We start from the raw sequence: 230,686 nt of genomic DNA, 5'->3' as shown, positions 1-230,686 counted from the left end.
GTCTGGAAGCCGGTGCCTGGGTCGTCACCGGCGTTGCGTTGGTGGTAGGCTTATTAACCCTCTATTCGATGATTAAAATTTGGGCTGAGGCCTTCTGGAAGGCGGTACCCGAAGGCGTACAACCGCAACCCCCGCAGGGTGTCGGCGGTGAGGCTGGATTAGCTCTGATGTATCTCCCCATCATTTTACTGGCAGGTTGCACGCTGTTTATCGGTCTGAATGGACAGCCGATCTATCTGATGGCAGAAACAGCCGCGAGCCAATTGATGAATCCTCAGGGTTACATTCAAGCGGTATTAGGAGGTGTCGGGCCATGATTGCGTTCATGTGGAATTTACTCCTGGCACTCATTTGGGTCGTACTCACGGGTGATTTAAGTGGCATCAACCTGTTTGCCGGCCTGGTTCTCGGCTATCTCGTACTGGGACTGATGCAACGCCAGGTGCCCATCCTACGCGGTTACACCAGCCGCTTACCTAGGTTAATTCGCTTCTTTTTCTTTTTTATCAAAGAACTGGTGATGGCCAACCTGAAGGTCGCATTTGATATCGTGACACCGATCTGGCATATGCAGCCTGGGGTGATCGCGCTCCCTCTAGAAGCTCGAACCGAAATGGAGATCACAATGGTCGCCAATTTGATCTCCTTAACCCCCGGAACCCTGAGTCTCGACGTATCCGATGATCGCCGTGTGCTCTTTATCCATGCCATGTTTTTGGATGATGAAGAAGCGCTACGTGCCAGTCTGAAAGAGATGGAAAGGCGCGTTCTGGAAATTCTTCGCTAACATCTGCAGGAGGTTCTGTGCAGTTAGTTATCTATCTGACCTTTGCAATTTTGAGTCTTGCCATGATTCTGGTGTTTGTCCGCCTGATGATCGGCCCCACCCTACCCGATCGTGTTGTTGCACTTGAGCTGCTGGCCTCGATTATGGTGGGCATGATTGGCGCTTATGCGATCTATACCAACCGCACCGGCTTTTTAGATGTTGCCATTGTGATGGCGCTCACGGCTTTTTTAGCCGCCGTCGGGTTTGCACGCTTTCTGGAAAGAGGAGGTCCGCGCCATGATTGACTGGTTGATTAAAATTCTGATGCTGGCCAGCGCGGCCTTCATGCTCTTGGCCGCAGTCGGTATCGTGCGACTGCCGGATCTCTTAACCCGCATGCATGCCACCACTAAAGCCGGTGCACTGGGTGTGGCACTGATGATGCTGGCGGTCGCGTTACACTTTGCGGATTCTGTTGTGTCGGCCAAAACCTTAGCGGTGATTTTATTTATCTTTATCACCGCACCGATTGCCGCGCATGTGATTGGGCGAGCAGGTTATTTCACCGGCCTTCCGCTGTGTGAACAAACCATCAAGGATGAACTGGTCGACTGTTATGACGAGAAAAGCCATCGTCTACTCAGCGGCCTGGAAACCGAAGAGGAGCTGGAGGCTTACCGGCAAAATCTGGACATGAAGCCGCGTATTCGAACCAAAGCCCAGCGTTTGGAGTAACAGCCCAGCCTTGAGCACCGCGCAGGAGGCGGAATCCTCCTGCCTCTCTACACGAGATATGCTTTGCAGACGCGGTTTCAGGTTTTGCCTCGCGCCGCGTCTTCTCTCATCGGCGTCAGATCACAACCGTGTGCGCTGATTAAACGCCTTTAAAATTTCGTAGAGTGCAAAGGCATCTTCACTGCCCGCCATCTCGCGTATGGAGTGCATGGCAAATTGAGGCACCCCCACATCCACCGTACGGATACCGGTTTCCGTGGCTGTGATCGGTCCAATGGTACTGCCACACCCCATATCACTCCGCACCACAAAGGCCTGAACCGGCTGCTCCGCCTCACGCGCTAAGTCACGAAAAATCGAGCTGGTTTCACTATTGGTCGCGTAACGCTGGTTAGCATTAAGCTTGATCACGGGGCCGGCATTTAGCAGTGGACCATGATTTTCATCATGTTTGTCCGCGAAGTTGGGATGCACGCCATGTGCGTTATCGGCCGATACAAACACCGAACGAGCCAGAACGGCATAACGCTGCTCACTTGCTGGCAAAACTCGCTCTAACCAATGCTGCAACATCGGTCCCTGTGCCCCGCAAGCACTGGCACTGCCCACCTCTTCATGATCATTACAAATTAACACCTGCCCAGGTCCAGGCTTAGAGTGAACTAACGCCTGTAGGCCGGTGTAACAGCTCAGCAAATTATCCAAACGTGCAGAGAGGATAAACTCCTGAGCAAAACCGACATAGGCCGCCTTTTGATAGGGGTAAAAAGACAGCTCATAATCCAACACCTGCTCGATATCGGTTTCTCCCTGCTCCAATAAAGCCTGTTTCAACACAGCACGAAAATCGATCTTTTCATCGCTCTGCCCCAGTACCGGCGGCAAAAACGTTTGGGCATTAATCGAACGATTGCTATTCGCTTCGCGATCCAGATGAATTGCTAAACTCGGAATCACCGCAATAGGGCGTGCAAAATCCAATAAAAGGTGCGCTAACTCGCCCTGCGATCGACGCACACTGACACGCCCAGCCAGAGACAACTCACGATCAAACCAAGGGTTCTGCAACACACCACCGTACACCTCAACGCCTAACTGCCAGTATCCCTTACGCTGCAGTTCAGGTGTGGGTTTGACCTTTAAACAGGGAGAGTCCGTATGCGCACCCGTCAGACGCAAGCCACCCACAAAGCCCTCTTCAGCCGTCGGTTGACGCCAAGCGATCAACGCAGAACCATTGCGTAGTGTGTAATAACCCTGCCCAGGCTGCAAAGCCCACACCTGATCTTCGCGGCAGAGCTCAAAGCCCGCCGCCTGTAAGCGTGTCTGCATCTGGGCCACCGCATGAAAAGGGGTCGGTGAGGCATCTAAAAAGTTAAAAAGATCGGCATTAAAATCAGCGATATGCATGAGGGCTCCCAGAAGAGTCGGCAACGAGATAGAGAAGAATTTTACATTAGTTGGGCGGCTGACTACACTGGCAGGTCTGCTAATATGGAACTTGCGTATCCTCTGTAGTGTCACACCGAGACATGAGTGTTATATGCATGCGACGGAATAATCAGGAACCTCCTATGGTCAGATTCTCGTTTAAACATCTTGCGATCAGTTGGGTATTGGCCCTCTCTCTGGCGGTCAGCCCAGCTTTTGCGCGTTTCTCTCCCGAGCCCGTTCACGAACAGGCATTACTAGATGTCTTTACAGCCCTTCAACAAAATCACTACAGCGGCAAGCAGATGGATCTAGCCTTGTCTTCAGATGTCTATGATCGCTACCTAAAGGACTTAGATCCGGCACGCCTGTATTTTTATGCTGCGGATATCCAAGAATTTGAGCCTTTGCGTCCGGTACTGGGCCTGCAATTAATGCAAGGCGATAGCCAAAGTGGTTTCGATATCTACAACCGCTTTCAAAAACGCAATCTGGAACGCTTGGAATATCTCTTAACCCTGCTGCGTGATGAGGCTTTCCAGTTCGACTTTGAAGCCGATGAGTTTATGGAGTCCGATCGCTCGGAAGCACCCTGGGTGCAAACTGCCGAAGAGATGGATCGGTTATGGCATCAGCGTCTCAAAAGCGCGATGATCAGCCTTAAACTGGCCGATAAAAGTGAAGAGGAAGCGCGCGAAATTCTGATTAAACGTTACGAAAATCAGAAAAGCCGTTTGGAACAAACCAATAATGAAGATGTGTTTGAGCGTTACACCAACGCTCTGGCACATGAATTTGATCCGCACAGCCAATACCTTTCTCCGCGCAATCAAGAAAACTTCCAGATCAATATGAGCCTGTCACTGGAAGGGATTGGTGCGGTGCTGCAAGTAGAAGATGAATACACCAAAATTGTCCGTCTTGTCCCCGCAGGTCCAGCGGATAAAAGCGGACAGCTGCGCCCTTCTGATCTCATCGTTGGGGTCGGCCAAGGGGAAGAGGGTGCGCTTGAGGATGTGGTCGGCTGGCGTTTAGATGAAGTTGTCAATCTGATTCGTGGCCCACAGTCCAGTGTGGTGCGTTTACAGATTATTCCTGCCGATTCGATCGATCGTTCAGCCCGACGCATCGTAACCATCGTACGTGACAAGGTGCGGCTGGAAGAGCAGGCCGCGCAAAAACGTATCATCGATACCGAACGTAACGGCCAACCCTATCGTTTGGGCGTGATTGAAATCCCCGCTTTTTACATCGATTTTGCCGGCTTGCAAGCTGGAGATCCCGAGTATAAAAGTACCACTCGTGATGTCGAGCGCCTGATCAGCCAACTGAAAGAGCAAAACATCGACGGCTTGATTGTCGATCTGCGCAATAACGGCGGTGGCTCTCTGCGTGAAGCGAATGAGCTGACAGGCCTGTTCATTTCACGCGGTCCAACTGTACAGATCCGCGATGCCAGCGGCCGTGTTGATATTCTCGGTGACTTTGACCCTAAGATCGCCTGGAACGGCCCTCTGTTAGTGATGGTCAACCGCTTGAGCGCCTCAGCTTCTGAGATCTTTGCCGGCGCGATCCAAGACTACAACCGTGGGATTGTGGTAGGTGGACGAACCTTTGGAAAGGGGACCGTACAAACGCTCTTGCCTTTGGATCATGGCCAGCTCAAGCTGACTCATGCCAAGTTTTATCGTATCTCCGGGGAAAGCACCCAGCATAAAGGTGTGGTGCCGCATATCGTTTTCCCAACACTGATGGACGAACAGGAGATCGGGGAGAGTGCTTTAGAAGGTGCCCTGCCCTGGGATCAAGTGCATCCGGTTCGGCATGGTCGTTTCCCTAGTCTAACTCCGTTTATCGATGAGTTAATGACGCAGCATCAAGCTCGTATCCAGAGCAACCCTGACTTCCGCTTTATGCAGCAACAAGTAGAACGCAGTCGTGAACAGCGTGATCAAACGCTTCTGCCCTTAAGCATTCAGCGCGTTAAAGAGCAGCGTGATGAACTGGAAAGCTGGCAAATTCAGGCTGAAAACGAGCGTCGTATGGCGAAGGGGGAACCTCCGATTCGGGCCTTAAGCGAACTCGAGGAGTTGTTACCTAAAGATAATCAAGGACGGACGATCAATCCTGAAGCCGAATCGATCTTGATGGAAAGTGCTGAGATTCTGGTGGATTTCATCAACCTGAATCTGGCACACACCGCCTTAACGCCAGCCGCTAACCAATAAGCTTTGCATCTGATGAATAAACGCCTACTCCTGAGCCTGCTGATCTCCATCCTCCTGGTGGTGCTCGCAGGCATAGGCTATGGCGTGTTTATCTTTGTCGAAAAAGAGTATGAGAAAAGTAGCGTTGATCTGGAAAAGTTTGGTTTTGGGATCACTGGTGCCCCTCGCATCGATGAAAGCTCAGTGGGCATACTCGGCCAAGCCCAGCTCCCCGCAACGTTTGTAGATCAAAAACTGACTCCAGCTGAACGTGTTATTCAATCTTTGGTCAGAGATCGTGATAACCTGATGCTGGCCAATCAGTCATTACAGCAACAGATCTCCGCTTTGGAAAAACAAATTGCCGATCTCGAACATCAGCAGAAACTCAACGAACATTTTGTGCCCGAAACCTTTGAGCAAGAATTGGATCGTGTTGAGAATATGCTGCACCTCTACCTCCAGCAATCGACCGATGCGCAACGTTTTAGTCGTGTCCGTATCGAACTCATGGCTGCAGCGGGGCGTATGGAATACAAGCGTTTTGTCGAAGCCAATCGCCTGATGCTAGATTCGGCACAGCGCACGCGTATCGTTCTCGAACATCTCCCTGCGTTTATGTTTTGTGTCGGTGATGCTGTGCAACTCGCCGCCAACAGTGTGCGCGAGGAACGTTCAATCCAAGAATACTTTTACTATCCCGATCAAGTGCGTCTCGCGAACGCCTTGCAACAGGATCTCAACTCTGTTTTGCCCGCCTGCCAACGCCCCCTGCGCGAAAACCTCCAGTCCAGCCTCTCACGTTAAGCGCTTACACCCTGCCCTTCTGAATGAACATTTTTTGCACAGGTTCTGTTCTATAGGCCTCAGACTCTGTATAATTTGACCTCTTTTTTATTACCTAATCACATCCGCCAGCTTAGTGATTAAGTAATAATCATCGACAACCGACCCTGTACAACTGGCGGTACAGGCTGGACGCTGCTTCGGCAGCAAATATAGGACAATTTCATGAGCGAAAGCTTTGCTGATCTGTTTGAAGAATCCCTGCAATCTCTGGACATGACTCCTGGCACCCTGGTAACGGGTGAAGTTGTTGATATCGACAGCGACTGGGTCACCGTCAACGCTGGTTTGAAATCTGAAGCGGTTATCCCTCGTTCACAGTTCCTGAACGACAACAATGAGCTGGAAATCAAAATCGGTGACACGGTTAAAGTTGCACTGGAAGCCGTTGAAGATGGTTTCGGTGAAACTCGCCTGTCACGTGAAAAAGCCAAGCGTTCAGAAGCATGGGAAGTTCTGCAGAGCAAATTTGACGCCGAAGAAACCGTTAAAGGTTACATCTCTGGCAAAGTCAAAGGCGGCTTTACTGTCAGCATCAACAACATTCAGGGCTTCCTGCCAGGTTCACTGGTTGACGTGCGTCCAGTACGCGACGTAGACCACCTGGAAGGCAAAGAGCTGGAATTCAAACTGATCAAGCTGGATCCTAAGCGCAACAACATCGTGGTTTCTCGCCGCGCTGTGATGCAGGAAGCCAACTCTGCTCAGCGTGATGAACTCCTGGCTGCCCTGGAAGAAGGTCAGATCGTTAAAGGTTTTGTTAAAAACCTGACTAACTACGGTGCCTTCATCGATCTGGGCGGCGTAGATGGCCTGCTGCACATCACCGACATGGCGTGGAAACGTATTTCTCACCCAAGCGAAATGCTGAACCCAGGTGATGAAATCTCTGTTCGCATCATCAAGTTCGACAAAGATTCTGGCCGTATCTCTCTCGGTCTGAAGCAGTTGTCTGAAGATCCATGGGAAGCGATCAAAAACCGTTACCCAGCAGGCAGCAAAACTCAGGCTCGCGTCACCAACCTGACTGATTACGGCTGCTTCGCGTCTATCGAAGATGGCGTAGAAGGTCTGGTACACGTTTCTGAAATGTCTTGGACCAACAAAAACATTCACCCATCTAAGATCGTACAGATCGGCGATGAAGTGGAAGTGATGATCCTGGACGTAGATGAAGAGCGTCGTCGTATTTCTCTGGGCATCAAACAGTGCACTGTTAACCCATGGGTTGCCTTCTCTGAGCAGTACGCTGCTAACGATAAGGTCAGCGGCACCATCAAGACTATCACTGACTTCGGTATCTTCGTCGGCCTGGATAACGATCTGGACGGCCTGGTACACATGTCTGATATCTCTTGGGAAGCTGATGCCGAAGCCGCTCTGCGTCAGTTCAAGAAAGGTGACCAGGTTGAAGCGGTTATCCTGTCTATCGACGCTGAGAAAGAGCGCATCTCTCTGGGTATCAAGCAGCTGGAAAGCGATCCTTTCGCTGAATTCGTTGCCGCCAATGAAAAAGGCAGCATCGTAAACGGTACTGTGAAGTCTGTTGATGCAAAAGGCGCAGTCGTTGAACTGGCTGAAGGCATTGAAGCGCAGCTGAAAGTTTCTGAACTGTCTGCAGATCGTGTTGAAGACGCAACCAGCGTTCTGAAAGAAGGCGATTCTGTTGAAGCTAAGATCGTTAACGTTGATCGTCGCAACCGCGTCATCAACCTGTCGATCAAAGCTAAAGATCAGGCAGACGAGAAAGCCGCTATCAGCGCTGTGCGTAACCAGGAAGTTGAAGTGGCCGGTCCGACCACTATCGGTGACCTGATCAAGCAGCAGCTGGCGAATCAGAACAACTGATTCTAATCTGGCATAAAAAAAGGATGAGCCGTGCTCATCCTTTTTTTTAATCTTCTTTCGCACCTGGCTATCTTTTGCGCATAACTTATCTTGTACACCTAGCTTATTTTTTTTGCGCTCAGTTTTTAGAGCGAAAGAAAACAGCTTCTTCGATCACATAATCGATCAGCTCATCTTCCTCAATTTCATTATCCTTGACGGCATAGACACTCAAGACTGAAGCCTGTGCACGAATCACCGAATCACTACGACCACTCAACAGCGGATGCCACTCCGGTAAAGGTTTTTTCTCATAGACTAAACGGTAAGCACAGGTTGGTGGCAGCCAATGGAAAGATTCCACATCTTCAGGCCGCAGCTGTACGCAACTCGGTACTAAGTGCGTGCGTTCAGCATAACGTGTGCAACGACAGGTCTCATCATCCAGAAGATGACATACCACCTGGGTATAAAACACCTCTTCCGTGTCTTCATCTTCAACCTTATGCAAGCAACACAGCGCACAGCCATCACACAAAGATTCCCATTCCGCAGGTGACATCTCTTGCAGAGATTTGCGTTGCCAGAAGACTTCCTGGGCCAACTCAGCGCACTCCAGTTTCAGGACGATCGCGGTAAAGATCTAACATATAGTCATCTTTTGGCGGTGGCATCTGCAGGAAGAAGCCTTGATCACGAATGGCTTGTAACACCTTTTCGGTGTCCACTCGCGCCAATTTACGCTCAGCGGTCATCGGCATATCCATCACATGCAGAGCCTTACCAAAGCGCTCCATTAAGGCTTCAGGAACAGAATCTAAGCCATTACGTTTATCCACATAAAGATACATCTCATCTTTACGACTGCTACGATAGATCGAACAAATTAACATTCACTTTCTCTCTTAGGGTCTAACGCTTGTAAAGCGCTGAGCAAATCATCGCCAATCAGTGACTTACGCCAACCGGATAAACTTAAAGGCAGATGAAACTGCCCCTGCTCATCACGCGAATTAATCAACTTTTCAATATCCTTACGCCGAATCAGGATCTCTGGGAAAATATCCAACTCACGTGCGCGCTCACGCCCCAGCGCTAAAAGTTTTTTCACCGGCTTATGCCAATAGACATGCAAGGGCAGATGGATCGGCAAAGGCGGATGCCGACGTGCCGATTCTTCCGCCTGCGCTAAACAGGCCAGAATGCTAGGTCCATCTTCTTTTAACGTGCGTCGCCACACACCTAAACGCGCCAGCGTCTCCAAATTCTGTGGCCAGCGTTTCACTATCTCTAGAATGAGCTCATTTTTCAGCACGCGTGGCCGACAAAGGTTACGTTCACGACACGCCTGTTCACGCCATGCCGTCAGATCTCGCAAACCGGCTAACTGGGCATCAGAGCGAATACTCATCTGAGTAAAACGGCGATAGTACTGATAGCCTTCTGGATCAGGGTCTTCTTGCTGGGCAATATACGCACATTCATCGACCACCCAATCCAAGCGCTGTAACTGCTTAAGTTCAGCAATCAAACACAGAGCAATCGCGGGAAGATACGCCACATCCAATGCCGCATAGTGAATCTGCTCAGCCGTCAGCGGGCGTTGCAACCAATCCGAAGTCGTTTGCGCCTTGCCGAGATCGATCTCCAACGCGTGTTTCACCAAGCGTTGTAATCCCATGCTAAATCCCCAATTCGCAAACGCCGCGGCAACTTGGGTATCAAAGAGCGGTTTAGGGACCACCTGATAGCTGTGTCGAAATAATTCGAGATCCTCGCTGGCGGAATGCAACACCTTGATGATCGTTTCATCTTCAAGCACAGCTCGAAAAGGGCTGAAATCATCCACCTGCAAAGGATCAATTAAATAACACGCCTCATCATCCGCAACCTGCAACAAACCCGGCACAGGATAAAAAGTTTCAACTCGGCTAAATTCCGTATCCAACGCGATTAAAGGCAAGTTCTGCCAACGTGCGCAGGCGCTTGCCAGCTGGGCATTGTCTGTAATCCAGATGGGGTTTTCCGCTTGCGCCTGCAAAGGCTGCCAATCGTAGCTAGGCTGCTTCGGCATTCAGGATATTTCCTTTCTAAGAGAGCGTCGGCCGGCCAGGGCATGCGCTAAAGTACCACCGTCTACAAACTCCAACTCCCCTCCTACCGGCACACCATGCGCAATGCGCGAAACCTTGAGATGGGGATCCTCGATCTGTTCTAAGATGTAATGCGCCGTGGCTTCACCTTCCACCGTTGGATTGGTTGCAAGAATCAGTTCGCGTATTTCACCCTGTTGCAAACGCTGAAGCAGTTGTCGTATTCCCAAATCTTCAGGGCCGATACCATCAATGGGAGAAAGGTGCCCACCTAAAACAAAGTAAACGCCCTGATAGCCTCCCGTTTGCTCAACCGCAAGCATATCCACGGGTGACTCCAAGACGCAGAGCAAGCTATGATCACGCTGTTCATCGGCACAGAGTGCACAGATAGGCTCTTCAGATAAAGTACGACAGCTTTGACACTGTCCCACTCGCTCACAAGCTTCCTGCAGACTCTGCGCAAGACTTAGCGCGGCTTGTCGATCCCGCTCTAACAGATGCAAAGCCATACGCTGAGCCGATTTGGGCCCGACCCCGGGTAAACAACGCAGCGCCTGTATCAGTTGCTGCAGCAGAGGACTAAAAGACATAGATTAGAAAGGCATCTTGAATCCAGGTGGCATACCCATACCACTGGTGATTTTTGCCATACGCTCCTGTGAACTCTGCTCGACTTTACGCACAGCGTCATTAATCGCCGCCGCAATCAGATCTTCCAGAATCTCTTTATCTTCCTGCATCAAGCTGTCATCAATGCTGACACTTTTCACATCATGACGACCGTTCATCTGGATGCTAACCAGCCCTGCACCCGACTCCCCCCGCACTTCCGCGTTGGCAATCTCTTCTTGAGCGCGCTGCATCTCTTCCTGCATCTTCTGGGCCTGTTTCATCAGATTGCCCATTCCGCCCATACCTTTCATCATTTTTCCTTCCCCATTCAATGTTTAGTGACTTAAGCCTAAGGCTTAAGCTTCAGATTTTGGTTCGAGAGCGACCACACTGGCCGGATCTAAACGCGCCGAAAATTGCGCCATTATACTCTGGACTATAGGATCGGCCTCAAGTGCTGCCTGCGCCTGCGCCTTGCGCAAGGCTTGTTGACGCTGTTGATAGGCCGCCGGCGTTTCTTGGGTCTGTGCTTTTTGCTCAAACACCACTTCCACCTGCTCGCCTAGCTGGTCACGAATCGCTTGAGCAATACGGGTTTGCTGTGTGGTGTTTAATAAAGCCGCTTGTTCGGGCTGAAAATGGAAACGGAGCAAGTCTTCACGCTGCTCTTCCAGGGATAAATTACGGGCAATATTTGCCGTCATTCCACTCAAACCCAAGCGCTGCAACAGCGTCACCCAAAAAGGCGCATCGATTGCTTCCACCGCCAAGGATGCGGACTCTGGTGCTTGTAACACGGCGGGCTGAGTTTGTTGCTCACGCTCGGATTGCTGCTGCTCACGCTCGGATGGGTGCGCTTGCTCTGCTAATTGCGCCTGCGCTAATGCGGACTCGGGTTCTGGCTCAGCTGGACTGAACCCTTCCGACTTTTTTGCGCTCCCCTCTTCCCGCTTCACCTCCGGTCGCGCTGCAGCCAGACTCGATTCCTCTGGGAAAGGCTCCCAAGGTGGAGTCTCCTGCAGGAAAGCCGGTACTTCATCAACGTCTTGAGCTGCGAGGGTCACAGGCGTAGTGGCCGGCTCCGCTCTGGATACAGATGTCGCGGGCTGAGTGATCGCCGGTGCAGGTGTCGATACTGAGACAGATGCCGCGTCTTCTTCAACCACCCTTTGCTGAGCAATCTGCTCAGGTGGCGATGCAGGCGCCTCCATAGAGGGTGCACGTAATGGTGTGGAAGGCGCCGGAATAGCCGACGGCTGCACTGGGCGAAATGCCAGCATGCGTAACAGCACCATCTCCAGACCTTCACGCAAATCGGCAGCAAAAGGCAGATCCTTTCGCCCCAGCAAGGCGATCTGATAAAACAGCTGCACATCTTCCGCACTTAAGCTGGCCGCCAGCTCTAAAACCGATTGCTGATCACCCAAACTGTTATCAATCGCACTCGGCATCACCTGTGCCATGGCCACACGATGCAACAGACTTAATAGATCAGCCAGGACGGCAGCATAATCCGGCGTAAACTGTGACAACTCCGCAACCTTATCCAACAGCGTTTTGGCATCGCCTTGCGCTAAGGCCAATAACAGATGATGCACCAAGCGCTGATCGATACTGCCCAGCATACTGCGTACATCCGCTTCCAGCACCGATCCCGAGCCAAACGCAATCGCCTGATCGGTTAAGCTCAGCGCATCACGCATCGAACCATCTGCGCTACGAGCCAATAACCATAAGGCAGGATCATCAAAACTGATCTCTTCCGCCGTCAGCACCTGTTCAAGATGCTCAACGATACGCTGTGGACTCAAGTTCTTTAGATTAAACTGCAAACAACGCGACAGCACCGTGACCGGTAGTTTTTGTGGATCCGTGGTGGCCAGCAGAAATTTGACATGCGGAGGCGGCTCTTCCAAGGTCTTAAGCAACGCATTGAATGAGCTATTGGAAAGCATGTGCACCTCGTCGATGAGATACACTTTATAACGGCCATGACTCGGAGCGTATTGGACGTTTTCCAGAAGCTCACGGGTGTCTTCAACCTTGGTGCGGGAAGCCGCATCCACTTCAATCAAATCGACGAAGCGCCCTTCTGCAATTTCTCGACAGGCCGTGCACTGACCACAAGGCTCTGAGGAGACACCCTCTTCACAATTCAGTGCTTTAGCAAACAGGCGTGCGATGGAGGTTTTACCGACACCTCGGGTGCCGGTAAACAGATAGGCATGATGCAGACGATCGCTGTCCAGAGCATTCACCAGTGCTTTCAGCACATGCTCTTGTCCAACCATTTCTCGAAAGCGGCGCGGCCGCCATTTACGTGCCAGTACCTGATAACTCATTGCGCGGATTCACTTTCCCGGAGACCACTAGACAGGGGCTTATCCTACCATGCTCACCCGCGCAAGTCTTACTCAGGCGCCTTAGTAAACGCTAAACAACGCCTCATTCAACCAGAGATGAAGGATCACACTCGCGATATACCCCAACATAATCACCGGCGCCCAACGCAGATGGCCCATGAAAGTATAGATCCCCCGTGCTTGCCCCATCAAAGCGACCCCTGCGGCCGAGCCAATTGAGAGTAAGCTCCCGCCGACACCGGCTGTCAGCGTGATCAACAGCCAATGCCCGTGTGACATCTCTGGCTGCATGGTGATCACGGCAAACATCACCGGGATGTTATCAATCACCGCTGAAATCACCCCTAGTGCGATGTTGGCATAGGTCGCATCCCACTGGGTGTAAAGCAGATCTGACATCATCGCCAGATACCCCATATAACCCAAGCCACCGACACACATAATGACCCCGTAGAAGAACAGCAGAGTGTCCCACTCGGCACGCGCGACACGACTAAAGACATCAAAAGGCACCACACTCCCCAAACGCTTCAGACGCTCAGTATCACCGGCCTGCTCCGCCAACAAGCGTTTTTTCGCCAGTGAACCTGGGAGGGTTTTGCGCAGGAAATAACCAAAAAACTGCAGATAGCCCAAACCCGCCATCATGCCCAGCACCGGTGGCAGGTGCAGCAAGGTGTGGCAGAGAACAGCCGTAGTAATGGTCAAAAGGAACAAAAAGACGATACGACGCGCCCCACGCTTTAACTCCACCAACTCATCCACCGCCGTTGGTTTCTGATTACCAATATAGAGGTTGATGATAAAGGCCGGAATCAAGAAGTTGACCAGTGCGGGGAGGAGAAGGACAAAGAACTCACTGAACTTCACCAGGCCGGCCTGCCAAACCATTAGGGTCGTGATATCACCAAACGGACTGAAGGCCCCACCCGCATTTGCAGCTACCACAATATTGATACAGCAGAGGTTGATAAAACGGTTATCGCCCTCACCCACCTTCATCACCACCGCACACATCAAGAGTGCTGTGGTCAGGTTATCGGCGATGGGGGAGATAAAGAATGACAGAAAGCCGGTCATCCAGAACAGAGTACGGTAGCTAAAGCCACGGCGTACCATCCAGGATCTGAGCGCATCAAAAATCCGGCGCTCCTCCATAGCGTTGATGTAGGTCATCGCCACCAAGAGGAAAAGCATTAACTCAGCAAATTCTAACAGGGTGTGACGAAAAGACTCTTCCGGCAGCCCCGTTTGTCCGGCCTGCACATACATCCAGCCAATCACTGCCCAGATAATACCCGCCGCCACTAGAACAGGCTTGGATTTACGCAGATGCAACTTCTCTTCACCCATAACCAAGAGGTACGCCAGGGTAAAGATCACTAGAGCAAAGATACCTGCTCCACTGCTGGTCAGGTCAATCGGACCCACCGCAGACAGTGCAGTTGTACTAAATAGCAAACAGACTAACCCGGTTAGGAGAGCCAGTAAGGAGAGCGGACGTAAGTTTGACATTTTGACCACATATTGTCGGGAGGATGACAGGAATCGGTCGGACTTAAGCAGATCCGGCCGGATCTGGCTGCACATTATAAACCTCCCAAAGGAGACGCCATCTAAACTTTAGGAGCAAAAAACGCCATTCTTTAGACGAATTTTTTATAGGCTCCTTCTTTTTTGTTGCGGCGCAAAATAAAGGCCAATGAAGAAGTATCCGGACATACAGTGACACAACTAATGCTATCTAGGAGAAGTCTTGGAGAGGCTTATTTGGAAAATGTTTGAGAAAGCAGTCTGCCGCTCATCGTCACGAACTTAGAGGCAAGAAATGATCAAAACAGAGAGAAGAGAGCGATAGATGGAGGCAGCTCCACCAGCCACATCCCGGCACCCGAATCAAATGCTATGGCTGCTTCCTTCCGGACCTGACCAGGTTCACATTCTATCGTTGCGAGAGGACCGGCAGAGCCACCATAACGCATTTGGTAACTGGCATCACCAAAGTGCGCGCAGTATAAGCAGCCTGAAGCCTGAATGCAAACTTCACGCAACAGACAAGCCTAGGGTATGATGCGCCTCCACAGCATCAGCATTTTTTGTCTCAGCGTCAACAGCAGGATCAAGCATGGCCGGATCACTGAAAGATCAGCTTTTAAAAGCCGGGGTTGCGAGTAAACAGCAAGCCAAAAAGGCACAACTCGATAAACGCAAGCAAGCCAAACAGAAACAAATTGATCCGCAACAACAAGCGGCAGCGGCTGCCGTCGAAGCGGCTCGACTGGCCAAGGCGGAAAAAGATCGCGCTTTAAATGAGGCTCGCCAAGCGGAACAGTTGGAACGCGCCAAGATGGCAGAAATTCGCCAACTGGCTGAACAGCATCAGGTCACATTGCCGAAACAGGGTGAGGTGAAATATAACTTTGTTTATGAAAACAACGTAAAGTCCCTGTGGATCGATAAATCTCTGCAGCAGCAACTTAGCCGCCAACAGCTCAAGATTGTGGCACTCGAAGGGCGTTTTTATCTGGTCCCGAGCGACATTGCCGATCGTATTCTCGCGCGCAACCCTAAAGCCTTAGTGCAAGATGAAGCCGAGCACAAGGCACGCATCGCCGCAGAAGAAGCCGAATATGCCGGTTATGAGATTCCGGATGATTTGGACTGGTAATACATTTAAACAATCTAGAGGCTTGAGCGGTTTAAGGCACGCTATACACACGCTTCACGCGTCGCGTTAAACCACTCAACAGCGTATAGGGAATCGTTCCACTTAGGCGCGCGACCTCTTCGACCGCCACCTGCGCGCCCCAAAGTTCAACCTCATCCCCAATCTGGGCTTGGGGTAGATCCGTTAGATCAACAGTAATCATATCCATAGATACGCGACCGGCCAGGCTGGCTCGATGCCCCAAAAGAGCCACCGGGGTACCGTTGGGGGCATGACGTGGATACCCATCGGCATACCCCACCGCAAGCGTTGCAATCCGACTGCGACGTGTCGCGGTAAAGTTCGCACCATAACCCACCGTCTCCCCCGCTTCGACTTCACGCAGCGCAATGATCGGCGTGGTCAGGGTCATGGCGGGTTTCAGGGCGGCTGCTAGTGGCTGAGGCTGGGCGAAGGGGGAGGCACCATAGAGCATCAAACCCGGACGTAACCATTGATGATGTGCTTGAGGCCAAGCCATCACCGCCGCCGAGTTACTTAAACTGATGGGCAGCGCTTGGCTTTTGGGCAAACACTGCATCAACTTCTGCATCTGCTGCAGCTGGACCAAGGTTTTATCTGGGCTAGGTTCATCCGCACAGGCAAAATGGCTCATCAACACCACTTGTGCAATTTTAGGGTGACGTTGCAAGGTGTTGAGCACTTCAGGCACCTGCTCCGGCATAAATCCCAAACGGTGCATCCCTGAATCGACCTTGAGCCAGATATGCCAACCGGCTTGAGCGTCACTGCGTTCTAAAAATGACATCAACACTTGTAGTTGTGCCGGATGATGCAGCGCACTCCAGAGACGGTGCGATTGAATCAGCGCCAGCTCGTCTGCTTCAAAGAAGCCCTCCAACAATAGAATCGGCTGAGTGATACCCGCTTCTCTTAGCTCAAGAGCTTCTTCTATCGCTGCCACGGCAAAGGCATCCGCTTGACTGAGAGCCTGCGCGACCGCCACCGCACCGTGCCCATACGCATCCGCTTTTACCACCGCCAAGGCCGCTGCGGCCGGGGCTTGAGCTTTCGCTAAGGCATAGTTACTGGCAATCGCCTGCAAATTGATCTGCGCTCTCAGTTGTCGCGCCATAGGTATCCCCTCACATCCTCACGTATGGCTGCGGAGCCCCCGCAGCCGCTTGCTTCTGATTTACTCGCCTAACACCATGATGCCTTCAACTTCAATGTCAGCATCCTTAGGCAGCGCCTTCACAGCATAGGCCGCACGTGCTGGATAAGGCGCTTGAAAATAACGTGCCATCACTTCATTCACCTGCGCAAAGTTCGCCAGATCCGTGAGCAAAATGGTCAGCTTGACACAGTCCTGCAAACTCCCACCTGCAGCCTCAGCCACCGCCTTGAGGTTCTCAAACACACGCACAGCTTGCGCTTCAAAGGATTCAGTGACTAAAGTCATGCTGGCCGGATCTAATGGTATCTGACCTGACAGATAGACTGTTTGGCCGACACGAACCGCCTGAGAATAGGTGCCAATCGCTGCTGGGGCCTGGGGAGTATTGATAATCTGCTTCACGAGGTGACTCCTTGTTTTTCATCAAAAATTAAAAGTTTGCGCATTAAAACATTATTTGGCGTAACGCTGAATGCTTAAACCTTCAGGATCGATCTCAGGTGTCTGGCCACTGATCAGATCCGCCAGCAAACGTCCTGAACCTAAGGACATCGTCCAACCCAAAGTGCCATGCCCCGTATTCAAATAAAGATTGGGGATGGACGTGGCACCGATCACCGGCGTCCCATCCGGGGTCATAGGACGCAGTCCTGTCCAGAACTTCGCCTCCTCCAATCTCACGGCACCCGGGAAAAGATCTGACACGACAAAATCGAGATTTTTACGCCGCGACTCAGGCAAAGACAGATCATAACCACAGAGCTCTGCGGTGCCACCGACCCTGACTCTATCCCCCAAGCGGGTCACCGCCACCTTATTGGTTTCATCCATCACCGTAGAGCGGGGCGCAGCCTGCGCCTTCTCAACCGGCAGGGTCAGAGAGTAGCCTTTGACTGGATACACCGGCAGGCGCAAACCTAAAGGCTTGAGGAGCTGAGGCGTGTAGCTGCCCAGCGCCAACACATAGAGGTCGGCTTGTATCAATTCATCCGCCAACTGAACCCCTTGAATTCGCCCATTTTGCAGGTGCAAAGCCTCTATGGGGAGGGAATACCGAAACTCCACACCGGCAGCAACCGCTTCACGCGCCAGGGCTTGCGTAAACAAAAAACAGTCTCCGGTTTCATCGCCCGGCAACCTTAAGCCGCCCTGCAACTTATCCGCCACCTGCGCTAAAGCCGGCTCATACTGAAAAATGCCGTCTAAATCCAAGGCTTCATAAGGCACCTGGCAGGCATCCAGAATACGTTTATCCTGCTCACTCGCGCTCACCTGGGCTGAAGTGCGAAACAGCTGAATCAAACCACCACTGCCGCCGTCATAAGCAAGCGGTAAATCCGCGCGCAGCCGCCGAAAACAATCACGACTGTATTCAGCTACCCGCAACATACGCGATTTATTTTGTTGATAGGCGGATGTATTACAGTTGCAAAGCATCTGCCACATCCAACGCCACAACTCAGGTTCCAAGCTGGGCTTGACTCTCAGCGGCGGCATCTCTTGAAACATCCATTTCAGTGCTTTTAAAGGGACACCTGGGCCCGCCCAAGGTGCCGAATAACCCGGCGAAATCTGGCCTGCATTAGCAAAGCTGGTCTCCAAAGCCGCTTCAGGCTGGCGATCAATCACCGTCACCTCATGTCCAGCTTGGCGCAAATACCAGGCGCTGGTTACGCCGATCACACCACTGCCCAGAATCAAGACGCGCATACACCACCTCATTTACACAGGAAAGATTCACACTGATATTTGCTAAGTTTAGGCGAGATCTTGCCAATTATTTTTTTCTTTTTTGCGTTTTTACGCTATTTTTTGCTGTATAAAATAAATTAACAGGAAGATTTAAGGTGGGAGATAAAAGTAAGAACTTGGGTCGCGCCCTGGATCGGATTGATCGACATATTTTGTCATGCTTGCAAAAAACAGGCCGTATTTCCTATACCGATTTAGCAGAGAGAGTGGGCTTATCGACCAGTCCTTGCATGGAACGCGTTAAACGCTTGGAAAGAGACGGATTCATCACCGGTTACCACGCACACCTCAACCCCGACCTGCTCGGGTATGACATGCTGGTTTTTGTGGAAATCTCGCTCTCTTATCAATCAGAAGACGCCTTTGAGCGCTTTAGTCGTGCGGTTAAAGAGCTTCCCTATGTCCTCGAATGCCATCTCGTTTCAGGAGATGCCGATTACCTGTTGAAGGCACGCTTACAAGATATGTCGCACTATCGCGAACTCTTGGGCGACATGCTGTTGAAACTGCCCGGTGTCAAAAACTCAAAAAGCTATGTTGTGATGGAGAGTGTTAAAGAAAGTATGCAGCTGCCTTTGTAAGTCGGCTAAGCAAGACTCGAACCCTATTGGAGATACAAAATATGGAAATGATCGAATCCTTCGTGAATACGATTAATGGTATTGTCTGGGGCCCAATGATGCTGGTGCTGATTTTGGGTGTTGGACTGTTTTTATCCATAGGTTTAAAACTCATGCCGATTTTAAACATCGGCACCGGCTTCAAACTGCTTTTTAAAGGCACAAAACCCCAAAGCGGTGAAGAAAAATCAGGAGAAATCCCCCCCTTCCAAGCCTTGATGACCGCCCTCTCCGCAACAGTCGGCACTGGGAATATCGCTGGAGTCGCCACCGCCATTTTTTTAGGCGGCCCTGGCGCCCTGTTCTGGATGTGGATGACGGCTCTGGTCGGCATGGCCACTAAATTCTCTGAAGCTGTTTTAGCAGTGAAATATCGTGAAGTCGATGCCAAAGGCAACCATGTCGGCGGCCCTATGTATTACATCAAAAATGGGCTGGGGCAGAAATGGGCCTGGCTGGGCACTCTCTTCGCCATTTTTGGAGCCATGGCGGCTTTTGGTATTGGTAATACTGTGCAAGCCAACTCGGTTGCCGCCGTCCTTGAGGCCAACTTTGATCTGCCCGTAGCCGTGACGGGGATCATCATTATGGTCTTGGTCGGGCTGGTGTTGATCGGTGGGATACGACGTATCGGTAAGGTCGCTGCGGCACTGGTGCCTTTTATGGCGCTCTCCTATCTGCTGGCCGGCCTTGTGGTTTTAGCCATCAATGCGTCCGAAATACCTTCTGCGCTGGCGACCATCATTGAGTACGCCTTTACGCCGGTTGCCGCACAGGGTGGCTTTGCAGGAGCCGCTGTCTGGGCCGCCATACGTTTTGGTGTAGCACGTGGCATCTTCTCAAACGAAGCGGGCCTGGGCTCTGCTCCGATTGCCCATGCCGCAGCGCAGACGAAAAATCCGGTGCGCCAAGGTTTGATCGCGATGCTCGGTACTTTTATCGATACGATTATTATCTGCTCAGTGACCGGTCTGGTCATCGTCTCCACGGGGATGTGGACCGATGGCATTTCCGGTGCCGCGCTGACCAGCGCCGCATTTGGTCAGGCATTACCTTCGGTTGGCAATTATATTGTGGCCATCGCACTCGCCATTTTTGCCTTCACGACTATTATCGGTTGGTCATTTTATGGAGAGCGCTGTGCCGAATATCTGTTTGGCGTCAAGGTGATTACCCCCTACCGCCTCCTCTGGATTCTCGCCATTCCCGTTGGGGCGATGGTCAATCTAGAGTTCATCTGGTTGCTCGCCGATACGCTGAATGCTTTGATGGCGCTGCCGAACCTGATTGCACTCGCACTTTTAAGCCCGGTAGTATTCAAATTAACACGCGAATACTTTTCTGAAACTAAATAAACCACCGTCTATACCCCTATAAAAGAGCAGGATAAAACCAGGACAGTAATGTTCTGGTTTTATTTTTTTATTCTGTCGATAAATTATTTTTTTGAAATATCGGTACAAAGAGCTGATAATATGCCGTTTGATCTGACGCACCTGCATCTACGTAAGTGCTTTCTTCGCAAGATCCCTGCAGAGTTATGAGGCCGATGATGAACGCCAAACTGGAGATGCCTGACATCGCCGCCACCGCCCGCCCGATCACCCGCGAAACGCTGGACTGGGTTGGTATGAGCCAGATCTCACTCCCCCTGCGTGTACAACAGGCACCGGGGCAAACCCAAGCGGTTGTTGCGCATCTGGATATCCATGTTGATGTCGCTAATCCGGAAGTGAAAGGCATCCACATGTCACGCCTCTATCTTCTGCTCAATCGTTTTGCCGAAGAAGAAACCCTGACCGGACACTCCTTAAATGCGCTGCTGGATGCCATCTGTGCCAGCCATGAAGGGATCAGTGAATCCGCGATTGTGCAACTGCGCTTTGACTACCCTCTCAATCGTCCGGCGTTGAAAAGTGAGTTCAGTGGCTGGAAACCCTATCCTACGATTATTCAAGCCTCACGCCTGCAACAGGATAAATGCTTAGAAATCAGCGTCACTGTGCCCTACTCCTCAACCTGTCCTTGTTCGGCCGCGCTGTCACGTCAGCTGTTACAGCAGGCATTTCGTGATGACTTTGCCAGCAGCGACCAGATCAGTCGTGAACAAGTCGAGGCCTGGTTACGTTCAGAGCGTGGCAGTGTCGCCACCCCACACAGTCAACGCAGTTACGCCCGCACTTGGGTCAAATTGGATGTTCAAACCTCCCTACTCCCGATCGTCGGATTGATTGATGCCATCGAAGCGGCACTGAAAACACCGGTACAGACAGCCGTGAAGCGTGAAGATGAGCAAGAGTTTGCGCGTTTAAACGGTGAAAATATGATGTTTTGTGAGGATGCGGCCAGACGTTTGAAATCGGCCCTAAATCAAGACAGCACCTACCAGGATTTCTGGGTACGGGTCGAACATCATGAAAGTCTGCACGACCATGATGCGGTGGCCGTAGTCAGCAAAGGTATTGCGGGCGGTTATACCCCTCTATTGCAGCGCTGAGTCTAGCGTCCAAATCCGCCAAGGGCGCAGCGGAACCTCCGCTACGTCCTTGAAAGTTTTAGCAAAGCTGAACTAATCCAGTAGATCCCAAATCAGCTTGACCAAAATCAGCGCAATTACTGCAAGACTTAAACGCTGAATCCACACACTCCCCGAAGGACTTAAAGTCACACGTGCCGCCCCATACGCACCCAGCATACTGCCAAGCGCCAGCGTCAAACCGTAAGACCAAGCCACATGACCTGCGTAGATAAATACCAGCAGTGCGGGCACCATATAGACCAGTACGATCAACACCTTCAGAACATTGACTTGAATCAAGTCAACTTTGAGTACACGATAGAGAATGACAATAAACAGAAGACCCACCGCGACCTGAATAAAGCCCCCGTAGATCCCTATCAACAGCATAGCCAGATACACCGGCCAACTTAGATGCTCTTTATCCAGAGGGTGTGTTACCTGCTCCTTCGGCTGGGGCAGTAGCATCATCACACTACTGACCAACATCACCAGTATCAGAATCCACTGAAAAACCGCCTCTGAGGTGAGGGTGGCTAACCAGGCTCCGAAAAGCGCCCCGACAACTGCCGGTATGGCTAATGTCAGTGCGAGCGTCCAATCACAGTAGCCAGATCGATGAAAACGCCACACCGCAGTGGTGTTTTGCATCACGATGCCCACACGATTACTGCCATTGGCCGTCGCACTATCCAGCCCCATAAACATGAGCAACGGCAAGGTAATCATCGACCCCCCTGCCGAAAGCACATTCATGAAGCCAGTCAGCACACCAACCAGCAGAAGCAGTATCCCTTGCTCTACGCTCATGCTAAGCCAGGTTTAAGCACTAAGCTGGGTGGGTTCAAGCGGTAGCTGTGGACCAACAAAGCCAAGAACACCAGCAAGCCTAACGCATCCAACCAAAGCAGGCCATGAGGCCAGAGCATGGCCAAACCCAACAGCAGCATCACCGCACGCATCGGCCAGTTTAAGGCATGTTCCAAATACCCCTCCATCGCCGCGATGAGCGCATAGATGCCAAAGACCGAGAAGAAGAAGATGCTCCACATCTGCCACTGAGTTCCACCAATCAACTGCGTATAGGCAAACAGTAAGGGGATAATGTACAAGCCCTTAGAGATTTTCCAAGCCATAAAACCGGTGGCCATCGGCGGTGTTTTAGCAATGGCAGCTGCGGCAAAGGCGGTCAAGCAGACAGGCGGTGTCACATTAGAATCCTGTGACAACCAGAAAATAATCATGTGGGCTGAAAGCAAAGCCATCGCCAGCACTTGCGCGGACAAGGCCTGATCCAACAGCGTTCCTCGAAAATCAGCCGGCACAGCGGCCAAAAGCATCTGCGCAGTTTCACGATCCATCGGAGCGCTTAATAGGCTTAAGGACTCAGGTGCCGCCAGCATAAAAATTGCCTGGGCTTGCTGCGGAAGATCACCGGCCATGAGCAAGGCCAGTAACTGACTTTCTGCAATCAGAATATACAGTGCCGGAGCGGATAAGGTCGCCAGCACAATATATGCCGCTGTCACCGGCAACCCCATCCCGAGAATCAAAGATGCTAAAGCAATCAAGACCAGGGTGATCAAAAGAGAACCACCGGCCCAGTCCGTCACCAACAAGGAAAAGGTATTACCGATCCCTGTTGTGGACACGACATTCACAATCAGCCCCACGGTCAACAGCAAGATCGCAGTACTGATCATATTACGCGTCCCGAGAACCAAAGCCTGGAGCACATCCTTAGGCTTCATCGGCTGGCTAGACAACCAGGATGCTGCAATCACAGAAAGAATCGCCACACCCGCGGCATAGGTGGGTGTGAACCCAGCAATCAATACCGCCACCAGCACCAGAATTGGTAACAGACAGTGCCAACCGCGCTTAAATACGTCTAAAGCCTTAGGCGGATTGGCATCAACCTGCTGCACGCCTGAACGACGCGCCTCGACCCGCACAAAAAATCCGACTGATAAGAAGTACAAGAGTGCAGGTAAGGCGGCATAAGCAATGATGGTGAGGTAAGGCAGCTGTGTGTAGGACGCCATAATAAAAGCACCGGCTCCCATAATGGGTGGCATCAATTGCCCACCGGTCGAGGCTGCCGCTTCAACACCTGCGGCAAACTTAGGGGGAAAACCAGCCTTACGCATCAAGGGGATCGTAATGACTCCAGTCGATACTGTATTGGCTACAGATGAGCCAGACACCGAGCCCATCAAACCTGAACTAAACACCGCGACCAATCCTGGGCCACCGATAAAACGCCCGGCCACTGCACGCGCCAACTCGATAATAAATTCACCCGCTCCGGAGCGCAGTAAAAACGCACCAAACAGGATAAACATAAACACATAGGACCAGGAGATATTCGCGATCGACCCCAACATACCCTCACCGGCGATAAAACTACGGTAAAGCGTGGTTTCCCAAGATAAGCCGGGGAAATGAAAAATACCGCCCACCCAACTGCCCCAAAGCGGCACATATGTCAGTGCGACTAAGGCCAGCACTGGAATAAACCAACCTGTCGCACGCCGTGCAAACTCTAGGACTAAACCTATCGCTAGAATGGAGAATACCCAGTCCCAAGTATTAAAGACCACCCCGCGTGCATAGAGATCATCTTCAAATAAAATGAGATACAGCGCACAGGCGACGGCTGCCACACCCAACAGCAGATCCAACCCCAGTATCCAGCGTTGCGTGCTGGCACGCGAGCTGCGCCAAGCCGGCAGAGTCAACGCCGCCAGCAAACCAAAACAAGCAAAGTGAATCACACTGTTCCAGAGTTCGGAAACCGTTCCCAAGGTATTGGTGTAAAGATGCCACAGCGCCACCAGCGCTGATAAGCCAAAAATAACAGGACCAAGAAGCGGATGTTGATCGCGCTCCGGCGCAGCTTGCGCCTCTTCATCGCGTACGGAAGAAGTATCCACTTGAGTATTCATGATCAGTCACCCTAATTGAGGCGTTTCAGGTAAAACAGAAACCGCCGACAGGAAGCTGCCGACGGCTCTCTCCGAACTTAATCCGCTAGGAGGCGCTCAGGAATCTCAATCCCCTGCTCCGCGAAATAGCGCGCCGCACCTGGATGCAAAGGCAAAGGCAAACCCGCGATGGCTTTTTCTAATGCCATATCGCGAGTGGCAGGATGGATGTTATTCAGGAAAGGAAGGTTCTCATACATCGCCTTGGTGATTTGATAGACATGCTCCTCTGGCACATCCGCGTTCACGGTCAGGATATTGGGCTGAGAAATAGTGTTGATCGCTTGAGTCTGCCCCGGATAGGTGCCCGCTGGAATCACAAAACGGTTCCAAAGCTCAAAGTCCGCATTCACCTGAGCGATCTGCGCATCGGTAAAATCCAGTACCCGAATATCACGCGCCATATTCGCATAGGCATGCGTGACGGCGGCAGCGGGCGCACCGGCGGGGATATTCATGCCACGAATATTACCGTTCTGCATCGCCTCAGCACTGGGACCATATCCCATATAAGCAAGATTCAGCTGATCTGGATCGATCCCCACCGCACTCAAAATATGACGACCGGAACCCTCGGTACCGGAGTTACGTGCACCGATGGAGAAACCGCTGTTACCCATCTCACCAATATCGGTGATGGTTCCTGTCGTGACATGGCGGTTGTGCAGCACAAAGTGCTCAACATTCTCCCACAGCATACTAACGGAACGGATGTTCTCATATTGTTTAGGCACATCACCGGTGCCCGTCCAAGCCCAGCCTGCATACAATCCTTGAAGAATGGAAAACTGCACCTGTTTTTCATCCATCAACTTTAGATTTTCTCCAGAGCCAGCAGAGCTGATCGCCGACAGACTGATCCCCGCCGTGGGTTCAAGTTTTACTTTCACCAAGGTGGCGAGAGCCACACCCACGGGATAGAAGGTTCCCCCGGTAGTGGCCGTTGCCATAATGTAGGAGGCATTTTGTTGTGCGCTAACGCTAGCCGACAAGCCGAGGCTCGAAGCCAGAGCCAGCGTGATAGCGGATTTAATCAGTGTGCGCTTTGACATCTTCATTTGCTATTTCCTCACCGGTTAACCGGATTTTATTGTTTTGAGAATGAGGTCATTCCCAACGCAGGCTGCCATCACCTAGCGTTGTGATGCGTAATAGCAAAGGCTTTGCCAAGCTGAAGAAAAGCTAGGGTTTATGCAGCCTAGAGAGAAACCAAGCGGTATGTCTAGCAGGATTTAGAGGAAAAATCGGGAAGGATGAGCAAAAAAAAGCCGATACCTAAAGGGGGCATCGGCTGGTTTACGCTCACAAATCACTCTTCTGAAAGATCACTATACTTTAGTATAAGATCACGACGCAAGCCATGGCGCAGCATTTTTTGATTTAGAGTGCGACGCGGCAGACCCAACTCCTCCATCACAGCCTGGATATGACCCTGATGACGCTGCAGCGACTGAGCGATCAGCGCCTTCTCCACCTCGGCCAACTGCTCGGCTAAGTGTTTCGATGCCCTGTCGACTTCGGTTGCAATCGGCTCCAGTCCTAAAACATAACGTGTGGCAGCATTACGCAGCTCACGCACATTACCACGCCAAGGATGCTGCAATAATGCAGCCGCCAGCCCTGCAGGCAGCGCTTCTAAAGGCATCTCATGTACTTCAGCCGCTTGCAAAGCAAAGTGCTGAAACAACAACAGAATATCTTGTTGCCGCTCACGCAGGGGCGGTAGTGACAGTTCCGCGACCGCTAAACGATAATACAGATCTTCACGAAACTGCCCTTGCTCAGCCAGCTTGAGTAAATCCACCTTTGTGGCCGCGATCACACGCAAATCCACTTTGATCGGCTGATTACTGCCGAGTCGTTCTATCTCTTGCTCTTGTAGAGCACGCAAGAGTTTCACTTGTGCGTCCAACGGCATGGATTCAATCTCATCCAAAAACAGCGTCCCGCCACTGGCATGTTCCAGCTTACCGGCGCGCGAGGTCGCGGCTCCGGTAAACGCACCCTTCTGATGCCCAAAGAGTTCTGACTCGATCAATTCACGCGCCAAAGCACCGCAGTTAATTGCGACAAAGGGTTGTTGGGCTCGAGCACTCGCCTCATGCAGTGCTCGCGCCACCACTTCTTTACCGGCACCGGTTTCACCCAGAATCAGCACCGGCGTAGCCGTTCGCGCTAGACGCTGGATCTGCTGACGCAGATGCAAAATCGCCGAACTTTGTCCAAGCAAACGCTTGCTCACAGGATCTACCATCTGGGCTTTTAAGGCTGCGTTTTCCCATTGCAAACTGCGCAGCTGCAGTGCCCGCTGTACCGACTCCTCCAAACGCTCAGGATCATAAGGCTTTTCCAAAAAATCCCACGCCCCTTGGCGCATCGCCGTTACAGCCAGAGGGATATCTGCATGGCCAGTCATCAGCAGTACCGGGAGCCCTGGACTTTTGGCCTGTAACGCCTGCATCAAGGCCAACCCGTCCATGTTAGGCATACGAATATCACTCACCACCACACCTGGAAACTCGGCAGGTAGCTCCTGTAACGCCTGTTGCGGGTCAGACCAGGTACTGACCACAAAACCCGAAAGCTGCAACCACTGACCCGTCGCTTCCAATACAGCAGGATCATCATCGATCAAAGCCACGGCATTCAAAGGCAAAGCCTGCTCAACGCTCATTTTCAACTCCCTCAAACGATTCCTCGGCAGCGGGTAACCAGAGTTCAAAGGCCGCGCCTTGCGCCAGGGCTTCGGCACGAATCTGCCCACCGAGATCCTGTACCAATCCATAACAGATAAATAACCCTAGCCCCATCCCCTCGCCAACCCCCTTAGTCGAGTAAAAAGGATCAAACAAACGGTCTAACTGCTCAGGCTGCAAGCCCACACCATTATCTTCAATGCGTAAGCACCAACCCTTTTTTTCCGGTCGCAGAAGAAGATTTAGTTGTGGCTGGGCCGTTGCTTTTAGTGCATCCAAGGCATTGTTGAGCAGATTCACCAGAATTTGCTCTAACCGAGTGGCATCACCCCAGATCCATGCCCGATCAGGTGGCTGCCAATTGACACACACCCTGCCCTGGCTCAAACCGGGTTGTAGTTGCTCCAACACCAGCCCAATACGTTGTACCCAATCCACGGCGGTTAATGTCACCTGTTGATTGGGCACAAAAACGCGCATTTGTTGGGTGATCTGCCCCATACGCTGGGTTAATTGTGTGATCTTTTCCAACACCTCGGGAAGCGCCTCGGTTTGCTGTCTCTGTAACAGCTTAGCGGCCGTTGCACTGTAAGTGCGAATCGCGCTGATCGGCTGGTTTAACTCATGCGCAACCCCGGCGGCGAGCGTGCCTAAAGACGCCAACTTTGCCGCCTGTACCAAATCTCGCTGCGTCATTTCCAATACATGTGTACGCTCTTGTAGCTGCGCCGTTCGCTCCATCACTTGATGTTCAAGTTGATCATTGGCATCTCGTAACGCCTGTTCGGCCAAGAGCGCCTCCTGCATACGTTTTTGTCGTTCACGCCAAGCCACAAAACCCGTCAGTAACAAGACATAGATCACCAGCGCCAAGCTGGTCACCAAAAGGGTTTGCCGATAGAGGGGAGGTTGTGGAATGGCATAAACCAACTGCCATCCTAAACGACTGAGGGGAATACTCTGTAAACGGTAAAGCCCATCACTACTGGCCTCCCCTGTCGCAACCTGATACAGCACATCTTGCGCTTCCCCCAAGGGTTGAATATCGACGCGTGAAAATTGACGTCCCTGATCGATACGCAAACGCTGATCCAGGCTTAAAGGCATTAACGAGCGATACTTCCAGGCGGGATGGCTGGATAACACCACGACTTGATTGGCATCCAACACCAACACATCCTCAGCGGCCAAGCGCCAATCCGACTGCAAAGTTTCCAGATCCACTTTCACGACCACCACCCCGAGTAACTGCCCGGAATCATCTTGCACACGTCGTGATAAAAAATACCCAGGGCGGCCGGTCGTGGCTCCAATTGCAAAAAACTCCCCACGGCCGAGACTGACGGCATCCTGGTAATATGGACGATAGGCATAACGACTGCCGACAAAACTCCCTGCATCGAGATAATTACTCGATGCCAGCGTCAAGCCTTCAGCATTCATGACATAGAGGGTATCGGCACCGGAAACCTGGCGAGTTTCCAATAAAAATGCCTGAACCTCTGCCAGAGCTTGTGCATCTTGACTCTGTAATGCGGCCTGCAGCGGTGGATATTGGGCCAGCATCCAAGGCAGATACTCAAAACGCTCCAATGCACTCTCCACACTACTGGCATAGAGGGTTAACCGCTCCAGCGCACGGGCCTGAGCCTCCTCTTTCGCCAGATTCAAACTAAACCAGGCGGTAAACGTCAGCAAAAGTGGCAAAAATAACAACATCAATAGCCAAAAACGGCGAAAATCAAGGAACGAGCGTGAAGGAAGAGTCATAAGCTAAAAAGTTGCCTGGGCGCCAAGAACAAAGCTCCTTATAATACGGAGTCCTTTGCTTGGATACATCTTTTCCTCTACAGGCTCGTTTATGTCGCTTAAGCTTTGCTTCACCCTCACCTCTGAAGAGGCCGCAAGTCGTGCCGCCGACCTGCTCAGTCAAAAAAGCCAACTGCCGAAAGCGCGCATCAAAGATGCCATGAACAAAGGAGCAGTCTGGCTCAAACGCAAGCAGCGCAAGCGCTTACGCCGTGCTCAGGAAGTCCTACTCGCCGGTGATCAGCTGGAACTTTTTTATGATGCGGAGCTACTCAGCCGCAGCCTGCCTGAAGGCATCTACGCCCTAGAGCAGAACGCTGAGCTGAGCGTTTGGTATAAACCCGCCGGTGTGATGGCGCAGGGAAATGAGTATGGTGATCACCTCTCCTTGTTACGCTGGGTCGAGCAGCAGAGCTCGCGCCCTTGTTTTTTGGTGCATCGCTTAGATCGTGAAACCCGAGGTTTGATGCTAATCGCTCACACAGGTGCGATGGCAGCCGAACTGTCACGGATGTTTCAGCAAAAACAGATTGAAAAGCGTTATCTGGCACGTGTTCGCGGCGAAACACCTCTCAGCGGCGAAATCTCGCAACCCTTAGATGGCAAAGCCGCTCTGACACGTTATACGCGCCTAGCATTTGACCCTGAGGCGCAGATCAGCGAACTGGAAATAGAACTGGAAACAGGGCGCACCCACCAGATTCGACGCCATCTGGAGGCGATTGGGCATCCGATTATGGGCGATCCACGTTATGGCAAGGACAATAAAAACCGCAGCGGCTTACAACTCATGGCCGTTTCTTTGGCATTTAAACATCCAAAAAGGTCACATAAATTTGTTTTTGATTGCCGATCCGAATGGACCCATCTGGCCAAGGAAAAAGCCGTCGTCTCCTAAAAGACGACGGTTAAAGAGCATAACAGCCGTTCGCAAACGGCCTTATGCTGGAGGGAGGTATATCAGAATTAATCTGCCTGACGACGTAAGAAGGCCGGAATATCGAGGAAATCCATATCATCGGTTCCGGTGCGCTTCATCGGCTCCTGTAGGACTGGCTGTTCAGGCTGCGTACGCGCACTGCTACGCTCTTCACGACGGTGACGCACAACAGCCGGAAGATCCAGTTGGCTGTAATCACTGCCGCGTGCACTCACGCCGACGGCCGAGCGCATCCGCGTATCACTGTTCACCACCTGCTTCTGTTCTTGCGCTTTAGCCAGGCCAGTCGCCACCACGGTGACTTTAATTTCATCGGTCATTTCTGGATCGATCACCGTTCCGACAACAATCGTCGCCGAATCGGACGCATATTCTTCTACGATACTACCCACTTCAGAAAACTCACCCAGGCTCAGATCCAAACCGGCAGTGATATTCACGAGGACACCACTGGCACCCTTCAGATCGATATCTTCCAACAGCGGGCTATTGATGGCCGCTTCGGTCGCCAGCGTTGCACGCGAATCTCCTCGTGCTACACCTGTCCCCATCATCGCCATGCCCATCTCTGACATCACAGTGCGCACATCGGCAAAGTCTACGTTGATCATGCCCGGGCGTACGATCAGATCGGCGATCCCTTGCACTGCTCCCTTGAGTACATCATTGGCTGTGCGGAAAGCATCGATCAAACTACAGTTACGCCCTAAAACCGGCAGCAGCTTCTCATTTGGAATGATAATCAGCGAGTCGACCTGCTCCTGCAGTTCACGAATCCCTTCTTCCGCAATTTTCATGCGTTTGCGGCCTTCAAAGGGAAAGGGCTTAGTGACGACAGCAACAGTTAAAATGCCCAGCTCACGTGCCACTTCAGCCACAACCGGTGCCGCACCCGTGCCGGTACCACCACCCATGCCTGCGGTGATAAACACCATATCGGAGCCCTTAAGCATCTCGGCAATACGTTCACGATCCTCTTGAGCCGCCAAACGACCCACATCAGGATTGGCACCGGCACCTAAGCCTTTGGTCAAATTGCCGCCTATGTGCAGAGCCGTACGGGTTGCCGCCTTGGCCAGGGCCTGAGCATCCGTATTGGCGAAAATAAAATCCACACCCTCTACGTCTGTTGCCACCATGTGCTCAACCGCATTACCGCCACCGCCACCGACGCCGATGACCTTGATAACCGCACTTTGAGGTACATTATCAACCAACTCAAACATCGTGATCCCCTCCAGGAATATTGACTCGCTCAGGCAAGTTTTTTTGATCTTGTTTTAAAAATTTCCGTGTAACCAAGCTTTCATGCGCCCAAATAACGCGGGCATACGTGTCGGCTCTTTCGGATTACGTGCGGCCTCTGGCACGGTTAAACCCGAGTCACTGACATAATTCTGCGACTGGCGCGCATAGTGCAGCAGCCCGATACTGGTGGCGTAGATGGGGTTGTGTAGCAAGTTCTCCATACCGCGCAAACCATCGGGTATCGCCAAACGCACCGGCATGTGGAAAATCTCTTCGGCCAACTCCACGGCCCCCTCCATACGGGAGGTGCCTCCGGTCAAGACGATGCCTGCGGCAATCAACTCCTCAAACCCCGAGCGACGCAGTTCGGCTTGCACCAGGCTAAATAACTCTTCAAAACGCGGCTCCACCACCTCAGCCAGAGATTGGCGCGCCAACTCACGTGCGGGGCGATCCCCTACACTCGGCACCTTGATGGTTTCATCCGCCTGAGCCAATTGCGCCAAGGCACAGGCGTATTTGATTTTGATGCGCTCGGCATGCTGTGTCGGTGTGCGCAATGCCATCGCAATATCATTGGTAATCTGATCGCCACCAACGGGTATCACGGCGGTATGACGTATGGCTCCTGCCGTGTAGACCGCGATATCGGTTGTCCCTGCACCGATATCAACAATACACACCCCTAAATCACGCTCGTCTTCGGCCAGCACGGCATAGCCTGAAGCCAGCTGCTCTAAAACGATGGCATCGACTTCTAAACCACAACGCTTAATACATTTTTCGACATTTTGAATGGCATTCGCTGAACCTGTGACCAGGTGAACCTTGGCCTCTAAACGGACACCCGACATCCCTAAAGGCTCTTTAATACCCTCTTGGTTATCGATCATGTATTCCTGAGGCAGGATATGCAGAAGTTTTTGATCGGCAGGAATGGCCACCGCACGCGCCGCATCTATGACACGCTCCAGATCCTGATTGGAGACTTCACGATCACGCACGGCCACTATGCCATGGGAATTCAGACTACTAATATGGCTGCCGGCAATCCCTGCGGTCACCGAATGAATTTTACACCCCGCCATCAGCTCAGCTTCTTCTACCGCGCGCTGAATCGCACTCACCGTAGATTCAATATTCACCACCACACCACGTTTTAAACCGGATGAAGGGTGGGCACCAACACCGACAGTTTCAATACTGCCATCTGGACGTAACTCCCCGACTAGGCACACGACCTTAGACGTTCCAATATCCAGGGCAACAATCATGTTGTTCTCGGTCAGCATAGTGTGTGAGCTTCTTAAATTCCGCTTTAGGGCAGTGATAACAATTATTACGCAATTAACAGGCCAACTTCTTTAGCCACCGCTAAATGAGCGCTTCTCGCAATTATCACCGAGGCTGGCTGAGCGATTCAACCGTTTATTTCTTTTATAAAACGGCAACTTTTTGCCGCTAAAAACGCAAAAGCATGCAAATTCAATAGGATGATCTCAAGCAAGGTGAAAAGCTTTGCCGCTTAAAAAATCCTCCATCGCAAACTTTTCATCTTGAAAAAAAGAGTTTAAATCAAAATTAAATTTTGAATAAAAGCCGATTTATCAAAATTTAATTTTGATTAAATGGCGAAAAATCAAGATCAGTTCTTGATTTAAAAGGTTGTCTTTTGCTTTTTTTCAGATGCCTAGAGCAGGCATCTGAACGCTTTTGCTTTTACCAAGCCCACCACAAAACTGGGATGGCCAACAGCGTGAGGGCACCACTGAGTAAAAGATTACGTGCATCACCCAACAAACGTTGCAGAAACACATAATGGACTAGAGGAAAGGTGATAAAGACACTGCCCAACGGTAACCACCACTCCAGACGCGAAAAACCAAAGGCTAACACGCCGATTAATGTCAACGCAGACACATTGCCTAAGAGCATCACCGCCGTTAAACGGCTAGGGTCCTGCATACATTTGGGGCGTTGCTCTTCCGGCAACTTGATCAGTGCACTCGCACTGAGCGCCGTCGACATAGCAAAGACACCGCACACTAAAAAAATATAGACAGGTTCAAGCATAGGGCCTCCGGTGAGCAAAATAAGCGCCGATTATACGCACAGGCCACTGTCTGCCGCAAAAAATGCTACACTTCGCGACCTCGATTCCGTCCATTTTTACGCCCTATCGCTCAAATAACAGGTAGATCCATGCCCGCAGAATTGGTTAATGAAGCCGTTGAAGACTATGCCTTTATCAACACCTCCGCCGAACCGCCCTTATTACAGGAACTGATCGACGCCACCAATGAAAATATGGGCTGGCCACAGAAGCTCTCCGGCCGACTGGTAGGGCGTACATTAAAACTCTTAGCGGCACTCACCCAGCCTAAGCAGGCTTTAGAGATTGGCATGTTCACCGGTTACTCCGCCCTCTCGATTGCGGAAGGGATGCCGGCAGAGGGCCGCTTAATCTGCTGTGAAACCAATCCGCGCGCGATTGAAATGGCGCAGCGTTTTTTTGACCGCTCCGAACATGGTCATAAAATTGAGGTACGCTTTGGCCGTGCATTGGATACGCTGGAAACGCTGGGGGATCTGGAGCTGGACTTTACCTTCATCGATGCCGATAAGCGCAGTTATCTGCAATACTATGAAGAAGTCAAAAAACGCACACGTCCGGGAGGATTGATCATCCTCGACAACGTGCTCTGGTCAGGCAAGGTGCTACAACCTGAATCTGAACTGGACGATATTCTGGTGGAAACTAACCAACGTATCGCACGGGATCCAGATGTGGAAAATATTTTCTTAACCCTGCGTGACGGTTTAAATGTCGTACGCAAATTGAAATAGTGATGCCATGCGCAAAGCCCTGCTTTCTCTATGCCTAGTCGCCGCGCTGCTCCCTGTAGCCACCTACTTAAGCCTACCCTGGCTGGCGACCTGGGCGGTAGAGCGCTGGCTAGCTGAGCAGGGCTACGCCGATGCACGCTTTGAGATGCGCCATCCAGGTTGGCAGGATCTGGAGATCCTCGCGTTCAGCGTTACCCACCAGGGCGAAGGCCGTGAGTACCTGCTGGCGGCAGATCGTATTCAGTTACATACTCGCCCTTGGGATCTGATGCGTTTACGCTTGGCGGAGCGTATCGAAATCGGCTATTTACAATTCCTCGTGCGCTCCGAAGGCGATTTCAGCGCACGTGCAGAACAGATCTCCGAAGAGTTGACCGATTTAGCGCCCGAGTATCTGGCGCAACTCTTTTCCCACCTCCCCAGTGAAGAGCTCGAAATTCAACATTTGCAAATAGGTTGGCAACTAGACGATGCCCCCTACTGGTCAGGCTTAGGGTTTTTACAAGCCTCCGCGCAAAAAATTGAAGGGCAACTGCAGATTTACCAAGCCGATCAGGCACGTGCCGAGCTTAACCTAAGGCTGAATCCGACTCAGAGTTTAGCCTTATCTTTAAGTCAGGATGGGCAGACTTTTTGGCAACTAGACGGGCAGCTCCACTACCAGCCTCAGCCAAACAAATGGCTGCTGGATACCCAGCAACGCTTCTCCTTAGCCCACCTCCCCAGCGCCTGGCGTGAGGAATGGGCCCTGCTATCCCACTTCTCAGAGATCGAACTGGAACTGAACAGCCAGATACATTTTCCACGTCAAGTGAATTTACAATCCGATGAACTTTGGCAAGCACTCGATGCACAGGGGACACTCGATGTACAGCTAGCGCTTGCCTCCCCAGCCAGTGCCAGCTTACAGCCTCTGAGTTCGCGTGGCTTTGAGCACTTTCAACTCTCTGGGCCTTGGTCTTGGCGTGACACCCAACTCAAGACTCAGCTGCAGCTCGCCAGCCCTAGCCTGGCGACACCGGTGCAGTTAGATCTAAGTGGGCAGCCTCAAAAAAACCTGCGTCTAAAGGCTCAGATGGCACCGATTCAAGCCGGCAGCCTCGCGCACCAGCGCTTACAAGCACTCATCCCCGAATGGCCTGAGCTCTTGATTTGGGAAGCCGGGCGTTTGCAGTTGAGCCTAGAGGCGCAAGGCAATCTAGCGCGTTGGCAGGTACAGATACAGAGCCAGTTAAGCGCGGGCACCTTGCAATATGCCGGCACTTTACTGGAAGAGGTGAACTGGCAACAAACCCTAACGCTGATTCCAGAGTTAAACTGGTCCGCGACAGGCCAGATACAACTGGGTTTACTTGATCTAGGCCTGGCTATCCAGCCCTCACGCCTTGATTATCGCCTGACACCGCGATCGGATGGCTTACAACTCACCCTCCAGCCGTTTCAGTTAGACCTGCTGGGTGGACAGGCGCTCTTTCCAGGCTTGAATTTAAACCTTCTCAAACCGGAAAGTATTTTTTTAGTGAGTTTACGGCAACTGTCCCTGGATGAAATTCTGAGTCTCTACAACCGCCCAGGCCTGTCCGGAGAAGGCATATTGGAGGGACAACTGCCGATTCAAATCCATGCTGAAGGCATCGAAATCCACAGCGGCTTAGTCGGTAGTATTGAGCCGGGGTGGATACGCTTTCAACCGGATGAGGCACTTCAAGCCTCCGCGCGTGGCAATCTGGGCTTAGAGTTGGCGCTGGGAGCACTGAGTGATCTGCGCTTTAGCCTCTTAGACTTTCAACTCAGTTATGCCGTGAATGGGGATCTGCAGTTGCAGGGACGTTTTCAAGGCCATAATCCAGACTGGCAACAAGGGCGACCGATCGATCTCAGTCTGAATATTCAGGATAACTTGAAAGATCTTTTGCGTGCTTTACAAATGAGCCGACGCATTACCGACCGTCTGGATCAGCGTTTGCAGCGTTAAACCCTTCAACTTGCTTAGCTGTTTTATCCAACCCGCGCGCACTGAACCTAACAGCAAAATATTTCTCTAACTGGATGAGGCGTCCGCACTTCGCTTTGTCATGCAGCACCCGCGAAGTCACGTGCAGTAGAGAGCCTTGTTGTTTTTTTCTGAACCTATTGTCTTGTGGTTAGGGATAGGTTCAGATTACGCCTGTCACACTAAACACCTTAGTGTGTAGATATGGGGAGTTTTTCATGCGTTTACCTTTTTTAGCCGGAATCGGACTGCTGCTAGTACTGGCCGCCGGATGTACACCGACGGTGCAGGTGGCTGCGCCGACCGATCCGATCACCATCAACCTGAATGTCAACATTAAGCATGAAATTCTGGTCAAGATGGACAAAGAGATCGACCAGTTATTACAAGACAACAGTGACCTTTTCTAGGAGCCCGGCATGAAATCGATTTCCCGCTTTTCCTCTATTGTCTTCTTATTTTTGGCCCTTGCCTTCAGTGGCAGCGCGGCGGCGATGTCGCTGGAGCAAGCCAAAACACAAGGCCTGGTCGGTGAACAGCTGAATGGTTATGTAGGCATCGTCAGCCGTTCGGTGACGCCTGAATTACGCAATCTGATCAATGATGTGAACAGCCAGCGTCGCGCCCTCTATCAGCGTAGCGCGCAAGAAGCGGCCGTGGGCCTGGATGTGTTTGAGGCACGCGCGGGGCAGCGTCTACAACAACGCGCAAAACCTGGGGAATTTATCCAGGACACGAACGGTCAATGGAAGCGTAAATAACCGATCTTCTCAGGAGCAGGCAGTGGCCTGCTCTCTTTTCTTTGGAAAATATAAAGACTATGTCACTGAGTGAACGTCAAATCTTTTTATCTGGCTTTTGTGTCTGCCTGTTGGCGATGGCCTTTGCGGTAGGATTTCTGCAGGGTTATTTAGATCTTGAACCCTGCCCGCTCTGCACCCTGACGCGGATAATCGTCATCACTTTAGCCAGTGTGTTTTTAATCGCGGGGGTCCATGCGCCGAGGGGGAAAGGGTTTTATCTCTATAGCCTCTTGCTCCTAGCCATTGCGTTGCTCGGACTGGCCGTGCAGATGCGCCATATCTGGTTACAAAGTCTGCCACCGGGGGCGGCACCTGCCTGCGGCCCAGGCATTGAGTACATTTTTGATACCCTGCCCTTTTTCTCAGCCCTGTTTCACATTCTCAGTGGCTCGGGAGAGTGTGCCGAGATCGACTGGCAGTTTTTAGGCTTAACCATCCCGATGCAAACCGCGCTGCTCTTCATTGCCCTGATTGCCTGGATTCTCTATCCGCTGATCCGTCGTTTCACGGCCTCTAGGGCATAAATCCTAACTCAGTTCAGCGGTAGGTGTATGACTTGGCACGCTTTGCTGGCGCAGTTAAAGCATCCTGTGGTGCGAGATCTTGCTTGGGCAATCAACAGCGAAGAGCCTTCGATCTTCCGCTGCGGCGCTCTACTACCCCAGCTGAGCGCCTGGTCGGATCGATCGCCTGCCTGGCAAGACACACTCTTGCAACTGGATCAAGCACCACACGCCTTGCTCGAGCATCTGGCACAAAAACCAAATCGCCGTTTAGGCCTGTATTTTGAGCAGCTCTGGCACTTCTATTTACAGCAAAGTCCAAGATTTCAACTCCTGGGTCATAATCTGCAAATTTACGATTCTAAGGGCATCACCCTAGGGGAGTTGGATCTGATTCTGCTGGATCAAGATCTGCAACTGCAGTGGCATCAGGAGTTGGCGGTGAAATTTTATCTCCACCTCGGTGGTGAGGAGTCCATCCTCGCCAATTGGGTCGGACCCGATCTACGGGATCGTCTGGATATAAAATATGCCCATATCTGCCAGCATCAACTGCCGCTCAGAGCGCATCCCCAGACACAAGCTTATTTGCGTTGCCAACACCTGCAGCCCGCCTTTTCACGTGCCGTGTTTAAAGGACGTTATTTTCGTCCAGGGCTGCAGGATCAAGGCTGGATTCCTCAGGCACAGCTATCATCCCTACCCCAATCAGGCATCTATCAACTGCTCGAGCGCTCGGAATGGTTCGCACCGCGCGCCCAAGCCGAGCGTCCACACGACTACGCGGCGCTGCAAGCGGCTTGTGCGCATCCTCTTCAAGCACCCCAGCAGCTGGCGTGTTTCCCAGATGCCAACCGCCCTGAGCAACAACGTCTTTTTATCGTCCCGGATGATTGGCGAGAAACCGCCCTCAATCTCTCAACTCAAACAGTCCGGTAAATCCTACGAAAGCTCCTAATTTACCGTACATTAGAACTAAGACCGATTAACCCAACAATCTCCCTCCCTTGATCCCTAGCCCAAATCCTCTTGAACACACAAACTTTTGGCATAACTCTAAGACACTTTAAAAGGTAATCTTTTATGCCTGCTAACAAACGTAAAGTCTTTCCCCTGCATCCTCTAAGCTTCGCTTTAGCACTGGCCATCACGGCGCCTTGGGCGCAGGCCAACACTCTAGAAATTACTTTACCCGAGCTGGATGTGCGCAGTCTGGTTCCTGAGAGCTCGGAAGATGTGCCGGGTGCCTTCAGCCTGCTCACCCAGGAAGATTTAGAAGTTTATCGTCCACTGAGCTTGCATGATGCGTTTGATTTTGTGCCCGGTGTGCGCACCATCGATGACGATGTTTTAGGTTTACGCTCAGGGATTGGTGTACGTGGAGCGCCCCCACGGCGTTCGCGCAAGGTTCTACTCTTGGAGGATGGTACACCGATCAATAACAGTGCTTATTTGGATTCAGGGGCTCACTACACGCCGCCCATGCAGCGCTTGGAACGCATTGAGGTGTTAAAGGGTGCGGGGCAAATTGTGCATGGCCCGCTGAACAATCATGGCATCATCAACTTCCGTAATTTGCGCCCGAGTCTAACCCCAGAAACCAAAGTCGAGCTGGGTGCAGGGAATCAAGGTAATCAGTTACAACATCTGATGCATCGCCGTACTGAGGGAGATCTCGGCCTGGTCTTTGCCTACACAGGGCAAAAAGCCGACGGCACCTTTGATGTGGAGCGCCATAAATTTAATGATTTTTATGCGGGTGTTGAATGGCAAGTCAATGACCAGCATGAACTGGCCGCCTCCGTCACGCATTTCCGTGAACGCAGCCAGGGTTATGATGAAAGCAACCTATCTCTAGATCAGTTCCGAACAGATCCACGCAGCAAACGCCAATTAAATCAAGCGCGTGAGTTTAACAATATCTCTGTGGATTATACGAAGCTGGATCTGACACATAATTTTCAGATCAATGATCAAACTCGTCTGTCCACTCAGGCATTCATCACCGATTTAGATCGCCCACGTTTTCAAACACGCGGAACTTCACCCGAAAATAACGGCGTGATGGAAGGGCGTGATCGCCGTTACGAAACCCGCGGCATCGACAGCCGTATCGAGTTCACGCCACAGAGCTCAGGTTCTGTAGATCATCAGATTCAGGCCGGTGTGCGTTATGAAGATCACAAATTTGATGATCGACGTCCGGTTGGGCGCCCAGGCGAAGCACTGAATCACTCGAATCGTGGCAATGTATTTGCACGCAGTGGTGTCGAGGGTTATACGCGTGATGGTCGCTTCGTAGAATATCGCGGTGAAGCCTTCTCGGCCTTTGCTCAAAATGCAATGACCTGGGGCGATTGGACACTGACACCGGGGCTACGCTATGAAATGTTCAAGCAAGCCATGTTCACCAAATACCGTCCGGGCAGCAGTTCGGAAGGGCGCGGCGAAAAAGAACGCAACGAACTTTTCCTACCCGGCTTGAGTCTGCTCTATTCGGGATGGGATCATACCGAGGTGTATGCGGGCATTCATCGCGGCTACGCTCCCGCCTCGGCACGCAGCGAAGATTTTCCTCTGATTCCTGAAACCGGGATCAACTCGCAGCTGGGTATTCGCAGCCAAGCCATCACCGGACTCAGTTTGGATGCGGCGCTCTATCATAACCGCATTAAAAACACCTTAATTCGTAATAGTGTGGATAGCTTTGGGGATGCCCTCTTTATTAATGCGGCCGATTCACGCATCAGTGGCTTAGATCTGGGTTTACGCCTTGACTCCAATGCTTTTGTGGACTCCCCCTATAATCTCTTTGCGGAAACGGCGTTGAACTATACACGTGCACGCTTCAGCCAAGGGGCCTTAAAAGGTAATCATGTTCCTGAAGTTCCGGAATGGGCGGGTAGCTTAACCCTGGGGGTTGAACATGCTCAAGGCTGGCAGCTCAGTGCAACCTGGAGCCACTTTGGTGCTTTCTTCACCGACATTGAAAACACCCGTGAGTTAGACGTGACAGGAAGCGAAGACGATGCCGGTCGCGTCCAGAGTCGCACCCTGCTCTCTGCGCGCGCCAGCTACACCTTGCCCACTCAGCTAGATACCACCCTGTGGATTCAAGGACGCAACCTGACCAATAAACTCTACATTGCCGACATTCAGGAGGGGATTCGCCCAGGCGCGGCTCGCAGTGTCATGGCCGGTGTCACGCTGCGCTTCTAAACGCAGAAGGCTAGGCCTTAAGCTCGACCCTTCAACTTCATCCCTTGTGCACCGCTTCTGCTCAGCAGAGGCGGTGTTTTTTTGCCTAGCGCTCCTACCTCTCGACTCCTTACCGCAAGTGAGTTCGTTACCGGTGCGACATCATGTCACATTTTATATAAGTCGCATTTTATCTAGTCTTTCCGACCATCAACATGACTAGTCGTACACCCAAGGAAAGATGTTATGAAATCGTCCAGGCTATTAACCCCTTTAGCGCTTGCTGTCAGCGCAGTAGTCGCTTCGTTTGCTAACGCTCAAACGACAATTCAATCACCTTACACTATTGAAGTTACGGCACCTATTCCTTTAGGTGGTGGTGTTTTTTCTCAACCGGCTCAATCCATTCAAGCGTCCCCTACCAGTGATGGGGGAGACCTATTACGCGCCATTAACGGTGTTTCGGGTTCTCGAATGGGCGGCAGAGGGATAGATCCGGTAATCCGTGGTCAAAGCCAAAATCAGCTCAATGTCATCTTAGATGGCGCTTTCTTATATGGAGCTTGTCCTAATCGCATGGACCCTCCGACTACTTACGCATCTCCAGCAACCTTTGATCGTGTTACCTTGATTAAAGGTAATCGTGACGTGATTTATGGACCTGGAGGAAGTGGGGGTACCGTGTTATTTGAACGAGTACGCCCCGTTTTCTCGGCTGACAAACAAACACGTGGTGAAATCTCAGCTGCCTATACGGGTAATAGCGATACAACTCAATTAGCAGCTGATTTAGCGGCAGGGACAGAAGACGGTTATGTCCGTTTTGTTGCTGGACATACCGATGCTGGAAATTATAAAGATGGCAGTGGCAGAAGCATACGATCTTCCTTTGAATCTGAATCCTATGCGTTGCTAACAGGTCTCAAGGTTGCCGATTCAACATGGCTGGAAGCGAGTGTAGAGCAAGCCAATGAAAAAGATGTTCTCTTCCCGGGTGCTGGGATGGATTCGCCCTACAGTGATTCAACGACCTATCGATTAAAGCTGGATCATGTCACTCAGGGTGGTGTAGTCGATCGAGTGAGAGCGGAGATCTATCGTGCCGAAGTCGATCATTTAATGGATAACTTCTCACTGAGAAATCAAACTGGAATGCGGATGAGGGCTCCAACGAACTCCGATACCACGGGCGGAAGGTTGTTGTTGGATAGTCGTTTGAGCAACACCGATATTCAATGGGGAGTGGATTATCAGAATAATAATCGTAACGCCTCAGCGATTAATGCCATGAATGCCATCACAGGTATTCAATGGCCTGATGTCGATTTAGCGCAAACAGGTGTGTTTGTCCAGCTTACACATCTGGTGACAGAGCGTGATTTGCTGCACGCGGGTGCTCGATATGATCATGTTCGCGCAAAAGCGGGTAGAACGAATGAGACTTTCACGGGTGGTATGCTGAATGGGCAAACACCCAATGATCTCTATGGAGTGAACGCCAACAACAGGAGTTCTGAGAATAATCTAAGTGGTTTCTTGGGATGGACACACAGTCTAGATGAGCAGTATCGGGTTGAAACAACCTTATCGCGCAGTGTTAGAACGGCAGATGCAACAGAGCGTTACATGGCGACGGGTAATTGGCGTGGTAACCCTTCCTTAGATCCAGAGAAGCATCATCAGTTAGAACTCGCCTTAGCCTCAGAAACAGCGGATCTAAGCTGGTCACTCGCCGGTTATTACAATCGGATTGACGATTATATTCTCAGAAAAAATAACCGTTACTCTAATATCACGGCTGAACTCTACGGTGCAGAAGCCGATCTAATTTGGCAGATAACACCTAATTGGCAACTGAGTCAGGGAATTGCGTGGGTCAGAGGCAAAAATCGTGATGATAAATCCAATCTGTCTCAGATTCCCCCCTTAAGTGTCACGCTCGGTTTAACTTATCAGCAAGATGCTTTAACCGCAGGCGTGGATTGGTTAATTGCAGCGAAACAGGATCAGGTGTGTCTAGCAGGCTCGAGCTGTGGTGGTCAGGATCCGAGAAAAACATCTGGCTACGATGTCATTAATGCTCACCTGGCCTATGAGTTAAACTCAGCTCTGATTCTCAGTGCCGGTGTGAATAACCTATTTGATAAAACCTACGCAAACCACCTCAATCGAGAGGATGTGTTTGGAAACAACACGCAAGTGAATGAGCCAGGTCGATCTGGATGGATCAAGTTCACGGCGAGGTTCTAAAAACGGGTGTGTGAGGTCTGCCATGAAATGGCGACCTCAGTAACAGCCTGAAGATTCAAGGTTTATGCTTGCCTAGCACTGTGCTCTTCTTTTAAGGTAGATCCGCCCCTAAGCCATTCAACAAGAATAAAAAAGGACGGAGCTGATTGATGAAGGCCTACCCTATCAACCTATTAAAAGGCGATCTGTTTGGCGGACTCACTGCCGGCATCGTTGCCCTTCCCCTTGCTCTAGCCTTTGGCGTGGCCTCAGGTGCCGGGGCCGCCGCCGGCCTATACGGTGCGATTGCCCTGGGACTAATGGCAGCTATTTTTGGCGGCACACGTGTGCAGATCTCCGGGCCAACGGGGCCTATGACCGTTGTTTTTGCCTCGGCGCTGGCCACTTTTGGCGGCAATTTTCAGATGGCTCTTGCCGTGGTGCTGGTCGGTGGTGTAGTACAAATTATTTTGGGCTTAATGAAAACGGGGGGGTTAGTTCGTTTTATCCCCTATCCCGTGATTTCCGGTTTTATGTCTGGAATCGGCGCTATCATCATTCTCTTGCAGCTCGCGCCCTTGATTGGTGCCAGCACGCCCTCCTCACCCTTATATGCCATCAGTCAGATGGGGCAAACGCTGGCGGCGTTTAATATGCAGGCGTTTTTCTTAGGTGCACTGACCCTGACGCTGGTGTTTTTAACCCCAATACGGATCAGCCGTTTTATTCCATCGCCCCTGTTAGCCTTAATCCTCTGTACACTCATCTCTGTATTAATGGGCTTTGATGTACCCGTGATCGGTCATATCCCAACCGGCCTACCGGAGTTTCATTTACCCCATTTCACGCTAGAGCAGTGGAGCCTCATCATCACCCTAGGCGTGACACTGGCTCTACTCGGCAGTATTGACAGTCTTCTCACCTCCCTAGTGGCCGATTCAATTACCCAAACACGCCATCAGCCGAATCGTGAACTGATTGGTCAGGGGCTGGGCAATATGCTCTGTGCCTTTATTGGCGGCCTGCCTGGAGCGGGCGCCACCATGCGTACGGTGGTGAATGTGAATGCGGGAGGTCAAACTCGTGTCAGCGGTGTGGTGCATGGCCTCTTTCTTTTAACCCTCCTTCTCGGTCTAGCACCTTTAGCCGCACAAATTCCTCTCGCTGTCTTGGCTGGTATTCTTATTAAGGTGGGCATCGATATTCTGGATTACCGCTTATTGCGTCTGTTGAAAACCGCGCCCCGCCCAGAAACCTTGATTATGGGTACCGTGTTTATCTTAACCGTACTGGTTGATCTAGTGATGGCCGTCGGTGTTGGGGTGGTGCTGGCGATGGGCTTACTCACCTGGCGCGTCGCCAAAGAAGCTGATATCAGTTTTAGTGATGGCAGTGGCCACCATTCTCACCAGATCGAGAAGGTCGGCCCTGGGGTGCGTGTAGTGAATGTGAAAGGCCCGCTGTTTTTTGGCTCCACCAGCCATATGCTGGATCGTATCGAGACAGTTGACCAGGTGATGGGCACCCACGATATCGTCTTTGATTGCCGCAAGGTCGATTTTATGGACCTCACCGCCATCTTCACGCTGGATGATATGATTGCCCGTCTGCATCAAAAACGTATTCGCCCTCGTGTTGTTGCCACCCCGGAAATCCGTGAGCAGTTATTGCAGATGAACACCCCTAACCTACGTGATGAAATTATCTTTACCAGTATGAAAGCCGCATTACGCTAACGCGACTTAGTTCAAACTCAGCCCAGTGCTTCTGTGTAAATTTCACCCACAGAGGTACTAAAAACGGTTAAAATGCGCGACAGTTTTTGTGATTAAGGCGGCTTAGACTAGGCCGCCTTCCAACCCTTGCAGGACTTCTCACGCATGAGCCACACCTTGCCTTCGCTGCAGCAACTTGAGCAGCATGATGCTTTTTTAGAACGCCACATCGGTCCCTCTCTGGAAGAACAGCACGCTATGCTGGCCAAGCTGGGACTGGATTCTTTGGATGCTCTGACAGAAAAAACGCTACCTGCGAGTATTCGTATTGACCAGCCTCTAACGCTGGCAAGCTCGGCCTCTGAAACGGAAGTCCTGGAGCGTCTAAAAGGCATGATGCAAAAAAACCAGCTGAAGCGCTCGATGATCGGCATGGGTTTTTATGACGTGATTGTGCCCAATGTCATCCTGCGTAATGTTTTGGAAAATCCAGGCTGGTATACCGCTTACACCCCCTATCAGCCCGAAATCTCGCAAGGGCGTTTAGAGGGCCTGCTGACATTCCAACAGATGATTCTGGATCTGACCGGATTAGATCTGGCAAACGCCTCTCTGCTGGATGAAGCGACGGCGGCCGCGGAAGCCATGACACTGTGTAAACGCATGTCCAAAGCCAAAAAAGCTCAGGTGTTTTTGGTGGATGAACAGTTGCACCCACAGAACATCAGCGTGATTCAAACCCGCGCGGAACCCTTAGGGATCGAAGTGGTGGTGGGTAAGGTCGCAGAGTTGATCGATCAGGTAGAGTGCTTTGGTGTGCTGGTGCAGTATCCCAATACCCAAGGCGAGATCGAAAACTATGCGGAGTTAATCCACAAAGCTCATGCTAAAAAAGCCCTTTTCTGTGCCGCCGCCGATCTGATGGCGCTGGTGCTGTTAAAATCTCCAGGCGACTTGGGTGCGGATGTCGTCTTCGGCTCCTCACAACGTTTTGGTGTCCCCATGGGCTATGGTGGTCCAGCCGCGGCTTTCTTTGCCACACGCGATGAATTTAAACGTTCGGTTCCAGGTCGCATTATCGGTGTGTCCGTGGATGCCCGAGGAAAAACCGCGCTGCGTATGGCGATGCAAACCCGCGAGCAACATATTCGTCGTGAAAAAGCCACCTCTAATATCTGTACCGCTCAGGCACTACTGGCCAATATGGCGGCTTTTTATGCGGTCTATCATGGCCCGCAGGGGCTGCACACCATCGCCTCGCGCATCCATCGTCTGACCTCTTTGTTAGCCGCGGGATTACGCCAGGGCGGTATCGAAGTCAACAACACCTACTGGTTTGATACCCTGACGCTGAATCTAGGGGCACAACGCGATCAACTGCTCGCCCGTGCCGCGCAAGCTGGCATCAATCTGCGTGCTCTCGGCACTGAGCAGCTGGGGATCAGCTGTGATGAACGCACAACACGTGCTGAAATCGAAACCCTCTGGTCAATCCTACTACCCGGCTCGGCTCAACCCGATCTCGACGCCCTCGATCAAGCCTTATGCCAAGCCGGAACCTCAGCACTGCCGGCTGAACTCTTACGTGAGCAAGCGATCCTGACGCATCCGGTGTTTAACACCCACCACAGTGAAACTGAGATGCTGCGTTATTTAAAACGCTTGGAAAATAAGGACATCTCTCTGGCGCACAGCATGATTCCGCTCGGCTCTTGCACCATGAAGCTGAATGCCACCGCCGAGATGATTCCAGTGACCTGGCCGGAGCTGGCCAATATGCATCCTTTTGCCCCCCTAGAACAGGCTGCGGGTTATCAGCAGATGCTTCAGGAGCTGGAAGAGATGCTGAAAGCCGTCACGGGCTTTGATGCCATCTGTATGCAGCCCAACTCAGGCGCTCAGGGTGAATATGCGGGCCTCTTGGCGATTCGTAATTATCTTAAAGCTCAGGGTCAAGGCCATCGTAATGTCTGCCTGATTCCAACTTCAGCCCATGGCACCAACCCAGCAACGGCCTCCATGGTCGATATGCAAGTGGTGCTGGTGGATTGTGATGCCGAAGGCAACGTAGATGTTGCGGATCTACGTGCCAAGGCCGATGCGCATGCTGAAGACCTCGCCTGCTTGATGATTACCTACCCTTCCACCCACGGTGTTTTTGAAGAAGAGATCGTTGAGATCTGTGAGATCATTCATCAACATGGTGGCCAGGTGTATATGGACGGTGCCAACCTCAACGCTCAGGTCGGCCTCAGCCTGCCAGCCGCGATCGGCGCCGATGTCTCCCATATGAACCTGCATAAAACCTTCTGTATTCCACATGGCGGCGGTGGCCCAGGCATGGGGCCCATCGGGATTAAAGCGCACCTGATTCCTCATGTTGCGAACCATCCGGTGATTGCCGTTAATAATGACAACCCAGAAAACGGCGCTGTTTCAGCGGCGCCTTGGGGCAGTGCAAGCATTCTCGCCATCAGCTGGGTGTATATCGCCTTGATGGGTGCAGCCGGACTGCGACAAGCGACTCAGGTGGCAATTCTCAACGCCAACTATGTTGCCCAGAGCTTGAGCGAACACTACCCTATACTCTATACAGGTCGTAATGGCCGTGTCGCCCATGAGTGCATTATTGATCTGCGTCCGCTGAAAGAGCGCACCGGGATTAGCGAAGAAGATGTGGCCAAGCGTTTGATGGATTTTGGTTTTCACGCACCCACCATGTCCTTCCCTGTGCCCGGCACCCTGATGATTGAACCCACCGAATCGGAGCCGAAAGCTGAATTGGATCGTTTTATTCAAGCGATGATTCAGATACGTGCTGAAATCGCCGCTGTCGAAAACGGTGAGATCGATGCTGAAAATAATCCGTTAAAACATGCGCCGCACACCCAAGCGGACCTGATGGACCCGAACTGGACGCGTCCTTATACCCGCGAACAGGCGGCCTTCCCGGCGGATTGGTTAAAAGAGGCTAAGGTTTGGCCGAGCGTGAACCGTATCGATAACGTCTACGGTGATCGTAACCTCTTCTGTGCCTGTGTGCCGGTCAGTGATTATGCTTGATGGGATGATCGGCTAGGCTGAGTGAAAAAAGAGGAGTGCAAGGCTCCTCTTTTTTCTGCTCTCGTTTTTTCTGCACTCGCTCGAATTGAAGAAGATAATTGGCATTCAGTAAACTCTATGTCTTAACCGCCGCTCAACCCCAACACCTCAACCTCCATGCCATGGGCGGCGCTGACGCTGCTGATACAACTGCTTTAATCTGTACTGCCGCAGAGCTCGCTGAGCATAGAAGCGTCGTGGGCAATGATGCTTCGATACTTTGCGATGAGGCTTGTCATGCGCATACAAGGATTCATCCACGGGGGTGGCCTCATCCTGAGCGGCATGATAAAGCTCCTCAAGTGGAAACTGCACTGCCGGTTGTGGCACAAACTCCATCTTCTCGCGTTGCAAACCGGCAACACGCGATTGATACAGGGCATACAGCATCATGGCCAAAAGATTCAGGGCGATATACACAAACAACCCAGAAGGGCCGATTTTCGCCATCAAACTGGAGCTCAGCAAGGGGCCAAACACAGCACCACTGCCATAACCTACGAGCAAACCCGACGAGGTTTGCATCAACTGTTCAGGATCACTCCAATCATTTACGTGCGCTGCGGCCAAGGGGTAAATCACAAACGCCAAGGCTCCGTAGGCAAACACATTCAGCAGCAAACTGCTAAAGGGCCAAGCCAGCTCGGTTTGCACGATCAGCAACAGGCTAAAGATCAAGCCACCGGCACATACACCGGCTAAGACTTTACGTCGCTCTATCCGATCAGACAGGCGGCCCAAGGGTATTTGCAACACCAGACCGGAGAAAATCCCCACCATCATAAAGAAAGAGATCTGCTCAAGTGCCAAGCCTTGCCCCTGCGCAAAAATCGGCGCCATGGCAAAAAAAGCCGCATTCACCGAACCCGCACAGACAGCACCCCAAAAACCTGCCGGGGCCACCTGCAACAGAGGCCGGATACTAAACTGCGTCATCGGATTAGGGATGGGCGCTTCGGTTCGAGTCAGCATCAAAGGCAGCAGGGATAGGGAGAAGCACACGGAAGCAATGGCAAAGATCTCAAACTCGCTCGGCGCTGAAAAGAGTAAAAGCAGCTGCCCTAAACCCGATGCCAGATAGTTCACAACCATATACAGCGCGAGAATACTGCCACGCGTTTGATTATTAGAGCGTGCATTCAGCCAGCTTTCGGTAATGATAAACAGACCCGCCAGACCAAAGCCATCCATCAGGCGCAAGCCTCCCCACACCCAGGGATCGATCCATAAAACATGGATCAAAGGTGATAAGGACATAAACGAAGCAAATGCCGCAAAAGCACGGATATGACCGGCACGTGCGATCACGCGGGCGCTGTAACGCGCACCTAAAAACATTCCCAGGAAGTAGCTAGCCATCATCAGACCCACGGTCTGCACACTGAAACCTTCCAGATCGGCACGCAGGCTGGTTAGGGTGGTGAAGAGGGCGTTGGCAAGCACCAACAACCCATAACTTGAATAGAGAGCGAGTAAACTACGTGCCGCGAAAAACATGAATCTCCATGACTAAGGTTGCCTGTGATTCTCCCTGTTTCTAGGAGGCTTCCACAGATTTTGAAGATGCCGGCGCATCATTACCCAGCAGAATGGCAATCCAACGTGTGCTGTCATTCTGCTCTAAGGCAATCTTGACGATCATGGTTAGGGGTATCGACAAGAACATACCGACCGGACCGAATAACCAGCCCCAAAGAATTAAGGATAAAAATACCACCAAAGGCGACAGACCCAAGCCACGCCCCATAAAACGCGGCTCAACCAGATTTCCCATCACCACGTTGATGACGACATACCCCAAGGTGACCAACAACGCATCGCCCACCCCCAACTGCACCAAGGAAAGAAGGACGGCCGGAATAGCTGCTATGAGTGACCCAACGTTGGGGATAAAGTTCATCAACATCGCCACCAGCCCCCAAAGGACCGGGAAATCCACCCCTAAATAAGCCAACCAGAGTGTGACCAGCACCCCAGTAATCAAACTGATGGTGGTTTTAATCATCAGATATTGGTTGACCTGTTTCATAAACCCGCTGGCATCCCGTAAAGACTTATCGGCATTGGGCAGCGCGGCTTTTAATTTACCGGAAAAAGTCGCTTCCTCTAAAAGCAAAAAGATCACGATAAAGACCACCAAAAACAGATTGGTCAACAAGGAGCCGATGCTGGATAGGGTGGAACCAATTAAGCTCATCATCTGCGAGGGGTTGAGTTGATTCATCACCATATCGCGGCTAACCGGAATCTCCCAACGCTCCAAGTAAGGCAGCAGATCCGTGATCACACTTTGTAAGCGCATCTGGTAATGCGGCAGACGCAGCATAAACGCATCAATCGACTGACTGACCACCATCACCAATCCACCACCAAAGACAATCAGCACCGCCAGTACGATGACCACCGCGCCCACAGGGGGCACCCCTCTGGACGTGATCATGCGGATAAAAGGCGTGCTAATGATGGCAATAAATAGGGCCAGCAAAATCGGAATCACGATAGTTTCTGCGGCTTTTAAACCCGCCAAAATTACAATCATGGCCGCCAGTCCCAGCAGCCATTTCAATCCCTGAGCTTCCGACATAATCTTTTCTCAATAACAGGAATTAGGCGTTGAGTCAGGACGTATTTCGCCCATTACCTCATCCGGATCGATCTCCAATTGCAGAAGCGCCTCACGCACCTGCTGAATATCACTCTGAATACGCTCAAACTCATCACCGTATTCATAACGGGTCACATCCATCGGGTGAGGCATATAGGTAAAGGCGATTTTTAATGCCTGCAGAATATCTGGGGGAAGTGAAGAACTCATGTGATGACTCCGACTGTTAAAAGGCAGTGGTTAAGGAGACCTTGATTGGGGGTGGAAATGTGCACCCAGTGCTCTATTGAGCATTCATTTCAACAAACATTCAATATTCTAACAGACTCCCTCCCCAAACTCAGTTGAATGGAGTAAAGTAAAGCCAAATTTAAACCATTCAGTCTGAAAACCCTTCCTGCTCTAGGTTTTATCTATGAATCCCAGCACTGCTATTCCAGGCCTCATCTGGATGCTCGCGGCTTTAACCGCCTTAGCACCTCTGGCCATCGATGCCTATCTACCCGCCATTCCGAGTATGGCGCGTAGCTTAAATGTCTCGATCAGTGAGGTCGAATTGACTCTGAGCCTGTTTCTGGCGGGCTTCGGCTTAGGTCAGCTTTTTGGTGGCCCTCTGTCCGATCATTTTGGTCGACGCTTTGCGATCTTGAGTGGTCTAGCACTGTTCACGCTGGGCACCCTAGCGGTGCTCTTAAGCCCCAGCATCGAATTCATCTGGGCCGCACGATTTTTACAGGCGTTTGGCGGTGGGATCAGTGTTGTGAACTCTGCCGCCATCGTGCGGGATCTCTATCAAGGCCGGGAAAGTGCTCAAGCCCTCTCGCGTATTGCCGCGATTATGATGGCGGCGCCTCTGCTCGCGCCGGTGTTAGGCAGTGCCCTGCTCTGGATCAGTGGCTGGCAAGGGATTTTTATCACCCTATTTATTTATGCGCTGTTACTCGCTCTGACCCTTTGGCGCTTTCTGCCGGAAACACGTCGCGCCAGTCAGCAAAGCCGCCAATCGCCCTTACAACGCTATTTCTCCATTCTTAAGCATCGCCGCGCTATGGGCTTTGTTTGCAGTGTGGCCTTCAGCTACGCCGGTATGTTTGCCTTTATTACCGGCTCTGCGGGTGTTTATATGGAACACTTTGGTATCAGCCCTCAGCTTTTCCCTGTGTTATTTGGGGCCAATGTCGTCACCTTACTCCTCTGTAATCAGATCAACATCCGCCTCCTGCACCGTTATGCCCCCCGTCTGTTATTAGCCCGAGCCCAGTGGCTACAAGCAGCCCTAGCGAGCGTTTTGACGCTGGGACTTCTCGCGCTCGATCTTCCTCTACTGGGCGTATTACCTCTGATTATGCTGTTCATCGGTCTGCAGGGTTTTATCATGTCTAATGGAATGGCCGGCACAACCGAATTCTTCCCACACAGCGCCGCCAGCGCAACCGCTTTTGTCGGCGCCTTAGGTTTTAGCCTGGGCGCGCTCTCTGGCACACTGGTCGGCTTGCTCGGCGAAAGCAGCCCTCTGGCCATGGCCTGGGTGATGTTAGGCTGTGTTGGCTGTGGTTTGACCTTACGTCTTATTTTGCATGCTCGACAAGCAATCTAAGGATCACCGCGTTAGACTATAAAACCCGTTCTGGCCCGAAAAGGAATCAATAATGGAAGCCTGGCACGTCTGGCTCATTGCAGCCGTGATTTTAATGATTATGGAGTTGTTAAGCCTTGGATTTGTCGCCTTTGCCTTAGGCCTAGCGGCTCTCTTGACAGCTGCGGCCTCTTTTTGGGGATTAGCGGATTCCGCGCAATGGTCCGTCTTTGCCCTCAGTGCCGTAATTCTTGCGCCTCTACTGAAATACCTCTTCAGTCGTTATGCACCCTCACAAAGACGCAGTGCGCTGGCAGGCGAGCCACATAGCCTGGAAGGGGTCATTATTGAACAGACACCGGGCAAGCTGCGTATCCAGATCGAAGGTGATCTCTACCCTTTCCGCTCCCTGTCTGAGCAAACACTCGCCGTGGGCACTCGGGTAAAAGTACGTGAATTTGATGGCATCACCGCCATTCTCGATTAAGCTTAAACCTTGTTAACCCACTCACAGCAAGGAATCTATCTGATGGACGTCTGGTTAGTAATCGCGCTTATTCTCACCCTAATGGTGATCATTCTTCTAATTAAAGGCTTGATGATCGTGCAGCAATCCGAGGCCGTAGTGATCGAGCGCCTGGGCAGCTACCACCTCACACTCCAGCCGGGGATCAATTGGATTATCCCTTTTGTGGATCAACCTCGCTCTATCAAGATGCGCCGTTATCAGGTGATCAATAATGAACAGGTGGCCGTCGTAGTCGAAGAAACGCGTATTGACCGCCGCGAAACCGTTCTCGATTTTCCAGGCCAAGCCGTGATTACCGGAGATAACGTCAGTGTGACCGTCAATGGTGCACTCTACTTCCAAGTGATCGATCCTGAACGCGCCGTGTATCAGGCCGAAAATCTGGTACAAGCCATCGAGATACTGGCTAAAACTTCACTGCGTTCTGAAGTCGGTAAAATGGAACTCGACAAGCTGTTTGAATCTCGCCAAGAGATCAACGACAAACTGCAGATTGTCATGGATGAAGCGGGTAACAAATGGGGGGTGAAGGTCACACGTGTTGAGATCCAAGACATTACCATTCCGCGTGAAGTAGAAGATGCGATGCGTAAACAGATGGCCGCGGAGCGTGAGCGTCGTGCTCTCGTATTACAGGCCAGTGGTGAGCGTGAAGCCGCTATTGCGCGCGCTCAGGGTGAAAAAGAATCGAATATTCTGGTCGCAGAAGGTGAAAAAACAGCGGCGATCCTGCGTGCTGAAGGGGAGCGTGAAGCGATAAATCAAATCCTGGCCGCCGGTCAAAATCAGATCGATGCGCAACTGGTCATAGGTTATCTATTGGGTTTGGAGTACCTGAAAACACTTCCAGAGATTGCAAAAGAGGGAGATCGTGTATTTTTGCCCTTTGAATCCTCAAGCATTCTGGGTGCCGTCGGCAGTTTGCAGCAACTCATGAATCCTGCGAACAAAGCTTAGGCTTGATTCATCCGACATTCATTGAAGCTGGCCCAGAATGCAAAGATCGGGCGCTAGGCTAGCTTTTCATCCGCTTCTGGGGAACTCCTGTTTTTTTCGCCCGTCATAGAAAAGGTTTTGATCCGGATCATTGTCTCTTCTGTAAAAGAAGGTTCTAATGTACTGGATTTATTCATAGCCCTAAACTGATCGCAGAATCGGCACCGGGTTCACTTGTCAATGAGAGAAAGGATCGAGATATGGCTAACACTAGTCGTCGTAGTTTCCTGAAAAAAGGTATGTTTGGTTTGGCTGCTCTGCCTCTGGGCATGGGTGTTCTGACCACCAAGGCTTTCGCGGAAGGCCTGCCACCACTGAGCGAAGATGCGCCCAATGCTAAAGCGCTGAACTATGTCAAAGTGGCGGCCGATGCATCGAGCCACCCTGCATTCAAAGCAGATAGCTATTGCGATAACTGCATGTTCTTCCAGCCTGATACCAACGGCTGCACCCTGTTCCAGGGCTTCTCTGTAGAGCCAAAAGGCTGGTGTCAATCTTGGTTTAAACGTCCAGGTTAATTCCTGTTTGACTCAAGCATTCACGACGACCCCCGCCTTGCGGGGGTCGTTTTTTCGGATGAGAAAACCCTTACCCCTCTTTTCGCTGCAACGCAAAAGTCTATAATGCAAAGAAGCCCTATTTAATTTCGCGGAGCGCTCTCGCCGGTGGCTACCTTGTTGAAGTTGGCACGTTTTCGACATCTCAAGTTTTTACTGCCACCCCTTCTGGCAGTAGTGGTTGCCGCTGTGTTTTTTCTGGTCGCCAATCTCTATCAAAACAAAGTCGAAGAACAAGCACGCAGTATTGATATTGAGCGTTTGGCCGAAGTACGCGCCAAAATTGAAGGCAGCTTTAACGGTGCAGTGAATCTTACCGCCGGCCTCATCGCTCAGGTTAAGGTCACAGGGCGTATCGAGCAGGAGATTTTTGATGCGCTTGCCCGTTATCTGCTGCTGGAAAACAGCTTGATCCGAAATATCACCCTCGCTCCAGACAATGTCGTAGGTTTTGTTTACCCCCTAACCGGCAATGAAGCCGTCTTGGGCATGGATCTTCTCCATCATCCGCAACAGGGTGAAGCTACACGCGAAGTCATGGCCACACAACGCCCGGTACTCGCCGGCCCCTACAACTTGGTGCAGGGCGGCGTCGGTGTCATTCACCGTGTCCCAATTTATATTGAGGATAAAGCAACCGGGCAGCAGCACTACTGGGGGCTGATGAGTACTCCTATCGACTTCACCCGCCTACTCGAAGAAGCCGGTTTATTCAGCCCTGAGTTTGATTTAGAGATTGCTTTACGCCGTACAGCCGGCAGTTTGGATGATGCAGAAAGAGTGTTTTACGGTGAACCGACACTGTTTGAACACCCGGAACGCTTAAGCACTCAAATTGCAGTACTGGATAACACCTGGGAGATGGTAGCTGTGCCGCAGCAGATCATCAGCCAGGATTTGCGCCGAGTGATTTTACTACTACAGACCACAGGCTTATGCTTTGCTCTGCTGACCTTTTTTCTCACCTGGAAACTCATACGCTTAGGCGAATCTCTGCACGCCTCACAAGAGCGTTATAAAATGCTAGCCCGCCATGACAGCCTGACGGGACTGCCCAATCGCACCCTCTTTTATGATCGTTTTGCCCATGCCCTGGCGCGCGCGGAACGCCGCAACGAATCCATGGCTTTGCTGTACATGGATCTAGACGGCTTTAAACCGATTAATGATCAATATGGGCATCCGGTGGGTGATCAGGTTTTGCAAGAAGTCGCTCGACGCTTCAGCACGGCGATTCGCGGTGCCGATTCCGTGATTCGTATTGGTGGGGATGAATTTGTGGTCTTGATCGAAGAACCGCCGAATGAAGAAAGTATACAACGTGTTGCGGAAAAGCTGATCCAAGCCATGCAGGCCCCTTTCCAAACCGATGGCACCTATTCTGACTTGGGTGTCAGTATTGGCATCGCCATCTATCCTGAGAATGGCCTGACTCTGGATGAATTAATGAACGCCAGTGATTCTGCGATGTATGCGGCGAAAGCTCAGGGTAGTAACCAAATCCATTGGGCTTCTTAAAATTAAAGCCGCTAAATCCTTTAAAACAGAGCCGCTGTAAGCAAAGCCGCCCATATGGCGTAGACAAAGCTGTTAAGCTGAAAACTTCACCTGATTACGTCCCGACTCTTTTGCGGCATAGAGTGCCTGATCCGCACGCTCCATCAGAGTTAAAGCCGTATCCTGCATACGAAACTCACTGACACCGATGCTCACCGTTACACGCAGATCGGGCAAGGAGGAGGATACCGCCGTTTCCTCTAGGGTTTCACGCAAACGCTCGGCCACCAAACAGGCATCCTGTAATTCAGTGTTCGGCAGCAGCAAAACAAACTCCTCTCCTCCGTAGCGAAAAGCTAGATCCTGAATCCGCAAACTCTCTAGAATAATCCGTGCAAAGCCCACTAAAACCTCATCACCGATCAGATGCCCATAGGTATCATTCACCGATTTAAACTTATCCAGATCGAGTAAACACAAGCTGAAAACCTCTCCACTGCGTTGGGCACGGGCCAATTCCACTTGCAGCTGCTGTTGCAAGAAGCGTGGATTATTCACCCCCGTCAGCGGATCACGAATACTCAGCTCATGGTAATGGCGTGCAGATGCTTGAGCTTGCTGCAGATCGGTCACATCCAAAGCGATGGCCACTACTTCAACCGGCACCCCCAAAGGATCACGCACCAGACGTGCCTCATCTAACAGATGATGCCACTCGCCCTCAGCATCACGCAGGCGCAATTGGCTGGACGCTTGACCATTTTGAAAGAGTTGCTGATTACGTTGCGCGTAAAGATCACGATCTTCCGGGTGGAGAAGTGCTAACAAACCTTGCTGACAAAAGGCCTCTTCTGACCAACCCAAAAGGTGATCACTGCCTGCATTACAATAACTAAGACTTAAAGCCCCTTGCTCATAAGACTGTACATAAATCAATGCAGGCGTCGTTTCCAGCAGGGATGACATTCGCTTACCCACCTGCTCGGCTTCTTGGTGTACTTGAATTTCTTGCTGAATGTTTCTTAGACAACCGATACCTCGAATCCCTTGTGGAGATTGGAGCCAATTTAAAGTGAACGCATACTCGACTTGTTGCCCTCCGATCATCAGGCTCAAAGTAGTTTTCAGTGGTGCCTGCATCAATAGAGATTCTTGCCAGTGCAAGGCCAAACCCTCTCTTTGAGAAGGCACAATCCATTGCCACCAAGCATCCAACGATATACTTTTTGGATTTTCAATTTGAGATAAAGGATCATCAGAACAAGCTGTCACAGAAAACAGATGACGCTCGGGATAAAACTCACACCAGTTCAGCTCCAGTTGATCGCGCATCAATCGAGCAGCCCGCTCGCTTTCTTGCAAAGCCCGCTCATGGAGGCGCTGCTGCAGAGCAGCTAACCATAAATTCATTAAAGCTGTGCCACGCTCTTGCAGTGTTTGTTGCCACTCTTGTGTCGAAGGCCAAGACATCACCATATATAAGCTGGGCAAGGTAGGATGCTTCTGCTCAACCCAAAAACAGACATCACTCTGTCGCACACCTGCTTTTTGTCCACTAATCCGGAGAAATTCTTTTGGATCAAACCACTCTGGAGTCGGCAGTTCTCTTGCCACGCAGTGCAAAGTTTGTAACTTTTGGGTCAAATGATCTTGCATGAAAATAGCCGCTGCGGGTAATTGAAAACAACGGCAAATTTCCGCTAATAAACGCTCTGACTCTAGCTCCAATTGGTCCAGTTGAACGTAAAGTAAGCGTTCGAGCACTTCGTGACTCTGTGTTAACCAACGCAGCCTGGTTTCCTGCGCAGCCAGTTGTTTTCTTAGATCTGTTTGATCTAAAAGATTCAAACGTATATCCAAACCATTGAACTCTAACCAGCCACGGCAAGCTAAACGCCCGGCATCACGATGGCGTAAGTTGAGATCTATCAGTTGATGCGTCTGTTGAGACAAGGCATCAAGCAGTGTATGGCTCGGCAGTGCAAGAAATTGCGAGATAGGACAGGGAAGTTGCTTAGGCAGCCACAGCGGCAGATCCGGATCCACCTGATAATCGATAACACGTGCGCTCTGGTCTAAGTAAAGCACTATATTGCCAGGCTTATGTCGCGACTGCTCGCTCACGTACGAATTATCTTCATTGAAGAAGGTCGCCATATGCTGCATCACGTTTCCTTAAATATCCAGAAGTCAGGCCAATATTCCAACTCATTAAGGCGTATGTGGGCCATGTAATCAATCGTCACTTGTATATAGCTGTATCTGACTTGATCTTGAAAATCACTAGACAGTGACTTCAACTCTCAACTACCATAACAATATTCCGACTTTTCTTATTTTTCTATTTTTTCGATATAGGAAAGTCCGATGCAAGACATGGGAGGTGTCCATGCACAGTCATCTGGAGACAGAGCTGCTGTACGAAATTGCATTGGAAATAGGCAGTCATCCGAATCTTGAGCAGATGTTGCACAACACTCTGGCGAAGATGATTCGACTTCTGAATTGCAGCGGCGGTATGATCATGCAAGCGCGCTACCCTTTAAATGATGAGGCGGCACCAGCGGCACAGCTTCCTTTAGTCTGGCTGGATCCAATTAGCCTGCCACGCCATTTCAGCCAACGCTGTATCCGCGAAGGCCATTTGGATCTGAAGCGCTTGCCAAACAATCTAGAGCAGATGGCTTTTCTCAAGGAATGGCTACCCTTACAGCTTAACCTGCATGACGATACCTTTTATTTGTATCACCTGCCTAATTTTGGTTTGCTCTATTTACGCAAATCCAATGGCGTGTTTTCCGATCGCATCCAGCACTCTCTAACACAACTCTGTGAAAAACTGGCACTGGCGGCCCGTGCAAGCCTAGCCAATCGCGATCTACGCCTAGCCGCCGAGGTGTTTAACCAAACCGGTGAAGCCATCCTGATTACCGATGCCAACAAAATTATTCAGCGCAGTAATCATGCTTGTTATGAGATGACCGGCTACAGCTGTGGTGAACTCAGCGGCCAACCTCTGGAGCAGTTTTTTAGCCATTTATTCAGTGAGCACAAAGATATCTGGTCACACGTGGAGCAGAAGAGTGTTTGGCAAGGCGAGCTGATTCATCATCGTAAGAATGGTGAAGTCTTTCCGATCTGGGCCACCCTCAATCGTTCGCCTAAGCAGGGAGATCAGATACACCGTTATATTTTGATTTTTTCCGACATCAGTGACCTGAAGAAAACCCAGAAGAAAATTGAATACCTCGCAACCCACGATAGTTTGACCGGTTTAATCAATCGCAATCTGTTCAACGATCGTCTTCTTTTAGCACTGGCCAACGCCAAACGTGATGAACAGGCACTGGCCTTGATGTTTATCGATCTGGATAAATTCAAAGAGGTCAATGATCAGCTCGGCCACGATGCCGGGGATGCACTGCTGATCGAAGTGGCGCAGCGCTTACTCCGTTGTGTGCGTGAAGTGGACAGTGTCTCCCGCATGGGCGGGGATGAGTTCAATATTCTGCTCTATCCCTGTGATCTTCCCGCCGCGATTCAAATTGCTCAACGTATTCGCCTACAACTTGAACAACCTTTTCAACTTCAACAACGTGAAATTCGCATCAGTGGCAGCATCGGCCTGGCTTTTTATCCTGAGCATGCTGAGGACGCAAAAACTCTGATGAAGGTCGCAGATATGGCGATGTACCAAGCCAAGCGCCAAGGGCGCAACCAGATCTGCCACGCCTCCTCTTTGTTTGCTTCCCCACCCTCTTCCGATGATGAATGGACGCACTAAGGTCAAACAGGACACATATGGATATTCATAAAGAATTGTTAAGCAAAGCCTTTTTAGAACTCTGCCTGGAAAGTCTCGATCGCATCCAGCAGGGATTGGAAAGTATTCAGGGCAATGAATTTGTCCAGCTCAATTTTGCTGCCACCCTAAAAGAAGTGGAAACCATCAAGTATTGGTCTGATAGCTTTGGCCTGCATGAAGTGTGTCTGCTAATGCAACCCCTGGAAAAATCACTACAGCGGATTCGCCAACGTAATGCGATGGATAGATTAAATTACCACTTTCTACTGCAGTGTTTTCATAAGTTGAAAAACCTACTGCAGTGTTATCTAAGCGGACAGGTTCCACAGGAGCCTTTTAAGGCCGAAGTGAAAGCGGCTCTCTATCAGCTTTTTGAACTCAATCTGGAGCGCTGCTTGGTCAGCCGCTTTTCTGCCTTACCGACCCCGATACAAGCGGCTCAGGAGGCCACGCCGATCAACTATTACGCGATCTATATCACCTCCTGTGCTGATTTTTTTCAGAATCCCGATCCCTTTGAGCTTTTGGAAAATTCACTCTTAAGCCTGGCGCTGGAGATACAGCATCAGCGTTTATCGGGCATCTCCGCCTGTTGGCGTTTGAGCACCCATGCCGATGCCTTACAACTCAATCAACTCATTGGGTTTTGCTGCAATCTGCAAGATGTTGAGATACACACACTCGACGCTTGGTATTCAGAAGGAATAAAAAATGGCCCTTGAAATCAGTCTATTGCTGGGCGGCTGGTTGAGCTTGACCTACTGGATGCATCGTCGGCATCGGCACTCAATCCGCCAGATCGAATCCCGTCATGCACACACACGCCAGGTCCTGGAAGAGGCTCACAATGAGCTCAAGCGCCTGCATAATTTTGATGCGATTACTCAGCTGGCCAATCGTAATCTATTCAATCGCACTCTCAATCGCCAGATGCTGAAAGCAGTTAAACAGCACAAGCAATTAGCCGTTATCTTTATTGATCTGGATGGTTTTAAACGTGTGAATTCCCGTTTTGGGCATGAAACCGGTGACCAGCTTCTGAGATTTCTCGCCCAACCTCTGGCCGAAGTGTTACCCGAACCGGCATTACTGGCGCGCATAGGCGGGGATGAATTCGCAGCGGTGATTCCAGATTTAGAGGATAAAGACGAGATTCAACCGCTGTTGCATGCGTTGTTACGTGCCGCACGCACTCCCTTTGAATATCACGGCCATCGCTTGCACCTAAGCGCCAGCATTGGCCTGACGTTTTATCCCCAGGATGACGAGGTGGATGCCGATCAACTGCTACGCCAAGCCGATCAAGCGATGTATGCCGCCAAAATCGCAGGTAAAAACCGTTGTATGGTGTTTAACTCCTCTGAAGATAAACATCTTCGCGGGCATAATGAGCTGCTGGAGCAGCTGCGCAGAGCCATCGACCTCAGTGAGCTGGTGCTGTTTTATCAACCGAAAGTGAATATGCGTAGCGGCCAAGTCATCGGTATGGAAGCGCTGATTCGCTGGCAACATCCCGAGAAGGGTTTATTGGCGCCAGCCTATTTCCTGCCAGTGATCGAAAATCATCCTTTGAGTATTGCCCTCGGTGAATGGGTGATTTCGCAAGCGCTGCACCAGCATCAACTCTGGCTCAAGACCGGTTTTTATCTCCCCATCAGTGTGAATATTTCCGGTTACCATCTGCAGCAAGCCGATTTTACCGAGCGTCTGAAGCACCTACTTGGGCTTTTTCCCAAGGTCAAAGCCGGTGCCTTGGAGATCGAGATACTGGAAACCGTGGCCCTTGAAGACATCAAGCGTGTCACTGAAACCCTGAATGCCTGCCGTAAAATGGGGGTGAACTTTGCTTTAGATGATTTTGGCACCGGATATTCCTCACTCACCTACCTGCGCCATCTGCCCACTCAAGTCTTAAAGATCGATCAATCCTTTGTTCGGGGTATGTTGCAAGATGCTGAGGATTTTTCGATTCTGGAAGGCATTTTTGGCTTAAGCCTGGCATTTGATCGTGAATTGATTGCCGAGGGGGTCGCCAGTGAAGCCCATGGCTGCAAGCTGCTGGAAATGGGCTGCGAGCTAGGCCAGGGTTATGCCATCGCCAAACCTATGCCAGCAGAAGCGATACAGGCTTGGGTAGAAGAGTGGAAACCTCCCACCTCCTGGACGCAAACACAAAAGCTGACGCGTTGTTATTAATCAACCACTCTTCTCAGCTCAACACCTTGCCAGAAAGGTGTTTGTTCCTGCAGATGTTTCTGACAAAGGTCAAAGATCATACAAATATGTACTTTCGCGGCTAGACAGGCTCTTCAGACTCGGTAAGATGACGTTCATCACTTCTTAACAATTATAAAGAGCTAGTTTTAAATGAGTATATTGCAACGTCTGTATCTCGGCTTTGGCCTGCTCCTCGGTTTGTTAGTCATCGTTACCCTTATCGGTGTTGTCAAAGTCGGCCTGATTGATGCCACCATGACGCAAGTGAGTGACGTCGACAGTCGTAAACAACGCTTTGCCATCAACTTTCGCGGCAGTGTGCATGATCGTGCCATCTCTCTGCGTGATGCTGTGTTGACTCAAAATCCACAAGAGCGCCGTGCCCATCTCGCTGAAATTCAGCGCTTAGATGAGTTTTATCAGGACTCCGCACAACAAATGGATGCGCTGTTTGCCCAACGCCATCTGGTCAGCGCACAAGAGATCGAGTTGCTAAACGCCATCAAAACGATTGAGAACACCACTCTAGCGGCCACCGAGCGCACACTGAATCTGCTCGCCGCCGAACGTATCAACGAAGCGAAAGAGCATCTCCTCTATCAATCCTCTAAGGGCTATACCGACTGGTTAGCCGCGATCAATGCCTTTATTGACTACCAGGAAGCCTCGATCCAAACCGGCGTGAAGTTTGTACGCAGTGAAAGTAGCGGCTTTAAAAGCCTGATGCTTGGCGTCACCGGTTTTGCACTGGTCTTAGGGGTGTTTATTGCCTACCGCTTAATTCGACGCATGCGCCTAACCCTAGGCGGAGAGCCGGAAGTCGCGGCGCGCCTGATCCGCCAATTTGCCGCCGGAGATCTCTCGGTGCGCGTGGATCAGGCACCGAAAGACAGCATGATGGGGGCCGTTGCCACCCTGACCCAACAGCTCTCTAACATGATGCGCCATATCGGCCAAACCTCTGGGCGTTTAGCGCTGTCTGCTGCCGACATGGCCTCCACCGCGCAACGAAACCAGCAGTTGGTTGAGCGCCAGAAAGAGGAAACCTTCCACGGTGCCTCAGCCGTGAATCAGATGTCTTCGACCGTGCATGAAGTGGCCAGCCATACCCTGCAAGCGGCTCAACTGGCGAAAACAGCGGATGATGAAACCCAGTCGGGCAATCAGGAGGTGGCGCGCACCCTGAGTACCATCAGTGAATTGGCGCAAAGTGTTGAAGAAGCGACCGTCGTGATCCAGCAACTCTCAGCCGACAGCCGTGAAATCGGCAGTGTGGTTGAAGTGATCGCGAATATCGCGGAGCAAACCAACTTGTTGGCACTGAATGCTGCTATTGAAGCAGCACGTGCCGGTGAACAGGGGCGTGGATTTGCAGTCGTAGCCGATGAGGTGCGTGCCCTGGCCAGTCGCACGAAAGAATCCACAGGCAACATTCAAAGCCTGATTGAGAAGACACAATCCCAAACCGGCACAGCGGTCAACGTGATGGAAAAAGGTCGTCAGAAAGCGATGATCTGTGTCGAGCAAGCGGAACGTGCCGGCCACTCGTTACAGGTGATTAGCCAATCGGTTTCTGCGATCAATGATATGAACACTCGTATTGCCAGTGCCGCTGAAGAACAATCGGCTGTCGCCAGTGAGATCAATCAGAACTTTGAGCGCATTACTCATGCGTCCGAGCAAGCCCTGCAGGGATCCGATCAAATCGCACACCTCAGCCAGGATCTCAGTCGTTTGGCACAGGATCTGGAAAATTCAATCAAACAGTTCCGTTTTTGAATCCAGATCAAGAGTTTTACTCAATAGATTAGCGCTTTGGTCGCCACTATCTACACTAAGCTACACTAAGTAAAACGAGAAACTGAAATGGATAGTGGCTGATGGTACGCCGCAGACTCTGCAACTTACTGCTAAGGCTTGTCTGTCTTGCTTGTTTACCGCTGACCAGCTGGGCAGCGGTGACTCCCGTGCATATTGCCGTTCTAGCGTTTCGACCGGCTGAACAGGTCGAAGCGCAATGGCGTCCACTGGCGGAAGCCTTGACCGCTACCTATCCCGAATATGAATTTCATCTCCACTCGTACAACTACCCCGAACTGAATCAAGCCGTAGCCCGACGTAGCGTGGATTTTGTGCTGACCAATCCCGCGCACTATGTGTTCTTAGCCCAACGTTTTCAATTACCCGACCCACTGGCCACTTTGATTAACCTTGAGGGCGGTCAACCGGTCACACAATTTGGTGGGGTGATTGTGCGCTTAGCTGAGCGCACGGATATTCAGCGCCTGGATCAGCTTGAAGGCTTGACCATCGCCGCCGTCTCGGTTGAATCACTCGGAGGCTATCTGACCCAAGCCTACGAACTGCTCAAACAAGGCATCAATCCCAGCCACCAAGTGAATACCCGAGCCACGGGGATGCCACATGACCGTGTGATCGAAGCCCTTCTGGCGGGAGAAGCTGATGTCGGCTTTATTCGTACCGGCCTAATCGAGCGCATGATCGCGGAGGGGCGCTTAGATGCTCATGCCCTGACCCTACTGAATCCACAAGAACCCGATCGTTTTCCCAGTCGCTACTCAACCGCCCTCTATCCCGAATGGCCGATCACTGCGCTGGCACATGTTGAGGGGGATATTCAACGCAAGGTTCTGCGCTTTTTACTCGCCACCACCGAAAATCCTGAACTCCAAGCACAGATTCAATTTGGTGGATTTGATATTGCCGCAGATTACTCGGCGATCTACAAATTATTACGCGATCTGAAGTTCCCCCCCTTTGATGAAGTTGAACCGATCAGCCTGCATCAGATCTGGGAAAACTATGCCCAGACGCTGGTGATCATACTTGGCAGTACACTCCTGCTGTTTGCGCTTTTGATCGTCTATCTCCTTGGACTCACTCGGCGTTTGCGCTGGGAACAACGCTTGGTGACAGAGCAGTCCGGTGTTTTAAAAGAGAATGCCGATCAACTGCGCCTCGCCAGCCAGGTGTTTACCCATGCCAACGAAGGGATTGTCATCGCTAACCCTGCCGGAGAGCTGGTCGAAGTCAATCAAGCCTTCTGCCAATTGACCGGTTATCCGGAAGCGGAGTGGTTAGATAAACCCCCAGAACCCCATAGCTTTGCACCCGCTCAAGTCGAATTTATTCAACCCATCTGGGAGCATTTTGGCCAGCGGGGTCACTGGCAGGGCGAGGTCAGTGGTCAATGTAAGGACGGTGCTCGGCGTTGTTTCCGCCTAAGCATCAATGGCGTGGAAAACCCAGACAAGGATCAACGCCATGTGATTGCCATTTTCAGTGACATCACCGCACAAAAGCACTATCAACAGCAACTGGAGCAGATGGCACATTTTGACGCTCTGACGCTGTTGCCTAATCGTGTTCTGCTCGCAGACCGTCTGAATCAAGCGATGGTTTTCTGCCAAAGGCATCAACGGGTGCTGGCCGTGATTTATATCGACCTCGATGGTTTTAAAGAGGTCAACGATACCTATGGCCACAGCCTCGGTGATCAACTGCTGCAAGCTTTAGCCACCCGCATGAAACAGACCCTACGCCGTGAAGATACCCTCTCCAGAATCGGGGGGGATGAGTTTGTTGCAGTGCTGACGGAATTCAGCAACGTGCATGAGTGCACGCAGATTCTCAATCGTTTGTTAGAAATCTGCTCTTCGCCGATCATGTGTGAACATCATCGCATGCAAGTCTCGGCCAGCCTCGGCGTGACCTTTTATCCGCAGGATGAAGAGGTGGAAGCCGATCAGCTGTTACGCCAAGCCGACCAAGCCATGTATAACGCCAAGCTGAACGGTAAGAATCGATACCATATTTATGACGCCGAACACGATCGTAACGTGCGGGGTTATCATCAATCGCTGGTGGAAATCAGCCAGGCACTCGAAGATGGCCAGTTTGTACTCTACTACCAGCCTAAGGTGAATTTACGCAGTGGCGAGTTGCTGGGGGTGGAGGCTTTGATCCGTTGGCAACACCCTGAACGCGGTCTCTTATCCCCCTTCCATTTCCTGCCGGTGATTGAAAACCATGCTTTATCGATAGAGGTCGGTGAATGGGTCTTACGTGAAGCGATGCAGCAGTACGGTGATTGGCTGCAGCAAGGGCAGGATATCGCCATCAGCGTGAATATCAGTGCTTATCAGCTGCAGCAATACAACTTCACGGAACGTTTATTCAGTATCTTCAACGAGTTTCCGCAGGTCCCGCGCTCACGTATTGAGATCGAGATTCTGGAAACCAGTGCTTTCCATGATCTGCAAAAAACCTCTGAAATTATTCGCCATTGCAACAGCAAGGGCGTCGAATTTGCCCTGGATGATTTTGGCACCGGCTACTCCTCTTTGGCCTATTTACGCCACCTGCCGGTGAAAACCTTAAAAATCGACCAAACCTTTGTTATGGACATGCTCGATGATCCAGAGGATTTTGCGATTATGGAGGGGATTTATGGCCTAGGGATCGCTTTCCAGCGCGAAATCCTGGCTGAAGGGGTGGAAACGGAAGCGCATGGCAAGATGCTGTTACAACTCGGCTGTGAAATGGCTCAGGGTTATGCCATTGCCCGCCCGATGCCGGCCAAGGGTTTGTTACCCTGGTTCGCGCAGTGGCAGCCCTTTGCCTCTTGGCAAAACACCCCTACGCTGGAGCGCGATGATCTTTCCCTGCTCTATGCCGGTGTTGAGCATCGACACTGGATCAAACAACTCGAGGCCTATCTGGCCGGGCATCACCAACATCCTCCGGAAATGCACGCCGGCGCCTGTCGTTTTGGCCATTGGTTAAAACAGAAGCTGAAACAGGCCCCTGCAGTAGCCATCTACACAAGACTGCAGCAACATCATCTGCGTTTACATGAGTCTGCACAGAAACTCTGCCAACTGGCCAGCACACAAGCGCCTGAGCTTGGCCCTTGGCAAGAAACGTTCAATCAAGAAGCACGCGCCCTCACCGATCTTTTGGAACAATTATTAGCCGAGACCGATCCACGGGTTTAAACCTCATCCCCCTGAGGGCTTGATGAAGATCACAAATTGTATCGGAAATGTATCCTGCACTTTGGGGCTTGCGAGGGCTGCTGTTATGATGAAGGCTCATTAAGGTGTTGTGAGCTTAGTTTATGCGGCCTGATTCTGTTGCTCAGTTATCCACCCCACTCTCTATTGAGTCGCTTGCCAGCCATTTACCGGGCGTTATCTACCAATACCAACTCTTTCCTGATGGCCACTCCTGCTTTCCTTATGCCAGTGCGGGGCTGAAGCGTATTTATGGAATCGCGCCTGAAGAGGTCGTGGAGGACGCTCAAGCGATCTTCACACGCATCCATCCAGATGATCGAAGCAAAGTCAGTGAAAGCATTCAGGCTTCGGCCACTCATCTCAGTGAATGGCACTGCCGTTATCGTGCCTACTCGGGGGATCAACGCTTCATTTGGGTGGAAGGACGCGCAACCCCGCAACGTTTAGAGGATGGCTCGATTCTCTGGCACGGTTTTATCTCAGATATCAGCCATCAACAAGAGATTGAAGACACTCTCGCCCAAGAACGTGATGCCTTGCTGCAATTAAAAAACCTGCTGGAGAATGAACGTCAAAGCTTACTCAATATTCTCTGGGGAACAGGCGTCGGTACCTGGGAATGGAATGTACAAACGGGTGAAACACGCTTTAACCAACGCTGGGCGCAGATGATTGGTTATCGCTTAGAGGAGATCAGCCCGACCACAATCGAAACCTGGATGCAGTTTGCACACCCAGAAGATTTAGCGCGATCAGAAGCAGCTCTTCTGCAGCATTTCAGTGGCGAGCGTGACCGCTATGAATGTGAAGCACGCATGCGCCATAAAGATGGACATTGGATCTGGGTGCTTGACCGTGGCCGAGTCATCTCTCGTACCCCTGAGGGCGCACCGGAATGGATGGCGGGCACTCACATGGAGATCACCGAATTTAAACAGGTCGAAGCCGAGCGCTTAGAAAAACAACACGCCCTGGAAGCCTCCAACGCCGAGTTAGAGCAGTTTGCCTATGCGGCCTCTCATGATCTACGTCAGCCGCTGCGTATGATCAGTTCCTACCTCCAGCTCATCGAACGGCGTTTGGCGGGCCAACTGGATGCCGAACTTGAGCAAATGATGCGCTTTACCACAGAAGGCGCTCAACGCCTGGATCAGATGCTGGTAGGCTTACTCGAATACTCACGTATTGGCCGTCGCGGTGAGCCCATGCAGGTGCTTTCCAGCCGCACCCTCCTCGAAGATGCTTTACACTTCTTACAACCGGAAATTGAACTCAGTCAGGCCAAGATCCACCCTAGCAGCAACCACTGGCCGATGATTTATGCCAGCCCCGATGAGATGACCCGTCTGTTTCAAAATCTGATCGGTAACGCCTTAAAATATACCGCCGCAGAGCAACCCCCTGTGATTCATATCGACTGCATTGCAGAGGCTCACTTCTGGCATTGGAAGATTTGTGATCAGGGTATCGGCCTGGAGCCTGAACAAATTCCACGTTTATTCCGTGTCTTTCAGCGTTTGCATCCGCGTGGCCAATATGAAGGACATGGCCTAGGGCTGGCTATCTGCAAAAAAATCATCGAGCGCCACGGTGGACGGATTGAGATTCACTCAAAAGGGGTGGGGCAGGGCTGTTGTGTGCACCTGTTTTTTCCCAAACACAAGCTCACCGAGCTCAACAGCAAGCATGCCTCTAAGGAACATTCTCTATGATCCTGCGGCGCCTTTTGATCACCCTGCTCTGCTGCCTAAGCGGTCACACCCTTTACGCAGCGGAAACATCGCGCCTGGCCGATAACTCTTTGCTCAGTTTTTTTGAGCAACATGACTCCATCATGCTAATGATTGATCCGCAGGACTCACGCATTCTCAAGGCCAATAAGGCTGCTGCCCGGTTTTATGGCTATAGCCAAAGCGCGTTAGAAAAGATGAGCATTAAGGAGATCAACACCCTAACCCCGGTGCAAATTGAAGAGGAGATGCAATTAGCCTTAAGTGAAGCGCGCAACTACTTTATCTTTCGCCATCGCTTAGCCGATGGTGAGATACGTACCGTGGAATCCCGCACCCGTCTCTATGCGATAGAGGGTAAGGAGCTGTTAGTTTCAGTGATTCATGACATCACCCCTGGGCGGGATCTGGATCAAGCCCTCTGGCACTATCAGGATCGCCTTGAAGCCAGAGTGCAAGAGCAAGTCGAACTTCTGGATAAAGAGCGCCAAACGCATCAACAACGCATCTATTTTGCTTTGGTGCTGCAAGGCGCATTGATTCTATTACTGGCCTTGATTTCCATCCGGCTCTTTTTCCTGAAAAGAGACAAACAGCGCCTGCTTAAGCAACAAACTCAAACCAATCGTGAACTGCAGCGCTTGAATGAAATTATGGCGCATCATTTCCAAGAGCCCTCACGACGCCTGGTCACCTATGCCCAGTTGCTGCAGCGTAAAGGCAGCTTTGATTATGACCCGGAAACTCGAACCGCCCTGGAATTCATGCAACAACAATCCTCGCGCTTAAACCTTCTGGTACATGATATTCAGCGCTTTCTGGCATTAAATGCTCCTCCCCCTAAAGCGGACTGGGTCTCCAGCCAAGAGATTCTGGATCTGTGTCTGGCGCGTTTTGAACCTCAACTTAAAAAGTGCTCGGCGCAGATTATCTGTGGCTCCCCACTCCCCGATGTATTTTTTCCCAGACGTTTTTTATCCCTGATCTTTGAAGTGCTGATCGAGAATGCCTGTCGTTACAGTCGCCCTCAAGTGGCCCTAAAACTGGAGATTCAATCTCGAACCGAAGGCGGCTGGGTACATTTTTATCTGCGCGATAATGGCCAAGGCATCGAAGCGGATTTTCGTGAAAAGGTGTTTGAGCTCTTTTACAGTCTGTCGGCCAAGACTGAATCGGATTCCAGTGGCATTGGCCTCACGCTGGCACGTAAAATACTGGCCCTCTATGGCGGTTGGATCCGGATCAACGATGCTAAACTGCCTAATGAAGAATCTGGTGTCTGCGTAGAGTTTGCGATTAAGGAGCCCATGCTATGAGAGTGCAATCACCCTTACACTTACTCCTAGTGGAGGATGACCCTGCCGATGCCTATCTGGTGCAACTGGCTCTAAAAGAATCCGGGCATCATCTCTCCTTACATCATGCGCAGGATGCACAGGAGGCTCTCCAGCTTTTACAGTCGCCTCATCTCGCCAGCGAGCGCTTTGCCCATCCAGATTTAATCCTGCTGGATCTCAACATGCCGCGTATGAATGGCTTGGAATTTCTGAAGAAAATCAAACAAAACTCGGCTTTAAAGGCCATCCCGGTCGTGATGCTCACCACCTCGGATGCCGAGAGTGATATTCAAGCCGCTTATCAACAAGGGGCTGCGGGTTATCTGGTCAAACCTGCAGACATGGATCTGTTTATTCGTCAAATCAAACAACTACTCGACTACTGGGCGCTCTTGGTTCATCTGCCCTCCGCTCCTGTACAAGGAGAGGCCTCATGACCGTTTCTGTTTATCCAGAGCTCAAGCTGACTCAGATTCATGTCTTACTCATCGAAGATGATCCAGGCGATGCTTTCCTGATTCAGCAGCAACTCCAGGAAAAGTCGGATACCCATTTTGTGCTTCATCCCGCCAGCTGCCTTAGTCAAGCCGGTGAGCTGCTTGCGCAACAGGACCGGCGCCCAGATGTCATTCTCTTAGATCTCAACCTACCCGATAGCTGGGGCATCACCTCGGTCGTGAAAGCCCGGGAACTGCTGGTCGACATCCCGATTGTGGTGTTAACCGGGGATAATGATTTCGATCTGATCACGGCCGCGATTGAAGCCGGTGCCGAAGATTATCTGCATAAAGGTGCGGAGGGCGGCTTAATTCGTAAAGCCCTGCGTTATGCCATCTTGCGCCACGAGCGTGACCGGAACGAACGCATCGCCATGACGGTGTTTAATCATGCCCGCGAGGGCATTATGGTCACCGATGCCCAAGAACGTATTTTGCATGTTAACCAAGCCTTTACCGATATTACCGGCTACTCAGCTGCAGAGGTTCTAGGCAAAACGCCACGCCTGCTGAACTCTGGCCACCATCCAGCCGAGTTTTTCCAAGCCCTGCACGCCACACTAGAGAGCCAAGGCCACTGGCAGGGCGAATTATGGAATCGGCATAAGGATGGCAGCCTATTTGTCGAACATATGACGGTCAGCGCGGTGCGGGATGCCTTCGGCCAAACCCTGCATTATGTCGGGTTGATTACCGATATTACCCAGAAAAAAGAGGATGAAGCACGCATCACTCGCTTAGCCTACTACGATGCGCTGACGGAGCTGCCAAACCGCTCTCTGTTTATGGATCGCTTACAACAGGCGCTGACCAGCGCCCGCCGTCATGCGCTCAATCTCGCCATCGTGTTTATTGATCTCGACGGCTTTAAAGCGATCAATGATCAATTCAGCCATGCCGCCGGTGATTATCTGCTGCAGCGTTTGGCACAACGCATGAAAGGCTGCCTGCGGGACGAGGACACCTTGGCCCGTTTGGCCGGAGATGAGTTTATTGCAATGTTATTTAATCCCAGCTCGCCAGAAGAAACCGAAGTGATCCTGGAGCGCTTACGCCAACAAATCTGCCGCAGTGTGCATTGGCAGGGACAGTCCCTCGAAGTCAGCGCCAGCCTAGGGGTGAAGTTCTTGGCGATGCATGAGTTTGCTGAGGCCGATCGCCTGGTGCATCTGGCGGATCAAGCGATGTATCAGGCCAAAAAATCGGGCAAGAACTGCGTGGTCTTTGCTTAAACCCTGAGTTACTGCGCAGGTTTTATCGCAACATTTCGGAAAACACCGATTCGATATCAAAATCCTCCTGATCCTCATCCTCAATTTTCAGCGATTTTTCGACATGATCCAGATGCTCAAGCATCAGATGACGGACCTGCGCAACATCCGCTGTACGGATCGCCTCCACGATCTCACTGTGCTCGTCGTCTTTGCAGGCTGAAGCATTGGGTGAGTCATAGAGGGAAATAATCAAACTGGACAGGGCCGTTAAACGGCGCATGATATCGGTAAACAGGCTATTCCCTGTCAGCTCCGCCAGCAAAAGATGAAACTCGCCGGTAAGCTGAGTCAAGCGCTCATGCTGGCCTTCTGCTCGCGCCTGAGCTTCATCCTGTAGATGCTGCTGCAAACGTGTGAGTACCGCTTCATCTGCCTTAAGCGCCAAGACTTCAACCACACTGACCTCCAAGGCACGCCGAGCTGCAAACACCTCCAAGGCATCTTTAGCACTCGGGCGTGTCACATAGGCACCATGATTGGGTTTCAGGGTGATAATACGATCCTGCGCCAAACGGAAAAATACTTCCCGCAAGCGGGTACGGCTCACACCAAAGACCCGGCACAAACGCTCTTCTGAGAGCTTTAACCCCGGCGGCAATTTTCGATGCGCAATCGCTGCGAACATCATGTCGTAGATGCTTTGGTTATCAGTCACTTTATTGGAGTTCGCTTTCACTCAAATTTTCCTCAATGCGTACACCCACCCTGCTGAGATTAACAGACTTCTAAGCCGATGTGTGTGCGATACAACGTGACCAACGCGCCGCTTGATGATCCACCGCGGGCAAAGGCAAGGAGCAGGCTTCTTGCGCATGTGGACAACGTGGCGCAAAGGCGCAGTCTTCCATGCGTCTGAGCAGTTGTGGCGGTGAACCTGGAATCGCCGGTAAGGGCTGATGACGATCCATTCCCGGATGCACCGTCGCGGCCAGCAAACCCTGTGTATAAGGATGCTGAGGATGTGACAAGACCTCTTGTACCGGGCCCTGCTCTATAATGCGACCGGCATACATCACCGCTGTACGATCCGCGACCTCGATCGCCACACCCACATCATGGGTGACAAAGATCATGCTCATACCCAATTCCCGCTGCAGCTCCTTGAGCAATAACAGCACCTGAATTTGTACGGTTGCATCTAGGGCGGTGGTGGGCTCATCGGCCAAGAGGATTTGCGGACGACAAGCCAAAGCCAAGGCAATCATCGCACGCTGGCGCATCCCGCCCGACATTTCATGAGGATAGGCTTTTAAGCGTTTGGCAGCAGAGGGAATACGCACCCGTTCCAGCATCTCCAAAGCCCGCTGACGCGCATCGGCCTGGCTACAGCCCTCATGCCGTCTGACCGCTTCGATGATTTGATCGCCAATGGTGAAGACCGGATCAAACGCCAACATGGGCTCTTGAAACACCATGGAGATGGTCTTGCCACGCAGCTTAGACAGCGCGCTCGATTTCATCGACAGCAGATCCTGTCCGGCCACCTGAATCTGTCCTGAAATCTGTGTTTTATGCTCAGGATGCAGGCGCATCAGGGATTTCATCGTGACACTTTTGCCACAGCCCGACTCGCCCAGAAGCGCCAAGGTTTCGCCAGGTGCCAGATCAAAACTGACATCCTGCACCGCATAGATAGGCCCCTCCTCGCCTTGAAAGGTGACATTGAGTTTTTTGACTTCAATGAGTGGTGTCATCCTGCACCTCCTGCAAAGCAATATAATGTTGATGACCAGCGCTCTGCGGCAGACGGAAACAAGCCGCTCGATGCTCCCCCTCTACACGAACTGTATCCGGTGTTTTTTCGGAGCAGATCGCACGTGCAAATTCGCAGCGTGGATGAAAACGACAACCCGATGGCGGGGCGATCGGATTGGGCGGATCGCCTTCTAAAACGATATAGTCTTTGCGTGTCCCCGGGGTTTGTGCCGGCACAGAGTTCAGCAAGGCACGCGTGTAGGGATGCGCCGACTGGCGATAAAGCTGCTCGACGGGCCCAGATTCCACCACCTGGCCTAAATACATCACCATGACGTCATCACTGATGTACTGCACCACATTTAAATCATGAGAGATAAACAGATAGGTCAGCCCGAGCTCTTTTTTCAGATCCGCCAAGAGATTTAACACCTGTGCCTGTACTGACTTATCCAGGGCAGAAACGGCTTCATCTAAAATAACGATCTCTGGTTGAATTGCCAAAGCACGTGCAATATTCACCCGCTGACGCTGACCACCCGAAAGCTCATGAGGATAACGGCGGATAAAAACACCCGGATTCAAGCCAACTCTCTCCAGAAGATCACGCGCCATCTGTCGTGCTTGTACCTCTTTCACACCGTGAATCCGGGGACCAAAGGCAATACTGTCCTCAATGGTCAAACGTGGATTGAGTGAGGCGTAGGAATCCTGAAACACCATCTGCATCTGTTTGCGCAGTTCTGACAGCGGATGGCGCCCGCCGATCTGACCATACTCTTTACCATGAATCAGGATACGTCCTTCATCCGGTTCAATCAGATGCATCAATAAGCGCGCGGTGGTGGATTTGCCACAGCCTGATTCACCGACGATGCCCAGTGTACGGCCCTTTTTAACGTCAAAACTGACCGATTCAACCGCATGTACCACCTGTGTAGGCCGTCCGAACAGATCCTTGCCCAGCGGAAAATATTTTTTTAAATCCTGAACCCGCAACACACTCGTCATGATGCTTACCTCTTAATATCCATGGCGCCACGTAACCCATCGGAAAGCAGGTTAAAGCAGAGTGACGTGATAAAAATCATCAAACCTGGCAGTACAGAGATCCAAGGTTGGATGTAGATCGATTGACGTAGGGTATTCAGCATCAGCCCCCACTCCGCGACTGGGGGCTTCACGCCCAGGCCAAGAAAACTTAAACCCGCCGCCAGAATCATGCAGACCGAAACCAAGCTAGTGGAATAGATAAACACCGGCCCCAACACATTGCCGAGAATATGCACGCGGATAATGGTCAAAGACCGAGCGCCAGAGGCACGCGCGGCATCCACAAAATCCAGGTTACGCACCGACGTGGTGACACTTTCCGCTACACGTGCGATCGGTGGAATAAACACCAGAGTCAGGGACAAGATGGCATTGATAAAACCCGCACCCAAGGCTCCGGAAATAGCGATCGCCAACAGCACTGCGGGAAACGCAAAAAAGACATCGGTGGTGCGCATGATCAAGGTATTGACCCAGCCGCCAAAGAAGCCGGCGAGCAAGCCCAGTGCGGTGCCGATCACAAAGGCGATAAAGACCGGCAGCAAGCCCATCAACAGGCTCATCTGCCCGCCGTACATCAATCGCGACAACATATCGCGACCCAATTCATCGGTCCCCAACCAGTGCCCCGGTGTGCCAATAGCGGACAAACGTTTCATCATAGTGCCCTGGCTCGGATCATAGGGCGCAATCCAGGGGGCGAACAGTGCAATCATCACCAGCACCAATAGAATACTGGCGCAAAACACCGAAACCTTATCCCGTTTCAGCCGCATCCAAACCGTGCTCCAGTAACCTCGGGAGATCGCGGCGGTTTCGGCCGCCAAAGCAAAGCTTTTCGCTTGAGTGCTCATCATCAGCTCCTTTTAATCCGCGGATCCATTAAGGTTTGCAGCACATCCACCAGCAGATTCAAGGCCACAAAGAACATCGCCAAAACCAGAATAATGCCCTGCAGCAGGGGAATATCACGCTGAAAAATCGCAGTATTCAGCAAAAATCCGGTGCCGGGCCAGGAAAACACTGTTTCCACCAAAATCGAGCCGCCCAAGAGATAACCAAACTGCAACCCCATCACTGACAGGACAGTGGGCGCTGCGTTTTTAGCGATATGCAGTGTGATCCTAGGTCGGCGCAGACCACGCGCCTGCAAGGCCGTCACAAATTCAGAATTCAGAATCTCTGCCACGGTTGCACGCACCGTACGCGTGACGATACCCATCGGGATAAAGCACATGGTGACGGCCGGCAGAATCAGGTGACGCAGGTGCGCCCAATCCCAGGCCCAGTTTGCAGAGCCCCCTGGCCCCGCCCCCATGGAAGGCAACCAGTCGAGCTGCACTGAAAAAATGATGACCAGAATCAAACCCAACCAATAATGGGGCACCGAAACACCGGTAATCGCTACCGCGGTGGCTGCTTTATCGATCCAGGTGCCACGGTACACGGCCGCCAGAGCCCCAAGTAAAATACCGCCACTAAATCCCAGAAAAGCCGAGGCAAAAGCCAGCGTGAGGGTGTTACTCAGTGCCAGTTGAATATCCCCCATCACCGGGCGGCCCGTAGCAACAGAGACGCCCAAGTCGCCCTGCACTGCCCTTTGCACCCAGGATACAAACTGAATCCAAAGCGGGCGATCCATGCCATAGGCTTCTTTAATCGCGATGACGACTTCGGCCGGTGCATCGGCGGGAATAACTGCCGTCAGTGGATCCCCCGGTGCCAAATGCACCAAGGAGAAACACACCGCAGCAACCGCCAAAGCAATCGGAAGAGCGAAGAGAAAGCGCCGAAAGATAAACACAAACATCCTTACCTCCTGAGCTTGGCCAGGGCTTACACACCCTGGCAAAACACCTGATTTAGTCCTTCATATGCACGGGGGTGAGATCTTGGAACCAGCTTTTGGCTTGCACAAAACCGCTCACCTTGTCGCTCATCGCTCTCGGGCCAGTGTCATGCGCTACAAACAGGAAAGGAGCATCCGTGACCAGGGTTTCATGCAGTTTACGGTAGAGGCGCAGATTTTCGTCTGGATCAAAGGTGGTTTGCAGATCGGCAATCATGCCATCCACCTCCACATTGTGATAATGCCCCCAGTTCAAGGACACCGGCGCCACATTTTTTGAATCCATAAAGCGGATCAGCGCAGCAAAGGGATCATGGGTCGCAAAGGTGATATTGGTGGCATGCGCTCCCAGCGATGCCGGATCTTTAGCGCCTTGACGCCAGTTATTGAACAGGGTTTCCCAGACTAAGACTTCAAAGCTGATTTCGATTCCAACCTCTTTAAGTTGCTGCTGGATCAACTCGTTCATCTGTAAAGGTTGCATCTGCCCTGAGCCGGATGCCGAGATAAGCACCTTGGCCTTGACCGGATTGCCTGGCCCAAAACCGGCTTCCGCTAACAGGGCTTTCGCCGCCTCGGGATCATACTGAATCGCAAAATCTGGCTCCCCAAAGGCAGGATCATCCGGCAACAACAAACCCCGTGCCGGTACCATGTACCCACCCAGCAACTGTTTGATTGATTCACGATCCACCGCCAGGTTAGCCGCTTGGCGCACCCGTTGATCTAACCAAGGTGAGCCTTCCACAAAACTGAATTGCCAAGGCCAAATATGTGGATAACCATTACTGGTGATCTGATATCCACGGCTTTGCAGCATCGGTAAGGTATCGGCGGGTGGATTTTCGATCCAATCCACTTGGCGTGATAAGAGTGCGTTGGCACGCGTATTAGCTTCTGGGATCGGGATCAAGACAATCCGATCTGCCTGAGCACGTCGCTCTGAATTCCAATAATCAGGATTGGGAATCAGCTCAGCCCGTTCACGGGGAACCAGTTTATCCAGCTTAAACGGCCCAGTTCCTGATGGATTCTGCTCAAAGGCTTTCCAATCGCGCCCCAGCGCTTCCCAATGTGCTGGACTGGAGAAGAACATAAACGGCAATTGATTAATAAACATGGCATTTGGTGTTTTGGTGGTGATCTCCACCTGGTATTCGTCCAGTTTACGAATACTTTCATAGGCCGGCAGACGCGCAACCACCTGAGCGGCTTGCTGGGCATCATACTGCGGTGCTTGATCATTAAAGATCTTATCGAAGTTAAAAATGACCGCATCGGCGTTAAATTCTGAGCCATCATGGAACTTCACCCCCTCTCTGAGGGTAAAGATCCATTTTCTTGGATCTTCTGCATCCACCTGCCACGCACTTGCCAACTGGGGCACCAAGGAGGCCACAACATCGGTTTGTGTCAGATCCCAACTGACCAGCGCGTCATACAGGGTCATCCCCGTAAAACGCACGCCTTCAAATCCAGAATTGGGCGCACCGGAGGTGAGCGGGATATCCGAGGCCGTCATGCCGATACGAACGGTTCCCTGGGCTTGAGCGGTTAAGGGCAACAGCAACCCTAGCGTTGCCAGCGCCAGTGCTTTCATAGAGAAAGAGGGATGCATTAAAGAGGACGGATTGGATGAAGTGTTCAAAGCTTGCATAAAAAGTCTCCTAGTAAAGTTAAGCAAGCTTTTGCAGATCTTATGCCAACAATCAAAACAAACTTTGTATTTTTTGTTGTATTCAATAAAAACAAAGATATTTCCATATCTCCGCTTGAAAACCTCCTCAAAGAGTCCTGTAAAGGCGGCCATCTCTTGCACCACAGACTCACAACTCTGGCTTAAACGCACCAGAATTGAACACCCAATCCAGTGCTCTATACTGCAGATAGGCATGGAATCACCTGGAAAAACTTTCTGGAGATTGGAATGATTTTTGTATAAATTAATTTATAACTTTGTATACGAGAACTCATCATGCTGATCAATTTAATCAACCCGAATACCAGCCCAGGTATGACCGAGTGTATTCATCAGGCGGCTCTCGCCGTGTGTTCGCACGGGGTACAGCTACGCTCTGTCCATCCCACTCAAGGCACGCCTTCGATTGAAAGCTATCTGGAAGAAGCCATTGCCACGACCGGTGTCATTGAGCAGGTGATCGCTGGAGAGAAGCTCGGCTGCCAAGCACATATCCTGGCGTGCTTTGGTGATCCCGGCTTAGATGCCGCACGCGAATTGGCACAAGCGCCCGTCATCGGCATTGCCGAAGCAGCCATGCACAGCGCTAGTCTGTTAGGGCATAAATTCAGTATTGTGACCACCTTGAGCCGCACCCTGGCGATGAGTGAGCACCTAGTGCATAAGTATGGATTTGCCCAGCGTTGCGCCGGAATCAGCGCCGTGGATATTGCCGTCTTAGATCTGCACAACCCCGCCTCTCAAGCCTACGAACGGATTCTCAAGGCGTGTCAGCAAGCGGTCGAGGAGCAAGGAGCCGATACACTGATTTTGGGCTGTGCCGGCATGGCCGATCTGAATCAGCGCCTGAGCCAGGCATTGGGGGTGCCTGTTGTGGACGGTGTCAGCAGTGCGGTGGGGTTAGCGGAAATGTTGATTCGTTGTGGCTTGTCTACTTCCAAGCGCCATGCCTATGCCCTGCCCCCGCAAAAATGCTATACCGGCTGGGCTGCTGAGACTATCAATCCCATCTGAGCTCTGTGATACACTCAGCCAATCAATTTTTTAGACTGGATTGAATCATGACACAACGCCTGACTTTGACGCGCCCGGATGATTGGCACATTCATTTACGTGATGGTGAAGTACTGCAACACGTGGTTCCACCGACCGCGATGCAGATGGGGCGTGCGATCGTAATGCCGAACCTCAAGCCGCCGGTGACGGATGCGAAGCTGGCGTTGGCATATTATGATCGCATTCTGGCGCAGCGCCCTGCATCGAGCCAATTTGAACCGCTGATGACCCTCTATCTAACGGACAACACCACACCGGAAGTGATTGCCGAAGCGGCAGCAACCGGTAAGGTCGTGGCGGTCAAACTCTATCCTGCCGGGGCTACGACAAACTCTGATTCCGGCCTGACCGATCTAAGCAAACTCGATGAGATCTGTGCGGCACTGACGGAAGCCGGTATGCCGCTGCTGGTCCATGGCGAAGTCACGCACCATCATGTTGATATCTTTGATCGTGAAAAAGAGTTTTTAGATGAAATTCTCAGCCCCTTGGCTGCCCGCCATCCTAAGCTGAAGCTGGTGGTGGAACATATCACCACCAAGGATGCCGTCGAATTTGTACAATCACAGGGAGCCAACGTAGGCGCGACCATCACCGTGCAACATCTGGCTTACAACCGTAATCACATGTTGGTCGGCGGCATACGCCCACACCTCTTCTGCTTACCGGTTTTGAAACGCAACCTGCATCAACAGGCACTGCAAGAGGCAGTGATCAGTGGCAGCCCCAAATTTTTCCTCGGCACCGATTCGGCGCCTCATGCCAAGGGCGCAAAAGAGAGCGCCTGCGGATGTGCAGGGTGCTATAGCGCTTATGCCGCCATTGAACTCTATGCTGAAATTTTTGAAGACTTAGGGGTTCTAGAAAAACTTGAAGCCTTTGCCAGCTTCCACGGCGCGGATTTTTATGGCAAGCCACGTAATCGCGATCAAATCACCTTGGTGAAAGAGTCTTGGCAGGTGCCAGATGAGATGCCTTTTGGCCAGGATATTATTGTCCCACTGCGAGCAGGTGAAACCCTGCGTTGGAAGCTTGAGCGCTAAGCAGCGCTCAAGTTGAGAAGATCGGAGCTTGTGTTACTGCAGCAACACAAGCTCTTTGTTCATTTGATTGGCTTCTTCCCAAAGTTGGGAATAACGCTCAATGTCTCCATCGCGCTGTGCCAGCATAGCTTCCACTACCTTGGCTTCCAAAGCCTTTTGCAAAGAGTGAGCTTTAATGCAATCAATGCTTTGACTAGGGTTGTTCATGGCGACCTCTCTACTTTAGTTATAATTATAATTGATACGTAAAATGATTAGCTTGGATCTTAAATGCTAAAAATTTATTTCAGCTTCACTTAACATTGATGATGTGAGCCGGATGCTTAAATTTTTGCAGACCTAGCCATGCGACAAATGAGCCCTATGGCAAATTAGCTTGTGGCCAATGTTAGTTGAATGGACTGGATTGCAAAAGCTCAAAAACACCAAAGAATTATAACTTTTTATATAATCCTTATAACTCTTTATAGATGATCAAACATCATAACGCAATCGGCCACTCACCCCCTGCCAATCCTCCATTTCTAATTCAGGCTGCTCGGAACGAAAGCGTACATAGAGGTCTATACCTTTTGGGTCCTCTAGAACATCCACTTGAATGCCTTGAGTACGTAATAAGGCCTCATTCCCCGAGGCGTTAGTCACATCCCCCACCACCACCCGAGCGAAACCACGTCGATACAGCAGGGTTGCACAAACATCACACGGGCTCAGAGAGGTAAACAGGGTTGTCTGACTGAAATCGATGCGCCCCGCATCCCGAATCGCAGAAGTCTCACCATGGTTGTAAGGGTGATCCTCCTGAACCAAGGTGTTATGCCCCTTTCCGAGAATACGCCGAGTCAGGTTATCAACAATCACAGCCCCGATGGGGCAGCCACCTTCCTGGTAACTTTTTTCCGCGAGAAGAACCGCCAAACGCATAAACGTGGCATCACTCCATGCCTGCATACACGCATCGTCCACTAGGACCGGTAAGCTTGAGGTGGGCATATGGGCAATCGTTCTTAATACCGATTCCGTGATCTCTGTTTTAGCGTTAAAAAGTGGCATGAGAGTCTGCATCGGTCTTCCCCTGTGATTTTGGTGCAAAGAGATGGATTAGGTTACTGTTTAAAGCGATTCACCAATTCATGTAACTGATTCGACACCTGCTGTGATTTCCGGATACTTTCCGCACTCTCCTCTGTACGCATTAAGCTACGTTCAGCCAGCTCAGAAATATCCTTCACCTGTCGATTCACCTCTTCTGAAACTAACGCCTGCTCTTCAACAGCCGCTGCCATCTGCTCAGACATGGAGGAAATCTGATTCACCGCTTCCGCGATACTTTGCAACATACTTTCAGATTCAATCACACGCTCTAATCCTACTTCTGCATCGGTCGTACCTTCATTGGCCACTACGACAGAAGAGTTGGCTTGCGTTGTTAAACTTTCGACAATTTGCCGAATATTCTGCGCAGATTCACGGGTATTGCCTGCCAAAAGACGCACTTCATCAGCGACCACAGAAAAACCTCGGCCATGCTCGCCTGCACGTGCTGCCTCAATCGCAGCATTTAAAGCCAAAAGATTGGTTTGCTCTGAAATATCCTCAATCGATTTAGCCGCTTGCGTAATCGCACCCGTTTGTTCCGCCAGCTGCTGCACCGCCTGCCCAATGGCAGAGACAGTATTGCGTAACTCTTCAATTGAGCTACAGGTAATACGCGCTATCTCGCCACCCTGTCCAGCTAGGTTGCGTGATACATCGGCCTGGTTTGCAGTCTTTTGAACATTATGTGAGATCTCATGTATCGCTAGAGACATTTCATGCATCGCCGTCGCCACCAACTCCGTCTGCCGACTTTGTGTCATCATCTCTATTCGAGCCGCTTCCGAAAGCTCTAAACCGATTCTGGATTGATCAGCCACTTGGCGCGAAGCATCTTCTATCCGGGTTAAAACAGCATCCAGATGAGCACGCAGACTCATCACCCCCACCATGATATTACCCGTGATACCGTTTTGATTCGTATAGGTATTTGCCGCCAAGGGATGCATAAATACACCCTGCAGCTCCTGCTTGATCAGATCTAAATCTTTACGATGTTGTAGATATTGCAGCCCTCCAAAAAGGAAGACTGCAAGGGCCAGCCATAGGGTGCTGGCTAGTGAAGAGATCCAATACCCGAGCAGAGCAGCAGGCAAAATGCAGATGAGTGCTAATAAAAACTGCTTGAGATAGCTCGGGAGAGAGAACTGACGACGCTTACGATTAAGGCGAGCATACAGTTGTTCGGCCCGCTCCACATCCACACGAGATGGCCAGGAACGAACCGACTCATACCCGACCACCTGTCCCTGCTCTGTGATCGGCGTAACATAGGCACTCACCCAGTAATGGTCACCATTTTTGCAACGATTTTTAACCAACCCCATCCAAGGACGCCCAGCTTTAAGATGGTTCCACATCACCTCAAAAGCTTCCGCTGGCATATCGGGGTGGCGCACTAGATTATGATTCTGGCCAATCAGCTCTGAACGTGAATAACCACTTATACGTTGAAAAGCATCATTACAATGCGTAATCACGCCTTGGAGATTGGTCGATGAAATCAGCTTTTCATCAGCGTCAAAATGCTGTTCACGTTGTGTGACAGGTCCATTGTTTTTCATCATTCTCTCCCTAAATAGATCATAGATTCCCGCTTTATCTGAGCCAGCCTTCATATGAGAAGCCAACCCACCACACTCAGGTGTTAAGTACTGGAATTCATCAGATACAACTTCAAAGTTTCCACCAGCTGATCACGGTACGCATACAGGCTCGCCTCTTCAGCGGCATATCGCTGCGGCTGTGCTTTCAGCTCGGCAGCAAATTGGTGAATATTGAGATGCTGATACTGCAAGGTTTTCAGCAGCTCAACCTCTTCAGGGGTCGTGCCTGACTGCTTTGCCAACCACTGACCAAAACGACAGCGTGTCGGATCCATTGGCGGCCAGTCGGCTTGCTGCTTTAACGCCACCTGTAAACGGCGAATCCAAGCTCGGTGTTCAACGATGGCAAAGAGTACCGCGAGCTTATCGCGTCTTACGGGTTGCAAACGACGCCAGCTGGCATCCGGTAACCACTGCTCCCACCAGGGCAGAACCTGATCAGCCGGCATCGGCTTGGCAATGGCATAACCCTGCGCCCATTCACAACCCAGCTGGATCAGCATCTCGCCTTGCTCCAGAGTTTCCACCCCCTCTGCGAGCACGTTACGTCTAAAGGCATTCGCCAGCCCGACCACCCCTTCCAGAATGGCTAAGTCATCTGGGTCGTCCAACATATCCTGCACAAAAGCGCGATCAATTTTCAGGGTTTGTGCGGGCAAGCGTTTTAAGTAAGAGAGTGAGGAATACCCTGTGCCAAAGTCATCCAAAGATAAACTCACACCTAAGGCTAAGCAGGCATGCATGGTTGCGGAGGCCAGCTGCCAATCCTCCAAAGCACTGCTTTCCAGAATTTCCAACTCTAGAGCCTCAGCGGCTACGCCAGGACAAGCGGCCAAGAGGCTTTGTAAGCGCTCGGGAAAATCACGGCTCTGGAACTGTAAGGAACCGATATTAACACTGACTTTAATTGCCACCCCTTGGGTTTGCCAAGACGCGATCTCGTTTAAGGCCTGCGCAATCACCCATTCACCTAAGGCCAGTGAAATCGAATCATTTTCAATATCAGGTAAAAATGCACCCGGTGGTAACAAACCTTTCTCTGGATGCTGCCAACGAATCAGCGCTTCCAGTGACAAGAGTTCACCGGTACGCATATTGACCTTGGGCTGGTAATAAAGCACAAACTGATTCTCAGCAATCGCCACCTCAATTTCTGCACGGCGCTGGTGCCAGGAGCGCCGACTGGCCTCATGCTCAGAATCAAAAAACGCATAGGTGTTTTTGCCCTGAACCTTGGCCAGATACATTGCTTGATCGGCCTGGCGAATCAGCGTATCCGCGCTCACTTCTAGGGTTTGTGGATAAAAACTGATGCCAGCACTGACTTGACTGAGATGCGGCTGCCCTTGCAGCTCATAGGGCTCACGCAAATGATCGAGTAGCTGCTCTAGCCTCTGAATAAAGTGCTCATCTTCCTGAGCACGCTCTAAGATCAGTACAAACTCATCTCCGCCCGGACGTGCTAAACCTTCCTGATCTTGCACAAAACAACGCAGACGCAAAGCAACTTCACGCAGCAACTCATCCCCACACAGATCACCTAAACGATTATTCACTTCGGAGAAATTATCCAGATCGAGATAAACCACCGCCAAAGGTGTCTGGGGAGCGGCTTGTAAACGCTGATCCAGATAACGTGAAATTCCGACACGGTTATACAAGGCCGTGAGTGAATCATGAAACGCCAAGTATTCGAGCTTCTGCTGATAGAGCACACTGCTGGTAATATCTTGGATGGTGCCGGTGGTAAAAAGCACGGCACCTGCGGCATTAGCTTGATGCTCAAAACGCTCTTTGACATAACGCACCGCACCCGTAGCACTTTGCACTCGATGCTCACACTCGCCGATCAAATCTGACTGTGTCAGAGAATCGGCAAACACCTGAGTAAACGCATTCTGATCCTCAGGGTGAATAGCATTCACAAAGGCCTGAAAATTGCCGGCAAACGTCTCGACACTGGATTCCAATAACCGAAAGACTTCATCGGAAGCCTGTAGCTGATCTTTTTGCCAGTCGTAGTGCCAATGCCCCACACCGGCAATCCGTTCAGCTTCCTGTAGCCTTTGCAGAGCAGCATCTTTTTCGGCCGCCTGCTCGCGTCTTTGCGTGATATCGCGCATCAGTGCCACCATCGCCGAAGCTTCCCCTTCACGGTAACGCCCGCCAGCGTGAATCTCCACTTCGATACAACGGCCACTGCTGTGTAAGAGTTGCGTTTCAAAAACGCGGATCTCGCCAGGATGCTTTAAGAGTTCAGAAAAATGACGCTCGTTCTCGGCTTTAGCACTATCTGGATGCAGATCAGTAAAGTGCAGCTGCTGTATCTCTTGCAGCTTAAGGCCAATGATCGCTTCGGCCTGAGTATTGGCACCAATCAGTTGCCCGGTCAGGATATCGGCGACAAAAACAGCATCGGGGATCGAGTTAAACAACACTTCATAACGATGCTGACTACGCTCCAGCACCTGAGATTCCAGATCCCTGAGCGCATCTTCGGCTTGGCCACGTGCTTTTTTCTCACGCATCAAATCCAGAGTGCGCTCAGAGAGATTTCGATACATGGATAACACTGCATCGATCAGTGCCGAGAGGGTGCCGCTCATCTCCTCTGCCGCCAACTGCTTGGCTCTGGGCAGACTCTCGCCTGACTCCACCGCCTTGAGTGTCAGTGCCATACGCTTGTCACTGTCAAGGATATGAAATGCCAACCAATGTGTCAGAAAACCGAAGATATCATCCAAGGCACAATGCAAACTGGCTTGCTCAGCCTGTAACGCCAATACTTTACGCGAAAACTCCTGATGGATATGGCAGTGATCAGCAAAACTGGATTCTTGCGCAAAGGCCTGCGCCCAAATCGCTTCTTCGGTTGAGAAGTGGTATTGCGCATAGTCAGCCAGTTCATCAATGAGGGCTTTTAACTCCGCCTCACTCGCCCCTTCGATGACATATTCTGCCATTTGATTGAGCAAAAACACCAACTGACGATGTTGAGCATCGATCACTTCTATTCCTGTATTGAAGTGATGACTCCAAGGGAAAATTTCAAAACGAGGTGTCTGGCCAGTTGAAGCAGGGTAGGTCATGCAACTTACATCCTTGCATACGCAATCTGAAAAAAAGTGAGGCGATCAATTCACGCGCTCAGCTTTGTATTTTCAAGCATTGTATCTAGGAGTCAATGTTTACTTAGGATGACAAAGGAGGAAAACATACAGAGATGTCAAATTTTTAACGGAAGCTAGATGGGGTAGAGAGATAAAAGTTTACAGTCCATAAAAGACAAAAGGGAGACTGATCCATCAGTCTCCCTTTAGGTTGGCTTCCTTTTCCGTGCACGCCAGGCAATTAAGCCTTGCACTCCTCGCTCCTTGGCATGCTGATCGCCTTCCCATCAAATCGGTCCGTGAACAGGAGATCCATGGCGCTTATTATGACTCGACCCACGCAGAGATCTATAGGAGTTTTTCCTAAAATGCAGCGGACAACCGAAAAACAGCTTTCAACATTGTACCTTCTGTTTCTTGACCCAAGTGATGTGGGCTGCCAAGTCAGGATCTGAAATTAATTGATCTAGACTATTGAATTGCAATGCCAATGTCATCTCGTCATGGCGTTTATGAATCGCACGATGACAGGGATAACAAACCCAAATCCCCTGCTGGAGCTGTTCCGGCGTGTAATGCTTTTGGAAGCGTGCACGTCGATGCACTTTACGTGGAATTAAGTGATGAAAAGTCAAAAGTGCACGACGCTGACACAGCTCACACGCCTGCTTCTCGGGTTTCTTGCGCACCACTCTCCCCCTGATCTCTCCACCTGTCGCCAACTCTATTTTGGTCATTTTATAGAGTACGAAGGATACCGAAGACCCGTTTCTGCACGGAAGAAAATTTCCTCAAAAAAACCTATTCACCCAACATTCCGGATGCAAAAAATCAACAAATTCAATCTAATTGATCACTGAGTTCGATTATCCGATTACCCCCGCGACCTTTGGAATCAACAGCAAAGATGTTCTTTTCAACCCCCAGGGCGATCGTTTGGTTGCATCGGGTGAGCAGGTGACGGCCAGCTCCCAGGGGATCAATCTACGTATCACCGCTGGCCAAGAACTTCCTTGTGATTTTGAGTGTGCCGCTCATCACTCGACTTTAGAACTCAGCGACAGTTCCGGTCAGATCAATCGCTACGCGGTTGTTTTCCAGTGTGATATCTAAAAAGTTGAACCTGAATCAGGAGCTGCTATCGCTCCTGATTTTTCATGGCCATTTAAACCCACTCTCCATCCCTGATTAATACGCCTTTTAAAGTGGTTTCACACAGGCAAACAGTGTGTAATCTTGATCATCTTGCCTATAAATCTTTTCATGCACTTTAAATCCTACTTTCTGCAATACATCTCGCCAGGCATTTAAAGAGAAGATCCCCATAGACCAATGATCCGTCTCAATACGTAGTACTCCCTGCTCTCGAATCAAATATAGGATCGTTGTTTCATATTGATCATCTAAAGGGTCAGGGTCATATATATTCTCAATAAATACAACATCCAAATCATCACGCTTAACGGTATAAGTTGTGATCTTATTCTGCTCAAAGCTCTCAGGTGTCAGATCTGGCGTCACCACCAGCACACCACCGGGATTTAGATGCGCATAACCACGCTCTAAAGCAGCCTCAAAATCAGCTCGATTATTCATATGTGCGATCGCATCATCCATGAGTACAGCATCAAAACAAGCATCCAGACGAAAAGTCCGCATATCCCCCAGAATAAAGGTTGATTCTGGATTCAATTCTTGGGCCTGCGCGAGCATTGTTGGACTTAGATCCAGCCCCGTAACCTGGAAGGTTCTCTTGAGGTTGAAGACATTTTTTCCACCCCCACAACCTATCACCAATAAAGTCGCTACCTCACCTTGTGCGTAAGCGTGAATCAAGGTTGTGACCTGCTCGCTGTAATCGGCATATTCGCTGCTCGTTTCTCCCCACAAAGGCCAAAGCCAAGCAAGATCTGAATATAGGCGGCATGTTTCTTTCATTTTTTCTCCTAATCAAGAGCGATGCCCGATCAATAGATTCGGCAGATAGATGAATGATCAGGCCAGCTCAAGACAATCTCTCGACATCAACGCAAAGACACCCGGTAACCCCCCATTTTTAACGGACCTCTAGTAGATCACAAGTTGGATTACAGACCGATTAGCACCAAGGGCTGGAAATAGATTCAGAAAGGAGAAGATAAGAGCCGACGGATAGGATAGATATAGAAGGTTTTTTTGAAGAGAAGAGAGGTTTATTGGCAGGTCCGACCCCCTCCAAGTGGCACACCAGAGAGCAATCATGTAATCTTCGATAAATTTTGACGTAACTTATTGATTAATAAGTTAATGGCGGTCAGGGAGGGATTCGAACCCTCGATACGTTGCCGTATACACACTTTCCAGGCGTGCTCCTTCGACCACTCGGACACCTGACCGTTTTGACACAAGACACAGTCGCAAGGCGGTCGCTGTGTATTGAGGTTGCGCATTCTAACAGACTTTTCTTGAAGCACAAGAGGAAAAGCCCCAGGGATTCAGTTTATAATCAGCATCCCGTGACAAGTGAGCGACAACGATGGACAGAGTGGTCTTTTTCAAATGCCTAGCAGATGCCACACGGTTGCGCATCCTGAATCTTTTGCTCTGTAAAGGTGAGCTCTGTGTATGTGATCTGATGACAGCGACACAAGAGTCTCAACCCAAAATCTCTCGCCACCTAGCCCTGCTGCGCACGCATCAAATTCTATTGGATGAGCGGCGTGGACAGTGGGTATATTATCGACTCAATCCCGACTTACCGCCTTGGGCTGAGCTGATCCTGGCTCAACTCAAACCCAGCCAGGATGCGCTCTCTACAGACGATCTAGCGCGCTTGGATAACACCTGTTCCGTAAACTGCTAATTTTTCCCAACCCTGAGTGGAGTCATTCAACATCATGTTGCTCTCTGTGATTGCAATCGTCGTCGGTCTTGCGGTACTGGTCTGGAGTGCCGATCGTTTTGTTGATGGGGCGGCGGCTACAGCGCGCTATGCCGGCATGCCGCCACTGCTGATTGGGATGGTGATTATCGGCTTTGGCACTTCGGCTCCAGAACTTTTTATCTCAGCCATTTCGGCACTGGAAGGCAATCCAGGGTTGGCTCTGGGCAATGGTTATGGCTCCAACATTGCCAATATCGGTTTAATTCTCGGCCTCACGGCACTGATTAGCCCGATTGCGGTGAAATCAGATGTGCTGCGCCGTGAAATTCCTTTACTGGCGCTGGTCACCCTGATCTCAGGCGCTCTTTTACTGAATGGTAAAATATCACGATTGGATGCGACCTTGATGCTGCTCGCTTTTGCACTGGTCATGGGCTGGAGTGTTTATCAGGGCATGAAGGAGCATAAAGACACCCTGGGCCAGGATATGCAGGAAGCACTTGAGAGTGAAACCCCTCTAAGTCGAGGCATGGCGCTTTTTTGGTTACTCCTCGGGCTTGTCTTACTCATCATCAGCTCACGCGCGCTGGTCTGGGGCGCCATTAACATCGCCTCTACCCTTGGCGTGAGTGATCTGGTCATCGGCCTGACGGTGGTCGCCGTAGGAACATCTTTGCCTGAGCTGGCCGCTGCCTTAGCCGCGATACGTAAAGGCGAGAATGATCTAGCACTGGGCAATGTCATCGGCTCTAACCTCTTTAATACGCTCGCCGTGGTTGGCTTAGCGGGTCTCATCACCCCTCTATCGGTGCCCAGCGAAGTGATTTGGCGCGATTGGCCGATTATGGCAGCACTCACCTTCTCTCTCTTTATTATGGGTTATGGCTTTCGTGGGCCGGGCACTGGGCGTATTAATCGTTTTGAGGGTGGCGCTCTGTTTCTCACGTTTGTCGCATATACCTGTTATCTTGTTCTATCGATTGTGAATTAAACCAAGCGAGGCGGCATGATTCGAAGCTATCAACTGCATAACGGCCTGCTGCGTGAGCAGCCACTGGATATGGAAGAGCTGACGCAAGAGCTGCGTCAGTTACGTGAGTCAAGTTGGATTGACTTGCAGGAAGCCTCAGAAGATGAGATCCACATGGTTGAACAACTGCATCCGGAAAGCTTACCGGAAGTGGAGGATGTGGAAGAAATTGAGTCCAGTGCACGCTATTTTATTGAAGGCCAGGATCTACACGTCCACTCCTTGTTCCTCTACCAAAGCGAAGGTCGCCATCGTACCGCCACCGTTGCCTTTACGCTGAAACCTGATGTCTTGTTGAGCATTCGTGATGTTGATTTGGCGGATTTTCGTCTGTTGCGCCTGCGCTCACGCCGAGGCTGGGTCGAAGCTGGCTCTCCCCTGCAGATCCTCACCTCTATTTTCCAGTTAAAAGTGGATAACCTGGCCGATCAGTTGGAAGATCTACTGGGTGATCTGGATGATATTAGCAGTGAGATTCTAGCGAATCGGGATGAAGAACTGGGTGAGCCTATGGATAAGCTGGCCAAGCTGGAAGACAGTAACGGTAAAATCCGTCTGTGTTTGATGGATACACAGCGTTCCGTGTCTTTTTTGTTACGCAACATCCGCCAACACCCTGAAGTGCAAGAAGGTTGTCGTGAGATACTGCGCGACTTAGATACCCTCATGGCGCATGCGGCCTTCATCTTTGAGAAGATCGACTTTTTGATGAATACCTCTCAGGGTTTTATCAACATCCAGCAGGCAAAAATCATCAAGATTTTCTCAATCGCGGCGGTGGTTTTTCTGCCCCCGACCATGATTGCCAGTATCTATGGAATGAACTTTGAATTTATGCCGGAGTTACATTGGGTGGCAGGCTATCCTTTTGCCTTAGGCATGATGCTGATGGCGGGGGTCACGCCCTACCTCTTCTTCCGCTACAAGGGTTGGCTCTAACACAGACTGGAGCAGTACAGATTGGAACGCGCAAAGCCGATTAAGCGATGCGCGACAACTCCAATTCATGGCGCGGTACCGGTCTACCCAGCATAAAACCTTGCACACTGTCACAGCCCTGTGCCCGCAAGAAATCATACTGTGCTTGTGTCTCGACCCCTTCTGCCAAAACCTCGATATTCAAACTTTTCCCCAGCGCGATCACCGTGGTGATAATCGCTTCATCACGCGGGTTTTTGCCGATATCACGCGTGAAGCTGTAATCGATTTTAAGTCGATCCAAGGGCAGATGTTTAAGGCGATTCAAGGAGGAGTAGCCGGTTCCAAAATCATCCAGGGCTAAACGATAACCGGCTTCGCGCAGCGCATGCAGCTGCGCAATGGCATAGTCCGGGTCTTGCATAATTAAGCTTTCGGTAATTTCCAGCTCAAACTGGGAACGCGTGATGCCGTAACGCGCCAGAATTTCATTAATATGCTCAAGGAAATCCGCTTCCAGTAGCTGCTGCGGGGAGATATTGATCGCCACCGGCGGCACCATCAACTGCATCTCCTGCCACATCAGAATCTGTTCACAGGCCATCTCAATAATCTGCCAACCCATCGGCACTATCAGATTAGTTTCCTCCGCCAGATCAATAAACTGCCCGGGAGGTAATAGTCCCTTAACCGGGTGTTGCCAACGTACCAGCACCTCCAAGCCACACAGGTGCGTATCCTTGAGGTTGAACTGAGGTTGGAAGTGCAGCACTAACTGACGCTCTTTCAGAGCCACACGCAGATCCTGCTCCAGATGGAAACTGTGTACCGCCGCGGTTGTCAGCCCCTGGTCATAAATCTCGTAACAGTTCTTACCGCGCGCTTTGGCGCGATACATGGCTGTATCGGCATGCTTAATCAGGGTATCCAGGCTGTCGCCCTGCTCGGGATAATGGCTGATGCCGATACTGGCGGTTAATTGCAGATGATGCTCATCCACTTCGACCGGACGGGAACAAAGATGCAGGAAACGCTCGGCTTCCTGAATGGCATGGGGAATATCACCATTCACGATTAAAATAAACTCATCACCTCCGGTGCGGTAAAGCTCACTGCCCTCGATTAAACGCCGACTCAAGCCCTCTGTCATCAACCGCAGCAGCTTATCTCCAGTTTGATGCCCTAAGCTGTCATTGATCATTTTAAAGCGATCAAGATCGATAAAAAGCACACTAAAGGGCAGCTCGGGCATAAAGGTTAAGCGCTGTTGAATGGCCTCCATCAAACGGAAACGATTCGGTAAACCGGTTAAATCATCGTGTCGGGCCTGATGTGCCAACTCTTGGGTACGCCGATGGACCTGAGCCATGAGGGTACGTTCGCGGTCATGCATACCCAGAATCAACAAGGCACCCATACACCCCACCACAACCAAGAGGGTTTGCATCAACTGTGCATTACTGGCCGGATGCATCGCCATGTAATCCAAACCGGCGTAGGCTTCAATTGCCCAACGCTGTTGCGCAACATCAAGTAAAAAGCGCGAATAGAGTGGCGACTGCTGGGGTAACTCTGCGGTGGTAAAGAATGGCTGGTCTACATTCTGCTCGCTCAGTGCAAACTCAATATTCTGCAAGCCTATCTGCTGCAAGGCGGCGCGGAACATACGTTCAACCGTAAACACACCCACCATAAAACCCACTAAACGCTTATCGCCGAGAAGCGGATTCGTCTCTTGGGATTGGTAGACAGGATGCAGAATCAACATCCCAGGCTCTTTAGGCGCTTGCGTAAGATTGATGATCTGTGTCGCCAAGGGGCGACCACTGCGCTGTGCTTGCAACACCCAACGTCGGCGATCATCCAGGGATAACAAATTAAATCCCAGAGCCGGTGCATTTAACTCGAGAGGTTCAACAAACTGGACGGGAACAAAAGGATCTTCAGGATGCAGTGAGGCGCCGTACACCGCAAAATCAGGGCGGTTTAACAAACGTCTGGTTTCGGCTTCAAAGGTTTCCAACTCATGCTGCGGCACCAGAGGATCCCAGGAATAGGCAAGCACCGAAGGATTACGGGCTTGGATCTCCAGTACACGGGTGCGGAATGCCTCGGGATCAGGGCGTCCTTCCGGCAAAACCAGAGATTCTAAACTGGTCAGATCAGACAGATTCTGCTGCACCACCGCTTTGATTTGTGCATCCAGCATACGGATATCTTGCTGAAAACTTCGATTCAGCTGAGTTTGCAGATGGCTTAAGAAAATATGGTTCAGTGCCAGGATGGCAAGAATCACCATCGACAGCTGTGAGACTAAACGCAACCAGCGTTTCAGTCGCATCTCATGGCGGGGGGTTAACAGCGCCAGCACCAGTGGGGTGACGAGAATGGCGCCAAACGAATCCCCCATCCACCAGCTGATCCAGTCATTCAAAAAACCCGCGCTACCCGGAGATTCTACGATCCAATAAACCGATAGCGTGCCAAGAGTCGCATTCAGGGTACAGGTGACTAAACCTGCAAACAGGATGAATCGATACAATCCGTGGTGGTGGCTAGGTTGCAGAGGATTGGCACCAAAACGATCGATCAGGTATTTAGCCAATCCCGTTTGCAGGGTGGCACCTGAAGCGATCATCAAGCTACTCAGAAGGTTGGCGGCCAGTAAACTGTCCACCCAACTTGAGGTCAGATAAAAATTAAACGCGAGGTTCCCGAGAAAAACACCGGGTAACACTCCCATACCAAAGCGCAAGACGGCCGCTAAAGCGATGCCTGCGGGCACCCAGAGCGGAACGATCTGGGCATGTAAGCCCGTACCCATTACCAAAGCGGCACTTGCACTATAGGCAACTGCCAGTATCAAACTGGCGAACACATACCCTAAGCTGCCCAATCTCTATCCTCAAATACTTTGCGCTGGATCGGTCACTGGCTAGATATTGGCTTGTGACGCTTTCGATCGACGGATGATCATCTCGACTACGCAGCTACTTTTTTCTCGATCCTAACCGAGTCAATTCAAGAATAACAGTGTCCTAGCGTCCGATAGGACTTAGACATTCTTATTAGGTAGTTCTACCAAGGGATCTCTTGACCTTCGACATGAAAAAAACGCCCCGATTGACGTAAGGACAGACGGTCTAAAAGCTGACGTAAACCACTGACACTTTCTTCAGGGGTCAGCAGTGCGGACTCCCCGCCCATATCCGTCTTCACCCAGCCTGGATGCAAAGCCACTACACAAATACCCCGCTCACGCAAATCCTCAGCCAGGGTTTTCGCAGCTTGATTTAAGGCCGCCTTGGAGCTGCGATAATAGAGGCTGCCGCCTCCGGCATTTTCCGCCAGGCTCCCCATAATACTGCTGATAAACGCGATACTGCCTCCTGGGCTTGAAGCCACACGCCACAAGAGAGTTTGCGTTAACAACAAGGGGGATAAGGTATTCACTTCAAAGACCTGACGCCAGCTCTCACGCTCCCACTCACCTAAACTCACACCGCGTGGGCCGTAACAACCCGCATTATGAATCAGCAAGTCAATGCGCTCATCCCCCAAGGCACGGTCTAAGGCTTTAATCTGACTATCTGAGGTCACATCCAGCCCATGCAGGCTGATCTGTTCCGGGTAGTTGGCGACTAGCGCAAGCAGCGCTTCACTGCGCCCGGGTTCGCGAGCGCAGGCGTGAACACGGTGGCCATCGCGGGCATACTGATAGGCCAACTCCAAGCCTAAGCCACGACTGCAACCGGTAATTAAGACAGTTTTTGACATAATGTTGATTTCCTGTGACATGCGAAACAAGTCAATGACTGCTGTTAAGTGAAGCAGCTAAACAGGAAACTGACAAATCCGATCCAGGCCGAGGAGATTAATCCTCAATACTCATGATCTCCTGAGCCCAAGCAACGCTGCCTAGATACTCTCGATTTAAGGTTTCAACGAGTTTCAAGGAACGACGGTCCAAGCGTGCACGCTCAAAGGAGTCGATCACCTTGAGAATTTTGCCGAGATCTCCAGCCTGATACAGCAGGGCTTCGGCCAACTCTCCATCAAAGCCTAAATCCTCGGTCAACTTATCCATCGCAATCCCTTCGATCTGATCCATCAGTGAGAAGAGACCCAAAGTAAAGGCGGTATCCGGGCTCATCTCCTGCACTCGATGCGCCAAACGACGTGCCAGCTCTGCACGCACCAAAGCTCGAAACACCAAGGGGCGTTTAACTGGCTGATTATCCGCAAGCAGAAGAGTAGCCGTCAGGGCACGCACACGATCGTATCCCAACATCATGATCGCTTGCTGTAACTGTGTGACCTGTGCCACACGTTTGGCTGAAGCCGAGTTCACACGTTTGAACAAGAGGGTACAGAGGTGTGGATCCTGCGCCAGCAAACTTTCAATCAGCGGCAAGGCCGGTTCCGGTCGGCAGAGTTCTCGAAGCAAACGCAGATCGGCAGAGCGGTTAGTACTGCGACCACTCGAGGGTGGCAAGATCTGTTCGGGAAAGGCATAGACATAACCTTGATAGAGATCAAATCCAGCCACACGACAGCGCTCTAACAGCTCAGGAGTTTCAATAAATTCGGCCAGCAACGTCAGCTGCTGTTGGCGATAGTGGTCTAAACATTTAAAGGCATCGGCGCGACGCACATCGACCTTGACCATCTGTACACGCTGCTTTAACAATTCAGGTTCAGCTTCCAGCAACACATCGTCTGCCGCCAGGGTATAACCGGCTTGGCGCAGCGCGTCGAGACACGCCAGCACGACTTCATCAACCTGCAAGCGTGTCGGCAATTCAATCACCACCTGTTGCGGCGGCAAGGGCATCAGGTCTGGATTTTCCAGCCAATCTCGCGAGACATTCAGAAATAAACGCCGTTCCCCAACCAAAGATTGCAGGCCAATTTCATAAAAAGCGGCACTGCAGGCACGGGCCGTCGCCGTTAAGGGATCAGTGATATCTGCTTTTTCCGCACCGCCATGCGCGCGGTAAAGCAGCTCATCCGCAACGTGAGAAAATTCGCCATCAAAAATAGGTTGCAGTGCGATACAGTAACGATTGTCTTCGCCAGACATGGAGTCGATCATTTTGTGGCTCAAAAAGTTAACCCTGAAGTTTAAGTTGTAACTGTGGCAGCAGAAGCGCCATGATCTCTTCCAATTTTCTCACCGGCACACTGACATCGGCACCGGCCTTTGCCGCTTTTTCCAACTCTAAAGCTGCAGCACTCGGCTCATCGGCACAAAAGGTCGAGAGCAAACCTTTCAAGGTATGTGCCGCACGCCCTAAGGCCTCAAGATCCCCTTTAGCCGCCGCCTGCTCGATCGAGGTGAGATAACCCGGTACCTCTTCCAAAAACATTTCCAACACCGAAAGCAGCAAATCATCTTCACCGCCGATCATTTCTACGGCGAGGGCCCAGTTGTATAGAGGAGGAGTGGTCATTACTGAAGCGGCCTTTTCAAACAAGATAGAGGGTTTAAGCATAGCATTTTCAGGGGCATTCGGCAGTGCAGCCTCCCCTTGCTGTTGCATCAAAAGTAAGAGTTCATCAATGCTTTGCGCAGGGGAATCCTGGGAGGCTTCCAGCGGTTCTACCGGCACCAGCACGCGACGAATCTCAGCAAATAATTCTTTGGGGTTTACAGGCTTTGAAACATATCCCTGCATACCGGCATCTAAACAGCGCTCTTTATCGCCCTGCATCGCATTCGCGGTCATGGCGACCACGGGCGTCATCCGTGAGGCGGTCATCTGCTCCAATCGGCGCAGTTCACGGGTGGCCTGTAAACCATCTTTGACCGGCATCATCACGTCCATTAACACCAGATCAAAATTGCGCTCGGCCAGAAGATCCAAAGCCTCTGCTCCATTTTCAGCTACCGTGGCCTGAATCCCTTCTTTCTCCAGCAAGCGTAAGGCTAAACGCTGGTTAATGTGGTTATCTTCTGCCAACAATACTTGCATCCCTTGCAAAGAACGTTCGTTGGGCAGCAGCTCCGGTCGCCCCTGTGCTCGATCCACCCGACCGAGCTGCTCCTGAAGCGCACTGCGCAGTTCCGCGAGGGTGATAGGTTTGCTCATATAACCTGAGATGCCCAGTTCACGACAACGCTTGGCATCGCCGGATACGGCGGAAGAGGTCAGAATCAGGATACGTGTCAGACTTTGCGAATGCTCAGACAGCAACTTCTCTGCGGCTTTATAACCATCCATCCCCGGCATCCAAGCATCCATCAACACCAGTCCATAGGGATGGCCCGCCGCAACCGCTTGACGTGCTTTAAAGATCGCCTCTGGCCCGGAAACGGCTTGATCGTGCTGCACGCCCAACATGGTCAGCATGGCGGAAATCACACGCCGATTCATCGGTTCATCATCTACCAGAAGCACCCGATGCATGCCTAAATCGATACGCCGTGCTAAGACCTCGGGGCCTTGCTGATGGATGGGTAGCGGAATACGTACACGGAAAGTAGAGCCCTGCCCTGGCTCACTCTCCACCTGTATCTCTCCCTGCATTAACTCAACCAACTGGCGTGTGATCGAGAGCCCCAAGCCGGTGCCTTCATACTTGCGATTGGTCGCCGCATCCACCTGTTCAAAGGGAGCAAAGATACTTTGCAAACGCTCAGGAGGAATGCCGATGCCTGTATCTTGGATTTGCAAACAGAAGATACCCGCTGTTTCACTCAAACGCTCACAACTGACCGCCAGATCCACGCGGCCTTGGTCAGTGAACTTCACCGCATTGCCCAATAGATTGATTATCACCTGACGCAGACGTGCCGAATCGGCTTCCACAAAACGTGGCAGATCCAAGGCGAGGTCGTAATGTATCTGGATGTTTTTGGCCCAAGCACGCGGGGCTTGCGCCTTGACCGACTGACCAATCAGCTCGACTAGATCGGTTAACTCCGGTTGCAGATCCAGCTTGCCCGCCTCAATTTTGGACAGATCCAGAATATCGTTGATGATCTCTAAAAGATGACTGGCAGAAATTCGCGCCAAACCCAGATGCTCGCGCTGCTCACGCTGCAGGTCGGTTTCCAAGACCAGATCCAGCATCCCGATAATCCCGTTCATCGGGGTGCGGATCTCGTGGCTCATATTGGCTAGGAATTGGCTCTTGGCCAAACTCGCGGCTTCGGCCGCCTGAATTTGGCGAACCAATTCCGCTTCATATAAGCAGGCACGTGCGGCCGAAGCCAATTTCGCCATCAGCTTTTGCAGAGATAACACCAAGCTCTCGGCAAGAGGCCCGCCTTTTCTTTGCAGCAGCAGCAGACCAAAATCCGGCAAACCCAAGAGGGTAAAATACACTTCACCCTCCTGCTTTTGTTGCGGCAAACGTGCCATCAAACTGGGTAACTCATAAGTCAACTCAGGCAAGGCCAGCGCCTGGATCTGCTGTTGCACGAGGGCTTGCGCGGCAAAACGCCGTGGAATGGCTAAACACTCTTGCCAGGTCAGTTCCAATGAGCAGCCATCCTTAAGCAGCGCCTCATCGCAGGCCGCAGGTACCGCCTGCATCACCAGCGCTCCACTGCAATTCAACATACGCTGCACCGTCGCCAGCGCTTCGCGCAGCATCGTCGACAGATCCAGACTGGTTCCGATCGACAGGGAGATCTCATAGAGTACTTCAGTTTCTTCAGCTTGCCTCACGGCGCAACCTCATCAGCAGGCGGTTCAGCCAGTAGGCCGACCACGGCTGTTTTATTGTAAAACTCTAAGTAATCTTGACCGCTGTTGGCAATTTCACCGAGCGTAAACGCACCAAACAGAGGTAACTCGGTGGTCACACTGGCAAACTCTTTTTCAATTCCATCTTCCAGAAAAAGAACGCGCGAAATACAGTCGATAAACAAGGCCACTTCAGGAGCACGCCGATCCGTGTGTGGAAAGACCTTTTCAGCACGTGCGCGTGCATCAGCCGCCGCGGAAACCAAACTTTCCGGGCTGCCATTCAAAATGCGCACAAAACAGCCTTCAGGCACCTCACCCACACAGACCATATCACCCTGCTCATTCAGCATCAGCGGGTCGCGCACGATCATTTCGGTATCCAGTTTATTAATCCCTAGAGGATAGGATTTGGCGATATCAAAGAAATTGTTCTCTGTAAACTGCACACCACTATGGTTTTCCACCACCTGGCGATAAGCTTCAAACGCCGGTTTCCAATCCAGGCATTTCACCTGATTTTTTAAGGAAGATGTGACCTTTAAGGGTTCCGTAATCGGCTGCCAGCCATGGTTGACGCCAACACCACTGTACACCGGCAAACGCACCACTAAGGCTGCATCGGCCACCAAACCCTGGGGAGTCAGCAGACAAGGGCGCTGTTGAAAACTTAACGAGCCCGCTCCACCGCCAATAAAGTTATTATCCAGACCAAAGCTGAAAAACAATGATTCTGTCAGACTGGCGATACGCCCAGCCAACCCATCCACCAAAACGAGCAGTGTAGCCGGGCCGCTGAGGGCATCCCAAGCATCGGCCAGAGCGGTAAGAGGCTGATCATAATTCGCCCCCTCATCACTGAGCTGCCCCACTAACCCCCACGCCGGTTCACCCTGCAACCCCACGCAGACCGCACCTTGTGTGAAGTTCTGCAGGCCATGAATGATTTGAGGGAAAATGCCACCAAACACAGGCTTGGCTGATCCTTGTAACAAGGGATCTAGATCGGCGGGTAGCCAACCATTCTCATCGCAAGCAAAGACTAGAATACTGCCCACCTCAGCATCAGCATTCAGCTCAGATAGGGTTGACGCAAATTGCACTAGGTCAGCCTCGGGCTGGAAGTAGATTTTCATCCACGTATCTCCTGTCTATGACCGCTTCACTCTTGAGCAGCCTTTGGACTAAATGAATTTTGTAGGAAGACTAATAAATCCTTTTCAGCCAAAGGCGGAGACAGCAGATAGCCTTGGATTTCAGTCGCGCCCAAGGCATCCAAATAATCGCGCTGTCTTTGGGTTTCCACACCCTCTGCAATCGTGGTCAGGCCCAGTCCCTGGCACAAGGAGGTCAGTGCCCGCACGATGGCACGATCACTGCGGCCACGCGTGATGTCCTTCACAAAAGCACGGTCGATCTTCAGTGTATCCAGTGGAAAGCGCAGCAGATACTCCAGCGACGAAAAGCCGATACCAAAGTCATCGATGGCGATTTTAAAGCCGTCTTCACGTAGATTTTGCAAAAGCTTGATGGTGGTTTCTGGACTATGCATTGCCAGACTTTCGGTAATCTCCAACTCAATCATGCGAGTATCGGCACCTGCAAGACGTGCGGCTTGGCGAATCACCAGCGGCAGATCACTTTGTTCAAACTGTGCCGGAGACAGATTGATCCCCATACGGATGGCTGGGAAATGCTGGCTCCAAGCCACCTGCCGTGCACAGGCTTCATGCAATATCCATTCACCGAGCTGGTGGATCATACCGATCTCTTCCAGGACCGGAATAAAGACAGCAGGTGAAATCGTGCCCTGGCCCGGCTTTTGCCAACGCACCAGAGCCTCAACCCCGACAATACGTTCAGTTGCCAGGTCTAGCTGCGGTTGGTACACCAGATGAAACTCTTGTTGCTCAACCGCACGGCGCAGTTCAGCTTCCAGACTCAAACGATTGTGCAGGGCATCTTCCAACTCGCGTCGATACACCGCCAGACTGATATTGCCGGAGGGCCTCACATCACGCTGAGCACGTTTCGCCATACTCAGGAGTAACTGTGCCTGCAGACTCTGTTGCGGGGCATGACTCACACCGGCAGAGAAATTGAGATAGACCTCCTTGGTGTCGATCATCCAGGGACGATCCAAAGGCTGGAGCATCTGGGTTAAAGCCTCCTGTAAGAAGCTCTCCGACACGGCGTGAGGGTAATGTAAACGTATCGCAAAAAAGCCGCCTTCCAGGCGTGCAAGCAAAGCATCTTTAGGTAAGAGGGCCTGCAGCTGATTCGTAATCAGACTTAAAAGTTGATCGGTGGCCTCAGAGCCATAGGCATCTTGCAGATGATGCAAACGCAGCACTTCGATCGCCATCACTGCCGTAGCATTAAAGCCATTAACCTGGGCTAAAGACTCTTCTAGATCACGTAAGAATAAACGGCGATTCGGCAGTCCGGTTAAGGGATCGTGATAGTTAAGATAACTGACTTGGCGCTCAACCTTACGCTGCGCGGTGACATCCTGGAAAGCCCCTACGATACGGGCGGTATCCCCTTCACGCTGGCCCACCATACGCAGCAGATACTCCTCCTGCTCCACGCGTGCACGCAGCTCAATCTCAACCTTAGTGCCCGAATGCAGCGCATCACTTAACAACAAGGTTAAACGCTTCTGATCGTCTGGATGGATAGTCTGCAGCAGCTCACTAAACGCGCTGGGCACAGACTCCATCCAATAGAGTATAGAGTCGGTATCGGTTGACCAGGTCAGCTCATCCGTTTCCGTATTCCACTCCCAAAACGCCAGACCTGCGAGCGTACGTGCATTATCCTGAATACTTTTCACTCGACGCAGGGCACGTTCACGCTCCGCGTCACGCAGCGCATAACGTATACGCTGTTGCAAAAGCGGCAGGTTGATCGGCTTGGTAATAAAGTCGGTCGCGCCGGCGTCAAACGCAGTTTGAATCGAGTTCAGATCATCCGATCCCGTCAGCATCAGAATCGGAGTGGTCATTTCCATTTCCGATTGTCGAATTAAACGGCAGGCCTCAAAACCATCCATCACCGGCATGGTGACATCCATCAGAACCAGATCAGGCTGGTGCTCGCGAAACACAGCCAGACCTTCTGCTCCGTCTGCGGCTTGCAGAATACGATAGCCTTCACGCCCCAGGCCGGAGCTAAGGAGAAGACGAATGGAGGGGGCATCCTCTACAACCAACAGAGTCGCCTTAAAATCTTGCATAATCAGTGATCCATCTGAATCAGCCGCTCAATGCTGACTTCTAGGTTATGTTTGACCTGTTCCAGCACGGCGTTTAGCTCATTTATTTTTAGCGGTTTACTCAGATGTCCGTTCATTCCCGCCGCTTGGCACGCTTCCTTATCCTCGGGAAGCACATTCGCCGTCATGGCATAAATCGGTAGCGCAGAGGTTAGCAAGCGTATCTGGCGTGTCGCTTCTAACCCACCCATCACGGGCATCTGCATGTCCATCAAAATCAGATCGAAGGCCTCTGCTTTAATCATCTCAGCCTTGTCATTTAACGACTTTCTTAGCGCTTCCACTGCGGCTAAGCCATTATCCACGAGGGTGACGTGATGTCCGGCTTTTTCCAACAGGGTGCGAATCAAGCGCTGATTCACAGGATTATCCTCAGCCAACAAAATATGCAACCCCTGATCGGCCAGCGCAGCTGTCTTGGGTTCAGTGGCAGGCGTCTCAGAGCCTCTATGTGAGCCTCTATGTGAGTCACTATGCAATGCCGGGGACGTTGAGATCTCCTGCACAAGATCGCGAATCTCTGAGGGTTTAACCGGATAGGTGAGCCAATGCAAGAACCCGAGAGCCTGCAAATGACGCAACTGCTCACGTGGCAGATAATCAGCAATCAACAGCGTACGCTGAGTATCCAACCCCAACTCAATTAACCCCTGTAACTGAGCATTATCCATGATGGGATCAAGATGTATATTGATCAAAAGCAAGTCTTGTGGATGATCGACTGCCCGCGCAGAAGGAGACGGACGCTGTAACCAACTTTTCAGCTCAGCATAGCCGCTTAAGCCAGTCACCTCAGCCCCTAAGCGCTGAATTTCATATTTGAGGGTTTGAGCACTGCAGGGATCGGCTTCAACCAGCACACAGTGAAGCGGGGCGGGTTGTACAGGCCTCACCTGGGGAAGAATCTGCGCCTGACTCAGCGGCAGCTGAAACCAAAAACAACTGCCCTGATTCTCGACACTTTCCACTCCGATCTGCCCATGCATAAGACTCACCAAACGCGCACAGATGGATAAGCCCAAGCCGGTGCCGCCGTAACGACGTGTCGTCGAGTTATCGGCCTGAGTGAAGGATTCGAAGATGTGCTCCAGCTTGTCGGCAGGAATACCAATCCCCTGATCTTGAATACGCACATACAAACGCCCTGAACCGGCCTCTTCTGCGCACAACCAGCTCACGCTCACGCGCACCCTGCCTGCCGCCGTAAACTTCACGGCATTGTCACACAGGTTGACCAGCACCTGACGAATACGCACCGCATCGCCCGTACAGAGATCCGGCAGCTCGGCGTCGAGCTCAACCGAGAGCTGCAAACCTTTACGCCGGGCCAGCACGGCAATACTTTTTAAGCTGTCGCAGAGCAGATCTTTTAAGGCAAACTCGGATTGCTCAATATTGAGCTTACCGGCATCGATTTTAGAAAAGTCGAGAATATCATTCAAAATCGTCAACAAAGACTGTGCGGAGGAACGCACCACCTGCAGATAACCACGCTGTGTCTGCGTCAGCTGAGTATCCAAGGCCAAATCAGTCATCCCCATAATTCCGGTCATCGGGGTGCGTATTTCATGGCTCATGTTGGCCAAAAAAGCACTTTTTGATGCACTGGCCTTTTCCGCCACCGAGCGCGCTTGCTCCAGCTCTTGATTCTTTTCGGTCAAAAGTGCAAAGGCCCGACGAATATTGAGCTGCAACAAGAGCAAAGCGCTCACCGCGAGCACAAACGCCAAACCCACAAACGCCGCTAAGAAGAGAAAACGATCACTGCCCCAGAGATCCGCTGAAGTCTTGGGAATCTGCACCACCTGAATCCCTCGCAGATCACCTAACTGCCAATCGCGTTTCGGTGAATCCGGGTGATTGTTGTGGCAGGCGACACAGCCCTGCTCCATTCTGACGGGTGAAGCATAAAGCAAAAATTCACCCGAACCTTCAGTGGCAACTCGGCGCTGAAATTCAAAAAACTCGGTTTTCTGCTGCTGGGACAGTTGGCGCAGCGCTTTCTGCTCAAACTCACTTAATTCACGGCTTGCACGTTGTGGAAAAGGATGGTCACTAATCAAACGTGCCTGGATGCTGTCATCCTGAGCACTCATGTAATCGACCAGGTCTAAAGTCATGGTAGCGGGAATCGGGATCGCCCCCGGCTGGTCACGATAATGCTCCGTCACCTCAACCCAAGGGTGCCCACGTACCGCATCAACAATCACATCATTATAAAAAGAACGAAAGGATTCGATCGCTTTTGAGTAGGCCCGTGCCGAGCGTAACAAGGCCTCTTCTTCACTGCCCTTAGCGACCCAAATACTCAAAAACATGAAGATCAAAGCAAAGAGGAAGGCACAAGCAAGTAACAGGATGCGAAAGCGCTGACGGCTTTGAATCATAGAACCAATAGAAGGGTCATGCGCAGACTTCAAGGTTTAACTTCCTTCTGCGTCACATGGCTGAGTTGTTTCGGGGATTGGCACCATTCTTACCTTATGCCTCAATCATCACGTTCATCTGCAGCCTAGCAGACCGCCCAAAGGAATTATATCCTTTTAAAGGCGCAGAACTTTTTTCTCGACGCGGCCTTGAGCCTTCCTGCATCAGACTGCTTAAATTCGCTGCCACGAGGTAATTTACCTCTTCAACTGAGCAATCCATCCCCGAATCCTCACGTATCAGGTACACTTTCATTTTCCCTTGAGCCTAGCAGGAGTCCGCCATGCCTTTATTGGACAGTTTCCGAGTTGATCATACCCGTATGCATGCCCCCGCCGTGCGTGTTGCCAAGAATATGAAAACCCCTTCTGGCGATGACATCACGGTGTTTGACCTGCGCTTCTGTGTCCCCAACCAAGAGATTCTGTCTGAGAAAGGCATTCACACTCTGGAACATCTATTTGCCGGATTCATGCGCAACCATTTGAACAGTGATCAGGTTGAGATCATCGACATTTCTCCGATGGGCTGTCGCACCGGCTTTTATATGAGCCTGATCGGCACCCCCAGCGAAGCGCAAGTCGCCAGCGCTTGGCAAGCTGCCATGCAGGATGTTCTCAACGTGAAGGAGATGCGTGACATTCCCGAACTCAACGAATATCAATGCGGCACCTACACCATGCACTCACTCAGCGAAGCACAAGAGATTGCTGCGGATATCCTCGAGCGCGGCGTGAGCGTCAACAGCAATCAAGAACTCTACCTCAGTGAAGAGTTTTTGAAAGAGCAGCTGTAACACCTATACAAGCCGTCGCTAAGCGTCTAACAAAGAAAAGGCGCCGAGACTTCCTGTCTGGGCGCCCGAATGTCAGAAGGGGACACTTAACCCTCTGACGCTCTCCTGTTCCTAACTCTCATAGACTGGGAGTGAGTGTTTGATTCTAGAAAAAAATCGGAATTTTTGAAACCCTATTTCTAAATTTTCTTTTCCCAAAACTCAGCCTGCCCCGTTGCTTCATCTAATTGATAAGGCTGATACCCCAAGGATCGATAAACCTGCTTGGCTTTTTCATTGCCTTGCAAGACCTCAAGCGTCAATTTACAGCAACCTAGGGCTTTGGCTTTTTCCTCCGCACATTGAAACAGATGACGCGCAATCCCCTGACCACGCAGGGTTGGCAGCACAATCACATCATGGATATTCAACAAGGGCTGGGCGGCAAAAGTCGAGAAGCCCTCGACACAATTGATCAAGCCCACAGCCTGCCCTTGCACATAAGCGATAAAACTATGTAGATGCGGTCGCTCCGCCATCGCCTGCAGCAAACGCGCTTGCACCTCGGGCCGGAGAGCCTCCCCTCCTCCCATCGGATCTTGAGCATAGGTATTCATCAAGTGTAAAAGCTCAGCCCCTTGCTGAGCATCCTGATAATCGACGACTAAACAGGTCACGCTGAGCTTAGTGTCCGTGGTAGGAAAAAGCGGGGTATCCATAGAGGTATGCATTCCTTAGGCAAGACGATTAGACTTCTGATCTTTGCAGGATGATTAAGCGATCGGATTCATGCACCCTATTACACTGCGCCCCTACCAGCAAGAGGCTGTCGAAGCCACCCTCGCACATTTTCGCCAGCAACGTGATGCCGCGGTGCTGGTGCTACCCACGGGTGCAGGGAAAAGCCTAGTCATTGCCGAACTGGCTCGCCGCGCACGCGGGCCTGTTTTAGTGCTGGCACATGTCACGGAGCTGGTTGAGCAGAATCATCAAAAACTCCGCGCACTGCAGGTTCGTGCCGGTATTTATGCTGCGGGATTAAAGCAGCGTGATCGTGACCCCTCTGTCATCTGCGCCAGCATTCAATCGCTGGCCCCCAATCTAGAGGCTTTTCAGCGTCCTGTCTCTTTGCTAATCATTGATGAGTGCCACCGAGTCAGCCTGGATGAAAAGAGCCAGTATCAACAAGTGCTGCGACATTTTCGTGCACTTAATCCAGAATTATGTTGTCTGGGACTCACCGCCACCCCCTATCGGTTAGGTGAAGGCTGGATCTATCAGGATCATTACCGGGGTTTTCGCCGCAGCGAAACACCGCGACCTTTTCAACGCTGTATCTATGAACTGCCAATCAGTCAATTGATTCGCCAGGGCTACCTCACCGCACCACAACTGATTGATCGCGCCCTCAGGGGTTACGATTTCTCCAGCCTCATACCTCAGAGCAACGGCGAGTTCAGCGAACAACAATTGGACGGCTGGCTGGGGCGTCACCCACGGGTGACACGCGGTATTTGTGAGGAATTGATTGAGCAGGCGCAGACTCGCCGTGGTGCGATGATTTTTGCCGCCACCGTCAAACATGCTCAAGAGATACACAGCTATCTTCCCACGCAACAGAGTGCGTTGATTACTGCGCAGACCTCAAGCACAGAGCGTGAAGAGGCCATTTCACGTTTTCGCGCACAAGAATTGAAATTTCTGGTGAATGTTGCGGTGCTGACCACCGGCTTTGATGTGCCGCATGTCGATCTGATTGCCATTCTGCGCCCGACACAATCTGTCAGCCTTTTTCAACAAATGGCAGGACGCGGCCTACGTCTGGCGCCCGGCAAAACCGAATGTTTAATTCTCGACTATGCCGGTAATGGCTTCAGCCTGAATCATCCAGAAGTGGGGAGCCCCAAACCGGCCAGCGATACCGAACCGGTTCAAGTCTTTTGTCCGGCCTGTGGTTTTGCCAACCTTTTTTGGGGGCGCAAGGATGCCAGTGGACAAGTCATCGAACACTTTGGACGCCGCTGCCAAGGCTTGCTTGATATCGATCAATCACCGGCTCAAGCTTGTGACTATCGCTTCCGCTTTCGCGAATGTCCGGTCTGTGCTGCCGAAAATGACATTACGTCACGCCAATGCCACCAGTGCGCAGCCACCCTCATCGATCCGGATGATCAATTGAAAAAAGCCCTGCAACTCAAGGATGCCCGCATATTGCGTTGTGCCGGTGTCACGGCCACGGCAGAGAAAGGCCGTCTGCGCCTGACCTACCACGGTGAGGAGGGAGAGACTTTAAGCGAGTGGTTTGATCTACAGCATCCGGGGCAATGCCAGGCGTTTAACCAGATCTTTGGTCGCCGCTATCAGGGTGCGGATAAGCCCACACGCTTTTCCGAAGTAGAACAAGTGATTAACCTTAAACACCCGCTACCGGCTCCGGATTTTGTCATCGCGCGCAGGCGCCAAAAACAGCTGCGGATTGATGCACGTTTGTTTGATTATGTGGGCCGCTACCGCAAAGCCAACTGTCTCTAAACTCAGGTAAAATTTCTCTCAGGTGACAGCCAACGCGACTCTGATATACTCCCAAGCTTATTCATATCCGCATACAAAAATAACAATCGGATGTTGTCAGGAGTTTAAAACCGAGTGAAAGTCTCTCTTAACAAATCCCTACTGGTTTTAATGGGATTGATCCTACTGATTCTGATTGCTGTTTTTGTACAGAATCGGTCGGTGCATTACCACGAGCATAATGATCGCCTGAATCTATTGCGTGACTTACGCAATCTAAACAGCGAATTAGATCAGCAGCTGATCTCCTTGACACAAGCCGCAGATCTGGACGCTTACACCTACGCTAGCACCCTCAACGCCCTAGAAAACATGCGCGAGCAGATGCTGGATCACGCCGGTCGCTTTTATCGTGATCTGCCAGAATCCTCACAAGCCCTGTTAACCCAGTATTGGCAAACGCATCAAACCAAGCTGGAACAGGCTCAAGCGATTCAACGACTGCTCAACCAGGCCGATGCTGACACCTTTACGGCTCAGGCCGCCGCGGCGCGCCAGGGTTATTTTGCCCTCAACAGCCGCAGTGAATTAAACACCCTCGAGATCGACTATCAAGCGCATGTGAATTCAGGCTTGCGTAATGCCGACCTTTTCAGCATGACGCTCCTCCTTCTGACCACCCTGCTCATGTTGTTAATGGGCGATCTGCTGCGGCGTTTACAAGATACAGGGCATCGCGCAGAAAAAAACCGCCAGCGCCTACAGGATGCGGTCAACAGCCTAGATGCCGGTTTTGCGCTGTTTGATCAAAAGGGGCAACGGATTCTCAGCAACCAGCGCTGGGATGAATTCTACCCCTGGTTAAAGGCCACACCGGATTATCGCTGGTCGGATCTAGCGCAACTTCATCGTGAACACCTGACCTGCCAAACTCAAGATCAGACCCCAGGCTCCGAGCATCGAGTGGTTGAGTACACCCATCTTGGCCGCTGGTTACAAGTCAGTGACACTCCCACAGCAGAAGGGGGCATCGTTTCGATCCGAACCGATATCAGTGAAGCCCAAAGCACACAGCTGGAGTTACGCAAAATGGGTCGGGCTCTGCAACAAAGTCCGACCGCTGTCGTGATCACCGACACACGGGGCATCATCGAAACGCTCAATCCGAAAATGAGTGAAATGACTGGCTATTCGCCCGAGGAACTTATTGGCCAGGATGTAGCGCTGCTGCGCTCAGGTGATATGGATCCTGAAATTTATCAAGACCTTTGGCAAACACTCAAACAAGGCAAAGAGTGGCGCGGTGAGATGCTGAATCGCCGTAAGAATGGCGAACTCTTCTGGGATGCCTCAATTATTTCCCCGTTGCGTAACGAACAGGGCGAAGTCACCCACTATATTGCGGTGAAAGAAGACATTACCCTGCGCAAACATGCTGAAGAGCAGTTACGCATGATTGCAGCCGTCTTTGATACCAGCAATGAAGCGATCATGATTGCCGGACGCGATGGCACCATCAAAGCCGTTAACCCGGCTTTCACACGAATCACCGGTTATACCCAGGAAGAGGCACTGGGTCGAAATCCTAATATGCTCAGCTCCGGGCGCCATGATCACCTGTTTTATGAACAAATGTGGCACAGCCTCACCGAAAAAGGGGAATGGTCTGGTGAGATCTGGAACCGTCGCAAAAATGGCAACGTCTATCCTGAATGGTTATCCATCTCCACTCTACGTGATGAAGAGGGGCAGATTTGTGACTTTGTTTCGGTATTCTCCGACATCACCCAGCGCAAAAAAGATGAAGCCCATATTCGCCACCAAGCCTACTATGACGCTCTCACCCAGCTGCCGAACCGCAACCTACTGCTCGATCGTTTAGAGGTGGCACTGGTCACAGCCGATCGAGATCAGCATGTAATTGCCCTTTTATTTGTTGATCTGGATCGCTTTAAAAACGTGAATGATACCCTCGGCCATGAGCAGGGCGATGAGCTTTTACAACAGGTTGCCACCCGTTTGAGCCAATCGGTGCGTGAGAGTGATACGGTGGCGCGTTTCGGGGGTGATGAGTTTGTGGTGTTACTGCACAATATTCATTCGGATCGAGATGCCGCACTGATCGCAGAAAAAATCATTCGCCAACTGTCTTCACCATTTAACCTGGCGGGGCGCGAAATTTTTATCGGTGCCAGTATTGGTATTACGCTCTATCCAGGCGATGCTGAAACGCCCGAAGCGCTGGTACGTAATGCCGATTTAGCCATGTACCAAGCCAAACAAACGGGTCGTAACTGTTTCCGCTTCTTCACCAGCAGCTTGCAAGAACATGCCAACACGCTGATGGAGATGGAACAGGATCTGCGCTTGGCACTGGATCAAAATCAGTTGGAAGTATTTTACCAACCCTTGGTGCGCACCCTTTCGGGCAAAATTACCGGCGTTGAGGCTCTCCTGCGCTGGCGTCACCCGACACGCGGCATGATCCCACCCGACCAGTTTATTCCTCTCGCTGAAGATACCGGACTTATCGGTCCCATCGGCTTGTGGATTCTGGAAACCACCTGCCGTCAGGTCAAAGCCTGGCGTGATCAAGGCCATCAACTCTACTTATCGGTGAATATTTCCGGTCGTCAACGTGATCTAGGGCTGGATGCCGAAAGCTTACAGCAGATCTTACACAACACTGAACTGCCAGCCGATCAACTGGTATTGGAGATTACCGAAGGGATGCTGCTGGATGATAGTGACGAAACCATCGTCTGGTTACGCGCCTTTAAAGATCTCGGCGTGCACCTGGCCATAGATGACTTTGGTACCGGTTACTCATCCTTGAGCTATCTGAAACGTTTCCCGATTGATACCCTGAAAATTGATCGGGAATTTATTCGTGATCTGACGCTAGATAACGAAGATGCTCTGCTGGTCGAGGCCATCATCTCGATGGCGCACAGCTTAAAGCTGCGTTTGATTGCCGAAGGGGTCGAAACCGCCGAGCAACGCTGCATCCTCTATCAGCTGGGTTGTGGTTATCTGCAGGGTTTCCACTTTGCACGCCCGATGCCGGCGATTGAACTGCAAGACTGGTTAGTGAGTTATTCACCCCAGCGCTTGCAGCTCGGTTAAACCTTATAGCGTCTGAACCCGCTGCAAGGCCTCTTCTAGGGTCGGGGTAAACTGACAATGCTCCGTCGGTTTCACCCCGGCACGCGCCATCGCTCGCAGAGGTTGGAACTGTAAATCAGCGGTAATCAACTTCACGCCTTGGGCTTCACACTCTTGAGCGAAACGCTCAAAACCATGCAAGCCACCTGCATCCAAGAGCGGCACTGCATCCATATACAGCACCACACCGCTTTTACCTTCCAGCGTCTCCGCCAACTCATCAAAGACACGCTCTGCCGCCGCAAAAAACAGTGGACCTGAGAGTTTTAGCACGGCCCAGCCCGGCGGAAGTACCTGCGGCACATGCTTACGTTGTGTGGAGATATCGGTAAAACGCGTCATCCCGGCCAGATCACGCATAAACAATAAGGAGGCCATCACGATACCGGCCGAGATCGCCAACACCATATCAAAGAGCACAGTCAGGAAAAGGCACGTCAGCAAGACTAGCACGTCCCCTAAAGGCGCACGCTTTAAGAGTGCAACCACCTTCGGTGCCTCACTCATATTCCAAGCGACCATAACCAACAGAGCGGCCATACTCGCCATCGGCAGCCAGGAGAGAATCGGTGCCAAGACCAATAAACCGGCTAAAACAACCAGAGCATGGATCATCGCTGAAATCGGCGAACGTGCACCGGCTTTATAGTTGGTCGCCGAACGCGCAATCGCGGCGGTCGAGGTAAACCCTCCAAAAAACGGTGCGGCCAGATTCCCTATCCCCTGCCCCAGCAACTCGCCATTGGCATGATGGCGGCGACCACTCATGCCATCTAACACCACAGCACAAAGCAAAGACTCGATCGCACCGAGCATGGCAATCGAAAACGCTGCGGGCAGCAGGGCTTGAATCAGGCTCCAGGACCATTCCAAAGGCACTCCGTCTGGGCCGGGCTGATTCCAAGGCCAACTCAAACTGGGTAAGAAAGGGGGAATGCCCGAACCCTGAGTTCCATCAGGCAGGGTATAACTGAAGCGTGTGCCGATGGTATCGATCACCATCCCCTGCTGCATCAACAACCAAGCCAGACCACTGCCAATCAGTAACGCCGGCAAGTGTCCAGGGATCGGTAAACGCAAACGTGGCCAGAAGATCAAGGTCAGCAAGGTGATTAAGGCTACGCTAGCGGTCGCCCAATCGAGTCCGGGTAAGGCCTGGATCAGATCACCAAAACGCTGCACAAAAGAATCAGGGATACGCGTGAGCTCCAAACCAAAAAAGTCTTTGATTTGCAGCACCGCAATCACGATCGCAATCCCTGAGGTAAACCCCAAGGTGACCGATTCTGGAATATATTCGATCAAGCGGCCAAGACGCGCAAACGCCAGAGCCACCAAGATGAAACCGGCCATCAGTGTCGCCACCAACAAACCGGCCAAACCAAAGTTTTGTGTCACTGGGAACAGGATCACTACAAAGGCAGCGGTCGGGCCAGAGATGCTGTAGCGGGAGCCGCCGGTCAGGGCGATCAGGAAACCAGCGATAATCGCCGTATAAAGGCCATACTCTGGGCGTACCCCACTGGCGATTGCCAGTGCCATAGCCAAAGGAATCGCAATAATCCCCACCGTGACACCGGCCATTAAATCCTTGAACAGATCCTGGCGGTGATAACCCTCACGAAAGGTTTCACGCAAAGCGCTGGCGAGGCCGAGGCTACGCAAGCGCGAACGGTTTGAATTGGACATCCAGCGGTCCTTAATAAAGTCAGGCTATCTTATAACCCTTAGTTAGAAATTATACTTATAATTAATATCTAAATATTATAACGCCTGGCCAGAGCTGCCGACAACGCCTCACCACCCGCCATTAGTTGCAGATCTGTAATCGCCATGAACCCCTGACGCGATGCCGTGGAAAAGCGTAGAATACGCCTTTTTCTAACCCGATCAGGAGTCGATATGCGCTTAGCTGAGGTAGAAGCGATTATGCTGAACGTGGGCCTGCTAGTGTTTGCAGGTTTCATCTTCTTTATCATTTACGATTTGGCGAAAAAATCGAAAGCCGGCAAGTTCGGCACCTTTATCCTGTTTTTTGCTTTAGGCTTAGGCTTAGCCGTGTTTCTGATCAAAAACCTGATTGTATATTTAATGGATATAGGCGTCTGAAACCTCAGGCTCAAACGGCAGGCGAGACTCGACCTGGCATTCAATAGAGGATGTGAAGATGGACCCAATCTGGATTGTTCTACTGATTTTGCTCGCGATTGCGCTCTTGTATGGTGTCTTTGTCTATAACCAGCTGGTACAACTCAAACATAATCTTAAACAGTCTTGGTCCAATATTGATGTGTTGCTCAAGCAGCGCCATGATGAGTTACCGAAGTTGGTCGATACCTGTAAAGAGCACATGGCTTTTGAACAGAGCACCCTGGAAAAAGTGATGCAAGCCCGTGCCCAGGTCGCCAGCGCTCGTGAAGCTGGGAATATTCCAGCCTTAGGACAAGCGGAAACTCAACTGCGCTTGGGGCTGGGGAATTTATTTGCGGTGGCGGAAGCCTATCCCGAATTGCGTGCCAGCGACTCTTTCCAACACCTGCAAACCCGAATCACCGCTTTAGAATCTTCAATTGCCGATCGTCGTGAGTACTACAATGCCTCGGTGAATCTCTACAACATTCGGGTTGAACAGTTTCCCGATATGCTGATTGCTCGCCAATTTGGTTTCCGCCCCGAAGCCCTACTGATGTTAAGCGAAGCCGAGTTACAGGATCACTCCGTACGCCAGCTGTTTAGCTGAGTGCAAGCATGTTCCTATCCCTGACACTGGATGCGCAGGAAAGGTTTTACGCACTGATCGGTTGTGCGCTGCTGATTCTGGGCGCCACCTTTTTTATGTTCCGACACCTGCGCCGTTACCGCCTGATCAGCGACACCCCCACGGCGCTGATACGTTCCGCGCCTCAAGGCTATGTTGAGCTGATCGGCCATGTGTGCGGACCTGGCGAACAAGGCATGTTACGCGCCCCACTGAGCGGACGTGAATGTGTATGGTTTCGCTATCGTATCGAGCGTCGACAAAAGTCGGGCAAATCGAGCCATTGGCGCCAGGTACGCTCCGGTCGCTCCGATCAATGGTTCCAGATGGCCGATGACACCGGCATCTGCTTAATCGATCCTGTAGGCGCAGAGGTCAATGTCGTGCAAAGGCGTATCTGGTATGGGGATCAAGAACTGCCCGGCCACTTTTCGCTGAGCGGGAGTTTTTCGCCAGGACGACGTTATCGTTATTTAGAAGAGTTGATGCTCGAACATGAACCGCTTTATGCCCTCGGACAATTTCGCAGCCTAGGCGGTGGCCGAGACTTTCCCAGCCTGGCACAACGTCAGGGTGAGATACTGCGCGAATGGAAGTTGAATTACCCCGCTCTACTCCAGCGTTTTGCTGAGGGCTCAGAGACCTTCACCCCAGAACAATGGCAAGCGGTGACTGAGGCGGCTGCGGTGCAAGCTCAAGAAGAGTGGCAAGCCCAGCAAAACAGCCCAACGCTGCATCTTTTATCTGATCCACAACAAAGAGGACGCCCTCTGCTTTTATCCACACAGGATGAAGAGAAGCTCATGCGTTATTTTCGCTGGCGGGCGGCCTTCTGCCTTGGCTTGATCGCTTTTGCACTCGGGTTTGGGCTTGAGCTCTGGCTCACCCCGACCTAAGATCCTACTGCGGCGTGTCATTAGATCTTCTATACTCATTTTTTACACGGAAACAACAGGTTGCGACCATGTCAAATAAGACACTCGAAATAGGCTCCATCCAGATTGCCAACCATCTCCCGATGGTGCTCCTAGGCGGGATGAATGTTCTGGAATCACGCGATTTAGCCCTGCGTATTGCAGAAGAATATGTCCGTGTTACGGAAAAGCTCGACATTCCTTATGTATTTAAAGCCTCCTTTGACAAGGCCAACCGCTCCTCTTTGCACTCCTTCCGTGGCCCCGGGTTGGAAGGAGGTCTAAAAATCCTGCAAGAGATTAAACAGACCTTCCAAGTCCCCGTCATCACCGATGTGCATGAACCGCATCAGGCCGCTCCTGCAGCAGAAGTGTGCGATATCATTCAGCTGCCCGCCTTCCTCTCACGACAAACCGATCTGGTTCAGGCCATGGCCGCAACGGGTGCAATTATCAATATCAAAAAAGCACAGTTCCTCGCTCCTCAGGAGATGAAACATATCCTGCACAAGTGTGAAGAAGCCGGTAATGAGCGGCTGATGTTATGTGAACGCGGCAGCTGCTTTGGTTATAACAACCTAGTGGTGGATATGCTCGGTTTCAGCATCATGAAAGAGTTTGGTTATCCGGTTATCTTTGATGCGACCCACGCACTTCAAATGCCAGGAGGCCGCTCAGATTCTGCCGATGGCCGCCGCGCCCTGGTCGCACAACTCTCTCGTGCGGGCTTATCTCAAGGAATTGCCGGCCTCTTCTTGGAAGCGCACCCGGTCCCGGCTGAGGCTAAGTGTGATGGCCCCTGCGCCCTACCGCTTGCCAAACTCGAAGCCTATCTGGTGCAGATGAAAGCCGTGGATGAACTGGTGAAGTCCTTACCCCCACTGGATACATCTGAATAACCTACAAGATCACCCACGAGGAGGCCGAGGATGTCACTGGACTCTGCTTTAGATCATCTCGAAGCGGGACTCATCCTTGGCCCTGAGCACCATCGTTTTCGCCTCACCGAACTGATGGGGCCACATCCCCTCGGGCTACTTTGGCGTGCAGAGGATCAATCCACACCCACACGCGCCAGTGTCAGCTTGCTGTTTTTACCTCAAGCCCTCAGCCAACAACCTGAATTTATTGAGCGCTTACGCCGCCTTATCAGTCTGACACGGAAAATTCAGCATCCGCATCTGTTACCCTGTGCGGGGGTTTTCCCCTGGCGCGGACATTACTTTTTAGCGTTTGCGGCTGTGGAAGGGCGCAGTCTCGCGCAGGTGTTTGAAAAACAGCAGATCGCTCAACTCAGCCCAGAACAAAAGCAAGGCTTATGCCTACAGTTGGGTAAAGCGCTGCACGCCTTTCATAAACAGCTCAACACCGCTTACACCAGTTTGAGTCCAGCACTGGTTTTTCTGAATCCCGGTCAAGGGGTTTTGTTGATGCCCCTACCCTGGCGCGCACTGCTGGATGATTACTACGACCTATGCAAACCGCCGCTGGGGTATCGTGCTTATCAAGCGCCCGAAGCCTTTCAAGGACAGACCACCCGTGCCGGGGATGTGTATGCCTTAGCCGCTCTGATCTACCACCTTTATCAAGGCAAACCCGCCTTTCGGGAAGGTGAAGGCGAACCCACACGTTACCAACGTGAACTCAAAGCGCCTTCTGGGCTGAATGCCGAGCAATGGCAAGTGTTACAACACGCACTCTCTCCCGAGCCGGACGCACGACCGGCTTCGATGCCGATTTTTCTCCAGCAACTCTTTGCCGGACCGGATAAAAGTCTCGATGAACTGATTGCGGCGAAGGATACCCCCGCAACGGAATCCAAGGCGACTGATGTGGAAGAGGCGCTGTCACCTCGTGCTGACGCGCCTGCCCCCGAAACTGCGCACTCTGAAATCTCAACCGAGATGCACGCTAACGCCTCGACAACCACGTACGTAGCAAACGAAAAACGGGCGCGCTTACAGAGGTGGTTAAAATCTGGGGGGATTCCGAGCCTGACCTTTATATTAGGGCTGATTCTCGGTTGGTCCGCCAGTCAGCTTTTCAAACCCTCTTCCCCGGATACCAATCCATCGGCTCATCTAGCGGTGCTGGAAGCGGAACAGATCGAGGGGCAAGCCGAGTCACTGGAACATCCAGCGACCGATTCAGAAAGCGCAATAGAGCTGGCCGAAAACAGCGCAGCCAGTCTAGAATCCTTGACCAACTTGCCTGAACCCTCAACCCACAGTAACGCGCCTCTGACACTTTTCCAAGATCCCTTTCAGGAGGCTTCTTCCAGCAGAGAGATCAGTCTTTTTGCACCGGAAATGGTGATTTTACCCCCTGGCAGCTTTCGTATGGGGGATCTTGATGGACGCGGTGATGATAATGAACAGCCGGTCAGAGAGGTCAATATTGCGCGTCCTTTTGCCCTCTCACGTTATGAAATCACCTTTGCCGAGTATGACCGTTTTGCGCAGGAAACAGGCCGACGCTTACCCGCTGATGAAGGCTGGGGTCGCGGTAGCCGCCCGGTCATTCATGTTAGTTGGAACGATGCACGCGCATATACACGCTGGCTGGCAATGAAAACCGGACAACCCTATCGCCTTCCCACCGAAGCCGAGTGGGAGTATGCCGCACGCGCAGGCAGTGAAACGGCATTTTGGTGGGGAAATGAACTCAGATCAGCGCATGCGGTCTGTGATGGTTGTGGGACAGAGTGGGATGGACGCATGACGGCTCCCGTCGGCCAGACACCCGCCAACCCCTGGGGACTCTATGATATGCATGGCAATGTAGATGAGTGGGTTGAAGACTGCTATAGCGAAGACTACCGTGGTCTGGCAACTGACGGCCAAGCTCAGCTCAACCGAGGCTGTGAATATCGTGTCATGCGTGGCGGTTCCTGGTTTGATATCGATCGGGTGATTCGTTCCGCCAGCCGCTATCGCCACCCCCCCAATGCAACACGCAACACTTGGGGATTCAGAATTGCGCTCGATCTGCCTGCACCTTCAGATTAATCATCAGACTAGGAGTCTGTTATGTATTCTCTTACCCTTGCTCCAGGATTTCGTGGTTTTCTGTCTAAAGCCTTACCACTCAGCCTCATCTGTTTGGCCGCTCAAGCTCAGGCCCTGACACTGAGCAGCCAAGGTCAGTCCCTGACACTCACACTTTATAATCAGGATCTCGCGCTGATCCAGGATCAGCGCCCTCTGCCAAAGTTGCCTGCGAACACTCAGGTCTGGCTAGAAGGAGTGAGTCCCCAGTTACAAGCGGAAACTCTGCGTATCCAGGGTGCGGGCCAACTGCTCGAACAGAGCCTAGTGTTTAATCCGCTTAACTACTCAAATTTGTTAGAGGCCCATCTCGGTAAAACACTGGAGCTGGCACGACTCAATCCGGTCAGTGGCCAGGAAACTCAACGCCAGGTCGAACTACTGAGCCTAGAAGGGCAGCAGGCGCTGGTGCGTGAAAACAACCAGATCGAATCCATCCCGCTCAATACTGGCGCTTGGCGTTTTATCTTCAAAGACATTCCACAACATCTCAGCCCACAACCTCAGCTGAGCTTTACTTCAGCAGGCACCTCAGAAGCAGGACAAGCCAGTTTCAGCTACCTCACCTCTGGCTTGGGCTGGAGCATGGATTATGTACTGAGCCTCAGCGCCAAGGGGGATAGCCTGGCGGTAGAAGGCTTGGCCAGTCTCTACAATCAAACGGGTTTGGATATTGAAAAAGCGCAGGTACGCTTAATGGCGGGAGATATCCAGCGTCCCCAGCCGGGCCCCGAGATGATGCTACGTGCTGCGGCCATGTCAGCCGATGCACTGGGCAGCGCGGCCGTTGAGCCCAGCTCAATACAGGATTATTACCTATATCGCTTACCGCAAACGCTCAGTCTTCGACACCAGGAGCGCAAGCAACTGCCCTTGATCCAACACAGCGCCTTGCCCGCGCAAGTGCTCTATCAGCATGAATTCCATCTTGGCCCCTATCAGGATGCTCAGCGGCACAGAGCACAACCCGATATTTTGCTCAGCTTCAAAGCACCAAAACTGCCACAGAGTAACAGCCCTATGCCGGCAGGTCAGGCACGCGTGTTTCGCACCGATACTCAGGGTGAACTGCAGTTTATTGGCGGAGGACACCTTCCGAATCTCGCCTCAGGTGAAGAAGCACGTTTACAACTCGGCAAGGCGATGGATCTGAATTTAACGCGGCGACAAACGCTGTTCAGTGATGGTTTTGATGCCGTCATCACCGAACATGAGATCACGCTGAACAACTCAGGTACAGAAGGACGACGTGTGGATCTCAGCGCCCTCTTTGGTCAGGAGTGGAGCCTGCAAAAGAGTAGTCATCCGATGCAGATGGATGAATCGGGACGTCTACGCGCATCGATGACGGTACCAGCCGGTGGCAGTGAGATTTTGAAGTTCAGTGTCTCGATGAAAAAACGGATTAATCGCTAGAGAAGCGGTTCAGGCGGCTTTGCGCCAAAGGATGGCCCGAAGCCGCTGCCAACTGCCAGTAATGACGTGCCTGCTGAGGATCAACAGGAAAATAAGGCGCGTAACCCTGAGCAAAAATACAGCCCACCTGGTACTGCGCCTTCATATCGCCAAGATCTGCCGCACGTTGGAGATAGATACCGCCCTGAATGCGGCTATCCTGGCCCTCACCGCGAAAGAGCAGGAGATGCCCATACACCGACAAAGCACGTTTATGCCCTCTCTCGGCTGCAAAACGGAACAGGCGCATGACGCCTTGATGCCCCAAACGCCACCTTGCCGCGACAGGAGAGCGAAAGAGCGCGTAGGCGATCCAGAAAACCGGGATCGCGAACAGCTTACTCAGCCAAAGCATTCAAATATCCCAGAGTCATCAACTGCTCGCGCAGTATCTCCAACTCATTTTCAGCCTTCTGCCGCGCCTTTTTCTTCAGGGCTGCCACTTCCTCTTCTTTCGCCCTAAGCAAGTCTAAAGCCGCTAGACTAGGCTCATCTGCCGTCTGTACTTGATCTATCAGAGGTTGTACCTGCAGAAGGATGGCACGTCGACGACCCTCTTCCGCACGCGCGAGGGCTTCAGCAGATTTCTCTTTTTTACTGGATTCTGTATCCTGAGCTTGAGCGACAAAGGTCAGTGGACGAATACCCACTGCTTGACGTATCTGCTTGAGATTGTCCGCCGCCGTCGCACGCGCTTTTTCCGCGCCTTTCAATAGCAAGGATTCGACATAACCTAAATCAGCCATCAGCGCTTGATAACGCTGGCGTGGGCCACTTAGATGCGCATCAATATATTCAAACAGCTCTTTTTTAGCTTCTCCCCAAGCAATGCCTTCCAGGTAACGCTGACGCATCCCCTCCACTTCTTGTGGCTGAGCAAAACAACGGAAGAGCTGAAAGAGTGTGCTGTCTTCAGGATCTTTCGGCTCACCAGGAAGCTTAGAATCGGTTTTAATCTGTTTAATCAGGCTATACAACTCATCCGATGAAGCAAAAAGCGGGATGGTATTGTCATAGCTTTTAGACATCTTACGACCATCCAAACCCGGGATGAGCTGAGTTTCTTCATCCACCTGAGCCTCTGGCAAATCCAGCAGAGGCGCAAACTGGTGATTAAAACGCCCTGCGATATCGCGCGCCATCTCAATATGCTGCACCTGATCTTTACCCACAGGGATGATATCGGCGTTAAACATCAGAATATCCGCCGCCATCAAAATGGGATAACTGAACAGGCCCATGGTCACACCATCGTCCAGATCCTCATTCCCCGCTTCACGGTTCGCATCGACGGCCGCTTTATAGGCATGAGCACGGTTCATCAGCCCCTTGGAAGTCAAGCAGGTCAGGATCCAGGTCAACTCTGGGATTTCTGGAATATCGCTTTGACGATAAAAGGTCGCTTTATCGGTATCCAAGCCCAGCGCGAGCCAAGTCGCCGCGATCGCACGTGTGGACTCAGCGACACGCTCAGGATCGTGGCACTTGATCAGCGCGTGGTAATCCGCCAGGAAGAAGAAACTATTAAAATTGGGATTTTCACTGGCGGCGATCGCAGGTTTGATCGCTCCCAGGTAGTTACCAATATGCGGGATGCCGGTCGTGGTAATGCCGGTCAGAACCGTTTTCTTGCTCATCCGTTTCTCGTATCGATAAAAAGACAGGCGAACTAGGATACACAAATTCACCGCTGTCGGTAAGCGCTAAAGGTGTGCGCTCAAGTCAGCGTAGGGATCTCCTGCTCGAGGATACACACGCGGTTACGGCCGCCCTCTTTTGCACGGTATAAGGCTTCATCTGCTTTATGCAAAGCGGCCTCAAAATCTGTTCCGGGTTGAACTAAACAGGCCCCGATACTGACACTTAATCCCGGCCCTGAGCCTAAATCCGTTTTCGGATGCGCAACAGCCACCGCATGGCGAATACGCTCAGATATTTGCGCTAGGCTCGGGCGATCACAGGGTGTGAGCAGAATCAAAAACTCATCGCCTCCCCAACGCGCCACTTCATCATAAGGACGGACATTATTTTTCAGGATCTGTGCCACCTGTTGCAGCGCTTCATCGCCTGAGGCATGGCCTAATTGATCATTAATCTCTTTAAAAAAATCCAGATCCAGCCAAATCAATGCATAGGTGTGCCGATCTCGCTGGTGACGCTCCACTTCCTGCTGTAGACGCTCCGTCATACCGCGACGATTGGTTAACTCGGTAACGGGATCTATACGCGCCAAACGGTGTAAGGCCTGAGTACGTTCTTCAACCTTTTGCTCCAGCTGTGCACGATCTTGTGTGATCGCCTGTGCCATCGCGACAAAGTGCTCAATTAAACGTGCCATTTCCCCCTGCGCTTTAGGCAAGTCAACCGGTTCGGCCACCCCTTCCTGAATACGCAACATCGCACGCTCCAATTGCGCAATAGGACGAAACAGATGCCGATGCAGTGAGAAATGGAAAAATAGCAAACCCACTAATAAAAAACAGACAAACAACATGGCTGCAAACACTAAGCCACCCTTAGGCAGCACCTGATCCAGATCCAAAAGCGTCAGCTCGTACCAACCCAAACTCGGCAAAAACGCGATCCCGGCTAGGTAACGCCGCCCTTCAAGCGTGAGTGCTGCAATTTCAACTTGAGACACATCCTCATGGGCGCGGGCTTTACGCATCAAATCCGCCAGACGCAAACGGTCTGCAGGCTTATCCACTAACAGATCCAGCGTTTTTTTCTGCCCTTCGGGTTTGACGATACTGGCGTAGTCAATGTAGTCAACATCCTGATAGAGCTGAATTGCACCGTGTAGATCGATAAAAAGAGTGCGAATTCCGGGCTGACCCAGATCGATGGTTTCCTGTAAAAAGCGCTCCAATTCCAAGCCGGTTCCGACCATACCGATGATCTGATCGGCATCATCCCGTACCAAAACATCAATCCAGAGTTTGACCACGCCCAACTCAGTATCTGGATTCACATTGATATGAAAATCACGACCCTCTTCGATTAAACGATAGAACCAGGCATCGTCCGGCTTTTCAGGATTCAGGTGATACCGCAAGGGCGCCGCCGCAAATTCGTTGTGGCGATTATTGTGGTAATAAGCACCGGACTCACGCATGGCAAGAAAGTAGCTTTGATCAAGAAAATTACTGCGAAAACTTTCCAGCTCACGCAGCGCTTCCGCTTCCCATTCGCGCTGATCGGGCTGCTGGATCCAACGCTTGAGCGTTGGGGAATGCGCCATCTGCTGCGCCAAAGCCAGCTCACGCTCCAGCGGTTTTAAAAGGCGTGAGGTATCGTACCGCACCTGCACTTCGACTACATGGCGCCCCCAGTTCTCAATAATACGACTGGCGGTGGCCTGGAAAATAAACCAACCCAACAGACCAGCCAGAGTGACTAGAAGCCCCATCAGCAGCAGAAAGCGGATTTTTAAACTTAAAAACAGCGGCATTCCCTAGCATCTCCCTGTTTGCGGTGACCTCGCCCGCAGCCTGCAACGACTCTATCAAGAAAAAAACGAAAAATCGCCCTCCTACCGTTTCTTTTTTAGCGAATTGGAGCGCAATCACAACAGGACAAAAACCGATAAAAGACCAAGCAAAATAGTCGGGATTTTTGACAAATGCCGCGACCTGTCCAACACTTAGAGAGCTTTTCTAACCAACCTGTTTTTAGGAGGTGAATATGGACACTTCAGCCCATACAATGAACCTATTGTTTGAACAGCTTGGCCTGCCTGCCGAAGATGAGCAGATCGATCTGTTTATTCGTAACCATAAACTTTTTGGTTCAGGTATTCGTCTCGAAGACGCCAGTTTCTGGACACCCTCACAATCTAGCTTCCTGCAAGAAGCGATCAACTGTGATTCGGACTGGTCCGAAGTGGTGGATGAATTGAATACACGTCTTCGTGCCTGACGCGATCCTGGCCGCAAGCCTACAGGGAGCCACTTAGTATTTTATGTTAATGCTGATTTCGCCTGCGAAAACACTGGACTATGAATCCCCCTTGCCCACGACTCGGTATAGCCAACCCGCCTATACCGAGCAGGCTGAAGCTCTCATCACACGACTGCGCCGAGAATCGGTGCAGTCGATCGCTGAATTGATGCACCTTAGCGATAAGCTGGCGAGCTTAAATGTAGCGCGCTATGCCAGCTGGAGCCGCGAACACCAGACTGAAAATGCACGCCCAGCGGTGCTGGCCTTTAAAGGCGATGTCTACACAGGCTTAGCCGCTGAGAACTGGACTGAGGCACAGTTTGAATATGCCCAAGGGCATCTACGAATTCTTTCTGGGCTCTATGGATTGCTGCGGCCACTGGATCTTCTTCAGCCTTATCGACTGGAAATGGGCACAAAATTGGATACCGATAAGGGACAAACACTTTATGACTTCTGGGGAAGCTTGATTACAGAAGCCTTAAACCAAGAGTGTGATGCCGGCCCACATGATTGCCTGATTAATCTTGCCTCCAACGAGTATTTCAAAGCCGTCAAACCCAAACAGCTCAAAGCACGCTTGATCAGCCCCGTGTTCAAGGACCAGAAAAATGGTCAGTACAAGATCATCAGTTTCTATGCCAAAAAAGCGCGCGGCCTGATGTCACGCTTCCTGATAGAACAAGAGATCGATCAAGCCCAAGGGCTGTTGGACTTTAATCTTGAAGGCTATTATTACGCGCCAGAGTTTTCGACAGCCGAAGCTCCAGTGTTTCTACGCGATCACGCCGAGTGATTTGAAATCGCCTCCACAACAGCTTCAACATCAGCCACAAAAAAGCCCAAGTGCGTAAACACCTGGGCTTTGTCGTTTCAGGCTGAGTCAATCAACCTGTCCATGCCATCAGTGTGGCTGTTCAATGCCGACGATGATCCAATCGCCTGGCACCTCACCCATCTGACGATTCAGATGCCAGATTTCACTAAACTCAGTGGTGTCACCATCTTGCTCTTCACGTAACCAACCGTAGAAGTGAACACTCGCGACTACCTTGTCACCTTCATCGATAAAGTTCACCAACTCGGCCATGACCGACACCACTTCTGTATGCTGATCTGCAGTAGACTTGCTGCGCTCAGCCTGTAACCAACTTAAGAGTTCAGCCGAAGTGTAGGTACTGATTTCTGACCAATCAGAACGATCCCAAGCGGCTTGTAGATGTGTGAAATGACCACGCGCACCCTCCAGAAATGCTTCAGTATTAAACCACTCTGGAAGCGGCAAAGGCTCGGCATTAAAACTATTGGAAAAGCCTCCGGTCACCGGCGGTTCAGGCAGTACTTCGCGACGCGACGTCGGCTCAGAAGCGACAGGCGTAGGTTGCCCTCCTGCATAAGCAGGTTGTGGAGAGGCAGGGGCACGCAAAGCACGAATCACTTTAAACGCGATAAAGCCTAACAGTGCCATCAGCAGAATATCCATCAATTGAATACCCTCAAAGGCACCGCCCATAAACAGAGCCGCCAATAGACCACCTGCCATCAGCCCACCCATCAAGCCCATCATGCCTGGACGCGCAGCAGGCGTCGCACTGTTTTCACGATTGGCTTGCTGATTTTGCTGCTGACGTTGTTGAGGTGCCGCAGCCGGAGCTTGACGCTGAGGGGTCGCATAACTTTGCCCTCCTGACATACCGCCACCAAAACGACGCGCTTCGGCGTCCGGCACCAGCATAAAAAATCCCAAAATCAGGGTTAAGAATGGAAGTGACCAGCGAACCATAGGCTCTCCTCTTTTTGTTTACTCAAATAGGTACGTTTGCATGCACTCTCACGCACTTGCTTATATTTTTGCCTTTTCTCAGAGTTGAATATAGGCGCTATTACGACCAATTGATAGACTTGACACTGGCCACAGATAGCGCATATTCAACCGCCGTTCAGCTAACCGGAACTTTGACCCAGCCACTCGGTCGATAACCAGAGCGTCCGCGAACTTCATTGACCCTAGGTATTGCAACCTCATGCTTAACCCAAAACCGCTTCACTTCGTATTTTTTCTGCTCCTATTTTGGCTGACCACCAGTGTTTCCGCCGAAACGGTCAATCTGATCAAATCACCACAAGATCCACGTGACTACGCAAGTTTGACACTGCCTAACCAGTTACGAGTTTTACTCATCTCAGATCCCGAAGCGGAAAAAGCTTCCGCATCTTTAGATGTCCGTGTCGGTTCCGGCGCCAATCCCGTAGATCGCCCAGGCCTGGCGCACTTTCTTGAGCATATGCTCTTTCTAGGGACTGAGACCTTCCCCGAAGCCGATAGTTACCAAGCCTTTATCAGCGCCAATGCCGGTAGCCACAACGCTTTTACGGCCTATGAAAACACCAACTATTTTTTTGAAGTCCAACCCCAAGCATTACCGGAAGCCTTGCAGCGTTTTTCTCGCTTTTTTATCGATCCCCTTTTCAGCCCCGAATATGTGAATCGCGAGCGCCATGCCGTTGAATCAGAATTTCAAGCACGTCGTCGCGATGATCGCCGTCGCATTCATGAAGTGACTAAACAAGTGATGAATCCAGAACACGGCTGGAGCCGATTTGCCGTTGGGGATCTGGCATCCTTGTCTGATCGCCCAGAGAGTTCGATCCGCGATGAGCTGATCGCTTTTTATGAAACCTACTATTCTGCCAACTTAATGAGCCTGGTGATCATGGGCCCCCAGCCGCTTGACCGCTTACAAGCTCTGGCACAAGAGTATTTTAGCCCGATCGAAAATCGCCAAGCCGAAGCCTATGTGGATCAGGCGCCTCTATTTGTTGAAGGACAGCTCCCTAAGCGTTTGGATATGCGAACGCTACGCCAGATGCGTGAGCTTTCCCTGTTTTTCCCACTCCCTGCCGCACGCCCCTACTGGCAAGAAAAGCCTCTGAACTTTCTCGCGAGTTTGATTGGCCATGAAGGTGAGCGCAGCTTACTCTCGCATCTCAAACAGCAAGGCTGGGCGACCGCTTTGCGCACCTCACCCGCTGTGGATCTGGAGAATAGCTCCGGCTTACAGATCGACATCAGCTTAACAGAATCAGGTTTACAGGCCTGGGATCGAGTCACTGAGCAGGTCTTTGCCTTTATCCAACAGCTTCGAGAGCAACTGCCTGAGCTGGAAGCACTCTACATCGAAGATCAGCGCTTAGCCGATTTGGAGTTCCGTTTCCGTGACAACCCACGTTCTGTCCACGAAGTGGTGATGCTGGCACAGATGCAGCATTGGATTCCCGTTGAGCAACTCCTCTATGCCAACTATTTTTATTCTGGCTTTAATCCGCAAAGCTTGGAAGGCTTCCTGGCAGGCATGACCCCGGACAATCTCCTCCTCACCCTGCAAGCACAGGATCTCAGTACAGATCAGACCGAACCCCGCTACAATGCCGCTTACAGCCTTCTCGATCTGACTTCCGAAGAGCTTGCGCGTTGGCATCATCCACAGACCGCAGCAGACCTCGCCATCCGCTCACCCAATCCGTTTATTCCGGAAGACCTTGCTCTGGTCACACCCACCGAAAATCCCAGTGAGCTGCCGGTCAGGTTGATTGCAGAGGAAGGCTTTTCGCTCTGGCACCAGCAAGATCAAACCTTTTTACGCCCTCGTGCCGATCTTTTTGTCGCCCTGATGACCCATCAAGCGCTAGCCAGTGCTGAAAATACCGTGATGCTCGATCTCTACACCCGTATTCTGAATGACCAGCTGAACGAGACCCTCTATGAAGCTTCTTTAGCCGGTTTGAATGCTTCGATCTATCCACATCTACGCGGTGTATCTCTGCAGATTTCTGGCTATCACGATAAACAAGCAGAACTTCTGCAGCATCTGATTCGTGCTATGCAACAACCCGATATCAATGAGGAGCGCTTTCAGCGCGTGAAGGTACAGCTGCAGGAACGTCTGATCAATCTGCGTCAAGAAGCACCTTATCAACAAGGTTTGCAGGCGCTTTACACGGCTTTAATGACACGCTGGAGTTCAGAAGACAAACTGCAAGCGCTGGAGACCCTTACCCCAGATCAGCTCCAGCAGTTTTTACCTGAGCTTTATACCGAGCTGGAAGTACGTATGCTGGCACATGGTAATCTCAGTGCCGAAGCAGCCCTCAGCCTTGGCCAAAGCCTAAAAGCAGAACTACTCGCCCAAACGCGCCCTATCCAGGATGTACGGGTGCCGGTGTTACGCTTACCTGAACGCACGCAAGAAAAGCAGGCACTGAGTTTGCTCGTGGAGTCAGAACATCAAGATGCAGCACTCACCCTCTATCTGCAGGGGGCAGACAAAGCCCTGCGTACCCGTGCTGCGGTCGCTTTAATTAATGAGATGATTTCAGCTCCCTTCTACTCTGAACTGAGAACAGAAAAACAGTTTGGTTATATCGTCTTTTCCAACCTAGTCCCTATGGTGGATGTGCCCGGTCTGGCCTTGATTGTCCAGTCCTCTGTCATTGATCCAAGCAAGCTTCTGGCAGAATATGAGGATTTTCTGAGCCGTACTCTAAGTCGCTTACGCAGCTTGGCGCCAGAAGAACTGCAAGCCTATCAGCGCAGCCTCAGTTCACGTTTATTACAACCCGATGCGACCCTTCATGCCCGCTCGCAGCGCTACTGGCGTGAGTTGGATCGGGATGGTGCTTTCACGACTCACTTGGAGATCGCCGCCGAGGTCAACACCCTCACAAATGAGGATCTAGTACTGACGCTAGAGCAGCTTTTAGAACACCGTTTACTGATTCAAAGCTTCGGCGATCTTTTAGGCGATAAGGAAACACGTGCTGCGGACAGTGCCGCGCAGAAAAGTGGCAAGCGTTTGCAGGCACTACGTAGCCAAGGGGCTTTTTTTTAGAAATGAGTTTCTAAATCAAAAAGTGTTCTTAGCGCTTATCCAATAGAGTGGAATGCCTAATCGGATGTCGCGTCAGGGAAAACCACCTCTAAAGAGGTCTCAAACGAGCGCTCCAACAATTGGAAGCGCTCTTCATCTGAAATCTCTTCTTCAAGTGCTTGCAGCTTTTGATAAAAACGCCCGGTCAAATCACTCGGACTCGAGGGGTCTTCAATCAATACCTCTAAATCATCCGCGGTGATGGGCGCACAGCGTCCATCATCACTACCAAAGAAGCAGCGCTGCAGCTGCAGATCCTCTTCAATTTCTTGGAAGACTTTATCCTCTCCCAACAGAGGACGCTCTCTTGCCGGCATGACCCCAACCTCGACCTCCACAACGGGTACCGGTGCGGAATACATGATCACCACCGGCTCAGGCGGAGCATCCTGGATCGCAGAAGGGTAAACTTCAGGCATTTTTTCTGGATCAAAATCGCCCCAATCCAGCCCATCATAGACACGCGCCCCATGATAGGTATGGCGCTGAAAGGTATCGGGCGACGTCACTTGATAGGGAATCGGCTCTTGCGCCCAGCTTAAGGAAGCGACGAAGCTTGTGAGTAGGAGCAGACTCACACTGAGTCTTCGGCTCGGAACTTTGTCATCCACTTCCTTCATGCCCCCCTAACTGGCAGCGTAAGATCTCAGAACTCCATCGGGTAGATAGATTCAGCATAGTCAGCTAAAGCCTCCAGAATCTGCTGATCACGTGCCGATAAGGGCTGTTGCTCTGTTGCGATACGATTCATTTCCGCATAAAAAGCGTCAAATGTCAGACAGCCTTGTGCATCCTGCCCCAACAACTTACGTGCACGATATTCCTCCCAATGCATCAACTCCTGTTCGTTGAGAGTCTCAGGATAGTTCCGCGCTTTATAGCGCAGAAACATCTCTTCTAAACGCGGATCTTGAAACGGCAGATGCAAATCGGCCAGATCAGCAGGTGCGGCTTGCCGTATCTGCTCCATCAAACGCTTGTCGAGATCACTAAAAAAACCACCCGAATAGAGCATCTGATCCGGATCCGATACGGAGGGAAAAGTTTCCTCAGCGTAAATTTCAGCCACTCGATGCAGAACTTCTGGGTGTTGTCGAATCCAATTTAGATGCTGACGCGAGACCTCGCCCGAGATCTGCAAGCGCTGTGCTTCTTGCGCATTTAACATGCCCGCCGGAGCCAATATAGGGCAACGGTTCAGATGCAATAATTTGAGCGCAGGACGCTGATAACCTTCTGGCAGATGCTCTCTAGTGCTGTAAAGCGCTTGACGCAAGGTGCTGACCGGCTCATCCAATAACCGTTGGGGGGATTGCCTTAAGTCCCAAACAATCACCGCATTAGGGTTCTGAGGATGACGCGCCAAAGGGGCAATGAGCGCCGCATGACCATACTCCTGGCCATATCGAGACGATATATGTAATAAAGGCTTATGGCGTGTGAAATCCAAGAGCTGAGTCACCGCCTGCTTACTGCGATGCTGAAAAACATAATCATAGAGTTTAGGCTGCAGCCGACGAATCAGACGCGCCAGATCGAGGGTGGCATAAACATCAGATAGGGCATCATGTGCCTGACCATGGTCCAGCCCATTCGCCTGGGCGAGGTCTTCAAGACGCAAGCTTGGCCGACCATCGGCATAGCTCGGCCAGACAATCCCCTCCGGACGCAGGCTGCGGGTCAAACGCACCATGTCGATAATGTCCCAACGCGAGCATCCCTGTTGCCATTCACGCGCATAGGGGTCATAGAAATTACGATAAAGTGTAAAGCGCGTCACCTCATCATCAAAACGCAGGGTGTTATAGCCCACCGAACAGGTGCCAGGACGTGCCAGTTCAGCTTCCACCCGCGCAATAAATTCCGCTTCAACCAAACCTTCTTCTAAACATTTTTGCGGTGTCAGCCCGGTAATCAAACACGCCATCGGATGCGGCAAAAAATCCTCTGCCGGACGCGCATAAAACATCACCGGCTCTTCGATCGGATTCAATTCCAAATCCGTGCGCACACCGGCAAACTGTAAGGGACGATCACGCTTGGGGTCGGCCCCGGAGGTTTCATAGTCATACCAGAAGAGAGTTTGTTGATCTGACGCAAGCATTCCGATGGACTCAAAGAAAAGGCAGGAAATTCAGTTCATCCGGTTAGAACCAGATGCTATGCTGCCAAGAGTAACAGTTAATGCGATGAGGATCATCTCATGCTCCAGGATCAGAAAAGCAGTGAGCAGCCCTGCCCATGCCAATCCGGTAAACCGTTCAATTTCTGTTGTGCTCCAGCTATTAACGGCAGCCGCCCCGCCGCCACTGCCGAGGCCTTGATGCGCTCACGCTATAGCGCCTTTTCCATCGGTGCGGTGGATTATCTAATCGACACGACGGCCCCGGAAAAACGCTTGGAAGGAGACCACGAGCTGCTCAGCGAGCAAACACAGTTTACACTCTGGACCGGCTTAGAAATCCAAAAGGTCGAAGCGGGCCAAGCAGAGGATACAACCGGCAGCGTCACCTTCCGTGCCCATTTTGAAACACCAGAAGAGCGTGGCACCCTGGAAGAAACTTCACATTTTCGCCGCGATGAGCAGGGGCGATGGCTTTATGTAGAAGGCGATGTCAACTTCTCCAGCCAGAGCAAAAACTGATTAAACTTTAACCTATCCTGGCCGATAAGCTCCTAAAGAGATTTTAGGAGTATCGTGCCATGCGCATTGAATCTTCCCACCTCCAACTCACTAGCCAAAGCCAGCAGCTCAGCCGTTATAGCCGTGAAGAACAGTTGGAAGTCCAACGGGTCGATGCCCAGGGTCGGACTCAGCGTGATCTATTCATTCACAGTGAAACGATTGAACGCCAGTCCTTAGCGACCTACAACCAACTCAGCCGCCAGACTCAGGCTTTTCAGCTGGAGGGCCAAGCCGAACGCTTAGGCCAGGAGGCCCTGCGCCTGAATCAACAAGCCGCTTCTGCCGAGGCCAGCGCAGAACTCGGCCTGCAAACCGAAACCGATACAGATTCGCTCTTTGAATTGACTCCGCAGGAACGCATGCGTGCCGCCTTGATTCAGCGCTTGCTACAAAGCATCACCGGCAAGGAGATCGAGTTTCACTTTATCGATCAACGCACACCTCAAGACACCCCTGAAACCTTTGATGTCTCAGCTCTAAATACCCCGCTGAATGCCTCAACCCCGGCTCCAAGTGGCCCCAGCATGAGTGTCGAATACCGGCAACAAGAGAGTTTTTATCAGCTAGAAGCCACACAGTTTCAAGCACAAGGTAAGGTGCTAACTCAGGATGGCCGCGAGATCGCAATTGATCTCAGCCTGTCGATGAGTCGCGAATTAATGCAGAATCAAGCCTTTAGTCTGCGTATCGGCGCGGCCCTGCACGACCCTTTAGTGATCAATTTCGATGGCCTGGCAGCAGAGCTCAGTGAAACACGTTTCCAATTTGATCTGACCGCCGATGGCCAACTGAACACCATTCCGATGCTGGCCAGCCGCAGTGCCTTCTTAGCTTTGGATCGCAATGGCGATGGGCAGATCAATGATGGCAGCGAACTTTTTGGTGCGCGCACCGGGGATGGCTTTGCTGAATTGGCGGCTTATGATCAGGATGGCAATCAGTGGATCGATGAAAATGATCCCATCTTCAACCGCCTGCTACTGTGGTTACAGCCCGGATCCGGAGAAAGCCAACAGTTGGTGAGCCTGAAACAGGCGGGTATAGGCGCTATTTATCTAGGCCGTGCCGACACCCTTTTTCATCTGCAACCCGGAGCCCCGGAAACTCTTTTGGGAGTGATCCGTTCCAGCAGTATTTTCTTATCAGAGTCAGGACAAGCGGGCAGTATTCAGCAAGTAGATCTGACCATTTGAACAGGTTCAAGCGTCTTAAATCAGGACGATAACAAACTAAATCGCCACGCATTGTCCTTCAGGGCTTTTAATGCTTAAGGGACGACCGTTAGAATAAGCCCCCTCATTCTGGTTATTTTTATGGCTACTAGGCTTAACCCCCTGGTTACGGTGATTGATGTTTGCATTTTTGTTCAGACCCAAGTGGCGCCATCCTAATCCAGAGGTACGTCTGCAAGCAGTGGAGCAACTGAATCCCACTGAAAACGATGATCTGCAAAGACTGCGGCACATTGCCCTGCATGACTCAGATCAGCGCGTACGCTGTCGGGCCATTGAGCAATTAGAATCCTTGTCACTTCTATTAGAGCTCTTGGAACAGCAGCTTAAATCAGCCTCAGCCGAACCCCCAGCCCCCCTATTGAACAGCCTAGCCAGTCGCTTACAAGCGCGCCAGGCCCAGGCGGCTGCAGAGTGGACGCATTGGTTGAATCTCGCTCAAGAAGAAGAGCTTCTGACACTTCTCCTCCATTCTAATGCGGCAGAACTGCATCCACAGTTATTGGCACAAATTCAAAATCCGCAAGCCCTGGCACAGATCGCTGTACAAGCCCCACTCACTCTGACGCGCCAAGCCGCGGCTTCACGCCTGAGTGATCCTGAACTTTTGGAATGGATCAATCGCCAGACTCGCGATAAACAGGTTTACCGTATCACTCGTGAGCGCTTGACTCGACTTCAAGAAGAAGCCGCTAAAACGGTGCAGCGCTACCAACAGTGTCAACAACTGCACGAACGACTCGCGCAACTGTTACAAGGCCGAGATCAAACACATTTCTGCGCGCGCCTACAGCCCTTACTGGATGTTTGGCAAACACTGAAAGCGGACTGCCCTGCTCCCTTGGCTGAACAAATTGAAGCCCTCTGCCAACACGCACAAGGCCAAGCCCAGGCCTTAGAGGCCGCTCGTCAGCAGGAAGAAGCACAAGTCCTTGAGCAACAACGCCTACAGGCACAAGGCCAAAAAGCCTTATCCCAACTCAGCCGAGAAGCGGAACAACTGGCACACAAGCTGGCTGAAGCACCCTGGCAGCCTGAGTTGAGCGAGTCTTATCAGACTTGGAGAGAGGCCGCTGAACATTTAATCCAATCACCCGTAGGCCAACACCTTGATCTATCCCCTCTGCAACATTTTGCGCCTCTACTCCAACAACTGCTCAAGAGCCGCCAGCAACTGCTTAACTTGATTCAAGACTTCCCACAGTTGTCGGAAACCCTCAGTCATCCGTCACTCCATCCGGGTCTTTCCAGCGCGGAACAGCTCAATCGCCAAACCCAGCGATTACAGCAAGCTTTAGAGCACCTACCCTGGCCTCAAGCTTTTCCGCCACCGCCTGAGCTCAACCTGCTACAGCAGCGTCTCCAAGACTGGCAGGAGCTGATCGATCTGCAACAGGCGCAAACACAACAACGCCTTCAGGAATTCGATCAGGCCCTACGCGCCGTCGAGCAGCCGTTGCAAACGGGCCAGCTCAATCCCGCTTTAACGGCCTGGGAAGTTTTAAATGCACAGCTTAATGCAGAATCTATCGCCCTTGAGCGTCTGCCCAAAACCTATCTGCAGCGTTATCAAACACTGGAAGGCCAATTACAGGAGCTACAAGCCTGGCAGAACTTCGCTTTAATGCGCGCCAAAGAGGCGCTATGTGAAGCGATGGAAACCCTGGCTGAACATACTGAGCTGGCTCCACCTGCGCTTGCTGACGAGATCAAACGCCTGCAAAGCCAGTGGAAAGCGCTGGATCAGCAAGATCATCAACATTCACGCGCTCTCTGGCAACGCTTCCAAAAAGCGGGGCAAAATGCTTATCAGCAATGTGAAGCCTATTTCCGTCAACAAGCCGAACAACGGCATTGGAACCTAGCACAACGCCAGGAAATTTGTGGTCAGCTGCAACGCTACCTAGAGGCGTTTAATCCACAGACACCAGGATGCTGGCAAGCCTTAGATGAGATTTTGCGCTGTGCCAAACAAGAGTGGCGCACCTATTCTCCTGTAGATCGAGCACCTGGCAAAGCCTTGCAGCACGAGTTCAATCGCTTATTGAGCGAAGCCGAAGCCGGCCTAGATCAGCATCGTCACGCTTGTGCCCTGGCAAAACGTGCCTTGGTCGCGCGCGCTCAAGCCCTTTGTGACTGGGAGAACCGACAAGAAGCCATGACCGAGATGAAAGCGATTCAACGTGAATGGAAAACCCTGGGTACGACCTTTCGTGAAGAAGAATCTAAATTATGGAAACGTCTACGCCAGTGTAGCGATCAGATTTTCCAGACCTCTAAACCCGCCACATCCGATGCCGAGAATCCTAACGTCTAGGAATCGATTTTCTATAGAAAAGCAAAAAGGCGCTCGATAATGCAGCGCCTTTTTTGAGTCGGATCCACTCTACAACCCTCTTTAGGTCGCAGACTCTGGATCTGAGGATTAGGACATGTGCAGACCACCGTTGATTGACAGATCCGAGCCGGTGATGTAACCGGAGTTTTCATCTGCCAAGAAAGCGATTGTACGACCGATCTCTTCAGGTGTACCAAAGCGACCGACTGGAATGGTCGCACAGATTTTCTGCTGAATCTCTTCAGCGATCTTAGCCACCATTGGGGTCATGATATAACCCGGAGATACGGTATTGACGGTCACGCCTTTCGAGGCAACTTCTTGCGCCAGCGCTTTGGTGAAGCCATGAATACCGGCTTTAGCCGCGGAATAGTTACACTGGCCAAATTGACCTTTCTGAGCATTCACTGAGGAGATGTTGATCACACGGCCAAAGCCTTTTTCCAACATCGGATTGATCACTAGGCGCGTCATGTGGAACATGCTGTCAAGGTTAGCACTCAAGACCTCATCCCATTGCTCCCAGCTCATTTTCTTGAACATACCATCACGAGTGATACCGGCATTGTTGACCAGCACATCCACCGTTCCACCGGTCAGCTCTTCGACGGTTTTAATACACTGAGCACACGACTCGGCGTTAGTGACGTCGCCATACGCGACTTCGATCTCATAACCATCTTTGCGCTGCTGCTCCTGCCAAGCTTTAGCTTTTTCATGATTACCACCACTGTTGTAGCCCGCAACCACACGAAAGCCGCTGTCATGCAATGCACGGCAGATCGCTTCACCCAAACCACCTGTACCACCTGTTACTAAAGCAACACGTTTTGTCATAGCTCACATCCCATAGCATTGGTCGGTTTTATAGTTTTTGTCAGACGCACTGAAAGGCTTCTCACTTCTCAGTCATCCGCCTTGGCCTCTGACCTTTCGAACCCTTAGTTCCTTGTTATATAGCATCATAGTAACTCATTCCTGACGACACTAGCATGACTTTAGTGGAATCTATTGGCTTTTTTAACCTTATACAAAGGTCTAACTTGATCAGGAATGATTTGACTCTGAATTGATCAGCTTTTAATCTACTCAACGCTTATTGTAAATTGGTCTTACCAATTTACCCAAAATAAAAGACATGCCCACAAGGCACTAAACAGGATCTCACTATGAGCCAAACACTTTTGTCTTTGCTCGCCTTTGCCCCCTTGGTATTGGCCGCAATTCTTTTGGTCGGTCTACACTGGCCGGCGAAACGTGCGATGCCCGTTGTTTTTCTAGTCACGGCTTTAATTGCGCTCACCGCCTGGGAGATGAGCTTTAACCGTGTGCTCGCCTCAACTCTGCAGGGATTGATTCTGACCGGCGCCATCCTATGGATTATTTTCGGCGCTATTCTCCTTCTCAACACGCTGAAACACTCAGGTGCAATCACCGCGATTCGTGGAGGTTTCTCCAGCATCAGCCCTGATCGTAGAGTGCAGGCGATCATCGTAGCCTGGTTATTTGGCTGCTTCATTGAAGGTGCTTCTGGATTTGGAACGCCTGCGGCAGTCGCTGCCCCGCTTCTGGTCGCCCTAGGTTTCCCAGCACTTGCCGCCGTTATGATTGGTATGATGATTCAGTCTACACCGGTTTCTTTTGGGGCTGTCGGTACACCGATTGTCGTCGGAGTCTCAGGCGGTTTAGACAAAGCGGGAATCAGTGAAGCCCTGATTGCCCAGGGTTCAGACTGGGAGTTCTTCTATCGACTCATCACGTCTGAAGTCGCCATTATTCATGCCATCGTCGGCATCTTAATGCCTTTATTCATGTGCGTAATGCTGACACGCTTCTTTGGCAAAAATCGCTCCTGGAAAGAAGGCCTCAATATGGCGCCCTTCGCCATTTTTGCAGGCCTCGCCTTTGTCTTACCTTACGCGGCTGCCGGGGTGTTCTTGGGACCTGAGTTCCCATCGATGATCGGTGCGTTAGTCGGTTTGATGATTGTGGTACCAGCTGCCAAAAAAGGCTTCTTACTGCCCCGTGATAACTGGGAGTTTGCGGAGGCTAAAGATTGGCCGGCAGAGTGGATGGGCAACATTGAAATTAAACTCGACAGCCTGACCGCAAAAAGCCCCATGTCAATTGGTCTGGCCTGGTTACCTTATATTCTGCTGGCAATTTTGCTGGTGGTTTCGCGTGTGAATGCTGAGGTGAAAGCCTTCTTTACCCAGAACCTTGTCTTAAGCTGGAGCAATCTTCTGGGCGAAGCCGGTGTATCGGGAAGCATTCAATTTCTCTACCTACCAGGTGGCATTATGGTTTTGGTGGTCTTAGCCACCTTCCTCTTACACCGCATGAAATTCTCTGAATTAAAAGCAGCGGTCGGTGAATCATCACGTACGCTATTAGGTGCGGGTTTTGTCTTGATCTTTACCATCCCAATGGTGCGTATCTTGATTAACTCAGGGGTGAATCTGGCGGAGCTACCTTCGATGCCCAGAGCTATGGCGGAATTAGTCGCCGGCAGTGTAGGCGACATCTATCCCTTCTTTGCGGCATCGGTCGGTGCGTTAGGGGCCTTTATTGCTGGCTCCAACACAGTCTCCAACCTGATGATGTCGCAGTTCCAGTTTGACACAGCGGGTTTAATCGGCGTTTCCGGTGCACTCTTGGTTGCTGCGCAAGCGGTCGGTGCTGCGGCCGGCAACATGGTCGCCATTCACAATATTGTTGCTGCCTCAGCAACCGTAGGTTTATTGGGACGTGAAGGGAAGACCATTCGTATGACCATCATTCCTACACTCTACTATCTAGTGATGGCTGGTCTGCTGACGATGCTGGCAATACACGTTTTCGGCGTGAGTGATCCGCTGGTGTGATGCAACATCGATAAAATCTCGTCGTTTTATGCGCTTGGGGTACTTAGGTACCCCTTTTTTATCTGAAGAGACACAAGCTGCTGGCGATCCTAAACTTATGAAGAAGATTCGGCTTGGCGGGTGTTTTACATCAAGGCTGCATCAAGACTTTCAGCTGATGTCTTGTCCAACACCAAGCCAAAATAGCCGTCAACATATTGGCCAGCACCAAGGCTGAAAACAGGCCGGTTAAACCCCAAAAAGCGTTCCCTAACCACCCCAAGGGCAGATACATCAGAAACAAGCGGATTAGGCTGAGTTTTAAGGCATTAAAGGGTTGATGCAACGCATTAAAGCTGGAAGCACTCAGAAAGGTTGTGGCTTGAAAACCAAACCCCAGTGGCACAATCAGAATCCAAATCTGAATCCAGCGCACCACTTCTGGATCGGTTGAAAAAAGGCGCGCCAAGGGGCCGGAACTTAATGCCAAAAGTGCATAAATCAGCAGCTGCCAGACCAAAGCAAAACGTATCACCGCTGCATAGGCTTTTTTGATACGCTCATACTGACCGGCACCCATATTTTGACTGATAAAGGGCGGCAGTGTCATCGACAGCGCTAGGCAGACTAAAAGTGCCAAGGACTCAATACGATTACCCACGCCATAGGCTGCCACCGCTTCTGCACCATGCTTTGCCACCAGTGCGGTTAAAACACCATTGGCCAAGGGCGTAGTGATATTCGATAAGGCGGCGGGTGCACTGATGTGCAAAAGCTCACACCAATGCTGCCAAGAACGCCGACGATTACAGGAAGGCAGAGTCAACATCGCACGACGGTGATAGAGTAGATGCAAAGCGATCAAAGTGGTTGAACACCACGCCAGCACACTGGCAATGGCCGCTCCCTGTATCCCTAACCCGGGCAGTGGCCCCCAACCAAAAATGAATAAAGGATCCAATAGCGCATTTAAACCTGCCGACACCAGCATCACCAAAGCCGAATAGCGTGTATCTCCCGCAGCACGAAAAATACTGTTGCATACCATGTTCATCACCATAAAGATGGAACCGGCAAACCAAATTTGCATGTAGGCGTGGATTAATGGCAGCAACTGCTCATCCGCCCCCAATAACCGAAAAATCGGATGGATCAGCCACTGCCCAGCGAGCCCAACCACCAACATAATCAAGGCCGTCACCACCAGCGCATCTGTCGCAAAACGCGCGGCGGTATCCTGCTCACCGCGACCGATACGTCGGGCCAAGGTTGCAGAAGTACCAACCCCTAAACCTATCGCCAAACTCACGACAGCAAAACTGACCGGAAAGGTAAACGCTAAGGCCGCCATAGGTGCCGTACCCAGTTGCCCGACAAACCAGATATCCGCAAGATTAAACAGCATTAAGCTGACAATCCCGAACATCATTGGGATCGTCATCTGGCGTAGTACAGGCCGAAACGGAGCATTCAACAGATCAGGCGTGGTTTTCATGCCAAAGTGGGTATCCATCAAGGATGTAAAAGGCGATATTCTAGCACCTTTGCTTCTTCCCCGCAGACTCTACTGAGCGATGACCTTAAGCGCATAGAGATGATAAGATGCCCAACAAAGACGCAGAGAGTGATGGCATGCATACCTTTGGATTAACCGGTGGGATAGGGAGTGGTAAGTCTGCAGCGGCCCACTATTTCGCTGAACTGGGCGTTCCGATTCTGGATGCCGATGAGATTGCGCGTGTTGTTGTGGAGCCTGGTTCCGCAGCCTTAGCAAGTATTGCTCAAACCTTTGGCGCGGAATTCATTCTTGCCAACGGTACACTCGATCGTAGACGTTTGCGTGAACGTATTTTCTCAGACAGCGTGGCGCGAGAATGGCTGGAAACCCTCTTACACCCTCTGATTCGTGAAGTGGTTAAGGAGGCACTCAAGACACCTTGCACAGCACCTTACCGTCTTCTGATGGCCCCTCTTTTATTGGAAACCGGCATGGATCAACTGGTTGAAGGGGTTATCGTAGTAGATCTTCCAGAGGCCTTACAGCTGCAACGTGCACTAGCACGTGATCAATGCTCAGAAGCCACCCTGCGCCAAATTATGCAAGCACAAATGTCCAGAGCCGCACGCTTAGCCCGAGCGAACTTCTGCTTAGATAACAGCCAATCCCCTACCGAGCTACAGGATGCCGTGAAGCATTTGCACACTCAACTCCTAGCCTTAGTTGAAAAGAATCGAACATGAAACAGCGCCAAATTCCCTGCCCAACCTGTGGTGAGCCTGCTCTCTATGCGCCCAGTAATCCAGATCGTCCTTTCTGCAGTAAGCGCTGCCGTTTGATTGATCTGGGTGAATGGGCCAGCGAAGGTTATGCCATTGAAGCTAAGGAAAGACCGGATTGGGAAGAAAATATCTTAAACCCTGAATCTTCCGAGCTTTTGAAACATTAAATAGGAACAAGTTAAGGATTACACTGATGCTAAGTAAAGCAATTATTCCCGTTGCAGGGCTCGGCACACGCGTTCTGCCTGCCAGTAAAGCCATCCCTAAAGAGATGCTTCCGGTTGTGGATAAACCCGTGATTCAACATGTCGTGGAAGAAGCGGTGGCGGCAGGCTTTACCGAAATCATCTTAGTGACACGATCAGGAAAACAAGCGATCGAAGATCATTTTGATAGTCACTATGAGTTAGAAACGGAACTACAACGTAAAGGTAAAATCGATCTGCTCACAAGCGTACAAACCACTCTACCGACGGGTGCTAAAATTATCAGCGTACGCCAACCTCAAGCTCTGGGTTTAGGCCACGCCGTTCTCTGTGCAGCTGAAGTGATCGGTGATCAAGACTTTGCGGTTCTGTTACCCGACATGCTGATCCGCAACGCCGGCATGCGTGATCTACAAGCCATGGTAAAGGCTTATGAAGAGAGCCAGGCAGGTCAGATTATGGTTCAAGCGGTACCTGAGGATCAGGTCGAGCGTTATGGGATTGTTGATTGCGCAGGCGCGACTGTCGATGCCGGCGCGCACAGCCCTATTCAAGCCATGGTCGAAAAACCCAAGGTCGCTGAAGCTCCCTCCAACTTAGCCATCGTCGGCCGTTATATTTTACCCGCTCGCATACTTGAACTCCTCAAAACCACTCAACCCGGTGCCGGTGGCGAAATTCAGCTGACCGATGCGCTGGAACAACTGCTGCAAGAAGAACCGCTCCATGCTTTCAACATGCGAGGTGAACTTTACGACTGCGGGAATAAATCCGGTTGGTTGCAAGCAAATCTAGTCTATGGTCTATCTCACCCTGAAACTTCAACAGACCTTCAACATATCATTAGGCAGATGGTCTGTTAAACCATGCCTCAAACCCTCGTGAATCTCTGGCCAGTTCTGCTGGCCTTGATTTCCTTTTTGGTGGCGCTGGCAACCTCGGTGCACATCCTGTTACGTAAACGCGACTCACGTGCCAGCATTGCCTGGATCGGCCTGGTTTGGCTGGCACCCCTGCTCGGCGCTTTTACCTATTTACTCCTGGGCATCAACCGTATTCATTCTCGCGCTAAAGAGCGTATTCCGCAGCGCAACAGGCCGCCGACACCCCCTCTGCTGGCTTATTCTCCCGATGCTTTAGCACAGTTTGTTCCTGAAGCCTTAAAAGGCTTATCACGCTTATCCAGCCAAGTGAGCCAACAACCGCTGTTAGGAGGCAATCGAATCAACCCTTTATGGGGCGGTGATGAAGCCTTTCCGCGCATGCTCAAGCGTATTCAAGAGGCTGAACAGAGTATTACCCTGAGTACCTTTATTTTGCGTAACGATACAATGGGCCGCGCTTTTGTGGATGCGCTGGCTCAAGCTCAGGCACGTGGTGTGGCAGTTCGTCTACTCGTAGATTTTATGGGGCTGCGTTACTCTCTGCCAACCGTGAAGTGGCGCTTAAAACGTCAAAAGCTTATCTACGCGGAATTTATGCCACCACGCTGGCCCAATAGCCTGCCCTTCTTAAATTTGCGTAACCATCGCAAGCTACTTATTTGTGACGGCCTTTATGGATTTACCGGCGGCATGAATATCTCAGCACAAAACTGCCACAAACGCGGTGAAGCGCTGTTGGAAGATATTCATTTTGAACTGGAAGGCCCCGTCGTGACCGAATTACAGAGCATTTTTGCCGAAGATTGGTTTGCCAGTTGTGGTGAGACATTAACCGGACAACCCTGGTTTCAAGCGCCTGTCACTCCTGGCAGTACACTCGCTCGTGCGATTGCCGATGGCCCGGATGATCGTTTTAACACCCTACGCCAAGTGATGCTCGGCGCCATCCACTCTGCGCATCATCACCTGCGGATCATGACTCCCTATTTTGTACCCGACACCAGCCTTAGCGAAGCACTGATAACCGCCGCTTTACGGGGAGTCAGGGTACAAATTTTACTACCCAGTAATAATAATCTTCGGATTGTTGACTGGGCGTGTCGTGCTCATCTCGATGAATTCATTCAACAGGGTGTAGAAGTGGCGTTTAGCTCGGGCTGCTTTAACCACTCTAAACTGTTTATGGTGGACGAGGGCTGGTGCCTACCCGGTTCGGCCAACTGGGATAATCGCAGCTTAGCCTTAAATTTTGAATGCAATTTAGAATGTTATGATGAATGGCTGACGCGACGATTGAATCAGCACTTTGATCAACGTTTCCAAGACGCCGAACGTTTATCTCTTGAGCAGATCCAACAATGGTCTTTGGGGGTTCGCCTGCGTAATGCCACAGCCGCCTTACTCTCACCCTATCTTTAACTTTGCCGAACACAAAATAAAAAACCCGAGCCTTAAAGACTCGGGTTTTTTACATTAAAAAGCATCGACTCACACTTTGCTGAGTTTAAGCAGAGCGTGCGATGATCTCTTTCCATTTTGCCGGGCCAGTCGTGTGAACCGACTCACCGTTCACATCCACCGCGACAGTCACTGGCATATCCTTCACTTCAAACTCATAAATAGCTTCCATTCCCAACTCAGGGAACGCCAAGACCTTAGCACCAGTAATCGCCTTGGATACAAGGTATGCAGCGCCACCCACCGCCATCAGATACACCGCTTTGTTATCACGGATCGCATCGATGGCAATCGGACCACGCTCAGACTTACCAATCATACCGAGCAAGCCGGTAGTTTCCAGAATCTGGCGGGTGAACTTATCCATACGCGTAGAAGTTGTCGGGCCCGCTGGACCCACCACTTCATCACGCACAGGATCCACTGGACCGACGTAGTAGATAAAGCGGCCTTTAAGATCCACAGGCAGCTCTTCACCGTTGTTCAGCATTTCCACCATTTTCTTGTGCGCGGCATCACGTCCGGTCAACATCTTGCCGTTGAGCAACACTGTTTCCCCGACTTTCCAAGTTGCGACCTCTTCTGGAGTGACTTCATCCAGATTCACACGACGCGTATTGGAACCCACCTCAAAGGTCACTTCTGGCCAATCTTCGAGGCTTGGAGGTGTCAGCTCTGCAGGGCCAGAGCCATCCAGAGTAAAGTGCGCATGACGTGTCGCAGCACAGTTAGGGATCATACACACCGGCAGAGATGCCGCATGAGTTGGGTAGTCTTTAATCTTGATATCCAGAACCGTCGTCAAACCACCCAGGCCTTGAGCCCCAATACCCAGGGCATTGACCTTATCCATGATCTCCAGACGCAACTCTTCTACACGATTCTGCGGGCCGCGTTCACGAATTTCATGAATATCAATAGGATCCATCAAGGATTCTTTGGCCATCACAGCCGCTTTTTCAGCCGTGCCGCCTATGCCGATACCCAGCATGCCAGGTGGACACCAACCCGCTCCCATGGTGGGCACTGTTTTAACAATCCAATCGACGATGCTGTCAGATGGATTCAACATGGCCATTTTCGATTTGTTTTCAGAACCGCCGCCTTTCGCCGCAACGTGAACTTCAACCTCATCACCTTCGACAATCTCATAATGGATGACGGCAGGTGTATTGTCTTTGGTATTCTGACGCTTACCCGCAGGGTCTGCCAAAATCGATGCACGCAAAACATTGTCTGGATTCAGGTAAGCACGGCGCACACCTTCGTTGACCATGTCGGTGACAGACATCTGCGCATCCCACTGCACATTCATCCCCACTTTCAGAAACACCGTGACAATACCGGTATCCTGACAGATCGGGCGCTTACCTTCAGCGCACATACGCGAGTTAATCAGAATCTGAGCCATGGCGTCTTTCGCCGCGGGATTCTCCTCTTTCAGATAGGCTTCATGTACCGCCTTAACGAAATCGATCGGGTGATAGTAGGAGATAAACTGCAGCGCATCAGCAATGCTACTGATGAAATCGTCTTGGCGAATTACGCTCATCGGGACTCTCTCCGGTCAGACTTTTTAATGAGTATGAGTAATTGACAGTCAGTAACTTTGCGCTTAAGTGTGCCTAAGCGCAAAGCTGCTTAAGTTCCCAAGTATATCGCAAAAATGCCAAGCTTCGTGTCAGGTTTTAGTCGAATACCTAGGCGCAGCTAAGACTCAAAGACGGAAATGTTGCACCTGGCTTTGCAGGGTCGCCGACAAACGTGCCAACTCCTGACTCGCGGCAGTCACTTGGGCGGCGGCCGCTGCCGTTTCATCAATCGCTCGGGTAATATTCGAGATGTTTTGATTAATCTCTTCAGCAACAGAAGATTGCTCCTCCGCGGCTGTAGCAATTTGCGCATTCATATCATTAATGGCCATGACCGATGCATTAATCGCCTGCAAGGCTTGATTGGCATCATTGGCCTGCTCGACCGTTTGCAACCCTTTTTGCTTACCCTGCTCCATCTGCTCTGCCGCCGCACTCGAACCCTCCTGCACACGATGAATACGCGCTTGAATATCACCGGTTGAATCCTGGGTACGACTTGCCAGTGAGCGCACCTCATCGGCAACTACCGCAAAACCACGCCCCTGATCCCCCGCACGCGCAGCTTCAATCGCCGCGTTCAACGCCAGAAGATTGGTTTGTTCCGCAATCCCCTGGATCACACCTAAAACACTGCCAATTTCTTCACTATCACTAACCAACTGCATCATGCTCGCTGCTGAAGTTTCGATCTCAACAGCTAATTGGTGAATCACCTCTACCACCTGATGCACCACCTGCATACCATTCGCCGTTTCGCTGTTTGCCACTTGCGCGGCATTGGCAGCATGAGCGGCATTACGTGCCACATCCATCACAGTAGCCGCCATTTCGTTCATTGCGGTCGCCACCAAGGTGACTTCAGCCTGCTGCAACTGAACCTGCGCATTGGTTTGGCTACTCGATGCAGACAACTCTTCCGCAGAAGCAGCGACCTGCAAGGAGGCATCGGAGATCTGCTTCATCAACCCATGCAGCTTTTCCACCATCTCTTTAAAAGACACCAGCAAACTATCGGCAGGAGCCGCAGCCGTATTGATCTGCACCGCAAGATCACCGGCCGCCACACGCCGCACGACTTCACGCACATAAGCAGGCTCACCACCTAACTGCCCCATGACACGACGAGTAATGAACCAACCTGAGGCCAAGGCGATCAACAAACCCAGCCCTAGAGCCACCAAAGTCAGCATAGAATCGCGCCCTGCACGTGCGATAGCGCTCTCCACCGTATCTTGGGAAAGGTCGAGATTCCGTGTAATCAGCTCTTCAAGCAGCTGATTCATCTGAGCTGAGATCGGCACCAGGGCATCAAATTGACGTTGAAACAAAGCGTAGAACACCTGATATTCTTCATTCGAGCGGGCCTGACTCATTTTTTTCACTTCAGCATCCATGCGATCTGCCGCTTCGCGCCACTGACGCATACCTTGACGTAAGCGCTGATACAGCTCCTCGCCCTGCACCGTGCGAGGGATCAGGTCATAACGCGCCAACACCCGATCCAAGCGCTGCCAAGAACCTTCTCGCTGCGTTAAAAGTTCAGCTAACTGCACACCACTGCGGTTTGTCCATTCAGTCTGCTGCAACATAGCGAGTGTTTGTGTGCGTGTGATTAAACGCTCCTCATTGATGCGCCCCAGGAGTTCCACTGCGGGTAAACGCACTTCGCCCAGATGGGTGATGTCGGCTTGCATGCGATTGCCCGCAAAGATGCTCAAAGAGCCCACCAGAAACAGTACCAGAGCCACTAGAGTGAAACCTCCGGTTAAAAGCACTTTAAGACCTAAATTGCGCATCCACTTGCTCTCCGAATAAGGGTTAATCCTTATTGTATCAATCCGGCTATATTAGTACGAAATGATAATAACCCTATAGATCATTAGGCTAATAAAGGAAAGTTTATGGCAGCAATAGAAAGCAAAAGAGGCTGCCAAAGAGCAGCAAGAAGCGCGCAGTCGCCGGCGTCAGAGCACGTCGCGCCGCACTATCCGCCCGCAGCAGACGATAAAGCTGAGGCAAGAGGAAAAGCAAAAACAGCAAAGGCCAAGCCGGTGTCAACAAACCCCAAATGTAGAGCAGAGCGGAAAATACAGCGGTAGCGAACAAGAGTGCTCCGTAAAGCTGCACACCCTTGGTATAACCTAAACGCACCGTGAGCGTATTCAGCCCATCCTGCCGATCCTGCTCATAGTCGCGCAATTCATTGCTGAGCAAGAGCAAAGAGACTAAACAGCTAATCGGCAAAGAGAGCCAGAGAATCTCTGTTTGAAAAGGCGCACCCACGGCTAGATAACTGCCGGTGATCATCAAAACACCCATCAACCAGAAGACCAAGAGCACACCCAGCCCCCGATTCTTGTACTGGATAGGCTCTAGGGTGTAGCCCAAAGCGCCCAGTAGACCGATAACGGCAACCAGTAGCAAAGGCCAGCCGGCTTGTAAAATTAAATAAAAGCCCAGCAGGGCCGCCACAACAAAACACCCCAACCCCAACTGAAAATTACGCCGAATTTGCTGGCGTGCCGCGATGAAAGCCCTATCCTGGCTCGGCAACAAGTTGAGATCGGCATAGTCGTTGATCAGGTTAACACCGGCCTGCAGCAAAACACCCGCAATCAGAACCAAGACTGCAGGCAAGGGCTGCCAGTAACCCTGAGCATACGCCGCGACCAACCCCACTAAACATGCGATCAGGGCGACCGGAAAGGAGAAAGGTCGTAAGGCTCGCTGAAAACGGTACTTGCTCAGATCAGGCATAGCACAGATCAGCTCCGTGCGGGAGCGTTGGGCAGATCACGCATTAATAACGCAAATTCAAGATCGGCTGACAGGTCCATCGGAATCGAAACACGATGTCCAGAGCCTGGTGCCGCTTCAATGCGGGCACCCTTTTGATTTAACAACTCCTGCAAACGAAAACGATGATTACCTGCCGGGGTCATCAACTCTAGGGTATCACCCAACTCAAAACGGTTTTTTACATCAATCGTCATCATGCCCGCAGCGGTCGGCTCGATCACCTCACCGACAAACTGCTGATGCACACCGACCGAATTGCCCGTTTCATAATTCTGGTACTCATCGTGCACATGGCGACGATAAAAGCCTTCGGTATAACCACGGTTGGCAAGATTCTCCAACACATCCATCAGTTCCATATCAAAAGGTCGACCTGCGACAGCATCATCTATGGCCTTACGATAGGCTTGTGCGGTACGCGCAACATAATAGTGTGATTTGGTTCGGCCTTCGATCTTCAAAGAATCCACACCCATCGCCGCTAGACGATGCACATGCTGAATCGCACGCAGATCTTTGGAGTTCATAATGTAAGTGCCATGCTCATCCTCAAATGCAGGCATGTACTCACCCGGACGTGACTCTTCTTGCAGTAGAACGATCTGATCACTGGGTTTACCCAGGCCTAAATCGGGTTCATAGGTCTGCACCGGAACAATATCGCCTGATTCATCCTGCTTGGCTTCATGAGCGTCATACTTCCAGCGGCAGGCATTGGTACAGGTACCCTGATTGGGGTCACGATGATTGATGTAACCCGAAAGTAAACAACGCCCAGAATAAGCAATACATAAGGAGCCATGCACAAAGACTTCCAGTTCCATTTCTGGACAACGCTGACGTATCTCGGCCACCTCTTCCAAAGATAATTCGCGCGACAAGATCACACGCTCAATCCCCGCACGGTGCCAAAATTTGACACTGGCCCAGTTCATGGTATTCGCCTGTACTGACAGATGAATCGGGATATCGGGAAAGCGATCCTTCACCATCATAATTAAACCCGGATCAGACATGATCAGCGCATCCGGCTGCATCTCGATCACGGGGGTGATGTCATCCATATAGGTGGTAAGTTTAGAGTTATGCGGCAAAATGTTACTGGCAACAAAGAATTTTTTGCCGAGTCGATGTGCCGTTGCGATCCCTTCCGCCAGATGAGCATGATTAAAATCGTTGTTACGCACCCTTAAGCTATAGCGTGGTTGGCCGGCATACACGGCATCCGCACCATAGGCAAAAGCATACTTCATGTTTTTCAGGGTTCCCGCTGGGGATAAAAGCTCTGGCTGTCGCATAGTGTCTCTAACTCTTAAATCGAACGCGGCATTTTGCCCTGTCAACTGCACAAAGGCAATTTATCGCGGTGTTTGCAAACGCAGGCTGTTCAACTGCTCACGTAGACTCAGCAGCTCCCGATTCGTCTGTTGACGGAAGCTATCAATGGCCTGAATTGCCTGCTCATTACTGCGAATACGGGCTTCCAAGCTCTGCTGAGCCGTTTGTTGACTGCCCACCGCCGCGGTTTGGTTACTCAAACCCTGTAACGCAGCACGCAACTCACGCTCCAAAGCTTGCCGCGCCTCTGTCTCCGAACTGATCAACAACGCATTCTGGCTCAGTTGTGCCGTGATACTCTGCTGCTCGCGCGTTTGAGTTTGCACACGGCTTTGCAACTGAGTTTGCGCTTGTTGCACTTGGGTCACGAGATCCGTGAGCTCCTTTTTCATACTTTGCTGCTCAGCCTGCGTTTCTGCTAAAAGGGGGCCTAGATCCTCTGCCGGCTGCAGACTTTGTTGCAAAGCCGTTAAGCGCTCTTCTAATAGCGTCAAAGTGACCATACGTTGTTCTTGTTGCAGCAGTGTCGCAGCCAAAGATGACATTTCCTGGGGCAGACCTTTTAAAGTGTCTAACGCCAACTGCACAGGCTCGATCTGAGCTGTTTTTATCTGTGCAAGATCCGCCCAAAGACGGTTAAGTTCTGCTGCAACGAAGGCCTGTTGCTCCTGTGCACGCAACTCTAAGGCCTCCAATCTCTGCACTAGAGTTTTGCCCTCACCCGCCTCAGAACCATTAGTGTGTAAAGACAGTAAGACTTCTGCAGAGACTAGACGTGCTTCACTCGTCATCATCTGCTGACGTTGCTGCTCAAAGGCTTGCTTCAGATCCAAGAGCAGCCAAGCCAAACCCGCACTGACTACCACTAACGTCAGTAGAATCAGCGTCAGTAGAATAGAGCCAGACTGACGCGGCTCTGAAATTTGTTGCTCAGAACTCAATAGCGGAATAGAGGAGGCTTCTTTTCCCAATTTATCGAGATTAATCTGAGGTTCGCGTCTGGTTTGCATAAGGTCGTTCCTATTCTGTCCCCTCTAACCCTAGCATGAAGCCCAGTAAAAACAGACTGCTTTAGACAGAAAAAAGCCCTGCAAAGTAGCGACCTTGCAGGGCTGATTGATCCGTATTTAAGGATCCTTAGGCGGAAGTGATCACATCATGCCGCCCATACCACCCATGCCACCCATATCTGGCATCGCTGGCTTGTCTTCTGGATGCTCCGCCACCATCGCTTCGGTGGTGATCATCAGACCGGCGATTGAAGCCGCAGCCTGCAGCGCAGAACGAGTCACCTTGGCGGGATCGATGATACCGAACTCAACCATGTCACCATACTCATCAGTCGCAGCATTGAAACCGTAAGAGCCTTTGCCTTCACGGATTTTGGACACCACAACAGAACCTTCTCCACCAGCATTGGCCACGATCTGACGCAAAGGTGCTTCCAGAGCACGGAAGGCTAATTCAATACCGATCGTCTGATCATGGTTTTCACCTTCCAGCTTGCCGACATTATCCAGTGCGCGGATCAGCGCTACACCACCGCCAGGTACGACACCTTCTTCTACGGCCGCACGGGTCGCATGCAGAGCATCATCAACACGTGCTTTTTTCTCTTTCATCTCGACTTCAGTGCCCGCACCGACCTTAATTACGGCGACACCACCTGCCAGTTTAGCCACACGCTCCTGCAGTTTTTCACGATCATAGTCTGATGTAGTTTCTTCAATCTGGACACGGATCTGCTGAACACGTGCTTCGATATCTGCCTGAGAGCCGGCACCATCAACAATGGTGGTGTTTTCTTTGGTGATGCTGACGCGTTTAGCGTGACCCAAGTGCTCCAGAGTCGCGGTTTCCAAAGACAGGCCAATCTCTTCAGAGATCACCTGGCCACCGGTCAGAATCGCAATATCCTGCAACATAGCCTTACGACGATCACCAAAGCCGGGCGCTTTCACTGCGCAAACCTTAACGATACCGCGCATAGTGTTGACGACCAGAGTCGCGAGAGCTTCGCCTTCAACATCTTCAGCAATAATCAACAGAGGACGTGAAGATTTAGCAACCTGCTCCAGTACCGGCAGCAACTCGCGAATATTGGAGATTTTTTTGTCGACCAACAGCAGGAAAGGATCGTCCAGCTCAGCTGACATCGTTTCCTGATTATTGATGAAGTAAGGTGACAGGTAGCCACGATCAAACTGCATACCTTCAACCACATCCAGCTCATTCTCAAAGCCAGAACCTTCCTCAACAGTGATAACGCCTTCTTTACCCACACGCTCCATCGCTTCCGCGATGATACGGCCGATTTCAGCATCAGAGTTAGCAGAGATGGTTCCTACCTGAGCGATAGACTTGCTATCCGCACAAGGCACCGCCATCTTGCGCAGCTCTTCCACGACAGCAGCAGTGGCTTTATCGATACCGCGCTTCAGATCCATTGGGTTCATACCCGCTGCAACAGACTTCAAGCCTTCATTAACAATCGCTTGAGCCAGAACTGTTGCCGTTGTTGTACCGTCACCGGCCACATCGTTGGCTTTGGACGCAACTTCCTTCACCATCTGTGCGCCCATGTTTTCGAACTTGTCTTTCAGCTCAATCTCTTTGGCGACAGAAACACCATCTTTAGTGACTAAAGGGGCACCAAAAGATTTTTCCAGCACGACGTTACGACCCTTAGGGCCCAGCGTGGTTTTCACCGCATCCGCCAAAATGTTTACGCCTGCGAGCATGCGCTGACGAGCATCATTACCAAAACGTACGTCTTTAGCAGCCATTTCTATTAATCCTGTTTTCAATTCAGTTCAGTGTGACAAATCTTTACGCTACTTGTGTGGTGAAGCCTTTCAAAACCGGCTTCGAGCACTTAGCCTTCGAGGACAGCAAAAATCTCAGATTCCTGCATAATCATCAGCTCTTCGCCATCGATCTTGATCACGTTGCTGCCGGCATACTGACCGAACAGAACTTTATCACCGACTTTGACGGAAGGAGCCTGGATCTCGCCATTATTCAGCGTACGGCCTGGGCCGACAGCCACAACTTCACCACGATTTGGTTTTTCAGCCGCAGAACCGGGCAGGACAATACCGCCTGCTGTGGTTTTTTCCTCTTCGCTGCGACGCACAACGACACGATCGTGAAGTGGACGAATATTCATCTGGTTGTTCTCCTGGTATCTAGGATTCAAAGCGATGTTGTTTAGGTTTAAGTCAGAAGCACCTGACATCCGTCTTTAGGATGTCAGCATTGATAAGGGCAGCAAGTAGCCATTTCAACGGTCAACTGCAGATTTTTTTGCATCGACTGAAACTTCTGAAAGCTGCCCTGTATGTGGGGAGAGTTGCTGCGGATTTCAAGCGCGATGTCGAAAAAAATTTAATCTTTTCGAGTGAACTCGCCTTCCAGAACCTCTGGGCGCCGGCGGGAGGACTCTTCATCCTGAGGAGCCGCTCTAAAGTGGGCGTGATGCACTTCAGTTTCTTGATAGGTCGATGTTTGCGCCATGACAAACATCCGCCCACGTAAGAAGTGAACAATTCGCAAGCGTGTCCAGGGAATCAAGCAGCAGAATCCCATAACATCGGTGACAAATCCCGGCGTAATCAGCAAAGCCCCACCGACCGCTAACACTAAGCCTTCAGCCATCTCCTGACCGGGTAGTTCACCCTGTCGCATTTTTTGCTGCGCACGTGTGAGAGTCGATACCCCTTGATAGCGCAACATATTCACACCGACAAAAGCGGATAGGAGCACCAGTGCCACCGTGTAGCCTACTCCGATCCACTGACCGACGTTGATCAGCAGGGTAATCTCAATGATTGGAATCAGCACAAACGCCAAAAAAACAAAACGCATAGAACTACCTCTTTTTTATCAGAGGTCATGGGATCACATTCATACCGCCCAAGCAAGTCGACCTCCATCTTAGGAATCGGTAGAGATCAACCTTCTCTATATAGCTCAGAGTAGGTAAAACCACATTTTATATAGCGCTAAAATTGTTGCAGCGCAGCAAGGTGCGTCGCACAATAGGTTGTGCATTAACCAAACAAGGTACGAATAATATGGATTTGCAAGATAAGGTAATTGTGATCACAGGTGGTGGCCGCGGCCTGGGACGCTCAATGGCGCTGGAACTGGCTGAGAAGGGTGCAAAACTGGCCCTAGCGGATCTGAATCAACAGGATCTGGATGAAACCATTGCGCTGTGTGAAGCCAAAGGTACACAGGCACGCGGTTACATCACGAACGTCGCCGTCGAAGCCGATGTAGAAAAGCTGTTCAATGATGTGGTCAGCGACTTTGGCAGCTTACACGGCCTGGTGAACAACGCGGGTATCACGCGTGACGGTTTGTTCATCAAAGCTAAAGACGGTGAAATCCTGGGTAAAATGAGCCTGGATCACTGGAATCTGGTGATGGATGTAAACCTGACCGGCACCTTCCTGTGCGCCCGCGAAGCCGCTTGCAAAATGATTGAGCTCAAAGTACCTGGCTGCATCGTGAACATCTCCTCCATCTCACGCTCAGGCAACATGGGCCAGACCAACTACACCGCAACCAAAGCGGGTGTTGAAGCGATGGCAGTGACTTGGGCGAAAGAACTGTCGCGCTACGGTATCCGTGCCGCTTCCATTGCACCGGGCTACATTGGCACCGAAATGGTCATGAGCATGAAACCTGAAGCCTTGGAAAAAATCGCAGCAGGTATCCCAGCTAAACGCCTGGGCAAACCTGAAGAGATTGCCAAGACTGTCACGTTCATTCTGGAGAATGATTACGTTAGCGGTCGCTGCTTTGAAGTCGATGGTGGTTTGCGTATTTAACACTTAAGACACCTCAAGACAAAACCGCACCTATAGTGCGGTTTTGTCATCCCAAATAGCTAATGCTTTATATACCCTCGCCAAAAACACTCGCAGATAAAATCCTAACCAAAGCGCCAGGTTTTGATCAAAATCAAAAAATTGATCATAAAAATCTATTACATCCCTAGATCAAACTCGGTTAGAATCTAAAATAGTCGTAGCACTATGCCCATAAAACCCCTATGAACCTTAGATGATAAAGGATGTCTCTATATGTTGAAAAAGTACTTTGAATTTCGTTTTAAGTTAGAAGATAAACTGCGCGAACTCGCTAAAGATGACTCAGGCGCATCTGCCATCGAATATGCTATTATTGCAGGATTGATTGCTGTAGTGATTATTACGGCCACTACAGAAGTGGGTGATGCGATTGTCGATACTTTCGAATCAATTCGTGACGCACTCACAGGCGCCGGTGATTAAACACCAACGTGTTTAGTGCCTACATTTAAAGCCACACCTCATTCCAAGGTGTGGCTTTCTCACTTAATCAAAGACTGTAGTTCAAAATCAACCCCAACCTCGGCTCCTTATTACCCGTATCCACCGCCTCATCACCCAGCGGCTTAGCCACTTCTAATGCCAAGTTATAATGACGACGATCACCGAAACGCACCCCAAGAGCAGCAGAACTGAGCTTAGCCTCCTCTCCTGTTGAGCCATTCAGATAAGTACGCGCCCAATCCATCGCTACATAGGGCTGAACTAACTTGAGATGAGCATAATCCGTATCAAAACGATAACTCAGTTCATACCCTAAACCTATGCCACTATCCCCATAAGCCTGCTCAGACGGATAGCCGCGCGCAAAGTTACGTCCACCAAAGAGCACCTGCTCTGTTTGTGGCAGCACATCATCTGACCAGTAAGCCGCACCAGACAAGGCTAACTGCCAGTTATCCGCCAGGTTCAAATTCTGCACGGCACTCAAACGCAGCCGCGTGAAATCAAGATCATGCTGAGCACCGATATTCTGCCCGAGGAATCTCGCTTCACTTTTAGCACCCAAGCCATCAATCCCCTGATACAGACCCGCACTCAGGATACGCAGCTGGCCTTTTGCATCCAGCGTTCGCCAATCTGACTCAAAGCCGAGGACGCGAATTTTACTGTCAATAGTCAGCCCATCTACAAAAACTTGTGCTGGGTTGCGACGAATCAGCGTGAAATTACGCTCATCATTCACACCATACAAACGCACACCGGCCGTCAAGGATTCTCGCGAACTCAAAATCAAAGGATAGGTGAGACCTAAAGACAGTCGCGTGTTTTCACGTGTTGATACCGTACCCTGACTCGAAATCTGACCTTCTGAGTTGCGGTACCCCGAAGCAAAGCCACTCAAACGCAGACCATCCGCTCCAATAAACTGATTATAATCCAACCTCACATACTCTTCGTTATCATCCGAGTCACTCAACAAGGTAGATACAGTCACCTGCTCAGCAACAGGCGTATGCGAGTTCGCTGTCGCACTCAAAAGCAACTTGTTATTTTCTTCTTCGTCAAACTGAATGCTTGAACCAAAATCGAAGGCCTTACGGGTTGCCTCAGTCACTAGAACCGTTGCCCCATCGGTCGTGGCCGGCGGCTGAACTTGAGCCTTTACTTTAACACCCGGAATCTGGGCCATCAGCGTGGTATAACGCTCAAACGTCTCGCGTTTCAAAGGACGCTCATTTAAGAGCTGCTCACCCAAGCGACGTACATGCTCTTCGACCAACCCCACCTCGCCTTTCATCTCATGGGATTGAACATAACCCTCAACAATCACCACTCTCACGACACCATCAATTAAATTCTGCTCAGGCACATAGGCATAAGACAGCACATAACCATCGCGCTGATAGTCTTGAGTGATGGATTCAGTCACCAAAAGCAAGTCCCGCAGAGTAATCCGACGGTTTACCAAGGGCGCAAAACGTTGTGAAATTTGCTCGAAAGGATAAACACTGCCACCCTCAATTTCCAAACCTCGCAAGTCAAACTGAGTTGAAAGGGGTAAACGGACATTACGCACCTGAGGAAGCTGAGTCTCTGCGACAGAAGGGCGCATCTCCCCAACAGGCAGTTCTGCGGTAGGCAGCAAATTTTCAACATCACTACTTTGCAAGTAAGATGGCGTATTCGCCTGCAAGTTGGATGTCGCAACAATAACCGCACAATAAATCAGCTTTCTGACAGGATACATAATCTCTCCTTGAATTAAATTTTGCCGAAAAGCAATACAATGCTCGCCAATCGAAGCAGGCGTCAGGGTTCAGCGAAGAATGTAAGCACTACACATGATAAAAAATTATCAACTTCCACTTACGCAATCAAAACCATCTATACATTTTACACGCATAGATAAGATCCAAAAACCAACTCTAAACGACTATTTACAAGTATATATCTCAACCCCTACACCTGATCTAAAATAAGAATCAAATTTTTACGCAATAAAATAATCTTGCTTTTAATGGAATATATGGCATCATCTGTAGGAGTTGGATAGTTCTGATATATAGATCGCAATATCATCCACTGAACTAAAGACCCATATGAGTGCGTGCTGAGCATGAAACGCTCTTATGTTGTTTTATGTTGTTTCGCGACATCAGGAAGCCAAATCTGGCATTAACAAGGAGCTATAGATGAACAGTCGACTAACCATGAGTCTTGCAGGCCTACTAATGGTTGGTGCCGTCTTTGCTGGCTATAAAGGTTTAACTGTAGGTCGTGACACTCCACCCGCCCCGCTCAATGAGCCCCTAGCACCTATGCCTAGAGTAGATGAGCAGCAGGCCAACTTATCCTTAGAAGCTGCAAAGGATAGGCTAGAGTCAGTTCGGAAAGATCTAGAAGATGAGCAACGCACGGCCGTAGTGGTTCTGAAACGTGATTTACCTGCATTGACTCAAATCAGTGCTGAAGACTTAGACATTGAACTGCTTAAGCTAGCCCCCCCAGAGACCTTTTCTGACACCAATCTATTGATTGGGATGCGCACTTGGAAAGATCTTCCAGCGGGTTTGATCTTAACTGAGCAACATCTGCAAAACGGTGGTCCTATCGCACAAATGATTCGACCTGAAGAGCGCGCACTCGCGATTAGCATTGATGAGGTCACGAGTGCGGGCGGACATCTCCGCCCTGGCGACTTTGTTGATCTATTACTTTATCTGCGTCGCGATGACATCAATACAGACCAAACCGCTCAGCTTGTTTTACCGGCCATTCGTGTCCTGAGTGTAGGTGATCAATTAGGTGCCACGCTTTCAGGAGATCCGGCGCTGTACACTTTAGAAGACGACACAGACACGCGACGACGCAATCTTCCTGCTAAAACAGCTGTCATTGCTGTACATGAAAAGTTGATGACTCGACTCTGGTTAGCCACTCAAATACAAGGCAGCAGTATTCGCTTGGCTGTACGCAGTCTAGATGAAGAGCTCCTAGCTAAATACTACGCTGGCGAAACTATCCCCGAACGCTTAGAAGAAGCAGAAAGGCAACTTTTTCAATTTGAGCAACTTGCTTTACGCCAAGCCACACCTACCAGTCGAGCGGTCAGCTCACGTCCGGTAAGTCCACAGGCCAACCCGTCAAAGCCTAAAGTTGAAATCTATCGTGGCGCTCAAGCTTCGAGCCATGCCCCTTAAATAGAATATAGAACCGAGTAATCAGCATGCACTACGGAAAGTTTTATAAAGGGATTGCTTACAGTCTGTTATTCACAGCCAGCATCTTGAATTACACTTTTGCAAATCCATGCGAGCAATTGCAGCAAGAGCAAATGCTTGAAGTCAGCCAAAACACTCAGAAAGAGTTCCGCTTACCCGTTGCTATACAGAGGGTAGCGATCGGAAATCCTAGTATTGCAGACGTCTCTGTTACAAGTCGACAGAGCATTTTGCTCACGGCACAGAGTTCAGGTGTAACCAACATGAGCGTTTGGACGGCCTGCTCCCCCAATCCAGTCGAAACCATGATTTTTGTCTCTGCACCCTCAATTGCGGACTTGAATCCAGTTTTCACTCAGCAGCTCAATCCCAGCCTCCTCCCCAGCCAAGTTCAGACGGATATACGCTTTGTTGAAGTGAGCCGTAACCGACTCAAAGAAGTTGGCGTGTCGCTGTTAGATGGAAGAAATAATTTCCTTCTAGGTGTTCCAGGTGCAAGCGCCTCTGGCGGTAACTTTTCAGGCAACCTTCCAGCCACTGGAGATGGATTTAATATTCTATTCCGCCAGAACGGCAAAAAGTTCCTAGGCATGCTGAATGCTCTTGAACAAAGCGGCTTTGCCTATACCCTCGCCCAACCAAGTCTCGTAGCGCTAAGCGGACAAACCGCAAGCTTCTTAGCGGGGGGCGAGTTTCCCGTCCCAGTGCCAAGCACCTCAGGTGACTCCATCAGTATCGAATACAAAGAATTTGGCGTTCGGCTCAATTTAACCCCCACCGTAGTCGATCGTAATCGGATCTTATTGAAGGTCGCACCAGAAGTCAGCGAACTTAACTTCAATACAGGTGTAGATATCCTCGGTACACGAGTGCCTGCATTAAATGTTCGACGCACAGACACCAGTATCGCGCTGGCTGATGGCGAAAGCTTTGTTATTAGTGGTTTGATTAGTACTAGCAATTCTTCGGGGGTCGATAAACTTCCAGGACTGGGTAGCATTCCTGTGCTAGGAGCTTTCTTTCGTTCATCTCGCCTACAACGAGAAGAAAGAGAGCTGTTGATGATCGTCACACCACGCCTTGTACAACCTCTAGCCGCGGATGCACCTCTGCCTGACCTTCCCGGCGCAGATCAGGATCAATTTGATCCCAATTTCTTTGAATTCATGTTTCTGGAAAATAGCGCCTTAAATCGGCGAGATGGTCTAAGTCGCTAACAAGGATGCCCAATGGAACACACATTTATCGCCTGCACCAGTAACGACAGTGATGTTGAATGGTTACAAAATGCCTTAGCTTCCCTCGGGCAACTGGTTAAGTGCTCAGATCATATTGATGAGATGACCGCTCTAGTCGATGTCACAGAAGCGCATGTTGTCTTTATCGGTTTAGACCCTGAAAACATCGTCTCACGCTGCGGGTTAATTGAGAGCCTGCTCGAAGTGAGGCCTATGCTTTCAATTATCGCCGTTGGAGATGGACTAGATAATCAACTGGTCATCTCATCGATGCGCGCCGGTGCGCGTGACTTTATTACCTATGGGCTGCGCAGCAGTGAGGTTTTAGCGCTGGTAAGACGCTTAATTTCTAAACTACCTGCTATTTCCCTGCACAAGCGTGAACTAGGTTCTGTCTATACACTCTATGGCTCCGATGCTTCCGCTGACAGCTCTTTACTGGCTACTCATTTAGCTGTTTATCTATGCCAAAATCCAGGAGACGCCTTACTTCTAGACTTAGCTCTCCCAATGGGTTGTGCTTATGACTATCTTGGCCTACAGCCCACCTTCAACTTTGAAGACGCTCTTCGCAACCTACGACGCATGGATATCAGCTTAATTCAAAGCGCCGTCTCCCAACACAAGGAAAAGCTATACGTTTTAGGCTTAATGCATGATAGCCAAGCACTACAACGCTGTAGCTCTGCAGAGGTTTATCTACTGCTTGGAGTGCTACGCCAACATTTTAAACATATCGTGATTAATGTTTGCGGACAGCCAGATTCAGAAGCATTAATGGCCATGATTGCTCGTTCTGACCAACTACTTTGGTATGCCGATCAAAGTGTCTCCACCTGTCGACGCAACCTAGCACAGCTAGAAATCTGGCGCGAGCGCAGTCTTGTACCAGAGAAAACCGGTTTAGTGATCGATCGTTATATTTCAAGCGTTGCTCCGGACAAAAAAACTCTAGCTGAGTCTTTTGGGCTTCCGTTAGCCGCTGTTATTCCTGATCAATCCGTATCGCGCTTACGCTGCAAAAATGCAGGACAATCGATGTTTGATCTGATGCGTGGAGATTCCTTATCACGCAGCGTCATTAAGCTCGCTCATATACTTACAAATCAAAAAGGTATTACTCAATCATCCTCCACCTTAATCGGTAAACTCAAGGAGTGGATTGGATGAGCCAAGAAAGCATTTTTGGCCATAGCAGTACTCGTCGCAGCCATGACCATCACTCCCTAAAGAGCGTATTACATCGTTATTTGATAGATCGTTTAGAGGAGGAGGAAACCAACCTGCTCGAAGCCGGCCGTCCTTTGCTCAGCCGGTTTATTCATGATCGTGTTGAAGATTACATCCGCGTGCGCCAGCTAGCCTTGTCGCGTTACGAGATCGACCGACTCTCAGAGGAGCTGCTCGATGAACTCACTGGATTCGGTCCTCTTGAAATACTTCTTTCCGATGCCAGCGTCACTGAAATTTTGGTCAACGGCCCTCATAGGGTGTTTATAGAACGTCGCGGTGTTTTACAAAAAAGCGATATGCGCTTTGCTGATAACGCTCATCTATTAAGAGTGATTCAGCGCATTCTTTTACCTATGGGTAGACGACTGGATGAATCCTCGCCCATGGTCGATGCACGTATGCCTGATGGCAGCCGGATTAACGCGGTCATTCCGCCCATCGCTTTAGATGGTCCCTGCTTATCTGTACGTAAATTCCGCAGCGATATGCTAAAAAGTGCAGATCTTTTAGCTTCTGGCTCGGTTGATCGGCATATACTTGAGTTTCTTGAACTTGCCGTTAAACAACGCTGCAACATTCTGATTAGCGGTGGTACGGGAACCGGTAAGACAACCATGCTCAATGTACTGAGCCAAGAGATAGATCATCGTGAACGCATCGTCACAATTGAAGATACCGCTGAACTACAACTCAAACATGACCATGTCGTACGTTTAGAAACACGCCCACCTAATGCCGATGGTCACGGCGAAGTGACAGCTCGTGACTTGGTTCGCAATGCATTACGCATGCGCCCAGATCGCATTATATTGGGGGAGATTCGTGGTGCTGAGGTACTTGATGTGTTAACTGCGATGAATACAGGCCATGATGGATCCATGTCCACCTTGCACGCCAATAATGCTCAAGATGCTCTCTTAAGACTCGAATCACTTGTAGGTCTTTCTGGAATACGCGTTGCTGAATCAACCTTGCGGCAAATCATCTGTGCTGCAATTGATATTGTCATTCAATTAACACGCATGCCCGATGGCCGACGCTGTGTCACAGAAATATTGGAAGTTGTCTCTTTACGTGAAGATATCTATGTAACGAACACACTTTTTTCGATGGATCGTCGTGGGACAGGTCAATTCACTCGTGAAGCGACACGACCCGCCAGTGAAAAGCTACAACGCAGCCTATGATCGCCTCAACTCTCATCTTAATCAGCCTCGTTCTTTTAGTGGTATCACTTATACTGGTACGCAAGGGCATCCTTTTATCGGCGTCAGAACGCCTAGCAGGTCGTCTTGAGCGTTTTCAAGAAGCACGTCAAAGAACGCCCAGTCGTAGCTACCTATCCTTACTTTTACTGAGAGGCGGTATTCAGCTCAGCTCGAAAACTCTCTTTTTCCTGATGCTGACTCTTACCCCGCTGATTCTTCTTGTCATAGCGCTCAGCGATGTCATGTTTGGTTTTCTTCTACTCATTGCTTTGCTCGTTATTGGGCGTCTATTGATTAGTTGGCGATATCAAAAGCGCGTTAAACGCATGGTCACACAACTTCCCTCTTTTTTAGACCATATCATTCGTAGCTTAAAATCAGGTAGAACCCTAGGTGACGGAATTCTTCTAGCCAGTGAACAAGCCGCTGAGCCGCTCAAGTCAGCCTTAGGTCGCAGCCGTCGTATGATCGAACGCGGTAGCTCAATCGAAGATGCTTTTGATGATTTCGCTAAACTCTACCCCAAACGTGAATTTCAAATTTTTGCACTCGGTGTTCGTATCAATCAACGCTACGGTGGCAATGCAACAGAGATTCTGAGCAACCTAATCATCCTAATTCGCGATCATGAAAAAGCCAGCCGACAACTCCGAGCCATGACAGGTGAAACCCGCATTAGCGCTTATGTTCTCGGTGGCATGCCACTTCTTATTGCCGCTTATATCTTTATCTCTAACCCTGATTTTATTCTCGGACTGTGGAATGATCCCAGCGGACAAACCTTACTGCTCATAGCACTTCTATTACAAATCACGGGCATCGCCATACTCTGGCGACTACTCAGGAGCATTTAATGATGCAGATCTGGCTTCTATCTGCGCTTTTACTTGCTCTCATCGCTACCTATATGTTGAGAGCATCTTGGCGAGAATTACGCATTGAACGACAAGTTCTAAATCACCTTGGTATTTCTCAAGAGCTCGACGAAAGAGGCTTGCGCTCTCTTAAGCAGGTACGCTTTACCAAAAAGTCCGGTCTTCTTCTCGATGCCGAAACACAACAAATGCTCGCTCGCTTTGGATGGCGCAGGCCCTATCAACGCAGCCTTTTTGTGGTCATTCAGCTCGCTACACCTATTTTAGCCGCGCTTTTAGCCGCGCTTTACTACAGCTTAAGTGATAGCAACCTCTCCATCTGGATATGGATTTTATTTGCCGCAGGGATCGCCTATCTCTTTCCTAAGCGCATATTAAAAATATTGGTAGAAAGTCGATTAAAGCGAATTCGCATAGAAGTCTCCATCATGATTTCGTTGCTTAGAATTCTGTTCGAAGTGGGCATGACAGTTGAGCAGGCTTTACGCGTTTTAGCGGATGAGGGCCAGGAAATCATGCCCGAGATTGCCTCTGAGCTAAATCTTTTGCTTCAGCGTGTGGATGCTGGTTTAGATTTAGCAGAGGAGCTTTATCATGCTGCAGCAGTGCTTGAGGTTGAAGATTTGACTGATACCTTTGGCATACTCTCACAACTTATTCGCCAAGGGGGTGGAGCGATGCACTCTCTGCTAGCCCTCAAAGAGTTATTAGATGATAAGCGCATGACCGCCTTACAAGAACAAGTTTCCAAGCTATCCGCCAAAATGTCCGCTGTGATGGTTGGCTTCCTCTTTCCTGCTTTATTAATCGTCTTAGCCGGGCCAGGCTTTATCGCCATTATTCGCGCTTTAGGAGAAATGAAATGAAACCATGGATTCCCTTAATCATACTGGCGGGCATTCTGTCAGGCTGTACTGCTCAAAACACACGACCCATGGTGGACGAACAAGGCAAGGTTCGAGTTACACCGCCACCTAGCTGCAATCCACTCAGTAATGAAGAAACGCTGGTAATGAGTATGTCTCGAGACATGGTGGAAGCAGGTCGACTACATGCTGCCTTAGCAAATCTTGAACGTATGCCAGAAACATCACCTGAAGCGAGATTACGCAAAGCCCAAATCTTACGCCTACTCGGGCGTTATGAGGCTGAAGCCATGTTTGCCAGTCTAACGAACAGCTGCGTTCAAGCTCAAGCACATCATGGTTTAGGCCAGATGCACGTCAGCGCCCAACGTTATCCAGAAGGCTTAAAGCATTTGCGTATCGCGGTAGCTCTAGAGCCGACGAATGATGCTATGCGTAATGACCTAGGTGTCGCACATTTAAACATGCGCCAACTTAAAGAAGCTCAGTTTGAGTTTCTAACTGCCATGGAGTTAAATGAAGCAGATAAACGCCCAGCAGTCAATCTTTTAACTTCCTTGCTTTACCAAGGCAACCGGGAGCAAGCAGCAAGACTCATGACGCGTTATAACCTCGATCAGAGCGATTTACGTGAAGCAGCTGAGCGGGCACAGCGTATGCAACTAGAAGATCAACCACAAAAGGTAACAGCTCCAGCTCCAGCTCCAGCTCCAGCTCCAGCCATGATACAACCCAGTACTAGCAACGCAACAACGCCAAGCTCGCAAACGACATCTGTACCTGGAATTCAGCGCGTTGCTCCAAGTGCTAGCCGCCCTGTCGTACCCATTGTCGGCCAATAAATAATAGCATCGTTTAATTCCATGGATCTTAGGAGATAGAATATGAATAAAGTGGCTTTTTTACCTGTTGCTATTCTTGTGGCCCTTTCCTTAGGGATTGCCTCAAATACCTCAGCTCAAACACCATCCGAGCATGGTTTACTCAAGAATAAACCCTTAACGCAAAGTGAAGTTTGGCTAAGAATGCAACGCGAAGGTCAACAAGCGTCACCTTATATCCAACAACCGAGTTTAAAAGAACGGGAGCGTAGTTTTCAGCGCTGGCTAGACTCTTACCAATATCCTATCCCAGACAACTTCGATCAGAAACAAGGCGGTAGCTTCAGTCAAAACTGACTGAAGCTACTCTCGCACTTTATGCCAGTTGATTCTGAGATAAAATCAAGGCCAGCTTAGTACGGTTACTCAATTGGGTAATTCTTAAAATTTGAGAAACATAAAGTTTAACTGTATTTTCTGAAATACCCATCTCGCAAGAGATTTGATAATTTGTCAATCCTTGGCTAATAAGCTTAGCGACCTCAAGCTGTCTAGGGGATAATTGCTCAAAATGCTCAGGAAGTGAGCCAGTCGCGTTATCTTTGTCAATACCCACTCCCTGTGCACTCGAAGCAGGTATTTCCGACGGATTGATTTCTTGATAAATATCTTGCAGGGAACGGCTCAGATGCATCAAACGATCATCAAGCCTTTCTAAACGTAAACGCTCATAAGTATCCAACAGCCGCTCACGTAAACGCTCGACACCCTGCAGAAGACTGACTGGATCAATCGGTTTCTGGTAGTAATCAGCGATTCCCGCTTTTAACGCCATCACCACATCATCTTTCTCTGCCTGACCAGTAAACAAGATGGATTCAAGTGGTCGGTTACTCTCTTTTGCGACCTGACGCAGAGCATGAATGAGCTCTATACCATCCTTGCCAGGCATTTTTAAATCTGTAAGTACAAGAGCGATACTGGGATCCTGTTGGAAACATGCAAGCGCTTCGTCTGCAGAAGCACTCAGGACGCACTCATAGCCTTCCTGAACGAGTAACTCCAGAAGCTCTTCGAGAATAAGGGGTTCATTGTCAACGATCAGTACTTTGAACCCAGCAGCCTTGTTCATCAATAACATCCTATAGAGTTATACCAATGCGATAATTATAAAAAACTAAACACATAACATTATAGGATTAGTTATTCCGCCGCACCAGAGATATTGAATCGAGATCGCTATTTTTAACTAGTCGTTGCCCAAGGTTTTCAGTAGACTTGTATCCATGAAATGCTGGAAATAGTTCTAAACAATGGATTGCAAATCAATTTAAGGACAGCGCAAAGAAATATGTGCCACTACCCTCCCCTTGGCAAACTGCACTTTTTTTCTAGACATCAAAGTGGCGCAGCCGCTATAGAGTTTGTCTTTATCTTTTTGATTTTCTTTGTCATTTTTTACATACTGATTATCTTTTCTTTCCCTTTCTTATTAAGTGCCACCTATCAACAAATTGCCTCGGAAATATTACGCGAAGCCATCACTATAGGCTTGAGTAGCGATGGTAATCTAATCCCTGCCAATACCGCAGCCGCTTTAATCCTGGATAGTAGCCGCTTACCTACTAACTGGCTCATCCCCTGCACTGATTTTATTGGTTTTTTCCGTATTGATGCCGACGCGGGCACCTTAACCAGCTGCATACGGCATCCTAATCCTGACACTTTATTCCCGCGCCTGACGCTTCCGGGATTTAATTTAGTGAATCTACCTGAAGAAATTCGTGGTGAAGCCAGCATTCAGCTCTGGCAAGCCACCAGCTCTCTACCTTCTGAAGGGTTGCAACCATGAACCATTTACCCTTTAAACAGCAAACAGGTGCTTTCAGCATAATGGCTGCTGGAACCCTTTTAATGGCGCTTTTAACACTAGTCTTGGTTGTTGACACCTCACGTTTGTATGCCGAACAACGTAAGTTACAAAAGCTGGCTGACACCGCTGCGTTAGAATCCATTTCAAGACTGGCATCGGGTGCTTGTGGAACAGACCCCGCTTCAGCACGCCGCTTTGCTGAAGAAAACTTACGCCGTCAGCAGTTTCTGCACTCAGAAGAGGAAAGCGCTATCATCGAATGTGTAGCGCTAGACACCAGTGGCGAAATCATCCAACTCATACAAAACCCGAATGGCCCTGCCGTGCGTGCCCAGGTATTGCAAGAGGTGCCTTCCAGTTTGATCCTACGCTCAGGTGCCGCCTTGGGATTAGACTTTCCTGCCACCACACAATTGCAAGCTGAAGCCACGGCGGCAAGAGACGAACCTGTCGCCGTTTTTTCAATAGGCGCTCAACTGCTTCAACTACAAAACGATAAGTTACTTGGCATTCTACTGCGCACTGTGGGTGTAGATGTCGACGTCTTGACGCTTCTTGATGCAGACGGCTTAGCCAATGCGCAGATTACGCCCTCGGGTCTGTTATCTGCCCTAGGGGTCGATATCGGTATACAACAGTTAAAAGCCTTGTCGCCCAGTGGATTAGTAGATCTCGTTAACACCCAAGTCGGTTTACTCGGTATTGATGAGCTGCTTGAGGTTTCACTCGATCTGATTACAGATTCCGTTCTCAGAGCACAGGTCGCAGCACTACGCACAACCTTGATCAGCAATCCCATCATTCAAGATATTCAGTTGCAACTTTTTGGTGTTGACGCTGAGCGTGCCTTAATTAGCCTAACCTCGGCGAGTGATGCTCGCCTAGGCTCTGCTCTCGATGCCGGCATTGGCTTAGGTCAACTACTCAGCACGGCTATTTTAGTCGGCGTTTCAGAGCTAGAACGTGGTTTGGTGATCCCTGAGTTAAACTTACTGGGCTTAGTGGATGTGCAACTTGGAGTCGTTGAACCTCCCTCGATTGGTGTCGGTCCAGTCGGCACTAAGGCCTATGATGCCCAAATTAGACTTTACCTCGATATCGACACGGATAATTTACTCGGGGGCAGCTTACGATTTTTAACCAACCTCTTAGGCACACGTGTCCATTTACCCGTCTGGATAGATCTTGTCAGCGGAGAAGCGACTCTCGAAACACTCAGTTGTGATGTCAATCCTCCTACTGCTAAATTCGATGTGAACGCCAACCTATTAGGCATCTGTATCGGGGAGATTCCCGATGCACTGCGCTGGTCAAGCGCGAGCTCCTGCCAGGGTCAAACTCAGGAAACAGAGTTGATTAAACTTCTCCACCTGCCAGTACTGTCTGGGAGATCCAATATCCCTGCCTTACAAAACCTAGAGTTTTCGGTTCCGCCCCAGGGGCTCGTCGCTCGAGACCAGCTTACAGACTCAGAACTGAACCAGGTTTGCTTACCGGATGGCTCAAACAATAGCTGTTACAAAACTGGCGCGAACCTTTTGAGTGACCTAGGCAATACGACGCAACGCTTAGTGGAAGGTTTATTAGATCTATTAAGCGGCCTGTTCAGACGCCCAAATTCCCAGCTTTCCAGCGGACTGGATTTCTCACAAGCCGCTCAAAACCGACTAATTGAGAACCTAGCCACTCAATACCTAGAGGCCACTAAAAGAAACGGTTTTTATAATGTTGCCGATGCAACACAGATTATTCTGCAAGGACAAACTGATCCTGTGACTGGGCAGCAAATTCTTCCACCGCTGATCGATGGTGATTTTAATTTCCCACGTGCCATACCCACTACCGGACTCTTGGCCGTTCGCCCTGTAAGCCAATGGAATACAGGTAGCTTCTCTCAAGCCTTTCATGCCTATACATCTGTGCCCTACAGCGTATTGGATCTACTTGGAATTTCAACTCTTGGTAATGGTTATACCTCCTGTGCGGGCCTGCTAACATCTTTATTGGCCTGGAATCGCTGCGTTGAGGGTAACTTACAACAACTGCTCAAACAGCATCAAGATCGTTATACCCTAGCCAACTCAACAGATGGAGACCAGCTCGCCACTCCCGGTAACCAAGAAGTGAGTTGCTCAGGGGCTCTGTGCCTGATTCTGCGTCCTGTCTTAAATCTGCTTAAACCTATCTTGAATGGAGTCGGGGCGCTGCTGGATAACATTCTGGCAGGTGTACTCGGCGTTGAGATTGGTCGCAGCACGGTTGAAGTCCACTCTATAGAATGCGGTACCGCTAGGTTAGTACGATGAAACACTCTCTTTTTCCTCAGAAAAAGCCCAGCCGTTGCCAGCAAAACGGTAGCGTGGCGATTGAATTTGCAGGACTGTTTTTGCTTTTTTTTGTGGTGCTTTATGCCATCCTGTCTTACAGCGTGCCTCTGCTTTTGACCTACACCTTTAAGCAAGTCAGTGCCGATGCCGCACGCGCAACGATCCGTGTGAACCCGGCGCTCGCTCAGGAAGACTATATTCGTGTGATCAGCCAAGAAGTCAGTCGTGTCGTGGAAACCAGCTGGCTGCCTGAGACATGGCGACAAGGCAACTGCCCCTCACCCAATGCGGCAGAACCCTGGCAAACACTGCCGCCGCAACCGGGCCATCAATCCTATGGGCACATTCAACCTATCACACCCATCAATGGCCAAAATTACTTCCTGTTGCATATCTGCTTACAGCGCCCCTATCTAGCACAGGGCGATGAAAATACGCGGGCTATTATTCCAATTTTGCAACTGCCCGGCTTTACTTTGCCTCTGCTCCCTTTGGATGAAGACACTGGCACCATTATTTTACGAGGCTCAACCATAGCGAGCCTACGTTGATGCCTGAATTTAACCCAGCGTTAGCAAGCTTGTTACTGGTCTGGTTAGGGCTCTGTGCTGGGCTGGATTATCGCAGTCGTCGCCTCCCCAATCTGCTGATTTTGCTAGGTGCGAGTTTGGCAATAGGCAGTTTTGTTTTGACCGGTGCAAGCTTGATGGGAGGCTCTACCCAGCAGATGCTCTGGGGTGTACTGGCCATTCTTGGCATACTCCTGCCCGGTTTTCTGCGCGGTGTCTTAGGCGCCGGAGACGTTAAACTTCTAGCCGTGGTCGCTCTCAGCAGCCATCTTGTATTCAGTCTCTATACACTGATCTTGGCAGGATTTTTGATGTTTTGCTGGGTTTGTGTATTTCGCTTCTTACCCCAAACCTGGCCTTGGGGTTATTTACGACTGGAGGCCAAGGCCTCCTTAAAAAGTAAACTCGCCTATGCCCCTTTTGTATTCTTAGCGGCGGGATTCCAGATCTGTATGCTGAGGCTCTGGGGCTAGACGTAAGGACACACTGAAACACGCCCCCACCTGCTGAGATGTCTCTGCATCCGCCGGTGCCGTCCAAAGACGATTCCTCACCGATAAGCACCCTCCCATCGCCTGTATCAAACTGAAACTGACAGATAGCCCTAGCCCCGTACCTTGACCTGGAGGCTTGGTGGTCATAAAAGGATCAAAAATTCGCTCAAGAAGATGCTCCGGCACCCCTCCTGCATTATCCAAGACTTCGATGATCAAATGATCTTCCTCACAACGGCTACTTAATGCAATTTTTGGCTCTTGAGCAGGTGCCGTCTGCGCACTGCCCTGACCTAGAAGTGCATCCCGAGCATTGATTAATAGATTAATCAGAACTTGCTCAAGATGATCGGGAAAGCCTAAGACAGCGGGCATCTCACCCAAAGCCTGGGTATTGATCTGAATGGCATCATTAGGCAGAAGTTCTTGTACCAGCATCAGCGCATCGGCAACCGCCTGCCCAGGCAAAAAGACTTCGGGTTCAGGGGCAGATTTACGGCCAAATACACGCATATGATCAATGATTTTTGCCGCTCTCAAGGCCTGATCGCTAATGCGCTGCAACTTTCCTTCCAGATATTCATCCTGCAGCGCATGTTTAGTGAGGTAACGCAGACTGTTGGTCACCGCCATCCGAATGACATTTAAGGGCTGATTGATCTCATGCGCCAAGCCGGTCGCCATCTCCCCCAGCAACGCCATTTTAGCACCTTGAAAAAGCTGTTCGCGGGCTAAATAGAGTTCAGTATTATCACGCCCGATGGCTTGTATCTCTCTTAGTTGTCCCTGCTCATCAAACAAACCTCGCTCAGACCAGATCCACCAGGCATCTTGAACATTAGGGCGCTGAATACGAAACTCAGAGGTGAGGACGGGATGTTCCGGCGTTAACTGCTGCAAACGCTGCTCAAACGCCTGAACCAAGTCATCGGGTAAGGCCTGAGTCAGCACAAAGCCCTCGATCTGTCTTCCAGGCAAACCCAAGCTCTCAATCAATAACGCATTGGCATAGGTCAGGCTAAAATCCGGTCGATAACGACAGATCAAAGCCGGCGCATCCTCCACTAGCACACGATAGCGCTCTTCACTTTTTTGCAGTTGCGTGCTTGCTTCCACGGCATCGGTAATATCGACCCAAATGCCCGTGACTTCTTTGGGCATTCCTAACTCGTCATGATGCAAACGTGCTTCATCTAAAAGCCAATGATAACGGCCTTGCACATCACTCATTCGATAACGCAGTTGTACATACCCTTGTTGATACAGTTGCTGACTCCGGTTTTGCCAGATCGCACGATCGTCTGGGTGAATAGAGCGCAAGACACCCTCAACCAGCCAATCGGACAGATGCCATCCTAATACCGAAACTAGGCTCGCACTGGCATAATTCAGTTGTAATACACCCTCAGCATAGGTTTGGGTGTAGATAATGGCAGGTGCACTGTCGAGTAGCGACTCTAACCGGCGTACCGCTTCCTGCGCCGTTTGCCGCTGCATCACCCAGGTTTCGATGTCTCGCACATAACCTAAAAGCTGATGATCAGGGCTGCGCATAAAACCGACTTCGAAACGATGCCAGGTCTCAGCTTGTTTTAAGCGTATCTCCATACGCTGCTGCCCACCTTCAGCGGCCACGTCTGACAGCGCCAGACGGAAAGGCTCTTGATCCACTGCCGCCAATTGCTGGCACCACGCCTCTAAAGATAAAGATTCAGGCAACCCTAACCGCTTGGACGTAGACTCAAGAAAATAAAATCTTTGCGTCTTAGGTGCAAAGCGCCAGCCCTCGCTCTCTTTCAAGCTTAACAAAGACTCAGCCGCCTGAGCTTTTTCCTGCCAAGCGAATCGTTGCAAGACTTGAAAGAGACTGAGGATCCAAGGCTCCAGGCTCAGCTTAAGTGCAGTCGAATTAGGCAACGCCTGCACAGCTTCTAGATCAAGAGTAATCTCCCCCACCGACTGCATCCAAGATAGACTGAGCTGCGCGGGCTCACTCTGAGACAAGTCGCCAACAGACAACCGAATTGGCTGAGCCAGCTGCGTTAGGGCTTGCGATTGATTCACTAAAGATTGAGTGGGATGCCAGCCTAAAGATACATGCTGGAGTTTGAGTAATCCACGCATCTCCGAAAGTTGTTCCGTGAGGCACGCTTGGAGCGCTTCAAAGCGGATGCCTTGAAGGCGCTCCAACCACCGCACCTGAGTTTGGAAAAGCTGATGGCGTTTTTCCATCTGCACCTTATTCGACATGAGATCACTCACATCCATGCCCTGCAGACAAAATCCTTGTGCGGTGAAATGTCGATGCAAGCGCAGATAAATAGGCGACTCACGTCCGCGCAGTACACAATCCATCGCCTCTTCAGTCAAACTCAGCGGCAAGTCTTGTAGCCAGGGCGCAGGCTGCAACAGCAAGGCCTGGATGGAGGCATTCTCGATGCCCGCCGGCAGCTTGGTTTTTAAATCCTCAGAGCAGGCGGTCAGCCTGGCTTCTGTATCCAATTCGATCCAAGTGCCGACACGTAGTTGAGCAGGACACTCCACAAAGCTCTCAACGCCCTTTTTGGGGGCATGCTTTTTATTACGCCAAAATGCCATCCCTGCTCTCCATTCCTGCTCTCCATCCTCAGTTCAATAGCACCCACTCATCCGCTCAGTGTCGCTCGATCAATCTCGGAAGTTGTTGTACTGCAAAGGCAGTTCCACATCCGATTCACGCAGAAGTGCCATCACATCCTGCAGATCATCGCGCTTCTTACCGGTGACGCGTACCTTCTCGCCCTGGACCTGGGACTGTACCTTCAACTTACTGTCTTTAATGATTTTAGTGATTTTTTTGCACAACACCTGATCCAATCCTTGGCGTAAAATCACCTGCTGTTTAGCTTTCACACCACTGAGATCCGGATCTTTCACTTCCAAACAACGTATATCAATTTTGCGCGAGGTCAGTTTACTGCGCAGAATTTCCATCATCTGCTGGAGCTGAAAATCAACCTCTGCCACCAGAGTAACGGTTTCATCTTGCAGTTCAAATTCGGCTTTAACCCCTTTAAAATCATAGCGACTCTGCAGCTCACGATTCGCCTGGTCGACCGCATTGGTCACTTCATGAGCATCCAGTTCTGAAACGATATCAAATGATGGCATCCATCTTCTCCTACTTGAAGCCGATCACTGCTCGTATGGGGCGCGGTGACAACGGCAAATCATAATCATTATTTAAGGGACTTTATGCATTGGCATTTACTCGGACTTGGCGCACTCGGCACCCTCTGGGCGGATCGTTTACTGACCGCCGGCCTCCAAGTAAGTGCCATCACACGTTCAGCCGATATCAGTACTCAGGTTGAACGCCGGTTGCACTGGCAAGGCGAGGGTAAAACACTGCAACTCCCGAGATTTAATCCTGAGCACACGGCACCTACGCAGACCCCGCTCATCACGCATCTACTGGTGGTGACTAAGTCCTATGATACCTTGTCTGCCTTTGACTCTGTAGCTACCTGGCTGAGCCCTGAAGCTGAAGTTGTGTTTTTGCACAACGGTATCGGACCACAATTAGAGATCGCGCAACGCAGGCCGGATCTTAACCTTTGGGTCGGCACCACCACCGCAGCGGCTTATCGTGACCCCGAAGGTGAAGTCTATGGCATCAGTTTAGGCGAGACGGAACTGGCGCGATGGCCGGGCGGTTCACTGGCGCTACCTGCGAGCTGGGACAAGGTCGTTCCTCCTATTACACCGAGTGATCAACCCCTCCGGGTATTATGGAAAAAATTGGCGATTAACGCCGTCATCAACCCCATGACAGCGTTACTGCAATGTCGCAATGGCGAGCTCTTAAGCACCGACACCAGACGTCAACAGCTACAACAACTGTGTAGCGAAATTGAGAAACTGGCACAAGCACTGGATATCCCTCTATTTTCAGAACCCCTCTACACCTGTGTCTGCCGAGTTGCACAAGCCACCGCCGGAAACTACTCTTCGATGTGTATGGATACACGCCTAAATCAAACCACTGAAATAGAGGCCATTACTGGCTATGTGTGTCGCCAAGCTCAAGCTCTTGGGTTGGTACTACCTGGGCATCAAGCCCTCTGGGAGGCACTTCAGCGCTAGGCGATCTGACAAAAATATGTCAGAGTCTAAATATTGCTTGGCTAACCGGATAACACACCCATGACTGCCCCGATTCTTGAAACTACCTACCCCTATGACAGCGCGCTTTCACGCAAAGAGTATGAGCGTACCAAGCAACTTTTACAGATTGAACTGCTTAAAGTTCAGAGCTGGGCACGCGCTTCCGGTCAAAAGATCGTCATTCTCTTCGAAGGCCGAGATGCAGCGGGTAAAGGCGGCACCATCAAGCGCTTTATGGAATATCTCAATCCACGTCACGCGCGAATTATCGCGCTTGAAAAACCCTCAGACGTAGAGCGTAGTCAATGGTACTTTCAACGCTATATCAAACAACTGCCAACGGCGGGTGAGATACTGCTGTTTGATCGCTCCTGGTACAACCGTGCGGGGGTTGAGCGTGTGATGGGCTTTTGCACGCCTTCTGAATACTTACAGTTTATGCGCGACACCCCGGAACTCGAACGCATGCTGGTTCGCAGCGGTATACGCTTATTTAAACTCTGGTTTGAGGTGGGTCGTGACGAGCAGTTCAAACGCTTTGAATCACGACGTGACGATCCCCTCAAGCAATGGAAACTCTCGCCCATCGATATGGCTTCCTTGGATAAATGGGACGCTTACACTGATGCCAAAAACGCTATGTTCCGTCACACCGATACTCCAGACGCACCCTGGACCGTGATCCTCTCCGATGACAAAAAACGTGCACGCTTAGCCGCCATGCAGACAATTCTCAGCCAACTGCCCTACCCGGATAAAAATCCCGATCTGGATCTGACACCAGACCCCTTGATCAGCATTCCGGCACGTAAACTTCTTTTATGAGCTAGGCTTGTAGTCAATCCACTGAAAAATAACACCTTGTGACTTAAGCTTGCATCTCGCTTGAGCTGAGTTTTAGTTTGTCTGGATACACCAACCATGTATAAAAAAATGATCTTTCCAGCTCTGCTCGTGCTCCTCGCTTATGCACTCTGGATCAGTGCAGATTTTATGGAAATTGCGGCGGGTATCGCGCTGTTTATTTTTGGGATGTTTTGTTTGGAAGAGGGGTTTAAGGCCTTCACCGGCGGCACCCTAGAAAGCATCCTGCGACGCTCCACAGATCGCCTGTGGAAAAGTCTAACCTTTGGACTCACTAGCACCACCTTGATGCAGTCCAGCACCCTGGTCTCTCTGATCACCATCTCCTTTGTCAGCGCTGAGATGATCACCCTAGCGGCAGGTATTGGGATTATTATGGGTGCCAATATCGGTACAACAACAGGAGCCTGGCTGATTGCCGGGCTCGGGTTACGGGTGAATATCGCAGCCTATGCGATGCCGATCTTGGTCTTTGGTGTCGTCTTTTTAATGCAAAAAAGCAAGATTCTCAAAGGTGTGGGTTATGTCACCCTGGGCGCTGGCTTGCTGTTTTTTGGCATTCATTACATGAAAGAAGGATTTGAAGCTTTTCAAGGCAGCTTTGATCTCTCCGCCTATGCTATGACCGGTTATGCCGGCGTCCTACTCTTCACCCTGCTCGGTATGTTAATCACCGTGGTAATGCAATCGAGCCATGCCACTTTGTTGATTATCATTACCGCCCTGTCGACCGGCCAGGTCACCTATGAAAACGCGTTAGCTCTGGCCATCGGCGCCAATCTAGGCAGTGCCATCACCACTGCCATGGGTGGACTAGCGGCCAACCTGGGCGGCAAACGCCTCGCGATTGCCCATGTGATTTTTAATCTGGTCACGGGGCTAGTGGCCATTCTGTTTATTGGCCAGCTGGCGTGGCTGGTCGATCATTTAGCGGCCCTGGTTGGCATTGCCGCAGAGAACTATCTGCTAAAACTGGCGCTCTTCCATACCGTCTTTAATCTCTTAGGAGTGCTGCTACTAACACCCTTTGTGTCACAGCTCGAACGCTTTTTATTGGCGCAGATTCAACAACGCGCCAAAGGAATTGAACAACCTTTGTATCTCTATCCTGAGGCTCTGGAAACACCCGCGACTGCCGTCAGCGCAGTGCGTAAAGAAGTGCAACATCTCTTTGATAATGCCGCTGGGCTGCTAGCACATGGCCTCAGCTTAAAACGCAGCACACTGGATTCAGAGGAATCGCTCAGTGATGCGGTCAAATATACTCGCCGTATCTTCCCAATCGATGTGGAAGATCTCTATGAAGAAAAAATCAAAAGTCTGCACAGCGAAATCGTGGCATTTATTGGTGAAGCGCAAACGCGTGAATCCACCCAGTCAGCCACGGAAGAACTCTATGTGTTGCGTCAAGCCAGTCGCGACATAGTCGAGGCGGTGAAAGGGATGAAGCACTTACATACCAACCTTTCACGTTATGGCCTCTCTTCCAATCTTGCCATCCGCGAGCGTTATGATCAGATCCGTTTGCAACTGGCAAAACTGTTACGTGAGTTGCGCCAGTTGCAACGCGAAGAGGCATCGGATGTCACGGCTTTGTCATTAGATGCGCTTAAACTCTCCTTGCAAAAGTCTAGTCGCAAATTAATGGATGATCTTGACGAAATGATCCGCTTTCGGCGCATCAATCCATCGGTCGCCACTTCGATTATGAATGACGAAGCCTACGTAAATGACATCAGCCATAATCTGCTGGATGCAACACGTGCTCTGCTCGAACATTCATCCTTGACACAGCGCCTCGACTCTTTGAGTCTGGATGAGAAAGAGCTGCAAGCCCTTGCTGACCAGGACGCTAGCTCTGTTTGATTTTAAGCCTACCAGTCGCCCCCAGGGCGGGAGTTGAGGATGAAAATGACCAAAATGCTGGAAAAGTTGAGCCGCTTTCTGCAAGCCGATGCTCAAGCTCAACTCAAAGAGATCAAATCCATTCGTAAGCTCCTGAAGGAGTTGAAGCAAAAAGAGCGTGAACTCAAAGAAAAACTCGAGAAAAAACGTGATCAAGATGAGCGAAACGAGCTAAAAATGAAACTGGATGTCATTTTTGCACAACGCAAAAAAGGGGTTGAACGTGTCAAACTTTTAAAAGCAGGTTTAGCACCGGACAGTCTAACCTCCAGCGTGGCAGAAACACCTAAGGCTGAGGCAGATGAATCCCAGGTCATGGCCGCCGCCACGCCCACAGCGGCTACAGACCTTGAGATCGATAGCAAGGAAGCCGCGCTTAAATCGGCGGACGGTGAGGTCCATAACTCAAACTGACAAACTCAGGCTCTTCAACGCCTCGACGCTGATTCACCACCTGAGTCAGTACAAAACAGAAATTACAGCTGAGATTAAGAAAGCGTGGCAACAACTCAGGGATCGTTTTGCCCTCTTCATCGAGTCGCACTAAAGCACGAATGGCTTTTTTACATAAAGAGCGTGCCTGATGCAGCTGCACAACCGGTGAAGTTCCACGCGGCAACACAAAACCACGGGAGCGTTCAACCACTTCGTGCTTGAAATGCAGCAACCTTTGTTTCAGCCAGTCGAGATCCGCTTCGGTCAGCGCAAGACGCCCACGAATCGAGCCATTGGCATGAAACATCAAGGACTGTAACCGGGCCAAATCCTCAACCAGATCCTCCATCGACTGGGGCAGAGCACTCAAAGCCATCCCCAAGCAGGTCGCCAACTCATCCGTTAACAACTCATAATCACACAGCGAGCTGGTTTCGTGGATGAAGGGATAACAGAGTTCATCCCAATCTTTTGAATTTTTTATGGGCATTGACTCGGTCCTAAAACGGCTAAACGCGGGGGGTGTACCTCTAAATCCAACTCCACCTCAACCTGATACACTGCGCGCAGATGCTCTTTTTGCAGCACCTGTTGCGGGCTTCCCAGCGCTTGAATTTGCCCCTGATGCAACAAACATAAACGATCGCAAGATGCCGCAGCGATGGCTAAATCATGCATGGATACCAAAACAGCTCTTTCTCCCTGTGCGTAACGACGCAGGAGGGCCAGGATTTGGTATTGATAAAACAGATCCAAACTGGCCAAAGGCTCATCCGCTAAGAGAAGTTGAGGCTCACCCGCCAGCACCCGCGCCAGCCAAACCCGTGCCTGCTCACCGCCGGACAATTGATCCACCGCTAGATCTAACCAATCCTCCACGCCTGTTTGCTGTGCGGCGCACAAGATCTTTTCTAAGTTTTCATCCCCCCAGGGCAAGCGCCCTAGGCTGATGACATCTCGTACACTCAGCGCCCAAGCACTCTGACACCTTTGTGGAAGATAACCGATCTTACGCGCGCGTGTTTCCAGGCTCCAAGACGAAAGTTTTTGGCCTTGCCATAAGATCTCACCACTCCCCTGCTCAACCCCTGCCAAAAGATTTAACAGTGACGATTTACCCGCACCATTAGGGCCAATTAAGCCCACCAACTCTCCCGGTTGCAGATCCAGATCCAGCGCCTGCAAACGCCGATCCAAGGCAACGTTTTTTAACTCAATCAAAGCCATCGCTTGCGCTCCTTCCATACCAGAGCAATAAACAAAGGTGCCCCTATTAATGAAGTCAAAACACCGAGTTTAAGCTCTTGTCCAGGTGGAAGTAGGCGCACCAACATATCGGCCAAGCAGACCAAAATCGCTCCGGCCAAGGCTGAGGGGGCGAGTAAACGATCCGGTCGATTTCCGATAAAAGGGCGCAAGAGATGAGGGACTATCAAGCCAACAAAACCTATGGCCCCTGCTACGGCAACCGAGGTACCCACCAAGAGCGCGGCCCCGAGAATAATCAAACGACCACCTGTTTGCACAGATAACCCCAGGCTAGTGGCCACCTGCTCACCAAGGCTCAAACCGTAGAGCAGCTTGCGTTGTGTAAAAATCAACAGGCCACCCAAGAGGAGTGCCGGTAATAAAAGCTGCAAATGCTCAAGCCCACGCTCTGCAACCGAACCGAGCAGCCAGAACACCAACTCCTGCATGGCATAAGGGTTAGGGGCAAAATTGAGCACGGCGGCCAACAAGGCGCCCGTCAGGGTGGATATGGCTAACCCCGCCATGATGACCATACTCTGACGCGCACTCCCAGCCAGCAGCAACATCAACAACATGGCTAACCCCGCTCCCAGCAAGCCGGCTAAGGCCGGTGCGACTGCGCCAGCCTGGGGGAAAATGCCAAAATAAAATACCGCTGCGGCGCCTAAAGCCGCCCCCTGACTCGCACCGGTTAAGCCGGGATCTGCCAGTGGATTGCGCAACAATCCCTGTAATGCTGCCCCGCTTAAGCCTAAAGCGGCTCCTACTGTGAGGGCCAAAAGAGTTCTCGGTAAACGTATCTCTCCCATGACTAAGGCTGAAACGCTATCCCGTCCTAACAGCCAATCGGTTAAACCGGTAAAAACGGCCACCTCACTGGAACCGACAAACAGGGATAAGAGGCCCGTCACCCCACATAAAAAAACTAACAAAGGCAGAATCAATCTAACGCCTCCCGGGCCTGATGTAACTGATCAATCAACTCCCAGGTCCAAGGACCGGGGCATTGCCAACGCCAGTAGTCTGTGGATAACCAAGCCTGTGCTGGCAGACTCTTGGCTAAAGCAGGATGCTGGGCAAATCGGTTGGCTAAGGAAGGATGTTCAGGTGCCGCCCAAAGTACCGCATCCGGAGGATCGAGTACCAAGGCCTCCAAATCTAAACGCTGATAACCAGGCGTCGTTAAATAATTATTCCATCCCGCCTGGCGTAAGATTTGATCTTCGAACGTGGCTATCCCCGTCCCGATACCATTGGCACCCAACAGCAGCAGACGTGGCGCATCCCAATCCGGTTCAACTCGCGCCGGTGCCGGGCGAGCAAGCGTCTCGGGTTGACCGATCAAACGGAGAAGAGCCTGCTCATACTCCATCACTTGATGCAGCGTTTGCGGAAGAGAAACCACCACAACCTGTAAACCCAGCTTGAGTAAACGATGACGCAATAACGGCGCGTTATATTCACCCACCAGAATTAGATTGGGTTGTAGCTGAAAAATCTCTTCCAGAGTGCCTCTGTGTACAGGCCAATCCTTTGTGGGCAAAGGCAAGGGAAAGCGCTGATGTAAAGGCGATAACACCAACTCCGCTGCAGCAGGAGAATGATAAGCCAGAATCCAATCCATGCAGAGGTCAAGCGACAGGATAGAGTGTGATGCAGAAAGCGGCGTATCAGGCTTCTCTATCTCCTGCATATTAAAACCTGCAACGTCTGCATGGAGCCCACACGCTTGTATCAAGCCGCTCAAAAGGAGAGCCGTTCGAAATAGAGCTCGAAACGCTTTTCGCTGCTTTATATCCCTGAGTCTCTGTTGCTCCAAAACGCGAACCTCTTTTGCGCTAAAGCCAGGCAGGATAGCGCAAAGGCCAGATGACTTCATCTGCAGGGATCTCTATACTAGCGACGCTTTTATCTTCCTCATTCTGGTGCTCAGTGCAAGCGCACGGAGTTAAACGGGAAACAGGTGCTGACCCCAGTCAAAATCCTGTGCTGCCCCCGCAACGGTCAGATGTTGTTATCACGTATGCCACTGTGCGTTTTCTGCATGGGAAGGTGTGATGAATTGCGCTTCGCGCCGCATCAAGCCCGGATACCGGCCAGTTTGAGATTACTGTTGGTGTTGCGGAGGGCTTCACCCGGTCAAATTTGCAGAACCGTCTTTTCCCCTTGGCGGCTCTGTTGCTTTGGCTTTCCCTCCCTCATCACGCCTAAATTTTGCGTATGAGGACAGTGTCTTGAACAACTCTCTACTGAATCGAAAACCGCTACATAAAACACTTCTGGCCAGCGCCATTCTAGCTGCCAGCCTCTCAGCTCAGGCTGAAAATCATCATCTCGACCCATTACTCGTCACGGTCACCACACCTTTACGTATCGATCAACCCTTGCGTGAAACGCTTGCCGCCACCAGTGTGATCACGCGTGCCGAGATCGAACGCCGTCAACCCGAATCGGTGGCTCAACTGCTTCGCGGCTTTCCTGGCGTGGAGTTTGCGAGTAATGGAGGTGCCGGATCACAGACCAGCCTCTTCCTCAGAGGGAGTAACTCCAATCACACGCTAGTTTTAATTGATGGCGTCAAAGCCAATAGTCCCATTGATGGTTCGGTACGCTGGGAGTTCATTCCTGTCAGTCAGATTGAACGGATTGAAATTGTTCGCGGTCCTCAATCGAGCGTTTGGGGTGCCGATGCGATTGGTGGCGTGGTGAATATTATCACCCGCAAAGCGGCGCTTGCGGGCACACAGGGCGAGATCCGCGTTGGAGCGGGTCAACAGAATACTCAACTGACGGATGCCAGCTTTAGCGCCACACAGGAAGCCACAAGATTTAACTCCGCATTGAGCTATCGCAAATCCGACGGCTTTAATGCCACCCAGGCCGATACCAGCGGTGAGAAGGATGGTTTTGAGCATTATGCGCTGCGCCTGCAAGTTGAGCAGGATTTAGATGAGCGTAACACCTTATCTGCGGGATATCTGCGTAGCCAGGGCACGAATGAATATGATTGCTGGGATCATCCTTTATGCAAACAGAATTTTGCATTACAAACACTGAATCTAGGCTGGATACACCAGCTGACAGAGAATTGGCTACTAGACACCGCCTTGCAACGCGTGGATGAAGATCGTCGCGATTTTCGAGCCGGTCAGAGTAACGGCCAGGTCAAAACCCAACGCGATCAGCTGGGCTTAAAAGCCACTTTCACAACAGAGCGTTATCGTCTAGTCACAGGTCTAGATACACAAAAAGAGCGTCTCCTGGAGGCGACAAACTTTTCCCGTAAGAGTCGAGAAATCTATGGTTTATTTCTACAGACTCACTATCAAATACATGAGGCCTGGACACTCTCTCTCGGTGCCAGACATGATGATGATGCTTTTTTTGGCGAACAAACCAATGCCAATCTAGGCGTGAGCTGGCAAATCAACGACGTACATACCCTGGGAGCGACTCTGTCGCAAGGCTATCGCGCACCTAACTTCATCGAGCTGTATGGTCCAGCCTGGTGGGGTGCTAACCCAAACTTAAAAGCTGAAGAAGCGTTGAATCATGAACTCTTCTGGCGCTATCAACCCAATAACGCGATGCATGCTGAAATCCGTGTATTCCAAAACGATATTGATAATCTGATTGTTTGGACAAATGGTCAAAATATTAACATCAACAAATCACGTATTCGCGGCAGCGAACTCAGTCTAGGCTATCAGCTTGCACAATGGCAGTTTGGCGCAGCCATCACCTTACAAGATCCAATGAATCGTCAAGATGACTCCCTTCTGCTTCGTCGAGCACGTGAGCATGGCCGCATTGATGTTGACTACCAGGATACAATCTGGGGAGCTGGGTTCTCACTTGAAGGACAAAGCAAACGTTATGACTTTGGTGATCAGCGTATGGGAGGTTATGCCCTAGTCAACACTCGCGCCCATTGGCAACTTGCTAAAGACTGGAGACTCAGCGCAAAAATCGACAATCTCTTTGATAAAGATTACGAGCAAGCACTGGGTTACAACACACCCAGCCGCTACTTTGAAACCAGTCTAACCTATCGCTTTTAAGCCTTAGGCTAAACACGACAGGAGATTTCAGGGCGCTCAACACGAGCGCCTCTCTCCTGTCTGATCTCTCCCTCTGGGCAAGTCTGGGCACTTCCTCTATGCTCTAGAGCAAGATCAGTCATTTCTCTAATACAAGGACCTCCTCATGTCTGACCGCCTCGACCGCATCTATACTCGCAGTGGCGATAAAGGCACCACTGGTTTGGCGAACGGCAAACGCCTCCCTAAATCTCATCCACGCATTGAAGCCCTCGGGGATGTGGATGAGCTAAACAGTCTGATTGGCCTGCTGAATGCTGAGTTAAAGCCTCAGCACCGTCTGCACGCCTCTTTGCAGCAGATTCAGAATGACCTATTTGATCTAGGTGGCGAGTTAGCCATCGCCGATCCTGACTACACAGTGATTCGTTTAGAGCGGATTCAAGAGTTGGAGTTATTCCTGGATCAACTCAACGAAGCGCTTCCCCCGCTGCGTGAATTCATTCTTCCTGGCGGGAGTCACGCAGCCGCCTCAGCTCATTTTGCACGCAGTGTGTGTCGTCGTGCCGAGCGACGCTTGGTCGAATTAGCCGCGACCGATGGTGAGATTCTGAACCCCTTAGGTGCGGCTTATCTGAATCGTCTCTCCGATCTACTCTTTGTGGTGGCACGTACCCTAGCCCGTGAACAAGGGGGTCAGGAGATTTTCTGGAAACCCACCCAGCCGATCAGTGAGTAAATCAGCATATAGGAACTCAAAGCTAGGCTATTGATCTATCGACTTATCTTCAGGCGATCATGCTATGATGAAGAGGAGATGGAGATTAACCCGAATAAGAGAGGAGTCTGCACGTGGAACAAGAAACCATGTGGATTTTGGCTGTAGTCGCCTTAGCGATTGGCATTTTGATTGGTTATCTACTCGGCGGATCTGGGCGCGGAGATGATCAGCGTAAACGCTTGGAAGAGGAGCTGAACGGTTCTCGCACCGAAATGGATCGCTACAAAACCGAAGTCGCAGCCCATTTCCAGAAAACCGCTACCCTGGTGAATCAGCTGACTGAACAGTACCGTGAAGTCCACCAGCACCTCGCCAAGAGTGCAGATGAACTCTGCAGTGATGCCAAAACCCGTGCCGCCTTAGAGGATGCGTTTTATCCGCGTCTGGAAAAGGCCGTCACAGATGAAGCTCCGGCCTCCTCCCCCCAACCTAATCCTGACTCAGATGGGGGTGCGGTTCAGGCCAGCCCAGCACCGGAGGCACCGCGCGACTATGCTCCGAAAAAACCAGAAGATCCAGGCACCCTTTCCGCCAATTATGGCTTGAAAAAACAACCCGATGACGCCTCTACACCCCCTCAGCCAGATCCAGGCTTGCCAGAAACCGAAGTCACGGACAAACCTAAGGCCTAAACGATTAGACAGGATTGTCAATATCGATAAAACGGTGTTCTAAGCCAAAATGACGCGCCAAGTGCTCACCCAAGGCTTGAACACCGTAACGCTCCGTCGCATGATGCCCGGCACCGATATAATGAATACCGGCTTCGCGTGCAAAATGCACCACCGGTTCAGAGATCTCACCGCTGATGTAGGTATCTGCACCCAGCTCGTATGCCTGCTCAATATAACGTTCTGCCGCACCGGTACACCAAGCGACTTTTCTAACCGGATGTTCGCCACCTTTGATAACTTGCGGCTCACGGCCCAAAGCAAGGCGCACCCGCTGACTAAACTCAGATAAACTCAAACTCGGGCTGAGCAAACCTAAGTGACCTATTGCCAGAGGATTCCCTGGCTCTAAGCTATCACTCACTTCCAAACCTAAGCGTTTACCCAGTCGCGCATTATTGCCATACACCGCATGTGCATCTAAGGGTAGATGATACGCGATCAGATTGATCTCATGAGTGAGTAAGGTTGCCAAACGCTGGCGTTTAATCCCGGTAATCGCAGAGGCTTCGCCCTTCCAGAAATAGCCATGATGCACCAATAGGGCATCCGCCTGCCAAGCCACCGCCTCATCCAACAAGGCCTGACACGCAGTCACACCCGTGACTAAACGGCCAATTTTTTGACTTCCCTCGACCTGCAATCCATTCGGACAATAATCGGAGAAACGCCGACTTTGTAATAAGTCATCGCAATATTCTACTAAACGTTTACGCTCAACCCAGGCTTTCGACATCGCTCATTCCCAAAATACTACCGGAATCCGTATAATGCGTTTTATTTTCAAAAAGTGACGGACGGATGCGGACTTTTCATTTTTTCGGCTGGCCGATCTTGACCGGCGTACTGGCCGCGTTACTTATCATACAGCTTTTTCCCGGACTCTTGACGCCTGAAGTGCATCGTATTGAGATCAAAGAAACCCAAGTTTCTGGCCAAGATAAGCCCTCCCCCTCCCCGCTGCCCTCTTATGCGGATGCGGTTGATCTCGCCGCACCTGCAGTGGTGAATATCTATACACGCACCGTGGTGCGTCAACCGAGTAATCCTTTATTAAACGACCCTTTTTTCCGCCATTTTTTTAATACCGATCGTCTACCCCAACAAGAGCGAATCCAATCTAGTTTGGGTTCAGGCGTCATTCTGAGCCCACAAGGCTATGTCGTCACCAATCATCATGTGATCAACGGCGCGGATAGTATCGTTGTCTCTTTACAGGATGGTCGTGAAGCCTTGGCACGGGTCATAGGCTCCGATCCTGAAACGGATTTAGCGGTCTTGCGCATCGATCTACCCGAGCTGCCTAGCCTGACTCTGAACACCTCAGATCAACAGCGTGTTGGGGATATCGTCTTAGCCATAGGCAACCCTTTCGGTGTCGGCCAAACTGTCACCATGGGGATTATCAGTGCCATAGGTCGAAACAGTATTGGCTTGAGCACTTATGAAAACTTCATTCAAACGGATGCCGCTATCAATCCGGGTAATTCAGGAGGTGCTTTGATCGACAGCCAAGGCCACCTCCTGGGCATCAATACCGCTATTTTTTCTCAGTCTGGCGGCTCGCATGGTATAGGCTTTGCCATTCCCGCCAGCGTGGCTCGCCAAGTGATGCAAGACCTAATTGAACATGGACGTGTGATTCGTGGCTGGTTGGGCATCGAAACTCAAGATTTGACACCGCGCTTAGCAGAATCATTTGGCTTGGACAGTCGCCAGGGTGTGATCATCGCCGGTATTTTTCGCAACGGTCCGGCCCATCAAGCGGGCATTCAACCCGGTGATATCCTCATCGCGATTAATGGTGAAGAAGTGAATAGTGCGCGTGTGCTGATGAATCGCATCGCACGTTTAAGGCCGAATGACACAGTACGCTTACAGCTGGTTCGTAATGGTCGAGCATTATCGGTTGTCGCCACCACTCAAGAACGACCCCAGCCTCAATCCCGATAGGTCTTGAGGCTGGGTTGTTGCACTCCTAATGGTAATGGCACCCCTAATCCAGAAGCACCTAATCCAGAAGCATCTCTGCTCTGTGCAAAAAATACCTATGCGGCAAAGCAGAGAATAGAGAGCAGAATCCTTAATCTAAAATTCGATACTCTGCAGAACGTGCATGAGCTGTCAAACTCTCGCCACGCGCCAGGACAGAGGCAACTTTACCCATTTCCGATGCTCCCTGTGCCGAAAACATGATCAGCGATGAGCGTTTTTGGAAGTCATAAACCCCTAATGGCGAGGAGAAGCGTGCCGTACCGGATGTCGGCAGAACATGGTTAGGTCCAGCACAGTAATCCCCCAGTGATTCAGCCGTGTAACGCCCCATAAAAATAGCACCCGCATGACGTATCTCCGGCAACAGCGCCTGCGGATCGGCAACCGATAATTCCAAATGCTCAGGTGCAATACGGTTACTCAACTCAGCCGCTTCATGCAGATCAGCGACTTCGATTAAAGCCGCCCGATTCTGAATCGAGACGGCAATAATCTCGGCACGCTCCATCGTCGGCAATAGACGCTGGATACTCTCTTCAACCCGATCAATAAAGGCGGCATCTGGGCAGATCAGAATCGACTGTGCGTCCTCATCATGCTCCGCCTGAGAAAAGAGATCCATCGCAATCCAATCAGGATCGGTTTGGCCATCACAGATCACCAGTATCTCTGAAGGGCCTGCAATCATATCAATTCCAACCGCGCCAAATACGGCACGCTTAGCGGTTGCCACATAGATATTGCCTGGGCCTACGATTTTATCGACACGCGGAACTGTCTGAGTGCCATAAGCAAGAGCCGCTACTGCCTGAGCCCCCCCTATCGTAAAGACACGATCCACACCGGCTAAGGCCGCTGCTGCCAAGACTAGTTCATTGACCACACCATCAGGGGTTGGCACCACCATGATGATCTCTTTGACTCCCGCCACCTTAGCGGGTAAAGCATTCATCAATACTGAGGATGGGTAAGCCGCTTTACCTCCGGGAACATAAATACCGACTCGATCCATTGGTGTTACCTGCTGACCCAGCAGTGTGCCGTCTGCTTCGGTATAGGTCCAAGACTCACCTTTCTGGCGCTCGTGATAGACCCGAATGCGATCCGCCGCTTTTTCTAACGCTTGACGCTGGGCATCGGGCAAGGAAGCTAAAGATTGTTGTAAACGTTCAGCTCCCATCTCCAGCGCTTGCATCGAATCCACAGACATACGATCAAAACGATTGGTGTATTCGATCAAGGCTTCATCACCACGTGCTTTCACTTCTGCGATGACTTCATCCACTACGGCATTTACACGGGTATCTGAGACACTCTCCCAAGCCAGTAACTGATCGAGTTGAAGATTAAAATCTGACTGACGGGAGTTGAGACGACGAATCGCTATACGGCTCATAAATTACCCTCACGCTTTGCCACCACAGCGGCTTGAATCTTATCCAAAATTGGCTGAATTAATGCATATTTCATCTTCATGGAGGGCTGCCCAACCACTAAGCGTGAGCTGATATCGGCAATGTGTTCAAAGGCTTCCAAACCGTTCGCACGCAGAGTGTTACCCGTGTCCACAATATCGACAATGCGATCGGCCAATCCCATGATCGGTGCTAATTCCATCGCACCATACAGCTTCACCAGATCCACTTGGACACCTAAACGGGCATAATATTCCTGAGTGATCCGGACAAATTTGGTCGCCACTCGCATCCGGCCTTCCACACGCGGCGCATCTTTTAAGCCCGCCACCATTAAACGACAGCGCGAGATTTCCAGATCCAAAGGTTCGTACAAACCTTCTCCGCCGTGTTCCATTAATACGTCTTTACCCGCAACCCCCATATCCGCGCCGCCATATTCGACATAAGTCGGCACATCGGTTGCGCGGATCACTAATAAGCGTATATGAGGATGGTTGGTCTCAAACGTCAGCTTACGGCTCTTGAATATATCTTCAGCCGGAAAAATATCAGCCGCAGCCAAGAGCGGCAGGGTTTCTTCAAGTATACGCCCTTTAGATAGAGCGATCGTAAGCTGCTGTGACATCGACTTCTCTCTTAACCTGGGATACGGCGAATGCGCGCACCCAATGATTGGAACTTTTCTTCAATACATTCGTAACCACGATCTATATGGTAGATACGATCTATTAGGGTATCCCCTTCGGCAACCAACGCTGCGATCACTAGGCTGGCGGAAGCACGCAGATCTGTAGCCATCACCGGTGCCGCTTTCAAGCGCTTTACGCCTTCAATCACCGCGGTGTTACCATCAATATTGATGTTTGCACCCAAACGACGCATCTCTTGCATATGCATAAAGCGATTTTCAAAAATCGTTTCCCGGATAATCCCTACCCCAAGGGCCACAGTGTTCATGGCGGCAAATTGTGCCTGCATATCCGTTGGGAAAGCTGGATAGGGTGCTGTAGTGAGATTGACCGCTTTCGGACGACGCCCCTGCATATCTAACTCGATCCAATCATCACCCGTCGTAATCTCGGCACCGGCTTCACTTAATTTTTGCAACACAGCATCCAACGTATCTGGACGTGTATTTTTGGTACGAACCCGTCCGCCGGTTGCTGCGGCCGCAACCAGGAAAGTACCCGTTTCAATACGATCGGCCATCACTGGATAATGGCAGCCCTTAAGGGCAGCAACACCCTTGACCACAATGGTATCCGTGCCAGCACCCCGAATATCGGCTCCCATGGCGTTCAAGCAGTTCGCTAGATCGACCACTTCAGGTTCGCGCGCCGCATTTTCAATGATGGTTTCGCCCTCTGCGAGGGTTGCTGCCATCAGAATATTTTCAGTGCCAGTGACCGTCACCGTATCAAAGAAAACACGACCACCCTTCAAGCGCCCAGAGCTACGCGCACGAATATACCCGGCTTCCACTTCGATCTCAGCACCCATTGCTTCCAGACCACGCAGATGCAGATCCACAGGACGGCTACCAATGGCACATCCCCCCGGCAAAGAAACTTCTGCCTGACCAAAACGTGCCAATAAAGGCCCTAAAACCAGAATGGAGGCACGCATGGTTTTGACCAAATCATAAGGCGCAACCACCGAGTGCACTTGGCTGGCATCAATTTCAATGCTGAGCTTTTCATCTAGAGTTAGCTCGACCCCTAAACGGCGCAACAGCTCCAGCATGGTCGTGATGTCATGCAAATGGGGAAGATTGCTGATATGCACAGGCTCTTCTGCAAGCAAAGTCGCCGCGAGAATGGGAAGGGCTGCGTTCTTAGCACCCGAAATACGCACTTCGCCATTCAAACAACTGCCGCCCTCGATCAATAACTTTTCCATTCCGGTTTCCTAATCTGAGGGACTTAAGCGGATGCGTTGAGCGCAGCCCACTGCTCTGGGGTATAGGTACGAATGGTCACCGCATGAATCGCACCACTGGCAATCTGCTTGTTCAAACAGCCATAGACTAACTGCTGCTTTTTCACGGGTGTTAAGCCGGCAAAGATGTCACCGACAACGGTAATCTGAAAATCACAACCCTCACCTGCGGTCAAAACTTCACAGCCTTCGAGTTGATTTTCAATAATCTGCTTCACTTCTGCAGCCTGCATATTTTTACTCCGGAAGGATCAGTTCTTATCTAGGTGGGGAATCATAACGAAAAAGGGTCGAAAAGGCATTACGCCAATTCGACCCTAGAATACAGCTTCAGTGGAGATCTGTCTCAAAACCCACTAAACGTGCGATGGACATCAAATCCTGGGGAACGGCCTGAGCATTCAACTTAAGCCCTTGCTGTTTAGCTTGACGTTCACAACATAACCATAACGAAAGGGCGGAGCTGTCGACGCGACCAACTGCCGAAAAATCCACTTTTACTTCACCTGCTTGATCGCGCAGTAGACGTACCAGCTGCTCACGTATCGGCACAACGGTTGAAAAGAGCAAATCTCCCTCAACGCGTATCTGCCCCGCAGCCATCAACTCAACTTTCGACATCTTCAATGACCTGAGCGACTGTGCTCGCCACACGTTCTTCCCAATTATCAATTACAGCGGCAATACTACGACTACGCTGATACATGTCTGCAAACTGGTTCTGGAAGGTTAAACGCAAGTTAATCCCCTCCACCATAACGTTAACCAGCATCCAGTTACCCTCAACCTTACGCATGTAGTACATGACGTTAAAGGTTTTGTTGTTACCCGATGTCAAAACCACATTCACAACCTGCATATCTGGCTGTGGACTTGGCGCACGGGGTGGCAGAATACGATACTCTTTAACTGAAAAATCACTCATCGCAATCGAGTAGGTACGTACCAACGTCGTTTTTAAGATATCAGAGAAGCGCGTAAGCTCTTCCTCTGTCGCGGTGCGTGCAAAACGCCCCATGACACCGCGACCGAAACCGTAGAAATCAATCACCGGCGTCACGATGCTTTCAATCTCATGTTGCAGGCGCTCACGATTACTGGTCGCACGTAAAGACTTATCGTCCATCAACACCAGCATTTTTTCAGTGGTTTGTTCAACCACTTGACTGGCCGCCTGCCAAGACTCATCTGCGGCTTGCGTCTGGCTGCTGAGTAGTGTTACCAGTCCCGCCAGAAACCAGCCAAAATAGCTTTTTTTCAAGGTCATCTTATTCACTCACTTGATTCATCAAAAACTTGCCCACCAGATCTTCTAACACCAGAGCCGACTGGGTATTAAAAATGAAGTCGCCCTCACCCAGAACCTCTTCATCACCGCCTGGAATAATGCCGATATACTGCTGGCCCAAGAGACCGGAAGTCAAAATCATCGCCGAACTGTCAGTACTGAGATAATCAACATCGGCGTAGATTTCTAATTCCACTTCGGCCATCAACAGGCGTGGGTCCAAACGTATGGCACGCACTTCACCTATCTGCACGCCCGACATCGCGACCTTAGCACGCGTGGTCAGGCCACCTATATTCTCAAAATTTGCATAGAGTTTATAGCTGCCACTTTTAGGTGCCATGTTCAGGCCGCTAACGTTCAACGCCAGTACGATCAAAGCCAAAAAACCGATCAGCATAAAAGCGCCTACGCTGATTTCTAGGGTACGCATACGCATGTTAAAAATCTCCAAACATCAAAGCGGTAAGAATAAAATCCAGCCCAAGAACAGCCAAGGATGAGTAAACCACGGTACGCGTTGTCGCCTGACTGATCCCCTCAGAAGTTGGGATACAGTCATAACCCTGGTAGACCGCGATCCAAGTCACGACAAAACCAAAGACCACCGCTTTGATCAGTCCGTTGACCACATCGTTCCAAAAATCCACAGATTGCTGCATGTTTGCCCAATAAGCACCACTGTAGATACCTAACCAGTCAATCGCGACCACCGCAGCACCCCAAATGCCCACCACGGCAAAAATCATCGACAACAGGGGCATGCAGATAAACCCTGCATATAAACGTGGCGCGATAATTCGACGCAAGGGATCCACGCCGATCATCTCCAAACTCGCCAGCTGCTCGGTGGCTTTCATCAAGCCAATTTCCGCTGTAAGCGCAGAACCTGCACGGCCGGCGAAGAGAAGTGCCGTCACGACCGGGGCTAACTCGCGCAACAAGCTCAGTGCGACCATCTGCCCCACGGCCTGTTCAGAGCCGTAGTCCACCAGAATGGTGTACCCCTGCAACCCCAGCACCATGCCGATGAATGCACCCGAGACAACAATAATCACCAGAGACAGCACACCGACAAAATAGATCTGCTTAATCAGCAGCGGCAACATCATCAAGGGTGCCGGACGCGCTACAACCGACTGCAATAGAATTTGCCCGGAACGGCCAAAAGCCGCCAATTTGGAGAGTGTTTTGTGTCCAAGTCGTTGAATACGATCTATCACCGGGTTTCTCCTGTCGACATCAGCTGCTCCACATAATCCGGTGCCGGATAGTGGAAAGGCACAGGGCCATCGGGCAAACCCTCAACAAACTGACGCACCTTCTCACTTTCCACCTGGCGTAACTCCTCCGGTGTCCCCTCGGCAATGACCTTGCCATCGGATAGGAGGTAAATGTAATCAGCGATCGAAAGGGTTTCCTGTATATCGTGAGAGACGATGATACTGCTATGCCCCAGCGCTTCGTTCAAACGTTTAATCAAGTTGACAAGCACGCCCATTGCGATTGGGTCCTGTCCGGTAAAAGGCTCATCGTACATCACAATATCGGGATCGAGCGCTATCGCACGTGCCAGGGCCACACGTCGAGCCATGCCGCCCGACAACTCACTGGGCATGAGTTTAACCGCGCCGCGTAAACCCACCGCGTTCAACTTCATCAGCACTATGTCACGAATCATGTCTTCGGGCAGCTGAGTATGCACCCGAATCGGGAAGGCAACATTGTCAAATACATTCATGTCGGTAAACAGAGCACCGCTCTGAAAGAGCATGCCCATCCGCTCACGCACGACAAATAATTCACGTCGGCTCAGGCCAGGAATATTCTGGCCTTCGAGGCGGATTTCACCGGAATCAGGCAAAAGCTGACCACCTATCAGCTTCAGCAGGGTGGTTTTTCCAGTCCCCGACGGCCCCATAATAGCCGTCACTTTGCCCTTAGGAATACGCAGACTCACGCCATCAAAGATCTTGCGCGATCCACGCGAGAAGGTCATGTCGGTGACTTCGATGATGGTGTCTTGCGGCGATGGACGATAGACGGAAGCGCGCTTTTCGGCATCCATTCACTTAACCTACTTCAAGATTTACAGCCATAAAGTTGCCAAATATACCATCAGCCTGACCAACAATAAAACGAAGTTGCTTAAGCTTTGCACAAGATGCCTGAGGACTGGATCCAGACGTGGATGCGTAAGCCGGTTGAGTGGGGTAAACTTAAGGTTTATTCATCCCTGATGTGAACACAAGGCTCGCCTGCCCATGACACGCCCGAACATCGATTTTGATTTTTTATCCAGTGCTCAACGCACCCTAGCGATCGAGATAGACACGATTCAAGCCCTGGCTCATCAACTGAATGGTGATTTTGCCGCCGCCTGTCGTCTCTTAATCCTTTGTGAAGGGCGCGTTATTGTCACCGGCATGGGCAAATCTGGCCATATAGGCAATAAAATCGCCGCCACCCTCGCCAGCACCGGCACACCCGCTTTTTTTGTTCACCCCGCGGAAGCCAGCCATGGTGATCTCGGCATGTTTACCTCTAAGGATGTGGTTTTAGCGCTTTCCAACTCGGGAGAAACCTCCGAGCTGGTGACGATCCTGCCTCTGATCAAACGCATGAAAGCGCCTTTGATCAGCATCACCTCCAATCCTCATTCCACCCTGTCACGCTTTGCTGATGTGAATCTACATCTACCGATCGAGCGCGAGGCTTGCCCGTTAAACCTAGCACCCACCTCCAGCACCACGGCACAGTTGGCACTGGGGGATGCTCTGGCCATTGCCCTGTTAGAAGCACGCGGATTCAGCGAAGAGGACTTTGCGTTTTCCCACCCAGGTGGCAGCCTAGGCCGACGTTTACTCTTACGTGTCGACGATATTATGCACAGCGGCGAAGAGATTCCTCGCGTCCAAGCCGACACTCCGATTCATCTGGCTTTATTAGAAATTACGCGCAAACGCTTAGGCATGACCGCCGTCGTCGATCGCGACAACCGGTTGGTCGGTATTTTCACAGATGGTGATTTACGTCGAACCCTGGATCAAAACCTGGATCTAAAACAGACGGCCATTGCGGAAGTGATGACTCGAGGCGGCGCAACCATCGCCTCCGGTGCCCTGGCGGCCGAGGCGTTAGAGTTAATGCAGAGCCGTAAAATCAACGCCCTGCTGGTTACCGACGCGCAACAACAGCTGGTCGGTGCTTTAAATATGCACGATCTATTAAAAGCCGGTGTTATCTGATCTCTGTTAAAAGGATGCTTGTGTATGTCACAACCTCTCTCCAACGCGCTCATCGAACGCCTACAACCGGTTAAACTGGTCGTATTTGATGTCGATGGCGTACTCACCAATGGCCAGCTGCTCTTTCTACCGGATGGCCAAGAGATTAAAACCTTTAACACATTAGATGGCCTGGGCATCAAACTCCTGCATCAAGCGGGCTTGAAAACCGCCATTATCACCGGCCGCAGCTCATCCCAAGTCACCATGCGTGCTAAAGCTTTAGGCATCACCTATCTTTTACAAGGGCGTGAAGACAAGCTCGATGCCTTGACTGAAATCTGGAAAGAGAGTGGTGAATCTGCACGCACCACTGCTTATATAGGCGATGACCTCCCCGATCTATCCGCCATCACGACTGTGGCTTTTGGTGCCAGTGTCCCGAACGGCCACCCTTTAGTCTGCGCGGAAGCGGACTGGTGTACACGTCGCTCCGGTGGCGAAGGTGCCGCGCGCGAGTTCTGTGAAACCATTCTCTCCGCGCAAGGCAAACTTCAATCACTTCTTGAGGCTTTCCGCTGATGGTACGCGGGTTAAAGCTGCGCTGGCTGCTCCCTTTATTTTTCGTCAGCCTGCCTTTGATTTATTGGGGGCTGTTTGGCACACCCGGTCAAACTCGGCTCAGCGATGCAAACGATCCAGAGCGTATCGACTTTTTTATGGTCAATGCTCAGATGCAACAATTTAACACCATGGGTGAGCTGGCACGCGAATTGGACTCCCCTCTTGTGGTGCACAAACCTGGACAAGATGTTCTGCATCTTACCGAGCCTTTACTGCGACTCCCCCAACCCGAGGGTGAACCCACACGCGTCCGTGCCGATCACGGCATTATGCAGGATGACGAAAGCGAGATTGAGCTTGCAGGTCACGTAGAGGTTATCGATAATTCGCCTACTGGATTAGAGACACGCTTAACCACCTCAGTGCTACGCCTGCTACCTCCAGAAAATTATGCTGAAACGGATGCCCCAGTCACGGTGACTCGAGGCCAGAGCCGTACCGATGCGATTGGCATGCAAGCCTGGTTAGACCAGCGCCGTGTTGATCTGCTGTCCGAGGTAAGAGGATCTTATGTCAAAAACTAACCTTCTACGTGCCCTGTTTTGTGTAGGGCTCCTCCTGGCATCCAGCGCTCAGGCTCTCCCGGATGACAAAAACCAGCCGATTCGTGTCAGTGCCGACAAAGCCAGTATGAACGAAACCACCGGCATCTCGGTTTACACCGGTAACGTGGAGATTCGCCAGGGCAGCATGCTGCTAACCGGCGCACGGGTAGAGATGCACCGTGATAAAGAAGGCAATATTTCACGCATTATATCCACCGGCTCCCCCGCCCACTTCCAGCAACAGGCGACACAGAATCAGCCCGTCACCAAAGCCTATGGTTTACAGATGGATTATCGGGTGAACGCCCAACTCATCACCATCACCGAACAGGCACGAGTTGAACAAGCTGGAGATAACTTCACAGGTGAGCGGATCGTCTACAATATGGAGAAGTCGATCGTCGATGCTTTCGGCAGCGAACGCAGTGGTGGGCAGCGCGTGGAAATGATTATTCAGCCTAAGGCTAGCAACTAATGACCCAACAACTGGAAGCACTGCATCTAGCCAAGGCCTACAAAGGCCGCCAGGTGGTACGCGATGTTTCGATGAGTATCCGTCAAGGTGAGATAGTCGGCCTCCTGGGACCCAATGGTGCAGGCAAAACCACCTGTTTTTACATGATCGTCGGCTTAATCGCTGCCGATCAGGGCGCGATACGCATCGGCGGCGATGACATTACACGCCTACCCATGCACGGGCGCGCCCGCCGAGGGATCGGTTATCTACCCCAAGAGGCCTCTGTGTTTCGTAAACTCAGTGTCGCCGATAACCTTATGGCGATTCTCGAAACGCGTAAGGAACTCAAGCGCAACGAGCGTTTGCAGCTTCTTGATGAACTGCTGGAAGAGTTTCATATCACTCACCTACGCAACAGCCTAGGCATGGCTTTGTCCGGAGGTGAACGACGCCGTGTTGAAATTGCGCGCGCTCTGGCCACAGAACCCGCCTTTATTCTGTTAGATGAGCCTTTTGCGGGTGTAGACCCCATCTCGGTCAATGACATCAAACAAACCATCCGTCATCTGCAAGCTCGTGGCATCGGCATTTTGATCACCGATCACAATGTGCGTGAAACCTTGGATATCTGCGAGCGCGCCTATATTGTCAGTGAAGGGACAATCCTTGCAGAAGGCAGCCCATCTGACATAATGGCGAATCAACAGGTTCGTGCAGCCTATTTAGGCGAGCAGTTTTCTCTTTAATATTGTCTTTTATTTCTGCCAACCCTGGATAATCTGACCGGTATGAAGCAAGCGTTACATCTAAAGATCGGCCAGCACCTGACCATGACGCCGCAGCTGCAGCAGGCAATACGTCTTCTGCAACTTTCCACCTTGGATCTGCAACAGGAAATCCAACAAGCACTGGAAAGCAACCCCCTGCTTGAGATCAGTGAAGACGAGCATGATCAAGAAGTCGAAGCGGGAAGTAATTTAGAGTCTCCTCAGGAAAACCCGCCAGACAATCGGCTCTCCTCTGCCAATGAGGAGCAGGACTACACGTCTGATGACGCCGAAATGGAGCATGAGTGGAACGAACATATTCCCGAAGATCTGCCAACAGACAGCCAATGGGAAGACACCTTCCAGCATCAATCCAGCGGCAGTTCCAATGCCGATAGCGATTGGATGGACAATGAAAACGACAGCCATGAAGAAACGCTTCAGGATCATCTGACCTGGCAACTTAATCTGACTCCAATGAGCGACAAGGATCGCTTGGTCGCGGAAGCAATCATCGACGGTATCGATACGGATGGCTATCTTCAGATCAGTGCTGAAGAGCTCCTTGAGCAGTTTGTCGAGCAAGATTCTGAGCTGTTTGCCGACATCGAACTGGATGAAATCCTTGCTGTATTGCATCGTGTGCAGCAGTTTGATCCACCGGGTGTAGCCGCACGTGATTTAAGTGAGTGCTTATGCATCCAACTCCAGCAATTACCCGACACACTGCTCTGGCGCACTGAAGCACTACGTCTGGCTCGTGATTTTTTACCGCTTTTGGGTAATCACGACTACAAAACGCTGCTGCGCAAACTGCGCCTGCGTGATCAGGAGTTGGCGGAAGTCATTAGCCTGATTCAGTCCTTGAATCCAAAACCCGGAGCCATGATTGTCTCGTCGCGCTCTGAGTATGTGATTCCCGATGTTGTGGTGAAAAAAGTTAAAGATGAATGGTTAGTCAGCCTAAACCCTGATACTTCGCCACGTCTGCGGATCAATTCCGAGTATGCTGACCTCATCCGCCGTGCCGACAACAGCGCCGACAACACCTATTTAAAAAATCACTTACAAGAAGCGCGATGGTTCCTGAAAAGCCTGTTGAGCCGTAACGATACCCTTTTGCGTGTGGCGACCGAGATCGTTGAGCGCCAGCGTGATTTTCTTGAATACGGTGAAGAAGGGATGAAGCCGATGGTCTTACACGATATTGCCGAAGCGGTTTCAATGCATGAATCAACCATTTCCCGTGTCACCACACAGAAATTCATTCATACCCCGCGCGGCATCTTCGAGCTCAAGTATTTCTTTTCCAGCCAGGTGAATACTGCGGATGGCGAAGGTGCTTCCTCAACCGCCATTCGAGCTTTAATGAAAAAACTGGTGGCCGGTGAAAATCCAGCCAAACCCCTTAGCGACAATAAAATTGCTCAGCTCCTGATGGAGCAAGGCATCAACGTCGCAAGACGCACCGTTGCAAAATACCGTGAGGCACTCAACATTCCGCCTTCTAATGAGCGCAAGCGTCTGCTTTAATTAACCTATGGGTCAGACACAGAGGTCTGACCAGCACTAAGGAGATACCTCATGCAAATCAACATCACTGGCCATCATGTAGAACTGACTGATGCACTAAATAGCTATGTGCATACTAAGTTTGAACGTCTTGAGCGCCATTTTGACAATATCACCAATGTCCAGGTGACCCTGAGCGTCGAAAAACTGCGCCAGAAAGCCGAAGCGGACATGCACATTGCCGGTGGAGAAGTGTTTGCTCAGGCTGAAAGTGAAGATATGTATGCGGCAATTGATGCAATGATCGACAAATTGGATCGTCAGATCATTAAACATAAGGAAAAACTGAAATCTCATAAATAATCGATACGATAGCGATCATCATGCATATTTCCGAGCTGCTCACCGATTCTCGAGTCCTCCACCAAGTCGAGGCGGTCAGTAAAAAACGCGTTCTGGAATTGGCCAGCCAATCCCTTGCCGCAGATATGGACGGATTGGAAGCCGATGAAATCTTCAGTGGACTTCTTAATCGTGAGCGCCTCGGCAGTACGGGCATAGGGGATGGCGTTGCCATTCCTCACTGCCGTCTGGCCGGTTGCAGTCATGCCATCGCTCTGCTGATGACTCTGAAATCCCCTATCGATTTTGATGCGATAGACGGTCGTCCTGTCGACCTACTCTGCTGCTTATTGGTGCCTGAAGATGCGGCAACTGAGCATCTGCAGACACTTGCTGGTTTAGCCGAACTTTTCAGCCAGGCCAGCTTGCGTGAAGCCTTTCGTCAAGCCGAAAGCTCAGATGCCCTGCTACAACGCATACGCCAATTGGCGCAAGCGAGTTAAGGCATGAAACTCATCGTACTCAGCGGACGCTCCGGCTCTGGTAAAAGTACGGCTCTGCAAGCGCTGGAAGATATCGGTTTTTATTGTATTGATAACCTCCCAGCGCTGCTCCTTCCCAATTTGATTGAGCAGATGCTCGCCGCTCCTGACAGCCCGGTCAAACTGGCCGTGAGTATTGATGCACGTAACCTCAGCAGCAACTTACGCCAAGTCCCTCAGGTATTAAAAACACTGGCACGTTTTCCTGAGCTGACCTATGAAGTCGTTTATCTGGATGCGGCAGAAGCCACGCTGCTCAAGCGCTTTAATGCAACACGACGTAAACACCCACTGACGGACGCCGTTAAAAGCCTGCAAGATGCCATACAGGAGGAGCAGATTCGCCTAGAGTCCATTGCTGTCTTAGCCGATATTCGTATCGACACCACACGCTTGAGTCTCTATGAGCTGAGAGACAGCATTAAACTGCGTATCGCTCAGCGCAAGGAGCAAGCCCTGTCACTGCAGTTTGAATCCTTTGGCTTCAAACATGGCCTACCTTTAGACGTCGATTTTAGTTTTGATGTACGCTCTCTGCCTAATCCCTACTGGGTTCCGGAACTCCGCCAATTTTCAGGCTTAGACCAGCCCATCATCGACTTTCTTAAAGAAAGTGATGAGGTGAAACAGATGATTGCCGATATCACACAGTTCCTTGAGCGCTGGTTACCGCGCATTCAGCGTGATAATCGCAGCTATCTCACCATTGGCATAGGTTGTACCGGCGGCCAACATCGTTCCGTTTATGTCGCAGAGCAGCTGGCTGGTTATTTCAAGCAGCATATGGATAATGTACACCTGCGCCATCGCGAACTGCATTAAGATGGCATTCAGTGCTTTATTCTGGAATCAGCATGATCAGTGTCCCGCTTACTATCATTAATAAACTTGGTTTACATGCACGCGCAGCAGCCAAACTCAGCGCTGAAGCGGGGCGTTTTGCCTGCCGTATTGAAGTGGAAAAAGCCGGACGCCGTGTCGATTGCAAAAGCATTATGGCTGTCATGATGCTGGCCGCCAGCCAGGGCACAGAACTTGTATTTCATTTTGAAGGGGAAGATGCTGAAGCCGCTCTATTGGCTTTAGAAGCCCTCATTAACAATCGTTTTGATGAAGCGGAATAAACCATGAATCGCCACCATCCTGCGGTGCAGGAAGATGAAGACGAGCTGATTAGCCGCTCGGAAATCAAACGTCAAATGGAAGCCCTGCAGGCGCTGGGCGAAAAAATCACTGAGCTGCGCCCCGATCAGCAAGAGCGCATTCCGATGGATGAAACACTACGCAAGGCCGTCGCGGAAACCCGTCGCATTGCATCGCATCGTGCTCGTCGCCGTCACTTTCAATATATCGGACGCCTAATGCGTCAAGCGGACGCTGAAGCTATTCAGGCAGCTTTAGACGAATTTGATACCGCCAGCCAGCTGCATAATCAAAAGTTTCATCTTATGGAAAACTGGCGCGATAAGCTTTTACAGGATGAAGATGGCAGTCAGCTTCAGAGCTTTATCCAGCATTACCCTCATACTGACATTCAACAATTACGCCAGTTAATTCGCAATGCTCAGAAAGAGCAGCAGGCCCAACGCCCGCCCACCTACTTTCGTAAGCTCTTTCGCTTTATCCGCGAAACGGCTGAGAACGCCACCGAGTAGCTCAACAAAGCCCTGCATAGCAAGAGTAATCTGATGTTCACAAAGCCTCGTTAAACGAGGCCTTTAAGGTGTGTTGAGTAATTGTACTTGTGGATCTGACCAATCACCGCTTAAGCGATAGCGAATGCTGGTCATTTTTTCGATACGGTCGCCCAAGACTCGATCCACGATAAAAATTGCGCCCGCGACATACGGCGCTCCCAACAGGGCCGCACCAAGCGTCAGGTTACTGCCGAGCGGAATCGCCACTTCGATCTGCTTATTGAGCTGCCCCTGGACTAAATCGATCTGTCCCTGCATCTGGATATCCGCTGAAGGACCTTTTAAGCTTAAAGGCTCTTGCGTCTGTGCTATCCCTTGGGTGATGTCATAACTGGCCGCTAGACGATCAAAGACCACACCTTTTTTCAGTAGATCACTAAAATCAAAACGTAGACGTCGCGTTAAGGTGCTGAGGTTAAGAATGCCAAAAACTCTCAGCAAATTGGCACCCTGACTGGTTTCAATCAAGCGCCCATCCAAGGCTTCAAAACTGAAAAAACCAGATAAGTTCGCCAAACGAAACTGCCAGGGTGCACCCGGCCACTCCATCTGCGCACGCGCCATCACACTCTGGGTTTCTATCGGATGCCCCCACTGCCAGCGCTGTAAAAGATTACCAAGATCCTGGCCTTGTGAAGTGAGATTCAGCTCCGTGCGGGAGCCTATCCAACGCCCCTGACCTTCAAGCCGGAGGTCCTGCAGATCTGCCTGTATTTTAGGCAAGAGTAGATGGTTACCCTGTGGACGCATCTCAAGCTGCCAACGTCCTAGATCTTTCTGATTCCAAGACAAAGCATCGATCTGTAGATTTAAAGCGGGAAAATCCCCTGGACGCTGGGTTGGCGCCAACACTTCCACTTCGCTTTCAACAACCAGAGCAGACCGCTCAGCAGTCTGTAATGTTATATGCGCCATCTCAGCCAGAATCACAGGTGAGTCGACACGACGGCGAATCACGCCACTGAACTCATCGCTCTCCAATTGCCAACGCCAAGCCTCTCCAACCTGACTCACGGGCAAAGTCAAAGGCCCCGCATTCAAGCGTACATGCCCGCGCAGTGTCGTCTCTAATCCCACAACCGCGCGAGCCTGGTCGCGATAGTTAATATAGGCGCGCTGATGCAATGGATAATAATCGATCCGGGTTGAGGCGGCTTGCTCTGGAGTTTTACCCAACTCAAAAGGAAGATCGATTCCAATACCTCTCAAATCTGAGCGGATCAGAATCAAAGGACAGCGCTGCTGATCTGCACAAAACTCTAGGTTTGCTTGATAGTTCAACTGACCCGAAAGAAATTCCGGTAGAGGTTGTTCTAACCAGTTCCCTAGGTTTTCTAGACTGAGGCGACTGTTCAACACTAATTCAACACTGGAAGGATCGTTCGAACCTATCCGAGCCTGAACCTCTTCACCATAGAAACGCCCGGTTAATTTTTCCGCTTCTAAACCTTTCGCAGAATCGTATTCTAGTGCTCCCTGTATCTGATCGATCTGGATACGATAGGCTTCAGCCTGCATACGCCCCTGTTCAATCTGAGTTTTGACTTGCACCCCAGGCACGGCATCTGCCTCCAATGGCAAACTTAATGACAGCGCTGTTTGTGCCTGTCCCTGCATCTGCCAATTTTTTAACTCATCCGGCAAAAACGTATCCAATACCGGGCTTTTCAACAACTGATCCAGATCCTGTAATGGTCCTTGCAACTGTAAAGAAACCTCTAGAGGCGCACCGGCCTCAGGCAAAATCACCTGACCCTCTGTAACCTGAGTATTCAACAAGCGCCCCGATTCAATATTCAGATCCAGCCTTTCTCCCTGCAACAACATCTTCGCCTTAGCTTCTTGTACCCGTGGCCAACCCGGTTGATAGTCAAAGTCAACCTGATCCAAGGCAAAAAACATCTGTAAACTCAGAGGTAAGCGCGCTTCAACCTCGGAGCGCAAGCCCATATGCAGGAGCAAACCGGCCTCCTCGATACGCCCAGCATGAACCGCCTCACTCAACCAACTCCGCAAGGACGGGTTAAGCACATCGGGGAGGTAATAGGGCGTTTGCAGGGCATCACTCTGATGCAAGCCGATCATTAAGGTAAATTCAGCCTGCTCCTTGAGATCAAAAGGACGATAGAGACTGAAGCGACCCTGCGCCTGTAAGGCGGCATTTTTTAAGTGCAGGTTATGGCTTTGGATCAACAATGATTCGGGGCTAAGCTGCCATGCAACTAGCCCCTGAGCTTGCTGATATTGCCAGGGCGCATCAAATAATTCAGGGAAATACAACTGAAACTGTTGACTGTCTAACCAAACCTGGCCGGCACTTAAGGAGGCTTCTAGATACCCCTCGATCCCCTCTCCTCCCGGTGCATCTTGCCAAGGTGCTATAGCCACTCCGGCCAGTTCGGCGTAGATAAGCGGGTCGGTTAAGGCGCGCTCTTGCGTCCAATCCAAGACCAGATTCTCTAGAGCGCCTTGTAACCCTAGGTCTTGAATAAGAGATTGAGCTGGGGTCGGGAGATCTGGCTGTGTGAGCAGCCAACCGGAGACAGCTTCAAGATTCACCTCAGTGACGAAAAGCTGCTGTAAGCTGGGCCAGTGACCTTCTTGCCATTTGGCATTCACCACCAGATCCGGTAACGGGGTTAACGTCTCCTGCCAAGACCATTGCGTATTGAAAAGGTGTAATTGATAAAGGTTTTCTTGAGCTAACGAGGGTTCAACAAGAGGCTGTAAATCAAACCGGGTTGAGAAATTCTGTAAGTTCGGCCAGCCCGGATAGTCGATGTCTAGCCTGTCGAGATTAATCTGACCTTGCAGCCGTGTGAGCTGCCCCGCCTGCCAAGCCCCCCAAATCTCTGTTCCCAAATGCAAGGATTGAATCGGAAGCGGTAGATCTATAAAACGCAGCAGATCGGTCCCTAGGGCATCACTGCTCAGATAGAACTCATATTGCCCGAATAAAGGCCGCTGCAGATCCAGCTCTTGTCCTTGCAGGGCAAATGCTAGCTGCGTATCCTGCCCAAGCTGTGGAATTTGTAAGGAGCCTTGCACCGCATAGGATTGCCCCTCCCCTTTAAAACTCGCGTGAATGGGGGCGATTAACAGCAGATCCCCCTCTTCAGCTTTTAGACCTACACTGAGGTTATCCACAACCCACTCAGGTTGTAATAGCAACCAACGCATCCATTTCGCTACAGGATCGGCGTCAGGTTCAGGTAAGGATGCTTGCGAACGTAACCAGGCCTCTTTTTGTTCCTGCCAATGCAGATCCGCATCACTGAGATGGGCATAACGTAAGACTGGGGTTCGAAAGAGCAAACTGCGCCAAGGATCTAACCACAATTCCAGGGACTGAGCACGTAAAGACAGATGCGGCGACCCAGCTTCCCCCCATTGCACACGCAGATCCTGCAGGGCCAGATAGGGCAGAAAACCATCCATGCGCAGTGTTAAACTCGACACTTCAAGATCCAGCCCAGAACTTTCCATCAGACTAGGCAACCAGCGTGCCTGCTGCTGACTCATCCAGGGTAGGCTCAAACGCAACAAGACAAAGCACAGCGCCAGCGTGATCAGTAGCCATTTGAGCAAAGAAATGAGGCGTTTAAGTAGTTGTGTGGCGTCCATGCGCTGAGCTCCTAACGCAAAACCACATCAAACTGTTCAGGGCTATAAATGCTCTCCACCTGGAAACGTATCGTTTTGGTGATAAAGGCCTCTAATTCCGCGACATGATCAGACGCTTCATCCATCAGGTAACTGACAACCGACTCTGCCGCCAGAACGAGGTAACTATCGGTATCATAAGCACGATGCTGACGCAGAATTTCACGGAAGATTTCGTAGGATACCGTTTCCGGAGTTTTGACAGATCCACGCCCCTGACACATAGGGCAGGGCTCACACAACACCTGCTCCAAACTTTCACGCGTACGTTTACGCGTCATTTCCACCAGGCCTAATTCAGACACACCAGTGACTTTACACTTAGCATGATCTTTTTCTAACACTCGATCCAAGGTCCGCTGGACTTGGCGCTGGTGATCGGGATCCTGCATATCGATAAAATCGATGATGATAATGCCACCCAAATTGCGTAAACGCAGCTGCCGACCAATGGTAGTTGCGGCTTCCAAATTAGTCTTAAAAATGGTTTCTTCGAGATTACGATGCCCGACAAAAGCACCCGTATTCACATCCACGGTCGTCATCGCTTCGGTTTGATCAAAAATCAGATAGCCGCCCGACTTTAACTCAACCTTACGCCCGAGTGCCTTCTGCATCTCCTCTTCTACATTAAACATATCAAAGAGTGGGCGCTCGCCCGGATAATACTCAAGCTTCTCGACGATTTCCGGCACTAAAGCCGCCGCAAACTCCTGCGCTTTCAAATAGGTTTCACGTGAGTCGATACGGATACGCTCAACTCCTGAGTGCGCCATATCACGCAAAGCTCGCATATGCAGAGGGAGATCCTCATAAACAATGGTTGGGGCTTTTAAATGCTCTAAACGCGCTTGTAAACTCGCCCAAAGGCGGCGTAGATAAATAAGATCTTCTTTTAACTCTTGCTCACACGCCCCTTCCGCAACGGTGCGTAGAATAAAACCATTATCCTGCTCCGTAGGGAGACCCTGAGGGCAGGTTTCGCTCTGCAAAGCTTGAATGATTCCCTTGAGACGCTCACGTTCCTCAACATCATCAATCCGTTGTGAAACACCGATATGAGGGTTGCCCTGCATCAACACGAGATAACGCGAAGGGATCGAAAGATGTGTCGTCAGGCGTGCGCCCTTGGTTCCAATCGGATCTTTGACCACCTGAACCAGAAGTATATCGCCCTCTTTTAAAACCTGAGCAATGGAGATGCTATTACGCACACCGGGCGCTGGATTAGGCTCAACGACCTCATCCACTGGAATAAAGGCCGCACGCTCTAAACCGATATCTACAAATGCCGCTTGCATTCCCGGCAACACACGCACCACACGCCCTTTGTAGATATTGCCCACAATACCTCGACGACTGGCCCGCTCTACATAGATCTCCTGCGGCATACCATTCTCGACCACCGCCACACGCGTTTCCATCGGCGTGAAGTTAATCAGTATTTCTTCTGCCATGATGCTTTCCTTAGGATTGCGCTTGATGCCACATGGGGATCTGATATTCGCTTAATAACTGAGCCGTTTCAAATAGAGGCAAACCCACTACAGCCGAATAACTGCCATGAATCGCTTTTACAAAAACACTCGCCAGCCCCTGGATGGCATAACCACCTGCCTTATCTTGTGGCTCTCCCGTCTGCCAATAGGCTGCGATCTGTGCAAGGCTTAGATCAGCAAACTCCACCTCGGTGATGACACAACGCAGCGCCTGCGTATCCGGTCCAACCAATGCCACGGCGGTCACAACTTGATGTCGCCGTCCTGAAAGTTTGAGCAGCATTTGCTGATGTTGGGCCTGATTTTCCGGCTTACCCAGAATCTCACCGTCCACCACCACGGTGGTATCCGAGCCTAATATCCAGGCTGGATAGGTAAGCTGATTCTGAGCCGACTGAGCCTTCTCTAAAGCAAGACGTTGAGTATAGGCGCTCGCCTCCTCACCGGCTTGTGGCGCTTCACAGATATCCACAGGATGTAGCTGATGTGGTACACCAATCTGGGTCAATAATTCACGTCGACGGGGAGAAGCGGAGGCTAGAATCAGAGGCAATGCAGACATAACGTTTACTCGATTCGAAAGGTTCGGCGCACGCCATGCAAGATGACATACAACCAAGGCCAAAGACACGCACTCACCAGGGAGGGCATCAAAAACATTAAACCCGTTCCCGTCGTGCCGGTCATGCTCTGCATCCAGAAAAAGAGCAGCTGATTGATCCCGATCAGCACCATCACCATCATAGATTGTTGCCAGAGTGGAAACATGCGCAAACGTTTGTATAAAAGTAGGGTTAGATAGGTGATGATCAATAAAGATAAGGCATTTAATCCCAAGACACTGCCACGGATTAAATCGAGAAGGAGTCCCAGAGCAAACGCGCTCAGCAAGCCAACACGATGCGGTAACACCAACACCCAATAGATCAGGATCAAGGCCACCCATTCAGGTCGATACCAAGCAAAGCCATCGGGAATAGGCAACTGACTCAACGCCAAGCCGATGAGGAAGGTACCTAGGATAATCAGTCGACCTCCCCCTAACTGATCACTCATGACGCCACTCGGCCTCATCCAATACACGCTCAGCATCAGGGCGTCGATAGTCCACCACCAACAGATGACGGCTACGATCCAAACGCGCCGAAGGGGTCGCCTTGACTAGCGTAAAAGGGCGGCCCGGATCACGAATCACTTCACTGACCACCGCAACCGGATAACCCCGCGGGAAACGTCCACCTAAGCCTGAAGTGAGCAACAGATCGCCTTCTTGAATATCCGCCGTATCTGGGACATGGCTTAACTCCAACTCGCCCAAAACACCTCGCCCTAGGGCAATACTACGGAAACCATTACGATTGACCTCAACGGGTATGGCCGTACGCGCATCCGTCACCAGCATCACTCGGCTGGTATAGTGCGTGAGAGATATAATCTGCCCCATCACACCGCCTGCATCCAACACTGGCTGTCCGGCGTAAAGCCCTTCCTCAAAACCTCGGTTGATGATGACTTCATGCAAGAAAGGATCTGGATTGATGCCGATCAGCTCAGCCATGGTGACTTGAGCCTCGATGCGTTCACGCGCATTCAGCAAACCACGCAATTGACGATTTTCTTCCGTCAGCGCCGCCATCAACTGCGCTTTGCGCTGCAGCTCAAGGGACTCAGTTCTCAGGCGCTCGTTATCGCGAACCAGTGTGGCACGATCCACCACGACATCAGAAAGCCGATCTGCTCCGCGTGAAGGCAGATCAACTAACCATTGCAGGGGTGTTATCAATAAGGAAAGATAAACGCGGCCATCCTTCATTTTATGCCAGTTTAACTCCGCTACAATCAAGACGAGCGCAGCGATCAGCAATACAAGGAAAAGCGCACGGGGTTTGCCGCGTCGAAAGATAGGATTAATGGGACACCTCCGAGTTTAGAAGATGTCCACGAAGACGCAGCCAAGCAAACATGTTTTACTCGTGGGTCAGTATCTCGAAAGCTCGGTTATCAAGCATTTCCAGAGCGCGGCCACCGCCTCTGGCCACACAGGTCAGAGGATCTTCTGCAGTAATAACCGGCAAACCGGTTTCTTCACTGATCAAACGATCAATATTGCGTAACAAAGCGCCGCCACCGGTCAAAACAATTCCGTGCTCAGCAATGTCGGACGCCAACTCAGGTGGACAACCCTCCAAAGCGCTTTTCACAGCCTGAACAATTGCAGAAAGAGGCTCCTGCAAAGCTTCCAAAATCTCATTGGAGTTCAGGGTAAAACTACGTGGAATACCTTCGGCCAGGTTGCGACCGCGCACATCGATTTCCAGAATTTCAGAACTGGGATAAGCCGTACCTACCTCTTGCTTGATGCGTTCAGCCGTTGCATCCCCGATCAGGCTACCGTAGTTACGACGCACATAGGTCACGATCGATTCATCAAAACGATCGCCTCCAATACGTACTGATTCGGCATACACGATACCGTTCAGCGAGATCACCGCGATTTCCGTAGTGCCCCCACCGATATCCACCACCATCGAACCTGTGGCTTCATCCACAGGCAAGCCGGCGCCGATCGCGGCCGCCATCGGCTCTTCAATCAAATAGACTTCACGCGCACCGGCACCAATCGCGGACTCACGAATCGCACGGCGCTCAACCTGGGTCGATTTACAGGGCACACAGACTAATACTCGTGGGCTGGGTGTTAAGAAACTGTTGTCATGCACTTTACTGATAAAATACTGCAGCATCTTTTCAGTGACATGAAAATCCGCAATCACCCCATCTTTCATCGGACGGATGGCCGTGATATTTCCAGGGGTACGACCCAGCATGCGCTTGGCTTCAGTGCCAACGGCCGCCACACTCTTCTGATTACCGACGGTTCTAATTGCCACCACTGAGGGCTCATTAAGAACGATGTCACGATCACGAACATAAATCAGTGTGTTCGCCGTGCCTAAATCTATAGACAGGTCGCTGGAAAAAAGACCTCTGAATTTTTTAAACATGGAAGTGGGTACCCTGCGATTAGCCTGACGGCCGACAATCCTGGAAAGCTAGTAACTCTAACAATGGCGGGGATTTTGAGCAAGGAACAAATGTGTTAAGTTAGGCAGTGATCCAAAATTATTCAAGTAGAGTGAGAAACAGAGCATGTCTCTCGACCATTCCGATGTTGCCCGTATTGCTCACCTGGCCCGCCTTGAGGTCAGTGACGCCGAAATTTCCGAATTCGCCTCCAGCCTGAACAGTATTCTCAGCCTGGTCGATGCCATGCAAGCCACGGACACCCAAGGTGTTGAACCTCTAGCTCATCCATTGGACAGCGTCCAAAGACTGCGCGCGGATGAAGTCAGTGAAGTCAATCAGCGCGAAGCGCTTCAAACCTGCGCACCGGCCGTTGAAGACGGTCTTTTCCTGGTTCCCAGAGTGATTGAATAACCCTCTGTCCATCTGCTTAAGGATTTCTGACCATGTTTGATCTAACACTCACTCAACTGGCTGATGGGCTGGAGCGGGGTGATTTTAGCAGCCAGGAGCTGACCCAAGCCTGGCTCGAGCGCATTCAGCGCGAAGACGCACAGTATAACGCTTATATCACTCTGACTCCGGAGTTGGCGCTACAGCAAGCGGCACAGGCTGACGCTCAACGTGCCGCCGGCCAAGCAGGCCGCTTTACCGGCTTACCCATCGCCCATAAGGATATTTTCTGCACCATAGGGGTTAAAACCAGCTGTGGCTCAAAAATGCTCGATAATTTTATTGCCCCCTACAACGCGACACTGGTCGAGCGTTTTAATACTGCAGGTGCCGTGATGCTGGGTAAAACCAATATGGACGAGTTCGCGATGGGCTCCTCCAATGAAAACAGCTATTACGGCCCCGTGCGCAATCCTTGGGATACCACTCGTGTTCCCGGCGGTTCATCTGGCGGCTCGGCAGCCGCTGTCGCCGCACGCCTCGCCCCCGCTGCCACGGGGACAGACACTGGGGGCTCCATCCGGCAACCGGCTGCACTCTGTGGGATTACCGGTTTAAAGCCCACCTATGGCCGTGTTTCACGCTACGGCATGATCGCCTATGCCTCATCTTTAGATCAGGCAGGCCCCATGACTCGCACCGCTGCAGATGCGGCTCTGATGCTGCAAGTAATGGCAGGACATGATCCACGCGACTCCACCAGTGCTGAAGTCGCCGTGCCTGATTACACAGCACAACTCGATTTACCCTTAAAAGGCTTACGCATCGGTCTGCCGGATGAATATTTTTCCAGTAGCCTAGACAGCCAAATCGCCGCCCAGATTCAACAAGCCTTACGCCAATTTGAAGCTCTCGGTGCGACTTGCAAACCTATTCGCTTAGCCAACACAGCACGCTGCATCCCTGCCTATTACATTATTGCACCCGCAGAAGCCTCCTCTAATCTCTCGCGTTTTGACGGAGTGCGCTACGGTTATCGCTGTGAAGAACCCAAGGACTTAATGGATCTCTACACCCGCAGCCGCGGCGAGGGATTTGGTCGCGAAGTCAAGCGCCGTATCATGATCGGCACTTACGCTCTCTCCGCCGGTTACTACGACGCCTACTATCGCAAAGCACAGCAGATTCGCCGCCTGATTCAGCAAGATTTTGTCGAAGCCTTGAAAGAAGTCGATGTCATCATGGGCCCTGTCACACCCCACACGGCGTTTGCCATCGGCGAGAAAAATAACGATCCAGTTGCGATGTATATGGAAGACATTTTTACCCTGTCTTTGAATCTTGCCGGCCTACCCGGCATGTCGATTCCTTGTGGACAGGTCGCAGGCTTACCCGTTGGGTTACAGATCATCGGCAACTATTTTGCCGAGGACAAGCTGCTGAACATCGCACATCAATTCCAGCAAGCCACTGACTGGCATACCCAGTCGCCCGTCAAGCTTTAAGAGGATTCAGAGTGATGGAATGGGAAACCGTGATCGGGCTGGAAATTCATGTTCAGCTCTCCACTCAGACCAAAATTTTTTCCGGTGCCAGTACCGCTTTTGGTGCTGAACCGAATACCCAAGCCTGCGCCGTAGATCTGGCTTTACCCGGCACCCTCCCCGTGTTTAACGAAAACGCGTTGCGCATGGCGGTGATGTTTGGTCTGGCGGTCAATGCGGAAATCGGCAAACGCTCGGTGTTTGAACGTAAAAACTACTTTTATCCCGATCTGCCTAAGGGCTATCAAACCACGCAGCTGGCTGAACCGATTGTAGGGCCGGGCTATATTGATATTGAAACCGAAGAAGGCGGTACGCGTCGCGTGCGTATTCATCATGCGCATCTTGAAGAGGATGCTGGCAAATCTTTACATGAAGATTTCCATGGCATGACCGGAATCGATCTTAACCGCGCTGGTACCCCACTGGTCGAGATCGTTTCAGAACCCGACATGCGCAGCGCTAAAGAAGCGGCAGCCTATGCGCGTAAGATTCATGCCATAGTGACCACACTGGGCATCTGCGATGGCAACATGGCCGAAGGCTCAATGCGTTGTGACTGTAATGTATCGATTCGCCCTAAAGGCAGCGAGACGCTCGGTACGCGCACTGAGCTGAAAAACATCAACTCTTTCCGCTTCATCGAGCGCGCCATCGAAACCGAAGTAGCCCGTCAGATCGACCTCATTGAAGACGGTGGACGCGTGGTACAAGAAACCCGTCTCTATGACCCGGATCGCAATCAAACGCGCAGCATGCGCTCTAAAGAGGAAGCCAACGATTATCGTTACTTCCCTTGCCCAGATCTGCTGCCGGTCGTAATTGATGAGACTTACATCGAGCAGATTCGTCAAACCCTGCCAGAGCTGCCTGATGCCCGCAAAGCACGCTTTATCACCGAATACCAGCTCTCTGAATATGATGCCGGTGTACTCTGCGCAGACAGCGCACAAGCGGATTATTACGAAGCCCTAGTTAAACAAACAGGTGATGCCAAACTGGCCGCGAACTGGGTCATGGGCGAATTGGCGAAGAATCTGAATCAACAAGATCTCGACATACGTCAGAGTCCAGTTTCCGCGACACAACTTGCCGGTTTGCTGGTGCGTATCAAGGATGAAACCATCACCGGCAAGATCGCTAAACAGGTTTTTGAAATCCTCTGGAGCGAAGGCGGCAATGCCGATGCCATTATCGATGCCAAGGGCTTAAAACAGGTCACCGATACGGGTGCTATTGAAGCAGCGGTCGATCAAGTCATCGCCCAATGCACACCTCAGGTTGAGCAATACCTTGCAGCAGAACCGGATAAACGCGGCAAAATGCTTGGCTTCTTTATGGGCCAAGTGATGAAACTCTCCCAGGGCAAAGCCAATCCTGGACAGGTGCAAGGCCTGTTGAAAACCAAGCTAGACGCTCTACTCCCGAAATAAAAATAAACACTCAGAGACCACCTCCAAGCTAAATATTGGGGAGGGTCTCTAAAGCAGTCAAATCTGACGCGGAGGGAAGATGTTTAAAGCAATCTTGATCGAAAAAGATGATGCCGGTTATCGTGCCAGCCTAAAAGAACTGACCGATGCGGAACTCCCCGAAGGAGATGTGACCGTCTCTGTCAGCCACTCCACTCTTAATTATAAGGATGGATTAGCCATCAGTGGGCGCAGCCCCGTCGTGCGTAAATTCCCGATGGTTCCCGGCATCGATCTGGTGGGCACGGTGGAATCCAGCCAACACCCCAACTTTAAAGCCGGTGATGCGGTGCTGCTCAACGGCTGGGGAGTCGGTGAAACCCACTGGGGAGGTTTAGCTCAGAAGGCGCGTTTGCGAGGTGATTGGCTCATCCCTTTACCTAAAGCCTTCTCCCCACAACAGGCCATGGCGATCGGTACTGCAGGTTACACCGCCATGCTTTGCATTCTGGCTTTGGAACGCCAAGGTATTACCCCTGATCAAGGCGAAGTTCTGGTAACAGGTGCCGCAGGCGGCGTCGGCAGTGTTGCCATCGCCGTGCTCGCCAAACTCGGTTATTCGGTCGTGGCCGTCAGTGGGCGTCTTGAGGAGCGTGACTTCTTAACTCACCTTGGGGCCAAGGAGATTCTAGATAGAGCCGAATTCTCCTCTCCTGGCAAACCCCTAGCACGCGAGCGTTGGGCCGCTGCCATTGATGTCGTAGGCAGCCAAACTCTGGTCAACGTCTGCGCCAGCATGCGTTATCGCGGTGTTGTCACGGCCTGCGGTTTAGCCGGTGGTATGGATTTCCCGGCCACCGTCGCACCCTTTATTCTGCGGGGTATCACCCTTGTCGGTATCGATAGTGTGATGTGTCCACGCGAAGATCGCTTAATCGCTTGGCAGCGTTTAGCGCAGGATTTAGATCCAAACAAGCTGGCCCTGATCACTCAAGAGATCCCACTAGCGGATGCTATTGCGACTGCCGAAAAACTCTTGAACGGCCAGGTGCGTGGACGCGTAGTAGTAGACCTGAACGCCTAAAGCACAGCGGACACCGCATCCGCTCAGGTAGGTAGAAAGCAAAAAGGGTCGAGATCATCGACCCTTTTTTATTGCCTGCTCACTTCTTACCTTAGAGGCAAGAAGCCGATTCAACTCGAACTTAGTAGTCAACCATATCCACTGGGCGCGGAGTATCTGGCGTGCTCACCGGCAGAATCGGATAAACCACTTCAGGAATATCGCCGGTCAGCGTGCGCAAGAAGGCGGTGATTTTCTTCACCTGCTCCTCGTTCAACTCTGTTCCCAGCTGCGCTGTTCCCATGACGGCCACAGCTTCTTCCAGATCCCAGACAGCACCTGAATGGAAATAAGGTGCAGTCAGCTCGATATTACGCAAAGGCGCTGCACGGAAGACATACTCATCCGATGCTGTATTGGTCACGGCAAAACGCCCCTTATCCCCAACCGGCAGGATATCCGCACCCGGACGCACGACTAGACCGAATGGGAAGTAATTCTGACCGCCGAAGTTGACACCAGAGTGGCAGGCCGCACAACCCTTATCCATAAACAACGCCAGACCTTCTTTCTCTTCGTTGCTCATCGCATCGGCTTTACCCAGAAGATATTGGTCAAAGCGGGAGTTAGGTGTGATCAAAGTCGCTTCAAAGGCTTCAATCGCCAGCGCCATATTGTCAAAACTTACCGGATCCGTTTCACCTGGGAAAGAGGCGGTGAAACGCTCCACATAATCTGGCATGGATTTTAAGGTTGCGACAACGCGCTCAGGCGTACTGCTCATTTCCACACCTGCTTGCACAGGACCTTTAGCCTGCTCAGCCAAATCCGCTGCACGACCATCCCAGAACTGCGCCGCATTAAACACCGCATTAAAGACAGTAGGTGAGTTACGCGGTCCTTTCTGCCAGCCATGACCGATCGATACCGGTAGATAATCATGTCCACCCATACCCACGTTATGGCAGGTGTTACAGCTGATCAAATGACTGGAAGACAAACGTGGTTCGAAGAACAGCATTTTGCCCAATTCGACCTTCTCATCCGTCAGTTTGTTGCCTTTAATCTCAGGCGCTTCCGTTGGAATCGGGCTGAACAAAGCGGCCGCTCGATCACGCAATGGATCGGCGATTGCGGTGGACGTTGTCACAGCCAAACCTATAGCTGCACACAACAAGGTTGTTTTTTTCATCATATTGCCCCCTGATTGACCCTTCATGGGTTCGAGTACTAGCAAGGAGTTTAGCAAAGAAACCTCGAATAACAATCAGAAAAAACAGAAAGCTTTCTCCTCTCACTTGATGCAAATCAAGAAAAGCTTCGCTTTGGGGAACCGAGCTTCTAGGCGAATGTCTTCCCAGACTTGACCGTTACAGGCTGAAGCCGCTTTTTAAAGCTAAGTGTGAAAATAGATCAGGTTTAAAGTAGATCGAGCAAAGATTTCACCACTCGATCTGGCTGATCCTGAGCGATGGGCACGCCATGATTATAGCCATAGTCCACACAGATCACCGGACAGCCCGCAGCACGCGCGGCTTGAATGTCATTGCGTGAATCTCCCAACATGAGCACCTCTTGCGCAAGCAACTGCAACTGCTCAAACACCCAATTCAGCTGATCGGGATAGGGCTTTTTACGCGCTAAATGATCGCCAGCAACCACCTGAACAAAAAAATGCTGCAACTGCATCTGCGCTAACAGAGGTTCCGTAAACGCAGCAGGTTTATTGGTAACCACGACTTGCGGAATGCCTTCTGCGTGCCAATGCTCGAGAAACGCGCGCACTCCAGGATAGATCTGGCTCAAACGGCCGTTGCACTGGCTGTAGGCAGAAAGAAAAAGCTCATAGGCTACAGGAAAAATCTCTTCAGCACTCTGAGAGTCAAATGCTGCACTGGCAGCGAGTGCTTGCTCGACTAAACGCTGGGCACCTAAGCCGACCCAAGTACGCACCGCAGCCTCTCCCGCCATATCCGCACCCAGCGCCAAAAGCATTTGATCCACGGCACGTGCCAAATCCGGCACACTGTCCACCAGAGTGCCATCCAGATCATAGATCAGAGCCGCCGGGCGCCCTTGAGCAAAGTTCTCACGCATCCACCTTAACTCCAGCCAGTTGCGCACGCATCTGCGCAATCGTTGCGGCATAATCTTCCGTATTAAAAATCGCCGAGCCTGCTACAAACGTATCGGCACCCGCAGCCGCAATCTCGGCAATATTCTGAATGCCTACCCCACCATCGATCTCCAAACGAATCTCTCGCCCACTTTGTTCAATCCGCTCACGGACCTGACGAAGTTTATTGAGTGTTCCAGGAATAAAACGCTGGCCACCAAACCCTGGATTGACTGACATCAGCAGAATCATATCGACCTTATCCATGACATAGTCGAGGTAATGCAGCGGCGTTGCCGGGTTAAACACCAAACCACAACGACAGCCTCCATCACGAATCATCTGCAAAGAACGATCGATATGCTCAGAAGCTTCAGGATGAAAAGTGATCCAACTGGCGCCTGCTTCGATGAAATCACCGATCAATCGATCCACCGGCTTCACCATCAAATGGACATCTATCGGTGCTTGAATACCATATTGTCGCAAGGCTTTACACACCATCGGGCCGATGGTTAGATTGGGTACATAATGATTGTCCATCACATCAAAGTGCACAACATCTGCACCGGCTGCGAGAACATTTTCAACCTCTTCACCTAAACGCGCAAAATCAGCAGACAGGATCGAAGGGGCTATTAAGAAATCGGCCATAAACTTTGCATCCAAAAATAGTTACACTGCGCGTTATTGTACCCTATGCCCCTCAGGTTTCCGACCTGAAGCCTACTTAGGTAAACCTTCTTGCGAAAAAAGTTTCTTGCTCAGCTCAGTTTAAGTCTTAGTCTCTTGATCGCCCTAGGAGCCAACTCTTTAGTGGCGCAGACCCTCCAGCGCTCACAGGTACCTGCCTTAAATCAGACCGAGCGTTTAGTCCTGAGTTTGCCTAAAGATACAGAGGTTTTAGAGGTCGAAACAGGTGAAATGCGTTACTACCAACTTCTCGAGCAACCGGGGCGAGCGCAGGCTTTAGGTGGTATTATTCTGTTACCCGATCCGTTTAGTGAACGCCACTGGTTATTACAAACCCATGCTCTGCGCCGATATTTGGCCGAGCAGGGCTGGCTAACACTGGTGGTCGAGCCGCCTGCCCCACCCCACCGCCCTGCTGATGCACTCACACAAGGAGAAAATTTAGCGGCCGTGACTGAACGTTTTCAGCAAAGTAGCCTGCAACGTTTAGAGAATGCCCTGAATGAATTTACGACCTTTGACCCAGATATTTATATCGTCATCGCGTTTGGGCGCAGCAGCAGTGCAGCCAGCCGCTTTGTCACCGAGCGCCAAAATGCTAATCGACCCTTACATTTAATTCTACTCGACGCTGAAGAGCTGATCAGTGGAGATCGAACGCTGGATCAATATCTACTAGAGATCGAAGGGGTTGTCATCGACCTTCACCGTCAGGAGCGCGAGCAAGCAGCGCGTAGCCGTCAACGTTTGGCACAACGCCATGAAGTCTCCGGCTACCATCGACAAGGTTTGCGTGCTTCTTTGGAAGCGGGCTGGCAAGAGGAGATGCCCTGGCTGCAACGTCAGCTCCGTGGCTTAATCGAGCAACAGATCCTGATCCCATTTCAAGAACAGGCTGAACGCGCAGAGTCCGCCGAAACACCCAATGATCAACGCCCTCCAGGCCGGCGTTGATCAACGCCAGCCACGTGCTTTGCGAATGCGCTCATAGGCGGACTGTATCTCTTGAGTCTTTTCTTTGGCCAATTCCAACATCTCTTGTGGCAACCCCTTAGCAACAAGCTTATCGGGATGATGCTGACTCATTAACCGCCGCCAAGCTTTTTTCACTTCCGCTTCACTGGCCTGTTCATTGACCCCAAGTATGCCATAGGCATCCTGAAGCAGAGGTCGCTCATCAAACGCTGCCCCCGCTTGCTGATGCCACTCATAATGATGTTGTGCGTAAGCATGCGCCGCACGAATCCGTGCGGCAACCTGCTGCATCTCAAGGGGTGAAAAACGCAACAGATGGCAAATTTCTTCAATAATTTTGAGTTCCGCCGCTGACATTTCACCATCTGCCAGCGCGACCTGAAGTTGCAGTTCTAGAAACATCACCCGCAGTGGAAAACGTGTCCGCAAAACCAACTCCAAAGGTCGCAACACCTTGGCTAAATCAAAATCAGCCTGCTTACCTTCGTTGAAATATTCAATGGCACGTCGCTTCGCCGCCTCATTCAAATTCATACGTGCCATGACTTCGCGTGCGAACTCGATTTCGGTCTCGGTCACACGCCCATCCGCTTTAGCGATCTTACCCATGACACAAAAAGTGGCTCGAAAGAACAGCTGTTGGGGCGCAAGACGGGTAGCTTTACGCAAAAAACGCTCGATAAAATAGCCCGTAAGCCCACCTAAAATCAGGCCGACCCACCCCCCGCTAAAGAGACCGATAAAGGCCCCCAGCAAGATCCCCGTCTTACCCACTTTGACACGCTGACCCAATGTCTGGCCCCAAGCTTCATGGTTCATAGCAATACCTCTTGTCGAACTTGCTGTTCCAGCTGCGTGAGGCGCTCAAGTGTCCCGACATCCGACCAATGCCCGGTATGAACCTCCGCCACCAGACGATCCGCTGCAATCGCCTGGCGCAAAATAGGCGCCAAGGGAAAGACACCCGGCACCTGGCCCGTCCATAAACTTGCTCGCAGCAAACTTATCCCGCTGTAGGTGAGCGCTCGACCTTGCTCTGGATGCAAGCGCCCTCGCTCATCCATACGGAAGTCCCCCTGTCGATGCCAATCAGGATTCTCCACCATGACCAAACAGCCTAAGTCCTCTGGCAACAGAGGTTTTCTTAAGAAACGGGAGTAATCAAAATCGGACCAAACATCGGCATTGACCAGGAAAAAACACTCTTCTTCTTGTTCAACGAGTTTAGGTAAGGCTTTCAGAATGCCGCCGCCGGTTTCCAAGGGTTCACTTTCAGCAGAATACTCAAGATTTAATCCCCAAGCCTGCCCCGTGCCTAAATAGGCTTCAATTTTCTCGCCTAACCAAGCGTGATTGATCACAACATCTCGAATACCCGTCGCTGCGAGTTTTTCGAGATGCCATACAATCAAAGGCTTATCTAAAACAGGGATGAGAGGTTTGGGTTGAGTGAGCGTTAAAGGGCGCATACGCATTCCCAAACCTGCCGCCAAAATCATCGCCTTCATTTTGCCCAGCCTTCAGGCCAAACCTGCTCCGAATAGAGGGGGTGCTGTTGCAAAGCCGGCAACACGCGTGCGCTTAACCAATGCGAAAACTCAGCAAACTCCGGGAAAGAGCTGGCGGCACGTAATAGATAATTCAGTGTGCGCGGGATATCAGCCAGATAACCGGCCTTACCATCGCGCAAGTAAAGACGTGCAAAAATGCCACACACTTTTAACTGGCGCTGCATACCCATCCAATGAAACGCGCGGTGAAAATCGTTACGCGAGACCTGTGCTTGCATAGCAGCCGGTAAATACTGCTGATAAAACAGATCCACACAGGCCGCTACCTGGGCTTCACTCCATTCCACATAACTGTCTTTTAAGAGGGAAACAAGATCGTACGTCAAGGCACCGATAACGGCATCTTGAAAATCGATGACTCCAACTGCGCCCGTTGGCAGACTCAGCAGGTTACGTGAATGGTAATCTCGGTGTACCACGACCTGAGGCTGAGCCAGAGCGGCCAAAATCAGGCGCTCTTCCACCTGATGCAAAATCTCCTGCTCGGCCTGAGTGAGCGTTAGCCCCAACAACTGCGACAGAAACCAGTCGGGAAAAAGCGACATTTCACGCCTTAACAAAGCTCGATCATATTCTGGCAAACTGGGCATAGAAAGGGTTTGAATCCGCGCCAGCTCTGCGAATGCGCTTTGATAGGCCAATAGAGGATCTTGCTTCTCCAGATCGATGCGTAAAAGTTGATCTCCAAAGTCTTCCAGTAATAAGAAACCTTGCGCAAGATCCTTAGCCAACACCTGGGGCACTCGGATACCGGCTTGATACCAAGTATCGGCAATACGTAAAAATGGGCGACAATCCTCATGCTCAGGCGGGGCATCCATCAAAATCCATTGTCCACAGGCACCGGACAAACGAAAATAGCGCCGGAAACTCGCATCACCGGATACCGCCTGCCATAACAGCTCTGCGCTCTGCTCAACCCCCAGATGCGCTAAGGCCTCTCGCCCCCAAATCTCTAGCGCTTGCGCGCGATCGACCTTGACTCTTTCTCCCGCCATTTCGCTTCCTCTGGCACTATGCGTGGTGAATGCTTTATTATGCGGTCTTTATGGTACAAGACTCCGGGAGGCGACGAAATGCCTATCCCCGACCGCAACTGGACAGCGATCTGATGCCTTTTAAACAACGCACTGCCTTCCAACTTTCTCTCGCCATTGCAGCGGTGGTCGCCTCGCACATGGCGTTGGCGCAAACTGATCAGCGCTTATGGACTTGTAATCTCAACGCCAGCGGTGAGTGGGATTGTGAGGTGGATGAGAATCTCATCAGCACGCCGGTCGCGCCCAGCTTGCCCAGTGCTTCAACACCCGATGTTCGCCCAGAAGCGCAAACTACGCCTGCACCGACGCTCAACCCTGAGATCGAAGCACCGGCGGAAATAGAAGCCGCGGAGCCCGTCGCCCCGATCAACGTGTTTCCAGAGGATGTCGGTGAGCAGACGCCTGAACCTCCGCGTTTAGAGGCACAAGCTCAAACTGCCACGGTGCAATCTGTTCGTGCACGCAGCGGCGATGCATTTGATTGCCGTGCGAGCAGTGATGGGCAATGGGTGTGTGAAGAAGGCTTACCCGCCTTGAGTCTGGCGCAGACGGGGCGTTACGCCGCCGATGTCGCGCTGCAAGGCCAAAGTGATCGTCTACTCGATAACCCTTATGCCTACCTGGACTGGTATCCACATACCGGTGCTCCCGGCACGATGCTGTGCATGGGGCGTTATGTTGAACCTGAAATGGAAGGGCAAAGCGATGCCTCCTCTCCTTTCGCCCTGCAAACGGTCTTTGCTGATGCCATCAACTCTACTTCGAATCTGCAAAGCGGTCTGACCCAACTCAGCGGTGGGGTCAATCTACGTCAAGGTGGTCGCAGCTTCTCCAGTCGTTACGGTGAAGTCGACCAAAACAATCGTACGGCGTTTCTGCAAGGAGAGGTGCGCTTTCGTGAAGCGGGTCTCCTGATGGTGGGTGAGCGTGTTGATACCGATTTTGATACTGGGGAATCACGCTTCACTCAGGCCGAATATGTCATGCATCAAGAGCATCTTCGGGGTTCAGCCGAGCGCATTACCCGTTATGGTGATGAGCGCATTTTAATGGAGCAGGGCGCACTCACCTACTGTGAACCCGGTAATGATGCTTGGGCAATTCACTCTAAAGAGATCGAACTGAATCCTGAGCAGGGTTATGGTGTTGCACGGCATACGACCTTCCGGATTGCCAATATTCCAGTACTTTATCTGCCCTGGTTCCGCTTCCCCACGGATGATCGTCGCCAATCAGGCTTCCTTTACCCGAGTATTGCAGTATCAAAAAGTGACGGTTTTGATCTGAGCGTCCCTTATTACTTTAATATTGCCGAAAATATGGATGACACTCTGCGAGTTCGCCATATAGAGAAACGTGGACTCCTGTTGGAAAATGAGTTTCGCTATCTCAATGAATGGTCGATGAATGAGCTGAATCTCGGTTATTTAGGCAATGATAAACGGGATGAAGGAGATGATCGTTGGTTGCTGAACTTACGTCATTCAGGACAACTGGCTAATGCTTGGGAAACCTCGATTGATTACAGCCGCGTCAGTGATGTGGATTATTTTGCGGATCTCGGGACAGACCTAGAAGTCGAGCGCAAAGAGCACCTCGACCAGCGCTGGCAGCTGCGCTATCTTGCCAACTCTTGGCAGTTCCTCGCCAACTTACATGAATACCAGACACTCAATGAAAACATTGCTTCACCCTACCAACGCGTGCCGCAACTTCTGTTTACTGGCCAAGAGGGTCTACTTCCAGGTTTAGATTTGAACTATGCGGCTGAATTCGTGCGCTTTGAGCGTGATCGATTGAACTTCTTCAGTGACGACAGTATCAACCGTACCACTGCCGATCGTGTACATCTGCGTTCAACACTGAATTATGATTACACCCATCCTGGAGCCTACTTACGCCCTGAGTTCACACTCTGGCACAGCCAGTATGATTTTAGCTCTCCAGCCGATCTCTCCTTAGTGCCCACTTCAGTCACAGCCGGGATTGCCAGCTTAGACTCGGGGCTTTTTCTAGACCGTGAATTTAGTGCCGCAGGCCAGGGCTATTCTCAGTCCTTAGAGCCGCGCTTGATGCTCTTAAGCGTCAACCGCGACAAGGATCAACCCCTACCCAGCCAGTTCAATTACTTTGATTCCTCTCTATTGGGCTTTAACTACTACAACCTGTTTGATCGTTATGGTTGGAGTGGTAATGACCGCGTATCGGAAACCCAGCAAGCCACTCTGGGTGTCTCATCCGCACTCTATTCAGAAAGAGGGCTGGAGCTGGCACGCATTGGTGTAGCACAGGCACATTATTTTAGTGATCGTGAAAAATCCGATTTGCGCCCAGGCGATCAGGATGGAACTGAATCCAGTTCCAACCTTGCGCTGTTAGCCCAGTGGAACATCACGCCCTTCTTGCGCCTGACCCACGATTCAGAAATCGATCGTAACGACTACAGCTTTGAGGAACAGAACTATCGTCTGACCTGGCTACCCGATGACGAAAATATGTTCTACTTCAGCTACCGCGACCGTTTGAACACAGCACTCGCAAACCCTGAACGTATTCGCCAATCTGATATCGCATTCCGTTCGCAATTAACGCCACAATGGGGGTTAATTGGGCGCTGGCAGCAAGATCTTGAGAAATCTCGGAAACTGGATACGCTTCTGGGCGTCGAATATGGCAGTTGCTGTTGGAAAATGCGTCTGACCGCGCGTGAATGGCTTTCAAGTTCAAACAGGCTTAACGTAGAACCCGAATATGATCGTGGCCTTTTCCTGCAGTTTGTACTGCGAGGCTTAGGCAGCTTCGGCTCGGAAGGGGGTCGAGGATTAATTGAAGAAGTCACCGGATTCAGAGAAAAAGACCATGACAATTTTTAAACGCCGTCTTCAGCGCGGCCTAGGCACCTTAGTGGCACTAGGTTGCCTACTCAGCCCCATCAGTTTTGTGCAAGCACAACAATTGGATCGAATTATCGCGCTCGTAAACGATGACATCATTATGGAGAGCGAATTACGCCGTCGCACCGAACTGATTGCCGAGCAGATTGTGGCGCGAGGCGTGCAACTGCCACCTCGTGACATCTTGCAGCAGCAGGTTCTAGAGCGTTTGATCCTAGACAGTATTCAGACCCAAGTCGCTGAACTCCAAGGCTTGCGTATCTCTGATCGCCAACTCAACGAAGCGATGGAAAATATCGCCGCACAAAATGGCATGAGCCTGGATGAGTTCCGTCAAGCTTTGATGGCAGAAGGTCAAGATTATGCTCAGGCACGTGAAGAGTTTCGCCGTGAAATGCTGGTCGCCCAGGTGCAACAGAGCAACGTCAATCGCCGCATTCAAGTTTCTGAGCAGGAAGTTCGCAACTTCCTCAACTCTGAAGCCGCACAAAGCCAAGGGCAAAGTGAATATCTTCTGAGCAATATTCTGATTGCCCTGCCCTCACAAGCCTCACCGCAGATGATTCAAGAAGCGGAACGTAAAGCACAAGAGGTGTATCAACAACTGCAGCAGGGCGCCAACTTCTCTGAACTGGCAGTGAGTGCCTCCAATGCACCCAATGCCCTGAACGGTGGCGACTTAGGCTGGCGTAACCAGAATGAACTGCCCGAGACTCTGGGGAATGCTTTGCGCGGTTTGACGGCTGGCCAGTATACCCCCCCTATCCGCACACCCGGTGGTTTTCATATTCTGTTACTGCGCGAGCAGCGTGGTGATGCCCTAGCCCTAATTGAGCAAACACGCGTCAGCCATATCCTGCTGATTCCTAATGAGATTCGTAGCCCCGCTCAGACACGTTCGCTCGCCGAAGACCTACGTACTCGACTGCTTGAAGGTCAGCCTTTTGATGTCTTAGCACGTCGTTACAGCGATGACCCAGGCAGTGGCTCACAAGGAGGCGATCTTGGCTGGACTCAAAACGGCCAAATGGTGCCTGAGTTTGAGCAGGTGATGAACTCCACTGCGCCGGGGCAAATTTCTGAGGTTTTTGAATCACGCTTCGGCTGGCATATTTTGACCGTGTTTGAACGCCGTACTCAGGATATGACAAATGAAATGCGTGAAAATATGGCGCGCAACACCATTCGTCAGCGCAAATACAACGAAGAGCTGGATAACTGGTTACGCGAGCTGCGCTCACAGGCTTACGTTGAAATTAAGGCAGGCCGATGAATTCGGCTTGCCTGCGCTTAGCCTTGACCCCAGGTGAACCTGCGGGAATCGGCCCGGATCTTTGTGTTCAACTTGCACAACTTGGTTCTGAGCACCAACTCATCGCCATCGCCGACCCTAATCTGCTGCAAACACGTGCTCAGCTTTTAGGGCTTCCGCTCAGTCTCATCCCCCTGGATCACTCACAACCTGCACAAGCCACCCCTCCCGGACACCTGTGGATAGAACCTGTTTCTCTGGCTGCAAAGGTCGAGCCCGGCAAACTGGATGTACTCAATGCCCAATATGTTCTGGAAACGCTGACTATCGCTGGAAAGGGCTGTTTAGAGCATCGCTTTGATGCCCTGATCACCGCACCCGTGCATAAGGGTATCATTAATGATGCCGGTATTGAGTTCAGTGGACATACCGAGTTTCTAGAGGCGCTGACACTGAGTCCTAAAGTGGTGATGATGCTGGCGACCGAAGGTCTACGTGTCGCGCTGGCGACCACACATCTGCCGTTGCGTGAAGTGGCCGATGCCATTACACCCAGGCTCCTGACTGATATCCTTGAGGTTTTATTACAGGATTTACGTCAGCGCTTTGCACTTGAGCATCCACGTGTTTTGGTCGCTGGACTCAACCCTCATGCTGGCGAAGGTGGACATCTCGGACGTGAAGAGATCGATGTCATCATTCCCGTCTTGGAACGTTTTCGAGCCGAGGGTGCCCAGTTAATCGGCCCTCTCCCTGCCGACACGCTGTTTAACGAAAAATATCTCTCTCAGGCGGATGCCGTACTCGCCATGTATCATGACCAGGGCCTGCCTGTCCTGAAATACAAAGGTTTTGGACGTGCGGTGAATATCACGCTCGGCATGCCGATCATTCGCACTTCGGTCGATCATGGTACGGCGTTAGATCTAGCCGGTACAGGACAGGCCGACGCAGGCAGTTTAATCACCGCACTCAATTGTGCGATCGAGATGGCGCTCGCCTCTACTCATTAAGGTTACACGCATGAGCAATTCGCACCCCGGGCATAAAGCCCGCAAACGCTTTGGACAAAACTTTCTACAAGATGGCAATGTTATCCGCCGTATTCTGCGCTCCATCTCCCCCAAACCTGAACAGCATCTGGTCGAAATCGGTCCAGGTTTGGGTGCGCTGACAGAAGAGTTACTCGCGGCCACCGGGCATCTAGATGCGATCGAACTGGATCGTGATCTTGTACCAATTCTACGGACGAAATTTTTCCGTTATGGCGATCAATTTCGTGTTCACGAAGCCGATGCCATGCAGTTTGATTTCCGTAGCCTGTGCCAAGACCAACAACGTCTGCGCATCGTCGGCAACCTGCCCTATAACATCTCCACACCGCTGATCTTCCATCTCCTGAGCTTCAATGAACTGATTGAAGATATGCACTTTATGCTGCAGAAAGAGGTCGTGTTACGCTTAGCAGCAGGGCCCGGCGAGAATAACTATGGCCGCCTCAGCATCATGGCTCAATATTTCTGCCAAGTAGACAACCTCTTCCTCGTCCCACCGGAAGCTTTTCATCCTGCGCCCAAAGTGGACTCGGCAATCGTGCGTCTAATTCCGCACAAAACGCTACCCGTTGTCGCTAAGGATCTGGAAAAATTCCAAGATGTTGTGCGTATCGCCTTTAATCAACGTCGTAAAACACTGCGCAACAATCTGAAAGAGCTGATCTCTGCCGAAGCCTTGGAAAGCTTAGGTATAGATCCAGGCTTAAGACCCGAGCGCCTTGGCGTCGCAGAATTTGTTAGAATCAGTGATCATCTAGTTTAATTTCGGATAAGGCTTGTCCCGATGACTGCACACAACCTCGCAGAACAGATCGATATCAATATCAAAACCGCCTATTTGCCGGAGCAATCGGATCCTGATGCCCATCGTTTTGTCTTCTCTTACCAGATCACGATTACCAATCACGCCCCTGTGACCGTGCAACTCTTGAGTCGACGCTGGCTGATTACCGATGGCAATGAACAAACCCAGGAAGTTCAAGGGGAAGGTGTTGTCGGTGAGCAACCGATTATTGAGCCAGGGAGAAGCTACAGCTATACCAGTGGCACTGTTTTGCCTACCCGTGTAGGCAGTATGCAGGGGCACTATAAAATGCACTGTTTAGAGAACCATGAAGGCTTCCTAGCACCGATTCCGGCGTTTACACTGGCGCAACCCAACGCTCTTCATTAACCTGCTGCGCTCTCGATGAGGTGACCCATGGATTTTGCATCACTGCTTGGCATCATCTCCGGATTGGCGCTGATTATTTCCGCCATCATCATCGGGGGTAATGCCGATGTCTTTGTCAACATCCCGGGGTTAATGATCGTGGCTGGGGGCACCATCGCGGCCACCCTGTTAACGGTACAATTTAAAGACGTGCTCAACGCGTTCAAAGCCGCTTGGATCGTCTTCACCCGCGACAAAACCAATCCACAAGAGATGATTGATACCATGCTAGAACTTAGCCGTATCAGTCATCGCCATGGCCTCCTCAAACTCGGGGATATTGAAACCAACTCTCACGTCTTACGCCGCGCCACCAACCTTTTAGCCGAAGCTGCTTCAGAGCAAGTGATTCGAAACACCTTGCAAAATGAGATCGATTCTTTAATCGCGCGTCATTTCACTGTACAGGATGTCTTTAAGAAAATGGCCATGTACGCGCCGGCGTTTGGTATGCTCGGGACACTGATCGGTTTGATCCAAATGTTAAGTGTGTTGAGCGAGCCGGAAAGTATTGGCCCGGCCATGGCAATCGCCTTGCTCACCACTTTTTATGGCTCTTTGTTAGCGACTGTGGTGTTTTTACCCATTGCCGGTAAACTGAGAGCACGCACCTTAGTGGAAGTCACAAACCTCGAGATTATTCGTGAGGGTTGCATCAGCATTTTGACTAACGATCACTATGCACATGTCTATGAACAACTGTCCTCTTATTTACCTGAGGATTCACGCAAACCCCTACGTATGGGGAAAAGCAGCGAAGGAGCCGATACGGCGAATACAAAAAAGGCCTCTAAATGAGTAGTCGTAAGCAGCAACTCATGGATGAAGAAGGGCCAGGCTGGCTCACCACCTATGCCGATCTCATGACGCTATTGCTGGTCTTTTTTGTACTGCTCTTTTCAGTCTCGAATATCGAAAAAGAAGCCTTTGAACAGACCGCACGCTCTCTCAATATCGCGCTGTCACGTGATACCGCTCTAAGCAGCCTGATCCCCCTAGAAGCCCCGGCACCCGATACCGCGCGCATCCCCGAACTGGAAACACCGATTATCCCCTACCCCACCGATGCACAACTGGCCGATGAGTTCCGCCTACGCCAAGCCTTAGTCGATGCCGCGAATCTGGAATTACAGGACATCGTACAAGATTTGGAAAGCAGCCTCGCCCATTCAGAAATGGGGAGCTGGGTCGAGATTGGCGAACCCAGAGACGGACGTTTAACGCTGCGGATTAGCGGCGCTCTGCTCTTTGAACCCGGTTCAGCTGAAATTAAACGCGCTATGATGCCGATTCTAGACAGTTTGTTAGAGTTGGTCTTAGCCAATCCCGCTTACAAGTTGGAAGTTCTGGGACATACAGACAACACCCCTATTAGCACGCCCATCTTTCCTTCCAACTGGGAACTCTCCGCTGTGCGTGCAACAACCGTTCTACGTTTTTTAATTGATGGGGGGTTGCCGCCTGAGCGAGCCAGCGCCAGCGGTTATGCCGATTCCCTTCCCTTAGCGTCGAACACTACTGAAGCCGGTCGTGCGGCCAATCGACGCATTGAATTTGTCTTAGAGAAAAAAGAGCTGCCAAGATTATGAAGCCGATCATCGTGTTGCCTAATGATGAAGAGACAGGACGCCGTGCTTTTCGCATGACTCCTGTCCAGGAAGATCCGGTTTCTCTCTGGATCGATGATCAACCCGTGGTACTGCAAGATCTCTCTGCGAATGGAGTCGCTTTCAGCTCCGCTCATGAGCTGGAAGGAAAAATCCATCAAGCCTGCTTACGCTTTGCGCTGGAGGATCGTGAGGTCAAAATTCTGTGCCAAGTACATTTGTTACGCATGAAATCCGGGGCGTACGCCGGCGAACTACAAGATTTGAGTGAACTCGAGGAGCGTTTGTTATCACGTTTCATTCTAGCTTGCCAAAAAGCAGCAATAAAACGTCAGCGCAGCTGCAACAATCCTTGACAAGGGCAGGGGCCATCTATAATATACGCCCCACGTTGATGCGGGGTGGAGCAGCTTGGTAGCTCGTCGGGCTCATAACCCGAAGGTCGTTGGTTCAAATCCAGCCCCCGCTACCAAATTTTAAGAGGCAGATCAGGTACTTACCGGTCTGCCTTTTTCATTTGTAGCTGAATGAATTCAAATCAGATCGTATACAGCTAACACCCACTCTAGTTTGCACGTGAATCTGTTGTCACATTCCCAACCATTCTACCAACCTTAAGTTAGTTTTAAGGCGCAAACGTTGCTGAAGCATACCTTCAAAAACAGCCTCAACCTTATGATTTTCACCGAGCATGGGTAGCGCAACCTCAGCTTCAGCAAAAAACTGCTGTTCTCGCTCTGTCCCCATAATGGCATTCTCCCACCAATTCATTACTCGAGGCCGTGCCTGCTTGAGCAGAAAATCCGCAGGAAGCTTCTCTGATTTTGCTGCATTAGCACTCTGAGTGGCAGGTAAAAGATTCCACAAGTCGTTATTATTCCAACGGGACCATGGAAAGCAGTGATCAATATCATAACGATTACGAGAGAGATCTCGAGCAGTCCATACACACTCCACTGAACCCACTGAAAGCTGATGCTCCACTAATTTGCGCACTAAGGTCGTGTCACGCCGCCCTTCAGACCACTGCAAAGCTTTGTGATAAGTTTCTATCGAATAACGCGCTTCCCATCCACTCATTAGGTTAATCCATTCGTTCACTATAGCCGGCTCTATCCAGCAAGCGTATCGACTGAAAGTATCCCAAAGCATGGACGGTACACGGAATGTCCCGAACTGAGCCAGTGTCTCTTTATCTAAACGAACCGCTTCATGGCGAACTACCATACGGCTCAGAGCACCCTCGAAAATCTGCCGATGAGTACCTGGCCAGGTGGTAAAATGGGCAGGGTTCTTGAGAATATTGGATGAAGCTAATTTAATTGCTCGCATCACCACTGGCGCCAAATCGGCTGAAAGCCTTAGCCCCACTCGAAAGTCCAGCGGCGAAACCTGACCCAACTTATAAAAATCCTCCCCCGCAAAGCTTAATCCCCGCGCGCCTGGCGATTGCCGCAACTGATGTTTCAGTACCAAAGGGTGATATAACATAATCCAGAAAAGACCCAGTGCTCCCAAGGGTAATTCAACCCAATCATCAGAGCGACTCAACACCATCCCAGGCGCGCTGTCCGCAATTCGCACCAAGGTTCGCAGCAGTCCTAACTTATAAGTTGAGGCTTTATTATCATTCACAATAATATGCCGCAAAGTTGGTAATGCACCCGTACCATCATCCGGTAACCGATAAACAGCGGTTTCCCAAGTTACCTCCTCACGTTTAAGCTCATCGGTATGTGAAGTGTGCTCTAGTGTCACGGGTACAACAGCACGCTGACGCGCATAACGATCCAATTCAGCTTTGGTCACTTCGTAGAACACCCGCTTCCCATCACCCGGACCATGCCGTAAAGTAATAACCAACAGACCAGAGGGTGCCAGTAACTCCGTTAAAATACGAAACGCGCGCTCACGTGAACTCGGCGGAAGATGCATCCAGACGGCAGATACCAAAACCAGATCAAACCGATGACTGAGTTTACGAGTGTCATTCAGGTGCGGGAGAGAATCATCCAACCACTGGACACTGGTATGAGCGGTAATTTTTTCGCCTAGTCGACGCAGCTCTACAGCAGGCTCCACCGCCACAACATCCCAACCACGCTCTGCCAATGCTAATGCATCGCGGCCACTTCCTGCACCGACATCCAGAGCCAAGCCTGATTTGTTTTGCAAAAGATGCAGCCAATCGCTATGAACTCGCTCACAAGTAACAGATTGGTATTGGTTGAAAAACTTGTGCGCATGGCGGTTATAAGGATCAAACGTCATGATTGCAGTAATGCCTTTTAATCGGGACTAGATCGTTGATGCTACGCATTTTACCTAGCAAGCGGTCATATGATAGAAGTTCTGGCTAAAGATCTCACTGTAGAACTTACAAATACACCGGACAGGTTCGATCCATGTGCGATAACGCCTCCAGGCTGCATGATTGCCTCAGGGTCGCAAAACGGTCCGCATGATGGGTCGTAACCGGAAGACGCGGATGACGGTACAGGGAAGCACCGTGGATGCGACTTAGCAGTAGCACTTGCTGAGCCAGAGTCTCCAGAGTCTCATCACCATATCGCTTGCGCAGGCGCAGAGGGCGTACGCTGACCTTGTCACCCCAAGCACCCAGCTCTTGGCCGCTGTAGGTCGCCAGAATCAGCTCATCCAGACCTGCGTAACGGTAGACATCCCCTACTTCAGGATTCTTGTAGAGCGCCTTGCCAGCATGTCGATACTTGCGGAAGATGATGGGCGCACCACTCTTGATCACTTCCAGTACGCTGATACTGAGGTCATATTGCCGCTCAACCGCTTGAATCACATCAAGGCTTTCAAAGAACCGACCATCTCGATGAAGGGTAATCCTGCGCGGCACATCGCCGTCGTGGTGCCGGGCATATTCCTGAATGCTTTTGTGCAGCAAACTGGCCAATGCTTCGTCACCCAGGCGCTCGCCGCTTTGCAGATCCGCCAGCTGCCAACCCAGCTGAGCGCCGTTGCGGGTAAACAGAAAGGCTGACCCTGGGGCTCTTTGTGAAGTGCCCCCCATATCCAGACCTATAAATAGATCCACTTCGCCGGGCATCTCCCCCAAGGCACAAATCAAGCCGCCGCCTTTGCTGAATACTCCAGCCGCCAGGTTAGCGTAATAGTTAGGGCTGTAGGTTTTGGCATAGTGGTCGGTCAGCATGAACTGACAGGCCAGCTTGTGACGAAAGGCCACGTCACGGATCTCAGCCTTGTCGATCGATTTGTCGATGGCAATCACCAGCAGGGTATTTTCAGGTGGTGTTTTGCTCAGGCGCGCATCCAGCTCAAAAGCATTTTTCAGCGGCTTGACCGATGTAACGCCTCGCCATGTCGGCAACGGCTCAGCGGACAACTGCTGACAAGCCGACTGCAATTTCTGGAAATGGGTGCTCAACGCTTCTGGCGAAGTTTTCGTTCCGACGGCAAGGCATACCACTTGAGTGCGGGTCATACCCCGGAAGGCCTTACAATTCAGGACATCTTTCTCAGTTTCACCGGTACGGCCATTGTGAAAGCGCAAATCGAATCTTGGTCGAAGGTTATCGACAGCCCGTTCGGATGACTTCAGCGGCACCACCCTGGCCACAAAGCCCGGCAGAACCAGCCCTTTAACCATCTCAGCGGAGGCTTTCAGGCGGTCCATCACGGGCCATTTGAGATCTCGAGCAATACGGTTGAGCAACGGGCTGTCAATTTTCTGCAGAGTTTCAAAATCAAACATGGGTTCCAGCAGCCCTGCGAGGTGCTCATACTGAACCTTATTACCATAGCTGACACGCACCACCTGGCTGTTACGAATGCTGTTCGACTCCACTGGCGGGACTCGACCTCTCGCTTTGTGATACTCATAAATACTCTGTACCGTGCCTGGCACCAGCGAGTCAGCCGTTTTACCCTCGGCCACTCCGTGCAGATCCGCTACGGCTGCAGCCTTTCCCTGATCGGTGTAACGATGACGTACACGCTGTATGTCCTTCATCCATTGCGGTCGCTTTTTGATAACCCAGTCGAGCGTAATACCATCACGTGCACAGAGCTTATGGCGCACCGAGAGCCCCAATATGACGTGGCCATCAGGCAGCACTTCTGGAGTCAGACGCAGGGTTTTGAACAGTTCCAGATACTCCGACCTAGCACTGACCCGTTCAGAAGGCTGAGTCTCTTCAATTTCTGCCCATCCGGCATAACGGCAGGCTTTGAGTGACTTCCCTCCTTTCGCATCCCGCTTCTGCGCCAGTTGACAGGCAGCCCGGTAAAGATCCTGATTAAGCAGGCGTTCAATCGCCTCGCGATCATTATCAACGGCTGCTTCAAGCACCGCCTCCGCCTCAAACTCAAGTGTGCATTTACAGCCATAGGCATCGATATTCAGGTTATCCAATGGTTGCAGTGATGCCACACTGAAATGTGCAACATCCGTCACTGGCTTCCAATCATTTCGACGCGCCGCAAGCCTTGCCACTTTTCGCGTTTGCGTCACTGGCAAGTCCTGCTCACCAAAGCCCGACTCGATAATCACGCGATAGCGGTAAACCAGTATCTGTTGAAGATCACGATCCAATGTCACGGCCGACAGGCCGATACTGTCCTGTGCTAGTACTTGCGTCATACGCACATCCCTCTCGAAATTACAATACTATTGAGGATGCCGAAGTTCAGTTAATCATGCGATACTGAACGGGTTTACAATCTGTCCGATTTTCAAACAGACTCAGGTGTTTATATGGATGCAAACATCAATACAGCGCTCAGCTGGGAGCGCATGGCTCAGTTCCACTTGATCGAAGTGATCGCGCTTTGGGAGGGTCGGCTGACCAGCAATCACCTTCAAGAGGCATTTTCGATTGGCCGGAACAAGGCTTCGGAGATCCTCAAGTCATACCAGCAGGCAGCACCCGGCAACATTTTCCACTGCAGCCAGACCCGGGGCTATGTACCTGACACTGCGTTTGAGCCGTGCTTCAGTCACGGCGAGGTACATGAATATCTAGATCTACTGCACAGTAACAGCTCCCGAAACAGCCATTTTTACGCCTTACAGACTGGTCAGGCTCCGATCGACAGACTGCAGCCACTTACCCGCCCCGTTGATCCGGACGTTGTGCGCGTGATCATGCAAGCGGTTCGTGACAAGCAGCGGATATCAGTCTGCTACCGATCATTTTCCAACCCTGACGGTGCCGAGCGCTTAATCGCACCGCACACACTGGTATCCGCCGCTGGCCGCTGGCATGTGCGGGCCTTCTGCGAGAAAGACCAGGAATTTAAGGACTTTATGCTGCATCGGTTTGTATCGATACCCGAGATCGACAGCGACCGGCTGGAAATGGCAAACCCGGAACATGATAAGGAGTGGTTTAAAACGGTCGAGATGGTACTGATTCCAAACCCGGCGCTGGACCCGGAACAGCAACAGCTAGTAGCAGACGACTACGCCATGGGGCCAGACCAACAGCTTAAGGTGAGTGTACGTGCCCCACTGGTCAAATACATGGCCGTTGAGCTCAGGATCGGCACGCGCCAGCAAACCCTCCAGTACCCTGCTGCACACCAACTTACGCTGGCGAACCGAGATGAGCTAAACAAACACCTCCTGTAACTACCATCTGCCACAGATTGGCTGACTTGTGGCTTTAAAACAATTCGGGGTGGCGCTGCTTGTCTGCTGCCATGATCCTCGCAGCGATGAGCTGAAGGCTCTCCGGATCAACCACTGTGCTGTGCCAGGGTATTATGGCTGGGCGCATTACAGAGTGGTACATAAGCAGCACGACGTGCATACGTTCACCAGGGTGTTGCTTTAACCACAGTTGGTAAACCTGTGTAGCTTTAATGTAACCTACCAGTGGGTCGCAAATGTCGGGAGAAAGACTGTCAGAGTTTTTCCTAAATGACTCTTGAATAATGCTAGCGAAGGACTCAGCTGTATTGTTTACGGGTATACTATCAAACGCCTCTTTTGAGGCAGTTGCCATAGCGATTTTGTCGCTCATCGTGTCGATGAGATAGAAGCAGGCATGTGTTTCAATTGGGTTGCCACTGAAATGATCATTCAGTCTCCAACCGGTAGCGCTCAGGTGCGCTTTAGAGATTTCTTTATCAATGTTTGAATCGACCAGCCTTCTCTAGACACTTAATTGATTTACAATTGAGCGTCCTAGGGGGAACAATGAATCAGCGATTTACCGAAGAATTTAAGATCCAAGCCGTTAAGCAGATCACAGAGCAAGGTTA

The 230,686-nt window shown here is 51.0% G+C and carries 201 protein-coding genes, 2 tRNA genes, 1 other RNA gene and 1 riboswitch (1 of these 205 cut by a window edge); of the genes, 110 read left to right on the top strand and 94 right to left on the bottom strand.

From position 1 onward, the window contains the following. The 4 genes in view from E1H14_RS10600 to mnhG are tightly spaced (at most 17 nt apart) and all read left to right on the top strand, a layout consistent with a single transcriptional unit that may run on beyond the window. Positions 1-317: the 3' end of a Na+/H+ antiporter subunit D gene (locus E1H14_RS10600; RefSeq protein WP_149391444.1), read on the top strand. It extends 1,195 nt beyond the left edge of the window; only the last 317 of its 1,512 coding nucleotides appear in the window; its start codon lies off the left edge, out of view; its stop codon occupies positions 315-317. Next, positions 314-787, top strand: a complete 474-nt coding sequence (locus E1H14_RS10595) for a Na+/H+ antiporter subunit E (protein WP_149391443.1) — start codon at positions 314-316, stop codon at positions 785-787. Before E1H14_RS10600 ends, E1H14_RS10595 begins: the two co-directional genes overlap by 4 nt. A gap of 17 nt (positions 788-804) precedes the next feature. Further along, on the top strand, positions 805-1,074 hold the full coding sequence (locus tag E1H14_RS10590; RefSeq protein WP_200834092.1) for a monovalent cation/H+ antiporter complex subunit F: 270 nt from the start codon (positions 805-807) through the stop codon (positions 1,072-1,074). After that, positions 1,067-1,504: a monovalent cation/H(+) antiporter subunit G gene (gene mnhG, locus E1H14_RS10585; RefSeq protein ID WP_149391442.1), complete on the top strand. Its 438-nt coding sequence runs from the start codon at positions 1,067-1,069 to the stop codon at positions 1,502-1,504. Before E1H14_RS10590 ends, mnhG begins: the two co-directional genes overlap by 8 nt. A gap of 120 nt (positions 1,505-1,624) precedes the next feature. On the opposite strand, the gene E1H14_RS10580 is transcribed toward mnhG, so the two are convergent. Further along, the gene (locus E1H14_RS10580; RefSeq protein WP_149391441.1) at positions 1,625-2,914 is read right to left on the bottom strand and encodes a M18 family aminopeptidase; all 1,290 of its coding nucleotides are present in this window, start codon (positions 2,912-2,914) and stop codon (positions 1,625-1,627) included. A 164-nt stretch (positions 2,915-3,078) separates the two neighbouring features. On the opposite strand from E1H14_RS10580, the gene E1H14_RS10575 reads away from it, so the two are divergent. From E1H14_RS10575 to rpsA, 3 genes are all read left to right on the top strand, one after another. Beyond that, positions 3,079-5,163 (top strand): carboxy terminal-processing peptidase, encoded by a 2,085-nt coding sequence (locus E1H14_RS10575; RefSeq protein WP_149391440.1) that lies wholly within the window; start codon positions 3,079-3,081, stop codon positions 5,161-5,163. A 12-nt stretch (positions 5,164-5,175) separates the two neighbouring features. Continuing rightward, positions 5,176-5,949, top strand: coding sequence for a hypothetical protein (locus E1H14_RS10570; protein ID WP_149391439.1), 774 nt, complete (start codon positions 5,176-5,178; stop codon positions 5,947-5,949). Between the two features lie 204 nt (positions 5,950-6,153). Beyond that, complete coding sequence (gene rpsA, locus E1H14_RS10565; protein ID WP_149391438.1) at positions 6,154-7,836, top strand: 30S ribosomal protein S1; 1,683 nt, start codon at positions 6,154-6,156, stop codon at positions 7,834-7,836. A 118-nt stretch (positions 7,837-7,954) separates the two neighbouring features. On the opposite strand, the gene E1H14_RS10560 is transcribed toward rpsA, so the two are convergent. The 8 genes from E1H14_RS10560 to ffs form a co-directional block, all read right to left on the bottom strand. Further along, positions 7,955-8,419: a YcgN family cysteine cluster protein gene (locus tag E1H14_RS10560; protein ID WP_149391437.1), complete on the bottom strand. Its 465-nt coding sequence runs from the start codon at positions 8,417-8,419 to the stop codon at positions 7,955-7,957. A gap of 1 nt (position 8,420) precedes the next feature. After that, the gene (locus E1H14_RS10555; RefSeq protein ID WP_149391436.1) at positions 8,421-8,708 is read right to left on the bottom strand and encodes a YcgL domain-containing protein; all 288 of its coding nucleotides are present in this window, start codon (positions 8,706-8,708) and stop codon (positions 8,421-8,423) included. Further along, entirely contained in the window at positions 8,702-9,889 is a 1,188-nt protein-coding gene (gene rnd / locus E1H14_RS10550) for a ribonuclease D (RefSeq protein ID WP_149391435.1), read from the bottom strand. Before rnd ends, E1H14_RS10555 begins: the two co-directional genes overlap by 7 nt. After that, positions 9,890-10,501, bottom strand: coding sequence for a recombination mediator RecR (gene recR / locus E1H14_RS10545; RefSeq protein ID WP_149391434.1), 612 nt, complete (start codon positions 10,499-10,501; stop codon positions 9,890-9,892). It lies immediately after the preceding gene. 3 nt (positions 10,502-10,504) lie between these two features. After that, positions 10,505-10,837, bottom strand: a complete 333-nt coding sequence (locus E1H14_RS10540; RefSeq protein WP_149391433.1) for a YbaB/EbfC family nucleoid-associated protein — start codon at positions 10,835-10,837, stop codon at positions 10,505-10,507. 42 nt (positions 10,838-10,879) lie between these two features. Beyond that, positions 10,880-12,865 (bottom strand): DNA polymerase III subunit gamma/tau, encoded by a 1,986-nt coding sequence (dnaX, locus tag E1H14_RS10535; protein WP_149391432.1) that lies wholly within the window; start codon positions 12,863-12,865, stop codon positions 10,880-10,882. An 81-nt stretch (positions 12,866-12,946) separates the two neighbouring features. Further along, positions 12,947-14,401: a sodium:proton antiporter NhaD gene (nhaD, locus tag E1H14_RS10530; protein ID WP_149391431.1), complete on the bottom strand. Its 1,455-nt coding sequence runs from the start codon at positions 14,399-14,401 to the stop codon at positions 12,947-12,949. A 353-nt stretch (positions 14,402-14,754) separates the two neighbouring features. Beyond that, positions 14,755-14,851, bottom strand: an RNA gene (ffs, locus tag E1H14_RS10525) — signal recognition particle sRNA small type. Positions 14,852-15,011: 160 nt separating this feature from the next. On the opposite strand from ffs, the gene E1H14_RS10520 reads away from it, so the two are divergent. Next, positions 15,012-15,554 carry a DUF2058 family protein gene (locus E1H14_RS10520; protein ID WP_149391430.1) on the top strand — a complete coding sequence of 181 codons (543 nt, stop codon included), beginning with the start codon at positions 15,012-15,014 and terminating at the stop codon, positions 15,552-15,554. 31 nt (positions 15,555-15,585) lie between these two features. Here the strand turns inward: E1H14_RS10520 and alr are convergent, their stop codons facing one another. Genes alr through E1H14_RS10505 form a run of 3 tightly spaced genes read right to left on the bottom strand, consistent with a single transcriptional unit; the run spans position 15,586 to position 18,441 of the window. Continuing rightward, a complete protein-coding gene (alr, locus tag E1H14_RS10515) occupies positions 15,586-16,689 on the bottom strand; it encodes an alanine racemase (protein WP_149391429.1) in 1,104 nt (367 codons plus the stop codon). A 60-nt stretch (positions 16,690-16,749) separates the two neighbouring features. Then, positions 16,750-17,133: a Rid family detoxifying hydrolase gene (locus E1H14_RS10510; protein ID WP_149391428.1), complete on the bottom strand. Its 384-nt coding sequence runs from the start codon at positions 17,131-17,133 to the stop codon at positions 16,750-16,752. Positions 17,134-17,184: 51 nt separating this feature from the next. After that, the gene (locus E1H14_RS10505) at positions 17,185-18,441 is read right to left on the bottom strand and encodes a D-amino acid dehydrogenase (protein ID WP_149391427.1); all 1,257 of its coding nucleotides are present in this window, start codon (positions 18,439-18,441) and stop codon (positions 17,185-17,187) included. Positions 18,442-18,578: 137 nt separating this feature from the next. On the opposite strand from E1H14_RS10505, the gene E1H14_RS10500 reads away from it, so the two are divergent. The 3 genes from E1H14_RS10500 (at position 18,579) to folE2 (ending at position 21,600) form a co-directional block, all read left to right on the top strand. Beyond that, positions 18,579-19,064, top strand: a complete 486-nt coding sequence (locus E1H14_RS10500) for an Lrp/AsnC ligand binding domain-containing protein (protein ID WP_149391426.1) — start codon at positions 18,579-18,581, stop codon at positions 19,062-19,064. Positions 19,065-19,105: 41 nt separating this feature from the next. After that, positions 19,106-20,458, top strand: a complete 1,353-nt coding sequence (locus tag E1H14_RS10495; RefSeq protein WP_149391425.1) for an alanine/glycine:cation symporter family protein — start codon at positions 19,106-19,108, stop codon at positions 20,456-20,458. A gap of 197 nt (positions 20,459-20,655) precedes the next feature. Then, on the top strand, positions 20,656-21,600 hold the full coding sequence (gene folE2 / locus E1H14_RS10490; RefSeq protein ID WP_200834091.1) for a GTP cyclohydrolase FolE2: 945 nt from the start codon (positions 20,656-20,658) through the stop codon (positions 21,598-21,600). 72 nt (positions 21,601-21,672) lie between these two features. Here the strand turns inward: folE2 and E1H14_RS10485 are convergent, their stop codons facing one another. From E1H14_RS10485 to E1H14_RS10465, 5 genes are all read right to left on the bottom strand, one after another. Continuing rightward, positions 21,673-22,431: a sulfite exporter TauE/SafE family protein gene (locus E1H14_RS10485; protein ID WP_149391424.1), complete on the bottom strand. Its 759-nt coding sequence runs from the start codon at positions 22,429-22,431 to the stop codon at positions 21,673-21,675. Next, positions 22,428-24,569, bottom strand: coding sequence for a TRAP transporter permease (locus tag E1H14_RS10480; RefSeq protein ID WP_149391423.1), 2,142 nt, complete (start codon positions 24,567-24,569; stop codon positions 22,428-22,430). The genes E1H14_RS10485 and E1H14_RS10480 overlap by 4 nt, the downstream gene beginning before the upstream one ends. A gap of 77 nt (positions 24,570-24,646) precedes the next feature. Further along, a complete protein-coding gene (locus E1H14_RS10475; protein WP_149391466.1) occupies positions 24,647-25,660 on the bottom strand; it encodes a TAXI family TRAP transporter solute-binding subunit in 1,014 nt (337 codons plus the stop codon). 257 nt (positions 25,661-25,917) lie between these two features. Continuing rightward, on the bottom strand, positions 25,918-27,282 hold the full coding sequence (locus E1H14_RS10470; RefSeq protein ID WP_149391422.1) for a sigma-54-dependent transcriptional regulator: 1,365 nt from the start codon (positions 27,280-27,282) through the stop codon (positions 25,918-25,920). Further along, on the bottom strand, positions 27,272-29,074 hold the full coding sequence (locus E1H14_RS10465) for a sensor histidine kinase (protein ID WP_149391421.1): 1,803 nt from the start codon (positions 29,072-29,074) through the stop codon (positions 27,272-27,274). Before E1H14_RS10465 ends, E1H14_RS10470 begins: the two co-directional genes overlap by 11 nt. Before the next feature lie 91 nt (positions 29,075-29,165). On the opposite strand from E1H14_RS10465, the gene E1H14_RS10460 reads away from it, so the two are divergent. Next, complete coding sequence (locus E1H14_RS10460; RefSeq protein ID WP_149391420.1) at positions 29,166-30,011, top strand: RluA family pseudouridine synthase; 846 nt, start codon at positions 29,166-29,168, stop codon at positions 30,009-30,011. 68 nt (positions 30,012-30,079) lie between these two features. On the opposite strand, the gene ftsZ is transcribed toward E1H14_RS10460, so the two are convergent. From ftsZ to E1H14_RS10445, 3 genes are all read right to left on the bottom strand, one after another. Next, entirely contained in the window at positions 30,080-31,279 is a 1,200-nt protein-coding gene (ftsZ, locus tag E1H14_RS10455) for a cell division protein FtsZ (protein WP_149391419.1), read from the bottom strand. 54 nt (positions 31,280-31,333) lie between these two features. Further along, positions 31,334-32,593: a cell division protein FtsA gene (gene ftsA, locus E1H14_RS10450; protein ID WP_149391418.1), complete on the bottom strand. Its 1,260-nt coding sequence runs from the start codon at positions 32,591-32,593 to the stop codon at positions 31,334-31,336. 427 nt (positions 32,594-33,020) lie between these two features. Further along, positions 33,021-33,374 (bottom strand): hypothetical protein, encoded by a 354-nt coding sequence (locus tag E1H14_RS10445; RefSeq protein WP_149391417.1) that lies wholly within the window; start codon positions 33,372-33,374, stop codon positions 33,021-33,023. A gap of 129 nt (positions 33,375-33,503) precedes the next feature. Here E1H14_RS10445 and E1H14_RS10440 point away from each other — a divergent pair, with 129 nt between their 5' ends. The 10 genes from E1H14_RS10440 (at position 33,504) to gcvP (ending at position 47,652) form a co-directional block, all read left to right on the top strand. Continuing rightward, positions 33,504-34,148 (top strand): O-methyltransferase, encoded by a 645-nt coding sequence (locus tag E1H14_RS10440; RefSeq protein WP_149391416.1) that lies wholly within the window; start codon positions 33,504-33,506, stop codon positions 34,146-34,148. A 7-nt stretch (positions 34,149-34,155) separates the two neighbouring features. Then, positions 34,156-36,123: an intermembrane phospholipid transport protein YdbH family protein gene (locus tag E1H14_RS10435; protein WP_149391415.1), complete on the top strand. Its 1,968-nt coding sequence runs from the start codon at positions 34,156-34,158 to the stop codon at positions 36,121-36,123. A gap of 236 nt (positions 36,124-36,359) precedes the next feature. After that, positions 36,360-36,551, top strand: coding sequence for a YnbE family lipoprotein (locus E1H14_RS10430; RefSeq protein ID WP_149391414.1), 192 nt, complete (start codon positions 36,360-36,362; stop codon positions 36,549-36,551). Between the two features lie 9 nt (positions 36,552-36,560). Continuing rightward, on the top strand, positions 36,561-36,902 hold the full coding sequence (locus tag E1H14_RS10425; RefSeq protein WP_149391413.1) for a YdbL family protein: 342 nt from the start codon (positions 36,561-36,563) through the stop codon (positions 36,900-36,902). Between the two features lie 59 nt (positions 36,903-36,961). After that, positions 36,962-37,468, top strand: coding sequence for a disulfide bond formation protein B (locus E1H14_RS10420; RefSeq protein ID WP_149391412.1), 507 nt, complete (start codon positions 36,962-36,964; stop codon positions 37,466-37,468). A 27-nt stretch (positions 37,469-37,495) separates the two neighbouring features. Then, positions 37,496-38,386, top strand: coding sequence for a DUF1853 family protein (locus tag E1H14_RS10415; protein WP_149391411.1), 891 nt, complete (start codon positions 37,496-37,498; stop codon positions 38,384-38,386). A gap of 144 nt (positions 38,387-38,530) precedes the next feature. Further along, positions 38,531-40,666 (top strand): TonB-dependent receptor family protein, encoded by a 2,136-nt coding sequence (locus E1H14_RS10410; protein WP_149391410.1) that lies wholly within the window; start codon positions 38,531-38,533, stop codon positions 40,664-40,666. A gap of 225 nt (positions 40,667-40,891) precedes the next feature. Further along, positions 40,892-42,895, top strand: coding sequence for a TonB-dependent copper receptor (locus E1H14_RS10405; RefSeq protein ID WP_149391409.1), 2,004 nt, complete (start codon positions 40,892-40,894; stop codon positions 42,893-42,895). 149 nt (positions 42,896-43,044) lie between these two features. Then, a complete protein-coding gene (locus tag E1H14_RS10400) occupies positions 43,045-44,610 on the top strand; it encodes a SulP family inorganic anion transporter (RefSeq protein ID WP_149391408.1) in 1,566 nt (521 codons plus the stop codon). A gap of 144 nt (positions 44,611-44,754) precedes the next feature. Beyond that, the gene (gene gcvP / locus E1H14_RS10395; RefSeq protein ID WP_149391407.1) at positions 44,755-47,652 is read left to right on the top strand and encodes an aminomethyl-transferring glycine dehydrogenase; all 2,898 of its coding nucleotides are present in this window, start codon (positions 44,755-44,757) and stop codon (positions 47,650-47,652) included. Between the two features lie 147 nt (positions 47,653-47,799). Here the strand turns inward: gcvP and E1H14_RS10390 are convergent, their stop codons facing one another. From E1H14_RS10390 to E1H14_RS10380, 3 genes are read right to left on the bottom strand one after another with little or no spacing between them, the layout of a single operon-like run. After that, the gene (locus E1H14_RS10390; RefSeq protein ID WP_149391406.1) at positions 47,800-49,188 is read right to left on the bottom strand and encodes an MFS transporter; all 1,389 of its coding nucleotides are present in this window, start codon (positions 49,186-49,188) and stop codon (positions 47,800-47,802) included. A 40-nt stretch (positions 49,189-49,228) separates the two neighbouring features. Then, on the bottom strand, positions 49,229-50,275 hold the full coding sequence (locus tag E1H14_RS10385; RefSeq protein WP_149391405.1) for an AI-2E family transporter: 1,047 nt from the start codon (positions 50,273-50,275) through the stop codon (positions 49,229-49,231). 9 nt (positions 50,276-50,284) lie between these two features. Beyond that, entirely contained in the window at positions 50,285-50,506 is a 222-nt protein-coding gene (locus E1H14_RS10380; RefSeq protein WP_149391404.1) for a penicillin-binding protein, read from the bottom strand. A gap of 205 nt (positions 50,507-50,711) precedes the next feature. On the opposite strand from E1H14_RS10380, the gene E1H14_RS10375 reads away from it, so the two are divergent. From E1H14_RS10375 to E1H14_RS10355, 5 genes are all read left to right on the top strand, one after another. Next, complete coding sequence (locus E1H14_RS10375) at positions 50,712-51,893, top strand: multidrug effflux MFS transporter (protein ID WP_149391403.1); 1,182 nt, start codon at positions 50,712-50,714, stop codon at positions 51,891-51,893. A 52-nt stretch (positions 51,894-51,945) separates the two neighbouring features. Then, entirely contained in the window at positions 51,946-52,359 is a 414-nt protein-coding gene (locus E1H14_RS10370; RefSeq protein WP_149391402.1) for an NfeD family protein, read from the top strand. 42 nt (positions 52,360-52,401) lie between these two features. After that, positions 52,402-53,358 (top strand): SPFH domain-containing protein, encoded by a 957-nt coding sequence (locus E1H14_RS10365; RefSeq protein ID WP_149391401.1) that lies wholly within the window; start codon positions 52,402-52,404, stop codon positions 53,356-53,358. 239 nt (positions 53,359-53,597) lie between these two features. Beyond that, on the top strand, positions 53,598-53,915 hold the full coding sequence (locus E1H14_RS10360; protein WP_149391400.1) for a high-potential iron-sulfur protein: 318 nt from the start codon (positions 53,598-53,600) through the stop codon (positions 53,913-53,915). 147 nt (positions 53,916-54,062) lie between these two features. Beyond that, positions 54,063-55,472, top strand: coding sequence for a diguanylate cyclase domain-containing protein (locus tag E1H14_RS10355; protein ID WP_149391399.1), 1,410 nt, complete (start codon positions 54,063-54,065; stop codon positions 55,470-55,472). Positions 55,473-55,544: 72 nt separating this feature from the next. Here E1H14_RS10355 and E1H14_RS10350 read toward each other — a convergent pair whose 3' ends face one another. After that, entirely contained in the window at positions 55,545-57,617 is a 2,073-nt protein-coding gene (locus tag E1H14_RS10350; protein WP_149391398.1) for a GGDEF domain-containing protein, read from the bottom strand. 223 nt (positions 57,618-57,840) lie between these two features. On the opposite strand from E1H14_RS10350, the gene E1H14_RS10345 reads away from it, so the two are divergent. The 9 genes from E1H14_RS10345 to E1H14_RS10305 all read left to right on the top strand — a co-directional run bounded on the left by E1H14_RS10345 (position 57,841) and on the right by E1H14_RS10305 (position 71,308). Then, a complete protein-coding gene (locus tag E1H14_RS10345; RefSeq protein WP_149391397.1) occupies positions 57,841-59,235 on the top strand; it encodes a sensor domain-containing diguanylate cyclase in 1,395 nt (464 codons plus the stop codon). Positions 59,236-59,252: 17 nt separating this feature from the next. Continuing rightward, positions 59,253-59,978: a hypothetical protein gene (locus E1H14_RS10340; protein ID WP_149391396.1), complete on the top strand. Its 726-nt coding sequence runs from the start codon at positions 59,253-59,255 to the stop codon at positions 59,976-59,978. Next, positions 59,968-61,452, top strand: coding sequence for a putative bifunctional diguanylate cyclase/phosphodiesterase (locus E1H14_RS10335; protein WP_149391395.1), 1,485 nt, complete (start codon positions 59,968-59,970; stop codon positions 61,450-61,452). Before E1H14_RS10340 ends, E1H14_RS10335 begins: the two co-directional genes overlap by 11 nt. Positions 61,453-61,623: 171 nt before the next feature. Then, on the top strand, positions 61,624-63,252 hold the full coding sequence (locus E1H14_RS10330; protein ID WP_149391394.1) for a methyl-accepting chemotaxis protein: 1,629 nt from the start codon (positions 61,624-61,626) through the stop codon (positions 63,250-63,252). A gap of 101 nt (positions 63,253-63,353) precedes the next feature. After that, positions 63,354-66,491 carry an EAL domain-containing protein gene (locus E1H14_RS10325; RefSeq protein WP_149391393.1) on the top strand — a complete coding sequence of 1,046 codons (3,138 nt, stop codon included), beginning with the start codon at positions 63,354-63,356 and terminating at the stop codon, positions 66,489-66,491. 122 nt (positions 66,492-66,613) lie between these two features. Continuing rightward, positions 66,614-68,224 carry a sensor histidine kinase gene (locus E1H14_RS10320; protein WP_149391392.1) on the top strand — a complete coding sequence of 537 codons (1,611 nt, stop codon included), beginning with the start codon at positions 66,614-66,616 and terminating at the stop codon, positions 68,222-68,224. Further along, complete coding sequence (locus E1H14_RS10315; RefSeq protein WP_149391391.1) at positions 68,221-69,558, top strand: sensor histidine kinase; 1,338 nt, start codon at positions 68,221-68,223, stop codon at positions 69,556-69,558. Before E1H14_RS10320 ends, E1H14_RS10315 begins: the two co-directional genes overlap by 4 nt. Continuing rightward, complete coding sequence (locus E1H14_RS10310; protein ID WP_149391390.1) at positions 69,555-70,016, top strand: response regulator; 462 nt, start codon at positions 69,555-69,557, stop codon at positions 70,014-70,016. The genes E1H14_RS10315 and E1H14_RS10310 overlap by 4 nt, the downstream gene beginning before the upstream one ends. Continuing rightward, entirely contained in the window at positions 70,013-71,308 is a 1,296-nt protein-coding gene (locus E1H14_RS10305) for a diguanylate cyclase (RefSeq protein WP_149391389.1), read from the top strand. The genes E1H14_RS10310 and E1H14_RS10305 overlap by 4 nt, the downstream gene beginning before the upstream one ends. A gap of 22 nt (positions 71,309-71,330) precedes the next feature. Here E1H14_RS10305 and E1H14_RS10300 read toward each other — a convergent pair whose 3' ends face one another. Genes E1H14_RS10300 through E1H14_RS10275 form a run of 6 tightly spaced genes read right to left on the bottom strand, consistent with a single transcriptional unit; the run spans position 71,331 to position 77,604 of the window. After that, positions 71,331-72,026 carry a GntR family transcriptional regulator gene (locus E1H14_RS10300; protein WP_200834090.1) on the bottom strand — a complete coding sequence of 232 codons (696 nt, stop codon included), beginning with the start codon at positions 72,024-72,026 and terminating at the stop codon, positions 71,331-71,333. Between the two features lie 49 nt (positions 72,027-72,075). Further along, entirely contained in the window at positions 72,076-73,044 is a 969-nt protein-coding gene (locus E1H14_RS10295; RefSeq protein WP_149391388.1) for an ABC transporter ATP-binding protein, read from the bottom strand. After that, the gene (locus E1H14_RS10290) at positions 73,028-74,056 is read right to left on the bottom strand and encodes an ABC transporter ATP-binding protein (protein ID WP_149391387.1); all 1,029 of its coding nucleotides are present in this window, start codon (positions 74,054-74,056) and stop codon (positions 73,028-73,030) included. The genes E1H14_RS10295 and E1H14_RS10290 overlap by 17 nt, the downstream gene beginning before the upstream one ends. 5 nt (positions 74,057-74,061) lie before the next feature. Beyond that, entirely contained in the window at positions 74,062-74,952 is an 891-nt protein-coding gene (locus E1H14_RS10285; RefSeq protein WP_235017440.1) for an ABC transporter permease, read from the bottom strand. Between the two features lie 2 nt (positions 74,953-74,954). Further along, a complete protein-coding gene (locus E1H14_RS10280) occupies positions 74,955-75,908 on the bottom strand; it encodes an ABC transporter permease (RefSeq protein ID WP_149391385.1) in 954 nt (317 codons plus the stop codon). A 52-nt stretch (positions 75,909-75,960) separates the two neighbouring features. Further along, on the bottom strand, positions 75,961-77,604 hold the full coding sequence (locus E1H14_RS10275; protein ID WP_149391384.1) for an ABC transporter substrate-binding protein: 1,644 nt from the start codon (positions 77,602-77,604) through the stop codon (positions 75,961-75,963). Between the two features lie 318 nt (positions 77,605-77,922). On the opposite strand from E1H14_RS10275, the gene E1H14_RS10270 reads away from it, so the two are divergent. Together E1H14_RS10270 and pyrC are read left to right on the top strand one after the other, a co-directional pair. Continuing rightward, on the top strand, positions 77,923-78,660 hold the full coding sequence (locus E1H14_RS10270; protein WP_149391383.1) for an aspartate/glutamate racemase family protein: 738 nt from the start codon (positions 77,923-77,925) through the stop codon (positions 78,658-78,660). A 47-nt stretch (positions 78,661-78,707) separates the two neighbouring features. Continuing rightward, positions 78,708-79,745 (top strand): dihydroorotase, encoded by a 1,038-nt coding sequence (pyrC, locus tag E1H14_RS10265; protein ID WP_149391382.1) that lies wholly within the window; start codon positions 78,708-78,710, stop codon positions 79,743-79,745. Positions 79,746-79,778: 33 nt separating this feature from the next. On the opposite strand, the gene E1H14_RS13190 is transcribed toward pyrC, so the two are convergent. From E1H14_RS13190 to E1H14_RS10245, 5 genes are all read right to left on the bottom strand, one after another. After that, positions 79,779-79,952, bottom strand: coding sequence for a DUF6435 family protein (locus E1H14_RS13190; protein WP_200834089.1), 174 nt, complete (start codon positions 79,950-79,952; stop codon positions 79,779-79,781). Between the two features lie 267 nt (positions 79,953-80,219). Next, positions 80,220-80,810: a nucleoside deaminase gene (locus E1H14_RS10260; protein ID WP_235017439.1), complete on the bottom strand. Its 591-nt coding sequence runs from the start codon at positions 80,808-80,810 to the stop codon at positions 80,220-80,222. 41 nt (positions 80,811-80,851) lie between these two features. Further along, positions 80,852-82,405 carry a methyl-accepting chemotaxis protein gene (locus E1H14_RS10255; RefSeq protein ID WP_149391381.1) on the bottom strand — a complete coding sequence of 518 codons (1,554 nt, stop codon included), beginning with the start codon at positions 82,403-82,405 and terminating at the stop codon, positions 80,852-80,854. An 83-nt stretch (positions 82,406-82,488) separates the two neighbouring features. Beyond that, positions 82,489-85,536 carry a bacteriohemerythrin gene (locus tag E1H14_RS10250; RefSeq protein WP_149391380.1) on the bottom strand — a complete coding sequence of 1,016 codons (3,048 nt, stop codon included), beginning with the start codon at positions 85,534-85,536 and terminating at the stop codon, positions 82,489-82,491. A 416-nt stretch (positions 85,537-85,952) separates the two neighbouring features. After that, positions 85,953-86,246: a hypothetical protein gene (locus tag E1H14_RS10245; protein ID WP_149391379.1), complete on the bottom strand. Its 294-nt coding sequence runs from the start codon at positions 86,244-86,246 to the stop codon at positions 85,953-85,955. 160 nt (positions 86,247-86,406) lie between these two features. On the opposite strand from E1H14_RS10245, the gene E1H14_RS10240 reads away from it, so the two are divergent. After that, on the top strand, positions 86,407-86,670 hold the full coding sequence (locus E1H14_RS10240; protein ID WP_149391378.1) for a hypothetical protein: 264 nt from the start codon (positions 86,407-86,409) through the stop codon (positions 86,668-86,670). An 87-nt stretch (positions 86,671-86,757) separates the two neighbouring features. Here the strand turns inward: E1H14_RS10240 and E1H14_RS10235 are convergent, their stop codons facing one another. Continuing rightward, positions 86,758-87,495, bottom strand: coding sequence for a class I SAM-dependent methyltransferase (locus tag E1H14_RS10235; RefSeq protein ID WP_149391377.1), 738 nt, complete (start codon positions 87,493-87,495; stop codon positions 86,758-86,760). A gap of 349 nt (positions 87,496-87,844) precedes the next feature. Next, positions 87,845-87,932: transfer RNA gene (locus tag E1H14_RS10230), tRNA-Ser, on the bottom strand. 140 nt (positions 87,933-88,072) lie between these two features. On the opposite strand from E1H14_RS10230, the gene E1H14_RS10225 reads away from it, so the two are divergent. From E1H14_RS10225 to corA, 3 genes are read left to right on the top strand one after another with little or no spacing between them, the layout of a single operon-like run. After that, on the top strand, positions 88,073-88,399 hold the full coding sequence (locus E1H14_RS10225) for a metalloregulator ArsR/SmtB family transcription factor (protein ID WP_149391376.1): 327 nt from the start codon (positions 88,073-88,075) through the stop codon (positions 88,397-88,399). A 34-nt stretch (positions 88,400-88,433) separates the two neighbouring features. Further along, positions 88,434-89,411: a calcium/sodium antiporter gene (locus E1H14_RS10220; RefSeq protein WP_149391375.1), complete on the top strand. Its 978-nt coding sequence runs from the start codon at positions 88,434-88,436 to the stop codon at positions 89,409-89,411. A gap of 15 nt (positions 89,412-89,426) precedes the next feature. Then, positions 89,427-90,389 carry a magnesium/cobalt transporter CorA gene (gene corA, locus E1H14_RS10215; RefSeq protein ID WP_149391374.1) on the top strand — a complete coding sequence of 321 codons (963 nt, stop codon included), beginning with the start codon at positions 89,427-89,429 and terminating at the stop codon, positions 90,387-90,389. A gap of 40 nt (positions 90,390-90,429) precedes the next feature. Here the strand turns inward: corA and E1H14_RS10210 are convergent, their stop codons facing one another. The 7 genes from E1H14_RS10210 to E1H14_RS10180 all read right to left on the bottom strand — a co-directional run bounded on the left by E1H14_RS10210 (position 90,430) and on the right by E1H14_RS10180 (position 103,759). After that, the gene (locus E1H14_RS10210) at positions 90,430-93,264 is read right to left on the bottom strand and encodes a bifunctional diguanylate cyclase/phosphodiesterase (RefSeq protein WP_149391373.1); all 2,835 of its coding nucleotides are present in this window, start codon (positions 93,262-93,264) and stop codon (positions 90,430-90,432) included. A 182-nt stretch (positions 93,265-93,446) separates the two neighbouring features. Continuing rightward, positions 93,447-94,145 (bottom strand): SDR family oxidoreductase, encoded by a 699-nt coding sequence (locus E1H14_RS10205; protein ID WP_149391372.1) that lies wholly within the window; start codon positions 94,143-94,145, stop codon positions 93,447-93,449. Positions 94,146-94,242: 97 nt separating this feature from the next. After that, positions 94,243-95,475: an EAL and HDOD domain-containing protein gene (locus E1H14_RS10200; RefSeq protein ID WP_149391371.1), complete on the bottom strand. Its 1,233-nt coding sequence runs from the start codon at positions 95,473-95,475 to the stop codon at positions 94,243-94,245. Positions 95,476-95,479: 4 nt separating this feature from the next. Then, positions 95,480-98,044, bottom strand: coding sequence for a response regulator (locus E1H14_RS10195; RefSeq protein WP_149391370.1), 2,565 nt, complete (start codon positions 98,042-98,044; stop codon positions 95,480-95,482). Continuing rightward, the gene (locus E1H14_RS10190; RefSeq protein WP_149391369.1) at positions 98,041-99,198 is read right to left on the bottom strand and encodes an FIST signal transduction protein; all 1,158 of its coding nucleotides are present in this window, start codon (positions 99,196-99,198) and stop codon (positions 98,041-98,043) included. Before E1H14_RS10190 ends, E1H14_RS10195 begins: the two co-directional genes overlap by 4 nt. Positions 99,199-99,224: 26 nt before the next feature. Beyond that, a complete protein-coding gene (locus tag E1H14_RS10185) occupies positions 99,225-101,300 on the bottom strand; it encodes a putative bifunctional diguanylate cyclase/phosphodiesterase (protein WP_149391368.1) in 2,076 nt (691 codons plus the stop codon). A gap of 2 nt (positions 101,301-101,302) precedes the next feature. Beyond that, positions 101,303-103,759, bottom strand: coding sequence for an ATP-binding protein (locus E1H14_RS10180; RefSeq protein WP_149391367.1), 2,457 nt, complete (start codon positions 103,757-103,759; stop codon positions 101,303-101,305). A gap of 290 nt (positions 103,760-104,049) precedes the next feature. Here E1H14_RS10180 and luxS point away from each other — a divergent pair, with 290 nt between their 5' ends. Then, positions 104,050-104,562, top strand: a complete 513-nt coding sequence (gene luxS, locus E1H14_RS10175; protein WP_149391366.1) for an S-ribosylhomocysteine lyase — start codon at positions 104,050-104,052, stop codon at positions 104,560-104,562. A gap of 179 nt (positions 104,563-104,741) precedes the next feature. On the opposite strand, the gene E1H14_RS10170 is transcribed toward luxS, so the two are convergent. Further along, the gene (locus E1H14_RS10170; protein WP_149391365.1) at positions 104,742-105,260 is read right to left on the bottom strand and encodes a GNAT family N-acetyltransferase; all 519 of its coding nucleotides are present in this window, start codon (positions 105,258-105,260) and stop codon (positions 104,742-104,744) included. A gap of 70 nt (positions 105,261-105,330) precedes the next feature. On the opposite strand from E1H14_RS10170, the gene E1H14_RS10165 reads away from it, so the two are divergent. Together E1H14_RS10165 and E1H14_RS10160 are read left to right on the top strand one after the other, a co-directional pair. Further along, on the top strand, positions 105,331-107,073 hold the full coding sequence (locus tag E1H14_RS10165) for a DEAD/DEAH box helicase (RefSeq protein WP_149391364.1): 1,743 nt from the start codon (positions 105,331-105,333) through the stop codon (positions 107,071-107,073). Between the two features lie 114 nt (positions 107,074-107,187). Further along, positions 107,188-110,178 (top strand): sensor domain-containing protein, encoded by a 2,991-nt coding sequence (locus E1H14_RS10160; protein WP_149391363.1) that lies wholly within the window; start codon positions 107,188-107,190, stop codon positions 110,176-110,178. Positions 110,179-110,181: 3 nt separating this feature from the next. On the opposite strand, the gene dauA is transcribed toward E1H14_RS10160, so the two are convergent. Next, positions 110,182-111,906, bottom strand: coding sequence for a C4-dicarboxylic acid transporter DauA (gene dauA / locus E1H14_RS10155; protein WP_149391362.1), 1,725 nt, complete (start codon positions 111,904-111,906; stop codon positions 110,182-110,184). Between the two features lie 213 nt (positions 111,907-112,119). Here dauA and E1H14_RS10150 point away from each other — a divergent pair, with 213 nt between their 5' ends. From E1H14_RS10150 to E1H14_RS10125, 6 genes are all read left to right on the top strand, one after another. Continuing rightward, a complete protein-coding gene (locus E1H14_RS10150) occupies positions 112,120-112,326 on the top strand; it encodes a DUF2788 domain-containing protein (RefSeq protein WP_149391361.1) in 207 nt (68 codons plus the stop codon). Positions 112,327-112,384: 58 nt separating this feature from the next. Beyond that, positions 112,385-112,957: a LemA family protein gene (locus E1H14_RS10145; RefSeq protein WP_149391360.1), complete on the top strand. Its 573-nt coding sequence runs from the start codon at positions 112,385-112,387 to the stop codon at positions 112,955-112,957. An 8-nt stretch (positions 112,958-112,965) separates the two neighbouring features. Next, entirely contained in the window at positions 112,966-113,871 is a 906-nt protein-coding gene (locus E1H14_RS10140; RefSeq protein WP_149391359.1) for a GIDE domain-containing protein, read from the top strand. A 68-nt stretch (positions 113,872-113,939) separates the two neighbouring features. Continuing rightward, complete coding sequence (gene kdsA / locus E1H14_RS10135) at positions 113,940-114,788, top strand: 3-deoxy-8-phosphooctulonate synthase (RefSeq protein ID WP_149391358.1); 849 nt, start codon at positions 113,940-113,942, stop codon at positions 114,786-114,788. 30 nt (positions 114,789-114,818) lie between these two features. After that, positions 114,819-116,897: an SUMF1/EgtB/PvdO family nonheme iron enzyme gene (locus tag E1H14_RS10130; RefSeq protein ID WP_149391357.1), complete on the top strand. Its 2,079-nt coding sequence runs from the start codon at positions 114,819-114,821 to the stop codon at positions 116,895-116,897. 21 nt (positions 116,898-116,918) lie between these two features. Next, positions 116,919-118,352 carry a DUF4139 domain-containing protein gene (locus tag E1H14_RS10125; protein WP_149391356.1) on the top strand — a complete coding sequence of 478 codons (1,434 nt, stop codon included), beginning with the start codon at positions 116,919-116,921 and terminating at the stop codon, positions 118,350-118,352. Here E1H14_RS10125 and E1H14_RS10120 read toward each other — a convergent pair. From E1H14_RS10120 to E1H14_RS10110, 3 genes are all read right to left on the bottom strand, one after another. Then, positions 118,342-118,746 carry a tetratricopeptide repeat protein gene (locus tag E1H14_RS10120; protein ID WP_149391355.1) on the bottom strand — a complete coding sequence of 135 codons (405 nt, stop codon included), beginning with the start codon at positions 118,744-118,746 and terminating at the stop codon, positions 118,342-118,344. The two genes, E1H14_RS10125 and E1H14_RS10120, sit on opposite strands and share 11 nt — an antisense overlap. Continuing rightward, positions 118,730-120,028: a tryptophan--tRNA ligase gene (locus tag E1H14_RS10115; RefSeq protein WP_149391354.1), complete on the bottom strand. Its 1,299-nt coding sequence runs from the start codon at positions 120,026-120,028 to the stop codon at positions 118,730-118,732. Before E1H14_RS10115 ends, E1H14_RS10120 begins: the two co-directional genes overlap by 17 nt. A gap of 80 nt (positions 120,029-120,108) precedes the next feature. Continuing rightward, complete coding sequence (locus E1H14_RS10110) at positions 120,109-121,842, bottom strand: sensor domain-containing diguanylate cyclase (protein WP_149391353.1); 1,734 nt, start codon at positions 121,840-121,842, stop codon at positions 120,109-120,111. Positions 121,843-122,075: 233 nt separating this feature from the next. On the opposite strand from E1H14_RS10110, the gene E1H14_RS10105 reads away from it, so the two are divergent. Both E1H14_RS10105 and yaaA read left to right on the top strand, forming a co-directional pair. Further along, positions 122,076-122,309, top strand: a complete 234-nt coding sequence (locus E1H14_RS10105; RefSeq protein WP_149391352.1) for a DUF2789 domain-containing protein — start codon at positions 122,076-122,078, stop codon at positions 122,307-122,309. Between the two features lie 43 nt (positions 122,310-122,352). Then, complete coding sequence (yaaA, locus tag E1H14_RS10100) at positions 122,353-123,129, top strand: peroxide stress protein YaaA (RefSeq protein WP_149391351.1); 777 nt, start codon at positions 122,353-122,355, stop codon at positions 123,127-123,129. 108 nt (positions 123,130-123,237) lie between these two features. Here the strand turns inward: yaaA and E1H14_RS10095 are convergent, their stop codons facing one another. Next, complete coding sequence (locus E1H14_RS10095) at positions 123,238-124,116, bottom strand: Tim44 domain-containing protein (RefSeq protein ID WP_149391350.1); 879 nt, start codon at positions 124,114-124,116, stop codon at positions 123,238-123,240. A gap of 241 nt (positions 124,117-124,357) precedes the next feature. On the opposite strand from E1H14_RS10095, the gene E1H14_RS10090 reads away from it, so the two are divergent. Next, a complete protein-coding gene (locus E1H14_RS10090) occupies positions 124,358-127,222 on the top strand; it encodes an insulinase family protein (protein WP_149391349.1) in 2,865 nt (954 codons plus the stop codon). Between the two features lie 56 nt (positions 127,223-127,278). Here the strand turns inward: E1H14_RS10090 and E1H14_RS10085 are convergent, their stop codons facing one another. Both E1H14_RS10085 and sbcB read right to left on the bottom strand, forming a co-directional pair. Beyond that, positions 127,279-127,872: a hypothetical protein gene (locus E1H14_RS10085; protein WP_149391348.1), complete on the bottom strand. Its 594-nt coding sequence runs from the start codon at positions 127,870-127,872 to the stop codon at positions 127,279-127,281. Between the two features lie 35 nt (positions 127,873-127,907). Then, positions 127,908-129,365, bottom strand: coding sequence for an exodeoxyribonuclease I (gene sbcB, locus E1H14_RS10080; RefSeq protein WP_149391347.1), 1,458 nt, complete (start codon positions 129,363-129,365; stop codon positions 127,908-127,910). A gap of 99 nt (positions 129,366-129,464) precedes the next feature. On the opposite strand from sbcB, the gene E1H14_RS10075 reads away from it, so the two are divergent. The 3 genes from E1H14_RS10075 (at position 129,465) to E1H14_RS10065 (ending at position 133,496) form a co-directional block, all read left to right on the top strand. Then, positions 129,465-129,905 (top strand): YchJ family protein, encoded by a 441-nt coding sequence (locus E1H14_RS10075; RefSeq protein WP_149391346.1) that lies wholly within the window; start codon positions 129,465-129,467, stop codon positions 129,903-129,905. Positions 129,906-129,964: 59 nt separating this feature from the next. Beyond that, entirely contained in the window at positions 129,965-131,140 is a 1,176-nt protein-coding gene (locus tag E1H14_RS10070) for a hypothetical protein (protein WP_149391345.1), read from the top strand. A 157-nt stretch (positions 131,141-131,297) separates the two neighbouring features. Beyond that, complete coding sequence (locus tag E1H14_RS10065) at positions 131,298-133,496, top strand: DUF349 domain-containing protein (RefSeq protein WP_149391344.1); 2,199 nt, start codon at positions 131,298-131,300, stop codon at positions 133,494-133,496. Between the two features lie 108 nt (positions 133,497-133,604). On the opposite strand, the gene phbB is transcribed toward E1H14_RS10065, so the two are convergent. Beyond that, positions 133,605-134,354, bottom strand: a complete 750-nt coding sequence (phbB, locus tag E1H14_RS10060) for an acetoacetyl-CoA reductase (RefSeq protein WP_149391343.1) — start codon at positions 134,352-134,354, stop codon at positions 133,605-133,607. A 332-nt stretch (positions 134,355-134,686) separates the two neighbouring features. Between phbB and E1H14_RS10055 the strand changes: the two genes are divergently transcribed. Further along, positions 134,687-136,381 (top strand): L-lactate permease, encoded by a 1,695-nt coding sequence (locus E1H14_RS10055; RefSeq protein ID WP_149391342.1) that lies wholly within the window; start codon positions 134,687-134,689, stop codon positions 136,379-136,381. 130 nt (positions 136,382-136,511) lie between these two features. On the opposite strand, the gene E1H14_RS10050 is transcribed toward E1H14_RS10055, so the two are convergent. Continuing rightward, positions 136,512-137,855, bottom strand: a complete 1,344-nt coding sequence (locus E1H14_RS10050) for an MATE family efflux transporter (RefSeq protein ID WP_235017438.1) — start codon at positions 137,853-137,855, stop codon at positions 136,512-136,514. Positions 137,856-137,962: 107 nt separating this feature from the next. Here E1H14_RS10050 and coaE point away from each other — a divergent pair, with 107 nt between their 5' ends. Genes coaE through E1H14_RS10030 form a run of 4 tightly spaced genes read left to right on the top strand, consistent with a single transcriptional unit; the run spans position 137,963 to position 141,149 of the window. Then, entirely contained in the window at positions 137,963-138,601 is a 639-nt protein-coding gene (gene coaE / locus E1H14_RS10045; RefSeq protein WP_235017437.1) for a dephospho-CoA kinase, read from the top strand. Beyond that, positions 138,598-138,807, top strand: coding sequence for a DNA gyrase inhibitor YacG (locus tag E1H14_RS10040; protein ID WP_149391341.1), 210 nt, complete (start codon positions 138,598-138,600; stop codon positions 138,805-138,807). Before coaE ends, E1H14_RS10040 begins: the two co-directional genes overlap by 4 nt. A gap of 26 nt (positions 138,808-138,833) precedes the next feature. Then, a complete protein-coding gene (galU, locus tag E1H14_RS10035) occupies positions 138,834-139,709 on the top strand; it encodes a UTP--glucose-1-phosphate uridylyltransferase GalU (protein ID WP_149391340.1) in 876 nt (291 codons plus the stop codon). 3 nt (positions 139,710-139,712) lie between these two features. Continuing rightward, positions 139,713-141,149 (top strand): phospholipase D-like domain-containing protein, encoded by a 1,437-nt coding sequence (locus tag E1H14_RS10030; protein WP_149391339.1) that lies wholly within the window; start codon positions 139,713-139,715, stop codon positions 141,147-141,149. A gap of 85 nt (positions 141,150-141,234) precedes the next feature. Here E1H14_RS10030 and E1H14_RS10025 read toward each other — a convergent pair whose 3' ends face one another. The 8 genes from E1H14_RS10025 to E1H14_RS09990 all read right to left on the bottom strand — a co-directional run bounded on the left by E1H14_RS10025 (position 141,235) and on the right by E1H14_RS09990 (position 150,787). Then, entirely contained in the window at positions 141,235-142,740 is a 1,506-nt protein-coding gene (locus E1H14_RS10025; protein ID WP_149391338.1) for a fumarate hydratase, read from the bottom strand. Between the two features lie 165 nt (positions 142,741-142,905). Then, the gene (locus E1H14_RS10020; protein ID WP_149391337.1) at positions 142,906-144,579 is read right to left on the bottom strand and encodes a methyl-accepting chemotaxis protein; all 1,674 of its coding nucleotides are present in this window, start codon (positions 144,577-144,579) and stop codon (positions 142,906-142,908) included. 103 nt (positions 144,580-144,682) lie between these two features. Then, positions 144,683-145,540 carry a prenyltransferase gene (locus tag E1H14_RS10015; RefSeq protein WP_149391336.1) on the bottom strand — a complete coding sequence of 286 codons (858 nt, stop codon included), beginning with the start codon at positions 145,538-145,540 and terminating at the stop codon, positions 144,683-144,685. Positions 145,541-145,548: 8 nt separating this feature from the next. Then, the gene (trhP, locus tag E1H14_RS10010; RefSeq protein WP_149391335.1) at positions 145,549-146,880 is read right to left on the bottom strand and encodes a prephenate-dependent tRNA uridine(34) hydroxylase TrhP; all 1,332 of its coding nucleotides are present in this window, start codon (positions 146,878-146,880) and stop codon (positions 145,549-145,551) included. A 60-nt stretch (positions 146,881-146,940) separates the two neighbouring features. Continuing rightward, entirely contained in the window at positions 146,941-147,930 is a 990-nt protein-coding gene (locus E1H14_RS10005) for a hypothetical protein (protein ID WP_149391334.1), read from the bottom strand. A 141-nt stretch (positions 147,931-148,071) separates the two neighbouring features. After that, positions 148,072-149,706: a chaperonin GroEL gene (groL, locus tag E1H14_RS10000; RefSeq protein ID WP_149391333.1), complete on the bottom strand. Its 1,635-nt coding sequence runs from the start codon at positions 149,704-149,706 to the stop codon at positions 148,072-148,074. Positions 149,707-149,795: 89 nt separating this feature from the next. Further along, positions 149,796-150,089: a co-chaperone GroES gene (locus E1H14_RS09995; RefSeq protein WP_149391332.1), complete on the bottom strand. Its 294-nt coding sequence runs from the start codon at positions 150,087-150,089 to the stop codon at positions 149,796-149,798. 218 nt (positions 150,090-150,307) lie between these two features. Next, entirely contained in the window at positions 150,308-150,787 is a 480-nt protein-coding gene (locus tag E1H14_RS09990) for an FxsA family protein (protein WP_149391331.1), read from the bottom strand. Positions 150,788-150,996: 209 nt separating this feature from the next. On the opposite strand from E1H14_RS09990, the gene E1H14_RS09985 reads away from it, so the two are divergent. Both E1H14_RS09985 and E1H14_RS09980 read left to right on the top strand, forming a co-directional pair. Further along, on the top strand, positions 150,997-151,758 hold the full coding sequence (locus tag E1H14_RS09985) for an SDR family oxidoreductase (RefSeq protein WP_149391330.1): 762 nt from the start codon (positions 150,997-150,999) through the stop codon (positions 151,756-151,758). Between the two features lie 255 nt (positions 151,759-152,013). After that, positions 152,014-152,223 (top strand): Flp family type IVb pilin, encoded by a 210-nt coding sequence (locus E1H14_RS09980; protein WP_149391329.1) that lies wholly within the window; start codon positions 152,014-152,016, stop codon positions 152,221-152,223. Positions 152,224-152,290: 67 nt separating this feature from the next. Here E1H14_RS09980 and E1H14_RS09975 read toward each other — a convergent pair whose 3' ends face one another. Further along, on the bottom strand, positions 152,291-153,991 hold the full coding sequence (locus tag E1H14_RS09975) for a ShlB/FhaC/HecB family hemolysin secretion/activation protein (RefSeq protein ID WP_149391328.1): 1,701 nt from the start codon (positions 153,989-153,991) through the stop codon (positions 152,291-152,293). Between the two features lie 445 nt (positions 153,992-154,436). Here E1H14_RS09975 and cpaB point away from each other — a divergent pair, with 445 nt between their 5' ends. From cpaB to E1H14_RS09935, 8 genes are read left to right on the top strand one after another with little or no spacing between them, the layout of a single operon-like run. Further along, positions 154,437-155,444 (top strand): Flp pilus assembly protein CpaB, encoded by a 1,008-nt coding sequence (gene cpaB, locus E1H14_RS09970; protein ID WP_149391327.1) that lies wholly within the window; start codon positions 154,437-154,439, stop codon positions 155,442-155,444. Positions 155,445-155,470: 26 nt separating this feature from the next. After that, positions 155,471-156,682 carry a type II and III secretion system protein family protein gene (locus E1H14_RS09965; protein ID WP_149391326.1) on the top strand — a complete coding sequence of 404 codons (1,212 nt, stop codon included), beginning with the start codon at positions 155,471-155,473 and terminating at the stop codon, positions 156,680-156,682. 12 nt (positions 156,683-156,694) lie between these two features. Further along, the gene (locus tag E1H14_RS09960) at positions 156,695-157,873 is read left to right on the top strand and encodes an AAA family ATPase (protein ID WP_149391325.1); all 1,179 of its coding nucleotides are present in this window, start codon (positions 156,695-156,697) and stop codon (positions 157,871-157,873) included. Continuing rightward, a complete protein-coding gene (locus tag E1H14_RS09955) occupies positions 157,870-159,123 on the top strand; it encodes a CpaF family protein (RefSeq protein ID WP_149391324.1) in 1,254 nt (417 codons plus the stop codon). Before E1H14_RS09960 ends, E1H14_RS09955 begins: the two co-directional genes overlap by 4 nt. Further along, on the top strand, positions 159,120-159,998 hold the full coding sequence (locus tag E1H14_RS09950) for a type II secretion system F family protein (RefSeq protein WP_149391323.1): 879 nt from the start codon (positions 159,120-159,122) through the stop codon (positions 159,996-159,998). Before E1H14_RS09955 ends, E1H14_RS09950 begins: the two co-directional genes overlap by 4 nt. After that, on the top strand, positions 159,998-160,885 hold the full coding sequence (locus tag E1H14_RS09945) for a type II secretion system F family protein (protein WP_200834088.1): 888 nt from the start codon (positions 159,998-160,000) through the stop codon (positions 160,883-160,885). The genes E1H14_RS09950 and E1H14_RS09945 overlap by 1 nt, the downstream gene beginning before the upstream one ends. Continuing rightward, positions 160,882-161,727, top strand: a complete 846-nt coding sequence (locus E1H14_RS09940; RefSeq protein WP_149391322.1) for a tetratricopeptide repeat protein — start codon at positions 160,882-160,884, stop codon at positions 161,725-161,727. The genes E1H14_RS09945 and E1H14_RS09940 overlap by 4 nt, the downstream gene beginning before the upstream one ends. A 42-nt stretch (positions 161,728-161,769) precedes the next feature. Beyond that, on the top strand, positions 161,770-162,063 hold the full coding sequence (locus E1H14_RS09935; RefSeq protein ID WP_149391321.1) for a DUF3613 domain-containing protein: 294 nt from the start codon (positions 161,770-161,772) through the stop codon (positions 162,061-162,063). A gap of 19 nt (positions 162,064-162,082) precedes the next feature. Here E1H14_RS09935 and E1H14_RS09930 read toward each other — a convergent pair whose 3' ends face one another. Then, positions 162,083-162,838: a response regulator transcription factor gene (locus E1H14_RS09930; protein ID WP_149391320.1), complete on the bottom strand. Its 756-nt coding sequence runs from the start codon at positions 162,836-162,838 to the stop codon at positions 162,083-162,085. 159 nt (positions 162,839-162,997) lie between these two features. On the opposite strand from E1H14_RS09930, the gene E1H14_RS09925 reads away from it, so the two are divergent. Genes E1H14_RS09925 through E1H14_RS09910 form a run of 4 tightly spaced genes read left to right on the top strand, consistent with a single transcriptional unit; the run spans position 162,998 to position 166,948 of the window. Further along, entirely contained in the window at positions 162,998-163,558 is a 561-nt protein-coding gene (locus tag E1H14_RS09925) for a pilus assembly protein (RefSeq protein ID WP_149391319.1), read from the top strand. Further along, a complete protein-coding gene (locus tag E1H14_RS09920) occupies positions 163,555-165,885 on the top strand; it encodes a pilus assembly protein TadG-related protein (protein WP_149391318.1) in 2,331 nt (776 codons plus the stop codon). The genes E1H14_RS09925 and E1H14_RS09920 overlap by 4 nt, the downstream gene beginning before the upstream one ends. Next, on the top strand, positions 165,882-166,457 hold the full coding sequence (locus E1H14_RS09915; RefSeq protein ID WP_149391317.1) for a TadE/TadG family type IV pilus assembly protein: 576 nt from the start codon (positions 165,882-165,884) through the stop codon (positions 166,455-166,457). Before E1H14_RS09920 ends, E1H14_RS09915 begins: the two co-directional genes overlap by 4 nt. Beyond that, positions 166,457-166,948 (top strand): prepilin peptidase, encoded by a 492-nt coding sequence (locus E1H14_RS09910; RefSeq protein ID WP_149391316.1) that lies wholly within the window; start codon positions 166,457-166,459, stop codon positions 166,946-166,948. The genes E1H14_RS09915 and E1H14_RS09910 overlap by 1 nt, the downstream gene beginning before the upstream one ends. Here E1H14_RS09910 and E1H14_RS09905 read toward each other — a convergent pair. Next, positions 166,904-169,567, bottom strand: coding sequence for a PAS domain-containing sensor histidine kinase (locus tag E1H14_RS09905; protein ID WP_149391315.1), 2,664 nt, complete (start codon positions 169,565-169,567; stop codon positions 166,904-166,906). The genes E1H14_RS09910 and E1H14_RS09905 overlap by 45 nt on opposite strands. Positions 169,568-169,636: 69 nt before the next feature. Further along, positions 169,637-170,119, bottom strand: a complete 483-nt coding sequence (locus E1H14_RS09900; protein WP_149391314.1) for a YajQ family cyclic di-GMP-binding protein — start codon at positions 170,117-170,119, stop codon at positions 169,637-169,639. A gap of 84 nt (positions 170,120-170,203) precedes the next feature. On the opposite strand from E1H14_RS09900, the gene E1H14_RS09895 reads away from it, so the two are divergent. The 4 genes from E1H14_RS09895 to E1H14_RS13185 all read left to right on the top strand — a co-directional run bounded on the left by E1H14_RS09895 (position 170,204) and on the right by E1H14_RS13185 (position 174,298). Beyond that, positions 170,204-171,094 carry a ketopantoate reductase family protein gene (locus tag E1H14_RS09895; protein ID WP_149391313.1) on the top strand — a complete coding sequence of 297 codons (891 nt, stop codon included), beginning with the start codon at positions 170,204-170,206 and terminating at the stop codon, positions 171,092-171,094. 60 nt (positions 171,095-171,154) lie between these two features. Then, positions 171,155-171,940: a polyphosphate kinase 2 gene (gene ppk2 / locus E1H14_RS09890; protein WP_149391312.1), complete on the top strand. Its 786-nt coding sequence runs from the start codon at positions 171,155-171,157 to the stop codon at positions 171,938-171,940. 96 nt (positions 171,941-172,036) lie between these two features. Further along, positions 172,037-173,845: a Na/Pi cotransporter family protein gene (locus E1H14_RS09885; RefSeq protein ID WP_149391311.1), complete on the top strand. Its 1,809-nt coding sequence runs from the start codon at positions 172,037-172,039 to the stop codon at positions 173,843-173,845. 39 nt (positions 173,846-173,884) lie between these two features. Then, on the top strand, positions 173,885-174,298 hold the full coding sequence (locus E1H14_RS13185) for a hypothetical protein (RefSeq protein ID WP_200834087.1): 414 nt from the start codon (positions 173,885-173,887) through the stop codon (positions 174,296-174,298). On the opposite strand, the gene E1H14_RS09875 is transcribed toward E1H14_RS13185, so the two are convergent. Genes E1H14_RS09875 through E1H14_RS09860 form a run of 4 tightly spaced genes read right to left on the bottom strand, consistent with a single transcriptional unit; the run spans position 174,261 to position 177,263 of the window. After that, entirely contained in the window at positions 174,261-174,809 is a 549-nt protein-coding gene (locus tag E1H14_RS09875; protein ID WP_149391310.1) for an ATP:cob(I)alamin adenosyltransferase, read from the bottom strand. The two genes, E1H14_RS13185 and E1H14_RS09875, sit on opposite strands and share 38 nt — an antisense overlap. Beyond that, positions 174,800-175,546: an ABC transporter ATP-binding protein gene (locus E1H14_RS09870; protein ID WP_149391309.1), complete on the bottom strand. Its 747-nt coding sequence runs from the start codon at positions 175,544-175,546 to the stop codon at positions 174,800-174,802. The genes E1H14_RS09875 and E1H14_RS09870 overlap by 10 nt, the downstream gene beginning before the upstream one ends. Beyond that, a complete protein-coding gene (locus E1H14_RS09865; RefSeq protein ID WP_235017436.1) occupies positions 175,537-176,514 on the bottom strand; it encodes a FecCD family ABC transporter permease in 978 nt (325 codons plus the stop codon). Before E1H14_RS09865 ends, E1H14_RS09870 begins: the two co-directional genes overlap by 10 nt. Then, positions 176,511-177,263 (bottom strand): substrate-binding domain-containing protein, encoded by a 753-nt coding sequence (locus tag E1H14_RS09860; protein ID WP_149391308.1) that lies wholly within the window; start codon positions 177,261-177,263, stop codon positions 176,511-176,513. Before E1H14_RS09860 ends, E1H14_RS09865 begins: the two co-directional genes overlap by 4 nt. Before the next feature lie 213 nt (positions 177,264-177,476). After that, a riboswitch (cobalamin riboswitch) is annotated at positions 177,477-177,685 on the top strand. Positions 177,686-177,804: 119 nt separating this feature from the next. Here E1H14_RS09860 and E1H14_RS09855 point away from each other — a divergent pair. From E1H14_RS09855 to E1H14_RS09845, 3 genes are all read left to right on the top strand, one after another. Continuing rightward, complete coding sequence (locus tag E1H14_RS09855) at positions 177,805-179,631, top strand: TonB-dependent receptor domain-containing protein (protein ID WP_160142058.1); 1,827 nt, start codon at positions 177,805-177,807, stop codon at positions 179,629-179,631. A 145-nt stretch (positions 179,632-179,776) separates the two neighbouring features. Beyond that, the gene (locus E1H14_RS09850; RefSeq protein ID WP_149391306.1) at positions 179,777-180,349 is read left to right on the top strand and encodes a cob(I)yrinic acid a,c-diamide adenosyltransferase; all 573 of its coding nucleotides are present in this window, start codon (positions 179,777-179,779) and stop codon (positions 180,347-180,349) included. Positions 180,350-180,462: 113 nt separating this feature from the next. Further along, entirely contained in the window at positions 180,463-181,023 is a 561-nt protein-coding gene (locus tag E1H14_RS09845; RefSeq protein WP_149391305.1) for a YhcB family protein, read from the top strand. 4 nt (positions 181,024-181,027) lie between these two features. Here the strand turns inward: E1H14_RS09845 and E1H14_RS09840 are convergent, their stop codons facing one another. Then, complete coding sequence (locus E1H14_RS09840; RefSeq protein ID WP_149391304.1) at positions 181,028-181,798, bottom strand: Nif3-like dinuclear metal center hexameric protein; 771 nt, start codon at positions 181,796-181,798, stop codon at positions 181,028-181,030. 65 nt (positions 181,799-181,863) lie between these two features. Here E1H14_RS09840 and E1H14_RS09835 point away from each other — a divergent pair, with 65 nt between their 5' ends. Next, complete coding sequence (locus E1H14_RS09835) at positions 181,864-183,015, top strand: Do family serine endopeptidase (RefSeq protein ID WP_149391303.1); 1,152 nt, start codon at positions 181,864-181,866, stop codon at positions 183,013-183,015. Positions 183,016-183,145: 130 nt separating this feature from the next. On the opposite strand, the gene hisD is transcribed toward E1H14_RS09835, so the two are convergent. The 9 genes from hisD to E1H14_RS09790 form a co-directional block, all read right to left on the bottom strand. Continuing rightward, positions 183,146-184,453, bottom strand: coding sequence for a histidinol dehydrogenase (gene hisD / locus E1H14_RS09830; RefSeq protein ID WP_149391302.1), 1,308 nt, complete (start codon positions 184,451-184,453; stop codon positions 183,146-183,148). Beyond that, positions 184,450-185,100 (bottom strand): ATP phosphoribosyltransferase, encoded by a 651-nt coding sequence (gene hisG / locus E1H14_RS09825; RefSeq protein ID WP_149391301.1) that lies wholly within the window; start codon positions 185,098-185,100, stop codon positions 184,450-184,452. Before hisG ends, hisD begins: the two co-directional genes overlap by 4 nt. An 11-nt stretch (positions 185,101-185,111) precedes the next feature. Further along, the gene (gene murA, locus E1H14_RS09820) at positions 185,112-186,374 is read right to left on the bottom strand and encodes a UDP-N-acetylglucosamine 1-carboxyvinyltransferase (protein WP_149391300.1); all 1,263 of its coding nucleotides are present in this window, start codon (positions 186,372-186,374) and stop codon (positions 185,112-185,114) included. A gap of 23 nt (positions 186,375-186,397) precedes the next feature. Then, positions 186,398-186,646 (bottom strand): BolA family protein, encoded by a 249-nt coding sequence (locus tag E1H14_RS09815; RefSeq protein ID WP_149391299.1) that lies wholly within the window; start codon positions 186,644-186,646, stop codon positions 186,398-186,400. Positions 186,647-186,743: 97 nt separating this feature from the next. Continuing rightward, positions 186,744-187,034 carry an STAS domain-containing protein gene (locus E1H14_RS09810; protein ID WP_149391298.1) on the bottom strand — a complete coding sequence of 97 codons (291 nt, stop codon included), beginning with the start codon at positions 187,032-187,034 and terminating at the stop codon, positions 186,744-186,746. Then, the gene (locus tag E1H14_RS09805) at positions 187,021-187,680 is read right to left on the bottom strand and encodes an MlaC/ttg2D family ABC transporter substrate-binding protein (RefSeq protein WP_149391297.1); all 660 of its coding nucleotides are present in this window, start codon (positions 187,678-187,680) and stop codon (positions 187,021-187,023) included. The genes E1H14_RS09810 and E1H14_RS09805 overlap by 14 nt, the downstream gene beginning before the upstream one ends. Position 187,681: 1 nt before the next feature. Further along, positions 187,682-188,140, bottom strand: coding sequence for an outer membrane lipid asymmetry maintenance protein MlaD (mlaD, locus tag E1H14_RS09800; protein ID WP_149391296.1), 459 nt, complete (start codon positions 188,138-188,140; stop codon positions 187,682-187,684). A 1-nt stretch (position 188,141) separates the two neighbouring features. After that, positions 188,142-188,924 (bottom strand): lipid asymmetry maintenance ABC transporter permease subunit MlaE, encoded by a 783-nt coding sequence (gene mlaE / locus E1H14_RS09795; RefSeq protein ID WP_149391295.1) that lies wholly within the window; start codon positions 188,922-188,924, stop codon positions 188,142-188,144. Next, positions 188,921-189,700 (bottom strand): ATP-binding cassette domain-containing protein, encoded by a 780-nt coding sequence (locus E1H14_RS09790; RefSeq protein ID WP_407670252.1) that lies wholly within the window; start codon positions 189,698-189,700, stop codon positions 188,921-188,923. The genes mlaE and E1H14_RS09790 overlap by 4 nt, the downstream gene beginning before the upstream one ends. Before the next feature lie 265 nt (positions 189,701-189,965). Here E1H14_RS09790 and E1H14_RS09785 point away from each other — a divergent pair, with 265 nt between their 5' ends. Genes E1H14_RS09785 through yjgA form a run of 11 tightly spaced genes read left to right on the top strand, consistent with a single transcriptional unit; the run spans position 189,966 to position 197,372 of the window. Next, positions 189,966-190,949 (top strand): KpsF/GutQ family sugar-phosphate isomerase, encoded by a 984-nt coding sequence (locus E1H14_RS09785; protein WP_149391293.1) that lies wholly within the window; start codon positions 189,966-189,968, stop codon positions 190,947-190,949. A 24-nt stretch (positions 190,950-190,973) separates the two neighbouring features. Then, positions 190,974-191,510 (top strand): KdsC family phosphatase, encoded by a 537-nt coding sequence (locus E1H14_RS09780; protein WP_149391292.1) that lies wholly within the window; start codon positions 190,974-190,976, stop codon positions 191,508-191,510. After that, positions 191,510-192,076 (top strand): LPS export ABC transporter periplasmic protein LptC, encoded by a 567-nt coding sequence (lptC, locus tag E1H14_RS09775; protein ID WP_149391291.1) that lies wholly within the window; start codon positions 191,510-191,512, stop codon positions 192,074-192,076. Before E1H14_RS09780 ends, lptC begins: the two co-directional genes overlap by 1 nt. Beyond that, entirely contained in the window at positions 192,063-192,572 is a 510-nt protein-coding gene (gene lptA / locus E1H14_RS09770) for a lipopolysaccharide transport periplasmic protein LptA (protein ID WP_149391290.1), read from the top strand. The genes lptC and lptA overlap by 14 nt, the downstream gene beginning before the upstream one ends. After that, positions 192,572-193,300 (top strand): LPS export ABC transporter ATP-binding protein, encoded by a 729-nt coding sequence (lptB, locus tag E1H14_RS09765; protein ID WP_149391289.1) that lies wholly within the window; start codon positions 192,572-192,574, stop codon positions 193,298-193,300. Before lptA ends, lptB begins: the two co-directional genes overlap by 1 nt. 42 nt (positions 193,301-193,342) lie before the next feature. Continuing rightward, positions 193,343-194,854, top strand: coding sequence for an RNA polymerase factor sigma-54 (locus tag E1H14_RS09760; protein WP_149391288.1), 1,512 nt, complete (start codon positions 193,343-193,345; stop codon positions 194,852-194,854). A gap of 51 nt (positions 194,855-194,905) precedes the next feature. Beyond that, positions 194,906-195,196 (top strand): ribosome hibernation promoting factor, encoded by a 291-nt coding sequence (gene hpf / locus E1H14_RS09755; protein ID WP_149391287.1) that lies wholly within the window; start codon positions 194,906-194,908, stop codon positions 195,194-195,196. A 20-nt stretch (positions 195,197-195,216) separates the two neighbouring features. Further along, positions 195,217-195,678, top strand: coding sequence for a PTS sugar transporter subunit IIA (locus E1H14_RS09750; protein WP_200834086.1), 462 nt, complete (start codon positions 195,217-195,219; stop codon positions 195,676-195,678). Positions 195,679-195,681: 3 nt separating this feature from the next. Then, on the top strand, positions 195,682-196,539 hold the full coding sequence (rapZ, locus tag E1H14_RS09745) for an RNase adapter RapZ (RefSeq protein WP_149391285.1): 858 nt from the start codon (positions 195,682-195,684) through the stop codon (positions 196,537-196,539). A gap of 32 nt (positions 196,540-196,571) precedes the next feature. Beyond that, complete coding sequence (locus E1H14_RS09740) at positions 196,572-196,841, top strand: HPr family phosphocarrier protein (protein ID WP_149391284.1); 270 nt, start codon at positions 196,572-196,574, stop codon at positions 196,839-196,841. Between the two features lie 3 nt (positions 196,842-196,844). Beyond that, positions 196,845-197,372 (top strand): ribosome biogenesis factor YjgA, encoded by a 528-nt coding sequence (yjgA, locus tag E1H14_RS09735; protein WP_149391283.1) that lies wholly within the window; start codon positions 196,845-196,847, stop codon positions 197,370-197,372. A gap of 63 nt (positions 197,373-197,435) precedes the next feature. Here the strand turns inward: yjgA and E1H14_RS09730 are convergent, their stop codons facing one another. The 6 genes from E1H14_RS09730 to E1H14_RS09705 all read right to left on the bottom strand — a co-directional run bounded on the left by E1H14_RS09730 (position 197,436) and on the right by E1H14_RS09705 (position 205,581). Beyond that, entirely contained in the window at positions 197,436-201,038 is a 3,603-nt protein-coding gene (locus E1H14_RS09730; RefSeq protein WP_149391282.1) for a YhdP family phospholipid transporter, read from the bottom strand. Positions 201,039-201,049: 11 nt separating this feature from the next. After that, positions 201,050-202,534, bottom strand: coding sequence for a ribonuclease G (gene rng, locus E1H14_RS09725; protein WP_149391281.1), 1,485 nt, complete (start codon positions 202,532-202,534; stop codon positions 201,050-201,052). 10 nt (positions 202,535-202,544) lie between these two features. Further along, positions 202,545-203,138, bottom strand: coding sequence for a Maf family protein (locus tag E1H14_RS09720; protein ID WP_149391280.1), 594 nt, complete (start codon positions 203,136-203,138; stop codon positions 202,545-202,547). Between the two features lie 5 nt (positions 203,139-203,143). Next, on the bottom strand, positions 203,144-203,632 hold the full coding sequence (gene mreD, locus E1H14_RS09715; RefSeq protein ID WP_149391279.1) for a rod shape-determining protein MreD: 489 nt from the start codon (positions 203,630-203,632) through the stop codon (positions 203,144-203,146). After that, entirely contained in the window at positions 203,625-204,440 is an 816-nt protein-coding gene (mreC, locus tag E1H14_RS09710) for a rod shape-determining protein MreC (protein WP_268814364.1), read from the bottom strand. The genes mreD and mreC overlap by 8 nt, the downstream gene beginning before the upstream one ends. A gap of 103 nt (positions 204,441-204,543) precedes the next feature. Then, entirely contained in the window at positions 204,544-205,581 is a 1,038-nt protein-coding gene (locus E1H14_RS09705; protein WP_149391277.1) for a rod shape-determining protein, read from the bottom strand. Positions 205,582-205,726: 145 nt separating this feature from the next. On the opposite strand from E1H14_RS09705, the gene gatC reads away from it, so the two are divergent. The 4 genes from gatC to acuI all read left to right on the top strand — a co-directional run bounded on the left by gatC (position 205,727) and on the right by acuI (position 210,033). Continuing rightward, complete coding sequence (gene gatC, locus E1H14_RS09700) at positions 205,727-206,014, top strand: Asp-tRNA(Asn)/Glu-tRNA(Gln) amidotransferase subunit GatC (RefSeq protein WP_149391276.1); 288 nt, start codon at positions 205,727-205,729, stop codon at positions 206,012-206,014. Positions 206,015-206,046: 32 nt separating this feature from the next. Beyond that, positions 206,047-207,498 carry an Asp-tRNA(Asn)/Glu-tRNA(Gln) amidotransferase subunit GatA gene (gene gatA / locus E1H14_RS09695; protein WP_149391275.1) on the top strand — a complete coding sequence of 484 codons (1,452 nt, stop codon included), beginning with the start codon at positions 206,047-206,049 and terminating at the stop codon, positions 207,496-207,498. Between the two features lie 14 nt (positions 207,499-207,512). Then, entirely contained in the window at positions 207,513-208,970 is a 1,458-nt protein-coding gene (gatB, locus tag E1H14_RS09690) for an Asp-tRNA(Asn)/Glu-tRNA(Gln) amidotransferase subunit GatB (protein ID WP_149391274.1), read from the top strand. A 79-nt stretch (positions 208,971-209,049) separates the two neighbouring features. Further along, entirely contained in the window at positions 209,050-210,033 is a 984-nt protein-coding gene (gene acuI / locus E1H14_RS09685; RefSeq protein ID WP_149391273.1) for an acrylyl-CoA reductase (NADPH), read from the top strand. Positions 210,034-210,154: 121 nt separating this feature from the next. On the opposite strand, the gene E1H14_RS09680 is transcribed toward acuI, so the two are convergent. From E1H14_RS09680 to rpe, 3 genes are all read right to left on the bottom strand, one after another. Next, the gene (locus E1H14_RS09680) at positions 210,155-211,204 is read right to left on the bottom strand and encodes a cytochrome-c peroxidase (protein ID WP_149391272.1); all 1,050 of its coding nucleotides are present in this window, start codon (positions 211,202-211,204) and stop codon (positions 210,155-210,157) included. Positions 211,205-211,431: 227 nt separating this feature from the next. Then, positions 211,432-212,109: a phosphoglycolate phosphatase gene (locus tag E1H14_RS09675; protein WP_149391271.1), complete on the bottom strand. Its 678-nt coding sequence runs from the start codon at positions 212,107-212,109 to the stop codon at positions 211,432-211,434. Next, positions 212,102-212,782 carry a ribulose-phosphate 3-epimerase gene (rpe, locus tag E1H14_RS09670; protein ID WP_149391270.1) on the bottom strand — a complete coding sequence of 227 codons (681 nt, stop codon included), beginning with the start codon at positions 212,780-212,782 and terminating at the stop codon, positions 212,102-212,104. Before rpe ends, E1H14_RS09675 begins: the two co-directional genes overlap by 8 nt. Positions 212,783-212,872: 90 nt before the next feature. On the opposite strand from rpe, the gene E1H14_RS09665 reads away from it, so the two are divergent. After that, positions 212,873-213,775, top strand: coding sequence for a DUF3530 family protein (locus tag E1H14_RS09665; protein WP_149391269.1), 903 nt, complete (start codon positions 212,873-212,875; stop codon positions 213,773-213,775). On the opposite strand, the gene djlA is transcribed toward E1H14_RS09665, so the two are convergent. From djlA to E1H14_RS09650, 3 genes are read right to left on the bottom strand one after another with little or no spacing between them, the layout of a single operon-like run. Then, positions 213,776-214,615, bottom strand: a complete 840-nt coding sequence (djlA, locus tag E1H14_RS09660) for a co-chaperone DjlA (protein ID WP_149391268.1) — start codon at positions 214,613-214,615, stop codon at positions 213,776-213,778. It abuts the gene before it with no gap. Further along, positions 214,612-215,304 carry an N-acetylmuramate alpha-1-phosphate uridylyltransferase MurU gene (murU, locus tag E1H14_RS09655; RefSeq protein WP_149391267.1) on the bottom strand — a complete coding sequence of 231 codons (693 nt, stop codon included), beginning with the start codon at positions 215,302-215,304 and terminating at the stop codon, positions 214,612-214,614. The genes djlA and murU overlap by 4 nt, the downstream gene beginning before the upstream one ends. Continuing rightward, complete coding sequence (locus E1H14_RS09650; protein WP_149391266.1) at positions 215,301-216,365, bottom strand: aminoglycoside phosphotransferase family protein; 1,065 nt, start codon at positions 216,363-216,365, stop codon at positions 215,301-215,303. The genes murU and E1H14_RS09650 overlap by 4 nt, the downstream gene beginning before the upstream one ends. Positions 216,366-216,478: 113 nt before the next feature. Between E1H14_RS09650 and E1H14_RS09645 the strand changes: the two genes are divergently transcribed. The 9 genes from E1H14_RS09645 (at position 216,479) to E1H14_RS09605 (ending at position 224,900) form a co-directional block, all read left to right on the top strand. Next, positions 216,479-219,280: an LPS-assembly protein LptD gene (locus E1H14_RS09645; RefSeq protein WP_160142057.1), complete on the top strand. Its 2,802-nt coding sequence runs from the start codon at positions 216,479-216,481 to the stop codon at positions 219,278-219,280. Beyond that, positions 219,267-220,574: a peptidylprolyl isomerase gene (locus E1H14_RS09640; RefSeq protein WP_149391264.1), complete on the top strand. Its 1,308-nt coding sequence runs from the start codon at positions 219,267-219,269 to the stop codon at positions 220,572-220,574. The genes E1H14_RS09645 and E1H14_RS09640 overlap by 14 nt, the downstream gene beginning before the upstream one ends. After that, positions 220,571-221,566, top strand: coding sequence for a 4-hydroxythreonine-4-phosphate dehydrogenase PdxA (pdxA, locus tag E1H14_RS09635; protein ID WP_149391263.1), 996 nt, complete (start codon positions 220,571-220,573; stop codon positions 221,564-221,566). The genes E1H14_RS09640 and pdxA overlap by 4 nt, the downstream gene beginning before the upstream one ends. Before the next feature lie 10 nt (positions 221,567-221,576). After that, on the top strand, positions 221,577-222,371 hold the full coding sequence (rsmA, locus tag E1H14_RS09630) for a 16S rRNA (adenine(1518)-N(6)/adenine(1519)-N(6))-dimethyltransferase RsmA (protein ID WP_149391262.1): 795 nt from the start codon (positions 221,577-221,579) through the stop codon (positions 222,369-222,371). Between the two features lie 21 nt (positions 222,372-222,392). Then, entirely contained in the window at positions 222,393-222,782 is a 390-nt protein-coding gene (gene apaG, locus E1H14_RS09625; RefSeq protein ID WP_149391261.1) for a Co2+/Mg2+ efflux protein ApaG, read from the top strand. 27 nt (positions 222,783-222,809) lie between these two features. After that, positions 222,810-223,619, top strand: a complete 810-nt coding sequence (locus E1H14_RS09620) for a motility protein A (protein WP_149391260.1) — start codon at positions 222,810-222,812, stop codon at positions 223,617-223,619. After that, complete coding sequence (locus tag E1H14_RS09615; protein WP_149391259.1) at positions 223,616-224,410, top strand: OmpA/MotB family protein; 795 nt, start codon at positions 223,616-223,618, stop codon at positions 224,408-224,410. Before E1H14_RS09620 ends, E1H14_RS09615 begins: the two co-directional genes overlap by 4 nt. Continuing rightward, positions 224,407-224,784: a hypothetical protein gene (locus tag E1H14_RS09610; RefSeq protein WP_149391258.1), complete on the top strand. Its 378-nt coding sequence runs from the start codon at positions 224,407-224,409 to the stop codon at positions 224,782-224,784. The genes E1H14_RS09615 and E1H14_RS09610 overlap by 4 nt, the downstream gene beginning before the upstream one ends. Positions 224,785-224,823: 39 nt before the next feature. Further along, positions 224,824-224,900, top strand: a tRNA-Met gene (locus tag E1H14_RS09605). Between the two features lie 116 nt (positions 224,901-225,016). On the opposite strand, the gene E1H14_RS09600 is transcribed toward E1H14_RS09605, so the two are convergent. Further along, positions 225,017-226,699 (bottom strand): methyltransferase domain-containing protein, encoded by a 1,683-nt coding sequence (locus E1H14_RS09600; RefSeq protein ID WP_149391257.1) that lies wholly within the window; start codon positions 226,697-226,699, stop codon positions 225,017-225,019. A 106-nt stretch (positions 226,700-226,805) separates the two neighbouring features. After that, positions 226,806-229,061 carry a Piwi domain-containing protein gene (locus tag E1H14_RS09595; RefSeq protein WP_149391256.1) on the bottom strand — a complete coding sequence of 752 codons (2,256 nt, stop codon included), beginning with the start codon at positions 229,059-229,061 and terminating at the stop codon, positions 226,806-226,808. A 114-nt stretch (positions 229,062-229,175) separates the two neighbouring features. On the opposite strand from E1H14_RS09595, the gene E1H14_RS09590 reads away from it, so the two are divergent. Continuing rightward, positions 229,176-230,051: a helix-turn-helix transcriptional regulator gene (locus E1H14_RS09590; protein ID WP_149391255.1), complete on the top strand. Its 876-nt coding sequence runs from the start codon at positions 229,176-229,178 to the stop codon at positions 230,049-230,051. Positions 230,052-230,686: the final 635 nt, after the last annotated feature.

This window comes from Nitrincola tapanii (assembly GCF_008368715.1).
GTDB lineage: Bacteria > Pseudomonadota > Gammaproteobacteria > Pseudomonadales > Balneatricaceae > Nitrincola > Nitrincola tapanii.
This window is presented reverse-complemented; position numbering and strand designations above follow the sequence as displayed.

Excerpts from the sequence above, each read along its gene's own strand:
- E1H14_RS09590 (WP_149391255.1), top strand. The coding sequence starts at position 229,176 with ATGGATGCAAACATCAATACAGCGCTCAGCTGGGAGCGCATGGCTCAG.
- hisG (WP_149391301.1), bottom strand. The coding sequence starts at position 185,100 with ATGTCACAGCAGCTTACGATCGCTCTATCTAAAGGGCGTATACTTGAA.
- E1H14_RS09920 (WP_149391318.1), top strand. The coding sequence starts at position 163,555 with ATGAACCATTTACCCTTTAAACAGCAAACAGGTGCTTTCAGCATAATG.
- E1H14_RS09870 (WP_149391309.1), bottom strand. The coding sequence starts at position 175,546 with ATGGCTTTGATTGAGTTAAAAAACGTTGCCTTGGATCGGCGTTTGCAG.
- E1H14_RS09600 (WP_149391257.1), bottom strand. The coding sequence starts at position 226,699 with ATGACGTTTGATCCTTATAACCGCCATGCGCACAAGTTTTTCAACCAA.
- E1H14_RS10040 (WP_149391341.1), top strand. The coding sequence starts at position 138,598 with ATGAAACAGCGCCAAATTCCCTGCCCAACCTGTGGTGAGCCTGCTCTC.
- E1H14_RS10110 (WP_149391353.1), bottom strand. The coding sequence starts at position 121,842 with ATGCCGCTGTTTTTAAGTTTAAAAATCCGCTTTCTGCTGCTGATGGGG.
- E1H14_RS10170 (WP_149391365.1), bottom strand. The coding sequence starts at position 105,260 with ATGGATACCCCGCTTTTTCCTACCACGGACACTAAGCTCAGCGTGACC.
- kdsA (WP_149391358.1), top strand. The coding sequence starts at position 113,940 with ATGTCAAATAAGACACTCGAAATAGGCTCCATCCAGATTGCCAACCAT.
- E1H14_RS10260 (WP_235017439.1), bottom strand. The coding sequence starts at position 80,810 with ATGCAGACTCTCATGCCACTTTTTAACGCTAAAACAGAGATCACGGAA.
- E1H14_RS10070 (WP_149391345.1), top strand. The coding sequence starts at position 129,965 with ATGCGCATTGAATCTTCCCACCTCCAACTCACTAGCCAAAGCCAGCAG.
- E1H14_RS09760 (WP_149391288.1), top strand. The coding sequence starts at position 193,343 with ATGAAGCAAGCGTTACATCTAAAGATCGGCCAGCACCTGACCATGACG.
- trhP (WP_149391335.1), bottom strand. The coding sequence starts at position 146,880 with ATGCGACAGCCAGAGCTTTTATCCCCAGCGGGAACCCTGAAAAACATG.
- E1H14_RS13190 (WP_200834089.1), bottom strand. The coding sequence starts at position 79,952 with ATGAACAACCCTAGTCAAAGCATTGATTGCATTAAAGCTCACTCTTTG.
- djlA (WP_149391268.1), bottom strand. The coding sequence starts at position 214,615 with ATGAACCATGAAGCTTGGGGCCAGACATTGGGTCAGCGTGTCAAAGTG.
- mlaD (WP_149391296.1), bottom strand. The coding sequence starts at position 188,140 with ATGCGTATGCGTACCCTAGAAATCAGCGTAGGCGCTTTTATGCTGATC.
- E1H14_RS10065 (WP_149391344.1), top strand. The coding sequence starts at position 131,298 with ATGTTTGCATTTTTGTTCAGACCCAAGTGGCGCCATCCTAATCCAGAG.
- E1H14_RS10030 (WP_149391339.1), top strand. The coding sequence starts at position 139,713 with ATGCCTCAAACCCTCGTGAATCTCTGGCCAGTTCTGCTGGCCTTGATT.
- sbcB (WP_149391347.1), bottom strand. The coding sequence starts at position 129,365 with ATGCTTGCGTCAGATCAACAAACTCTCTTCTGGTATGACTATGAAACC.
- E1H14_RS09730 (WP_149391282.1), bottom strand. The coding sequence starts at position 201,038 with ATGGACGCCACACAACTACTTAAACGCCTCATTTCTTTGCTCAAATGG.
- E1H14_RS09790 (WP_407670252.1), bottom strand. The coding sequence starts at position 189,700 with ATGACCTTCTCGCGTGGATCGCGCAAGATCTTTGATGGCGTGAGTCTG.
- E1H14_RS09610 (WP_149391258.1), top strand. The coding sequence starts at position 224,407 with ATGAAGCCGATCATCGTGTTGCCTAATGATGAAGAGACAGGACGCCGT.
- E1H14_RS10015 (WP_149391336.1), bottom strand. The coding sequence starts at position 145,540 with ATGCCTGATCTGAGCAAGTACCGTTTTCAGCGAGCCTTACGACCTTTC.
- E1H14_RS10235 (WP_149391377.1), bottom strand. The coding sequence starts at position 87,495 with ATGAAAGAAACATGCCGCCTATATTCAGATCTTGCTTGGCTTTGGCCT.
- E1H14_RS09860 (WP_149391308.1), bottom strand. The coding sequence starts at position 177,263 with ATGCAGGAGATAGAGAAGCCTGATACGCCGCTTTCTGCATCACACTCT.
- E1H14_RS09950 (WP_149391323.1), top strand. The coding sequence starts at position 159,120 with ATGATCGCCTCAACTCTCATCTTAATCAGCCTCGTTCTTTTAGTGGTA.
- E1H14_RS10335 (WP_149391395.1), top strand. The coding sequence starts at position 59,968 with ATGGCCCTTGAAATCAGTCTATTGCTGGGCGGCTGGTTGAGCTTGACC.
- E1H14_RS10005 (WP_149391334.1), bottom strand. The coding sequence starts at position 147,930 with ATGCAAACCAGACGCGAACCTCAGATTAATCTCGATAAATTGGGAAAA.
- rapZ (WP_149391285.1), top strand. The coding sequence starts at position 195,682 with ATGAAACTCATCGTACTCAGCGGACGCTCCGGCTCTGGTAAAAGTACG.
- ftsZ (WP_149391419.1), bottom strand. The coding sequence starts at position 31,279 with ATGTTTGAGTTGGTTGATAATGTACCTCAAAGTGCGGTTATCAAGGTC.
- gcvP (WP_149391407.1), top strand. The coding sequence starts at position 44,755 with ATGAGCCACACCTTGCCTTCGCTGCAGCAACTTGAGCAGCATGATGCT.
- E1H14_RS10475 (WP_149391466.1), bottom strand. The coding sequence starts at position 25,660 with ATGTCAAAGCGCACACTGATTAAATCCGCTATCACGCTGGCTCTGGCT.
- E1H14_RS10290 (WP_149391387.1), bottom strand. The coding sequence starts at position 74,056 with ATGACGAGTGTGTTGCGGGTTCAGGATTTAAAAAAATATTTTCCGCTG.
- pyrC (WP_149391382.1), top strand. The coding sequence starts at position 78,708 with ATGACACAACGCCTGACTTTGACGCGCCCGGATGATTGGCACATTCAT.
- E1H14_RS10140 (WP_149391359.1), top strand. The coding sequence starts at position 112,966 with ATGTTCCTATCCCTGACACTGGATGCGCAGGAAAGGTTTTACGCACTG.
- E1H14_RS09875 (WP_149391310.1), bottom strand. The coding sequence starts at position 174,809 with ATGCCCATAAAAAATTCAAAAGATTGGGATGAACTCTGTTATCCCTTC.
- E1H14_RS10485 (WP_149391424.1), bottom strand. The coding sequence starts at position 22,431 with ATGAGCGTAGAGCAAGGGATACTGCTTCTGCTGGTTGGTGTGCTGACT.
- phbB (WP_149391343.1), bottom strand. The coding sequence starts at position 134,354 with ATGACAAAACGTGTTGCTTTAGTAACAGGTGGTACAGGTGGTTTGGGT.
- E1H14_RS10090 (WP_149391349.1), top strand. The coding sequence starts at position 124,358 with ATGCTTAACCCAAAACCGCTTCACTTCGTATTTTTTCTGCTCCTATTT.
- E1H14_RS10340 (WP_149391396.1), top strand. The coding sequence starts at position 59,253 with ATGGATATTCATAAAGAATTGTTAAGCAAAGCCTTTTTAGAACTCTGC.
- E1H14_RS10495 (WP_149391425.1), top strand. The coding sequence starts at position 19,106 with ATGGAAATGATCGAATCCTTCGTGAATACGATTAATGGTATTGTCTGG.
- E1H14_RS10325 (WP_149391393.1), top strand. The coding sequence starts at position 63,354 with ATGGTACGCCGCAGACTCTGCAACTTACTGCTAAGGCTTGTCTGTCTT.
- E1H14_RS10150 (WP_149391361.1), top strand. The coding sequence starts at position 112,120 with ATGCGCTTAGCTGAGGTAGAAGCGATTATGCTGAACGTGGGCCTGCTA.
- E1H14_RS09620 (WP_149391260.1), top strand. The coding sequence starts at position 222,810 with ATGGATTTTGCATCACTGCTTGGCATCATCTCCGGATTGGCGCTGATT.
- E1H14_RS10020 (WP_149391337.1), bottom strand. The coding sequence starts at position 144,579 with ATGCGCAATTTAGGTCTTAAAGTGCTTTTAACCGGAGGTTTCACTCTA.
- E1H14_RS10445 (WP_149391417.1), bottom strand. The coding sequence starts at position 33,374 with ATGCTTGAACCTGTCTATATTTTTTTAGTGTGCGGTGTCTTTGCTATG.
- E1H14_RS10505 (WP_149391427.1), bottom strand. The coding sequence starts at position 18,441 with ATGCGCGTCTTGATTCTGGGCAGTGGTGTGATCGGCGTAACCAGCGCC.
- E1H14_RS09945 (WP_200834088.1), top strand. The coding sequence starts at position 159,998 with ATGATGCAGATCTGGCTTCTATCTGCGCTTTTACTTGCTCTCATCGCT.
- E1H14_RS09705 (WP_149391277.1), bottom strand. The coding sequence starts at position 205,581 with ATGTTTAAAAAATTCAGAGGTCTTTTTTCCAGCGACCTGTCTATAGAT.
- E1H14_RS10400 (WP_149391408.1), top strand. The coding sequence starts at position 43,045 with ATGAAGGCCTACCCTATCAACCTATTAAAAGGCGATCTGTTTGGCGGA.
- E1H14_RS10305 (WP_149391389.1), top strand. The coding sequence starts at position 70,013 with ATGACCGTTTCTGTTTATCCAGAGCTCAAGCTGACTCAGATTCATGTC.
- E1H14_RS09885 (WP_149391311.1), top strand. The coding sequence starts at position 172,037 with ATGTATAAAAAAATGATCTTTCCAGCTCTGCTCGTGCTCCTCGCTTAT.
- rsmA (WP_149391262.1), top strand. The coding sequence starts at position 221,577 with ATGAGCAATTCGCACCCCGGGCATAAAGCCCGCAAACGCTTTGGACAA.
- E1H14_RS09720 (WP_149391280.1), bottom strand. The coding sequence starts at position 203,138 with ATGTCTGCATTGCCTCTGATTCTAGCCTCCGCTTCTCCCCGTCGACGT.
- E1H14_RS10430 (WP_149391414.1), top strand. The coding sequence starts at position 36,360 with ATGCGTTTACCTTTTTTAGCCGGAATCGGACTGCTGCTAGTACTGGCC.
- murA (WP_149391300.1), bottom strand. The coding sequence starts at position 186,374 with ATGGAAAAGTTATTGATCGAGGGCGGCAGTTGTTTGAATGGCGAAGTG.
- E1H14_RS09915 (WP_149391317.1), top strand. The coding sequence starts at position 165,882 with ATGAAACACTCTCTTTTTCCTCAGAAAAAGCCCAGCCGTTGCCAGCAA.
- mreD (WP_149391279.1), bottom strand. The coding sequence starts at position 203,632 with ATGAGTGATCAGTTAGGGGGAGGTCGACTGATTATCCTAGGTACCTTC.
- lptC (WP_149391291.1), top strand. The coding sequence starts at position 191,510 with ATGGTACGCGGGTTAAAGCTGCGCTGGCTGCTCCCTTTATTTTTCGTC.
- E1H14_RS10425 (WP_149391413.1), top strand. The coding sequence starts at position 36,561 with ATGAAATCGATTTCCCGCTTTTCCTCTATTGTCTTCTTATTTTTGGCC.
- rnd (WP_149391435.1), bottom strand. The coding sequence starts at position 9,889 with ATGCCGAAGCAGCCTAGCTACGATTGGCAGCCTTTGCAGGCGCAAGCG.
- E1H14_RS09645 (WP_160142057.1), top strand. The coding sequence starts at position 216,479 with ATGCCTTTTAAACAACGCACTGCCTTCCAACTTTCTCTCGCCATTGCA.
- E1H14_RS10435 (WP_149391415.1), top strand. The coding sequence starts at position 34,156 with ATGCGCAAAGCCCTGCTTTCTCTATGCCTAGTCGCCGCGCTGCTCCCT.
- alr (WP_149391429.1), bottom strand. The coding sequence starts at position 16,689 with ATGGCGCGACAACTGAGAGCGCAGATCAATTTGCAGGCGATTGCCAGT.
- E1H14_RS09925 (WP_149391319.1), top strand. The coding sequence starts at position 162,998 with ATGCTGGAAATAGTTCTAAACAATGGATTGCAAATCAATTTAAGGACA.
- E1H14_RS09595 (WP_149391256.1), bottom strand. The coding sequence starts at position 229,061 with ATGACGCAAGTACTAGCACAGGACAGTATCGGCCTGTCGGCCGTGACA.
- E1H14_RS13185 (WP_200834087.1), top strand. The coding sequence starts at position 173,885 with ATGAAAATGACCAAAATGCTGGAAAAGTTGAGCCGCTTTCTGCAAGCC.
- E1H14_RS09840 (WP_149391304.1), bottom strand. The coding sequence starts at position 181,798 with ATGTCGAAAGCCTGGGTTGAGCGTAAACGTTTAGTAGAATATTGCGAT.
- E1H14_RS10315 (WP_149391391.1), top strand. The coding sequence starts at position 68,221 with ATGATCCTGCGGCGCCTTTTGATCACCCTGCTCTGCTGCCTAAGCGGT.
- lptB (WP_149391289.1), top strand. The coding sequence starts at position 192,572 with ATGACCCAACAACTGGAAGCACTGCATCTAGCCAAGGCCTACAAAGGC.
- E1H14_RS10225 (WP_149391376.1), top strand. The coding sequence starts at position 88,073 with ATGGACAGAGTGGTCTTTTTCAAATGCCTAGCAGATGCCACACGGTTG.
- groL (WP_149391333.1), bottom strand. The coding sequence starts at position 149,706 with ATGGCTGCTAAAGACGTACGTTTTGGTAATGATGCTCGTCAGCGCATG.
- E1H14_RS10555 (WP_149391436.1), bottom strand. The coding sequence starts at position 8,708 with ATGTTAATTTGTTCGATCTATCGTAGCAGTCGTAAAGATGAGATGTAT.
- E1H14_RS10255 (WP_149391381.1), bottom strand. The coding sequence starts at position 82,405 with ATGAAAAACAATGGACCTGTCACACAACGTGAACAGCATTTTGACGCT.
- E1H14_RS10285 (WP_235017440.1), bottom strand. The coding sequence starts at position 74,952 with ATGAGCACTCAAGCGAAAAGCTTTGCTTTGGCGGCCGAAACCGCCGCG.
- E1H14_RS09960 (WP_149391325.1), top strand. The coding sequence starts at position 156,695 with ATGGAACACACATTTATCGCCTGCACCAGTAACGACAGTGATGTTGAA.
- E1H14_RS10190 (WP_149391369.1), bottom strand. The coding sequence starts at position 99,198 with ATGAAAATCTACTTCCAGCCCGAGGCTGACCTAGTGCAATTTGCGTCA.
- E1H14_RS09850 (WP_149391306.1), top strand. The coding sequence starts at position 179,777 with ATGTCTGACCGCCTCGACCGCATCTATACTCGCAGTGGCGATAAAGGC.
- E1H14_RS09640 (WP_149391264.1), top strand. The coding sequence starts at position 219,267 with ATGACAATTTTTAAACGCCGTCTTCAGCGCGGCCTAGGCACCTTAGTG.
- E1H14_RS10250 (WP_149391380.1), bottom strand. The coding sequence starts at position 85,536 with ATGACCTACCCTGCTTCAACTGGCCAGACACCTCGTTTTGAAATTTTC.
- E1H14_RS10470 (WP_149391422.1), bottom strand. The coding sequence starts at position 27,282 with ATGAGCGTTGAGCAGGCTTTGCCTTTGAATGCCGTGGCTTTGATCGAT.
- E1H14_RS10415 (WP_149391411.1), top strand. The coding sequence starts at position 37,496 with ATGACTTGGCACGCTTTGCTGGCGCAGTTAAAGCATCCTGTGGTGCGA.
- E1H14_RS10130 (WP_149391357.1), top strand. The coding sequence starts at position 114,819 with ATGTCACTGGACTCTGCTTTAGATCATCTCGAAGCGGGACTCATCCTT.
- nhaD (WP_149391431.1), bottom strand. The coding sequence starts at position 14,401 with ATGTCAAACTTACGTCCGCTCTCCTTACTGGCTCTCCTAACCGGGTTA.
- E1H14_RS10295 (WP_149391388.1), bottom strand. The coding sequence starts at position 73,044 with ATGACACCACTCATTGAAGTCAAAAAACTCAATGTCACCTTTCAAGGC.
- dauA (WP_149391362.1), bottom strand. The coding sequence starts at position 111,906 with ATGTCCAATTCAAACCGTTCGCGCTTGCGTAGCCTCGGCCTCGCCAGC.
- lptA (WP_149391290.1), top strand. The coding sequence starts at position 192,063 with ATGTCAAAAACTAACCTTCTACGTGCCCTGTTTTGTGTAGGGCTCCTC.
- E1H14_RS09985 (WP_149391330.1), top strand. The coding sequence starts at position 150,997 with ATGGATTTGCAAGATAAGGTAATTGTGATCACAGGTGGTGGCCGCGGC.
- E1H14_RS10145 (WP_149391360.1), top strand. The coding sequence starts at position 112,385 with ATGGACCCAATCTGGATTGTTCTACTGATTTTGCTCGCGATTGCGCTC.
- E1H14_RS10055 (WP_149391342.1), top strand. The coding sequence starts at position 134,687 with ATGAGCCAAACACTTTTGTCTTTGCTCGCCTTTGCCCCCTTGGTATTG.
- E1H14_RS09785 (WP_149391293.1), top strand. The coding sequence starts at position 189,966 with ATGACACGCCCGAACATCGATTTTGATTTTTTATCCAGTGCTCAACGC.
- E1H14_RS09750 (WP_200834086.1), top strand. The coding sequence starts at position 195,217 with ATGCATATTTCCGAGCTGCTCACCGATTCTCGAGTCCTCCACCAAGTC.
- E1H14_RS10385 (WP_149391405.1), bottom strand. The coding sequence starts at position 50,275 with ATGTCGGAAGCTCAGGGATTGAAATGGCTGCTGGGACTGGCGGCCATG.
- E1H14_RS10375 (WP_149391403.1), top strand. The coding sequence starts at position 50,712 with ATGAATCCCAGCACTGCTATTCCAGGCCTCATCTGGATGCTCGCGGCT.
- E1H14_RS09965 (WP_149391326.1), top strand. The coding sequence starts at position 155,471 with ATGCACTACGGAAAGTTTTATAAAGGGATTGCTTACAGTCTGTTATTC.
- E1H14_RS09940 (WP_149391322.1), top strand. The coding sequence starts at position 160,882 with ATGAAACCATGGATTCCCTTAATCATACTGGCGGGCATTCTGTCAGGC.
- gatB (WP_149391274.1), top strand. The coding sequence starts at position 207,513 with ATGGAATGGGAAACCGTGATCGGGCTGGAAATTCATGTTCAGCTCTCC.
- E1H14_RS10460 (WP_149391420.1), top strand. The coding sequence starts at position 29,166 with ATGTCGCTTAAGCTTTGCTTCACCCTCACCTCTGAAGAGGCCGCAAGT.
- E1H14_RS10465 (WP_149391421.1), bottom strand. The coding sequence starts at position 29,074 with ATGACTCTTCCTTCACGCTCGTTCCTTGATTTTCGCCGTTTTTGGCTA.
- E1H14_RS09815 (WP_149391299.1), bottom strand. The coding sequence starts at position 186,646 with ATGCAGGCTGCAGAAGTGAAGCAGATTATTGAAAATCAACTCGAAGGC.
- E1H14_RS10480 (WP_149391423.1), bottom strand. The coding sequence starts at position 24,569 with ATGAATACTCAAGTGGATACTTCTTCCGTACGCGATGAAGAGGCGCAA.
- E1H14_RS09955 (WP_149391324.1), top strand. The coding sequence starts at position 157,870 with ATGAGCCAAGAAAGCATTTTTGGCCATAGCAGTACTCGTCGCAGCCAT.
- E1H14_RS10275 (WP_149391384.1), bottom strand. The coding sequence starts at position 77,604 with ATGCAAGCTTTGAACACTTCATCCAATCCGTCCTCTTTAATGCATCCC.
- E1H14_RS10370 (WP_149391402.1), top strand. The coding sequence starts at position 51,946 with ATGGAAGCCTGGCACGTCTGGCTCATTGCAGCCGTGATTTTAATGATT.
- E1H14_RS10095 (WP_149391350.1), bottom strand. The coding sequence starts at position 124,116 with ATGGTTCGCTGGTCACTTCCATTCTTAACCCTGATTTTGGGATTTTTT.
- E1H14_RS10575 (WP_149391440.1), top strand. The coding sequence starts at position 3,079 with ATGGTCAGATTCTCGTTTAAACATCTTGCGATCAGTTGGGTATTGGCC.
- E1H14_RS10125 (WP_149391356.1), top strand. The coding sequence starts at position 116,919 with ATGTATTCTCTTACCCTTGCTCCAGGATTTCGTGGTTTTCTGTCTAAA.
- E1H14_RS09650 (WP_149391266.1), bottom strand. The coding sequence starts at position 216,365 with ATGGCGGGAGAAAGAGTCAAGGTCGATCGCGCGCAAGCGCTAGAGATT.
- E1H14_RS10410 (WP_149391410.1), top strand. The coding sequence starts at position 38,531 with ATGCCTGCTAACAAACGTAAAGTCTTTCCCCTGCATCCTCTAAGCTTC.
- E1H14_RS10320 (WP_149391392.1), top strand. The coding sequence starts at position 66,614 with ATGCGGCCTGATTCTGTTGCTCAGTTATCCACCCCACTCTCTATTGAG.
- apaG (WP_149391261.1), top strand. The coding sequence starts at position 222,393 with ATGACTGCACACAACCTCGCAGAACAGATCGATATCAATATCAAAACC.
- E1H14_RS09980 (WP_149391329.1), top strand. The coding sequence starts at position 152,014 with ATGTTGAAAAAGTACTTTGAATTTCGTTTTAAGTTAGAAGATAAACTG.
- E1H14_RS09835 (WP_149391303.1), top strand. The coding sequence starts at position 181,864 with ATGCGGACTTTTCATTTTTTCGGCTGGCCGATCTTGACCGGCGTACTG.
- E1H14_RS10105 (WP_149391352.1), top strand. The coding sequence starts at position 122,076 with ATGGACACTTCAGCCCATACAATGAACCTATTGTTTGAACAGCTTGGC.
- acuI (WP_149391273.1), top strand. The coding sequence starts at position 209,050 with ATGTTTAAAGCAATCTTGATCGAAAAAGATGATGCCGGTTATCGTGCC.
- E1H14_RS10050 (WP_235017438.1), bottom strand. The coding sequence starts at position 137,855 with ATGAAAACCACGCCTGATCTGTTGAATGCTCCGTTTCGGCCTGTACTA.
- E1H14_RS09990 (WP_149391331.1), bottom strand. The coding sequence starts at position 150,787 with ATGCGTTTTGTTTTTTTGGCGTTTGTGCTGATTCCAATCATTGAGATT.
- E1H14_RS10115 (WP_149391354.1), bottom strand. The coding sequence starts at position 120,028 with ATGAGCAAGAAAACGGTTCTGACCGGCATTACCACGACCGGCATCCCG.
- hpf (WP_149391287.1), top strand. The coding sequence starts at position 194,906 with ATGCAAATCAACATCACTGGCCATCATGTAGAACTGACTGATGCACTA.
- E1H14_RS10220 (WP_149391375.1), top strand. The coding sequence starts at position 88,434 with ATGTTGCTCTCTGTGATTGCAATCGTCGTCGGTCTTGCGGTACTGGTC.
- E1H14_RS10365 (WP_149391401.1), top strand. The coding sequence starts at position 52,402 with ATGGACGTCTGGTTAGTAATCGCGCTTATTCTCACCCTAATGGTGATC.
- E1H14_RS10120 (WP_149391355.1), bottom strand. The coding sequence starts at position 118,746 with ATGCTTTGGCTGAGTAAGCTGTTCGCGATCCCGGTTTTCTGGATCGCC.
- E1H14_RS09810 (WP_149391298.1), bottom strand. The coding sequence starts at position 187,034 with ATGTCGAAAGTTGAGTTGATGGCTGCGGGGCAGATACGCGTTGAGGGA.
- E1H14_RS10540 (WP_149391433.1), bottom strand. The coding sequence starts at position 10,837 with ATGATGAAAGGTATGGGCGGAATGGGCAATCTGATGAAACAGGCCCAG.
- ppk2 (WP_149391312.1), top strand. The coding sequence starts at position 171,155 with ATGACTGCCCCGATTCTTGAAACTACCTACCCCTATGACAGCGCGCTT.
- E1H14_RS10420 (WP_149391412.1), top strand. The coding sequence starts at position 36,962 with ATGTCACTGAGTGAACGTCAAATCTTTTTATCTGGCTTTTGTGTCTGC.
- E1H14_RS10570 (WP_149391439.1), top strand. The coding sequence starts at position 5,176 with ATGAATAAACGCCTACTCCTGAGCCTGCTGATCTCCATCCTCCTGGTG.
- E1H14_RS10165 (WP_149391364.1), top strand. The coding sequence starts at position 105,331 with ATGCACCCTATTACACTGCGCCCCTACCAGCAAGAGGCTGTCGAAGCC.
- E1H14_RS10270 (WP_149391383.1), top strand. The coding sequence starts at position 77,923 with ATGCTGATCAATTTAATCAACCCGAATACCAGCCCAGGTATGACCGAG.
- ftsA (WP_149391418.1), bottom strand. The coding sequence starts at position 32,593 with ATGCTGACCGAGAACAACATGATTGTTGCCCTGGATATTGGAACGTCT.
- E1H14_RS10595 (WP_149391443.1), top strand. The coding sequence starts at position 314 with ATGATTGCGTTCATGTGGAATTTACTCCTGGCACTCATTTGGGTCGTA.
- corA (WP_149391374.1), top strand. The coding sequence starts at position 89,427 with ATGATTCGAAGCTATCAACTGCATAACGGCCTGCTGCGTGAGCAGCCA.
- luxS (WP_149391366.1), top strand. The coding sequence starts at position 104,050 with ATGCCTTTATTGGACAGTTTCCGAGTTGATCATACCCGTATGCATGCC.
- E1H14_RS10185 (WP_149391368.1), bottom strand. The coding sequence starts at position 101,300 with ATGCAAGATTTTAAGGCGACTCTGTTGGTTGTAGAGGATGCCCCCTCC.
- E1H14_RS09805 (WP_149391297.1), bottom strand. The coding sequence starts at position 187,680 with ATGACCTTGAAAAAAAGCTATTTTGGCTGGTTTCTGGCGGGACTGGTA.
- E1H14_RS09740 (WP_149391284.1), top strand. The coding sequence starts at position 196,572 with ATGATCAGTGTCCCGCTTACTATCATTAATAAACTTGGTTTACATGCA.
- cpaB (WP_149391327.1), top strand. The coding sequence starts at position 154,437 with ATGAACAGTCGACTAACCATGAGTCTTGCAGGCCTACTAATGGTTGGT.
- E1H14_RS10310 (WP_149391390.1), top strand. The coding sequence starts at position 69,555 with ATGAGAGTGCAATCACCCTTACACTTACTCCTAGTGGAGGATGACCCT.
- E1H14_RS10205 (WP_149391372.1), bottom strand. The coding sequence starts at position 94,145 with ATGTCAAAAACTGTCTTAATTACCGGTTGCAGTCGTGGCTTAGGCTTG.
- rpe (WP_149391270.1), bottom strand. The coding sequence starts at position 212,782 with ATGGCCGATTTCTTAATAGCCCCTTCGATCCTGTCTGCTGATTTTGCG.
- recR (WP_149391434.1), bottom strand. The coding sequence starts at position 10,501 with ATGTCTTTTAGTCCTCTGCTGCAGCAACTGATACAGGCGCTGCGTTGT.
- folE2 (WP_200834091.1), top strand. The coding sequence starts at position 20,656 with ATGAACGCCAAACTGGAGATGCCTGACATCGCCGCCACCGCCCGCCCG.
- E1H14_RS09935 (WP_149391321.1), top strand. The coding sequence starts at position 161,770 with ATGAATAAAGTGGCTTTTTTACCTGTTGCTATTCTTGTGGCCCTTTCC.
- galU (WP_149391340.1), top strand. The coding sequence starts at position 138,834 with ATGCTAAGTAAAGCAATTATTCCCGTTGCAGGGCTCGGCACACGCGTT.
- E1H14_RS10580 (WP_149391441.1), bottom strand. The coding sequence starts at position 2,914 with ATGCATATCGCTGATTTTAATGCCGATCTTTTTAACTTTTTAGATGCC.
- E1H14_RS10330 (WP_149391394.1), top strand. The coding sequence starts at position 61,624 with ATGAGTATATTGCAACGTCTGTATCTCGGCTTTGGCCTGCTCCTCGGT.
- coaE (WP_235017437.1), top strand. The coding sequence starts at position 137,963 with ATGCCCAACAAAGACGCAGAGAGTGATGGCATGCATACCTTTGGATTA.
- E1H14_RS10440 (WP_149391416.1), top strand. The coding sequence starts at position 33,504 with ATGCCCGCAGAATTGGTTAATGAAGCCGTTGAAGACTATGCCTTTATC.
- E1H14_RS09910 (WP_149391316.1), top strand. The coding sequence starts at position 166,457 with ATGCCTGAATTTAACCCAGCGTTAGCAAGCTTGTTACTGGTCTGGTTA.
- E1H14_RS09780 (WP_149391292.1), top strand. The coding sequence starts at position 190,974 with ATGTCACAACCTCTCTCCAACGCGCTCATCGAACGCCTACAACCGGTT.
- gatA (WP_149391275.1), top strand. The coding sequence starts at position 206,047 with ATGTTTGATCTAACACTCACTCAACTGGCTGATGGGCTGGAGCGGGGT.
- E1H14_RS09900 (WP_149391314.1), bottom strand. The coding sequence starts at position 170,119 with ATGCCATCATTTGATATCGTTTCAGAACTGGATGCTCATGAAGTGACC.
- E1H14_RS09975 (WP_149391328.1), bottom strand. The coding sequence starts at position 153,991 with ATGTATCCTGTCAGAAAGCTGATTTATTGTGCGGTTATTGTTGCGACA.
- E1H14_RS10360 (WP_149391400.1), top strand. The coding sequence starts at position 53,598 with ATGGCTAACACTAGTCGTCGTAGTTTCCTGAAAAAAGGTATGTTTGGT.
- E1H14_RS10390 (WP_149391406.1), bottom strand. The coding sequence starts at position 49,188 with ATGTTTTTCGCGGCACGTAGTTTACTCGCTCTCTATTCAAGTTATGGG.
- E1H14_RS10025 (WP_149391338.1), bottom strand. The coding sequence starts at position 142,740 with ATGAGCGTAATTCGCCAAGACGATTTCATCAGTAGCATTGCTGATGCG.
- yaaA (WP_149391351.1), top strand. The coding sequence starts at position 122,353 with ATGTTAATGCTGATTTCGCCTGCGAAAACACTGGACTATGAATCCCCC.
- E1H14_RS10380 (WP_149391404.1), bottom strand. The coding sequence starts at position 50,506 with ATGAGTTCTTCACTTCCCCCAGATATTCTGCAGGCATTAAAAATCGCC.
- E1H14_RS09895 (WP_149391313.1), top strand. The coding sequence starts at position 170,204 with ATGCATTGGCATTTACTCGGACTTGGCGCACTCGGCACCCTCTGGGCG.
- E1H14_RS10345 (WP_149391397.1), top strand. The coding sequence starts at position 57,841 with ATGCACAGTCATCTGGAGACAGAGCTGCTGTACGAAATTGCATTGGAA.
- hisD (WP_149391302.1), bottom strand. The coding sequence starts at position 184,453 with ATGAGCCGTATAGCGATTCGTCGTCTCAACTCCCGTCAGTCAGATTTT.
- E1H14_RS09675 (WP_149391271.1), bottom strand. The coding sequence starts at position 212,109 with ATGCGTGAGAACTTTGCTCAAGGGCGCCCGGCGGCTCTGATCTATGAT.
- rpsA (WP_149391438.1), top strand. The coding sequence starts at position 6,154 with ATGAGCGAAAGCTTTGCTGATCTGTTTGAAGAATCCCTGCAATCTCTG.
- gatC (WP_149391276.1), top strand. The coding sequence starts at position 205,727 with ATGTCTCTCGACCATTCCGATGTTGCCCGTATTGCTCACCTGGCCCGC.
- E1H14_RS09905 (WP_149391315.1), bottom strand. The coding sequence starts at position 169,567 with ATGGCATTTTGGCGTAATAAAAAGCATGCCCCCAAAAAGGGCGTTGAG.
- E1H14_RS09680 (WP_149391272.1), bottom strand. The coding sequence starts at position 211,204 with ATGAAAAAAACAACCTTGTTGTGTGCAGCTATAGGTTTGGCTGTGACA.
- E1H14_RS10280 (WP_149391385.1), bottom strand. The coding sequence starts at position 75,908 with ATGTTTGTGTTTATCTTTCGGCGCTTTCTCTTCGCTCTTCCGATTGCT.
- yjgA (WP_149391283.1), top strand. The coding sequence starts at position 196,845 with ATGAATCGCCACCATCCTGCGGTGCAGGAAGATGAAGACGAGCTGATT.
- mnhG (WP_149391442.1), top strand. The coding sequence starts at position 1,067 with ATGATTGACTGGTTGATTAAAATTCTGATGCTGGCCAGCGCGGCCTTC.
- murU (WP_149391267.1), bottom strand. The coding sequence starts at position 215,304 with ATGAAGGCGATGATTTTGGCGGCAGGTTTGGGAATGCGTATGCGCCCT.
- pdxA (WP_149391263.1), top strand. The coding sequence starts at position 220,571 with ATGAATTCGGCTTGCCTGCGCTTAGCCTTGACCCCAGGTGAACCTGCG.
- E1H14_RS10350 (WP_149391398.1), bottom strand. The coding sequence starts at position 57,617 with ATGCAGCATATGGCGACCTTCTTCAATGAAGATAATTCGTACGTGAGC.
- E1H14_RS09615 (WP_149391259.1), top strand. The coding sequence starts at position 223,616 with ATGAGTAGTCGTAAGCAGCAACTCATGGATGAAGAAGGGCCAGGCTGG.
- E1H14_RS10075 (WP_149391346.1), top strand. The coding sequence starts at position 129,465 with ATGCTCCAGGATCAGAAAAGCAGTGAGCAGCCCTGCCCATGCCAATCC.
- E1H14_RS10405 (WP_149391409.1), top strand. The coding sequence starts at position 40,892 with ATGAAATCGTCCAGGCTATTAACCCCTTTAGCGCTTGCTGTCAGCGCA.
- E1H14_RS10520 (WP_149391430.1), top strand. The coding sequence starts at position 15,012 with ATGGCCGGATCACTGAAAGATCAGCTTTTAAAAGCCGGGGTTGCGAGT.
- E1H14_RS09930 (WP_149391320.1), bottom strand. The coding sequence starts at position 162,838 with ATGAACAAGGCTGCTGGGTTCAAAGTACTGATCGTTGACAATGAACCC.
- rng (WP_149391281.1), bottom strand. The coding sequence starts at position 202,534 with ATGGCAGAAGAAATACTGATTAACTTCACGCCGATGGAAACGCGTGTG.
- E1H14_RS09995 (WP_149391332.1), bottom strand. The coding sequence starts at position 150,089 with ATGAATATTCGTCCACTTCACGATCGTGTCGTTGTGCGTCGCAGCGAA.
- dnaX (WP_149391432.1), bottom strand. The coding sequence starts at position 12,865 with ATGAGTTATCAGGTACTGGCACGTAAATGGCGGCCGCGCCGCTTTCGA.